Source organism: Legionella cincinnatiensis (genome assembly GCF_900452415.1).
GTDB lineage: Bacteria > Pseudomonadota > Gammaproteobacteria > Legionellales > Legionellaceae > Legionella > Legionella cincinnatiensis.
Map to the genome: position 1 here is coordinate 3,401,448 of NZ_UGNX01000001.1, position 230,686 is coordinate 3,632,133.

Consider the following 230,686-nt stretch of genomic DNA (forward strand, 5'->3'; position numbering starts at 1 on the left):
TGCTCTATTTTGGCGGTAATTTCATCCAATTCAACACGATATCCATTAATCTTGACTTGAAAATCATTACGGCCACAAAACTCCATATACCCATCTTCATGCCACCGCCCCAAATCACCGGTGCGATACACTTTTCCTAACTGCGGATGCGTAAAAAACTGACGTTGGGTAATTTCCTCATCACCCCAGTAATTTAACGCAACCCCCATTCCTCCGATGTGGATTTCACCCATAACCCCCACAGGACAATGTGCTCCATCTTGATTAAGCACATACATATGCTGATTGGGCATGGCCACTCCATAAGGAATGCTACTCCAATTAGGATTCACTTCCTCGATGGGATACCAAATCGACCAGATACTGCCTTCAGTCGCACCACCCAAACTCATCACCGTCGCCTCAGGGCAACTTTCTTTGAGCTTCTTCGGCAGCGACACCGGTATCCAATCGCCACTTAATAAAAACGCCCGCAAAGAGGGCAATGGCCCTTCTGCTTCATCAACCAACAATCCAGCAAGCTGCGGCACCGTATTCCATAAACTGATTTGATGCGCCTCAATCAAAGACAACCAATGCTTAGGTTCTTTGGTTTGCTCTTGCTCGGGAAATACAATACAACCGCCCGCAAGCAACAACCCATAAATATCATAAACCGACAAATCAAAACTTAATTCCGATAAAGCCAATACTTTATCTTTGCTGCTCACCCCAAAGCGTTCATTCACCGCTTCAATCGTATTTAATGCCCCGCGATGACTTATCGTCACCCCTTTAGGCTTGCCTGTCGAACCCGAGGTAAAAATGACATATGCCACATCATCGGCATGAACTTTGGGCTTTTCTAAACCCAAATCCACAGCATGCTCCAATGCGTCCTCGATAATCAAAACCTCATACTCATTAACTAGGGAAGCATAAGTCTCTTCGTGTGCTGCCATCTTGCGCGATACCAACACCAACTCGACTCCTCCCTGCTTTAATACCTCATGCACGCGTCCTAGCGGCCAATCTACATGCAACGGCAAATACGCATAGCCTGCCTTCATAATCGATAACGTCGCTACAACCTGGCTGTAACCCTTCTCACTCAGCACCGCAATTAAGCGGCCTTGACTGCCTGTGGCTAAAAGAGACGCCACCACCTGTTCGCTCGCTGACCATAATTCACCATGGCTATACTCTGCCTTTTTCCCTGCATCAATCACCGCGATTAACTCAGAACATCCCGCTACTTCTAAAGAGCGCTCATAAGCACTCACCAATGTCTCTTCACTGAACGCTCGGGGATACTGGTTGGCCTCATTAATAAGTTGTGTATGCAGTTTGGGTAAAACAGCAGCGGGAAATACGTCGTGCTCCCAATCGGTAAGCGCTAATGCTTCAATTAATTGACAATACGTTTCATGCATGGCTTGTATGGTTTGCGGGGCAAAAAGCTGCTCTACATAATCCCACTCCGCAATAAATCCTTCATGGGTTTCATACGCTTTATTATCCAACCAAACTTGTGAGGTTTGTGAAATCGCATAATGAATGCCTTGGTAAGAAGAATTCATAGGCAGATGAAATAAGCTGCTTTGATTTGCTCCCCCTAAGACACTGGTTAGGACTATCGGTGATAAAATAGTATCCGAAGGAATGGAATGATGTTGTCGAAGCATTCTTTGGAAATCAATACCGTCAAATAAATTATGTTCAAGATCTGTTAATAACTGTTGGTGCGTTTTTTCAAGTACAGAATTGACTGTTTCTAAAGTGTTATATTGATAGGCAAAAAGTTCCAAAGCAGTAAAATCACCAATCAGATCATTCACTTGAGGATGTAAGGGTAAGCGGTTAAATAAAGTTAAATTAACTGCTACTTGCTTTTGCCCACTCCAAAAACAAAGGGTGCGCGCATAAGCTTCTAAAACCAGTGCTGTAAGACTAACTCCAATATGGTGCGCTTTGGCGGTTAATTTATCCCAAATCAGCTTGGGAATTATTTTACTAATTCGTTGAAAATGTGGGTACTTCACCTGTGATGGACGCGCAATCAAAGGTAAATTCATTTCCAAATAATAGTCATCCAAACGCTTTTGCCAATAAACTTGAGCGTGCTCGAATAATAGGCTTGCTCTTAATCGCTCACTTTGCAGAATATAGTCGCGAAAGTTAAGCTGTAATGTTGGGAACCGATGTTCAGGATGCTCATAAAGCGTAATCCACTCCGTAAAGAGAATTTCAAAACTACTCATATCAATGATGATGGCATCAAAACTTACATGCAGTAGATAAATGCCATTGAATTTAGTGACAAACACATCAAATAATGGATAAGTATCTGGCGAATATACTTTATGGGAAAATTGCTGACGAATAGCCAATAACTCCGCCTCTGTACTTAATTCAAAATAAGCAATTGCATACGGCGTAACCTCTTCCAGAAAACATTGCTGATCCTCAATAAATACAGTTCTTAACGCCAAATGCCGCTGAATTAACTGATTGAAGGCATTTTGCAATCGTTCTACATCTAACCCTATATATTTAAATTCCGTATAAACATGGGTAGAAATATTACTTAACTCAAAATGATCAAATCGTCCCCAATAGTAAGTTTGCTGCACATTATTAAGCGGAAAAGGTTGATAAAGATTGCTCTTATCCATAGGCTGAACTTGATACTCTTTATAAATAAATCTACCTAGACTTTGTTCCACACGATGCGCTAAATTGGCAATGTTTTTTTCTATAAATACATCACGAATCGCAATATCTGAATGCAATTCATGATTGATTTTATTCACCAATTGAATGGCTAAAATACTGTTCCCACCTAAACGGAAAAAATCATCCAGTATATTCGCGCGCGTTACAGGCAACCCTAAAACTTTAGCCCAGATCGCACACAGCTTGATCTCCAATTCATTTCTAGGTGCCATAAAAGCAGAACTATTAAAATTAGGTATAGGCAAAGCTTTGCGATCCACTTTACCATTAGGATTTAATGGAATTCCTTCCAAGCGCATAAGCATGTTGGGCATCATATAATCAGGTATTTTCTTTGCCAAATGCACAAGTATTGCTTCTTCATCTATACAAGAAGGAGCAACATAATACCCCACCAAATAGTGATTGATTTGTGACGCTTGCTCTTCATCCTGCATCGTCTTTACCGCGACTACACTTTGTTGTACTCCAGCGAACTCATTTAAGGCACTTTCTATATCACCTAATTCAATGCGATGCCCACGAATTTTCACTTGAAAATCATTACGACCAAGAAACTCAAGTTCACCAGCAGAGGTCCAGCGTACCAAATCCCCTGTTTTATATAAACGAAAGGCCTGCGATGAATCAGTAAATGAATGATAAAGAAATTGTTGTGTGGTTAATTCTTCTCGACACCAATAACCACGAGCCAATCCAGCACCACCAATGTATAACTCACCAATTACTCCAACAGGTAATGGCAACAAATGCTCATCTAAAACATAACATTCCGTGTTCGCTATAGGTTTCCCTATAAAAGAAGGATTGTTTGTCTCCCGGCATAAATTAATAGTAGACCAAATCGTTGTTTCAGTAGGTCCATAAACATTCCATAAAAACGAAACTTTTTGCATTAATGCGGTGGCTAAAACTTCATTTAAGGCTTCACCCCCACACAAAGCACGAATTGCTAAAGTTTTATCCCCTAAAGCTTGAACCACCAGATGCCATAATGATGGTGTTGCCTGCATCACGGTTATTTGTTTTTCCTCAATAATTTGCAGTAAACGTGGTGCATCCATGACTTCTTGTTGACGAGCAAGAATGATTTCACCGCCACAAATCAAAGGCATATATAATTCAAGACCCGCAATATCAAAAGCAATAGTAGTCACAGCAAGCAATTTATCTGTTGCACTAAATTTGACTGTCTCGGCAAAATAAGAAATCGTATTCACCAAAGCCCTATGCTCAATCATAACCCCTTTAGGTTTTCCTGTTGTTCCTGAGGTATAAATAACGTAAGCTAAATGCGTCACATCGTTACAAGGTTCTAAGTTTTCCTGAGAAAAGGAACATAATTGCGCCCTGATGTCTGGTGCATCTAAAGCAAGTAAAGGAGTTGTTGGCGTGATTTGTTTTAATTTTTCGTAATAACAGCCGTGAGTCAAAATTAAAGCAGGCTGACAATCTTCAATAATAGTTGCCACACGTTCATTGGGGTATTTCAGATCCAAAGGAACGTAAGCATTACCTGATTTTAACACCGCCAAAACCGCAACAACCAAATCGACCTTACGTTCCATATAAAGAACGATTAATTGGTTTTCAGCAATCCCTTGGGTATGAATCCATGCCGCTAACTGATTGGCTTGTTCATTTAACTCATTATAAGTTAAATAGATTTCCCCACAACTTACCGCTACATTATGAGGCAATAACGCTGCTTGTTGTTCAAACAATTGATGAATCAATGTTTGCGGAAAAGTTTTTTGGGTATTTTGTGGCATTAACCAGGATGCAGAAGCCAATTGTTGAAAATGACCTAAGCGCATTCGCCCTTGCATAAAAGAATCAAGCCCTGCTAAAAATTGGTCCACAATCTGTGGCAATGAGGCAAAAAAATGAAGGTGTTGTGGGTAACTTACGGTAATTTGTGCTAATTGCGAATCATAATGGATAGATACGACTGCATCGTGTTCTTGACTTTTCTCATCAAAGGATACCAAAACAGAAGAATGAGTTGATGGTGTAACTGCATAAAACTTATTATGAATCACTTCATAACGTGGATCCTGATAATGGCTCTGTAAAGAACAATAATCGTCGTTGAAATAACATGGAACAAATTTGGTCAGTTTATTGCTAGCAATCAATAGATCATAAGTGTAGATACCATCTTTTCTAGAATTGAATAATTGTAATAAATAAAGTGTGAAGAGCTCTAAATAATCTTTTTGGGGCAAATGACAACATTGGCTACTTCTGGCTGCCTTTATCTTTTGGGGATGAGCGTCAATTAAAAAAACATCTTCATTGCCTTGAACCGATTGATAATATTGATTCAAGGCTACAAGTTCATATTCATAAGTCTGCAATGCTACGAATTGATTAGCTTTTGGAACTCTAGCCACAGGAGTTAATTCATTCTCTCCATATTTAGAAAGATGGATAATGGTGTCGATGAATACTTCTGTTAATTCTCTATTTATATAAGGTAAAAAATTAGGATCTTGCTGATGATAAGGATTAATTATTTGCTTATTGACTACTTGTTTTTGCGCATTATTTTTGCCAATAAACGAGAAAAGATTTATTTGATCAGTGGTCAGTTCAAAATCTAGAATAATGGACTCATTTTTTAATCCTTTTGAGGTACCCATTAAATGTAACTCATAATTAACATTCAGTTGCTCTAACTGATCTTCACTAACTACCCTAAAATTATGGGTATATTTATCAATCCATGTTGCCTGCATTTCAACCCAATGCGCATTCACAAAAACAAAATGTCCAGCATCAATCAGATAATCGATAAAGGATTGGACTAGTTTATTGATTTTTAAATTAATTAAGACCTTTAATATTTTCATCACTATTACCCTGATTGAAATTTGAAGAAAAAACATGAAAAAATCCATGTCTTTTCTCCAAAAAATTGACTCTTCGATTTAATTGGGGGGATATTATTTACAGGTATTTTCGAGCGCTCAATTAAATCAATACCCAGTCAAGAAAACTCTATACGTTCTGCATTAGCTTGATTTCTTAAACAAAGACATAAAATTTTCTTTCATGTCTTCGTTCAAACAAAGCTCCATTTTGGTCCATCCAAATTATTTTTTAGCAACAACTACAGGGGCCATCCCTTTCTCATTGTATTGAATGCTTTCTATTGTAAAACCAGCAGCCTGAAGTTGAATTTTCATGTTCTCTTCCGTGCAAAAATTCAAATAATTAATTTGGACAATATCACCGAAAATCGCTCGTTCTTTGAGAAAATTCTCAGGGGAGATCAGAGACTCAACATTCTGTGGTGGTGGAGGAATAAAACTAATCACTAACGTTCCCTCAGGTTTCAATGCTTTATAAAAGCTTTGATATAATGCAACTAATCTCTTTTCACAAGATTCATACATATTTAATCCATTACTTGTAAGCAGATCAAACTCCGACTCAATCGCTAAATCCCATGCATCTTTTTGCATCAAAGTAATTTGTTCATTGGAAAAACCTTGTTCATGCGCATTTTGACGCGCAAAATTTAAAGATTCGGAATCCGCATCAATACCCACAAGATGGATATTGTGATAAGAAGAATAATCAAGAAATAACAAATCATCCATTAAACCACTAGGAATAGAAGCTAAGGTCATATTAGATTTTAGTCTTTTTCTAATTTCTTCCTGAAATGTATAAAAACGCTCACGCGCCATCACATAAAGCGACTTGTTTAACAACCATGACTCTAACTCTATTGCTTGTTCCTGATCCGGGTTATTACGAAAAATGTAGGAAGTCCAATATCCATTGAGTCCGCGATTATGCAACAAAAATCGTCCTAAACTAAAAGACGCCAATTCATTTAACAATTCTAATGTTTCATGCAGCGGCAAAAATAAATGATCACTTTTTTCCAGACGACTCTTGGTAGAAGCTACTAGTTGCTTGGTAGTTTCATCATAAGGAACATGACTTACTGTTTGATGGGAAATAGCGACACTCATTTTTAATCCTTTATTAAATTAAAGCTAAATTGTTAAAACTCTTTTTTACTGAAACATGATCTAAAATACCCGTTTTTTGTAATACCTGAATGACATTTTTCACTATGGGCAATTCTGGAGTAATTTCAAACCCGTGATACAATTGATTCACAAGCTTTGCGGCTTTTTCTTCATTTCCAAAAAGAGAATTAAGTAACTCCAAATTGAATTGTTTATCTGAGTTGATATGCAAATAGAGTTTAACAAAGGAAGCCAAATGCTCCCCGATACACTCCTGATAATCCTGAGGAAGATTTGCCCAGGTATATGCCAACAAATCATAAAAATAACCATAATGTCGCGATTCATCATTCATATGGTCATTAACGTAAAATTTAATAGAAGGATGTACACTAGGACTATTAAAAAATTCGACCAATTCACGAACTAAAGTCGTTTCAAAAATACATACAGCTAATATTTCAAAAATAGCATGGTATTTGCAAGGCAAACTATTTTTAATTTGGAGTACTGCATTATAAGAATCAGAGATTGGATAATTCAATTTTCTTCGCGTTGGAAATTGTCTATCCAGTTGCATCATCATGTTTTTTGCGACATAGACATGATAATACTCATCAATCAAAACTGTATAAGCATTGAGTTTTGTGTCTTCACTATAAATTACTGGCAATGATTCATAAATGATAAGATGACACGCGTTATTGATCAGTTTGACTTCAAGATGAATAATGTCATTTAAATATTTGAAAAATGACTGAAGAAGTATTTCTTTTTTGATTGATTCACCTAATGCTTGAACTTCTTCATTGAGTAAAATGGGCTGCTTGTCACTGGGGAAAAAATAACCTTCAAGACTAAAATCTATATACTTCTCTGGGCGTGAACGAACCGAACTTCGCGAATCCCACTTTTGTTGATAAACAGTAAACTCAGTATCCTTTATTTCACTAATTACACTGGACATCGGCTTCATCATCCTTAACTTGGAATAGAAGAGACTCCAGCTCTTTATTGAGTAACTCCGTTTATTTTCTGATTCCTGATCTAAAGCGCAAAAACTACCATTTCAATAAATAATTGTCAAAGAATTTTTCTTAAAATATGAACAAATATTCAACCAAAACTACAACCTTCACTTAGTTTCTCCATTCCGACTTAAACTCCCTCATTAACTATTGCGTCTACCACAATGTATTTGGAATAATGCTCTTGGATATTAAACATTCTCTCGGCACAGGAAGAACTATGATGTATAAAAAATCAGAGAAATGCGCATGTGACACCCATTTATCGAGGACTGATCAAAACTGCGACTATTTAGCAGAAGCACTTGATCTTGCTTACAATTCAAGAAAAAAACCTCGAAGAAAATTCGCTAAGATATCGTCCCTCATCAATACTTTCTGCATCCTTTTTGCTGCAGGAAATTCTTCTGCCTGGGCTCATGGTGGAGGGGGTTTTCATGGACAAGGTGGTGGATTTGAATGGGGTAGCTACTCTCGTGAATCTGCAGGGATGTATCACCACAATAACAGTTATCCTGCCTGGGGATCTTCAGGAGGCTATCGGGAAGGTGGATACTATCATGGTTCACTAGGCTCCTCTTATGGGACCATGCATCCATTCCAAGAACATCACCCACAAACCATTCGTCCTTTTAATCAAGCATCAACCGGAATAGGTCATATTGATGGCTTTCATCATGGCGGGTACGCTAACAAAGAGTTTGCTGGCAATGCAAATTGGATAAACCACAACAATTGGCATGGCAATTATTGGCATGGCAACTATTGGCATGGTAGCTATTGGGCTGGAGAAGCCTATTGGGGACCAGGACCTTATTGGGGTTGGGGGAATAGCTTTTTCTATGGCGCATTATTTGGAGCAACATTTACAACAGCATTCTTTTTACCGCCTGTTTATGTAGACTATTATTATTCTGTTCCATTATATTATTACCCTGGACCTTATAATTATACTATCCTCGTTAGCAACTACTCAGCCGTACCTGCGCCTCCGTTACGACCTGCACCACAAAAAGTGGAAACTTGGGTTCCAGCCAAAAATGGCTATATTCCAGTGAATGCAGTGCTCAATAACATTGTCAATAAAAAAGCAACTTATTATTGTCGTGTTAAGTTCCATGGAAACATATCTTATGGAGTTCTGATTCCGAATGACGGTTGTTATGTGGAAGAACCTTCAGTAACCATGAGATTTTCAAAATATGATATTCTGGTTTCTTCGATCGTGGGTTAAGAAGAAAATTGTAAGTGCTTGTGTAAGTGTTTAAAATTTAGTCACCATCGCTTTCGCGGCGTTATTGCGGAGGGTGACGCGCCCCTAAACGTCACCTTCCGTGAAAACGGAAGGTCTAGAAAATAACAAATCGTACTGCTTACGCAGAGGGGGAGCGCTCTTAAAACGCCGTGATTGATACAGCCACTTGATCTTGATTAATTTCCAGCAAAAGAACACTTCGCGGTTTTTAACAATAATTGAGATAACTTGATGTATCCTTTTCTTTTTAAATGAGAAAAGCTATCTACGATATCTTCTTGATCAAGAATATCATCCATTTCCAAAAGCAATACATTGGGCTTTTCTTTCGCAATATTTCTCATAATCTTATTAAGCAATTCAGTGCGTTTAACAATTCTCTCGTTTTGTTCTTGGGTCATTAATGGCAATGGTATTTTTTCAGGAGGATTAATAAATAACAGTTTTACATGTTCTGGAAAAAGACCAATATACCAAAGTACGTTATTTTCAAATTGCTTTTCAGAAACATAGCCACGGTAATTTTTAAATACAAAATAAAAAATGAACTGATAGAGAATTTTTCGCCAACGGTCTCCGAACCAATCCAATGTAGCATTAACAATTTTTTCAATTCGTGGCCACGGAGAAAAACGATTATCAAGATTAAATCGTTTAATATCACGCATCCCATTAATCATCATTGTTTTAATATGTTCTCCCAGCACTTGATTGTCCTGCTTGATCGTTTTCAAACTTTTCCAGAAAATATAACTGGATGTGACAGGGATTTTTTTGCTTTGGATCTTATAGTTCCCACTGTAATAATCGCTTTCAAGAAAATTAACGATCATATGGTACTCATTACTTTCTATGGCTTTTCGTGTTTTATCAAAACGTGTATCTTGCTTGCCCTCTAAATTTTCTCGTAAAAAATGTAAATTTGCATATTCAAAGAATGAGAATATTTCCTCATCTACGTGATAGTGTTCACTGAGAAGAAACGAAACGGCATTGGCAAGACATGGACCTCTGACTAAAACTTTTTTACTATTGGGAGTCGATTTTTTTTCGTCACTTTCTTGTTGCAAATTAATTGCAATAAAGTCCAGATTTATATCCACATTTTTTAGTTTAGAAATATTAAATGAAGGTTTTAATTCGGGATACATTGCTTTTAACCATTGATACATCCTTGCTTCAACGCACATTCCTAGAATACGACATGAAAACACATAGTGAAATAAGGTATTATTTAAAATACAAACATACCCTACAACTCCATAATCTCCGTACTTATCTTCCACCCGGATTTTAAAATTGCTCCCATTTTTTAATTCAAATAAAGTAAATAAATACTCATACTTAATTCGTGATCGCGTATAATTCATCTGATTTGAACGGTTCACAAGCTCTATCACGCGTTCAATCTCATGATCATTGATGTCTAAAGGGATAAGCTGAATTTTGATATTGCATTCTTTCAAGAATGCGTGTTCATCATTATTTTTTTCAAGAAATGTTATTTTATTTTTCTCTTTCCTTTCTAGAATTTTATAATGTGCTAAGCGCTCGCGATTACTGTCATTTTTCCCCCAATTACTTACATCTTCCTGCATAAATTGGTCGGCTAATTTAACTGCAATATTGGGGTTGTGAAAAAGGACCTCTCTTAGAACAAATTCATTATCATCTACAAATAATACATTTTGTTCACGAAGTTGTGCTTGTTCTATAATTTTTTTTATTCGCAATCCTTTATCTTCAAAAGATATTTTAGGAAAAATAAAGAATTCATAGATGCCTAACTGTTTGAGCATCTTTTCGGCTTTTCTTACATCGTTTTTGGAGCAAATAGAATGAACAATACCTCTATTTAACAAATATTCAATTCTTGCAATCACATCTTGGTTTAAGATTACATCATCTTGATCTGCTAGTGTTCCTTTCCACAAGGTATCGTCTAAATCCCAGATGATTAATTTAATTTCATTCACAATAACTCATATTTAATAAAATGATGGATAAAAATTTTTATACTAGGGTCTGTTGACAATTCGTCTTCCAAGACCCGACGTCCTGCGGCTTATCTGCGGGATCCAGTAATCTTGATGAAGTTTATTGCTCAAATACAGATCTTTCTGGATCCCGCAGATAAGCCGCAGGACGTCGAGAACTGAATTGCCAACAAACCCTAGAATGGGTAACTCTTTCTTTAATACAAAACTAGAAACTTCAAGTCAATATATCCCTGATTTCTAGCGAGCCGCATTTTGTATCACATTTAAAAATGGAATGCAAAATTGCTTACATATTATTGGCTTATATTATTTGCATCAAAAGTATTTTAGTAGTAATTTTGTGATTGATATGCATGAGCTCTACCACAAGGCTAATTTTTCTATCATGAGAGAATGCGAAATGTTTCGTTTGTAACATATTCATAAAGTTGCAATTTTTTTAGCTAATATTATTAATAAGAATGAATTATAGCAGTAAGCAAGGTAATCTCTTAAGAGAGAAAAACCAGGAGGCTTAAATGAACATAGTCGATATGAAAACATTTCTTGCTGTTGTTGAATATCATTCAACATCCTTAGCATCAAAACACATGTATGCCTCTCAGCCTACTATAAGCAGGCGTATTAAAAAATTAGAGCAGGAGTTAGGGAGTCAGCTCTTTGTAAATACTACCTATGGAGTGGAGTTGACTCAGAAAGGAAAGGCTTTTCTTCCCTATATTCGCCAAATACTTGGTATTTATAATGAAATGATGAAAGCGGAGCATAATGATCGCAAAAGCCGGCCTAAATTAACGATTAATGTAGGACTTAATCCTTATGTTTCTCTCTCCGTATTTGCCGAATTTATCAATTATATGCTTGCACTGAAAACAAATTATTTTATTATTAATAAAATAATTCCGGGCAAAGATCTGAATACAAGTCTGTCAGGTGGAAATTATGACCTTTTCATTTTACCTTATACAGGAAATTGTCCTGCGAATATAACTTCTATACCTCTATGGAAAGAAAGGGTTTTACCTGTTGTATCTATTACTCATCCTCTAGCGAAACGTAACACTCCTATTTCGATAACTGAATTGGCAGAATACGATGCGGTCTTAACAACGAATGACAGTATATTGCGCCAAAAATTTAACGTGTTGGTCGCACAAAAAGGTATTTCACCTAAAATTATCGCTGAGGTAAATACGGTATATAATTGTATCCAGACAGTCGAACATGGGCAGAGTTGGTGTTTGATTTATGAAAGATTACTTGATGATAAATTAGCTGTAGTTGAACTCAGCGATTTTACTATAGATATTGAGTTTCATGCTTTTTATTTAAAAAAACGCAGCGAAGAACGCCTGATTTGGGAGTTTGTTGAATATCTTCGACAATGGCTCAGCCAATCATCGGATCTCAGTGACCTTCTTATCAAAACAAAAAGTTTATCTATTCAAGGTCAGGATCATAGTAATAAATAGCTTAATCATCAAAAAGGATCTTGAAAACGATTGAATTTAAAAAGGTGCAACAAACCTCTTACTCTGAGTGGGTTACGAACAGAATGGAATCATAACTCAACTCAGGAAGATAATATTCATAAATTTAAAAATAGCAGCAATGCTTTTTGCACATGCAGCCTGTTTTCACTTTGAGTAAAGATTATTGACGCAGGACTGTCTGGCAAAGTTTCAGAAACTTCTTTTCCTCGCTCCATGGGCATACAATGCATAAATACTGCTTCTGACTTCGCATAAGACATTAAAGATTCATTGACCTGGAATCCTTGAAATACTTGACTATTATCCAGTGCTTCAAAGCCCATACTGGCCCATACATCAGTATATACTGCATCAGCATTTTTAACGGCCATTTCAGGTTTTGAAAAACTATAAATCATGCCGTTTTTAATACTATGTGCTTGTTCTATAATTGCACTATTAGGTTGGCGAGATTCAGGGCAACAATAATTAATTGTTATCCCTAATTGAGGTGCAAGCAACATCAAACTATGAAGAATATTATTCCCATCCCCAACATAAGCAACAGTAAGACCATCAAGTGAACCAAAATGCTCCCAGAGACTTAATAAATCAGCGAGAATCTGACATGGATGATGTAAAGCTGAAAGACCATTGATTACAGGTACTTTTGCATGAACAGCCATTTCTTGCAAAATCTCATCAGCATGAGTTCTCATCATAATAAAATCAGTATAACCATTTAGAACTCTTGCCATATCTGCTGGAGTTTCTTGTTTTCTGGTATTACCTAAACTTTCAATAGCAATTCCTCCCATACTTTGAATCGCCATTGCAAAACTTAATCGGGTTCTAAAAGAGGGTTTTTCAAAAATCATGGCCAGGCTTTTACTGGCTAAAGCCTGGCAATAAAAGGAAGGAGTTTGTTTCAGTGCTTTGGCCTTCTCTAAAATACGTTTCAATTCTTCTGTGCTTAATTCTGTTCCAGTAAGGAAATGCTTGATTTTTTTCATAGATGATGCATCACCTACTCCAGTGGGATCGGTGGTAAATGTGTGTTGGGCCCCTACTTCAAGATCAAAAATCGCCTGTTGTAAATTAATCACGAAAGTATTGGTTGTTACTTCGCTAATAGTTTGCGAATGATTGTCTTCTACTATAGTGTGATTCACTGGAATAGTAAGGGACATTTTAACCTCCTCGATTAAATCAGTAAATAAACATTGTTTCTATGGTCTTAGGCTATAACGATTTTTTTAATTCATTCGTTATGAATCCTTTAACCAGATAGTTTCTAGTTTTTGGATTGAGCCATCTGCTTTAAGTTTTTGTAGCGCTTTATTAATCTTTGTTGTTAGTGGAGAACCTTTTTTGACCGCCAAAGCGTAGCCATAATCTGCTTTAGCAATTAAGGAATAAGATAATTCTGTATACTTTTTGCTAAAGATCTTACCCTGAACCCCATCCATTAAAACAACATCGACACGACCTGAAATTAATGATTCAATCGCCTGATTGTTATTATCCAATACTGTAGTTTCAACCTGAGGAAAAGTTTCTCGCAACCAGATCTCCATAATACTGCCCAGTTGGACCGCTACTTTTTTTCCTTTAAGTTGGTTTTGAGTTATGACTGGTTGATTTGAACGATACACAGAAGCTATACCATCAAAATAATAAGGTTCAGAAAAGTCAAAATTGTTTTTTCTAGCTTCGGTAATAGTGATTGTAGCTATAGCAATATCATCTTGACCAGAGCTTATTGCAGGTAGAACCGTACTAAATTGCATGTTATCAAAAACAGCCTCTTTCCCAAGTTCTTTAGCAATAAGTTTTGCCAAATCAATGTCGAAACCTTTAATTTCTCCATGTTCACTATATTCAAAAGGTGGATATACTGCTGATGTAACAAAATGCAGATATTTTTCTTTTTTATTTGAACTACATGAAGATAAAAAAAATATAAACAGGAGCAATGCTAAATTAACAAACTTACCCATATGAATACCAATCCAAAATTTATTCATTTTATGAATATAAATTATTTGATTTTTATTGTCAATAAAATGAATATAATTTCAATTTATTGATTGAGCTTTCAATAGCAAATCAGATAATCTCTTGCGCTTGATGTTCAATATTGACAATAAAAATATAAATTTTGTTAATTTTGAAATAAACATTTGCATTCCACTCAAATTTTAGATTAATCTAAAGGAGACTCATACGGAAAAGGAGATTGCTATGACCAAGAAAGCTGCAAATACTCGCCAAAAAAATGGAGCTCATACAACAAACCACCCTTACTCCAATAAGGACCATCAACTTTTTTTTAATCAACACTCCTCCCATTCATCAGGAATAAAGAAAACAAGAAAAACAAAAAAAGAACAACATCCCACCCAAGAAATAAAATTGGAAACACCTACTGAACTTTTATTAGCTGGTATTTTAGAAGAGTTAAAAACTCAGAATATGATTGAACTCGTAAAACTACAGGCTCAGCAACAACAAGAGCAAGAGGAATTAGAAGCTGCTGAAAAAATGAAAGAAGAAGATAATGCTCGCTTCGAAGAAATCCGAAATTCAATGTATATTTGATTGAACCAGGAAAAAACAGATGGGTTCATAGTAAACATAGTAGAACCCATCTGCTTAATATCCCTTTCTTCTAAACCAATTAATAGAGAATCTGTTAGTTGGTTTGCAGATGCTAAAGCAAGGCAATTTCAGGGTTCCCGCTGCAAAATGAGCTACTCACCAAACTCAGGATAAACGTTCAATCAAAGCAATATATCTGGGATCTTTTTGCATTTTTTCTACGGTACGTTGATAAACATGAATATCTTCTGTTGGCACAGGTATTTTTTCAGCATATTCAAATAAAAGCTCTGCCAACTGATTTGTAAAATTTTGGTAGTTAAACTTCATTACTTCATAATGCAATTGTATCTAATAATAACAATTTCCTGTAACAGAATTTCTTATTACTTGGCAATTGCAGCAAATGCTGACGCCTTATCTCATAACAATCATTAAATCAATTGAATATGAAGATACGGAAAATTATTTTTCTTGAACGATTTTTCTAGACAGGCGGATAGATTTTGTTTTTAATGTCAGACTCAATTCAGGATGAGAAAAATATGTATTTTACAAGGATCTTTTTTTTAATTGTATTTTTATTTATTGGTACAATACGAGAAACCCAAGCAGAAGAAACGGATCAATTTACCCTTCCCCCCAATGAATTACAGGATATTGGCCCAATTACAAGTAGCAGACTTTACGACGTTATTAAACAAGTTATCGCTCAAACTAACTCAGAAATTCAAATGCTTCTACCAAGAGCTCAGCGTAGTCGGCATGCAGCATCTCAATTGGCATTGCGCCAGAATGGAACCTATCTCGCAGATTTAGTCTACAAGCATACTGGTCCAGGTTTTCCACGTTGGTTACGCCGTATTCCTAAAGAATCAAAACCCATATTCTATAAAGAAGCCCTACCCTGGAAAACTGTTTATTGGCTCGTTTTTTCCCAGTCTCCTTTATTTGTAATTGGGCTTGCGCCGACGATTAATATGTATGGTTATTATTTCGGTACTGACAAGCTAGGTCATTTTTTCATGATGGGCCATACCTACTACAAAATTTATATGTATTACCTGGACCATGGAAAATCTGCCCAAAAAGCTCATGCAGCTGTTGTTTTATATGGCCAAATCCTTGAACAAACTTATCTTGGGACCTTGATCAACGGTGTTTATTCCAATGCAGACTTAGCAGGAAATTACGCGGGCTGGAAATTTTATATGAATCTAGCACAAAGCGTGAAAATTGGGGAGCGTACTCTTCCCCCCATTTTAGTTTTAAATGAAGGTCAATGGGAATTTTCCAAACATGTCAACAGAGAAACCCTGCTTAAGCCTTATCTCTCAGATAATTTAAATGAAGCCTTCAATCCTTGTCGTTACTCTTTTATGCGAGGCCAAATCCGTAGACAGGTAAAAAAACGATGTGACGATTGGATAAAACGTCAGGGGCTCACACAACAAATTGTTCAAGCAAAACTTGAAGAAACCAGCCGTTGGCATGGAGAAAACTATGGCCACTGGCTTCCTGTGGACAATGCCGTAACACTCGATGCTTGCTTTGGAGGTCAATAAAAATCAAAAAGTAACATAAAAAACATAAAACAGTCTGTTGACAATTGATTCCTTCAGAGATAGGAACGAATTGTCAGCAAAGCCTAGTTGAGTTCGTGACGAACAAGATAATGTATTGAAGATGACGGATTTTTAATTTGTCTTGTGAAGAACAGTAGTGATCACTACGATGAACAAAAAATTCGGCAACTTCAATTCCCTTGGTTTGCATAGCACTCCACTGTCTTTTCTAAATTAAGAAGACTCACAAAATTTTCGATGGAAAGCTTCTTAGTTCGTGAGATTAATTTTCAGGAGAAATACTGTATGCTAAAGAAAGATGCCCAGTTTATTAGGAATGAATTAGAACTTAATCGTTTGTACGCTTTAAAAGAACGATCCAATGCTGAAAATTATCAAATTATTTCCTTTTGTGTCATGAATATTAGAGCTTTGGAAGAGTATCCTTTAATAAATTGTGATGATGACATGCAACTTGAATTATTAACGCTACGTGGTGATTATTATTTATCACTATTTAAGGCATTAAGTGAAATTAAAAATCCTACTGAAAAAGATATATCTGATCGCTTAAGATATAGAGAAATTGCATATGAATATCATCCTGAAGACGTAAAAAAAATAGAGCAGGAATTTCAATTACAAGAAGCAAAATTAAATTTAGATGAAGATTTTTCACTTGCTCTATATTTAAATGAATTAGAGAAAAAAGGAGTGCTTAAAGAAGAATTAGAACAAAAAGAAACACCTCTCGAAGAGCAAGAACAAAATGAAAGTCTCATAGAGAAACCAGAACATAATGAGAAACATAGCCCCCAAGAACTAAAACAAAATGAGAGCCTATTAGAAAAACCAGAACAAAGTAAAAAGCATCTCCAAGAACTAGAGCAAAATGAGGATCTAGAAGAATTAGAACACAATGAAGAGTTTGTTCTCATAGAGAGCTCCCAAGAAAAAGCAGTGCCCTCAAAAAAAGTTTCTCCTTTGATACAAGAAGATGTAAAGAAGAAATATCATAATTCTTTATTTGATTGGGCAAAGAATACACCCCCAGAAGTTTTAGAGCGGTATATTAATAAGATAATTGATAAAAAATATACTCCTTTGGTGTCTACTCTTTCATTTCGCCAACGAACAGAACCCGTTAAAGAATATTTAAGAAGAAGTAAAAATGAAAGTGGTGATAATCGACTAGCATATATTTTAAGCTCAGGCTCTCAAGAGGATGGCGCCTTAAATCAACTACTCGTAAAAGACCTTACCCCTTTAATGTTGCGCAAGCATTTTATCCCTGATATTAACCTTGCGATTCAAGATAAAAGCTTTGCACAAAACATAGTAGATATTACTCGGGATGTAGTGTTATTTGCAAAGAAAGATAAACAATTTACTCATCCATTTAGTAATGTGGGTATCTCATTAGTCTATAGAGCTATTTATGATTGGGTGGATAGTTTAACGGAAAAATCATTTCAAAGTCTGGTTAAGTCTGCATTAAAACAATATGAAGGAAAAACATGGGGGAGCTATTGGGGCTCATCAAGACGTATAGTGATTGAGGATTATCTTAAAGAAAATTGTAATTCTAAAGCATTAGCTATGATTTTTATGAATAATATCGAAATGTCCACCTTAAGCGAGTGTTTATTTACTAAAATTGTTGAAACAATTAAAAAAGAAATTATAAGTGGTGAGTATCCTAAAATGAAACAAGATTTAAAATACAAATTAGTTGCAGATTTTAATTTAAAAGAGCATAAAGATTTTTATCTGGCAAATCTGCGTATGCATCATGAAACCATTGCGGCTGCAGCAAAGAATTCTCCTAGTGTCACGCTGAATAATGTAGGTTAAAGCAAGACAGGAAGAGTACGTACCAAGGACACCCAGAGTTTTAATTATAATACTTTTGTACATGACAAATTTTTTGTCATGTACGTAGCTATACTTCTATCCCCTCCTGAGGGTTGTGCTATAATCGAGTTCTTGAGCGTTATATCCTAGATTCAGGACAGTCTAAAATATGTTATTTTTGAGGATTTAATTATGTTTGACAAAATAGACGCAACAGGAAGCTATATAGAATTTCCAGGGGTAACGATTATTGCCCCAACCCTCAAAACGTCTCAAGAAAATGATTTCTTACATAGAATACATCAATCTCTGACAAGCTCAACATTACTAACTCAGTATTATACTCCATTACCCGATGAGAGTTATCACATGACTACCTGTAATCTCTATACCAAAAATGAGCATAATCTGGATTGGTTTAAATTTATCACGGATAAGCTTGAATTTTTCCAAAATATCTTTATGCAACTTAAGACCCATGAATTTACACCAGAAGCCTCAATTGAAGCTGTTCAATTCGGAAGAGCATTACAATTACGTTTATCATTACCAGAAAATCAAAAAAAAATGATCCAAGAATTTGCTCAAACATTTGGCATTGAAGATCGGACTCCCTCTTTTTTTCACATTACCTTAGCTTATGGTTATAAAGACATTAGTGATGAAAAAGTACATCAAGAGATTACCGCAGCGCTTGAAGAAATAATTGCCCCATATATAAATCAGAAAATAAAGCTCGATGTGCCAACGCTATGTTATTTTGAATCTATGAAAGCATTCATTCCGTGGGATGGAAGAACCTATCCATTTAACGAGAATCAGGGTATCAAAAAAGCAACAAGGTTCTTTGATACTGGTGAAACTCCATCGTCCACAATCACGTCTGAAAGCTCTTCTACTTGTAGTTCAAAATTATTAAGGTAGCTTTTTCATCACCGAAAGAAACAGCTCTGAATTTAAAAAGAACTGTAACCAAGCATAAAGATGTTTATATTCACTTTGTTCAAACCATTGTTGATCTACCATATAAAATTGCCTGATGAATGGAAATAAAGCGACATCAGTGCAACAAATATGATCTGCTAAAAGAAATTGGTGATTTATTAATAATAAATTTAATTTAGAAAAATACTCTTTAGCTTCATTTCTGTAATAGTGAGGATCATAATTATTGCAATGTTGTGAATATTTATAATTATCTAAAATAGGTTTGAACCTTACATCATTAAAATAAATTAATTCATCACTCTTATCTTTTAATTCAGTACATAACCATCCATCAGGATCATACTGGGTTAAGGCCCAACTCATAATATCAAGACTTTCATCAATGACACGACCATCTTCTAAAATTAATACAGGGACCGTTCCTTTTGGCGAGGCTAAAAGCATTTCCTGAGGTTTTTGCTTCAGTATAACCTCTCGTTGCACTACTTTAATTTGGGAGTATGCAAGCGCCATTCTTGCTCTAATGGCATACGGACAACGTCTAAAAGTATAAAGTATTGGATAATCCACTGGATTCAAATTAGGAATCATAGTAAATGATATTTTAACCATAAAATAAAGTTGAGTTCGATAAAAAACTCACTTTATTTTTTATATTGAACTGACGCCCAATAGAAAACAAATGTTTTGGAATTGAAAATCTATAATGAAAACTCTAAATACACACGTATCCCCTTTTAGTTAAGCTAAGTTTTTCTTAACAATTGTGTTGCATAATTATCCCTCATTTATTTTTTAGGACTAAATATGTTTGCAAAAAAAGATAGTAGTTTGAGAGCAAAGACAGAGAATCTTTGGGATAATATATGCGTCTATAGAAAAGACTCCGCCAAACAAATTAGTAAAAGTTATGGACATAATTTGACGGAAATTATTAATAATTTACAATCTTTTTCTGGAGTAAAATCTTATAGCGGTCATCAAAGTGGTAGAAAAGGAGATGGAGAAAATAAGTCAGCAATGAAAGTTCTGGATAATGCTATTCTTCATCTGAAAAATTGCCTCGCTAATACAGATGAAGCTGGATATTCAATGAGATAATAAACAGTCACGCAAATTCGATATAAAAAATAAGTTAATTTTTTATATCGAACTGTTTTATGTAGAACTTGATCCCGTCACCTCTTCACCTTCGCTAGAAACAAGCTTTATGAGATAAAGTTCGTTTAAGAAAATTACTTAGGTTTAGAAACAACCAAGCCAAAACGTTGATCATAAGCCTCCTGAGAATCTTCTGATAAATCACGAACCTTACTTAATACATCTTTAGGCAACTGTTTAAAAAAGCCTATATCTTTTCCAAAAGCCCCTTCATGACGAATTTTATCAACCATCATTTTATGATTTACCTGAGAAGCTAACCTATTTTCTTCAAACAAAGGAAGGGAATATGTTTTAGTAGGAATTTGAGCGACTCGTTGTATATCACGAGCTGGTGTGTCTTGCTTTAAAAGAACTGAATCAGCTAATTCAGTTTCAGTTAATGCGATTGCATAAGGTCCAACAAAGAATGAATCGCCATGAATTACATTACTACCAATTTTCATAGTATAACCAAATGGTATTTCAAAAGCGGCAAAATCAAATGCCCCATCCTCACGCTCAACTCCCAATATCAATGCACCACTACACTCAGGAGAGAGTGGTGTAAAAACATGAGGAAAGGGATGAGTTTCTACAAATAATCCACCGCCCCCTCTTTGATTCATCACATAGTCTTGAATATAATCTGCGTCCCATTGATATTCCACTAAATAAAGATTTTCTAAAGATTTGTCCGTTACAGCATCGAGAGTAAATGATTTTTCTAGGGGAATAAGCTCCGCACCGTATTTAGCTAAAAATGCTGCAGGCACAGCCAGTGCATTCATTTTAGGAATATTCATCACTTTAATGTCAGGTGGGATGGTCAATACTCCCAAACTGCCAAAAACACTGGCATTACGCCCGCTTAGGCCTTGCTCCTGGTTTTTATTTTTCCAAGTAGCCTTAATGGTTAACTCTTGTGGAGGAGTTATCTGAATCGAACCTGTAGAAGAAGGTAAATCAGTTTCACTTATTCCAGTCGCATCCAACATATTGATTTCTGTACCTGCTTTAAGAATAGCATGAGCTTTTGCAGCTTTCATTAGCGGTTTGCTTCCTGGAATATCTGGGTTTCGTCGATCGACCATAGTAGACTGCAAACCATGTAAATGCTCTCTTACTACTTCAGAGGATAATTTACTTTTCATACATAAGGCACAAGTACAGATATCCGCATTTTTTGAGGAGATAGAATTAGACGTGTATTTATTTTTACCTTTCTTTTCGAAGTGTTCTCTCATAATATTCATACTCACTTTAATGTAAAATATTTAATCTTTTTGATTAAAAAAAATCATGAAGATAAATTATATGCTAAAAAAATTAACTAATTATTAAGTAAAATTGAATAAGATAGAGTTCATTCATTCCAATATGTTTAAAAAATAGACTATTATCGAGCTACTCAGGCAAACTGTAATTGATTATTTTTAGATCTAAAGTAAAAATTATTTCTTAAGCTCTGACTGTCTAGGAAATCACTATAAAATTTGTTTCATAATTTTCTACTAACATAAAGTGATTGGCGGGTACATCAAACCATTCGGAATTAAATGCCGATAACCGCTCTGAAGCAACCAGAGCCATAGGGTAATTTTTAATTTTTTTTAACCCCGGACGTTGAGCATGACGTATTAATGAACTCTCAGTAAGATAATGAAGGCTATCTGGTTTGTGACGTTTTGAATTACAATAGCGAGAAACAAGCATGCTCTTACCATTAGTTAAACAAACATTAAAATAAGATGGTCCTGCATTACTACTATATTGTTTGCTTAAACCATTAATTATTTTTAGGGTTTCCATAAATACAGCCGCTACTTCCTTTATTTGAGAGAGATCCCTATTCTTAGCTAATTGCAAAAACAGAGCAAAAAGATGTTCAGAGTCCGTTTCTCCTTGTATCCAATGATAAATATCATCATCTAATAGATGGCGCAGATGTCGTTTGAGCAAAATAAAATCATGTATAGTCCCATTATGCATGAACATCCACTCCCCATGAACAAATGGGTGACAATTATAAGTTGTTACTCCACCTGCACTTGCAGACCTAACGTGCGCAAAAAAACATGGGGATTCAATTTTACGGCATAGGTTAAGGAGGTTTCTATCATTCCATGCTGGAGATATTGAGGTAAAAAGCCCCGGGGTTTTTCCCAAGTGAGGAACATACCACCCCAGCCCAAAACCATCACCATTAGTTCTAACATGAGACTCCTTGGCATGTAAACTTTGCATAATCAGTGAATTTGAGGGTTTCACTAAGACATCTTCCAGCAGCAATTTATGTCCCATGTATGCTACCAAACGACACATACTTTATCCTTGATAAATAGAAATATTCATATCTAAATTATAGAGGCTAATCCTTTAAAAAAATATGTACCACCTTAGCAACGGAAAAACATTGTTATTTAATATTGGCAGACAACACCTCCTGACAATATCAAATAACAATATTATAAGATTTAAAATTGACAAATAGACAGAACAAATTATCCTCATAGTGAGCAATGAATAATTCATATTATTTCCATTTGCACTCTAAATACCAAAAATGAAGTTTGGTATTCCAATAAAAAGGAATTTAAATATGCTAAAAAGCGTCCTCAACACTGCAAAAGCACAACAACCAATCGCAACTACAGGTATGTTCGCTCATACCTACTATTGGCTAACGTCCCCCTCAGGAGACCAAACATATCAGAATCCTTCCTATAAGAAGGATCAAAATCCAGATGGAGAAACCGCAGTTTACTTTATTCATGGTACAGCCGATCAATCCTCAGCATTTCAACTTGTTGCAGATCGTTTGATTCGCGCTGGACTTCCTAATGAAATTTCCACCTTAAATCTGCTTTCTTTTGATCAACGGTATCAGGGAAAAAGTATTGTATTTTTTGCAGAGCAACTCAGGGAGAAAATAAAGGCAAACCAGCATAAACGAGTCATTTTGATTGCTCATTCCCGAGGAGGATTGGTTGCTTCTTATTTTGCAGAATTTTTGGCGCAACAAGCCGGCATTGAAGTACCTCTCATCATGACAGTGGGTACGCCATTTAATGGCTCTTATCTTGCGATAAAACCATTGTCTTGGTTTTCCGATTCAATAAGGGAAATGGAAATTGACAGTAATTTTCTGATCCAATTAAAGAAAAAAATAATAGATAATTCATTAAGTAACTATCATTTTTTCATCGCGACGGAAGATGCTATTGTGCCTGGAGAATCCGGATTTATTCAGGAATATGTTAAAAAGCATCCAAATTCGTTAACCATTTTAGATAGACACGGTCATCTCTCTGTGATGTCTTCTCATCGATTGGTGGCTCATATTGCGGCGTTGATCCGCAAGCATTTTCATTCTCTGATCAATTCAGAAATAATCGTTTCCAAATTAGCAGAATACACTTTAATTGAAAATTACTCTCCCTAACAGTACCTGTTGACAATTTACTCTAAGTTGCCTATTTTATGCGCTGATTCTAAGTCACTAGATTAAAAAATTTTGAGGAAAATCTAAGGTAAGCATGAGCTGCATGAAAATGCCCTCGATACATGCCAAAAATGGTTATGGATATTAAAAACTTAAGTGATTTTTTAACAATTTATTATTACATTGGCGACTAAAATAAAACCTTAGTGTATAATCGTTGTTCTTTTGTCTTAATGAGATAACTTATTTCGAGTTATCCAAAAATGGAGAGAGATATGCCCGAGTTTTTCAAAAAGTCAAAAACACCTAATCCTAAAAAGAATTTTTTCCAAAATTATTCGGATCATCTTAATTATCTAGAACAGGAAATTAAAGAAGCCTGGGAAAAAATGCAAAAAACAAAGACGCTGGAAGAGCAATTAAATTTAATTAGTGATGAAGCTTTAAAACGCTTAAACATCTTTGAAAGACTACGCGATGGCCATGATTATATGGATGAAGTTGTTGGGGCAACTGCACTACCTGCAATGGGAATGATTCTTTCTATTGCCTCATTGGCCGCTGCAGCATGGGAAGGTGCTCACGCATTAGCAATTCATTTTAACTTAGCAAAAAAAGATGGTGAAGATCACAAAGAAAATGCAGCAAACTTATTATTACTTTCCGCTGCAAGCTTTGTTCTTTCTGTCGCAAGCTTCCTCAAATCTGCGCTAAGCTTGATCACCAGACCTGTTATTACCGCTGTTCAGGGCTTTGCAAAACAAGATATAGTTCGTTTCCATAACGATGAATCTGTTGAAGGTTTTGTGGCTAGAATGTAAATAGCAACAAAGATTGTTTTTAAGTTTTTTTAAAGACTTTCTGGCTATTAACGTAAGCAAATAGTATTACATAAAGCTTACTCGTTCACGGTGTATGTCAATGTCAGGATAAAAATCCGTTGTCATCGTGAACGAAGTGAAGCAATCCAGCTCAAATCCTCAATGTGAGAACGTTCTGACTCTGAGATATCCCCCCAAAATTTAAAATGAGGATCTAGTCATTATTTAAAGCTATTCAGCCTGCCTCGAAGGGTTGCGATGCTTCTCTTAAGGCTTAGCGACAGCGCTTTGCGCTTCCTCAGCCCGAACGATCTTAAGTGTAAAATGGATCTTTTTGGGGGGAGCTCTCAATTCTGGATGCTTAGGGATAGCTTGCAAAAAATGAGGAGCCAGTCATTATTTAGAGCCGTTCAGCCTAAGGAGGGACATAATGCCCCGTCTCGAAGGCTTGGGATGCTTCTCTTAAGGCTTCGAGACAGCGCTTTGCGCTTCCTCAGCCCGAACGACCCAAGGGGAGAACCGAGAAAAATAATCTTTTAGTTTTAATTTTGTGGGGATATCTCAGTTCGAGACGTGCTCTATCTCCACGAAATTTAAAAAGGAGGCCAATCACTATTTAAAGCCGTTCAGCCTGAGGAGGGGCATAATGCGCCGTCTCGAAGGCTTGATATGCTTCTGTTAAGACTTCGAGACAGCGCTTTGAGCTTCCTCACCCCGAAGGATCTTAAGTGTAAAATGGATCTTTTTGGGAGGATCTCTCAATTCTGGATGCTTAGGGATGGTTCGTAAAAATGAAGATCCAGTTATTATTTAGAGCCGTTCAGCCTAAGGAGGGACATAATGCCCCGTCTCGAAGGCTTGGGATGCTTCTCTTAAGGCTTCGAGACAGCGCTTTGCGCTTCCTCAGCCCGAACGACCCAAGGGGAGAACCGAGAAAAATAATCTTTTAGTTTTAATTTTTTGGGGATATCTCGGTTCGAGACGTGCTCTATCTCCACGAAATTTAAAAAGGAGGCCAATCACTATTTAAAGCCGTTCAGCCTGAGGAGGGGCATAATGCCCCGTCTCGAAGGCTTGGGATGCTTCTCTTAAGACTTCGAGACAGCGCTTTGCGCTTCCTCAGCCCGAACGAGCTTAAGTGTAAAATGGAACTTTTTGGGAAGATCTCTCAATTTTGGAGGCTTAGGCATGGCTTACAAAAATGAGTATGCTATTGCAGGCCAACTTTTAATAACGGTGCAAAAAAGAACAAAAAATATTTTGCGGATCATAATGCTTTTTTAAGCCAATCCAATCTTCGTATCGTTCTTCAAAATGATTTTTCCAAAATTGTTTTTTGGGGGATTCCCCTAAGTACCCCGAAAGATAACGTTTACCTCCATTAGGCAAAAAGATTGAGTCCAAATATTTAATGGTTTGCAAACAACTAGGAATGAATGCTGTGGGCAAGCCCGGATTTAAGATCATTAAAGCAAAAATATCATTACTTTTAGGAAGTTGTAAAAAACCTGCCGGAGAAACTGGAGCGACAGATGCAATATGGACTACAGGGGCATAGTGTATGGGTAAGGTCTCCAGCAACTCCTCCAAACTCTCTAATTGTGAACCAGGTATAAAGCATTCATACCACGGATGTTGTAAGTCCCATTGCCCAGTTGCTCTCATCGTACTAAAGCGTGAATCATGGCGATGTAAATAGGAGTGCATCGGTTCATCTTGAGTATGTAATAAACGCCAGGGACGTAATCCTAAATTACGGTAATCTGGAACAACGTCATCATATTCTATAGATACGTGTAGCGCATACAGCCATTGAGCAAAGGGTAGACGACCTTTTTCTGATAATTTTGCGCCCTGTATTGCGGGTGTGCAAAAGGATTCTACAAAATCTGCTTTCGTTCTACATAAATGTAAATCATTAAGCCAGCTTTCTTTATCGAGATAAACCAAAAAAAAAGTTCTGACGAATTTGCAACATGATCTTAACGCAATACATGCTTGAGTAATAAGGCCAAAACGTCCTTGTCCTCCTAAGCAGGCTTGCATTAGCGCAGATTGGCTATCAATCTGAATCAACTCTCCATTTGCTTGTATAATTTCCAATGCGTTGACATGTGCAGTCACACTTCCATATTTAAATGAAGAAGCGCCTATACCTCCGGCAGAAATCACCCCGCCAACAGACAAATTGCAATTATTAGGTACTACATAAGGAATTAATGATTGCTGCAATGTTTTTTCTAATAGAGTGCTCCAAGAAGTATTCGCTTCAACCCATATGGAATAGGGGTTTACTTCTGCTATGGAGTCAAAGTGTTTCATGTTAAGAATTAAACCTCCAGGTACTGCAAGAGATTGTCCAGATTGACTCATTCCATACCCACGCAGGGTCACAGGTAATTTATTTGCATGGGCATATTGGATTAATAATTGGGCGGCCTCTGTTGTTTCGGGTTCAAAGACGGCTATAGGATTAGAGTGAGTGAGCTTACCAAAATCTTCACAAAATGAAGCAAGCGTCTGCTCATCATTGAGCAGCGCTTGTCCTAATTTTTGATTACACAGCTTTATCTGAAATAAATTCCACTTGTTCTTTGTTTGCAGCATCTTGATAATTCCTTTGTTTGGCCAATTCGAGTCTTCGATTACAAGCAATAATCAATCCATCAAACATAGCGTTAAATGCATCGTAACAACGGTCAACCATTTTTAATGCTTCACGTCTTGTATGAATAGGTACTTGTCTTGAAAACAAGGAGCGTTCCATTTCTTCCTCAAATAAGGCATGTGCCATTTCTACTTCTAGATGTGAGGTAGAGAAATATTTCAAGTTCTTGTCATGTCCTGTTTTTTTCATTTGTTTTGATACTTTTTCAAAGAAAACATGACCAGATGATTCAATTGTTAAAAGGAGAACAATATTTAAAATTTCATCATTTGCTTTATAAACTTCAGCTAAAATAGCGTAAGCAGCATCGCGAGTTAATTGACTTTCTTTACTGTAAAGCCAACTGACATCATTAGTATCACATGATGGTTCTATAGTGACTGCTCCCATATATTTTTTGTCATGCAGAAACCATTTTTCATGGCCAGCATCTTCGAGCCTGTGGTGACGAGCTACTTTTTTCAAGTAAGGATCGCTCACACGCTCTTCATTTATTCTTAAAATATCTTGGAAAGTCATTGCCCAGAAAGTGAGTTCAGGGACAAAATAGCTTAACTCTTCTAAACTTTTCAATTGTTCCAGTATTGTAAAAAATGGATGATTCATAAATTCTTGTTGTTTGGAATCAATATAATCTTGTATGGTTTTCATAATACATCTCCATGCGAAATAATTTGTTGGACATTATTACTAATGCATCTTGCATACCAACTTTTTTATTCTTTATTTCTAATAAATCACTCATAAAGTGCCATTTATGCTTTATTTTTTACAAAATTAAACCTCTGAAACGGATAAAATGACAAAAAAAATCTCCCTATGTCAAAATTTTGACAAAGCAATCCCCTTGAATTTTCTATTTAATTTGAAAAATTAATTTATTTTAGTCAATTTTTTGTCATATTGTTTCAATTCATTCTCCACTTGGTTCCAGTTAATATCTTCGATCTTCTCCACCTTGTCACATATTGAATTTAAAAATTGCATTTGTAATTCTCCATGAGCTTGGGCTTCCGCATAAGGTGTATTAGTAAACATAACCAATACATGTTTTGAAACATAATGCTTAGGGTAGCGATGCATCAGCTCCTGTTCCAATTGTTTTTTTAAGTTAAATCGCTTATCTCTAATGTCTGTTTGAATTTCATGGAAATTGTCCATTGACATTTGCGCAACCGCATCAGTATTTACTTTTCTGGATTTATAAAATGCAGGCATTACTTTTTTCCAGTCATCTTTATATTGATCTAAAAGATCATTTAAAATACGACAATCTTCAAAGGCACTATTCATCCCTTGACCAAAAAAAGGAACAACACCATGTGCAGCATCACCTATAAGCAAACATTGATCTTGGTAATACCAAGGATCACATTTAATAGTACTCATATTTCCAGTAGGATGTCTTGTGAACTCCTCCAATAACTTAGGCATTTCGGGAAATGCATCAGGAAATGATTTTTTAAAAAAAGTATTAATTTTTAATTCACTGTCTAATTCAGCGAAACTATTTTTACCCTCACAAGGTAAAAATAAAGAACCGGTGATGGATTGATTAAGATTTGGATTACCTAATAATAAGAAAGCATCTCTAGGCCATAAGTGTAAATGTTCATGAATTAAATGAGTTTGTCTAGGCTCCCCAATAGAGAGCTCTTTATAACCATAGGGCAAAAACGTACGCGATGCTTTAATGACGCCTTTTGTTTTTAATTGTTCACGAACCCAGGAATTTGCTCCGTCTGCTCCAATTAAACAAGAATAATTTCGTTTTAAGATCGTATGATTTTTTAATTCAAAAACGGCAATTTTTCGTTCCAAATCTAATTCAGTTAGCTTCGTATTAAAATGAAAATGAACTGAAGGAAATTTTTCGGCTTCATTAAGTAATAACTTATTTAATTCGTTTCTTTGAATGGCATTAATGTATTCGTTTTGGTGTCTGCCAAAAGATTGAAGTTTAATTTCTCCATTAAGTTCATGAATTGCTCTTCCATGCATAGGAACCATGAGTTGTTCTACCTTGGGTAGAATACCAACTCCTGCTAGACCCGTAATGCCACGGCATGAAAGAGCGAGATTAATCGAGCGCCCATCATCCGTTTTCATTGAACGCAGATCGGGTCTTGAATCAAATATTTCAAGTTTGTATCCTCTTTTTGCCAAATAAAGTGCCAGTAAAGTTCCAGCCAAACCTGAACCAATAATAGTAACTTCTCTCATGCCAATCTCCTTGGGCTAAGCGTAAGCCTGGGTATAGTGCAACACGCCCCAAAATAATTTCCAGCACAAAATTACCGGGGGTGCTGCATTGCTCCTAGGATATGGTTTTATTACAGTGATTTATTTATTTCTCTATAGAAAATACTCATAAAAGTTGCGTCTTCATTTTTATAAGCAAAAATCATACCGACTTTGAAAAAGTAAGAAAATTGGGGAAAATCAAATATGTTGAATGATAAAGTTTTGTAATTCTTCTGCTTTTTGAGGGGTAGTGAAATAATATCCTTGTGCGTAATCACATCCATGTTGGGTGATGAATTCAAGCTGCAACTCTGTTTCCACTCCTTCTGCTAATACTTCCAAATTCAAACTATGGCCGAGATTGATAATTGCTCGAGTAATTGCGGCATCATTTTCACGATTTACTAATTCATTAATGAAAGATCGATCAATTTTCAATCTATCAACGGGAAATTGTTTCAGATAAGATAAACTGGAATAGCCCGTTCCAAAGTCATCGATGACAAGCTTTGCGCCCATGTCTTTTAATTCATACATCGTTTCAACAGCATGTTTGACGTTATCAACAAGCAAGCTTTCAGTAAGCTCCAACTCAAGATACTTGGCAGATAAACCCGTTTCGAGAAGCGTTTTTTCAATGATTTCCGATAAATGAGCCTGACGAAATTGGCGACCAGAAATATTTACTGCCATCGTTAAATGGCTATATCCTTGATGATGCCAACTGACTAATTGTTTGCACGCCTCTTTCAAGACCCATAAACCTATATCTAGAATTAAACCGTTTTCTTCAGCCATACTAATAAATTCACTGGGAGAAACATCCCCTAAAATATGGCTATGCCATCGCAATAATGCTTCAAAGCCAATAATTTTATTAGTTGCTAAGTTGATAAGAGGTTGATAAAGCAAATGAAACTCATTCCTTTTTAAGGAATCACGTAAAGCATTATCAAGCTGCATGCGATTAATGACGCGCATGTTCATTTCTTTATCATAACTACGATAGGTATTGCGACCACTGTCTTTTGCATGATACATAGATAGATCAGCATTTTTCATTAAAGATTCGTAATCATCTCCATCTTTAGGATAATAACTGATACCTATACTCCCTGTTATTTTTAAGTTATGTTGATCAATTCGAATAGGGTTTGCGATCGATCTTAAAATTTCTTCCGCTTTTTGTTGCGCTTGCTGCTCTGTAACAATATCTTGTAATAAAATAACAAATTCGTCCCCACCTAAGCGACATATTGTATCAAAATCATTAGTGGCAATAAGTAAACGATTGGAGACCGCTTGTAAGAGTCTATCACCAATACTATGACCTAAAGTATCATTAGTCATTTTAAAATGATCTAAATCCAAGAATAAAAAAGCTAGAATCGATCCTTTTTTTTTGGCTTGTAAAATTGCTTGATCCACACGGTCTATTAATAACACTCGATTGGGTAGTTCAGTGAGTGAGTCATGAGTTGCCTGTTGAATCAATTGTTGTTCCATTTCCCGACGTTGAGTAACATCGTTAAGAATACAGATATAATGTTTGACATTATCGAATGAATCTCTAACTGGGGCTACGCTTACTTCAGCCCAAAATACCTCTCCGTTTCGCTTAAAACATTCAATTTCTACTGTTTCCTCACGTAATTCTTTTATGGCAAAATTAAGTCGTTTATGACTTACATGTTCTACTTGACTACTATGAAGAAAAGAAAAATTTTGTCCTAATATTTGTCTTTCACTATATCCAGTAATCCGTTCAAAGGCCTTATTCACATAAATAATAGGCATGCTGCGTTTGGATATGTCAAAGATCGCTACACCAAGTGTACTTGCTTCAATAGCCCGCTCTCTAACACGCAGTTCATCTTCTTCCAGCAATTTCTGAGTGATATCTCTAAAGCTATACACTCGCCCTACAATTTCAGCACCAATTCGCTGTGGTTGCGTAAATCGTTCAAAAATTCGTCCATCTTTAAAGTGTAAAACAGGAAGTTCTCCTTGCCATTCTGGGTTTTCATACAGGTACTTTACATCAGCAATGACTGTTTCTGGATCACTTAATTGCTGTAAGATATATTCAAATCCAATACTTTCTGTTCCTGATTCCAGCATATGAGAAGGAATGCGCCACATTTCTACAAATTTTTGATTCCAATCTACGACTTGTCCTTGCCCATTGACCATCATGATGCCATCAGCAGTAGATTCAAGAGTAGCTCGTAATAGAGATAAAGACTTTTCTAATTCTAGATTTTTTTCAAGAATATCATGGGCCTTAATATTAATGTTCTCTGAAAGTGGCACATTAATAGAGCGTTGAAACTCAGGTTGAGTGTGATACCACTTTTCAAGTAGCGAAGAAAGGTTTGGTGTTGGCGCAATAATTCCTAACTCTTCGCATACATTAAGAAGTGAAGGATCTCGACCTTGCTTTTTAACTTTTTCTGCGGCTGTGGCAACTTTTTGATAGTCTATTTCCTGTCGTCTTGCCATATTCCCTCATTCCCTTACAGCATACAAATTAATTGGATGCAGCTTTGTATAAGCCCATTCTTTATTAAGTATATACCCGGAATTTAGTTTTTGCTGAAGGTAAGTTAGAAAATGTGAGGGACCAAGAATTCCCGCTTTTTGCGGGAATTAAGGAATAAGTATTACTTTATTTTTTTTGTAATTGTTGTACTTGGCTATTTACAGTTTGAATTTGTGTTTGTAATTGGCTTTGTGTCGTTTTTATTTGATTTTGTAATTGAGTATTCATTGTTTGTATTTGTTGTTGTAAATCAGCCTGCACTTTTTTAATTTGCGCTTGCAGCTGAGTATTGAGTTGTTGCACCTGCTGTTGTTGTTGAGTTTGCATTTGTTTCATCTGATTTTGGATTTGTGTATTAAATTGTGATAGGTCATCAGCAAAGGCAATATTGCTCAAAAAGACAGTACAAAGAAGTGATTTTATTAAAATTTTCATCGTCTTATTCCTTTAGGTGAAAAATTAACGGAGCATCCTACTTTAACCTAATCATCTATGATTGGCTAGATTGATTGCATAAACTTTTAATGAAATACACTATAAAATAAGTGTTATTTCAAATACAGTTATCGATGCATTGCTAAATATTGATCAATCATTTGTCGTGAGAGGCTTATAGGCTTTGGTAGTTGAGGTAATTTTTTTATAGAAAACCATTGAGCATCTTCAATTTCAATGGCATCTATTTGAATCTCCCCATGACTGTATTCAGCAATAAACCCCAGCATTAAATTACTTTGAAAAGGCCAAGGTTGAGAAGAAAAATAACGTAAGTTTTTAATTGTGAGCCCTACTTCTTCCTTTACTTCACGTACCACCGTATGCTCCAGCATTTCTCCTGGTTCCACATAACCAGCTAAGATACTGTAGACTCCAGGTAAAAAGTGGGGAGAGCGTGCAAGTAAGATTTCATCGTCTCGCCAAATTAATACCATCATAACCGGAGCAATTTGGGGAAAAATTAATGACTGACATGTGGGACATATTTTGGCTCGCTCTGTAGTACTCGCTTGGGTTTTATGACCACAATATCCACAAAATTGAGTACTTTTGTCCCAATGCAATAATTGTTTTGCGCGAGTAATCAATCGAAACAACTCATCATCCTCTAGAATTTCATGAGATTGACGCACATGTTGAAACTCCATACCAGGGGGTAAAACTGTGGGTTTTTGATCAATTTCTACAGAAAAACAAGGAATAGTCCCATAAACTCCTAAATAAATTTCACGTTCGCTTATAAGAGGAAGTTCATTGGTGCTAAAAAAACGAGGGATAGAGTTGTTTTTCAACAGAAGCTCTTCTCCATGGAAAATGAACCAAAAGGCAGCCTCAGTAAATGAAGTAGGAGGATGAAGTTGTGAGGTGAATAGTTTCGTCATAATTGGAGCTTATACTTTGTACTCTCTTGTTAAGTGTATCTATGACTGTAAAGGTGGTCAAATCTATCTTTGGCGTAAGACATCAATTAATGTAGTCCTTTATGCGGAAAAAGGAGATAAACCATGACATTTATGAATAATTAGCGATAGAATAACAGGTTAACTTGAAAACTCAGAGAAAAATATGAAAATATCAAAATCATGCGTCGTATTGAGCTGTTGCATCATTTTATTTTCTTTTTCGGCCTATAGTATTACTGAAACCGTGTCCCAATTGGAATCAGACGCCGCGCGAATTTCCATGTTGGAAAAAGCCTTAGCACCACAAAAAGTAGATGAAGTTGCCATTTTATTTGCAAAAGCCAATAAAGATCGCAATGGTGCTGTACAATTTATGCTGTTTTCTAATCGATTAAAAAATAAATATAAAGATCGTTGGCCTTATTGGGTTTCAGGGGTTTCTAGTCCATGGATTACCTCTTATACAATAAAAAAAGAAGCACAAAGCAAAAATTCATGGAAATTTAAAATAACGTATCAATGGGCAACAGCCGCTGGTCCCTTCAAGCCCTCGTTGGTACAGACCATTGTAGTGGCTCCCGTTCCTAACAATACCAGCTCGTCGCAAAAATTTTGGATTACTCAATTTAATGAACATTAAAAAAATGCTTGATTGAAAAATTTAAGTAGCACTCAGTTTATGTAGAGATACTATAATTATTTCAGGTACTCATTTAAGGAATAAATAATGTTTAGCGGAGAGAATATAATAAAAGAAGATTTTCAAAACATTTTATATCGGAACGGACTTTCTGCTAATGAGTTTAAAATCACCATACAGAATGGCTCAAGTTACGATCCAAATCAAATAGTCGGTACGCAAGTTTGGATAACTATCGAAAGAGATTCTATAAAAAAGCGATATGGTTTATACCGAACTAATTGGCCATATGATTTTGAAGCAGACTTAAAAAATGGTTACTTTAATATATAGGAAGTAGAACCACATAACTTATTGTATATTGAAGAATAAACCTTAAAATAATAAAAACCGTCAATAAATTAAATTATAATTGACCAATTAACTATCGTTGCTGTTGACCTATATTCTGTTTCGACTTACATAGGTTTTAAACCGGGATAAAATAGAGAGAATTCTATGGATATTATCAGGGGAACCTATACTACGTATATCCCGGAGAAACTACCTCTGTGGCGGATATTCCTGCCGCCTGTTTTTCTATCTTTGGTTTGTGTTTTAATTAGATACCAAACTAATGTACTTCTTTTTCATACTCTCGCTGAGTTAGTTGGTGTATTTATTGGACTAACCGCGATGATACTAGCGATCACAACCTCCCAATTCATAAAAAATCAATTTGTGATTTTAATTGCTCTGGCGGCAGGTTGGACTTCTGTCTTGGATATAGGTCATATTTTAGCTCACAAGGGGATGAATTTATTACCTCATGGAGGCAATAACCTAAGTACTCAGTTTTGGATATCTGCTCGTTTTCTTCAAGCGATTACTTTTCTTCTAGCAACCTATTTTTTTAGACACACCGTAAAAATTTGGATTATTAATCTTTGCTTCTTATTTATCATTTTATTATTTTTTATAGGCATATTTTCAGGCCATTTTCCTACAGTTTATATTGAATACTTTGGCCCCACATGGTTTCAAGCATATTGTGAATGGGGAGTTATCATTATTTTTATTACAGCATTGATGCTGCTTTGGCATGAAAAAAGAATGATGACTAAAGAAACATTACATTATATATCTTTATGCATCATCACTTTGATTGTGTCATTATTCCTGTTGTCCTATTATAAAAATTCTTATGATATCGCATATTTAATCGGTCATCTGCTCAGGATATTTTCGTTCTGGTTTATCTATATCGCTTTGGTAATAGAATCTTTACGTCGGCCGTTTGCAATGTTTATACGCACAGCTACTACCTATAACAATATCCCGGATCCTACTTTTTCTGTGCAATCCGAAGGGATTATCCTCCAAGCGAACAATGCCGCAGGGAAATCGGCTCATAAAAAAGCTGAAGAGTTAGTAGGATTATCATCCCACCTACTTTTTCATAATAAATCTATAGACCAAAAAGATTGTCCTGTCTGTTCCAAACTTTCTACTTCAAGAAATAAATATACCGTAGAATTTGAGACGGAAAAGGGAATCTGGTTGGAATGCAGTGTATCACCTATAAATTCTGATTTATTTCCTAATTCATGGGTCCAGGTAGTTAGAAATATTACTTTTCGGAAGGTACTTGAAAAAGAGCGAAAAAAATTAATGCATGACTTAGGTGAGCGTATTAAAGAACTTAGATGTCTATACACCATTTCCAATTTAATTGCTTTAGGAAAATCGAGTAAAGAAGAATTACTCAGAGGAGTGGTTCACGCACTACCTAAAGCGTTTCAATTTCCAGAGTATATGGTTGCAACAATAGAAAGTAAGTGGGGTAATTTTAGCTCAGAGCCTAATGCAAAAAAGTTACCCTATCAGCTGGAAAAAGAATTGATAATCGATAATGAGGTAGTTTTAAAAATAATGGTATTTTATTGTGTTCAACCCCCAATATTAAGAACTATCTTTTTACCTGAAGAGTCTGCTCTTTTAGATTCGGTGACAACACTTTTACAAAATACCCTGAAGCGATTTTGTTCGGAACAATAAACCAACGAATGCAAAAAAAATTGTTTTATGGAACGTTGCTTAATATAACCTTAATCTTTTTGTAGTATTATTATCGATCAGGTAGATAAAATTATACATAACTTAGAGATATATCAATATGATTATTGCACTCGCACTCTTGAAAGTACTTATTATGCCTGCGTTTCTTAAGCTAATGAAAAACTACCGTAATCAAAAGAAAGACAACTATATTCAAAAAGAAACAAGACCACAGCCTATAAATGTTTAAATAAAAATTTATAAAACGAGCTCTTCCTATTTTAATTAAAGGGGAGTCCGATATAAAAAGTGAGTAATTTTTTATATCGGATTCTTTAAAAAATTTCCTATCTTTACTTTATAAGCATTTAGTACCACTCATTATTGAGGCTCTTTTAGCTTAAATTCCATCAACGTAAACAAACTGTTCGTTACGTAACTGTTTTTAAAAGTAAAACCTGCTGGTTCAATCGATTTTTGCCATTCGGCTAAAGTGCGCTGACGACCGCCCAACAATACCATCATAACGATATCCATTGTCTTATTGGGATGAGGCTGATTGTCATCAGGCATGACTTGTTCAGCAATAAATAAGGCTGCGTGCTTTGGCATTTGTTGCGCGCAATTTCTTAATATTTGATGCATCATCTTATCATTGAAATCATGTAAAACACCTTTAAAAATATAAGCATCTGCACTTGGTATCGTCGCAAAAAAATCACCCTTTTGGAGACTGATATTAGGAGAAAAATCTGCAGAATTCAGCTGATCAATAACTGCTGGCGTATCAAATACAATAACCCCAACATGAGGATGTTTGTTACTGATTGCTTTCACTAAACCGCCTCGCCCGCCCCCCATATCAATTAGAGTCGAAAATACAGAGAAATTAAATACATCAGCGATCGATGCATCATCATAAGTAGAAAGTTTAGCCATTCCTCTATCAAAATTATGTTGTTTCTCAGCATCTTGACTCAGGTAATGGAAAAAATTATCGCCATGTTGGATTTCGAATGCGGGCTTTCCAGTTTTAAGACTTGCCTCTAATTGAGAAAAAGCTTGCCACCAACTGTCATCAACCATACACAATACATCGCGTATAGAATGCGGATCTTCATCGCAAAGTACCTTGGATAATTCGGTTAAAGAATAAAGGCCATCCTTGTAATGAAACAAGTCATAAGAACAGAGAAACTTTAATACCCTATCCAATAATTCAGGTTTACTTTCCGTAGCTTTTGCAAGTTCATCAATATATTTAGGTCCAGATAATAGATAATTCGCGACGCCTAACTGGGCCACTGCATGTAATGCCCGAGATACTACATACCATCGCGACATAATCGCTAATTGAAGATGAGGTTTTTCCATTTGATAGTGCATTTATCATTCCCTGTTAACAAACCTTCTCTATTATTTGTTAATGAACACAAAAAGTTAAGTATTTTCTCTATCAATTAAAATAAAAAATTCATTGGAGTAATTATTCTCTGGCACACCTTACACTCATCTAAAATTACCGCAGAAGCACTGTTGCATGACTCAAACTTGCAATTCTCACCCCAAATGCCACCAGCAGTCCCCCCATGATTTTTACAATGTAAAATTGCAAACGATTTAAATTGGTTTTGACATATTGATGGGTCAGCATATAAGAAAGACTGGAAAACCAAATCATATGAATTAAGGCAATTTCAATTCCATAGGCCAGCTCACTCAGAATGGAATGCCCTGGTTTTACTACTAAGGTAAAAAATGCCAATAAAAACATGATTGCTTTAGGGTTTAAAAGATTACAAAAAAGTCCTTGATTAAAGGCTTGCAAATTCGTAATCCCATGATCCACATGTCCCGAATCCAGTTTCATCATTTCTCGTTTGGCGAATAGACCCTTAATGCCAATATAAATCAAATAAGCAGCGCCTAAATATTTGATAATGCTAAAAGCAAGAAGGGATTGCGAAATAACAAGAGCTAAACCCAAAATACAGTAACTTGCATGAATTATGAGACTGGTAGAAATGCCAAGAGCAGTATAAATTCCTGCTTTTCTGGAGTAAAGCAAAGCATTCTTGGTCACAAGAGCAAAATCTGGGCCTGGAGAAATTGCCGCTAACATGATGAGCAGGCTTATTGATAAAAACTCTTGCACAATATTTCTCCATAACAAATAATCAATAATTGTAACATAGATCTTATAAAGTAAAATCTTGTAGAAATTGAACACAGAATTATAGTAATCTCGAAACACAAAAAAGTGTAACAGAATTCGAGACTTAAATGATAAGATTCATAATTAAAGCAATTTTGAAAATACAAGAAGCCACAGGCTATTCCCTATGTGGATTAAAAGCAGCCTTTCAAAATGAATTTGCTTTTCGTCTTGAATTATTGGCCGCCGCCATTGCGTTACCATGCGCTTTTTTTTTAGGAAACACTGCTGTTGAACGCGCTTTATTAATTGGTACACTATTCCTTATTTTAATTGCCGAACTCTTGAATTCCGCAATAGAAACAACCCTGAATCGAATTGATCTGGCGTGGAATCCTCTCACTAAAAGAGCAAAAGACATGGGCTCAGCTGCTATTCTGATTTCAATCATTAATGCAATTATCATTTGGGCGATTATTATCTTTTCTCACTGAGAGTTGAATTTTGATGAATCCTCTTATTCCACTTATAAACTTAGATAAAAATTTACCGCAAGGATGTTCGCAAGAAAATTGGGCACTCCAAAACGTCGAATATATTGATTCATATAACCTATCTCAGCTATTGCAAAGGAATTCACTTCATAGCCTAAACCAATAAAAAATCGATTTTGATCAAAACCGCGACTATTGGTACCTACAAAATTATTTTTATGAATGAAAATCTCATCGCTAGTGACAAAAGCTAATCGATCATTATTTTTAATGGGAGCAAAAATTTTGACAAGCTCTCGGATCCGATAAGCGGTTTTAGGATTATTTTGCAGAAAACGTTGCTCTGTACGAGTTCTGCTCGTAAGTTTAAAAGATGGGTAGGACTTAACCCATAAGAGTTGCTGCCAAATTCGATTCTCCTCAAATGGACTTGAAGTATTTGGCGGTCCTGAATAGATCCAGGCATATCCAAGCCATATGCTTGTATTCTCCGTTAAGGCATAACCGAGTCCTGGTCGCAATAAAATCTGAGAATAACGACTCGAGTCAGCACCTAAACGTTGTTGCCCTTCCAACCAATAGCGTAAGTGACTAAATACCTTATCATCACTATAAAACTTACCAATAGTGGTAAGATTGAGCCAAGTTTGAAAATCACGCTCAAGGGCACACGCCGCATTTTTTGACCAACCCCAAATAACCATTAATCCTAAAAATGCTAATAATGCACTCCTTCTCGTCCTCATCCATGCCCTTAACTTTTAAAAAGGAACAAAGTTTAATATGCATTGCCAAGATTTAAAAGTACTGAGAACCATGATAATGTATGCCGCAACATTAGAACACCATTTGATATTCTTCAGCATCCTCATCCTGTGTCATTGCTAAAAACTCACTCACTTTTTTACATGCGTATTCCACTTGCTCCGATTTAGCTTTTAAATGCTCCATATGAACATTATTTAATGATTTTCCGGACCACAAAGTACTTACTGAATTTCCCATATCGCATTTATTTGAAATGATAGGATCGAAATAAAGTGGACAAAAAATGCTCATACAAAATAATTTTAATATACTGCTAATAACTTCGATAATATTTAGAGAATGGTGATCTTTAAGGTTTTCCATATCCGTTTTTAAGAGAACTTCACTTAACTCTTTGATTTGGTTTAACTTAAATTGAATTGCCCCCTCAACAGTATGGCCTTCAAATTTTTTATTGCGAATAGCATATAATTTACTCAAAAAATTTTGGCGTAACTCAATATCATTCTTTTCTGTTGGCACATCATTTGATTTAAGCCAATTTGCCTGTCTAAAGATTTGCTCATCAAGCATGGCAAAATAATAAGCAAGAATCTCATTAAAAAGTGTTTTTTCATTGAGTATTCTTTTCCATTCCAGTTCTGTAACTTCTTGATAGGCATCAATATGATTGTGTTTCAGTATTGACCGCACTGCAGCGCTTAAAATCTCATCATCAAAATGATGAGGATATTTGGACAGAATTTTTTGTGCCTTGCTGGTTACTTCTTGTGCTCTTTTATCAAAATCTCTAGCCGCTTCTGCATAGACTTCCCATAATGGCATATCACTCTCTCCAATATTTAAATCGCATTTATGATACATTTGTTTCAAATTTAATACAATTAAATCTTTCAAAGATCAATATGACAATATAACCTCTTCAGCTATCAGTTAACCTGCTGTAGCTCAAGTAAATAGAACAGCCTATAATTATTGTAAAAATTATTCGCAAATATGAACCTTATGAGATTCATTTATTTTTTATTGATTTTTATTCGGTCATCAGCATGGTTTTTTGCTAAAACAGAGAAAAATACTTTATTTAAAAGCAGGATTCGTCCTATTCCCAAAAAAATTCAACGACAAATGTGCCAATTTACTTGGCGCAAAGGTTGTCCCGTAACCATGAAGAACTTAGCTTATGTCCAGCTTTCTTATTGGGGGTTTGATAATAAAACCCATATGGGGACTTTAATTATCAACAAAGAATTAGCACATGAGATAGTTGCTATTTTTAAAGTTCTATTTAAACATAAATTCCCTATTCAAAGCATGCAACTCATGGATGTATTTCAAGGAGATGATAATGCTTCGATGGTGGCAAATAATACTTCTGCATTTAATTGCCGGCCAGTCACGAATCGTCCGGGAGAATATTCTCAACACAGTTATGGTCGCGCAATTGATATTAATCCATTGATTAATCCTTACATAAAAGGCAAAACCATTCTCCCTCCCCAAGGCATACGTTATGCAGACCGCACCCAACCCGCTCCCGGAAAAATTACCAAAGATAGTTTAGTGTATCAGCAATTTATAAAACATGGATGGGATTGGGCTGGTGATTGGCATGACCTTCAAGATTATCAGCACTTTGAAAAAAGAGCTCATGGAGAGAAACGTAATCCATATGGATTTAAGTCATTTCCAATACAATGAAAAATATTAGGAGAATGAAAAAGATGAGATTATATTTAAAATCGAATTGATTTATAAAGAAAAATAAGGCTCAATTAGCTTATTTCGATTACCTTGAACTTTTTGGGTACGATAATGAATAGTAATATCGGAAAAAAGAACTTTGCAACCAAGAAAGTTCCTTATCTTGAGATGTCCTTGAGACAAAAATTACAACAACTCAAAAAGGATAATTTTGACTTTTTAACTAGTCTCCACACCGTATCCGGTGATATCGCTCAGCTTAAGATAGGTTTTCAGAGCATCTTCTTTATCAATCACCCAGAATATGCACGACATGTCCTTCATACCCATATCACAAACTATCCAAAAGACAATTTTTATCAATTAGCGGAACACATTATTGGACAAAATATTCTCACCACCAACAATATGGCGTATTGGGGAGAACGTCGAAAAATGATTGCTGGATTATTTCAACCTCAATCTGTATCAGAAATGGGGAGTGATATTATCGCAGTGATTCATGAAGAAATACGCTCCATTAAAATCGGTCAAAATTTATGCCTTAATTCGTTGACAACATCCCTTGCCCTAAAAGTCATTACCCGATTATTATTTAGTACCGCAATTAGTGAACAAAAAATCAATCAATTATCCGAATTATTAACTTATTTTGGCGATCTTTTGGTTAAAAAAAGGCAACCCTTGTCCTTATCATTACCTATTCGTCTTAACCGCAACTTTCATAAAGCTCATAGAGAGCTAAAGACCCTTATCAAAACCATTATCAATACAGAACGCAACACGATGAAACCCGATCTCATTATGCTGCTTTCAAAACATCGCTGTCCTCATACTCAAGCCAAACTCACTGAAGAGGAATTATTTTCAGAAGCAGCCTTAATGTTATTTGCCGGCCATGAAACGACGGCCAACGCACTAAACTGGCTGTTTATTACTTTATCTAAATACCCCGATCTGCGCAAAAATTTGCGCAAAGAAATACATTCCGTTCTTAAAAATAAAATGTTAGAGGTAAACGATTTAGAACAAATGCCATTAATAAAAGCTCTAGTTATGGAAGTATTAAGATTATTTCCGTCTTTTCCGGCTGTGCCAAGATATTGCCTCAACGACGATGTGATTGATGGATATTTAATCCCAGCTCATTCCATGATTATTGTTAATATTGCCATGATTCATCGACACCCAGAGTTTTGGTCTAACCCTGAAGGCTTTGATCCATATCGCTTTATTGATCATCAATTAAAACACAAATACGCTTTTTTACCCTTTATAAATGGCCCTAGAGTATGTATTGGTAACAATTTGGCATTATTGGAGTTACAGTTAATGACCGTACTTTTTTTGCAACAATTTGATTTTAATTTAATCGCGGGACAAGATGTAAGTTCCCATTACATCATTTCGTTACGCACTCAAAAAGACATTATCATGAATGTGATAAAAGCTGAGATGTAATTGGAGTTTTCATGATTTATTCTGCTCTTAACGCTTCAAAATTAGAATCTCAGGTATTTATTCGTCAATTGACCGCTAAGGACGAAGAAGAATTTATCAAACTATTATACAAAGTTTATGGAAATAGTTATTCATATACTTTTTTATATGAGCCTGGAGGTCTTTCAACATTAATTCATGGCAATAAAATCACCTCTTATGGTGAATTCGATTCCCAAGGCCGTTTATTAGCTCATACTGCCTTTTGGCATAAAGAAAAAAATAGTGACTATGTTGAATCTGGGTGCTCTTTTAGAATCTCTGGGGGAGTCAAAAAATTCAAGTCTACTGTTACACCAAAAGCCTGGCACAATGCCCTCCAGCAGCTTGCTGCTCAATATCATTTCGTTCATCAGCATAACTCAACTTTGCACCTTTTAGCCCAGCGATATGCAACTCGATTGATGAATGCAAAATACTGCGGATTGATTCTCGGGTATGCTGAAAATGAAGCAGTTAAAGGAGTAAAATGCCCCTCGAATAAAATGCATGCATTACTCATGACTACAGTATTACAACCTCAGCAAGTTGAAAAAAAGATCTTTATACCTGCATTGTTTAAACCTTGGCTAGAAAATATTTATCAAAATTTAGGCCTGCCAAGAATGATTCATCCATTCCATTTGCATTCACAAGAAAAGTCTCCGTTTCATCTAAAAAACATGGAAACAAACCCATACATTGGCTTACAAAGACGGCTTGTGCAAAAGAGTGCTCACTTTGAGTTTCATTGTTCTCCAAGTCCGTTACGTACCGATCTGATTCATTTACCCTTAGAAGATCCTGAATTGCTTCATGGTATTTTTCCTATATTAATTCAATCAGGATATATCCCTTGCGGTTTGCGGCCACATACACATCAATCTGATGAGTTAATTTTTCAAAATGTCACAAAGTACAAACATACCCTGGTACATTTGTGTGAAGAAATTAAAATCGCAAATGCCAATACACTAAAAGAGGTTGAGCAATGGCAAAAACTTGTTCTGCAAATTATGTAGATCGGCTACTCATGAAAATTAATGGCGCCATTTGCCCCATTTGGAATAGTTTATTTTATACTGTTGAAGAAGTTCCTTGTTCAGAATCTTTTTTTTCCTGTGTGAATGCATTAATTAATGAAACACCAAGATTGCAATCCATCTGGTCCAAATCAGGTAAAGGTTGGCAGATCATTGAACCTGACTCGCAAAAAAGAGCAGATTCTTATCGGTTCGATGAGATCCCCGTAGAGAAGCAAGAACGAATCCAAACATTAATCCAAACGCCTATTGATCTTGAACACTCTTTACCTTTTCGTATTACCATAGGCAAAATATTCAATAAGGAAGGATTTAACTGGATCATTGCGTTTCAGATTCATCATGCTGCAGGTGATGGTCAATCTTTAATCCATTTTGTAGCCCGTTTTTGGGATTTATTAAACTGTAAATTAAATCAGCATTCGCCAAGCCAAAAAAACCTGTCAGCCCCCCAAATGACGGATAAAAAATTTCTCCAATATTGCCTAAAAAATAAAAAAGTATTGCCCAATCTATTTAAAGCCAAATACCGACAATTATCGAGAAGAGCCAGCCCTTTGTCTCATCAAAGCACCCAAATTGGTATGCCTTATCTTCAAAGTATACAATTTAGCCTTTCTCATTTAAAAAATTATAATTCATCCGAATTATTTTATTCTGCCATTTTAGCGGCTATTCATCGCACCGAATCCACCAAAGAGAATCGATTAATTCGTTTTCGTATCCCGGTCGATCTCAGGTCGATATGGATGGTTCCTAAAAATTCAATTGAAAACGGCTGTGCAGCAATCATGATTGAGCTTCCTCTTCAAGTAATAAAACAAATACATCAAAATAGACCAGAACACCTAGGTTTACTCGTCAGAAAGACACTCACTCACTTACTATTAAAACGAATTTACCTTTGCAATGCTTTAGAGTGCATTTTAATAAGCCACCTCTGTTCTGAAAAAAAATTAAAGAATGCAGCACGAGAAGAATTATTAGCCGATAAACGCTCCAGTACTCTGGTGATTACTCATTTTGGTGACGTAACTTCTTATCTTAAGCCACCATCTCCCATTAAGGTACTTAATCTCGAAGCACATACGCCGGTTTGGGGTTCTAATAGTTTCGTTTATGAAGAGACGCTTTACATCAATAATACCTGTTTTGACAAGATTTGGAGTCACGAACAAATGCAACACTTTTGTTTTGAAGCCAGCTCATGGCTACAATTGCAATACGGTTCATCAGAGATATCATTATGAACCAGCTCTCAATAATTCATCATCCTTATATTTATTTAGCATTTATCAGTTTCCATTTATTCAGCGGACAAGGACTAACCGGTATGTGCTATTGGTTGCGCTTTGGTAAAAGCCCTCTTATCTGTTATCAGAAAAAAAGTCATAATCGACATCATTTAATTTCTCAATGGCTCATTTTGCCTGTACTTATATGGTTTAGTTGTATTAGTTTGTATGCTCTTTCGCAAGAATTTAGAAGCAGTTGCTTTAATTGGCCTTTATCGGTAATCAGCCCACTTTATGGCTGGGGTATTGCGATTATAGGGTTAGGTGGAATGCTCGTATGCCAATATCAAATGGGCGAAGCATTTCGTGTCGGCCAAGAATCAAAAAAAGAGCAATCGCAAAATATTTTGAAAACTAAAGGATGCTTTAAATATTCAAGAAACCCAATTTATTTTTTTTCGATACTGTACTTAATTGGCGTATCGCTTTGGAGCCTCATATGGCCAGTTTGGATTGCTTTAATGACGATCATCGTTCTGATTCATTTGTTGGTTTTGGAAGAAGAACATTTTTTAACACAACGTTTTGGCGATTCCTATTTAATTTATAAAAAATCGGCTCCACGTTATATTGGTTTAATCAAAACGTAAAGGAATACTGATGAATAATAAAAGATATCCCTGGGGGATACCTCAAGCGGTGCTCCAAAGAGCCCATCAAAAATCAAGCATATACGTCATCACAAAACTCAGCCTCTTATTTTTTATCTGGTGCTTTTTAGGCTTTTGCATTCTAAAAACGCATTCTATAGGTTTAAAAATTATTCTGTGGCTTTTTTTAGGATATTTCATTAATGGATTAGTGCAATTAGTACATGACAGTTGGCACCATACTCTATTCTCTAAACGATGGCAAAATCGCCTGATTGGACATGTGCTGTCGTTTTTATTTTTTGTTTTATACCATCCTCCTAGACATGGGCACTTACTGCACCACCGTTACAATAGAACCGAACGAGACCCTGATGCTTATAATACAGGAACAAAAAGCTGGGACTTAGTGCTTTTGTATTATGGAGTCTTTTTATTTGGTGTTCCCTTAGCGATTATTCATTTTAATGTGCTTTATCCACTCCAATTTTATAAACGGCATCAATTACGAAAACATTTTCTTCAACTGAGCCTCTTGATATTAGCGCAAATCTTAGTATGGCTTCTTTTGGTTCAAAAAAATCTGACCAACTTAGCCTATCAAACATGGCTGATTCCTGTATTCTTTACTTCAATATGGAATGGAATGAAGTCTGTTGCAGACCATTTTCAAAATGATTGGCAAGGAGGTCCGCTAAAAACTGCCACCACGGTAACCAGTAACCCTCTCACTACCTTTTTCTGGAACGGATTAAATTATCATTTGGAACACCATTTATTTCCAGGAGTACCAGGGTATAATTTGCCGCAATTACATCCTCATCTCAAAGAATTATTCCAACAGAACCACTCTTCACTTTTTTCAAGTTATTACAAAATATGGTGGCATGCTTTAATTAGAGGTCCTGAAGTAGTTCATCGCGAAGGAAAATTCAACCCATTCAAATTTCAAAATGAGAATTAGCAATGACGACACGCTGGTACCATTCCATTCGTTATGAATATCAACGTTGGCCGTTATGGCGACTTGATTTAGATTTAGCCTATATTCTTAAAAGTTTGGATCATAAGTATCATCCAAATACCCTAGAAGACAAAAACCATTTTTTAGCGATGCATCAATGGCTAAAACAACATCAATGGCCCACTGTATCGGACGAACAAGCCATAACACTTTGTGCAATGGGAGATATGATGTGGATCCGTAGTGGTTGGCTCAATGCGTTATCCGCTGGAGTAAAACAACATTTAGCTCATGCAGATCTTACGCTTACAAATCTTGAAACCCCAATCGATCCTGCACGTAAAGTACCTAAGTGGGTTTATGAAACTTTTCACTATAATGCACCTAAGGATTATTTAACGAGCTGGAATGTTTTACCTTCCCACATCCAACATGTATTCTCTATTTGTAATAACCATGCACTTGATCAAAAAGAAGAAGGTCTTCAAGCCACACGAAACTCAATACTGGAACAAGGAACTCATTTCCATTGTCTTGGGGGAGTGAATCAAAATGAAGACGCTATGCTTCTCACTATCAAAGGAATAAAAATTGGTTTTATGGCGTCCACTTTCGCAATTAATCATTTAAAAACAAATCAACCCCCACCTAAAGGGGTTCCAATTCATTTATTTGGCTGTCCTCATAGAGAACCGGATTGGGTTAAAATTGCTGAACACATTCAAAAGATGAAAGCTCAAGGGGCTGAGTTTATTATTTTTTCACCTCATTGGGGCTATGAATATGAATATTGGCCTGATGCATTGCAAAGAACACATGCGTTGAAACTCATTGAACTTGGTGTTGATTTAATTTTGGGCCATTCACCCCATGTAGTACAACCGGTAGAAATGGTTTCTATCAACAAAATGGATGTCCAATGCCCTCTACAAGTAGAACGTCCCGGCGCTAAGGGATTTGGGGTTATTGCTTGGTCTTTAGGGAATTTTTTAACAATTATGCCAACTTTACCTTGTAAAACTGGCGTTATTTTTAAACTTGAGTTGGTCAAAAAAGAGCAACAAATTTTGATTAAAAAAATTGAGTTAACCCCAGTCTATACTACAAAATCAGTAGAAGCATATTGGCTGGATAGACAAGTAGTATGTCTTCATGAATTATCTGGCCCTCAAAAAGCACTTAAAACCCGAATAATACGTCATTGCCAACACATTAGCCCCTTAATGAATTTAGGAGATCCTCAATGAATAAATCCCAAAGTCAAACCATAAATTTACTAGATACTTACTGTCAAAATATGGCAGACAGCGTTATTCTTCTATTAGATAAAATTGATCTTAATAAGTATCTGAATTTTCTTGAAATGATGTACCACTACACTCGAGACAGTGGAAAAAGACTCCAGCATGCAGCAGAGCAAGCCCAGGATGAAGAAATAAAAAAAGTATTTGCTGAATTGGCACGAGAAGAACAATATCATTATCGTCTCGCTGAAGGAGATTTACAAACTTTTGGTAAACAACCTGTGCCTGAAGCTCCATCTGTTGTTTTAGAGTTTGATCAGTTTTGGATGAATATTTCTTCAGAAGAAGAATATCAATATGTCGGCGCACTATATGTGCTGGAAAATGTAGCTCGCCTGTTAAAAACTAGTGTTATGCCTCATTTTGTGCGCTTAAATATCGGGCCAGAGCAAGGTAAATTTATACTGACCCATTTAGTTGCTGATGACGATCATGGCGATCAATTACGTCTTTTATGTCACAATAATGCTGACATAGCGAAACATCAAATTGAGATGGGCGCTCAAAAAGCCAGTACTTTTTGGATTAAAATCCATCACGAGTCTTTAAATTAACGTCTCGGTTCGAGAGGAAGACTGGATCTAAATAAACTCTTTATCCATAAATAACGTTAAATTAAAGTGAGTTATAAATAATAATGTCATTAAAATCCGTCTTTAACACGATCCGTTCAGGCTGAGGGGGCGTTGACGCCGTCTCGAAGCCTTAGCACAGGACTTGAAAGTTCGTACAAAGGCTTCGAGACAACGCTATGCGTTTCCTCAGCCCGAACGGATCACAGTAAATTCACGTCCGCTTATCCCAAGCTTGCGTTAATTAATATTTTCACCAGGTATAAAGCATAGGTGAGTTATAAATAATAATGTCATTAAATCCATCTTTAACACGATCCGTTCAGGCTGAGGGAGGCGTTGACGCCGTCTCGAAGCCTTAGCACAGGACTTGAAAGTTCGTACAAAGGCTTCGAGACAACGCTATGCGTTTCCTCAGCCCGAACGGATCACAGTAAACTCACGTCCGCTTATCCCAAGCTTGCGTTAATTAATATTTTCACCAGGTATAAAGCATAGGTGAGTTATAAATAATAATGTCATTAAAATCCGTCTTTAACACGATCCGTTCGGGCTGAGGAGGCGTTAACGCCGTCTCGAAGACTTAGAAAGTTCCTACAAAGGCTTGGAGACAACGCTATGCGTTTCCTCAGCCGGAACGGATCACAGTAAATTCACGTCCGCTTATCTCAAGCTTGCGTTAACTGAATGTTTTCACCAGGTATAAAGCATAGGTGAGTTATAAATAATAATGTCATTAAAAGCCGTCTTTAACACGATCCGTTCGGGCTGAGGGGGCGTTGACGCCGTCTCGAAGCCTTAGCACAGGACTTGAAAGTTCGTACAAAGGCTTCGAGACAACGCTATGCGTTTCCTCAGCCCGAACGGATCACAGTAAACTCACGTCCGCTTATCCCAAGCTTGCGTTAATTAATATTTTCACCAGGTATAAAGCATAGGTGAGTTATAAATAATAATGTCATTAAAATCCGTCTTTAACACGATCCGTTCGGGCTGAGGAGGCGTTAACGCCGTCTCGAAGACTTAGAAAGTTCCTACAAAGGCTTGGAGACAACGCTATGCGTTTCCTCAGCCGGAACGGATCACAGTAAATTCACGTCCGCTTATCTCAAGCTTGCGTTAACTGAATGTTTTCACCAGGTATAAAGCATAGGTGAGTTATAAATAATAATGTCATTAAAAGCCGTCTTTAACACGATCCGTTCGGGCTGAGGGGGCGTTGACGCCGTCTCGAAGCCTTAGCACAGGACTTGAAAGTTCGTACAAAGGCTTCGAGACAACGCTATGCGTTTCCTCAGCCCGAACGGATCACAGTAAACTCACGTCCGCTTATCCCAAGCTTGCGTTAATTAATATTTTCACCAGGTATAAAGCATAGGTGAGTTATAAATAATAATGTCATTAAAATCCGTCTTTAACACGATCCGTTCAGGCTGAGGGGGGCGTTGACGCCGTCTCGAAGCCTTAGCACAGGACTTGAAAGTTCGTACAAAGGCTTCGAGACAACGCTATGTGTTTCCTCAGCCCGAACGGATCACAGTAAACTCACGTCCGCTTATCCCAAGCTTGCGTTAATTAATATTTTCACCAGGTATAAAGCATAAATAATAATGTCATTAAAAGCCGTCTTTAACACGATCCGTTCAGGCTGAGGGGGGCGTTGACGCCGTCTCGAAGCCTTAGCACAGGATTTGGAAAGTTCCTACAAAGGCTTCGAGACAACGCTATGTGTTTCCTCAGCCCGAACGGATCACAGTAAACTCACGTCCGCTTATCCCAAGCTTGCGTTAATTAATATTTTCACCAGGTATAAAGCATAAATAATAATGTCATTAAAAGCCGTCTTTAACACGATCCGTTCGGGCTGAGGAGGCGTTGACGCCGTCTCGAAGCCTTAGCACAGGATTTGGAAAGTTCGTACAAAGGCTTCGAGACAACGCTATGCGTTTCCTCAGCCCGAACGGATCACAGTAAATTCACGTCCGCTTATCCCAAGCTTGCGTTAATTAATATTTTCACCAGGTATAAAGCATAGGTGAGTTATAAATAATAATGTCATTAAATCCATCTTTAACACGATCCGTTCGGGCTGAGGGGGCGTTGACGCCGTCTCGAAGACTTAGCACAGGACTTGAAAGTTCCTACAAAGGCTTCGAGACAACGCTATGTGTTTCCTCAGCCCGAACGGATCACAGTAAATTCACGTCCGCTTATCTCAAGCTTACGTTAACTGAATGTTTTCACTAGGTATAAAGCACTGGACGTATAGAAACAATGTATTGTCAACAAACATTAATAAGTAAAAGAATTGGTATTCTGAATAAACTGGGTAATTTCTTCGAGCTGAGTTTTTGCCAAATACTCTTCTTGTTCTTTTTCGGGATCAATTTTGGCAAGTTTTTGATAAAGTTTCTCTATATTTTCATGACGACCTTTACCAAAAATCTTAGAGTGGCTGAAAAAATAAAATAATCCCTTTTCTGTTTTTTCTTGTCCTAGTCGTTGCAGCTGTTGTAATTGTGCTAAAGGCGAGCTTGAACCGCTTAAAATTCGGGCAATTTTTATCATTCCCGTACTGTTTGTATTGATAAATTTTTTTGTTAATTTTTCGCCATCGTAAACTTCTTTGGCATAAGTATGAAAACTATTGAGTGCCTTTTTAAACTTCAAATTCTCCTGTTCTAACCAATAAATCACCTGTTCCAAATTAGGATAAGGGCGATCAATATCATGAATATCTACGCTACGATTTTCTTTCATTAAACGTGCAGATAGTTCATAATGAGACGCTGGTAAAGTAAATTTTGCGATCGCCTTATAAATGACCATCCTTTTTAAGAGCATTCTTCGATTAAACACATCACTTCGAACGCTTTTTTCATTAAACAGATTGTCTGTAAATCTGGTTAAATGATGTTTGGTGTTCAATAAATTCAGGTATTGATGGTACACTTCGAATTCCTCAAAGCGCTTCACCAAAACCGCCCAGTTATTATTAAAAATCTTATATGCATCTAACCTAGCCGGTAGGGTTATAAGAAATTTATTGACTTGATTAATTGTAGGACGCTCTCCTGCTTTTTTACTTTGTAAACGAAACAATAGATTTTTGATATCTTTCAAAAGAAAAGGATCTACCTCAGAAACATCATAACCAGTAAATAAACCATCAAAACAAAAAGGAGCATAAGCTAATTCTGCGCGAGTATTGACTGCTTCTTTATATTTCATGATATGTGTAGCACCAAATATTTCGCCCAGTATTGCTGCTAAAGCATACATATCGGATTGATAAGTGCTTCTGTCATACATAAGAACTTCTGGAGCCATATAGCAAGGCGTTCCCGAAGAGTTGAAATTGTTTTTCGAGTCTGCATCTTCAGCCAAACCAAAATCGATAAAAATTATAAGGAATTGCTCTTTGCCAAGATTTTTATAGCAAATATTTGCCGGTTTAAGATCGCGATGTACTACCCCATTTTGTTGCAATAATAGCATCTCACTTGCAATTCGAGCGGCAACTTGCAGTCGATAATAAAATGAATATTTATTGTTCGGAGTAAAGGGCAACAATTTATCCAGACTAATGCCACAATCCTCAACAACAGTAATGACTTTATCTCCAGCACCAATAACTGCTGCAACTTTTACGCCATGGTTTTTTTGTTTTAGTGCTTCTTTTGCAGCTCTTTGCAAAAGCTGTTTGTAAGGTAGCGCATCATTAGGTTTTTGTATTTTAACTACATCATTTACGGGAATAACTTGGGCTTGATAACGCTTTTTATTAGGATCACAAGTGACCATGATTTTATATTTTGATCCATTGACAGTACCGAAGCCGCCTTTGCCTCGAGTTGAATTATCAAGGATATGCCATTGATTTTTACCTGATAAAACTAAATTATGACTCAATGAAAATTTGGGTGAATTAAATGGACTAAATTTTGATAACTTTTTTGAAATTAAATAATCTTCTCGTGAATAAAGAAACTTTACCTCTTCTTTTTGCTTAAATAAAAATTTAGCAACTTCTTCACTTAGAAAAAATGTACCTTTTTGATCGCGCAACATTATATCAAAATCAACATGCTTCATACGATTTCCACAAAACTGAAATCAAAAATTGGCGCTATAGTAACAGTTTCGGTTATTAAAATTCATTAAGGGCGAAAAAAAACTTCAATCCACTTACGAGAATGCTTGATTCAGGTTAATATAGATTCTTTTCATAGTAGTTGTTCCTTAAACCGAACATGTCAAAATCAATAAATCATACAAAACGTATCTCCTGCGTCGTTCCAGTTTTTAATGAGGAAGCCGGAATTGCTGAGTTTATTACTGCCCTGACTGATACCCTAAAAAAATTAGGTTATGCTTATGAAATACTCCTTGTGGATGATGGCAGTAAAGACAACACACCAATAATTATTCAGCAGTTAAGAGCTCATTTCGCTCTGCGCTGTATTCGTTTTAGCCGTAATTTTGGTAAAGAAAACGCCATAAGCGCAGGTCTTGACCATGCACAAGGAGATGCTGTTATTTTGCTCGATGCCGATTTCCAACATCCTCTTGAACTCTTAAGTGAATTCATTGCTAAATGGGAAGAAGGTTATGATATGGTGTATGCTGTTCGCAAAAACCGTACGCATGAGTCTTGGTTAAAGAGAACTTGCGCCAAAGCATTTTACCAATTTACTTCACGAATCAACCGAATTAATATCCCCGCAAATGCGGGCGATTTTAGACTTCTCGATCGAAAAATAGTAAAGGCATTGCAAAAATTACCTGAACGTAATCGCTTTATGAAAGGTTTATACAGTTGGGTTGGGTTTAAACAAATCGCTATTTCTTTCGAAGTGCAGCCACGGAAAACAGGTAACTCGCAATGGAACTTCTATTCGCTATTGGATTTAGCGATTACTGGAATTACATCATTTACTGCATTCCCACTACGTATGATTGCTATAGGTGGAATTAGCGTTGCCACACTCGCAATACTCTATGGCATCTGGATTATACTCAGCACCTTAATTTTCGGTAAAGAAACACCAGGATGGGCTACTATTGTCACTACCATTAGCTTCTTTGGTGGGTTGCAGCTCTTTGCTTTAGGAGTGGTAGGTGAATATATAGGGCGTGTCTTTGATGAGGTCAAACACAGACCTCACTATATTATTGATGAGGAATCAAGTTTTGACGACAACATCTCTTAGTTTAAGGCACAGGCTGATTTATTTTTTTGGAATTGGTGGAACAGCTGCATTAGTCCATCTCTGCACTGTATTTATTTTGGTTAATTTCTTGTACACCCCAGCACTAATCGCCAATATATTTGCCTTTTTAATAGCCTTTAATGTCAGTTTTTTAGGACATAAATATTTCACTTTTTCCCATTTACATGACGAGAAAAGATTAAGTTTGCCCCATTTTTTCCTAGTCGCATCTTCTGCGGGAGTCATCAATGAACTACTTTTCTTTTTGCTTCTAGAGTACACTACACTCAATTATCTCTTGGCTTTAATCCTAGTATTGGGATTGGTTTCTGTTTATAGCTTTATTATTTCGCGCACCTGGGCTTGTCGTTAGAGCAGTGAATATCTCGCGTCGCCAGAGGGAGCTTCAGGCAAGAGCCGAGCTATTACCTTCTATTGTTAAAATGTGAACCACTAATCACTTCAACAACTTCACGAATAATAAGCCGACCACTGGCCATTTCCTTGAGTTTAGGTAATACCGATTCTGCTTTTTCAAGGGTATCAACGAAATGTACGATTAAAGGAAGCTTGCTTCCAATGTCAACCAATGATGTAGATACAATAGGAGCCTTAAAAGTAAATCCAGCAACCCCACGCAACACCGTTCCACCTGCAACCCCATTTTCATCAAGCATATTTAATAATTCAAGATGTAAGGGACGATGCTGCCATTTATCTCCTTCATTAATATAGACAGAAACTTTTACATGGTTCATATTAAATTACCCGTGCGAGCACTATGCCTGCAATTACTGCAAGTAAAGAAAAAAGATTATTGCAAATAAAATTTAGTGCAGCAAGTGCATAATCACTTTGTTCTATAAGTCGATACGTTTCATAACTGAAACTGGAAAACGTTGTATAAGCACCGCAAAATCCAACAGCAACAAATGATCTCCATCTTGGATCAACTTCTACACGCTCCAAAGTCCAAACAAGAAAAAAACCGAGAATAAAACTACCGGTAAGATTAACGAGAAAAGTTCCATAGGGGATATCTGCTGACAAATACTTAATAGAAAAACGATTCACTAAATAACGTAAGTTAGCACCAATAACTGCTCCACAAGAGATCCAAAAAATATCATTCAAGGACTTCTCCTTTCGTTAATCCAGATTACCTACCTAAATGATAATACATACAAAAAACGGAAGCTAATCTTCTTAATATTGATATGCAAGGCGAACGTGATATTCATCGCAATCGCTTAAAAAATCATCACTTAAAAAATAATTCAGCTCCTTAAAACGGGCAGGAGCAATAGTGTCTGTAGTATTTATTCCATCCCCTGGATGGCACATAATTAGCGTATTTTCCTTTGCGAAACATAACCATTTCCTAAATAAATCTCGATAATTCGCATGGGCCGCAAAATCATAAATGCCTGAAAAGTAACGATTATGAGGTATATTGAGTTTGATTAATTGTTGAGCTAAAGCTTTACCTCCAGTTAAATGAAGCACTTTTGCTTTTAACCGATATTGAGGCAAATTAATGGATGGCCATACGGAACGAATAGAGGTTCCATTGTCTTTTAATCGTTGCTCATAAAGATCCAAAATAACTTTTCTTATCACCGGAAATTGATGTATATGTTGATGACCGTCAATAAAATCAGGTAACCGTTGCATGATTCCTGTAAATTGCTCCAATTGCGCTAAAAACTCTTGGGCAATAAAAGATAACTTCACGGAATGCATATGCGATTTAATTAATAACTCGCTCAGACTAAAACATTTTTTTTGTGGATGAACGATTAAATCACCCTCGGTTAGATTAAAATGTAAACCAATCTTAACCTGATCTTTTAAGGCGAGTAACTGTTGCCCATAAGAAACAAAATCAGGCATATTGGTCATACAGCTTACCGCCGATAGGCGTTTTTTGCGCACTAATTTTAAAATTCCTTCTGAGACTCCAGAATTCAAACCAAAATCATCCGCACACAACACCACGGTTTTCGATTCAATCACGATGAATTACCAAATTATTGCAATGTATACGTATCATATATCATTTCTGCTTTAAAGGAGGGATAAATTGGCTTTTAAATCAGGCTATTTCAGATTGCTCTTTAGGGACAAAAAAACGAGCTCCAAGTGTACTAATACATAAACCACCTATCACCAATAATCCGGCAGCTAACTTCCAAAGTTGAAATGGCTCTCCCAACACCACAACAGAACTTAAAATTGCAACAATAGGAACCAACAAAGTAAATGGCGCAACCATACCTACTGGATAACGAGCAATTAACCAATTCCATACCCCATAACCTATCCAAGTTGAAGCAAAAACTATATAAAATAATGACACTGTTCCACGCCAACTTAGATTTTCATAGGTATAAGCAAAACTGGAGGATCCTTCAAATATCCAAGAAAGAAGGAACATAGGAATACAAGCAATAAAACTACCCCATGCAATAATAGCCATCATATGATTACTGTTTCCTTTAATTTTTTTAGTAATGAGATTACCAATCCCCCAAGTTGCTGCAGCTGCAAGAATACACAGAAATCCGACTACAGACATATCACTATCAAAATGCATAGCTACCAACCCAATACCTGTAAAAGCAACTAATGCGCCTATAATCTGGGCTGTATTTGGCTGCTCCCCTAAAAAAATTATTGCAAAAAACATACTGAAAAAAACCTGAGTTTGCATGAGTAAAGATGCCATTCCTGCGGGCATACCTACATTCATTCCAATAAATAGAAATGAAAATTGTAACGCAAACATAATAAAACCATATAAGGCAATCATTTTAAAGGAAGAATTAGGTAATTTGACAAAAAATATAGCAGGAACACTCGACAATAAAAAACGTAAGGCACAGAGCAACAAAGGTGAAATTTCTTCAAGTCCAAAGGAAACAAAGAGAAAATTTACCCCCCAAATTAAAACGACTAAGAGAGCTAATAACAGATGAGTAAGAGGCATCATCATGCTCCTCAATAAAATCAATATTTTAGTCTATAAGCTGCAATAAAGCCATTAATATAGGATGATTTTTGCTCATAATTATGTTCAAAAAAAGTAAATATAGCACATTATTGGAAAATCAATTCTGAGGTAATTACAGGTTGATCCCTAAGGTGTGTTAACACGCCCTAATATGATGGATCCAGAAAAATTTGTAGAAATTTAATTTCTATTTTCTTTTCGGCACGTTACAATTAACTTTTTAGTAAGGGCCGTTGACAATTCGTCTTCCAAGACCTTCCCTTCTTTTACAGCTATATCTTTATACTTTTACGGCCAAAAATAATGAAAAAAATTGTTCTTGCTACCAGCAACTCCGGTAAAATTAAAGAGTTAAATGCTTTATTAAATCCTATTGAATGTATTCCTCAAACCACTTTAGGAATTTCAGATGCTGTAGAAAACGGCTTAAGCTTCATAGAAAATGCCTTAATCAAAGCACGCCATGCCAGCTTGTATGCAAATGAACCTGCTTTAGCGGATGATTCAGGTTTAGTAGTACCTGCTTTAAATGGAGCTCCTGGCATTTATTCTGCTCGCTATGCCGGCAACCATGCAACCGATGTTGAAAACATTAATCTTTTATTAGAAAACATGCTTCAGCTAACTAATGAACAGCGAGAAGCATGGTTTTATTGTGCGATTGCTTTAGTCCAACAGGCAAAAGATCCCACACCAATCATCGCAACTGGAATTTGTAAGGGATTTATTCATGATATACCCACTGGTGATGGTGGTTTTGGCTATGATCCCATATTTTATCTTCCTGAATATCAATGCACGATGGCACAATTACCTGCTAAACTTAAAAATAATATCAGTCATCGTGCACAAGCTTTGAAACAATTGCGTAACTATATTCAAAATTTATAATAAACACGTATCTGTTCAGAAAGTATATTTGAATCTTGATGAAAGGTTGATTAAGCTCAGATTCGTGAAAATAATACTGATTAAAATCAGTATTAGAGATTCCGAAGATTGTTTTCACGCAAGATGTGCGTATTACCAACCTTTCGGCGAATGGGGCGTGAACATACATGAATACAGAAGCACTTTTTGCGCAAGCATACAAATTTCAATATGAAGGACAACTCCCTCAAGCCATTAGTCTTTATGAACAAATATTGGCTCACGAACCTGGCCATCTGAATAGCTTGCATTTTTTAGGGCTTATTTATGCTCAATTAGGTGACATGGATAATGCTATTCTCTACTTATTACAGGCCCTTTCAATCAGTCCCAATGATATCAGTTTGCTCAATAATCTAGCTAATGCCTATAAAAAAACACATCTATTGGATAAAGCTATTGAATATTATCAGCGTGCAATACAACTCGATCCAGAATATGCACAAGCTCACAACAATCTGGCAACAGTTTATGCAATGCAAAATAACTATTCAAAAGCATTATTTCACTATACCAAAGCAGTTCATGCTGAACCCGATTTTAGTGCCGCACACTTTAATTTAGGCTTATTATTACTTCAAAATAATCAATTAGAAGCAGCAAAAACTCAATTCAATAATGTCATCTCTTTAAATCCGTCACACACAGACGCTCTTTTCTATTTAGGAGTCCTGCACTTAGAAAAAAATGCTCTATCTGAAGCAGAAAATGCTTTTCAAAATGTACTGAAACAAGATGATAAACAAATAGAAGCACTTTCGAATTTGGGAGTAATCGCGTTAAAAAGAAAACAAAATCAATTAGCAGTTGATTTTTTCAGTAGAGCATTAGCTCTAGACAACGACAATACCGAAGCGCGTAATAATCTGGCAGCAACATTCATGCATCACGATCGTTTTGAAAATGCACTAATGCATTATGATGTTTTATTGCAAAAGGATCCTGATAATCTCGAATATTTATATAATTCAGGTGTGGCCCAAATGGCCTTAGGACATTTGAATGAAGCAATTCTTCATTTTGAACATATTATTCAGTTAGAAAACAAGCATGCGTCTACTTTAAATAACTTGGCCGCAATTTATATTAAAATGGATCAAAAAGAAAAAGCACAAGAATATTTAGAACGCGCTCTAGAGATTAATCCTAAAGATACAATTAGCGCCCATATGCTCCATGCCATCAAAGGAAATGAATATGCCCAAACTACCCCTGAGTATGCTCATAACTTATTCAATAATTACGCACTTTATTACGATCAACATATGAAAGGCACACTGCATTACTCCATACCTCAACATATTGCTCGTGTAATTCACCAGTTGGAATTACCAATCAATACTCATACCTTAGACCTTGGATGCGGAACTGGGTTAACTGGTATTGTGCTTCGCGAAATGAGCAAATATTTAGTTGGTGTCGATATTGCGGCAAAAATGCTGGCTCAGGCTAAAGAAAAAGAAATTTATGATAATTTATTCGAGTCAGAAATAAATCAATTTCTTCTGCAAAACAAAAACTCTTATGATTTAATTGTAGCTGCTGACGTCCTCCCTTATTTTGGTGAGCTTGATGCCTTATTTCATTCCATTCATTTACACCTAAAACGCCAAGGTTATTTTATTTTTACTGCAGAAATCAGCACATCCACTCCTTGGCATCTCGAAACAAGTGCTCGCTTTAGTCATCATCCGGATTATATTAGCCAATTAGCCGAACAACATGACTTTCAGTTGATAAGACAGGAAAAAATTCCGGCGCGAAAACAAAATAATCAGCTTCTTGAAGTCATGCTTTATATTTTAAAAAATGTGACATGGTTAAACTGAACCCTCTTCATTTTTCAATGTAATGATTGAATGTAGCACGTTTTTTAGAAACGTATTCTGCTTTTAATTGCAAAAACAGACTCACACCGTGATTAATACGGTATCAAAAATTGTGAATTATTTGCAAAATAATAAAAATGCTGTAACAAATTTAAAAACTGACCACATGAATGAATATCAAATTAAATGGTATGTTTTTATGGGAATTTTCTTGTTGTTTTTAGGACGCTGCTTAGACTTCGCCATCGTAAATTTGACCCTTATCACGCATAAATCTGATATCATCTTAGTGGTTATTCCAATATACGTTATCTTATTAGCTTTTTTTGTAGGAAAACCCATTGAGCGTTTAGGACTCTTACATATCACTTTATTTGGCGTGGTTTTAACCTGTTTTTCAGTGTTCTTGCAAATATTTTATTTCAATAATATGTCAATCACTCAGATAGTATTTTCATTTATCTGTCTTAGCTGTATGTGGAGCTTAGGAAGTACTTTGTCCGTGATCGTCAATAATTTTGAGCAATCACGAGTAAGTTGGCTCTAATCTCAGTAAATTTATGTACATAATTTGATCATTGCTTTATAATGAAAAACTACTCTTTATTGTCGAGGTAGTATGATCACTCGCAATCTTGCTCAATTTATGTGTACAGACAATGCTGTAACTACTAATGTAGATGATATTTTGGATACTACATTAGCAAACGTATATGTAAAAGATAAAAAAGGGCTCTATTTGGACTGCAATCTGAACATGTCCTCTGTTGTTAAGATGCAAATAGATGATGTAAAAGGAAAAACGGACACTGACTTGCTGTGGAGAGAACAAGCGCCCTTACTCATGAGAAATGATGCGCAGATCATCGAACAAAACAAAGTTAAAACATTCATTGAGCCAGTGCAACTCGATAGTGGCCCGCTCTACTATCTAAGCCGTAAAGCACCCTTACGCACGCGAGATGGAAAACTCATAGGTATCGTAGGAATCTCTTTTCAAATTGATGGTGATATTTCATTGCTTACCGCATTACAAGAGACTATTCCATTTATTACGCCTAACACGATTGAAAATGTGCCATTACCTATTCGAAACTTAAACAATCACCTCACCGCAAAACAAATAGATTGCCTCTATTATTTAGTTAAGGGTATGACCATCAAACAAATCGGTCAACAATTAAATTTATCCCCAAGAACAGTCGAAGATCATCTTAATGCCGCTAAAAATAAACTCCATTGTCATAGTCGAGCAGAATTAATTGCAGCTGCATTACAGATACCTCTTATTCGAAACCAGTTATAGCAAACAACAGCGCTAATGACAAAATCTATTAAGTCAATGGCTGTATTGCTGACGTCTTACCCTATTTTGAGCTTGATACCCTATTGGATGTGATCTATTTTTCTTGCGCAGCTGTAAAAAATATAAGCATCTATATAAAAACTGTGCCTATAATTCAAAAATGTGGAAAAATTATAAACTATCACTTAAAAGGAAACACTTGATAGATGAACCATAGTTTACCTTTAGTTACCACTCTGGCAACGGCTCTTAGTTTAGCTTTGGTAATGGGACTCATTGCCATAAAACTTAAACTTCCAGCATTAGTGGGATATTTATTGGCAGGTATAATTATTGGTCCATTCACTCCAGGCTTTGTAGCTAATCCACACATCGCCGCAGAACTTGCTGAAATAGGCATAATACTATTAATGTTTGGTGTTGGACTTCATTTTTCTTTAGATGACTTGCTTGAAACCCGAAAAATTGCTTTGCCAGGAGCCTTACTCCAGATTATTGTTGCAACCTTTCTAGGAGGAGGTGTTGCTCTTTGTTGGGGCTGGAGTCTAATGAGTTCAATCGTTTTTGGTCTTGCCTTATCTGTTGCCAGTACTGTGGTATTAATAAGAGCATTAGAAGCTCAAAAAATAGTACATTCTATTAATGGGCAAATTGCGGTGGGGTGGTTAATTGTTGAAGATATTGCCATGATTATTGCACTTTTATTTTTACCGCTCATGGCATATTGGTTAACACAGTTACAGGAAACGAAAACAAAAATTTATGGCTTATCTTAGGAAGTGCGTTATTTAAAATCTCATCTTTTATTGTTGTCATGCTGTTGATTGGCCGCTGGATACTCCCTAAATTGCTTTGGCAAATTGCACGAACAGGATCAAGAGAACTCTTTACTTTATGTGTCATAGCCGCTGCGGTTAGCATTGCTTTTGGAGCATCAAAATTTTTTGGCCTTTCATTATCTTTGGGAGCATTTTTTTCAGGAGTGATTATTCAAGAGTCTAAATTTAGTCGTCGTGCTGCAGAAGAATCTCTTCCATTGCGAGATGCTTTTGCCGTTTTATTTTTTGTCTCGGTGGGGATGTTATTTAATCCGTATATCTTTATTGAACAACCACTACGTGTACTTATTATAGTAAGCATTATTATTATTGGAAAATCTATATCCGCAGCTTTGTTGGTATTAGTTTTTCGTTATCCATTAAATACCGCCCTAACGGTTGCAGCAAGCTTAGCACAAATAGGAGAATTTTCATTTATTCTGTCTGCCTATGGGGTACAATTAAAATTATTATCCCTAGAGGGACAAGACTTAATTCTTGCCGGTGCTTTAATTTCTATTGCTCTAAATCCCTTCTTATTTAAAATAATCAAACCACTGCAAACCTGGATATGTGCAAAATCTCCGTGGGCTCGTAGTCTTGAACCCGCTGAAGATCCTTTAATGGAACTATCAATTACCGAAGATGAAAAATATCTGTCGGGTCATGTTATTCTCGCTGGATATAACCAAGTTGGAAAGCTTATTGGAACAATATTAACCAATCATAATATCCACTATGTAGTCATTGATCAAAATCGTGAGCTTATAGAACAATTGAGAATCCATAAAATAGCTGCAGTCTATGGAAATAGTGCGGATCCTTCAGTACTGAGTCAAGCCCATATCGCACAAGCAGGAATGATTATTGTAACGACCTTTGATGTTTTTGATATCAGGCAGACGTTAAAGGAAGCGCAACAATTAAATCCCAGAATTGAACTCGTCATTCAAGCACAAAATGAAGAAGAAAAAACTTTATTAAATCAAGAAATTAAAGGAACCTTTTTTTTCAGTGAAGTGGAATTAGCCCAAAGTATTAGTCAACATGTATTAGAGCGGTATGGAATACAGGAATTCAAAACTGATTGATACGCTTGCAAATCCAAAGACGTATTGAACTCAGAAATTTAGTACGTTCATGTTAAGGCTTTGAGAAGATGCTGACACATCGCCTCAGCCACTGACATTGTCTTAAGGCAGTCTATGATAGCTCGGTAGATAAGAAAATACCATCTCGCCACCATCCATATAAGATCTTTGTAAAAAATGTCTTTTAACAATGATTATTTTAAAAACAACAAGATAATTGTGATTATTTCATTTTCAACTAATCCAATATGTTGCAAATTTTTTAATCATGCACCAAAAAAGATAAAAATATATCTATAATTAAAAAAATGGTTTTCTAAATATCAAAAAGGTCAAATCATGCCCAAATCAAAATATGCAACTCCAGCGTACAATGCTCTGTTTCAAGAATATGCGTCTCCTTTAGTTAAATTTAATCGGGATATGGAAACTGTTCCAAGAGATGATACGGGTCAGTCCTGCCATGTGTTTGCACTAATAAGTTCGCCCTTTTGGGAGGCAAGAAATGAACTTAACACGGAATTTGCAAATGTGGGCACGAAGAAACTTCAGGAACGCATGCATGCATGGGATTTGCATGAGATTAATGAAGAGAAAAAAAAGCGATTGAATGAAAAATATGAGGTGCAGCCGTTTCCAAGCCTAACCGAAAAAGAGATACGTGAAGAACGCATGTTCAACATGGGGGAAATTCTTAAACTCAGAACAGCAGAGACTGTATTGCCTGTGGAGAATATGTTCCTTTGCGGAGGTTTTCGACATGATAATATGGTACCTGAACATATGTGGATCGAAGACCATACAAACAAGAGATCCTATGACACATTCATTGATCGTGACGGTATCGCCGTTGTAGATGACGTAGGGAAAGACGGCAGATCCTTTCGACCTGGATGCGAAGGAAGTCCATTTAAAGGGAATGAAATTGGTCGGGTTAAAGTAGACGGGTACACCTATGGTCAACTAATTGCCATCGCTGCTGGGGCTGAGGATAAAAAGAAACCTTTCCCCGATTCAATAGCCAACACGCCACAAGTATTAATGGCCATAGAGACCGTTAAACTGGTAAACGAAGCATTAGCAAAAGTACCAGGTCCAGGGTTATCTGAAGCTGAAAACAACATATTAAAAAAAGTAGAAGAGGAACAATTAAAAAAGAGTACAACTAATGAAATTCAAAAAGTGATTGATGATTTGAGAGGAGTGGATAAAATTAACTATGAAAGTGCACTGGCAAAATTAGAAGAAGAAGCAAGACAACAAAGAAAAGTGGCCCTCGCAATCGTAGGTACTGGTTTTCATCCCTTTGTGAAGTTAAATCAAGAATTAAATGATGCCATTAAGCTCGATCAAATCACAAAAGCTACCAACTTCCCAAAAATCATTCGGCTCAAAACCGACTCACTGGAAGAATTAAGAAAACTTGAGGAGAAAAAAGGTACCCTCCCTAATGAAGAATTCAAAGAAAAATTTCAACAAAAGATTGACGAGGCAAGAATAAAAATTGAATCTGCATTTGCAACAAAGGAAAAAGAAGCTTTTGAGTTTTTGACTAAAAAATGTAATGCCATCAAACCTGAACAAATAGCAAAATCTAAAACGATGACAGAGGCCAAAGAATGCAAGAGTGATCTACTCGAAGCATTAAAAACGCTTGAAAAGCAGAAAAATACCTTGGTGAAGGAAGAAGATAAAATTGCACTTCAACAAAAGATTGACGAGAAAAGACTAAAAATTGGGGAAATATTTACCGAAAAGGAAAAGATTGGTAAAACCATAGAGAAAGTAAAAACAGCTGCAGAAAAATACTTACAATGGTCTAGCGTAAACGCTACAGGCTGGCGACTCACTAATTGGTCTTATGGTTCGTATGGAAGGGATCAAGCGGACAAATTAATAAAAATGATTGAGGAGAACCAGCCTATGGCCGAAATATTAAAAACAACACATGAAATAGTTAACACTTCAGGCATTAATGCGAACTCATTTACTCGTTATTTACATGATGAGCTTCACACTGATACAGAGAAGCTAGTGGGTAAAGATACGCTTAGTGAGACATTTAAAGATTATAAGGAAAAACTTCAAGAGGAATTAGACGTAGTGGAAAAAACTGAAGAGAAATATAACAGGATTCGGATTAACTGACTTTTTCATAATCCTTCAGGCAATAATGTCAACTTAAATGAATTAGTCGCTTTGTCGTAATCGTTCACGCCCCTTGTAAAAGGACGTGAACAATTATCCCACTAAAATGGTAACTCCAATGTAGCATCCAACCGTTTCATTTGTACTTTAAATAACTGTTTTATTTGCTCCAAATAATTTTCATCATCGGCTTCAAAACGGGCTACAAGACAAGGAGTGGTATTCGATGCACGTAACAACCCCCATCCCTTTTCAAATTCAACACGTAAACCATCAATAGAAATAATGCGTGCTTTTGAAAAATCGGCTAACCCACTAAATTGCTCCATAAACTGAAACTTCGCTTCATCAGCAATAGCAATCTTTAATTCGGGAGTATTTACACTATTAGGAATTGATGCAAATTGTTCGCTTACGCTCATATCTGACGCACTAATAATTTCCAACAAACGGCAAGCACTATATAACGCGTCATCAAATCCATACCAGCGATCTTTAAAGAACAAATGCCCGCTCATTTCACCTGCTAGAACAGCTTGTTCTTTTTTCATCACATGCTTTACTATAGAATGACCTGTAGGGCACATTTTAGGTATACCACCCGCTTCTTTGATTACCGACTCTAAATGACTGGAGCATTTTACATCGAAAACTATCGTAGCCCCTGGAAGTCTGCTTAACAATTCACGTGAATAAAGCATCATTAGACGATCAGGCCAGATCATTTCCCCTTGATTGGTCACTAAACCCAATCGATCCGCGTCACCATCAAATGCCAACCCTATATCTGCCTGATGACTTGCCACTGCGGCTTTTAAATCTTTTAAGTTTGCCTCAATAGTGGGATCAGGATGATGATTAGGAAAACGACCATCAACATCGCAATATAAACCAATAACATCACATCCTAATTCACGAAGCACTTGCGGAATTATCGGACCAGCAACACCATTTCCACAATCAACCACAACTTTTAATGGGCGTTTAATTTTTATATCACTCACAACTCGTTGTTTGTATGTAGAGAGAATATCAAATGCACTCTCTTTACCATGACCAAAAACTCGCTCACCTTTGGTTACTAAACGATACAAAATATCGATGTCTTCCTGCATTAGAGTTTTTCCGGATAAAACCATTTTAATGCCATTATAATTGGCAGGATTATGGCTGCCCGTAACCATCAAACCACAATCAATTCCTTGGGTATACACAGCAAAATACATTACCGGCGTAGCAACTTCACCCAAATCAAATACATCAATGCCACTATCCAGTAACCCTTGTTTCAAAGCCGAAGCCATAGCTAAACTGGTAAGACGTCCATCACGTGCTAAGAAAATTTGTTGTTTTTTTAAATCATGTAAATAATAAGCTATTGCCAAACCAATACTATAAAAAGAATGTTCATCCAATTCTTGTCCGATGATGCCTCTAATATCATAAGCACGAAAAACAGAACGAGAAATTTGCTTTTGCTGATAGTTCATCTTAATGCCTCCCTGAGCTTCCAAATCCACCTTCACCTCTTACACTTTCAGTAAAATCATCCACAATTTCAAAAGCAGCTTGCACAACAGGAATAAAAACCAATTGCGCAATACGCTCCGCTGGATTTATTGTAAAATGTTCGACGCCTCTATTCCAACACGAAATCTTGAGCTCCCCTTGATAGTCTGAATCAATTAATCCCACCAAATTTCCTAAAACAATACCATTTTTATGACCTAAGCCTGAACGAGGTAAAATAACCGCTGCTAGTTTAGGATCGGCAATATAAATCGAGATGCCTGTAGGCAGTAATACTGTTTCTTGAGGAGCAATTTGCATAGGTTCGTTAATGCAAACACGCAAATCCAAACCAGCTGAACCATGAGTCGCATAAGTAGGTAAAGGAATAGTATCACCTATTCTTGAATCAAGAATCTTTAATTGAATAGCCTGGGTCATAATTTTTCCTATTAGTTTTAATGCGCCTCATTTTGCAGAGTTGCGGCAAGGATTGCAATAATTTGACCCGCTAACCGTGTTTTATGGGTTAACGGTAATTCGATTTGTTTGTTTTTTGTAATTACAGTGACTTGATTCACTTCACTATCAAATCCAATTCCTTTTCCGACTGAATTAGCTACTATCATATCCAGTTTTTTCCGTTGCAATTTTTCTGTAGCGTAAGGTATAACATTGGTAGTCTCGGCAGCAAATCCAACAACAAAAGACGCTTTAGCTGAATCAGCAACTTGATTTAGAATATCAGGGTTTTTCACCAGTTTAAGCGTTAACTCATCCTGATTTTTTTTCTTAATTTTTTCAAGTGCAGGCGACTCAACCCTATAATCTGCAACAGCAGCTGTTCCTATAAATATTCCCCCCTCCGGCATTTCCTTCATCACTGCATTCAGCATCTCTTGAGCAGATTCAACCTGAATCTGTTGAATGGTAGTCGAAACATTTAAGGTACTTGGTCCACTAATTAAAGTCACTTGCGCTCCAGCCATTGCTGCTGCTTCTGCCATAGCATAGCCCATTTTACCAGAACTATAATTACTGATATAACGTACTGGATCTATAGACTCACGAGTAGGTCCTGCAGTAACGATTACTTTTTTACCCGCTAGTAATTGATGCACCTCATGTAAACGTATGGCATTGATAATTTGTTCTGCCTCACTAACTCGCCCCATGCCATACTCCCCACAAGCTTGGGAACCTTCTTCTGGCCCAACAAAAATAACCCCTCTGTCTTGCAAGATCTTACAGTTTGCCTGTGTCGCTGGATGAGCCCACATGCTCCGATTCATAGCGGGACAAACGATAATAGGAGTTTCTGCAACAAGATATAAAGTAGAAAGTAAGTCATCTGCGATGCCGTGTGTTATTTTAGCAAGACAATTTGCAGAAGCAGGCGCTATAACCAAACAATCAGCCCAACGCGCTAGTTCAATATGTCCCATCGCACGTTCTGCTTGAGCATCAAATAAATCAGTGCGCACATCGTTACCGGATAGCGCTTGCATCAATAACGGACTCACAAACTCCTGTGCCGAGCGCGTCATTATAACTTTAACATCAGCCCCCACTCGAGTTAGCTCTCTAAGGAGAAAAGCAGACTTATAGGCACCAACCCCACCACAAACCCCAAGAAGAACTTTTCTACCAATAAAATCTTGCATAACGAACCTTTTTTGATAAGAATAGCACCGATCAAAGCATAAACTTCGCAATAAAGGAATAGAAAATGACAGGCGCCCAAACATGGCAGTTCGATCTGCGTGAAAAACTACTCACTTATGGCCCACAGAGCCTTTCAGATGCAGAATTACTTGCTCTTTTTATCAATTCAGACAATAACAAAAAATCCTGCATGCAATTGGCATGTGACCTTCTCATTCATCTGGGTGATTTACGTGCTGTTCTTAATGCAGATACGCAAAGCTTCACACAGGTACAAGGATTAGGGGAGGCTCAATATGTCCAACTACAAACTGTTAAAGAAATATGCCGACGTAGTGATTTTATTCAGATCCAAAAAGAAACCCAAATTACCAACAGCAAACAAACGTATGCCTATTTAAAAAAGCGTTTACGTGATTATAAAAATGAAACCTTCGTCGCTTTGTTTCTTGATAATCAACATCGCATCATTGCTTATCATGAACTTTTTTCCGGCACCATCAATACGGCAACGATTCACCCAAGGCCAATCATAGAACGTGTCCTTAGACTTAATGCAGCTGCCTTAATACTTGCTCATAATCATCCATCAGGGATATCTGATCCCAGTCCTCAAGATATAGCGGTAACAGAGCGTATGCGTGAGGCTTTAGAGTTAGTTGATGTGCGATTGTTGGATCATATTATCATCGGAGATAATGAAGTTTACTCCATCATGGCTGAAGCCAAGTGGATTTGTCATGAGCAATTAGCCCTTTATAACTGAAGGCGATAAATATCATAAAACAGAAGTTTTGAATAACTTAGCTATTGCTATTTTATGCTCAGAAATTTTATACTTCGGACAATTAATATAACTAATGAGTTGACCAAAATGCCTTTTTCCACAAAATTAATCGCAGATTACGTTGAAATGATTAACGGTGAATTGGATCATATTCCTGTAAGGCAACCAGCGCAATTTAAATTTATTGTCGAAGAATTACAAGATATGATTAGCTGGTCTTTCTCCAGAACATTAAAAAATTGTTTTTTTAAAGCCCCTCCAAAACCCGATCTTCCTTATGCCACCAAAGAACAACTTAATTATATAAGCTACTGTTTGAATAACCCGCAAGACTTTGTAAAATCAGCCGCGGATTATGCGGAATACAAAAAAATTCTTACACAGAGAATTACTGCTAAAATAAATGAATTTCAATCTATGGATACAAAGGCAAAATGGGAATATATTCAATTTCAAAAAGAAAACCATAGCGCGCCGCTACAAAACATCCCCATACCAGGAGGGTATGTCTAATCACACTAAGGAATGTGCACGAAATAACGTACACATTCCTATGCTCTTAAAAAATCAAAGGCAATGACGCTCGCTATTTCAGATTTTCTTAGGGCTAAAGCCAAGAGCCTATCCACTCCTAAAGCCACGCCACTGCACGAGGGTAACCCATGCTCCAGAGCGTTTAAAAGGTATTGATCCGCCTCGGCGGTACGAAGCCCTTTTTCATTTCTTAGATGTTGATCCAGAGCAAAACGCTTTTTCTGTGCAGCAGCATCCGTTAACTCATGAAATCCATTGGCTAATTCAACCCCTTGATAATAAACTTCAAAGCGCTCAGCAACTCCATCATTCATTTTAGCTAAAGCCGCTTGTGAGCTCGGAAAATCATATAAAGCAACAGGAACACTCTCCTTAGCTAAAAAAGGTTCCACTATATGGCTCATCAGTAAAAATAAATACTGGTCTTTGTCTTCTTCATTTGCTGGCAACACTTTGTCTAAATTAAAACCCACTAATACCTGCCGAAGCTCTTCCAACGTCGCACAAAAAGGATCAACATGACACGCCTCAAGAAAAGCTTGTTGATAGGTTTTCTTAAGCATGGGTTTAGATCGCAAAATCATTTGTAAGAATAGATCCATTTCCTCCATCAAAGTATGATGATCAATACCCAATTGATACCATTCTAAGAGAGTAAACTCCGGATTATGCCAACGACCTAATTCATCATCGCGAAATACGCGTGCAATTTGGAAAATAGAACCGCTACCTGCAGCAAGAAGACGTTTCATATGGTATTCAGGAGAGGTTTGTAGGTAATAGGTTTCACCTCGAAACAGTGCTTCAATATTACTTAAGTAAACATCTGTTGTACCGTAACGTGCCATTATTGGTGTTTCTACCTCCCAATAACCACGCTCCGTAAAAAAATAACGTATCTTTTTTAATAATTCAGCACGTTGACGTAAGAATTCAATAGGTGCAGAAGGTTCCCACATTAGTAAAAAATTCCCAGTTCAAGACGTGCTGCCTCAGTCATCCGCTCTTGAGACCAAGGTGGCTCCCAAACTAATTCAACCGTACAATCACTAACTCCTTCAACTTGATTGACTGCTTGTTCTACAGTTCCTGGAAAAGTTTGTGCAACCGGACATCCAGGAGTAGTTAAAGTCATTTGAATCAAGACATGGGCATTATCGTCTATAGATATATCATATATTAAGCCCAAATCATAAATATTAACAGGAATCTCCGGATCATAAATACCCCGAAGGGCATTGATAATGGCCTCTTTCAATAATTCAGGATCCTGTTTTTTCTTAAAACCAAACATAAACTTACCTATTTTTGTAGCCTGGATGAAGGCAAATTCGTGATCATTATCCCTACATTACGAACTACAGCTTTCACTATTTTCTATTCTGTTTTTACCACATTACTTTCTTTATTTAAGGCAGCTTCCAACGTATGCCAAGCCAAAGTAGCACATTTTACGCGTGCCGGATAAGCCTTAACTCCAGCAAGCACAGTCAATTTATCCATATACTGTAATTGACCTTCTTCATTTTGAGTCAGCATATGATGAAAGCAATGAAATAGTTCATGAGCTTCTGCCACTGTTTTTCCCTTTAAAGAATCAGTCATCAAAGAAGCGGAAGCTTGGGAAATTGCACAACCACATCCTAAAAAGCTCAATTCAGTAATCGAATCATTTTTAATCTTGACATAAACAGTTAATTTATCGCCGCACAAAGGATTAAAACCATTAGCCTGATGCGTTGCATCCTGCATTACATAATGATGGCGAGGATTACGATTATGATCAATAATAATTTCCTGATATAACTCTCGCAATTCAGCACTCATGCAAATACCTCTTTCACTCGATGTAATGCTTGTACACACGAATCAATTTCATGAATTGTATTATAAAATGATAAAGAAATACGTGAAGTAGCAGCAACATTATAAAAATCCATCAATGGCATAGCGCAATGATGGCCGCTGCGCAAAGCAATTCCTTCACTATCCAAAATAGTGCCAATATCATGAGCATGAATTGTTCCATGCACAAAAGAAACAATGGGGACTTTTTGCTTTGCTGTACCTATGATATTAAATCCACTTACTGATTCAACAGCAGCAGTTGCATAGTTCAGTAACTTTGCTTCATAAGCAGCAATTGCGTCTAAATCCAAAGATCCTAAATAATCAATAGCGGCACCTAAGCCTACAACTCCAGCAATATTAGGAGTTCCTGCTTCAAATTTCTGAGGGAGTGGTGCATATTCTGTTGCCTCAAAAGTCACATAATTGATCATTTCACCCCCTCCTTGATAGGGGGACATGGCATCCAAAATTTCTTCTCTACCCCACAAGACACCTATACCTGTTGGACCATACATTTTATGGCCTGAAAAAGCATAAAAGTCACAATCTAAATCCTGAACATCTACAGGTAAATGGGCCGTAGCTTGGGCTCCATCTAATAAAACCTTTGCACCATACGCATGTGCCATCTCAATCATTTTTTTCACTGGGTTAATCGTACCTAATGCATTGGAAACATAATTGATTGCCACCAGTTTAGTATTCTTATTTAATTTTTTCGCAAATTCATCCAATAAGATTTCACCATCAAGCGAAATAGGCGCTACTTGTAATTTTGCACCTGTTTTTTTGCATACCATCTGCCAAGGTACAATATTCGAATGGTGCTCCATATGTGTAATTAATATTTCTTCATCAGGCAAAATACGTGGTGCAACCAAACTTTGAGCAACGAGATTAATTGCCTCTGTTGTTCCTCGTACAAAAATACACTCTCGTGGCGAATAAGCATTAATAAAACGTTTCACTTTTGAACGAACAGCTTCATAAAGTTCAGTAGCTCTGACACTTAAAGTATGAACAGCACGATGTACGTTAGCATTATCATGTTCGTAATAACGAGAAATAGCCTCAATTACAGCTTTAGGTTTTTGTGTTGTTGCTGCATTATCAAAATAAATTAAATCAAAATCATTCACTTTTTGATTAAGTATAGGGAAATCTCTACGAATTGCCTCAATATCCAAAGCGTCCATTAGTCTTACCCCAACTGTTTCGTTAATAAATGACCCATGTAGGCTGCCAACTCACGATGCGGAACAAGCCGTAAATTATCACTAGCAAAAGCATGGATTAAATAATGCGATGCTTCAAGTCGATCAATTCCACGGGTTGCTAAATAAAATAATGCTTCTTCATCGAGTTGTCCAACTGTAGCCCCATGGGAACACAATACATCATCAGCAAAAATTTCCAACTGTGGTTTGGTATCTACTTCTGCATTTACTGAAAGTAATAGGTTTTTATTTTGTTGTTTAGCATCCGTATGTTGGGCACCTTTGGCAACGAACACTTTGCCATTAAATACGGCACGTGAGCGCCCCGTTAAAATACCCTTATAATCTTGTTCACTGCTGCAATTAGGCACTAAATGCTGAACCGTAGTGTGATGATCTACATGTTGTCCTTCTGTAGGGGCATAAATACCGTTCATCAAGGAGTATGCCTTTTCTTCATGTAAATCCAAACTAACATCTGAACGTACCCACTGCCCACCTAGACTCAATGAATGGTTGGCAAATTCACTACCTGCTAATTGTTTTACAGCTAAATGTCCCACGTGATAAGCAGATTTACTCTCTCGTTGTATTTTATAGTGGGTTATTTGCGCATTAGCGCCAACTAAAATTTCGGTAACTGTATTCGTCAAATAACTACAATCGGGTAAGCCTTGATAATCTTCGATTATCGTAGCGCGACTGTTTGCCTCAGCAATAATCATATGTCGTAAATAAACCGCTTGCTTCATGTGTGTTTGCACATGGTTTAAAGAGATGGGTTCCTCTAGAATAACTCCTTCTGGGATATAAATCATTACACCACAGTGAATCATAGCTGTATTCAAATAATGAAAGCCATGCTCTTGTTTTAAAATACTTCCCAGATAAGGCTTAAGTAATTCGGGATGCTGCATTATCGCAACTGATAAAGGAAGAACGATAACACCCTTAGGTAAAGCGCTTGTGAACTGTTCATCAGTGAAATATGCTCCATTTTGGAGCAACACCTGCTGCGTTACTGGCAAATCAAACTTTATTTCATGATGCCAAGACTTCTCCGCAGGCTCCAAATTACTTACAGACAGAAAAGATTGATTTAATAAAGCATCAACACTGGTGTATTTCCAATCCTCATCATGGCGTGTCGGAAAACCACGGCGATGTAAACTTCTCAATGCTTTCGTTTGCAATTGAGCAAGCCAAGGCAAAGTGGATAAACTTGTTTCTGCTTGTTGTTGGTAAAAATCCAAAATCTCGCTCATCACTGCACCGTTTCCTCAAGCCAGCTGTACCCTTTTTTCTCTAATTCAAGTGCGAGGGATTTATCGCCTGAAAGAATAATACGCCCGTTAACCAACACATGAATAAAGTCTGGCTCAATATAATCAAGTAACCGTTGGTAATGAGTCACTAAAATAATGGACCGCTCTGGTGAACGCATCGCATTAACCCCATGAGAAATAATGCGCAATGCATCAATATCTAAACCTGAATCTGTTTCATCAAGAATTGCAAGCTTAGGCTCTAAAGCAGCCATCTGCAAAATTTCATTACGCTTTTTCTCTCCGCCTGAAAAGCCTTCATTAATACTGCGGTATAAAAAGCTCTCATCCATCTCAAGTAACTGACATTTTTCACGAATGAACGTTAAAAACTCAATAGCATCCAACGTATTTTTCCCTTGGCCTTTACGTACTGCATTCACAGAGGCTTTAAGAAAATTAATGTTGGTCACCCCAGGTATTTCCACGGGATACTGAAAAGAGAGAAAAACCCCTGCTCGTGCTCTTTCTTCCGGAGATAAAGGAGTTAAATCTTGTTCTAAATAGGAGATCTCACCATCAGTGACTTGATAAGAAGGGTGGCCTGCTAAAACCTTGGATAGTGTGCTTTTTCCAGAACCATTCGGCCCCATAATTGCATGAATTTCACCAGCATTTACTTGAAGATCAATGCCTTTTAAAATAGCTTGGCCATTCACCGAAACATTTAAGTTTTTGATTTTTAACATACTAACCTACTGCCCCTTCTAAACTTAAGCCCAATAATTTAGTTGCTTCTACCGCAAACTCCATAGGCAATTCTTTTAACACCTGCTTACAAAAACCATTAACTATCATTGATACCGCATCTTCGGTATCAATTCCGCGTTGCTGGCAATAAAACAATTGTTCTTCACTAATCTTTGAAGTAGTTGCTTCATGCTCTACTTGTGCCGTCGGATTTTTAACCTCTATATAAGGGAAAGTGTGTGCAGAACATTCAGATCCCATAAGCATTGAATCACATTGCGTATAATTGCGCGCATTGGTTGCCGTGGGTGCAATACGTACGAGACCTCGATAAGCATTATGTGCTTTGCCCGCACTAATTCCTTTGGAGATAATCGTTGATCGCGTATTTTTACCGATATGAATCATTTTAGTACCGGTATCCGCTTGTTGGTAGTTATTGGTCAAAGCAACTGAATAAAACTCACCAACGGAATCATCGCCTTGCAAAATCACACTCGGATATTTCCAAGTAATTGCTGAGCCAGTTTCTATTTGCGTCCAAGAAATTTTAGAGCGTTTACCACGACACGCCCCTCGTTTAGTCACAAAATTATAAATACCACCTTTGCCTTCTTTATCACCAGGATACCAATTTTGCACGGTTGAATATTTAATTTGCGCGCCATCTAAAGCAACCAATTCAACAACTGCAGCATGCAATTGATTTTCGTCACGCATAGGCGCAGTACATCCTTCAAGATAAGACACATAGCTGTCAACGTCTGCAACAATTAATGTACGCTCAAACTGTCCTGTAGAGGCTGCATTAATCCGAAAATAGGTGGATAACTCCATAGGACAACGCACCCCTTTTGGAATATAAACAAAGGAGCCGTCGCTAAAAACAGCTGAATTCAGAGCAGCATAAAAATTATCACGATAAGAAACAACTGAACCTAAATATTGCATTAACAATTCGGGGTATTGATGCACTGCTTCAGAGATTGGACAGAAAATCACGCCTTTTTCAGCCAATTTTGCTTTAAAAGTGGTAGCCACAGACACACTATCAAAAACAGCATCGACAGCTACACCAGCAAGCATTTCTTGCTCTCTTAAAGGGATACCCAATTTTTCATAGGTTCTTAGTAATTCGGGATCAACCTCATCGAGACTTTTTGGCGCATCTTTTTTCATCTTGGGCGCTGAATAATAAGAAATAGTCTGAAAATCCACTGCTGGATAATGCACGCTAGACCATTGAGGAGGAGACATGGTTAACCAATGTCGATAAGCTTTTAAACGCCATTCGAGTAAAAACTCTGGCTCACCTTTAATTGCTGATAATCGTCGAATAACCTCTTCGTCCAGTCCAGGCGCAAAAGTATCTACTTCAATGTCGGTCGTAAACCCATGTTGGTATTCTCTATCGAGCAGAGAATTAATTTGCTCACTGCTTTTAGCCACGATTAACTCCACTTGCTAATTGTAGAACTCGCTCCACATCACGTGCAGGCAAAGTGGGTTTAGCTAATGTAGCTAAACTCACACTATCCAAAGCTGTTTCAATTGCCTGGCTGATTAATCGCCAATTACCCTGAATAGTACAAACCTCTTGTAATGAACAGCCATTAGGGTGCGTACTGCACTCTGTGAAACCACGATGTTCTTCCAATGCAAAAATTATTTGCGACACAGAAATTTCAGTAGCAGGACGTCGCAATTGGTACCCTCCAGTCACTCCGCGCACTGAGGTTAACAACCCTGCACTGGTCAAACGTTTTAAAATTTTACTTACCGTAGGTACAGTTAAATGAGTATGCAAAGCAATATCACGAGCATTACATAATTCGCGCGCGTGCCTCGCAAGATAAACCATCACTACTGTTCCATAATCGGCCAATTTGCTGATGCGCAGCATAACACCTCAAAATCGAATAATCTAGTACTAATCAAGTCTTAATTAACGTGAGCTTGACATAGAAAGCATAAAAGGCACCGCATTTATACGGGATCCAATTCTATATAAAATCAGTTCGATATAAAAATCACTTTATTTTTTAGACCGAGCTCACATTAACTAAAGATAAAATCCAGATTTATTCATTCATCCTATACTATAAATATAGTACTAAAACGGTTCTATATCTGGCGAACACGAATAGTACCTTATTGTTAAGGAGTGATGCAAATAAAATATTCGCAAGATTTTATTTTTGCATCCCTCAAATCCCATCATTTTTCACAAGTTATACCTATCTCGCCCCCCTTCATTCGCTAAAAAAAAGAATGGATAGATAGCAAATCATCCTTGGTGACAAAAAGAAGCAAAGTATCATTTTGGCCAGATATAAATCTTAGCCTACTTGAACTATAGGTGGTACATAACGTATTATCTTCCTTATTGGGTTAAGAATATTTGCACTTTGACTTCATGGAACAAAGATTCATTAGGAGCAAGACCATGACAGCTGAGCATTATCCGGTCTCGCTCGTCAACAATCACCTCAACTCGGGAACCTCACTTATCCCCCAGGGATATTATCGTTCTAAGTTATTTATTGCTCCTTTTTCTACTAATGCCCTAGTTGCTGCAGCAGGTCCTCTTTTATCGTTATTGGAAAGACTTTGTTTAAGTCCTTCACTACCGCCTATTGAAAATATTAGAGATAACATTGAGCACGAACTACTTGCGTTTCAAAGCAAAATGGATGCTTCCAAGTATCCTATGGACTTTATTATCATTGCTCATTATTTAATGACCGCAACCATAGATGAACTCATTGGTAAAAATTACATGCGTGTCTATCAAATAAATGCCGAATTCAAGGCGTTTACACCACTAACCAATGATAATACTCAACCTCAATATCGTTTTTTTGAAATTCTTAATTACATTAAAGAGCGCCCTAACCAATATCTCGATCTCATTGAATTGGTTTATTTTTTTCTAATTGTCGGTTTTGAGGGACATTATCATCTTAAACCCGATGGACGACAAGCTTTAGACAACTACATTGATGATCTCTACCAGATAATACAGCAAAATCGTTTTCACCAACCACGTCGCTTATTTAATGAAAACCCCTTGCCTAAAACTATTAAGAAAAGTTATAAGACAGTCATAATTACCCTAGTTACGGCTGTAACTTTAGTGGTCTTTGCTTTTTTTACAAGTCAGTATTTATTAGAGAATAAAGCAAAATCAGTTTTATTTGGTCACTCACAACTCGCTCTTCTGGAGAGCTAATGGATAACTCTTTACGCGCATTGTGTGATGCTATAAAAAAAATACTTTCCCAATTAAAGCCCCAAAGCCATCCACTCTCTTTTATAGTGATTACGGGAAAAAATGCACAAGGAAAGTCTGCCTTATTAAAACAAAGTAACATGGAGGAAATACCGGTATTTAGCGAACAACATGCAAAAGTCTATTTTAATCAGCAAGGAATCATGATTGAGTTAGGCGAAAATTGGTTAACCAACAGCAAAAACCTCTTACTCAATACATTAAAACAGTTAAATCGTTGTAACTCATATCTGAAAATTACCGGCATAGTGTTATGTATCGATGTAAACGACTTACTCATTGCTGATCCTGCACAATTTGCTGAACAAAAGAAAGCCCATCTGCAATTGTTAGAACGGTTTGGTATTAATTTGGGTTATCCTGTTGAGCTTGCTTTGATATTTACCAAAATGGACACTTTGGCCGGTTTTACTGAGTTTTATCAATCGGAACATGCGACCGATTTAGCGAAACCTCTTGGATTTTCTCTTGATTGTATGAATGAATCCAAGAAAAAGAAAGAAGCTTATGCGTTACAATTTAGTCAACTAATAGAGCAACTCAATCAACAAGTCATTCATAAAATGCATCCTGCTCGTTCCACAATGAGGCGCAGCTTAATTCGTGAATTTCCATTGCAGGTAGCTAGCCTCTGTACCCCAATTCATGCAGTAATACATGGAATTTCAACAAAGTTATTTAATTTGCATTCAATTTATTTTACGAGTGCTGAACAAGGCGGCATCAGTATTGATCGTCTCAATAAAAAAATTCAGCACGAATATGCATTGGTAGTTCAAGATACTTTTCCTCAAGCAACCAATTTCCGAGCCTATTTTGTTGAGGGTGCATTAAAGACAATCCAAGAACATTGCAGCCAAATTCCACAGTTAAGAAAGTTTTCACAAAAAACTATTATTTCAGTAACAGCAAGTATTGCGGGAATTATCCTGCTGATTTTAAGTTACAATTATTACAAAACAGCACACTTACTGGATGAAGCAAGTAAAGAGTTACTTGCCTATGATGTACTCAATAATCGCCAGGATAAACAAAAACAGGCTCTTTATCATTTATCGAATGCTGCGCAAACAATGAGTCATATTTCGAGTAACTCCTTATCACTGCCCACAGTGCATCAACTAAAAAATAATTTGCAAAACAGTACCGAAAATCGTCTGTATGGGGATTTTTTATCTTCGCTAACGAGTGAGCTCGAAGAAGTGATTAATAATCCGAGTAATACACCAATTATTCGCTATAATGCGTTGAAAATTTACTTAATGCTTAGCCAACCAGAATATTTTTCAACAATACAAGTACATGATTGGTTCGCTTTTCATTGGAAAGATCAACCCGAAAGCACCTTAAAAAATCATTTGACTCTGGTAAAACGACTCTTAAATAAACCACCCAAAAATATAATAATCAAACAGCAAATCATTACCGATGCTCGCAATTATCTTAATGCTTTGCCCACAAGTTATCTGTATTACTCTATCGCCAAAGAGTCTTTTTCTACCACGAAACAACAAATTTCGATTAATGGATTTGTTTTAGCTACAAATGAATTGCCTGTTTATTTCACGCGCACGGGTTTTGATGAGGTAATACAAAAAATCCCCGAAATTACCCATGCATTGCAAAAAGAAAATTGGGTGCTTGCACGCAATGATTTAGGTCAATTACAAGAAATGCTCATTCAGGCCTATTGCTTTGATTATGTCACCTGGTGGCAAACCTTTATGCGCAAATCGCAACCGTTCCATTATCAAGATTATCAAGCAGGACGCCAAGTCGTTAAGAATTTAGAGCAATCTCATGCATTAAGTAAAATAATAGGCTTAATTCAACAAGAAACTAAGGCAGATTTGACCAACAACTCCTCACCTTTCAATCAGTTTATTGCCAGCCAATTTACTGATTTGAACTTAATGAGCCATTCCAGTACTCAAGAACTTAGCTTAAAAATCGTTGATTTAGAACGTTTTATTTCTACTTTATCCATGATAAATGATGGCGGAAAAACCGCATTTAATATCACAAGGACACGCTTCGCTAGTGATAATGCCTCCGATCCAGTAAGCCAACTCCATAATCAAGCAAAACTTTTACCTACACCTTTAAGTAGTTGGTCAAAACAATTAGCAAGTGATGCCTGGAGTATTTTAATCAAAGACAGTCGCCAGTATATTAATCAACAGTGGCAACAAACCGTCTACCGAGACTTCCAAACCACCATTGCCCAACGTTACCCGTTTGATTCATCACAAAGTGAGGAAATAACGATTCATGATTTTAATCGTTTCTTCTCTACTCATGGAATATTAAACACATTTACGGAAAACTATGTAAAACCTTTCTTAGATATTTCCAGTGCAGAATGGAAACCAAAAGCGATTAACGATACTGTATTACCAATAACCCCGGGAACATTAGATGCACTGATACGGGCCAATATTATTACCAATATGTTTTTTCCTGACCGTGGTGAAGAAAGCAAAATTAACTTCAGCTTGCAAAAAATCAGTCTTGACCCTGTAGTTGCAAACTTGGAATTACAAATTGGCCAAACTAAATTATCAGATAATCAAAGTAGTGAATCAATGACTCACTTTGTCTGGCCCCAAGCCAATGCAAAACTTGCTCTTGACTCTATTGAAGGGAACCACTATGAACTTGCTGAACAAGGAATATGGGCCTTATTCAAGCTTCTAGAAAAAGTAAATGTTCTTATTGATGAACAAGATAGCTCCAATTTACAAATTCTTTTTGAAGTGAACAGCAATTCAGGACGCTATTTATTAAAAACAAATAATCAGGTGAACCCCTTTACACCAGGAATTTTAAATGGCTTTAACTTAGAAGAATATATTGTTTAGTGGTTGAGGTCATTATCTTTTTTCTCTTAAAAAGGAGCTCCTTCTTCCTAAAGAAAAGCACTCATACAGCGGTGTCCCCTGGCTGGGTTGGTTGCTCATAGACCTTCCGCTTTTACAGAAGGTGGCGTTTGGGAGAAGGCTACTAAATCCAACAAAACAATTCTTACTTAGACTCCCAAAGTTAAAAAACGAGTAATTTTCTAAAAAATAGTATATATTTAAAACACAAAGAGACAGATTCCCTCTGATTCATATATACTAAGAGTTCTTAAATAAAAAAGGTATTTCTATGCGTACGTTTATTTCATATTTACTTATTGCATTATTAAGTTTTGGGCTACTGGTGCACGAAGCATCTGCTAAACGCTTTGGTGGGGGTAGAAGCTTTGGTGTTCAACGCTCACAAAGCAGCCTATTTTCAACCAATAAAACACAAAAATCGAGCGTTATTGGGCAAAGCACTAAAAACTCGAGTAGATGGGGTGGTTTATTAAGTGGATTATTAATCGGTGGTTTATTAACCAGTTTATTTATGGGGCATGGTATTACCAGTGGAATTTTGTCTTGGTTAATTTTAGGCGCAGTTCTTTTCTTTGTCGTTGGATTCTTTCGCAAAAAAATGCAACCTGGTTTTCAAACAGGACAATCTAGCCCTTTTAATCAAAATCCCTTAAATAATTTTACTCAATCATTTAGTAATAGTTCTATGGGGAGTAACAGTAATACATCTGAGTATCCTATTGGTTTTGCTCCTGAAACTTTTTTGCGTGAAGCTAAAGTAACCTTTAATCGTTTACAAGCGGCCTATGATCAAAAAAACCTTCAAGACTTGAGTGAATTTACTGCACCAGAAGTATTTGCAGAAATTAAAATGCAATTAGATGAGCGAGGTGATGCGCCTAATAAAACAGAGGTGATTACTTTGAACGCAGAATTGCTGGATGTTTCAAAACAATCTAACTCATTGATTGCAAGTGTCCGCTTTACGGGTTCTATTAAAGAAAATGATGAACCTATAAATCAGCTCGATGAAATTTGGCATTTCCGCCAGTTTCCTAACAGTTCTCAATGGGTTGTTGGCGGTGTTCAACAGGAAGTATTTCAACCTTAAGAGTTTACGTGATCTAAAAATAAAAATCTGGGGATTTCTAGTGAATCCCCACTTTAGAATAAAGACACTTCGCCCCCGCTTTTAATTTATTATTTCGACAAGTTTCAACAGAATAGCTATTCTCACTAAGAAATCCAAATTAACGCCAATTATCGTTTTCTATCTGACACTCTCATTGAAATACATTGATAGAGCAATATTAAAATAAAAAATACAATTTCAATCCAATCAATTGCTTTTATTAAGACCTATGAAAATTACAAATAGTCTATTTTTAATAAATACACACGGTTTGTTAATTTTTTATTCAATTGATTTGGAAATATAACTTATTGACTTATTTAACATTTTAAAAATATTGTTATTTATTAATGGGATATTCAAACCTGGATGTTGACTTTATTGCAAAACAGTTTAAAAATTAAAACCTAGAGATATTTGCTTGGCTAATTGGTGAAGCAATAATCATATCCAGTGATGTATGGACCATTCTATCACCCTATTATTTAAAGCCACTTATTGAAATAAGGATGACTCTATAATGCATAAAAAAATCAACTGCCCCATATTATTTTTTTCTACAACCATAATCATATCGGCAAGCAATCAAGCATTTGGACACGAAAACCTCACTATGAATCTAGCATCAGAGGCATTGGCTACTTCATTGAAAAGCCCATTACGAAACACAGTAACTGTAGGATCCTACAAAAATATTTACGGTGGTACTGTTCCTTTAGCCTATTATAACCGAGGTAATGAATGGAAACTTAGTTCAGCATTACCTTTACCTTCCGATATCATTGAGTCATCTGATAAGCAAGTTAGTTTTCTTAATGGAGTGGCCTGCGATAGAAAAAGTCGCCATTGTACTGCTGTCGGAACTTATACTACCAATACAGAAGGCCCCAAAGCCCCTGGTTATGCACCATTAAGTTACTTTTCAAATGATGGTGGGGTTCATTGGAAGTTAAGTTTAATGCTTCCTCTGCCACTTGATGTCAACACACCAGCAGACAATCAAAGTACCGCTCTTTATAGTGTTAGATGTAATAAATTGAATCAACGTCATTGTGTTGCTGTTGGGTATTACATTAATGATAAGAATGCTTCCGCCCCTTTAAGCTATACGTCAACTAATAGAGGAAAACGATGGAAGCTGAGCACAACCCTTCCCCTACCTGCTGACATAATCACAACCTATAGCAAACAAAGAAGCAAGCTCTTTGGTCTTGCATGTGATACTAAAGTCAAATCGTGTAGCACAGTAGGATCTTACATCAATAATCTTAAGTCTACAGTTCCTTTAATCTATACATCAATAAATCGAGGACAATCATGGACTATCAGTCAAAATCCACTTCCTCTACCCGAAGATGCAGCATCTAACAAGCAGAATAGTGAACTCCTTGCTATTGCCTGTGATCACACAGGAACTCTTTGTAGCACAGTTGGGTATTATACAACAAGCTCTGGAGGAATCTCTCCATTAAGCTATTCGTCAAGTGATAGTGGCAACACATGGTATTTAAGCTCTGAACTACCTCTGCCCAGCGATGTAATAAAAAGACCAGTCGCTCAAAAAACCTACCTCAATGGTATTTTTTGTGACAACATAGGTGTGAACTGTAACGCAGTTGGATATTATACAAATACAACTGGAGGTGTTGCATCATTAAGCTATACGTCCAACGATGGAGGCAATAATTGGACTGTCAGCCCTTCAACGCTACCTTTACCCACCAATGCAGCATCAGGTCTTCTTAGCAACAGCGGGCTTTTTAGTATTATTTGTGATTCACAGAAAAATCTTTGTACTTCAGTTGGATACTACAGAAAAAATGATAATACAGGGATCGCTCCATTAAGTTATACATCAACCGATGGTGGTATTACATGGGATGTGAGTCCTGAAATAAATCTCCCGCCTGATACTGCTGAGAACAATCAAATGGCACGTCTCAATAGCATTAATTAATCGCAACAACAAAATCACAGAAAATTCTTATTCATGATTGATTTTAGACACATGCTCTAAAATCAATCCAATATGATGATCCTTATTTTTATCTCGACCTCACGGTAAGTTACATCTTATGCGCCATATCTAAAATCATATAGGCACCCGCTGTAGACAATGATTTATGTACTAATCGACAATTAAATCCTCTAAAAAAAGCACTGATACCATGATTCTGATAAATTTGAGAAGCAAGCAGTCCTAATGACTGTTGCGCTTTATTACGCGCCGCTTGCTGCTGACTTTTCAATACATCAAGGGGCGTAGTTGCAAAAGTAACTGGGGCTGAGGCAACAGTTGCCCATAAAATGGTTGATAAAAATGTTTGTTTTTCGCGTTTAGTTTTAATTGCATTGTAAGTCATAAATAAATAAAACCAGCTAGGTAAGGCTTTTCCTAACGTAGGAACACTTCCAGAGAAAAAACCAGAAAAACCTCTTTGGTTATAAATAGTTTTCATTGCTTGGAGGGGTGTTATAGGTTGAGTCTGACTTGCAATAGTTCTCATTTGCACCGTTTTGATATTCTCAATGGGACTAACCACTACAGTATCAAAAATACTTGCGATCGTTCCTTTTAGAACACTCCCAGAAAACATAGGAAGTTCTAGCTTATCAATTTCTTTTGGCATCTGACTAATCAATAATGGTCTATATGCCACTTTTCCAAGCTGACGAATAACGCACGATAAAAATCCTGTAGAAAAATGCGTTAAGCCCAATCCCGCAAATTGCGTTATAACTGAATAAGGACTTTGCAGAAGATTTGTTTGAATTGCAACTTTTAATCTTTCTGCCGGATGGCCTACGCATGTTGTAAGAATCGTGTACCCTATACCAAAAGCATAAGCATCCCAAAGAGTCTTTTGCTCTTTTTTCTCTTGACTCATAATATCCTCTTTTTAAACAAAAGGATAAATAATACCATGCTGACCATTTATAATGCATTATTTTATCTATTAAGTAAAAAGTAAGCGTGGATGTAATGACATCAACCTAATAAATTAGTTGTTAATTATCAATAAGTTAATTTGTTATTGAGAGATCAAGAACTAGGGTTTTTTAAAAAAACACTAAGATAAACTTCCTGATTTAGGAAATTCATGGGTGAGAGAAGCTTACTACTTTCATTTTATAGGGATAAAATTGATTGCAAACAGTTTCAATCCCAAGTCATCATTGGTGAAAAAAGCTTTAAAGAAAGCTCCACTTCTCTTTGGTATACTCGATGATATTCCAGTTAGTGAAAAAGAGCTTAGCTAACCTATATCACTTAATAAGAAGCCTCTATATGTCTGCATCTCAACCTCCATGCCTTAAAATAATGTGGCTATTTCTTGCATAATTGGTAGGGGACGCCATTATGGTTCAGGGAATATGCTTAACTCTTAGGGAAAGGCTGGATTTGAACGAGATTGCACGAAAATGATTCTGGGGAAAGGGAGCATACATCAGTATATGAGGCTTTCGAAGGATCATCTTCGCGCAAGATTTGCCAAATGCAACCTTTCAGTGCATCAGGCATGAACGCTTACTATTTCACATTGAGATTCACTTTATTAATTACTCATTGCATTATCATTTTAATCGTCTGATTTTTTTCGGAATATTCTCAAAATAAGGCCGATAATAATTAAGGCAAGAAACAAAATTAGCACGTATAAAACCACATGTGAAGTAACCTGAGTTACCTTTTTCATGGTTGCTTCAGATTCTGTTTGGCTTTGAATGTCTTCGGGTGACAAACTAGTAAAGCTTCCATTTTGAAATGATACTGCAAGATCCCCTGAAAGTGATTCTCGTTTAAACCCATTATCCAAAAGACGCACGGCAAAATTCAGATCCGCGGGGGAATAACCATAAAGGATCATCTGATGTATGTTTGAATCTGCTTCCTCTCCCCAAATCCTTGCAAAACCTATTCCCTGACTTTTTAAAAATGCATTTTCAAAAACAGATTTATCTATATCAGTAAGCACTGGATCTTTAGTATTTTTCAAAGAAACCAGGAAGTTCTTGAACAGTTTTTTCAGATGCTCAATAAATAATGAATGACTCTTTGCGGTTGTAAAAAACAGAGTATTGTAAGAAGCGATCTTTGATTTTTCAAATTTGGAGTGATTTAGCAGTGCAAGGGAAGTATTATTTTTCAAATTGGATGAAAAATTTATTAAGTTATTGACCAATTTTTCATTGTTATAGGCTTCTTCTTCAGAGGGCAGTGATACAAATACATTTCCCGTCATCAAAGAGGGCCAATCTTTGAGTTGCGGCTTATCTAATATATCTTCATCCTCACTGCTGAATTCTAAATTGCTGTTCTGATAAATAATTCCCCAAGCTTGATCCAGATAATCTTTAGAACACCATGAACTGGCTAAAGACAAAACAAAGTTAATTGTTAAGTTATTTTTTCCTACAACTAAATTATTGGCCGGAAGTGGAAGTTTCAGAGTTTTAATGTCTTCCGAATCTGGAACCAACTCTACTCCACCAATAGGTACTCCATTTAAGTTAACACTCAGACTAGACAATTTTATTTTTTCAAGAAATGGACTATGGCTATATACAAGATTTAATGAGTTATTTTTTCCAAAAAACTGGGCTGGAAGATTAAATTGGTAAGATAATGCATTTTGCCCTACTCCAAAAACCATATTATCCTTATAACCTAAATCTTGAAAAGTAATTGCAGATCGATTTTCAAAATTCTCAGGGAGATCTATTTTATTCTTAACCAAAAAAAATGATGGTTCATTTACCATCTTTTGCATCAAACCAGAACGGAGTGTACGGATGGTGTTATTTAAGCCCTCTGTAGAATTTGAAGAAATAACTAATAGTGGTTGTTGTTGATATTGAGTTAACCAGATAAAACCACTATTTTCTGGCAACACACTTCCATCTAAATTCACCCATTGTTGATTTTTTAATCGTAATAAACTAGGTTGTCCAATAGTCGTAAAATTCACATTATCGGCTGTAGCAGCAAGTACGGCAGGATGTGTAAGTGTTTTTTGCCCCAGCTCGTTTATATGTATTAAATCAAAGCTCACTCCACGCCAACTCGCTTTTTGGGCAAGGATATTTGCAAAATCAAAATAAGGAAAGAATGACGTATCAGTCAAGTGATTTGGCAATACCAGAGTAACTACATCTTGGTATGGAGCATCTAGGTGGATAAAAGGTTGGGGGAAATTGAGTAGCGCAGGCTGCCAATCTGATTTCATATAATGATAGACAATGTCTGAGTTTCCCGAAATTGCAACCCAGTTTCCTTTATTTTCAGTATCTTGACAGATTTTATCACCTATTTTAAACCATCCATTCAAATTAATTGTAGTTACTTTAGGCGAAATATATTCTTTAGGTATAGTTACATTCCAGTGAATCGGTTGCTGTTTATCTTTAGTGAGAAATATAGAATCAATGGGAACATCACCCACACTCATAGTTAAAGTTGAGGTATTTTCAAGTAAAGGAGAGTATTGTAGTATTAAATTTAAATCAAGGTTGTTCACTTGCCAGCTTTTAGGAATAGGTATATAAAAATTAAAAGATGGCCTGTTACCCTGCATCACTACTGTTTCAACTTTTATAAGCTTATTGAGTTTAAAGTTTCTTGTGTTACTTGTAGCTACAGGAGAAGTTGGATTTTCAGCTGATATAGCATTATGTAATGCTAATAGCCATGAAAGCAAAAAAAAGCTAATTGTATATAAAATCGTCTTAGAACCAATCAAGCTGAAAAAATGACGAGCATTACTATCCCTATTTCGTTTTCGCATATTTCTAATGTTCATTGTTATTTCCTATAATTTGATACTGTATCAGAAGATCTTCTGCTTTTGAATCTCATCAAAATTTGTAACTCTATAAATTTAAATTAATTATATTGTATCTGTGTTAATATAAGAGCAAAAGCCTAGCTCGCAGAGGGGCTACTCTATGACGGATCTCATTTCGAAATTGTTTATCTGGTATATCTTCCAGGCCAATAGAAACTATTCCTTCATCAATACTGATTAGCAAACAATGGTGGTCAAGTAACCAATAATAGTTTTCTGTAGGGATCGCTGCTAATTGGTTCTGATGCAGTACTGGCAAATTCTTCTTTCGCACAAGTTGCATGTTGTATTGCAAGGCAAGAACTGACAAAAGTGTTTCTTCATCAATATCTTTATTTTTAATAAGAATTTTCCCAATTTTTTCACCTGTTTCTTTCTGTTGCTTTAACGCATGAACTAAGCGTTCAGTTTTTATTTGATGTTTTTCTATCAATAAATCTCCCACATGAAGCTCATACTGAGCGAGTAAATCTGGTCCTGGGAAAAAATTATCTGTTTTATCCCATTTGGGTACGACTTTAGGTTTGTGCTTAATAAAAAACTGACTATAAGCTCTTATAAGAACATGCGCATAAAGAATATTGGAATAAATGGTACGAAATGGGCAAGTTAGCGCTGGTAGCAATCCATAAACTCGATAAACTCCAATTACGCGCTGCAAAATTCGGTCAATCATAAAAAAAGTATCTGCCACAATCAAATACCATACCCAAGGATTCAAATGCAACATCATTTCCAGAGTCAAATAACCGGGAACAAAAAGGGAGTAAATATAGAAAATAAACCAGAAAATAAATAATACATATCCACACATGTTAACAATATGCGAAATAGTCGCTTTTCTATCATGAAATAGAGTGTACTTTATCGCAAAACTTCCAGGCCATCCTGAATAATACCATTCCTGAAAAGCAATACCGATAGTCCAGCGTGTTCGCTGACGCACAGAAGCAGAATATTCCATGACGCGTAATGAGCGAGTGGCAACCAACATTTTTTTTGTGCGATAGACCGTTTTTCCCCAAAAAAGCAATGAAGGTTTCGAAACAATACGTTTGACCCAAAAAGTCATAAAGATAGTGTTTAACCGGTGTACTTTTAATTTAAGTGCACAACTATAATCTTCTGTTAAACTAAACAAGGAAAAGGGTTCACCATTATTATGAAGTGCAAGTGTTTCTAAAGCCTTACGTGAAAAACCGGTTCCTACACCTGCCGATGGAATAAATCCATGAAGTAACTCCCTAACCACAAGGTCTTTGGTATGGATTTCTGCAAACTCATCATTATATGTCCAGTGAGTTATGTATTTCATCGAAATAGGCAAAGGAACAACAGGTAGTTGGACCATATCTTTACGAGGTATAACATAGTTGTATAATTTGAAAGATAAAGGATCTATGACATCTTCTGTGTCATGCATTACAAAGATTTCATATTTTATATTTAATTCTTGTTCACGATTCTGGATATATTTATACATGGAATTTAAATTTTTTGCTTTGGTCGTAGGCCCTGGCAAAGGTGAAAAAACACAAAAAATGTTAGGAAATATATCCTGCACTTCTCTAATTACTGCGACTGTATCTGGATCGTTGGAATATACACCTATAAATATATCGTAGTTTTCATATTTGATTTCATCAAGGTTATATCTCAGCATATTGGCAATCGCAGGTTCGTGCCAACAAGCAATCATAAGCGCAATTCTTTGTTCAGGAACTTCAAACAACTGTTTTAAATTCAATGGCGTATATTTTTTCATTTTTAATCTGCGCCAGGGAAAATAAATCCAGTATACTAAATCAATAAAAAAATCATCTAATCCCGAGATGAAAAAGAAAACAGCCGCAAACATGAGAAAATACCACATCCAGAAAAAAAGAAGATCCATTTTCCCTCCGTCCTCGCGCTATTTAACTATTTAATAAAAGTTTGGATTGATTCCTTTAATATTACAAGGGAGGACCTCTATTTTTAACAAATCTAGTAGATCGTCAATCGTATGGGGCCCCTGAAATTTGTAATAGTGAGCGGAAAAACCGTTATATTTCTCCAAATTTCTCGGCACGAACAAATCCTATTCCCACATCAATGATTTTTTAAACGGCCATCTATAGAGCTACCCTATATCCCATCAGGATTTCTTATTACTCACCATTTTTCGCTTCAATATACCTGCCATAGCAAGTAATTAATTTATCTTCAAAGCTAAAATCGATAATACATTTCAAACATAGCTACATTGGAAGCATAGCTTGATCCATAGGGGTTTATTTCAGGACCATTTACTTTTATATATTGGCCAAATCTTCTTTCAAGACGAAATGCAACCGGCCAAGTATTATTAGGAACGATCGCGATCCCTGGTCCGTATTCAACCAGGTTATTGTAAAAATATTTATTCGTATCAACGATAAGAAATCCTCTAGCATACGCGATAAGACTCATATTGCGATATTGCATGACTCGATATCCTTTTCGAATACGCCCGTAGGTAATCCAATCATTTCGGTATCTGGAAAACCAGGAAGAATCACCATAAAAATCATCTGCTTGGGAAAAAGGAAACACTATGCGCTCAGCATAACTAGGTAGCGGCCCCCAGTAATACCATGATAAGACACCGCCCCGCCTATCATCTCGCCAACGATCCCTGTTCCTATATATAAGATCGTAGGCCATTCCTGCTTCAAAATAAAATATAAGGGGAATTTTTGTATTAGTGTAATATCGAATTCCAGCACCGTTCAAAATATAATTGTCATCATAAATACTAGGTAGCTGGCCATTACCCCCACTTCGTGAGCGACTATCTTTATTTGTGTAATTATTATAATAGACCTCAATTTGATTTCGTTTACCAAAGCTCCGTCCCACACGTAAGTGTTCAGGAATTACAAACAGAGAAAATCGGCTATATTCAAAAGGCGCAGACCAAATATCGGCAAACCAAGGCGGATTGAAAAACTGGAACCGTTGACTACCTAAATTAATCATAGCCTTATAGCTTTTATCTCTGATATCAGAGTCATGAGAGGGAAACGCTTTTTTGAACCATAAAAAAGCATCTCGCTTTTTTCCTAAGTCATCAAATAAATAACCAATTTGTAATGCTAGATCATAGCTTTCAGGTTGCAACTCCCAAGCCTTGATAAGATAACTTACGGCCTGTGCATTATTTTTTTCGCGAATCATTAAGAAACCCATTTCCCGGAGGGCACGATAATCATTAGGATAGTGTTTTAGAACCTGTTCCAGGATTTTTTGGGCTTGTTGTGGATGTTCTTTTTGTAGCGCATAATAATTATTCATTAAATGGTCATAAAGGGATAGTGGAGTTTTTTTATTTTCATTTCTTATTGTTAACATTCGTAAGCCAGTGCGTGCTTTATTGATAACGGCTGGATTGGAGGATTTTAATGCTAAACTAAAAAATTCTTGCGCTTTTTTATTTTCTTTCAATAAAGAATATACGTAAGCTCCTTGCAAGGTAATATCCCAATTATGACTATCGATCTCGTGGGCTTTGAGAATGTAAGGGAGTGCTTTTTCTGGTTGGTGCTCCTTAAGAAAAAAATAACCCATTTCCATCTGTAAGGTTGCATTTTCAGGCTGCCTCTTAATAATTTCTGATAGAATCTTTACTGCTTCTTTTGTTCTTCGTTCTCTTAAAATGTAATAGATGTCTTCGGGCGTTAACCTATCAGGTAATTGTGTGGAAACAATACCTTTTTCCAGCATATCCAATAAGTTTTTAGCCTGATTTTTAATCTTATCATCTGAGGACTTAGCGCCTTGCAAGAGCCAATATTCAGCTTGAGGGAGATTTCCGGAACGTAACCAAGCCTCTCCAAGAAGGCTCAAAAGCTCGTCATCATGCTTAATGGACCACGCTTTGGAAAAAAAAACAATGGCATCTTTATAATCATTTTCCCGCAATTTTTGGATCCCTTTTTCTCGAATCATTAATACATTGTTTGGATACAACGAAAGAATATGGTCAAGAAATATTTTTGCCTGTTTAGGATTAAACTTTAATAGCACATGGTAAGTGTGAGCTTGAGTCTGATCCGTGGTAACGGGAATATTGCTATTGATGCCCATATTTCTTACTACTGTTTTCGCGGCAGTAGAGATTGTTGCTAATTGATTTTCAGGAGACATTCCAGATTTTTTTTTGGCGTAGCGATCTAAAATATCCTGAGCTTTAATACCGTTTATTCCTTTATTGGTTGCAGCAACTTCACGAAAATATTTAAGTGCCTCTTCATATTGATGGAGTGAATTTAACGTATAGCCTATTTGCATTGTATAATCAGAATTTTCGGGATTAATCCGATGTGCAGCTTTTAAATAAACTAGAGCCTTTTGGTAATTTTCTTCCTGCAACAACAAATACCCAAGTTCAGATTGTATCAGCTCGTTGTCTGGAAATTTTTGCGCTGCTTGCAACAAAATCATCCTTGCCGATGAAGGATCTTTTAGCCTTAATGAATAATAATCGGTAAGAAGGGTATTAGCATTTGATTCATTAGTAGATGATGCATGCAAATATCCAACATGCAATATAAATACAAAAGGCCCCACAAGGAGCAGCAATATAATAGCATTTCGTAAAAAAACCAACCATGAAATGAAAAACTTCATCAATATTGAGAATCCATTTTAGCTTTAATATTTACTATAATTACATTCGATAGTTGTTTACAATAATTTTTTGTATTTTATGTTTACGTCAAGGTAATTATAATGAGAAAAAAAAATATTGTCTGTATTTGTGGAACACGGCCTGAAGTTATTAAATTTGTTTCTATTGTACGAGCGCTGGAAAAAACTGATTGGGCCAATGTTATTTTAGTCTCTACAGGCCAGCATCGTGAAATGCTCGATCAGAAATTAGGTTATTTTGGTTTAAAACCAAAACGCGACTTGAATCTGATGCAACCTAATCAGCAACTTGCCCAATTGACCGCGCGATTAATCGCTGCAATTGATGAAGCTCTAAAAGAAGAAGCTGTTGATTTAATTCTGGTACAGGGAGATACAAGCACGACTTTAGCCGCAGCTATGGTTGCTTTTTTCAACAAAATCCCATTAGGTTATATTGAATCGGGGTTACGTTCAGGGGACATTTTTCATCCATTTCCTGAAGAAATAAATCGTATTCTTATATGTCGTCTTGCCACACTTAATTTCGCTGCCACCGAGAAAGCGAAACAAAATCTTTTAGCAGAGGGCATTCGTGCTGATTCTATCTATGTTACAGGAAATACGAGTATTGACATCCTATTAGAAGAGGCCCAAAAGCCAATTACTGTAAAGATCCCAATAGATTCGGGCAAAAAATTGATTTTTGTTACGACCCATCGACGAGAAAACTTTGGAGAGCCCCTAGTACATATTTGCCAAGGAATACGTAAGTTTGTTGACCTAAATAATACAGTTCAGGTAGTTATCCCAGTTCACAAGAACCCGAATGTTTATGAAGTGATACACAGAATTTTAGGCAATCATCCACAGGTACTGCTCACAGATCCTCTTGACTATGATCAGCAGGTTGCTTTGATGAAAGCCAGTTACTTTATTATGACTGATTCAGGTGGTATTCAAGAAGAGGCTCCAACATTTGGTAAACCTCTTTTGATATTACGGGAAAATACTGATAGGCCGGAGGGTATTGAAGAAGGTGTCGCTCAAATCATTGGTACGTCAACAGATTCTGTTTTTAATGCGGCATGCACGTTGTTGCAAAACCGTGCATTATGGGAAAAAATGGCTCGGAAAACAATGCCTTATGGTGATGGCCATGCCGCTGAAAGAATTCTCGAAATTATTAGAAACTGGTTTACCATATCTCACTAATTCACCTATTTTATGAAGAAGGATGCACGAACACAGAATTTTTAGAACAGTTGATGTCACTTTCGTAATATATAGATTATTTCTCATCATGGCATTCATAATAACAAGTAATTTCCACGTACATAGTTAAACAGTCATTTTCACTTCTCTAGTAAAACATGACTTTGGGAGAGTCATGAGCTTTTATTTATATTTCACCTCAAATGTTCGAAAATCAATATAACTGATACTATTTGACACTTATTATTGTGATTAGACCAACCTTAATATATTAGAAATATGGACAAATATGTAAACCTATTACTTACAATATTCGATGTGCTATTCACTCTGTCTTTCGATATTCTTAAAGATATTGGTTGAGAATTGTAGTTTTTTAACTTGTGTCCTATTCTTAATATCATAGAACATCACTTAATTTAAAGACATGCAAATCACCTACTTAGGGCATGCTGGTTTTTGTTTGGAAACTAACTCTACAGTAATCATTATGGATCCCTGGCTATCGCCACATGGGGCTTTTGATGCTGCCTGGTTTCAATACCCTAAAAATCATCATATGGCAGAACATGTAAGAAAGATATTAAATACTAATAAGAAAGATAAGTATCTTTATATTAGCCATGAGCACAAAGATCATTTTGACATAGAGTTTTTGGAATCTATTGAAAACCGTGATTTTACGCTTATTCTAGCTGATTTTTATCATCCAGTAGTTAAAAATAATTTAATAAAACGCCATTACCAATGCAAAGAAATTATTAATCTAAAGGATAGCGAATCGTTTTATTTCAAAGATGGATTTTTAACATTATTCATATTAGATGTAGAACTTGATTGTGACTCAGCAATCCTTGTAAAAACAGATTCAGGAAGTTTCCTTAATCTAAATGATTGTAAAATTCATGAAAGATTGGCGATGATAGATAAAAATTACGGCCCAATAGATATTTTAGCAGGTCAATTTTCTGGAGCGGTTTGGCATCCAACTTGCTTTCAAATGGATCAAGAAAAATATTCAATTATTTGCAAGAACAAAACATTACGAAAATTTGAATATATTGCCAAATCTATTGAAACAATGAAGCCTTTAATGTACTTACCTTCGTCTGGACCTCCCTGCTTTTTAGACCCGCTCTTATTTTCAATTAATAATCAGGAAATAAATACATATCCGCGAGCAAGGCAATTAATTGAGTATCTAGATATGCATTTTCTTGATAAGCAAATCCAAACGCAGTGGCCCGAACTTATGCCAGGAGATGTTCTTGATACCCAAAATTTAAAATTCACTTATCTATCTCCTATCAGAATAGATGATAAAGACTTCAAAGAGTATGTTTATGCTTATGCGAAACAGTTTGAAAATTTTTTTAAACAACGCCAAATTGAAAACTCAAAAATTAATCCGCAACAAGTTTTTATTCAATTAGGAATTGAATTAAAAAAAAGATTGGAAAAAATGGAGCCAGTTAGAAAATATTTATCAACTTTTTTATATTTCTCTCTTGAGGAATATAAAAAAGAAATATATTGTGTCGATTTTCAAGAGGGCACAGTAAATATAACCAATGAAGTTGATCGAGCTAAAGATTTTTTTTGGATTACTACTCCTGCCTGGCAAATTAACAAAGTATTTAATAAGGAAATCAGTTGGCCTGATTTTGCTCTCACTTTTCGCCTCCTCATAGAAAGAGTACCTGATATTTACAATACTCTCGTGCATGGATTTACAACCCTAGAAACTGAAAGCTTGGAGCGCTTTTGCCAAGTGTTCTTAAATATTCTATCAAAGAATGAACGCATTAAAATCAATTACAAAGGTAAAACTTATTCTGTTTTAAGATATTGTCCTCATCAAGGCGGCGATTTGTCAAAAGGTTGGATTGAGGACTGTTTTTTAATATGTCCTAGGCATCAATGGAAATTTGATCTTGAAAATCATGGTAAATGTAGATACAATAACGCCAGTATCGATGCAGTTTGTCTAAATGATGTTAATAACAAGAAAAAAGAAAATTAACCTATGCATGTAAAGTCAAGTTATTGTTTGGGAATATAAAAATTGACTATTCCCACGCCCCATATTTAATTTCATTTCCGCAATGTAGAATCAAGAGCAATCTCGTCAATAGTTGAACAAACGTTTTTATGTAAAGGTTCATCAAATAATTATATAAAATTTAATAAATTCTGTGAAAATCACAATGGTCGGATTTGTTTTTCATTGACAGTTGGTCAGCCACAATTTATGTTAATAAATTATTGACCCATTTTATTATGATAAAACAATGACGACAAAAAAAATTATATGTGTCATTGGGACTCGCCCAGAAGCCATAAAAATGGCTCCCGTGATAATGGCTCTTAAAGAACAAAAATGGGCGAGCATCTATGTCCTAGCTACAGCACAGCATCGTGAAATGTTAGATCAAATGTTGGCACTTTTTAATATTAAACCAAATTTTGATTTAAATATTATGAGGCCAAATCAATCCTTATCCAATCTTACGTCAAAGTTAATGGATGACCTCGATAATATATTACGAGCAGGGGCTTATGATTTGGTACTTGCTCAAGGAGATACTACGAGTACATTTGCCTCTGCTTTAGCAGCATTTTATTTACATATTCCTTTTTACCATATTGAGGCGGGTCTGCGCTCTGGAAATATCAGACATCCATTCCCGGAGGAAATAAATAGATTGCTCGTAACACAACTCGCAGCTCTCCATTTCGCGCCAACATTAAGCAATAAAAATAATTTAATGGCGGCAGGTATATCAGAAAACTCCATATATGTCACAGGAAATACTGTGATTGATGCTCTGCGTTATATATCGAAACAACCAATTCAGAATAATCTACATTTTGATAAGGACAAACGCTTAATTCTTGTAACTAGCCATAGACGGGAAAATTTTGGGAAACCTTTTCAGGAGATTTGCACTGCTTTACGAAAATTGGCAGCTGAATTTGATGATATAGAGTTTTTATTTCCAGTCCATCCAAATCCCAATGTTACAAAAATTGCATATCAAGAACTGGGTGAGATACCACAAATCCACCTAACACGTCCCCTGGATTATAATATTTTTGTTCATGTTCTTAATCAATCCTATCTCGTTTTGACAGATTCTGGAGGAATACAAGAAGAGGCACCTGCTCTGGGTAAACCCGTATTAATCTTAAGAGAAACAACCGAACGCACGGAAATTATAGAGGCTGGTGTAGGGAAACTTGTGCCTCTAAATGCAGATGACATATTCAGCTATACCGCAGAATTGCTGAGATCTAAAGAGAAATATAATAATATGGTAAAAACTATATTGCCTTATGGAGATGGAACTGCCGCACAAAAAATTGTAAACGTAATCAAGGACGTCTACTTTTTATAAAACGCCAAATTACAAAAGCTAAAATAGTTAACCCGATCCCTGCTAAGCTGTAAATAATAACATTAAGTGTTAATCGATTCGCTTTTTCCATCGCAATTTCTGTGTTTACAGTGTCTTGTATTTCTTGGGGTGATAAATTGGTATAGCTGCCATTTTGGAAAGAGACAGCCAGAGTGCCTGACAAAGAATCCCGCTTATAATTATCATTTAATAAATTCAAAGCTAATTTTAATTCATCTTCTGTATATCCAAAGATATTAAGTAAAGCAAATTGATTATATGAGCCCAACGGACTTATGTTAACAAAGCCAATATCTTGTCTTTTATCGAAAGCATTCCCAAAAATATTTTTATCAATTCCTTTTAAAGTATTATTGGAAGTGATGCTAAGATTATGTATTAATTTATTAATATTTTGCCTAAATGAAATCATAAACTCTGAATCATTCTTCCCTATACTTAAATAAACTAAATTATGCTGCACTGAATCCTTTGGAAGAGATTGATTGTCCATTACCTTAAGAAATGAACTATTATTTAAGGTTGTCGCAAAATGGATTAACTCTTGCAGCAATTGCTTATTCTGGTAAGTTGTAGTGCTATTATTAGGTAAGCCAACAAAAACTAAACCATTCATTAAAGTTGGGTAGGATTTAATTTGATTACTTTCGGGGGCCTTGGATTGATGAAATTCAAGATAACTATCATTATACACAGTTGCCCAAGCCTCATTCAAATAATCTCGCGTGCAGTATTCTTCTGGCAAAATCATATTGAAGGTTATAATCAATGCATTATTGCCTAAATGTAATAATTTTGGTGGTAAATTAAGTTCGAGCGTAACTTTTTGTGCTGAATCCGTTTTAAGTAACGCCCCATCAACTGGATAACCATTAAGACTTATTGTTAACGTGGAAGCTTTATTCTGTTGTAAAAATGGGCTAAAGCTGTAATCTACAAATAATGTGACAGAGTTATTTGAAAATTGATCCGGTAAATTAAACTGATAATTTAACTGATTTTGTCCTGATCCAAAAACAGTATTGTCATTATAGCCCAAATCTTTAAAAGTTATGTGTAACTTTTTTGGGGACTCGCTTATTGGTTGATCTATATCTGTTGGCGTCGCAATAAAAAAGGAAGGATTAGTTGCATTAAAATTCATTACATTGGAGTTAATCGAATTAATTGCTGTTGCGATTCCTTGTTGAGTATTCGCCGAAATAACCAAGACGGGTTGTTGCTTGTTCGGATAAATCCATATAAAACCAGAGTCATCGCTCAAACGGGTTCCATTTTGCATCCATTGATTATGTTCCAAATGAATTCCGTTTGGAAATTTAAGTGAAGAAAAATCAATAAGATCTGGGGTGCTCACAATAATAACGGGATTAGAAGAAGAAATATGTCCAACATCATTTGTGAGAATTGTCTCGAAATCAATACCACGCCAACTGGCTCTTTTGCTAAGAATATTCGCCAAGTTAAAATATGGTGCAAAATCGTTAGCAGTCATCTTATCAGGCATAACAAAAGCGATTTTATCAACAAAAGGCGCATCATTATGAATAAAAGGATAGGGAAAATCGGATAGTTTCAAATTTTCGGATCGATTTTGATAATGGTAAGTAACACTTGAATTTCCAACCAGAGTTATCCAATTACCGGGATTTTCAACATCGCTACAGACATCATCACTAATTTTCATATATCCAATGAGACGAACAGTTGTTATTTTTTTTTGAATAAGTGCTTTGGGAATTGAAACGCGCCATAAAATAGGTTGAGAAACTGCTTTATCTAATTTTATCGAATCAATGGGAAGATCACCTACCATTAAAGTGAGCGAAGAAGAGTTGAGTAAAAGAGGGGAAAATTGAATAATCAGATTTAAATCAATATTAAGAACCTCCCATTGAGAGGGTATTGGTATATAAAAAGTATAGGATGGTTTTCGTCCCTCCAAAATACCCGTATTAATTTTTGATATTTGATTCAATGTATACGTTTGTTGAATCAGAGAGTCAGTAGATGATAATAATGTTGAAGCGTTCAGAGTTGTAAAAAATGCCCACATCAATAAAAACCAAGTGGCTCTATACAGTATTATCACTAGAATATCCTTATTTTTCTTGATACTTTAATACTAATATAAAAAAACAGAGCGATGCAAATGAATCGGAGGAGAATAATTTGGACTATCCTATTCATTTTAATTATTTTTTATCTACTCATTCATTCTGCAATGAAAAATATTCATTCAGTCAAAAGAGATATTCCAACGTTACTTAATTTCTATTATACCCATAAAAATACAGAACCCCTAAAAGCAAAAGAGGCGTTAGATCTCATTTTGCAACAAGATCCAAACAACCCAGTTGCAATTGGAGCTAAAACAAACTGGTTTCTTCAGAAAGGCGATACTCATTCTGCTTTGAATTTTCTACAGGAAAATCATTTACTCTATCCCAAAAACCAAACCATTACTTATGAATTAGCAAAAATTTACATCCTATTGAATCAATATAAAAATGCAAAACCCCTCTTGACCTCACTCATGTTGGCGACTGATAAAATAAAACAAAAAGAAGCGCAAGTGCTTTATCAATCTATATTCCCCGAAGAGCATATTAGCCCAGTACAAGAAAATCTTTCCTCCTTTATTGAGCCAGTTCATTTTCATCATAAATTGGATTTTACTGCATTGTATCAAAGAGTTGATGAAATTATGAATCTACAGCCTGAGTCTGCACGTAATTATTTGCAACATATCCTTTTAATTGATCCCAATAATTCAGAGGCGTACTCAAAACTTGGATACCTTGAATTAATGCAAAAAAATAATGAAAGCGCCCTGTTCTATTTAGTCAAAGCATTTTCAATTAAGCCAAATTCCACTCTTGCGGTCCAAATAGCTTATTTGTTTGCACAGAAAAAAGATAAGAAGCAAGCTGTATTTTTCTTTACCTATGGTCTCACTTATGGAAACGCACAGTTAAAAAAACAATCTCAACAAGCACTTAGTTATTTAGAAAAAGAACAACAAATAGCCCAAAACTCAACACCCCCCCAAAATTTAAGCCCAGAAGAAATACTTTGGAATCGTTTTTATCAAAATAGGAAAATTAATCCAAGTCTTGCTTCGAAAACCATCTTTATCTTATTGTCCATGCATCCAAAAGATATAAGAACTATTAAAGAAGCAGCATACTTTGAAATGGCACAAAAAAATACAACTCAAGCTATTGAACTGTGGAAAAGAGCGTACGCTCTAGATCATAATCCAGCGTCAGCATTAAGTATCGGATATCTGTACGATGAGCAAAATAATAAATATTTTGCATTCCGATATTTTAATTATGCGTCGAAAACGTCGAATATGGAGGTCAAAACCAAAGCAGAGCTTGCAAAAACTGGATTAGCAGGTAGCCAATTTAAAATCTTACCTAATCCTTATTTTGCAGAATTTTATACTTTTCCCTTTTATTATAGCCGCTTTGATTTGGGTGTCTTACCCATAATTTCGCGATTAGGTAAGACCATAAAACAAATAAATACTGATTTATATTTTTCATATCGTAGAACAAAAGACAATCGCTCTGGAACGTTACAAGGGCTACTTATCCAAAACTCGATCCCCCAGATTTTTGAAGACAATGCAGCTATTTATTCAGCAGGTATTCGTAAATTTCCTTGGCCGAAAATACCTGTATTAGCATTCCTTGAAATAGGTGGAGCCGAAGATTTAGTTTATAAATTTCGGCCAAGATGGCGCAAAGATGTTCGTGGCGGGCTTGTTTACTATAATGCTTGGGGAGTTAAACCGACTTATACTAATAAGCTTACATTGCCACTTAAGTGGATCATTACACTCTATTCCGATATGATTTATTACTCACGATACAATGACAACATCATCAGCACATCTTGGTTTAGGCCTGGTTTCAGAGTTGCTACTTACCATAGCTCTTCACTGGATCTTTATATGGCTAATTATTTAATTCTGGATAAAAATCATGAGTTTTATAATAATATCTATTCTCTAGGCCCCGGCATTGCTTTGCAGCCAAATAATCGTATCAATGTTGTTTTTCGTTTCGAAGCATTGCAAGGATACTATATTCCTGTAAATAGCCCTACCCCAAATCCTTATAAATCCCATTACTGGAATAATCTTGCTATGCTAGAAATATATTTTCGTTTTTAATGACAATTGATTAAGGACATATCTGGTGCCCAATGAACTAATTTTATTTTTTTATTACATTATGTGGTATTTTCTCATCGCCTTAACTTTTATGTTCATTATATCAGGCTTAGATGATTTCTTTATAGATCTTTACTTTTGGATAAGATACATCTTTCGTTTATGGAAAACACGCCATTATGAACCATTAACTTATCAAAAAATGGCAGAAAAAGAAGAGCAGCTCATAGCCATATTAGTACCTTGCTGGCATGAAGCAGGGGTAATTGGCACTATGCTAAGACACAACTGCTATTCTATTGATTATACAAACTATTATATTTTTGTCGGCGTGTATCCAAACGATCCTACAACAATTGAGGAGGTAGAAGAAGTTGCTCGAGAAATAATGCATGTTCAATGTGTTATTGGAGAAACTCCTGGTCCAACCAATAAAGCAGCTAATTTAAACAGTATTTACCTGTATACGAAAAAATTTGAACAAACAATCAACAAAAAATTTGATATTTTTGTGTTTCATGATTCAGAAGATATTATTCATCCTTTATCTTTTAAACTTTATAACTACTTGTGTCCTAAAAAAGATATGATCCAAATTCCAATCTTTCCTTTAAAAGTAAATTTATGGAATTTTACTCATTGGATGTACGCTGACGAATTTTCAGAAAATCATACTAAAGATATTATTGTTCGGGAATCTATTGGAGGACATGTTCCCTCTGCCGGCGTGGGAACTGCTTTTTCAAGAAAAACATTACAATTACTTGAAAACCCTAAAACAAGAGTTCCTTTTTCAACAGAGTCGCTCACGGAAGATTATCATACCTCTCTTGAAATTCGATTAAAAAAATTAAAATCCATCTTTGCTGCTCAGAAAGTAACTTATAAAAAATGGCAACCTCGGGGAATTTTTCGTTCAGGCTATATTCAAAAACCAATTCAAGAGTACATTGCAACTCGCGCTTTATTTCCTATGGAGTACACAAAAGCCGTACGACAAAAAACGCGTTGGATAATTGGCATTATTTTTCAAGAATGGAAGCATGAATGGCCTAATGCATGGCCTGTACGATTTACTCTTGCTCATGATAGAAAGGCATTCCTCACCCATTTTGTCAATGGTTTTGGCTATGTGGTCCTTATTTTTTGGATACTTTATTCTCTGTTTACCCTTGAAAATCCAGAGTATCCCTCTTTACAAGAACAATTTAATTTGCACCCATGGGTATGGGCTTTTATTATAGGAGCTACATTTTTAATGTTTGAGCGCGCGCTACAACGAATTATTGCCATTCGCAGGATCTATGGTTGGAGCGCTGCTTTTTTATCAATTCCACGATATTTTTATAATAACCTAATTAACTTCCATGCAATAATACGCGCATACATTATCTATAATTCAACACCTAAAACACAAAAAAGTGCAAAACAACCAACATGGGATAAAACAGATCATCATTTCCCTGGCAGCCACATCTTAACTCCTCATCATTTAAAATTGGGCAGTTTATTAATTTCAGCAGGTCTAATAAATCAACCTCAACTAGAACAAGCAATTATAGAACAGAAAAAAACTGGGGAGCTTCTTGGTGAAACTCTTTGTCGCATGAAAATAATTAATCGCCAACAATTGATGGCGATTCTAGCAGATCAATTCAAATTAAAACTATTCCCTCAAAGCAAACTTGAAAACGCTAAAAATTCATGTTACTCATTACTGCCCAAAAAGATAAACCAGTTTGCTACAAAAAATAATCTCAGTGTTATAGCAATAAATGAAGCAAAATCTGAATTAACAATTAGCCTAGATGATCCCACTAATGAATATTTAATCGAACAAATTATTAATCGAGTTAGCCCTTATACAGTTATTTTTGTTCTTACTGATCCTGATTCATAGAAATGCTGCAGCGCTCTAGTCAGGAATTGTAAGAGACATATCAAGTAAATTTGCGTATCCATTTTTTATAGGCATTTGATCTATTAATGATTTTTTCTTTTTAGTTTAAGCCAATAATTAACTCTACAAATTGTTATCGTCAATTAGATCCATTGTGCAGAAGTATCAATAGATAACAATTAGGTTCAATTTAAATGTTCAGTATAGACAACAACCTGATTTTTCCCATTTTGCTTTGCTTTATATAATGCTTGATCTGCATAATTGACAATATCATTAAAATCATAACTATGATTCAAACTCGAAATTCCAAGGCTAATTGTTACATAGACTTTTTGATCATTTATTGCAAAAGCATACTTAGAAAATTGAAGACGTAAGTTATTACAAATTTTTTGACTGTTTTCAAGATTAGCGCCTGGCAATATTAGCACAAACTCCTCTCCACCATACCGTCCAATAATATCTTGATTACGCAAACTCATCATCAACATAGAAGCAAGTTTTTTAATCACCACATCACCAAAAGGATGGCCATAAGTATCATTAATTAATTTAAAATTATCAATATCAATCATCACGAAAGAAAGCGATGACTGCTGCTGTTTTGCTCGGGTAATTTCAATATTTAAACGATTTAAAACACTGGAATGATTTAACAAACCAGTCAAACTATCTGTGGTCATATAATAATTTAAAATACTCGCCCGATTGGATCGCGATCTTACTGCAGAAACTAAATCTTGTGGTGAAACAGGTTTGGTCAAAAAGTCATCCCCACCTAAACTAATTGCTGCTAATTTCTTGTTTTTATCATCTTCTGTAGATAGAAAAATAATGGGAATTTTCGTGTATCGCCTATCTTTTCGAAGTAAGGTTGCCAGCTCCAAACCTGAGCACTCAGGCATATAAATGTCCATCAAAATTAAATCAGGCTGGAATGTTTCAAGCTCTTTTAATAAGTCCAAAGGCTTGGTAATAGCTCGAGTAATCATATCCGCTTGTTTTAAAATCAATGAATAAAATTCCGCTAATGATTGTGAGTCATCCAGAATTAAAATTCGGTATGCTTCATTAATAGGTGAAATACAATTTAAATTGATCTCTTGTATCATATAAGAAACATCAAGCGGTTTTTGAAAAAAAGCAACACAACCAGCACGTATTGCTGTGAGTCGAGGTAATAAATCCGCATTAGGAACAATACAAAATAATTGAACGAGCCCTTTCTGATGTTTTCCTACAGTAATTAGATACTCAAGAGCAGATTTATTTAAATAATCAGTATCAATAATAAGCGCAATCGGTTGCTGTTTCTGCATTAAATTCTGGAGTGATGTCATATCTTTTATATGCTGTGTATCATATCCAGCCTGTTGCAAACCAGCTTTTAATTCATTAACTAATGGTATATCTTGTTCCAGAATATAAACTAATTTATTGTCCGCAGATTTTTTTTCAGCAACAAAAACGAGTGATTTCGGTTCATCTTCATGAGCCAAGACGCCTTTTAATTGATTAAAATATGAAGTAATTTTTTCTTGATCTTCCTCTGCTAATTTCCCATTAGCAAGAATATTTTTTAATAATATTTCCATCTGCCGTGCGGTTTTACCCAACTCCAAATAACCATAGGTTCCCGCAGAGCCACATAAGCTATGTATATTACGATGAAACTCTTGAAAACCAGCTAAATCCCATTGCTTAAGCTGAGCGTGCCATTGCAACTCTAAGCTATAAATTCGCTCAGGAAGCTGCTTACGATAAAGCATAAAAAGATCATGTAATTTTTTCTGTATCTTCTCATCCATTATATTTTAACCATGCATCGTTGATTGACATCGCAAGCGTCAAGGGGTCAAAAGGCTTTTTAATAACATCAATTGCGCCTATAGACTTGTATTCTGCTATTTCATCACTTTGTATTTTAGCAGTCATAAATATAGCGGGTATTTCCATAAACTCAGGATTCTTCCGTAATTCAAATAAAGTAGTTGGCCCATCTTGTTCAGGCATCATTACATCTAATAACAGTAAATCAGGAATAAATTCCTTTGCTGCATCAATAACTTCTTTACCGTTAGAACAATACTTTACTGTAAAATCACCAATATCCTCCAAGGCAATTTGTGCAATAGCTCTTATGTCCTCTTCATCTTCCGCATATAAAATCTTTTTAAGTTCTTTAGGCATTTTCTATTCCTTTAATTAGTTAAAGAAGTTTTTTAATAGTATTAAGTAAAATTTCATTCGAAGAATTGGATTTAAGCAACGCTTGACTTACAAATTTGGAATAATCTTTATTTAAATTAGTATCAGAAAATACGAGAACAGGTGCATGATATTTCGATATCGTCGGCAAAATTTCTATTCCATTTCCATCTGGCAATAATAAGTCTAAAATGATCAAATTATATTTATCTTTTTTCAGCATTTCTTTTGCTTCTTTTAAATTATTTGCGGTAGTTACTTTCGCGTGTTTTTCAAGAAGCACTTCTACAATTTCTTGAGTGTCCTTATTATCTTCCACATGTAATATATGAGGCAGCTCTTGAGAATCATTTTTTTGTATTTTATTAATTGCCGTAAGTAACTTAGTAAAATCAATTGGCTTATCTAACCAATCTACTATTGAAACCGCATCTCCATTAGATAACTCTTTTCCTGCCTGAGCAATAACTGAAAGTACTATAACCGGCAAATACATTGTCTTTTGATTTGTACGCAACTCCCTAATGAATGAAATTCCATCTTGATCAGGTAATATTAAATCCAACAAAAGTGCATGATACTCATGATTTTCTAATAGCTTTCGTGCATCTGCAGCAGTAATAGCCACATCAACAATAAAATCAGCAGACTCTAAAAGTAATTTTAGATAATCAGCCTGAGCACTATCATCTTCACAAATCAGCAATCTTTTGCTCGTTTCCGAAGTTAGGGGTTTATTTTCTTCATGGGAAATAAGTGGTTGCTGTACTAGTGGTAAGTCAAAATAGAAAGTCGTTAGATCATTAGGCGTGCTCTCAAAATGTAACACTCCGCCTAACTTTTCAATAATTGTCTTACTAATATTCAACCCCAAACCGGTACCTCCTTTTCCGCGAGTGGTGGAGGAGTCTCCTTGAGAAAATTTTTGAAAAATACGTGATTGAAATTCAGGTGATATGCCCACGCCTCTATTGGAAATGGATACGCGAACTGATGAGTCCACTTGTTTCACTGCAACAGTAACCTTTTCATTTTCATAAGAAAACTTGCATGCATTAGAGATTAGATTTGCTAAAACTTGCATCAAACGACCAGAATCCACTGAGACCAAATATTCTTCATCATTTGATACTAAATCAATGTTGACGCCAAACTTTTCTGCATACATTTTATTAACGTCGACTGACTCTTTCACTATTTGATTTAATTCAAGCACTTTTAATTCAAAATCCATTTTCCCTGCTTCAATTTTTTCAATGTCTAGAATGTCATTAATCAATAAAAGTAAGCGCTCACAATTGTTATTAGCAATCTCAAGCAATTTTTTTACTTTTTCAGGAAATGCCCCCATGATCCCGCTCACTAATAATCCCAGAGAACCACGTATAGAAGTAAGAGGAGTACGCAACTCATGGCTTACTGTAGAAACGAACTCATCTTTTAATTTCTCCGTTTGTTTGAGCTCAGTAATATCATGGATGACAATAACAGCGCCTAAATTGCTCGCTTGTGAGTTAATAATTTTTTGCCCGTCAATTACTACATGGCGTACCCCGTTATCTTTAGTATGCATCATTAATTCAATGCCACGAACAAGCTCCCCATTTAAAGCGCGCTTGAGTGGAAATTCATCGGGACTAATTGGCGTATTATTCATTGTAAAAAGGTTCAAATAATCCAATATATTATGAATATTTTTATTGATTTTGTTTGAGTTAATATACTTTTGAATCGTATGGTTTAATACTGTAATTCGCCCTGCTGCATTACACGCGATAATTCCATCTTCTAAATTATCAAGCATTGCGTTAAGAAATTCTTTCTCATTCTCTATAGCAATAATCATTTTCTTATAATAACCAGATGCGGTGAGTGCAATTGTAAAAATCAAGATACTGAGTCCCGTAATAAAATAGGCTAAGTAACTTGGTTCTATTGCCGAATTTTCATGGGTCATGGCATGTGATAAATTGGGCGTAAAAACAGCAGCAGCCATTCCTGTATAATGCATCCCACAAATAGCTAATCCCATAAGCAAAGAACTTATGATTTTCAAATTAAATTGTCTTTTCCTAGGACCATAATTACTTTGCAACGCCAGCCAAATCGCAGTTTCTGCAGCAGCAATTCCGATGACAATAGAAAGAAAAAACAAACTGGGCCAATAGTGAATGTCCACATGAATCTTCATTCCTTCCATGCCCATATAATGCATAGTGGAGATAGCAAGACCAACAATTAATCCACCTAACGCAAAATGCAAAATAGAATAATCTTTTTTCTGTAAAATAAACAAAGCGAGCGCGGAAGCAAGAACAGCGATAATTAATGAAGCTGCGGTCCAACTTACATCATACTCCATAGGCATAGGCAGAATAAAAGCTAACATGCCAACAAAATGCATCGCCCAAATTCCTGATCCCATAGCAAAAGCACCACCAGCAAGCCAATAAAGCCAAATTTGACTGTTTCTTTCAGAACGAAGACGACCTACAAGATTTAAAGCAACATAAGATGCAAAAACCGCTATGACATAAGACAAAGCAACTAATTTTAAATCATAACGACCAATTATAGCATCAACTGGAATTGGGGTTGTTTGAAACCATTCAGAAAACGTGCTCATTATTACTTCCTGTAATCGCAACCGCTGGAGTTTAAGATACTTAAAGCGTCTGTTCAGATGCTTTATTTATTTAAATTATATAAGATAGAACCAATTTCGGATAGGTACTACCGTCTTGGATAAGATGGTTTCACTATTTCTTCAGTTAATTTCGTGAGTTCTTTAGCATTTTCAGATTCTGCTTTCACTTTTAAAAGCACTTCTTTTATTCGCTGTTGTTTATCGATACACTTTTCCTGGCATTTAGTGGCTTGCTCCACATTTTTAATGGCTTTATCCACACTTTTTACCGCTGCTCTATGCAGGAGTATGGCATCTTTTAAACCTTCATAGGCAAGGTTTGCGTTTGCAGTAGCTGTATTTAACTGACGCTCTTTTTCTTTTATACTGCACCCAGATTCATGATGCTTTTTCTGTAACATGGAGATGTTATTTTTCAACTGTGTAATCGCCTTGTCTTTAATTACCTCGCCTTTTATTACCTTGTCATTAACTATCCTGTCTTTAATTAAGTAATTAGGTGATTGTATTTTTTGTAGAAGTGCCTGCTGCTTTTGTATCTTGTTACCCTCTTGATTATGCGCTGCTACCTCATTTAAAAGGGCTGTACACTGCTTCGCTATTTCGCCCCTAGCCTTTATAAAACACCCTACTATCTCTTTTAATTGTTGCTGTGAGGATTTTAATTCTCCTCGAGCTTCTCTAAGTTTTGTAAGAGCTTCTGGCAAAGACACATTAATTTTGCCAATTTTTTTAAAACAATTTCCAACTGTTTGTATGAATGATTTGAGATCACTCACAAAAACATCCAATCTATTAGTTTTATCTGCTTTTAGATTTGCCGGAATACCACCCTCTTGTTTGGACGCAGTGGGTAAGTCTGTTACATTTCTATTATTTACAGTCCGAGTCTTTAATAACTTAGGTTGTTTAAATTCCTCATCCTGAATCTGAAATCGGCGGCTCCTCTCTTCCAGTTCTTTAATTAACTCATTTAACTTTTGCAATCTTTGTTCAAAGTCTTCCACTTCAGAAATAAGTTTTTTAGGAAAATTAGTCATTATTATCTCAACATTATCAATTACCAGCTCATAATCTATTATTTAGCCATATAGGGCAAATATAATCCAATTGATTCTGTTTATATGTCATATCAAAGCGTTATATATCTCTTTTATAATTTCAAAAGAAGCTCGAGCACTGCGGCTTCGTCGCCGAATTAAGAATCTCGCGTTCTCAATATTTTTAATCTTGTGACTAAGAGACAAACCACAAGCGTTCGGAATAAGCGGACGTAAATTTATTCCGATCCGTTCGGGCTGAGGAAACGCGCAGCGTTGTCTCGAAGCCTTTGTACGAACTTTCAAGTTCTGTGCTAAGGCTTCGAGACGGCGTAAACGCCTCCTCAGCCCGAACGGAGCATGCTAAGGCGCTATATATTTCAAAAGACTATGGCTTCGTCGCCAAATCAAAAATCCCCCGTTCTCAAGATTTTTAATCTTGTGACTAAGAGACAAACCACAAGCGCAAAAAGCAAATACATTCCTGAAATTATCGAGAAATTAACATGAGTTCGGAATAAGCGGACGTAAATTTATTCCGATCCGTTCGGGCTGAGGAAACACGCAGCGTTGGCTCGAAGCCTTTGTACGAACTTTCAAGTTCTGTGCTAAGGCTTCGAGACGGCGTAAACGCCTCCTCAGCCCGAACGGAGCATGCTAAGGCGCTATATATTTCAAAAGACTATGGCTTCGTCGCCAAATCAAAAATCCCCCGTTCTCAAGATTTTTAATCTTGTGACTAAGAGACAAACCACAAGCGCAAAAAGCAAATACATTCCTGAAATTATCGAGAAATTAACATGAGTCATGAGTTCGGAATAAGCAACCGTGAATTTATTCCGATCCGTTCGGGCTGAGGAAACGCGCAGCGTTGTCTCGAAGCCTTTGTACGAACTTTCAAGTTCTGTGCTAAGGCTTCGAGACGGCGTAAACGCCTCCTCAGCCCGAACGGAGCATGCTAAGGCGCTATATATTTCAAAAGACTGTGGCTTCGTCGCCAAATCAAAAATCCCGCGTTCTCAATATTTTTAATCTTGTGACTAAGAGACAAGCCACGAGCGCAAAAAGCAAATACATTCCTGAAATTATCGAGAAATTAACATGAGTCATGAGTTCGGAATAAACAACCGTGAATTTATTCCGATCCGTTCGGGCTGAGGAAACGCGCAGCGTTGGCTCGAAGCCTTTGTACGAACTTTCAAGTTCTGTGCTAAGGCTTCGAGACGGCGTAAACGCCTCCTCAGCCCGAACGGAGCATGCTAAGGCGCTATATATTTCAAAAGACTGTGGCTTCGTCGCCAAATCAAAAATCCCGCGTTCTCAATATTTTTAATCTTGTGACTAAGAGACAAGCCACGAGCGCAAAAAGCAAATACATTCCTGAAATTATCGAGAAATTAACATGAGTCATGAGTTCGGAATAAACAACCGTGAATTTATTCCAATCCGTTCGGGCTGAGGAAACGCGCAGCGTTGGCTCGAAGCCTTAGGACGAACTTTCAAGTCCTGTGCTAAGACGTCGAGATGGCATAAACGCCTCCTCAGCCCGAACGGATCATGCTAAGACAGATTTTAATTACATTCTTATCCTGAACTCACGTGAAATTACGCTTTTTTCCAGGCTTAAGAAAGGGACTAGAGCATCATCACAATGTGAAACAAACTTGTGTGCCACAGCGCGCTCAGCGAAGCAAAGAGCAGGCCTCGCTAGATAGGCATTTCTTATTTAGATATATTGAACATCAATAATTTCGTATTCGACCATCCCTCCAGGGGTGTTTACTGTTACAGAATCATCTAGCTCTTTACCAATTAATCCACGCCCAATAGGTGAACTGTACGAAATTTTATTCTGTTTGATATCTGCTTCGTCTTCACCCACAATTTGATAAGTTAATTTGGTATCGTTGGCTACATGACAAATAGTTACGGTACAGCCAAATACTACTTTACCGTTGTTAGGCAATTTGCTGATATCGATAATTTGAGCATGAGATAATTTTGCTTCTAACTCCTGGATACGTCCTTCGTTAAAACTCTGCTGTTCACGAGCAGCATGATATTCCGCATTTTCTTTTAAATCACCGTGTGCTCGAGCCGTGGCGATCGCATCCACAATGCGAGGTCTATCAACAAATTTTAATCGGTGTAACTCCTCTTTTAATGCTTCTGCACCATGTACTGTCATAGGATATTTGCTCATATCTACCTCAATATAATTCCTTTCTTAATGTAAATCCTGTAATCGTGTTACAGTTTCTCTATCTTCATATTTCATTGCAAGACAAGCAGCTTCAGCACCTGATAAGGTCGTAGTATAGCTCACCTTATGTTGCAATGCATTGCGTCTAATTGCAAAAGAATCAGCAATAGCTTGCTTACCTTCCGTTGTATTTACAATGAAATCAATTTCATTATTCTTTATAAAGTCTAAAACATGAGGTCTTCCTTCGTTGACCTTAAACACTCTTCGGCAATCAACTCCAGCTGCTTGCAAAGCCAGAGCAGTACCGCGTGTCGCTATAATTTCAAAGCCTAATTCAATTAAGCGCTTAGAAATTTCTCCTACTCGCGTTTTATCCGCATCTCGAACAGAGACAAAAGCGCGGCGACGTTTAGAAATATTACTGCCTGCTCCCAATTGTGCTTTAGCATAAGCCTGTCCAAAACGTCTGGCAATACCCATTACCTCGCCAGTAGATTTCATTTCTGGACCAAGAATAGAATCTACTCCAGCAAACTTAATAAACGGAAAAACCGGCAACTTAATTGAATAAAACGATGGCATATGATGATTCTGACTCAATCCTTGCTCTTTTAGACTAACACCTAATTTACAAAGAGCAGCAATTTTGGCTAAAGGAAGCCCTGTAGCTTTAGATACAAAGGGTACAGTCCTTGAGGCTCTTGGATTAACTTCTAAAACATAAATATCATCCGCCTGAATTGCAAATTGAGCATTAATTAAACCTACCACACCCAATTTTAATGCCATTTGACGCATTTGCTCCATTAGGTCCTGTTGTACAACAACGCTAAGACTAAAAGGAGGTAAAGTGCAAGCAGAGTCTCCTGAATGAATACCCGCCTGTTCTATATGCTCCATTACAGCTCCGATTAATACTTCCTGACCATCACAAACTGCATCAATATCTACTTCAATCGCATCATTTAAAAATTTATCTAACAATACCGGTGAATCATTAGATACGGCAACAGCATGGGACAAATAATGGCGTAAATCTTCTTCCTGATAAACAACTTCCATAGCACGTCCACCAAGCACATAAGAGGGCCTAACCACCAAGGGATAACCAATCTTATTTGCTAAGGCAATAGCCTCTTCTTCACTACGCACTGTACCATTATCAGGTTGATGTAATTTCAATTCAGTGACTAATTTTTGGAAACGATCTCTATCTTCTGCTCTATCAATTGCATCTGGAGAAGTTCCTATTATTTTCACGCCATTAGCTTCCAAAGCACGGGCTAATTTTAACGGGGTTTGGCCCCCATAATGAACAATCACTCCATCAGGCTTTTCTACTTCGACAATGGCTAAAACATCCTCCAAAGTCACTGGTTCAAAATACAAACGATCCGAAGTATCAAAATCAGTAGACACTGTCTCCGGATTACAATTTACCATAATGGTTTGACAGCCTGCATCCCTAAGTGCCATAGCTGCATGTACGCAGCAATAATCAAACTCAATTCCTTGACCAATTCGATTAGGACCTCCGCCAAGAATCATAACCTTTTTTTTGTCTAAATCGGGATTCGCCTCACAGCTACTTTCATAACAAGAATACATATATGCTGTGGCACTGGGGAACTCACCCGCACAAGAATCAATGCGCTTATAAACAGGAAAGACGCCTAATTCCTGACGTCTTTTGCGAACTTCTTCTTCAGTACACGACCAAAGGTTAGCTAAATAAGCATCTGCAAAGCCTCGCTTTTTCAATACACGCAACATTGTTGCATCAATGTTATGTAGTGTCTTATCAGCAACAGAACGCTCTAAGGCAATCAATTCTTCGATTTGTGCTAAAAACCAAGGGTCTACCCGACTTTCCTGGTGAATTTCATCAAGGGACATATTGTTCCGAAAAGCATCAGCAATATACCAGAGCCTATCTGGAGTAGGCGCACGCAAATTCCCTCTTAAACGTGCTAAATCACCTTTTAAAAACAATGGATGTAAGCCGCAACGGCCTATTTCTAACCCACGAATCGCTTTTTGTAAGGACTCCTGAAAATTAGAGCCTATGGCCATAACTTCACCAACAGACTTCATTTGTGTCGTTAGTGTATCTGAAGTTTGAGGAAATTTATCGAAGTTAAATCTAGGTATTTTAGTTACTACATAATCAATGCTGGGCTCAAATGAAGCAGGGGTCTTACCTCCAGTAATTTCATTTTTTAACTCATCAAGAGTATATCCTACAGCAAGTTTCGCTGCGATTTTTGCAATTGGAAAGCCTGTTGCCTTAGACGCTAATGCCGAACTTCGAGAAACCCTAGGGTTCATTTCCACCACGAGCATGCGCCCATTTTCAGGGTTAATAGCAAATTGCACATTAGAACCACCCGTATCGACCCCAACAGCTCTCAATACCTTAATTGCAGCATCACGCATACGTTGATATTCTTTATCAGTAAGCGTTTGTGCTGGTGCAACTGTAATGGAATCGCCTGTATGTACTCCCATAGGATCAAAGTTTTCAATAGTACAGACAATAATACAATTATCATTTTTGTCGCGTACTACTTCCATTTCAAACTCTTTCCAACCCAGTACTGATTCATCGATTAATAATTCATGAGTTGGAGACAACTCCAAACCGCGCATACAAATTTCTTCAAATTCTTCACGGTTATAGGCAATTCCACCACCACTGCCCCCCATAGTAAATGAAGGTCGGATAATCGCCGGATAACCCAAGCGCGCTTGCACCTGTATCGCCTCTTCCATACTGTGCGCAATGGCTGATCTGGGCATGTCCAAACCAATTTTAATCATCAGTTGTCGAAATTTTTCCCTATCTTCAGCGCGATCAATTGCTTCTCGTGTCGCGCCTATCATTTCAACATTATATTTTGCCAAAATACCTTCACGTACCAGATCTAATGCACAATTCAAAGCAGTCTGGCCCCCCATGGTAGGCAACAGAGCATCTGGGCGTTCAATGTCAATGATTCGGGCCACTTCCTTCCAAGAAACAGGCTCAATATAGGTCGCATCTGCAAGTTCTGGATCAGTCATTATAGTTGCGGGATTAGAGTTCACGAGGATGACTCTATATCCTTCTTCCTTTAGAGCACGTACTGCTTGGGTGCCAGAGTAGTCAAACTCACAAGCTTGCCCTATTACTATAGGACCAGCCCCAAGGATAAGAATGGATTTAATATCGGTTCGTTTTGGCATGGTAACAACAAAAAAAGATAAAGTGACATATTTTACCGAGTTTTGCTTAAAGTTTATACCCTTGACTTGCAATTATGTATATAGATTAGCTAAAACAATTTGAAGTCCTGCTTCAGTTAACGATAAATATTTATAATTTGGATCCGCAGTTGTTCGTTCTAACCATTCATTAGCGATGCAAATATCGGTTAATTTTTGCAACTGCTGCAATGAAACGGGCTCTTTTAATTTTTGAGAAAGCATTGCGGCAGATTCATCTTCCATATTTAAAAAGACTTGATCTCGAGTGGCTCCCTGAACTTTCATTACATCATAAAATAAACCTAAAATATCAACTTCATTCATGATGGCTGTCCTTAAAAATAAGCATAAAATGATTTAATAGCGTATGCTTCAGATAAACGAGTGAAATCAGGATGTTGATTCATTCGGAGTGAAAAGCATTTGCTATTTTACTTAAAAAAACTTGTTGCTATTATCCTCCCAAAAACAAAGCCCTATTTCCATATAGGCATGATAATAAAATAAAAATGGATTTTCGCCTATGCGGAAATGACAAAATCCTTATCCGAAACTGACGCTTATTTATAGTATAAGCCTAAATTATCCTATGTAAAAAGAAAGTTAACGCTTCAAATTAATACCCTCAAAGCCGTAGTTCATCCTTCTGCTCCAGTTGCAATGCCTGAGAATACGCATCATTTTTAGTTACTGGTCCAAAAAATGCTGGAGAAAAAGCATCTATGCTGAAATTCATTCTGTGTATTTCATTCAATTGAGGCAACAATGCATCCCTCAAAACACGGATTTCACCCACAGCATCACTCAATTCCCGGGAAGAACAGTAATTTTCGGTTAGTTCATACCAAAGATATCTTGTTTCCATTTGCTTGTAATACCTTGGTTTTTTAAAGAGATCTCTATTTAAAGGATGCTTGGAATTTTTTTTCAATAAATGCAAGAAGCTGTCTCTATCCGTAATATAACTTGCAGCAGGGACATGATACCAGCACTCCCCTTTTTTATATTGTTTGACTAATAATATAGGTATTCTTACTTTATTGTAGGCAATAAGCTCATCCATAATTTGACTTTTTTCGTTACTCATCAATGCCAAATGCACCTCTTCTAATTTGGAAAAAAGATCTGTATATTGAGTATATAAAATTTTTAAAAGGGTTAATTGCTCTTTTGTTTGTTGCGCTAAACACTCTTTGAAACGTGTTAAGTGAATGATGAGTTCTTCGATTTTTTTTAATTCGGTTTCATCCAATAAAATAGAAGGCTCTTGTGGTTCTTTATTTTGCAAATCTGGGATCTCAAAATCTTCGTGTACAATCTCAAAATTTTGCAACCCAGCAATAATTCGTTGCTCTTCAGCATTACTATTTAATTGATTGGTATTGGCAAGTCCTACAAAAACTTTAATTGAATTCCACAGATCCTGACTAAAGATTTGTTGCGTACGCAAAGTATTCCAAAAACCATCCATGCCATAAAGAAGACTATTTATAAAACCAAACCCTAATGCCTCAGCCATATGGACTACCGTACTACACAATAAAAATACCGCTAAAAGAGCAAGAGCTCCTGTTATTATTACTGCAGTAATTGGAAAAACAAAAAAAAGAGTCAAGAATAGATTAATCGCTTTAGAAATACCTTCATGATTTAAAGTCAAGGCAAATGATAAAGGTAATCCCACGCTAGCAAAAACACCAACAAGAAGCGCAATAATTGCATAAAAAGCATGATATGCAAATGCACGTAATGGCAATACTACGATGCCTAAGAAAATTGCTAAGAAGCGTTCTAAAACATACATAAAAAGATGTGGCGCATGAGTTCAATATAAAAAATATCTTAATTTCCACTATTAAACTAGGGCGTGTTGACAATTCATGTTCACCGCCTCCGTCGGGGAGATCAATTGTCAAGAGATCTTATTTTTATTTTGAATTGAATGTGACACATGATACTCTTACATTTGATTTTATTTAAAACAAGTTGCTCCTATTATGGAAGAAGTTGATGTTATTATCATTGGCGCGGGTGCCGCAGGTTTAATGTGCGCTATTGAAGCAAGCAAACGCGGTCGAAAAGTTTTAGTACTTGATCATGCCAATAAAGTGGGTAAAAAAATTTTGATGTCGGGTGGAGGGCGTTGTAATTTCACCAATTATTACGTAGAGCCCGAAAAATACAAATCCAATAATCCTCATTTTTTTAAATCGGCTTTAACTCGCTATACTCAATGGGATTTTATTGAGCTGGTAAAAAAGCATAAGATTCCTTTCCACGAGAAAACTCTAGGGCAACTCTTTTGTGATAACAAATCAATAGATATTGTTACCATGCTGCTTAAAGAATGTGACGTTGCAGGGGTTACAATACAGTTAAACACAAGCATTGAAAAAATTCATAAAACACAAAGTTTCAAAATACAAACTACTAAAGGGACTTTTCATTGCCAATCCGCAGTTATTGCCAGTGGTGGATTATCCATACCTACCATGGGAGCGAGTCCTTTTGCTTATAAGATTGCTGAACAATTTGGGATTAAAATATGGCCCACACGAGCAGGACTGGTTCCTTTAACCCTAGATGTAATTGAAAAAGAGAAAATCGCATTACTTTCAGGAATTGGAGTGGATAGTTTGGTTAAAAATGCCTGTATTGAATTTCGCGAGCATACCTTATTTACTCATCGAGGTTTGAGTGGCCCTGCAATCTTACAGTTATCTTCCTATTGGCACGTTGGTCAAACTATTTGCATCAATTTATTGCCTGAAATTAATCTTTTTGCATATTTAAAGACTGCTCGAGTCAATAAACCACAAAAGCAATTAAATTCAATATTGTCCACACTCTTACCCAAACGCGTCATTGAGGTCTTTATCAAACCAGAACTTGCAGAAAAAAAATTGGCTGAACTACCCAATCGAGACCTAGAAACTGTAGCAAAACAACTTAATTCCTGGATCTTAAAACCCAATGGTACTGAAGGATATCGAACCGCAGAAGTAACGATTGGTGGAATAGACTGTAATTCCATTTCATCAAAAACCATGGAATCTCATGAAGTACCCGGTCTTTATTTTATCGGTGAAGCTCTGGATGTAACCGGTTGGTTGGGAGGATATAATTTTCAATGGGCATGGTCATCAGGTTGGGCTGCAGGCCAAGTAGTATAACACCAAAGCTAAATCTCCTACTTTATGGAAAAGAGATTTATCTAAAAATACTGTGCATAAAATATCAATAAGATAGCAGCTATTTCGTCGATGAAAATGACTTTTAATTAACTTAACATTAGCTTAATGAAGTTGAGTTATAATAACACACAATGAATACATTTATAGCGCTGCATCAGTTAATTGCTCGTACTCTTTGAGGAGAACCAAAATGCCTAAATACGTAAAAGGGATGGAATTAACCCAAAATGGTATGCATGCTATTTTTGAACGTATGGGACAAGATATTACCAGTGGTATTATTTACAATGGAAATCCTGACATCCGAGTAGATGTACTAAATCAACAAGGGTTTATGCCCATATTAACAGGAGTGAGTCCAACACAAGAATCGGGCCACTGGATCATGTTAATTAAAGGTCAAGGCAATCACTACTATCTTTTTGACCCACTGGGTGAAGGTTCGGGAAAAGGGTATAAAAACATCCTCGCCAAAAAACTCCCCCAAGGTGCTACACTTTCTGTGATTCCCAATGACCCGGGATTAAACATGGGCTTATGCGGCTATTGGGTGGCTTCTGCAGGAGTAAGAGCACATACGGCACTCACAGGAGATAATCCTCCTACTTTAGAAAATTTAGGCCAAACCATCACTCAAGAAATGCAAAATGAACTCGCTGGGAATGGCTATGGTGAAATTACTGGTTGGTTACGGGCTGTTGCCGACAACTTCCCCGTAGATGGCGGTGTACAAACCGAGGCAACCGCGTTAAGACGGGCTACAGAAAAAGAGTTACACATAGAAATCCCGACTCTTATTTTAACTGGGAAAACCACAACACCTAAAGAAATCCCTACACAACCTACTGCACCACAAACGGCTTCTACGTCGATTCTCAACAGCGCTTTATTGGAAAATGACCTCGATGTTCGCAATGTGGTAGATTATGTCCATAAAGAATATTTAAGGCATGATTATCCTGGGCCATTGGTCGATCCCAAAAATCCTAATGGAGACCGAATTAAACCCACAGAAGTAAGTCGAATCACTCATGGCCTCGCCCATACGGTTCGCACTATGGCTTGTGCTGAAGTGATGGTCGAAGAAGCACGGAAAGCAAAATTTAGAGGAGAAATACTAGGGGCGGCAAAAAATGGTAAATCCTTAGCCGATGTCACTCCAGAGGAACTGAAAAAAATTCTCATCGCCCAATCCTTCTTTGTGGTAGGCAGAGATGATGAGCGCTCAGGATATGAAGCGAAGTATAAACGAAACTTCTATGAAGAATATCACGAGAAAAGTGAACAAGCATTCAGAAAATACGTGGCAGAGAATAAGCTCATCGGCAAAATATTCAAGGATCAAAAAGAAGTAGATTTTTATGCGGCGATTATTCTAGACAAACCCCATAATTGGGATGGAACTCCAGCACATGTCTTAATCCATCAAGGCCATATGGTGGACTTAATGAGAGTTAAAGCACCTCAAGAACCCGTATTGGAATATGCTTTTACCACTCTTAAAAACTCAGTAGGTTCACTAGGAGCTGAAATTGTTCTCAAAACACATCGAGACTTTTTATTGGCTACGGGAGCCGTAGTTCCTCAGTTTAATCCAGAAGCGATAGATGATCCCAGCAGAGGCGGAGCTTATGAGAATCCATATGGTGGCGAAAAATACGTTATAGAAGAAGGGATAGTTCCCAACGCTAAAAATATGCGACGCGAAAAGTTTGATTATAAATTGAAAGAGAAAGAACGGTTCGTAACTATAAAAGAATATTATGCCATTCCTGAAATACAACAAGCATTTCCAGGTTGTAAAACATATTTAAAATCAACTCCCTATATGGAGCCTACTCCTGTTGCACAAAAATGTGAACAACCCCTAGTCTGTCTAGGAGTTATCCAAGAAGTTCGTAGTAAAGTAAAAATGGATGCAATTCAAGAGGCTGTGCAACCCTCCTCAGAAAAGACCAGAAGACCACCCAATGGAGATGAAATTGCCGCTGCACGGCTTATCCACCAAATCATAGCTAATCCTGATGTGATTCAAGACGATCATGTCCTTTTAAATGGCCAAAAATTGGAAGAACAATTTTTCCGTGGCTTGTTAGCTAAATGCGATATGGCCATTGTAGGATCCCTATTAAACAATACCGATATCAATAATATTGATCGTTTAATGCAACATGAAAAAGATACGGAATTTCATTCAACTGATCCCAAAGCAGTTCCAGTTAAAATTGGAGAGACCTGGGATGAAAAAATTAGAAAAAAAGGTGGCGAATATAGAGATAAGATTAAGCATGATTTAATTTTCCTCATGCAAAATGATGCATGGTACTACAGCCGTGTCAACGCAATTGCCCAAAATAGAGACACGGGTTCCACATTTAAAGAAGTGATGTTTACTGCCTTACTTACCCCTCTGACCAGTAAGGCATTGGTAGATACACATGGTAGTACTCCTTCACCAAAATTACTCTATCGAGGATTAAATTTTTCAGAAGATTTTCAAAAGAAGCTGGTTAATCAAGCCAATACTATCATTGCGAATTCGGCAAAACATCTCTTTACCGATCTGTCTGCACAAGATTTTATGCAAATCAAGTTAAATGACTTAAGTAAGATATCTGCCAGAACAAACGCAAGTAACTCTACAAATATTGAAGTCCCAAGAACAACCTTTAGTTCGAATACCATCTTTGAAATCAATGATCCTGATCGCTTACTGCAAGCCAAACAAGTGGGAACTCATGGCAATGATACCGAAGATGAATTTTCATTTTATTTATCGGATGATGTCGCTTTAATTCCAACTAAAGTGACTCTTGATGGAAAAACCCCTACTGGAGCAGATAGATATATTATCACTTTTACGACCATTAAAAGTCCTGATTTTATTCAAAGACATGAAAGTGGTTTTGCCGTTAATTCCTTGATTAAGATGCAAAACGCAAAAGTGACAGAGACAATAAATGTTATTCAACCAGAAGATGAAGAAACTCATAAAAACTTAAATGAAACGCTAAAATTACTGCGGCTTAAAATGGTATATCAATCTAAATTACCCATTAGAGGTGGATTTTTAGATAAAATACAACACTACTTTTCAGGAAAAGACGATCAAAAAATATCACTGGAACGAAGAAATTTTCTGAATAAAAAAGTGATTCCTGCATTACAACAATGTCATATTGCGCTTCGATTAAATAATATGGAAATGATGCAACATGCGTTAGCAAATTTTCCCTCCGATAAAGAATGGTCTGACTTTAAATCAGATGCAGCAAAAGCAGCTAAAATGGAAATGGATAACCTAAGACCTCTTATTGAAAAGAAAATAGCGCTTCAACGTCAACTTTCACCGTTAATGAAATGCCAAGAGGCGCTGGAAAAACAACAAATCACTGATGCTTTAAAAGCACTTGAAAGTATTCCTTCAGAGAATGACATGAACAATATGCCATTGATAAGCAGCAATACAAAAGAGCAGATTCAACGTACCAAACAAGAGATGACTGAAAACTTGGAGCCACTACAAGATGCCGTCATTACTCCTGTGCTCATTAATACTGAGCAAGTAAAGAAGCGTTATGAAACCCTTATAACGAGCATGACCCAACGAATTGCAGCTATAGACACCGCAAAACTCGATAAGGTGACCGGCATTAAGAAAGAGTTATTTAATCTTAATTCCCTGCAAGAAGAAGTAAAAGTGCTACGCAATGAAAAAGCTCGGCTCTATTCTGAAGCCGAAACAGTTGATTTTACTGATGTCGAAAAATTAGAAGAGCAACTAGGAGCCATCCATAACAAATTATATGATGCTTATATAGCTAAGATTACAGAAGAGCTCGAGCTACTTGAAGAAAAAAAACCTAAGAATCTTACTGCTATAAAAGAAATGATTTCTAGTTTTAATGAGCGAATGACTGAAGTGGAACAATTACGTCAAGAAAAAATAAGAAAACACGGGGCATCGAAAGACCCGCTTGATCTGTCCGATGTTGATGCATTAAAGGATCGATTACAAAAGGTTAATCAATTTTTAACTAAGGCATTGATAAGCAATATAAGAGTCTCTCTCAATCAAATGGAAGTAAAAAAGTTTGAGATGCAGATGAAAGAGGCTCAACACAATTTACAGCTCCTCGATACGCTTGAAAAAACATTAGATGACTCGGATACAGCGAAAAAGCACAAAGCAGAGATCGTGAAATTAAATGAGTTTTTTGTGGAGAAACAAAAAGCCTATCCTGCAATGGTGCAATTGCAATTTAAGAGCGAGGCTTTAATTATACAATTGCGTGAATTATGTGAGGTTCACCAGGTTAATTTGGCACAATCAAGAAAAATAAGAACAGAAGAACTCACTAAAAATCGTTGGATGTTTCAAGGATTTACTGATCGGGTAGGACTGACTACAGATGAGCGCCCTATCCTAGCTAAGAAAGGGACATTATTAAATCAATTTTTAAATAAATTTAAGAAAGAGTTAAATAATGATAAGTATGACATACAAGAACTTATTAATATCTTAGCAAAGAGAAGTCCTGATGAATTGGAAGAAGCAATTGGCCTCTCTACAGAAGGTGCTGAGAAACTCCATGCACTCTTAAAGAGTTTAAGCCATAGTACAACCTTTATCGCTAAAATAGAAGAACGTATGAAATTAAGCGATGACGTATTAGGGGAGTTTAATAAGATAGCTAGGCAGAGTGTTGTTAAGGAAGAGCTCCCCAAAACTCTTGAGTTGTGATTTATCTTTCTGACACATAAAAAACCTCTCTATTGTTATCCGGAATAATGAATGATTGAGGCAATATTCGGCTATTAATATCTGATGTACTGTACAGATAAGTAATTAAGGGTTGAATGTCGCAAAATATAACGCGATACTTCTTCCTTAATTAGGTCATTGTGTATGTCTTTTATTGAGTTACATTCCCATAAAAGAACATCACAATGCACATCTACCTTATGAGTGACATGCTGAATATTTATTAGACGTGGGCCTATCAACAATTGAATTCTGATGCCTTTTGTCTTAACATCAGAACGCCTATATGTAGGCCCTAGTACAGTTAAATAACAAAGCCTATATAAGGGCGCAAACCTTCGGATTTATAAACTAGAGATTACTTTTTTGATTCAGAATAAAATTTCAGCGCATAGATTTCTTACAGTGGCACATGTTTTTTTAATAACTATCAGTAACATATTAGTACAATACCCTTTTGAGCTCTTTGGTTTTCACACTACTTGGGGCGCTTTTACTTATCCCTTTATTTTTATTTTGACCGATCTGACTACCAGACTTTCCAACGCCAGGACAGCTCGACGCATCATTTTTCTTAGTATGATTCCTGGACTACTCATCTCTTATTTTATAGCAAGCTCTATTGAAATTCTTGGCTCCTTAAGCTGGAATAGTTTTTTTGCACTCCACTATATGCCTTTACGGGTTGCATTAGGATGCTTCGTTGCCTATGTCATTGGCCAGTTTATGGATATCTTTATTTTTCAGCGTCTTCGAAAGAGCTCATCTTGGTGGGTAGCTCCAGCTCTTTCAACTACAATAGGAAATATAATCGATACCCTTTTGTTTTTTACTATTGCGTTTTACCACAGCACTCATCCTTTTTTGAACCAACATTGGCCGGAAATAGCCATCGTTGATGTCTGTTTTAAAATTACAATTAGCTTGATAGCTTTTGTGCCTATCTATGGCTGCGTGCTACATTTTTTTAGTATCAAATATAGAAATAAAGTTATGGCACTTTAATCTGCATTTGCTATAAAAATAAGTTAATTTTTATAGCAAACTGATTTTATTTAGAATTATGTCCCACATAGATACCACGCTCCTATCCTATCCGGTGCCAATTCCTTCTTTCACCCCAATGAGTATTTTTAATTCAAACCGCCTTCAAATGAACAAAATTTCTACATATTTTTTATGAGTTAACTTTGCCTTAACCATTTAGGATTTATAATAAAAAAACAATATGTTCTGTATTGAATCAAAATATAAATTAGTTACACGTATTATTCGAGGAGAAGAAAATGCCTGAATATGTACAAGGGGTAGAATTAACTCAAGATGGCATGCGCGCCATTTTTGAACGTATGGGACAAGATATTACCAGCGGGATCATTTACAATGGAAATCCGGATATAAGATTAGATAAACTGAATCAACAAGGATTCATGCCTATATTAACAGGGGTAAGTCCAACACAAGAATCTGGCCATTGGATCATGTTAATTAAAGGCCAAGGCAATCAATACTACCTCTTTGACCCACTAGGAGAGAGTTCTGGAAGAAGTTATCAAAACATTCTCGCCAGAAAACTCCCTCAAGGTACCACACTTTCTGTGATTCCTAATGGAGCTGGACTAAACAGAGGCTTATGTGGTTATTGGGTTGCTTCTGCAGGAGTAAGGGCACATACTGCATTAACAGGAGATAATCCCCCGACGCTAGAAAATCTAGGGCAAACCATTACTCAGGAAATGCAAAATGAACTCGCTGGGAATGGTTATAGGGAAATTACCAGTTGGTTACGGGCTGTGACTCATGAGTTTCCAGAAGGAGACATACAAAATGATGCAACTGCTTTAAGACATGCTACTGAAAAAGACTTAGTCACCCAAATCCCTGCTCCTATTTTAGGCGGCACTACAGCCCCTAAAGAAATTCTTACCAATCCTACTGCATCACTAACAGAACCTAAATCAGCTCTAAACAGTGCTTTATTGGAGAGCGATGACGATGTTCGCGGTGTTGTAGATTATGTCCATAAAGAATATTTAAGACATCCTTATCCTGGGCCATTAAAAAATCCTAAAGATCCGACGGAAGGACGGCTTCCTCCAAATGAAGGTCCTGATCGAGGAACTCATGGCCTTGCACATACAGTACGTACTATGGCTTGTGCTGAAGTGATGATCGAAGAGGCACGTAAAGCACAATTCAGAGGAGAAAAATTAGCAACAGCAGAAAATGGTCAGACTTTAGCCGATGTCACTCCAGAAGAACTGAAAAAAATTCTCATCGCACAAGCATTTTTTGTAGTAGGGAGAGATGATGAGCGATCAGGACCTAATGAAGAGCGCACGAGAAATTTTTATAATGAGTATCATGAAAAGAGTGAAGCAGCATTCAGGAGATATGTTGAAGACAATAAACTCATTGGCAAAATCTTCAAAGATCCAAAAGAAGTAGATTTCTATGCTGAGATTATTCGCGACAATCCCCATAATTGGGATGGCACCCCAGCACATATCTTGATCCATCAAGGTCATATGGTAGATTTAATGAGAGTCAAAGCACCTCAAGAAGTAATAGTGGAAGGGGCATACGATACACTTAAAAAAGTTGTTGGTTCGCGAGGAGCTGAAGCCGTTCTCAAAACACATCGAGAATTTTTCCTAGCCACTGGAGCTGTAGTTCCTCAATTTAACCCCGAAGCAATAAATGATCCCAGCAGAGGAGGAGCTTATGAACATCCCAATAGTGGCGCAAAATACGTTATAAAAGAAGGTGTGGTTCCCAATTTTAAGAAAGATATGCGGGGTGTAAATCGTGAATATCAATTGAAAGATAACGAAAGATTCGTAACCATCAAGGAATATTACGCCCTTCCTGAAGTACAACAAGCTTTTCCTGGTTTTAAAACTTTTTTAGAACCATCCCCATATATGATACCCACGGATGTTGCAAGAAGATGTGAACAGCAACCTGCTTCCACTCTAGGCTTCATCCAAGAAGCTCGTGCAAAAGTAAAAATGCAGGTGATAAAAGAGCCTTTTCAATCTTCTTCAGGTAAAACAAGAAGGCAAGCGAATGTAGATGATGTTGCCGCTGCTCGTATTATTCAACAAATCATGGCTAATCCTGATGTAATTCAAGACGATCATGTTCTTTTAAATGGCCAACGTCTCGAAGAAGGATTCTTTCGTGACTTGTTAGCCAAATGTGATATGGCTATTGTAGGATCCCTATTAAATGATACCGATATGAATAATATCGATCGTTTAATGCAGCATGAAAAAAATACTGAATTTCACTCAACTGATCCCAAAGCACCTCTAGTTAAACTTGGAGATACTTGGGAAAACACGATTAGACACCAAAGTAGTGATCCGAATCAGATCAAGTATGATTTAGTTTATCTCATGCAAAATGATGCCTGGTACTACAGCCGTGTCAATGCGATTGCTCAAAATAGGGATAAAGGATCAACATTTAAAGAAATACTGATTACTTCGTTAATGACTCCACTAACCAGTAAAGCACTGGTAGATACACATGGTAAGGCCTCTTCACCAAAAACATTGTATCGAGGATTAGGCTTTCCAGAAGACTTTAAAAATAAACTTATTAGTCAAGCCAATACCATAATTGCAAATACGACAACTGATCTTTTTACAAATCGTTCTTCAGAAGTCTTTATGCAAATCAAATTAAATGACTACAGTAAGATTTCCTCCAAAACAAACGCAAGTAATTCAACAAATATTGAAGTCCCAAGAATGTTTGGCGCGAATACTATTTTTGAAATACATGATCCAGATGGACTACTGCAAGCAAAACAAGTGGGAAGACACCAAGCAGGCTCTGAAGATGAATTTTCATTTTATCTACCCGAAGATGTAGCATTAATTCCCATGAAAATAACCGCCGATGGCCAAGCGAGTGTGATGGTAGATGATCAGGTGGTTAATCAAGATCGACATATCATTACTTTTGTGGCTATAAAGAGTCCCGATTTTTTTCCACGCAATGAAAGTGGCTTTGCTGTTGAACCCCTGCTTAGGATGCATACTGCACAGTTAACGGCAGTCAAAAATGAAGTCGAGCATGTTAGTAGTGAACCTGATATACCAAGTATTTTTAATTTCCAAGAGCAAGTAGAAATCGTACAACATTCACACTTATCTGGCACATATAAAGATTTTATGCGCCAAAATATTGCTCCTGCATTGGAACAATGCCTCCATGCGCTCTTAGAAGGGAAAGGTGAGGACCTGAACAATGCTTTAAAAGCCATTCCCGAAGAGCAACAATGGGCTAGATTTAATTTTGAAGAAGCAAGACAAGCAAAAATCCAGATGGATGCCATCAAAAAATCAGTGCTTGAAAAACAAACGCTTCTCTCTTTAACACAATGTGAAAATGCTTTAGCAGAAAAAAATATCGCAGCTACACTCCTAGCACTTCACAGTATTCCTTCAGATAAAGAAATGAATGGCGTCACGTCAATAAGCAATAGTTTGCGTAGACAAATCCAAAACATGAAGCAAACATTAACTGAAAATCTGGAATTGCTGCAACGTGCAGTTGCCACTCCAATAATCACTAATCCTGAACAAGTGAGAGAACGTTATGAAGCCCTGACAAACCGTGTAACTCAAAAAATTACCACGCTTGAAAATGCAAAATATCCTGATGCAATCAGCATTAAAGATGCAATCGCTAACCTTAATAATTTACAAGAAGAAATAAAATTATTGCGCAATGAAAAAAACCGGATGCATCAGGAAACAGACAAAATTGATTTTGCAGACATTGAAAAATTAGAAGGCCAAGTAGGTATATTAAATAACACATTACATAATGCCTATGCCGCCGAAATCAATAAACAAATTGGAGCACTTGAAACAGAACGCTCTAAAAAGATACCTGATATTTCAAAAATGATTTCAGGTTTGAATGATCAACTCGTTGAAGTGGAACAGTTGCATCAGGCAAGAATCAAAAAACAGGGTACCTCAAAAGATCCTCTAGATATATCAGATCTTGAAGGATTCAAAGATCGATTACAGACTTTAAATCAATATTTAGTAGGCGTCATGTTAAATAAAACTCGCGTTTCAATCGAGCAAATGGAAGTACAAAACTTTCATAAGCAGGAAAATGAAGTCCAACAAAACTTGAAGCAAATAGATGATCTTGCAAAAACATTGGATAATTCTTCAGCAGCACAAAAACAAAAGGATCAGATTCTGCAAGTCAAACAAACACTAATTGCGAAACAAGAAGCCTATCCTTCAATGGTACAATTACAATTTAGCAGTGAAGCATTAATTATACAGTTACGTGAACTGTGTGGAATTCATTTTGATAAGCTTGCCAAAGAAAGAAGCACTAAAACCCAGGAACTTACTGCAAACCGTTGGATGCTCCAAGGATTAACGGATTATTTTGGCTACACTAAGGATGAACGCATTACTATTGCTAAAAAAGGAACCGAATTAGATCAATTTAAAAATGAATTAAATAATAATGGGTATGATGCACAACAACTTATCAGTCAATTAGTTAAGAGAAATCCTTCTGAGTTAGCAGATTTAACCGGTCTACCTAAAGAAGATGCAGAGAAATTGCATGCAGTGTTAACCGATTTATCTAAGAATAACACCTCTATGAAACAAATCGAGCTCTGTTTACAAAAGACTGATGAAGCTTTAATTGATCTCAGAAAGAAGGCCTTAGAGTCAGATTCTGCTAAATTTGTTCAGGAAGAGCAAAACAATGTCTTCAGAATTTGAGATAGTTTTCAATCTTACACCACCAGTTGCGATATTCCTGTGGTTAATTCACAGGAATAAAGCGATTGATTGTGTTATGACTTAAGAGCCGCTGACACTGACTGCCTATGTCCCGCGCGCTTCAGCGTGAAACTTAAGAGTGAGAATAAATTATCAACGCACTAATTGTGCCGTAGTATCATCAGAAGGAGATCTATGTTCTTCTGAAACTAGCTTTTTATGTGCTAGATAATTTTGCCAAAAACTTTGGATGGTCTTTACCGCGAAATGTTTTTCGACTTTTTCAAAACGTGTATCAATATCTGTTTGTGATGAAGAAGGATATTTAAGCTTAATTTCCTCATAATATGAAAGTGCAAGTCTCTTTTGAAAATGACATCCAGGTCTAGCCATATCCAGTAATTTTGCTGCAGCCTGGTAACAATCTTCCGCACTACAACTACTCTCAATTAATTTCTCAGTTTGCGTTATCTGCTTGAAAAACTCTTTATCAAGCTGCATCGTTCCTTCAACAAGAGTCACAGTAGCATATAAGAGTTTTTCTAATTCTCTTAAAGGAAGCTCTTGATTGTATCCACCTAAATCTTGATTAATCCCATCAACTGATAAACCAATCCCAGGAACTACTTCACTATTTACTTCATAACCTGCTTCACCAGGATAAAGTACATACTGTTGCATTCTCATCTCTGTTTCATCCAGATCTGCATAATCAGGAGTCATCCAAAATTGAGTTTGTTGCAAATGATTGTCTATTTTTGCCCGCTGATTCAATAGTGCAAGTGCCCTAGAATGAGGTATCCCTGTCATTAAAGTAACTGCCTCAGCACAACTATCAAACATCAATTCTGCTAATTGCTGCCACATATGTTGTTTTATAGACGGATTATCTATTTTTCGAGTCACCTTATCGCCATAAGTGCCTACTACTAATTGTATCACTAATAAATACTCAGCAATGGTGTTAAGGTATAAGTAATTACCAAATAGCTTTCGCTTGTTCGTATAAAGGGAGCTTGCTGTACCACTTGACGAATCAAAAAAGGTTTGATGATATCCGCCCGTCAACAATTCTGAAAAGTATTTCCTAGTAAATTCCGAAGCGGTAAGTAAACTCGTTATGGGAATACTATCACCAAGATCAGCGATTCCACTAGCACGTAGATTGACAAACTCCACTGCTTTTTGCCATTTATCAAGTCGCCCTAATTGCGATTGAAAAATACTTAGGAGTTGCACTAATGCTTGATATCTTCCTTTATCTACTCGCTCTTCCTCATCAGAATGAGTATGAAATATATCTGCTAATTGGGAAAATACAATTCCCTCTCTAAGCAGTACAAAAAGATCATGAACATTTCTTTTAACTGATGCCGTAAAGTCTCTAAAGGACTGATGCTCATCATGTAAGTAAGTAAAATACGAAACTGGTGCTTTATAAACATAAACTTCAAGATCTTTCGTATCACCGATAAGATCCAAAAACTGTTTATAATGAGGTGAACTAATACATTTCTCGAGAATCTCTGTTCTTTTAACAGAATATTGTCCAAGTGGTCTTGGTAGCTGGCTTTGTAAATCTAAGCGGTTCTGGTGTTTTTGCAAATAATCCGCCATTTGAAATTCTTCGGTGAGATTTGATTTAGGCTCACCTTTTTTTTGTACTTTTACAGCAATTAGCTCTTCCGATTCATCAGTAAAAAGTAAGGTTCTCCCTTGTATCCGCAAAAAATTACTTGGATCCATCGTATAGCGAAAATCAGTATCAACAATCCCCTTGCCCTTTTCATAGTAATGTTTTGGTGCAAACGTTACTTGCTTAGGTTGAGTTCGCAGCAATAAATTATCAGCAATAGTTGCATGATAATAGTGCGTTTTTTTGCTGATATTATACATGGGATTTATACTTGAATCTTTTTCATAACTATGTGTAAGCCATGACATATAAATCGGATTAGGTAAGAAAAAAGCAGGCGAATCTTTGAATTGCTGGATAAAGGCATTTTGATTGCGCGTTAATGTTCCCTTATTACTTTCAATAATAAATGAAACCATAAAATTAGAATTTGATGATTGATTTTTTAACCATTGTACAATGGGAAATTCACTGTCCCGAGTATAATCATTAACAATAGACCATATGCTCGACTCTTTACCCTTAAGATAGTTAACAAAAGGCTTTTCTAAAGCAAGTAATTGGTTTTTTTCTGGTAAATTTTGTGCTGCGGCAGCTAAAGATTTAATTAAAAGATAGTGTCCAGCAAGAGCCTGAGGAGCAAGTTCTTTTAATTTATTTGCCTTAATGCATTTATCTAGAGACAGGAGATAAATTTGAACCAATTCACTCCTTGTTGTTTCAAATGGAATTTCTTTTAATGGAATTGATCGCCCACTGACAAACTTGGAGGCTGGCAGTAAAGAATTATCATGAGTATCGGTTTCTCCCATACTCGCAAAACGAAATTTTCCTCCCGTTTTATCCGGTGTTTTTAAGAGGTTCATTGGAGGCTTAGGTACTACGGATCCCTCCGACTCCTCCCTTCTTAGATGCTCTTGTTTTAGAGTTTTTTTAGTTCCATTTATTACTTGCTTTTGTCTTTCAGAAACAGTAGGTCCACTAAGTTCCTGCATTGCAAAACCATCTGTAGAGTCAACTTTTTCATTCGTCGAGACTCTTGTCTCTTCAATCTCAAGAACAGTACCTTGAAAATAATCACTGATTAATTTTTTAAAAAATTCAATCATAACACATCCTTAATGATCTAGAAGATAAAGAAGTCCTCCGGTTAAACTTAGTTAAATGATATTTGAATAATCAGAAACAACTTGTTTCTCAAGATCTGTTTTGGGGGTTGGATTAGTCCAAAACAATTGCTTCAATACTCGTGTCAAACAATCATTATTCTCTTTAGATGATTTTTCTTTTGTTGTTGTAATTTCTTGCGCTTTCTCAACTAGATGTTCCGGGTGTGGCGGAAAATTAATAACAACTTCTTCTTTCTTCTCTTTTACATCAAAACTCTCTTGAACTTTATCATCCTTTATCGCTTTCTGATGATACCAAGTCGGAGTACTCACACTCCTTAACGCTTCATAACACCCTTCTACTGAAAATCCAGCTTGTGCCGTTTTCTTAGCATCGGCCTCCTGACCATCTACTTGAAGAAAACCAATAAGCTTTTGTGCTCTTTCAACTCGGACTTTCTCAATACCCAAATGAGGCCATTCTGTAGAATCAATGTAAGGAACACCTTCACCTGTAGCAGCAAACAGTCCTCTGGCAAAGTGAAGAATATCCAAACCATCATCATGCCCAAACAAACTCATCAATGTAGGCACAATTCCCATACTACCTGGCGAGTGACCTATAAATACCTCAACGGGGCTTTTACAGCGCATTAAATCAATCATATGAGAAAGATGAATGAGGTAACCCTCAGCCGTAGAATCAAAATAATCTCCCTCACGATCTTCAATGCAACGAGCATATAATTCAATTTCTTGCTCAGAAAATAAATGAGTCAAATGGTGACGAGCGTATGATTCGAAATGCTTCGCGCCATAACGATGATAACGATGATAAGCATCTCCATATGAAGCTTCACTTGCACGACCTGCCACAAAAAACAATTGCGCAATATTCAGCTTTTTGAGATCTAAAGGAGTTAGATCCGCAATAGTACGTCCATCACGACATATATGCGGCGCTAGCTGTCTTTGCGTAGATTCATACATTAATTGACTGTACATCAGTGTACGCATTGTATGAGCAAGTCCGTGAATGGGACGATTGAGGGTCTTACCTTCTACTTGAATGGAACGCTGTAAATTATGTCCATCACCAAGTGCATTAGTTGCTGTAGGGTTCTTATAATTGAACTCCCATTCTGGGCCTACTTCAGTATAGGGTTGTGACAACAAATTTTCATAAACATATTCAGCTACTTTCAGTACTTCGGGATCGAGGGTTATGGGCATTTGGGCATCCTTATATCTCAGCAGAATCTTCAATATCTTACAATAAGAGCAATTATTATTCAATATGAAAATACATTTATTATATTTTGAAAAATAAAGTCATATAAATAACATTTATTGTTGCCAAAGACTATCTAATTTTTTGATCAAAAAAACCTTTTTTAAATCATTAAGTGCTTCTTAATATCAACTTAATATATGAAAGCTATACTATTAGGGAGAAAACAGTTGATTGAGAGCACTAACATGCCTAAACATTTAAAATTTAAAGAACCAGATGCTTGTAACTATGTATATGTTGACAGCCAAAACAAAGTGCATTTAATGATGCCCATTGTGGGGGGAGATGGAGTTGGAACTGATAATACATGCGAAACCGGACTTGAATTAAGATGTTTTTTTCATGGTTTTTTTGAAGAAGGCATACAAAGAAAATCAGCTATAGAAGAACTTTTGTTTTATAAAAAACAACTCGAAGAAGACATTGTAGCTATAGAGACACAAAAAGAGCTATCGCCATTAGCCTATAAAGATCTTCAGAATGAGAAAAAACATCGACTGGCTCAAATCGAAGAGTACATCCAATTAATTGAAACAATAAAACAAAAATATGACACTGATGGAAAAATAGCTGGACTAAATAGAAAATTTGCTCCCGAACTTCCTTCTGGAGTATGTAAAGTCATTGAAAACTCTAAAAATGCTTTTGCGGTTCGCTTATCTCCAGATGAGCCTGATTCGTTTACACGTTTTGATACGCCCTTATTTAGTTTAAAAAGAAACCAATCTAAATATGAAAGACATTTAGGGGGTTTTAAACGAATTACTGAAGGCTTTGGACATCAATTTCGCATCCAGGGTTTAGAAAAAATTAAAGCAAATAATCAATTAGTTAAGACAAAAACTCCCCGCGAACAACTCGTAGAAAAAGTTTTAGCCCAAGTGGAAGATGCTGATAACTTTAAGGTATTAGGCAATGAAGTAAATTTCAATAAATTAAAAAAGCTTGTAGAAAAGGAGCTTGTTGAACTTAAAATAGATATCACTGTAAATGCCAAAAGAGGTATTGGTGGCGAGGCAGCAAATATCAATTTAGAATTTGTGGGTGGAGTTTTATTAGCTGACGAAGATACAGAATTAAAAGAATGGGTTGAGTCACTTGTTGATAACATCACTGAGCCTGAGCAATGGGATAATCTGGAAACCAAAGCCAACACTTTCTTTGAAAAACCAGATCCAGACTATGCTCAAATTAAAAGAGATGGCAAAGAAAATGGCGAAGCAAGAGCCGACCAAGAAAAAGAGCGATTCATTAGCTACATGAGTATAAAAACTCAATTTTTGTTAAGCCAAATTAATATTTATTGTAAATCACACGGATTATCCGATCAGAATTTTGGTACGTTCTTTGACTCCGAGCCTCATGCTTCAAAAGTTTCTGAACTAATCCTAGATGCTCTTGGTAAAGGTGATGCGATAGAACCTATTTTATTTAAATACATCAACGAAAATAAGGAAGCACTTGGTTTAAGTACCCCTTTAACAGAAGAGCATCAAAAAGCAATCATTGAAAAATTTGTTTTAGATTATAACGAAATTAAATCTTCACCACATTTTGATGAATTTTTCCTCTTGGATCAAAGCAAATCAGACAATATATATTCACATTTAAGAAGAATAAGTTGCCATTTTTTAGATTTCTTTGTACAACAGACGAATAAAGAATGTCCATTGCCTAAAGAGTTTGAAAATTATTCAAAAGCTCTCCAGCTAGAATCTCCATCTGCCAAATTAGCTCATAAAAATAAAATTGTTGTTGATGGACATGATAATATCGAACGATTTAAATTAATGGTGTTGCAATTACTGGATAAAAAACCTGAAAAATTAGCAGACTTCTTAATGGCGAAATCTTCTTCTGGTGTTCCTAATTATTCAATGCTTTCATTAGACACACAAAACTCTATCGGGTTCAGTAGGCATTGGCCCATGATTGAAAAGCAGATCCAAACTTCGGAAAACATTCCTCAGCCTGAAAAAAATTATCTTACCCGATTACTCGATCCAAAGAATGTCACCAAAGAAAATCAGATTATGATTACTTGGGAAAAACATTCAAAAAAATCACTTGTCGATATAGAGTTAGATAAAATTGCAAAAGGATTGGAGGATACAGTAACAAATTACACTAAAAGACAAGGTGAAGGTCGCGGCCATAGATTTCTTAAATGGTTCAAACAAAATACGTCACGGAAACAGCAATGTGAAGACTTACTCAAAATTTCTTCTGCAATAAATAAACTTCTTTCTGATAAAGAGTTATCTAAAGAAGAAGTACTGGATAAAATCCTCAAATCCATAAAAACATTAGATCGCATTGATAAGGAGATCTCAGGGGAAAGAAATTGGATGAAAAGTGGTCTTCAAATGAAGGTTCGTTCATTTCGTACTGAATTACAAGTATTATGTGATTCTAATCTTAATTTTGAATCAGATAAAATACAGAATGAAATTTCCAACGTAATGAATAAACAACTTGCCCAAATTGATAATGAAGCAATTAGAGAGATAGTTAAAGATTTGCCTGTCTATTGTCACACAGATTCAGCGATTAATTTTTTCAAGACCTTGTCGCTACAAGAAGCTGTTAAAGTAGCAAGTTATATCAACCTTCATTATCTTGATTTTAATAGTTCTTTAAATAAAGATAATCTTTTAACTAAAGATATTCCAAATCTCTTCAAAGAAGAAAATAAAAAGTTATTGGATCAATTAAAAGAAAAAGAGATTATCCCTGAGGAAGCATATCAAAATATAAGTGCCTTAGTTGATAAAATTCGTCCAGAAATCTTTACCGTAAACAACATAAAGGCGTGGTCAACTGATATTGAAGTACTTGAGAATTCAAAGCATAGCGAATTACTTATTAAAGTAGCTAATGCTATGGCTCTAATTGCTGCAGGCAAACTATCTGTTAAAGGAAAATTAACTGAGCTTGAAGTTCTTTCCTCTGAATTAGAAAAAGTTACAGATAGAGAGAGCTTGCCCATAACAGTACAAGAAAAACTGGCACGATTTGAAAATGAAACTTTAAAAGAAGCGATTAGCAAGGCTAAAGCATCTTCAACTTTAAGAAGTTCAATGATGGAACAGAATGCCACTATTAATGGTAATGGCGGCATAGCAGACTCAGTTACGAGTTTTGAAGACCCCTCGCTGTTAGACTTAACAAACCAAAGACAACAGCGAAACTAAATTGGTTCGGGTAAGGAAGTAACTCTTTACCCAGCATGTCGGGCTCTGTTTTATCCGTCTTCGCGGAAATAAAACAGAACCTCGGCGGCGCCGTAAACTTATTTTATTTCGCTTTCAATCTCATCATAATCTCTCTGATTAGAAAGAAACTGTTTTACTATTTGCTTTGACGCGTTTATCCTGAAATTGAATACTTACATAACCAAAGAGTAAGCCACATCTGTTTCACAACATTAATTAATGTGAGTTCGATATAAAAAATGACTTTATTTTTTATATCGAGCTGTTTTTATTTAGAGCTAGCGACGTATTTTACAGGATTTCGTTGAGCGACCTAAAGGCATAGACAATGTCCTTAGGTCGAACTCACGTTAATTAGCGAAATAAGCATGTTTCTTGTGATTCATGACAAGTCCAATTACCCGGATAACTTTCTTTTTCCCAATTGTCACCTGAGCGAATGTATTGTGTTGATTTGATTTGTATGAGACCTATTTGATTGAACATGCTACTAAATAATTTGTAATTACATCCGACAATTCCCATTCGTGCCGATGAAAAAGCATAATTCCAGCGGACATCATTGGCTTGCTCATTGCTAGTACAATGATGTCCATTAACACTTTCCCCCATTAATCCCCAGTATGGAGCGTTAGGAGTAATCGTTATTTGCCATGAACCATTACGGCAAAAGGCCTCTATATTTAAATCTGGGCAATGAGTATTTGCATGAGTCACTGTACTGGCGAAAACAAGTCCACCTAAAGCAACCCAAAAATTTCTTTTAATGGTAGAGTAATGTTTTATCGGTAATTCTAGTGATACTTCCATCTATTTCTCCAGTATGTTCCATAAAAAATGAATAAAAAAATTAATTCCTTAATTCAAATAAATTTATTTTAGCGTTGATGCTGAAAAAATAAATGCTTATCACCATAATTTGACGCAAATAACTGGCTTTCAAGCATTAGTGTTCCCACATGATATTCTGTACCTTGGTATTCTCCATATACTTCATAGATGGGTCCCATAGGCACTTGTAAAAAAGAAATTCTGAAATCTTCGCGTGAATTTTCAGGGATCAAATCTTTTACTAAGCTAGTAGGCCTGAAATAAATGCGTTCAGGGAATACTGGAATACCATTTATTCTCCCCTCACTTGTCCAAGCAGCCAAATGCCATAAAGGAAGATTATTGGCAGGATCACGAGTCCATTCAAATATTTTCTCAATAGCCGATAAGGTCCAACTTGTTGGATGCGGGATCTGATTCGAAAAATCTTTAGCAAAATAATTCCAATTCTCCTGTTGTCCCTCAAGCAAATTCATCACGTGTAAATTGAGCGAAGGATGATTTGAGATTAAGATTTTAATCGCCATACCAGGAATGTAGTTGTCATCAGAAGGAGGTGTCGCTAGAGAAAGACGTGCTACACCAACTCCCCCCGTTTGATAAATTCCAGTGAATGGGTGACCCGCTGCGGGAACAAAAGCTATTTTTCCTACTGAACCATTGGCATGAATGATCTTTACTCGTCCTTCAGGCAACTCATCGTTTGCGTGGTCAAAAGTAGGCTTTAAATTGAACAGACCTTTAAGTTTTGCCAGTACCTCATTGAAACTATTCCCTGAGAGTTGCGGTAATGGATCCTCTTCATGACTCTTGACAATTTCATCCCATAATAAGTCTCTTTTCTCTTCAGAGGATAAGTTCTGATAATTGCAGGGTAACTGCGCATACAAACCAAAACTCATGAAACAGAGAAATCCGCTAAGAATTAAAGCCCAACAGCGTTGCATTAAAACACTCCTTGTTGTTAAAGAAATTTTTGGCACAGGGTATACGAAATGAATACGCATTTCTAGGGTTTGCTGACAATTCATTCTGCTCTCCTGCATCATGAAATCCCATCAGTATGAATCTCTTTGAATTCCTGCAAAGCTGGATATCGCGCATAAAGCGCAACACGTAGACTAGAGGAGCAATTGTCAACAGGAGTTTGTATTCAAATTCTATAAAGCCAAATATTAGGAAGATTCGATAGATAGCCACTTTCGATCAAACTTATTGACATGAAATTATGCATTCTACGACCTCATAAAGTGCTCATAAATGGCGCGGCTCGCTAATGCTATTGCCCGACTTCGTGGATAATCACTGGCTGATTGAGATTTAACATAAACCGCAAGCGCGATATGTCCTTTATTATTAGGTAATGTAATAATCCCAACATCACTCACAAAGCGATAAAGATTCTTAGAGCCTGGATACCTTAAATAATCTTGTTCATAGATAGACCAAGTCCCTGTTTTATGTGCTACTTTTACATGAGCAGGCAGTAATCCTTTAATCCTACTTCTTCCTGTTCGACATTTTTCCATAATATCGATAAGTAAGTTAGTATTTGATTCTGAAAGAGCTTGTTTTTTGTACAATTTTACAAGCAATTTGGCCATATCATCAGACGTGGTCGTATCACGCGTATCGTTTTGGAAACGCTGCCAAGCTAATTTTTTTTCTTCCAAAGGAACATGATTAAATATTTTTTGCCACGCAAATACAGGTTGTGGTTTTTTCAAATAGGAATGATTCACATGATTGGTATCCAAAAACATTTCCAAGATAGAACGGTTTACAAAAATATTTTTAAATCCCAATGCACTCATGCGACTTGCCACATATTTGGGTCCATTAGTAACTTTTAATATGGTGTCACTGGCACTGTTATCACTGTTTCTCATCATGTGAATGAGCACTTGCTTCAACGACATGTTCAGTTTTTTCTTTTCAAACAAATGATGCAAGGTCCCCGAGCCTGGTACAGAATTTTTGGTGTCCATTTTAATAACGCGATCTAAAGAGTCTTTATTTTCATCAACACGGTGCAAAAAAGCTAATGCAATGGGTAACTTAACCGTGCTCGCCATAAAAAAACGTTGATTGCTGTTGTGAGAAATTATTTTATTTTTCTCGATATGAATAGCGGTAATCCCCATTACCGTATGTGAATTTTTTTCAATAGCCTTAATCTTTTTGGAAAGCTCAATATCACTATTATGAGCTGCAAAACAATTTAGTGAATAGACTAAACCTAAGAAAATCCACTGTAAGCTGCTTTTTATCTTAGAAGCACCTACAAATTGCCTTAATAATTTTATCTTCATAAAGTATTAATCCATTATTCATTATTATTTTAAATAACTATTTTCCATATAATTCAATAATTCATCCTTATCTACAGGCTCTTGGGTTAACCCCACATATTTATCTGGGCGGATCAATACGACAATGCTTTGATTGATTGAAAAATGTTGGTGCATTTTTTGATTTTCATCAATAAACACTGATATATTATCAGAAGAAAATAGTGGTTCAGATTGTGACAAAACAATATGTGCTTTGAGCAACCCATTAAATCGTTGTTCGATTACTTTGGCTATTTCAATCAGAAGAGTAAGTTGATTTCCAGTAGTTCCAGTAAACAACAATAGGTGATGCATTGTTCCCTGAGTAATTTGATGCAATTTTTTCTTTTCTTCAGTTTTAGCGTCAATTAAAGGAAAATCGTTAAGAAACTCACCTATTTTGAAATTTGTTTTTCTGCCTAAAATTTTTACTATGGGACTGGTGGAGTAACTTACTGATAATTCAGCAAGATCATAAAGTACTGCATTTTTAATAAAATCAAAAGAAATAGCCATATGCATGATAAAATTACGTAAATAAATAAGTACCGGATTTTTTATCATGATCATATAAGTCATTAATCCTGTCTTTTTTAATACAGTAGCAGCAATAGGATGGCGTTCACTATGATAACTCTCCAGCAAATAATCTTTAGCCAATCCTTTGTGTACTAGAGCCAATTTCCAAGATAGGTTGTAAATATCTTGCAACCCTGTATTTAGTCCTTGTCCCCCCATAGGACTATGAACATGCGCAGCATCACCCGCAAAAAATATTCGCCCATAACGATATTTTTGGATTTGTTTGTGATCAATTCCAAAGGGGCTAATCCAAAGTGGATCCGATAAGGTTGCTTTATCAGAGCATCGTAATTTAAAGGCTCGCTCTATATCCTCCATTGAGGGCTCTTTATGCATTATCCTCTCTGGCGCAGTCATGACCACGCGATAGCGTTTTTCTCCCATGGGGAAACACGCAAGGGGGCCTTTATCACTTACATAAAGAATCAATTTATTTTCGGGTAATTCCCAATCAATCATTAAATCAGCAAGCCACCAGGTTTGTTTAATAGAAGCACCAATGAATTCAGCATGAACAAGCTTTCTTAACGTACTGTGTGACCCATCACAAGCAATGACCCAACTTGATTGAATGGTTTCGCTTTGTCCGTTTGCACGTTTTAGAGTGGATACTACATAGTTTGATGCTTCCTCTATTGCAGTAAGTTCAGTCTGCCACTCAACATTAAGTCCTTTATCAATTAATCCTTTATAAAAAACACGCTCTGTTTTATCTTGGGGAAGATCGATAAGAAAATGGCGATCGGCTTCAAGACTAGCAAAAGTTGCATGAATTAATTCTTTCCCTTTAGATTTAAACAAAACGCCCTCAACCTTGAGCCCTTTATCGAGAATGTCATTAAGAAAACCACAATCACTAAGAAGATCCAGCGTTCGAATATGAAGAGCCAATGCCTTGGATTTATCACTAAGCTGTGCCTTTTTATCAATTATTCGACAACTTAATCCTTGGCGAGTTAACTCATTAGCACAAAATAAACCAACTGGCCCCGCACCCACTATAAGTACATCCAATAACTGATCAGACATATTATTCACTCCATGTTCATTAAGATTTTCGGATCTATCACTAGTCCCAATTTAATTACCGTTGTTATTTCCTTTTTTATTGTCATCGATCAATTTCATTACTTTTTGCACAAAAAACGGACCAGGATCTTCTTTATCAGTTTGGTAATTTGGATCTCGCTCAAGCCACAAAGAAGTATTTTTAAAGTTTAAATAATCATTATGCCCAATAACATATTTAATCTGCGGATATTTTCTTTTTAAATAACACACTAAAAATGCATTTGCTCTGGCCTGAGCTTCAGTTAAATCATCCTTGCCATTTATTCCACCAACGTTTTCAATGCCAATTGCATAATGGTTTAAGCCTATAACATGCCTTGCCATCCATTTTTCGGGCATAAGTTGATAAATACTTCCATCCCGATCAACTAAAAAATGACTCGACACATTTAGATTCCCTGGCAATTCTTTAATGCGAGGTGAATTTTTGGGAAAAGTGGGTGAATTAAAAACACGAAAAGTTGCCTTAAAAGTAGAGATACACGTCCAATGCAAGACAATCATTTTCGGTTCAATTTCGATTGACTTTGAGTCAATCCCATAATGGATTAATTGATATTGGCGAGTTAAGGCAATCCGTTCCTCATTAAATTGAATCGGTGCTTGATGAATTTTCTGGGGCGTATAGCACGAAAATGCATGCACCTGAGCGCTTATAAAGAATAAACAGAATAAAAGTAATTTCATTTTATTTTTTTAATACCATAAAATAGGCAGTCACATAATTAGGTAAATGACGTGTTGCACGATAAAAAGCATCTTTGCCCGTATAAGTTCCTGCCAAAAAATCCACTTGATAAAGATTATTTGCAAATGCACCTCCAGTATCGGCGAAAATGCCTGCGCGTGTCACTATTTTTCCCTGCTGATTAGGGTATTGCACCATAAGCAGCTTACCCAAACCAAATTGTTCCAGATCAGCCGCAAAAGTAACTTCTGGGGTTACCGTAATTTTATGATCCGCATCCTTTCCATAACCTTTAATGCCGTTCACAGATTTGAAATACCAATAGCGTTCTTGTTGATATGGGTTTTGTGCTTTGTTATAGGGAATATTATTGCAACGATGGACATTAAAGATTTTTACCTGATGCGAAGTATCGCCAAAGTCTGCAACCACAGTGCCTTGCATTAAAGCTGCTTCTAGGTCATCTCGACTCAAATAAGCTAAAGCCGTGGCTTTTTTAGGAGTGAGGGCTCCTTTTAATATTGCTTGTTTTCCATATTGAAAGCGAATCAAGCCGGGTTTTGCATCTGCTTCTTCCAGGGTCAAAGACTCTTCATCGTGTGGTAAGGCATAAAGTGCGAATGGATGAGCTGGCGTTGGTTTGCTGGAGACTTGTGCTCGATGAACGTAATATTTAGTCATTAAAATCTCATCTTTGGGTAAATGAGCAACCAACGATTTACTCGACTTAAGTAACTTAGCCTGCTCCATATCCGGATACCAACGTACAAAATCAAAATGTTTTTTAATGAAAGCAGGATCATTCAGTTCATTTTGATGTTGGCAAATAAATATTAAAGTTGCCTTAACTTGTGCCAGTGGTATTTGCAACACTTTTCCTGCATGAATGACATGAGGATCATAATTGCTGCCTTTATTTAAATAAGCCAGAGTTTCTTTGGCTGTCGCACACAATGCAGAACCATTAATGTCATAATGAGAAGCAGGTAATGGTTCAGCAGGAACAAAATTAGGAGCAGCAATCACCCGCATACTCACAAATAAGAAGCATAAGAAACTTTTTATTTTCATATATGGATAGAAGCGTTTGTTGAAAAGAAAATAATACCATATTTGTCCCATTAAATTATAAGAATTAATCATACGCATTAAATAGGCTCTGCAAATAAATCATATCCCATTGCAACCCGCCTACAATCGATTTATTGTGATCCCATATTATTTAAGATTTTTTATGTGCTATGACTTTTACAAAATCCGATAAAAATACCCTCTCTTATAATCCAATGATTGTATTTAACTCTCCTCATAGAAACTCTTATCGTCGCATTACTGTGATTAATAATTATCCCTGGTATCGATCTACCGGCAAAAATTCGGGTTATGAAGGAACCTGGTTCTTTTTTGGAGGTATTCTAGAAACAAAAACCAACCATCATTCACGGGGTTGGTTTATTAAACCCAAATCATTAGCTGAAGAACGTTATAATAAAACTCGTTTTTTTGGTCCCAGTGTTTCTCATTATGTACGTAAACATTCAATACATAAGTTGATTAGTTTTTCACGTTTTGGAGATATTGAGAAAGCATGTATTTCCGCCTCCATCGGTGGAGGATTTTGGCGATCCTGCAAAGGAAAACGCCTGAGATGTTATCTAAAGAAAAACTATTCTCATTATTTCCTCCCCCCAGAAATAATAAAGAACATACGTCAATCAGCCATACGTACTGACTTAACCATTTATTCAAATCCCGAAGAGGTAAATCTTTGGCTAAGAGAACAAGGGGTAACTACCTTAGGAGTGTTACATAATGAATCACTACTCATACGCCCTAATTGATAAATTATTTCAGCTCTTATAATTCATAAGTTGTACATCAAGAAGCTTTTTCATCTGTAGAATTTTGATTTTGCCATTTATTAAAAATATGTAAAAAGTTAGTGATTGCTCGCTCCTCCATTCTTTTTTTAAGGTAAAAGACATTAAAATTAAGGATTATATCTGTAGTATCAACATTTAGAACGTTTAATTGATCAGAAATCAATTTACTCGGTAAGACACTCCAACCTAAATTAAATTCTACGAGACTTTTAATCGCATCAAGCGTACTAATCTCCAAACTCACATTTAAGTTTAATTGACTTTCATCAAAAGCTCTTTCTACCTTATCTCGGATTACACCACTTTTTTGAGTAAAAATAGCAGGATAGTTTACAAAATCTGAAAGCGATAATACCCTATTGATTTGAGATAATTCATGGCTTTTATTGGCCACATAATAATATTTTTCTTGCCATAATTGAGTTGCAATAATTTTTGAAGGAAGATCACGTTCTGGGCTAATGACAAGATCTACTGTTCCTCGGTTCAAATAATCTTCGATATCGTGTTCGGCCATTGTTCTTATGTGAATTATGAGTGAAGATTCTTCCGTTTTCAGATAACTGAGGAAACTTGGTAAGATATAATGAGAAACAAATACAGTAGCCCCAACAACTATATGATGTTGCAACATTTGAGCATCGTCTTTAAACGATTTTAATGCGCTGTTATATGCCGCTAACATTTGTCTTGCATAGGGAACAAAATGGCTTGCAGCTTCAGTCAATGTGATTTTTGAACCCTCGACAATAAATAAACGCACCCCCAATTCATTTTCCATTTTTTGAATACGTTTGCTCATTGCTGATTGAGTAATATGGACTCTCTTAGCAGCAAGCGTAAAAGACCGAAATTCAATGACTGCAAGAAATGATTTTATTTCAACTATATCCATATTCTTATTACCGTTTATTGTGAATTATAGATTCAATTATTAAGTTTTTCCTAAAGGAGTTTATCACCTCTACCCCTTTTTAATAAATATGTAACTTAAAGGATTATGATTTAAACGAATACCCTATGCAAAATTGGAATTAAAATATTCTAACAATTTTATAATTAGGTGCTATGATTTAATTATGAACAAGTACAAGAGCGAATCATATGTCTGTAAAAAACGCTAATGAACCGAATCATTCTAGTGACTTAAGTAACAAAGAATCTTATAGAACAAAAATCCAAATATGAGGTATTCAAGAAATCCATACAATTGAACAGTCAATTTCTTAACAGTTTTGGGAGGGGATGTTGGTCATGGTTCGAGTTACATCGAGACACTCATTAATGACACAACATATCAATGGATTGAAGAATATGGTGGTAAATTAAATTGAGGAGACAACAGTGAAAAATAAAGTCATTAGTAAATCAAGTTATAAACATTGGTTATCTAGTATTGTTTGTTTGGGGGTATTGGCTTTAGTCAGTCAAAATGCAGCTGCAGGTGATATGAGTGTAGGTGCCATGGCATCACAAATTACCTCATCATTTACCAACCTGACTAAACTAATAACTGCAGGGTCTTATTTAGCCGGTTTAGCGTTTTCTATTGGTGCGATTATGAAATTTAAACAGCACAAAGATAACCCAACCCAAATTCCCATTGGAACACCAATTGCCTTAGTTTTTATCTCTGCGGCTTTATTGTTCCTACCTTCTATTTTAGGAATCACCGGAACAACCATGTTCGGCTCAAGCGGCGGTGAAACTGCTGGTCCTACTGGTACCGTTTATACTAGTGGCTAGAAATGGCTTTTATATTATACTGAAATTAATTTCAAAAATTCTCTCTCATCTGAGAGAGAATTTTTTTTAAAGAACAAATAGAAGATTGGCATAACAACTCGTGTAGCTTTTTATAAATACGGCGATTAATTGTCAATAAAATATGCTCACTCTTTGTAGATAAATCAACTAAATCGGCTAGCACTAAAGGGTAGTGGATCTACTATTAACTGCTCTCCAGTCATCATCTCAGCAAGCAAACGTCCAGTAACAGGTCCCAAAGTTAAACCGTGATGTCCATGTCCGAATGCAAACCAAAGACCCCGATGGCGTGGCGCTTGGCCAATAATTGGAAGCATGTCTGGCGTACAAGGCCTACATCCCATCCAAGGAAATTTATCAAGTCGTTCGGTGATGGGAAAAAGTGTGCGTGCAATAGGCTCTACTTGATTGAGTTGTACTGGAGTTTTTTGCGAATCTCGTCTTGCGAATTCAATTCCCGTAGTTAAGCGCACTCCACGCACCATAGGAGCGATTAAATAACCTCTCTCAAAATCAAGTATTGGATGAATAAGTTTGGCATTCTCTTTCACGCCATAATGCATGTGATAGCCTCGCTTAACCGCTAGTGGAAAATGATAGCCAAAGCGAGAGCATAGAACATCTGACCAGGGACCTAAAGCAATTACCACAGAATCGCTATTAATTTGCCCCTGCTCTGTCTTAATTGTCCATGGCTCCGATAAGGTGAGTGCATCTCCGAAGAAAAAACGACCACCGAGGTGCTCAAAATAACGTGTATACGCAGCAACCAATGCACCTGGATCACTAATGGCTTCGGATTCCGTATAATGAAGGGCCCCCAACAAAGATGGATCAAGATCAGGTTCAGTATGGTGTAACAAAGCAGTATCCAAAACTTTAAAGCGGATACCATGCTCAGCCTGGCATTTTTCAGCAAACTGTATTTCTGCCTCTTGCCTTTTTGTTGTCCTAAACACCTTAAGCCATCCTCCTGCACGCAATAAGTGCCTGACTCCAGCTGCTTCAGCAAGTAAATGATGTTCTGTAACGCTGTGTTGGATCAACGTTGCATAGGAACGAGCTATTTCTGCATGGCGCGATGAATGCGAATGAAACCAATATTTCCACAAAAAAGGGGTAAGTTTTAATATCGATGCGAGGTGATACCTCACTTCAGGTGAGCAATTCAAAGCGTATTTCATGAGAGAAGTGATGTCTCTTGGAAATGCATAGGGGTATACTCCTTCACGTTGAATTAACCCCGCATTACCAAATGACGTTTCACTTCCTGGTGAAGTTACATCCACCAAGGCTACCTCTCGCCCTCGCATTTGCAAATGAATTGCAACCGATACGCCAATAATTCCGCCACCAAGTACAACAGTATCAAATTTCATAAAACATGATCTCCCCTGTCAATATAGGAAGTAGAATAAGTATTTTTTACTGTGTTTGTCTTTGTTAATCAAGCTCATCCAGTATAAGTGCTAAATTTATATAATTAGACTTGAGCGAAACATCTCCTAGAGTCACGCATAAAACCTGAAAGCTCCCACAAAATTTAAAAAAGTGAGTCTGGTCGCTATTTAGAACCGTTCAACCTAAGGAGGGGCAAATAGTAACAGCTCCTTCTCTTTTGTAGGAAAGATTTCAATGAAATACTATACTGTCAAGAAGGTATATTCAAATGAGACTTTATCCTACTTAATATTTTTTCAGGAGCAACTTTATGGCGCATCGCACCTCCCCTGAAGAGTCAGATCAAGAATTTGAAGAGTTCAGACAACAAATATCTCGAGTCCTCGATATCATGCACTTTTCCCAACCTTATTCTTGCTCTAACCTATGGTACCCACCAACAGATGTCTATGAAACGGATGAGGCTGTAATTGTAAAAACCGAAATCGCTGGGGTAAAACTTGATGATTTTAATATTTCATTTGTGGATCAGAACATCTACTTTTATTTCATTTAAAATAAAAAATAAATAATAAAACGAGATTCACTAAAATTTGACTAATATTTATCCTAAAATCCAATAATAGAAGGGAATAAATAAGGAGTCTCTATGGAGATTCAAACAAACAAGGAAAAAACAGAACGGCAAGTGAAAGAACTTAGCATCCCCTCCGAATTACCTATTTTAACATTACGTGGAGCAGTTATCTATCCTATGACTGTTATGCCACTGAATGTAGGCCAGTCACGCTCCATTAAACTAGCCCATGACGTAACAATTAGTTCCTCTCGTTTCATAGGAATAATGGCTATTAAAAATAATACCGTTGAAGAACCAAATCCTACCGATATTTATACGATTGGCACTGCTTCAGTAATACATCGACTTATTCACTTATCAGACAACTCCGTACAATTAATCGTACGAGGAATAGAGAAAATTTATATTCAAGAATTTACTTCCGTTGAACCTTATTTCAAAGCTCGTATTGAACTTGCACCTGAACAATATACTAAAAACAACCAAATTGAAGCCTTAATGCGAAATACCATTGAATTATTACGTCATTTAATTTCATTAACACCGCATTTATCGGAAGATTTGTTAACCCTCGCGCTGAATACAAATGATCCGCGCCAACTTGTGTATCTTATTGCAGCGAATTTTAGATTGGAATTAAAAGATGCACAGGAGCTATTGGAGTTGAATCAAGTCGAGGACAAGCTTGTAAGACTCAATATGTTTTTAACCAGAGAAGTGGAAATTATTGAATTAGGAAAAAAAATCCAATCTCAAGCACAAAATGAACTCGATAAAACAGAACGCTATTTCATACTTCGGGAGCAACTAAAACAAATTAAAAAAGAACTTGGTGAAGAGGACGAACAGGTTCTTGAACTCAGGGAATATGAAAATAAAATTGTCCAAACAAAGATGTCGGAAGAGGCTGAAAAAGAAGCAATACATGAACTCAATCGCATGAAAAAAATGCCTACTTCTGCTGCCGAATATCAAGTAATTAAAACCTATTTAGATTGGTTAGTTGAATTACCTTGGAATAAAACAACGGAAGATAATCTTGATATCAATAGTGCCAGAAAAATCCTTGATGAAGATCATTATGATTTAAAAGAAGTGAAAGAGAGAATACTTGAGTATCTGGCAGTACACAAACTTCGCCTTGAGCGTAACGATAAGGAACAATCATATACAGGCTCTATTCTTTGCTTTGTGGGGCCACCTGGAGTAGGTAAAACTTCTCTTGGACAATCTATTGCACGAGCACTTGGCCGAAAATTTATCAGAATTTCATTAGGTGGAATACATGACGAAGGAGAAATTCGCGGACATCGACGTACTTATATTGGCGCCTTACCTGGGAGAATTATTCAGTCCATTAAGCGTGTGGAATCACGTAATCCTGTAATGATGCTGGATGAGGTAGATAAAGTAGGAGCCGATTTTCGCGGCGACCCTTCATCCGCTTTACTTGAGGCCCTTGATCCTGCACAAAATAAAACTTTTTCTGATCATTATCTGGATGTGAATTTTGATCTGTCACAAGTCATTTTCATCGGTACAGCGAATCAACTTGATCCCATTCAACCGGCGTTACGTGATCGTATGGAAATTATTACTCTTCCTGGTTATACAGATGATGAAAAATTACATATCGCAACAAACTATCTCATCCCTCGCCAGATTAAGGAAAATGGCTTAATGCCGGAAGAAATTCAATTTGAGCATGATGCGATCCTGTTAATGACTCATGATTATACACGGGAAGCCGGTGTCCGCAATTTAGAACGAGAGATTGGCGCAATTTGTCGTAAAGTGGCAACACTTATTGCAGAGAAGAAAGCTAAGTCAGTCCCAATCACAAAGGATAAGGTTGTAGAATTACTTGGCAAACCCAAATATTATTCTGAAATTGCGGAACGAACCACCATTCCTGGAGTTGCAATCGGCCTTGCGGTAACGGTAGGTGGCGGCGATATTTTATTTATTGAAGCAACAAAAATGCCAGGGTCCAAAGGTTTTACAGTGACAGGGCAATTAGGCACAGTAATGAAAGAATCTGCTCAAGCAGCACTTTCTTATGTCCGCGCCAAAGCACATCAACTGGGAATAAAAGATAAAATTTTTGAAAAAAGCGATATTCATCTTCATATTCCAGAAGGAGCAATTCCTAAAGATGGCCCCAGTGCAGGTGTTACGATAGCAACAGCACTTGCTTCGTTGATGACCAATCGTTTAATCAAAAGCGACGTTGGCATGACAGGAGAAATCACGTTAAGAGGTCGAGTGCTCCCCGTGGGTGGCATTAAAGAAAAAGTTCTTGCGGCTCATCGGGCTGGTTTAAAAACAGTAATTCTCCCTAAGCGTAATGATAAAGACTTAGAGGATTTACCTGACAAAGTCCGTAAAGAAATGAAATTTATCTTTGCAAAAGATGTCAGTGAAGTATTTGATGCGGCATTATGTCCAGCAAACACGAATGATGAATGTGCGAAACAGTAATGTTTTATCGAATTAACCCCATCATTTCCCATTTTGCGGTTAAACCCTTTCATGGTAAAATAATAACTATACATTAGGGGTGCCTGTTTCACTATTTTGGCTGAGAGGATCCACCAACCCTTTGAACCTGATCTCGTTAGTCTGAGCGGAGGAAAATGTGTCTATTGTTATGCTTTCAGGTGTTGTTGCTTTTATTACTTCTTTTATTGGTTTATTACCGCAAATCGTTAAATCTTTAAAAACTCGATCCACTCAAGATCTTTCTATGATGATGTTGATTAATTACCTAGTCTGTTCTTTAGCATGGATTATTTATGGAAGCAGTACGAATTCTTTTTTTGTAATCAGTTCTAATGTAGTTGGCTTAATTATTAGTTTGCTGCTTATTCTACTAAAACGACATTATGATGCTCGATGTAATTAATTTAAAAGGGTATCGATCAATTTTATGCCTCAATGGTGATTTACCTAATCCTGATTTTTTTATCACGATGAATTTACCCATCATTGCAGCTGACGGAGCAGCAAACCGTTTGTTTGAATTAGGTGTTCATCCTCAATTAATTATTGGAGATTTAGATTCTATCTCCACCCCTATTTTAGAAAGCTATCCTTTCCTGCATTTGCCCGATCAAGCAAGTAGTGATTATCAAAAAGCCATGCATTACTTAAGCGATAATAACTTACTACCCGCAATCATTGTAGGAGTAAACGGTGGTTTTTTGGATCATATACTCAATAATATTAATATCTTTATAACCACAGATTGCCTTTTATATTCACCACCAGTCAGAGGCTTTGTGCTCAGAGAAAAATCCCAACAAAATTTTTTATTACCCGTTCAAACAAAAATTTCGTTACTAGGAATGCCAACAGCAATCCTTTCTTCACAGGGTTTGCAATGGGAGCTTCACGGCTCTCACCTTTCATTTCCAGGTAAAACCTCATGTTTTAATCGCACTCGATTACCAGAAGTTATATTAGAGACCCATCAAGGCACAGCATTAGTTCTAATTTATGAACAAACAATCACTGATGCGGGCGTTTTGGGAGCATCGCAGTAATTAACCAACTCAAAATAGATACTCAATTTGCTAATAAGCCTACGCCCTTCACGCTTTTTCTCAATTTTTACTTTTCAATCATTGTCTGATGCTCATTGAGCAAAGCAATGTGTCGTAAATCTAATCTGGCAATAATTTTCATCATCGTCGTATTATTAATTTTTCTTTGTTTTCTTAGCGTGCGTAATTCTTGATGTGCACCTTCTAAAGCTGCAAACCGTAATTGCCGCTCAAAGGTTAAAGCAGAAATACTTTCCAACTTTTCACTTTCTGTCCCATGATTCGATATGATAAATTGGTTAAAAGTATCCATGAGCTTATGTGCTACCTGGTGGCAAAGTTCCTTCTCTTTTTCATTTACTTCATCGCATAAAACTTTCATTTTGGTTTTAATCGCTTCCATGGCAGCAAGTGTTAAGGCAATAACTGCTTCCTTTTCTTCATCTTGACTTGGTTTATGGATGAATTTTTTCAAACTGGGAGTAATTAAAGGCAAAATAATACTACTTATTAATAAGGAACAAAGAACCACGCCTATAACAAGAATAATGAGTAAGTGTCGTGCTGGAAAAGGACTCCCATCATGTAGGTAATGAGGTAATGATAAAATTGCAGCCAAAGCAATAGCGCCTCGCACCCCACCCAAAGAAATTGTACTGATTATTTTTAAGCTCGGAAAATGCCAAGAGGTTTGATTACGCTTGGAAATTAAAGCTTCAAAAGGCAAGGTTAAATAAATCCACAATGTACGCAACAATATCAAGGTCACGGTTATAATCGCTGCAATGGTAATGCACTCTGATAGACTATAGCCTGTGTCCGCAAGTAATGTGATTGATTTAGGTAAATACAATCCTAAAAGGATAAAAATAATCCCATTTAAAGTGATGTCTAAAACACCCCAGACAAAATGACCTTCGATACGCATTGTGGCTAAAGTTCTGTCCAAAAAGCCAGCTCTATCAATAGTAAATCCCGCAGAAACAGCAGCTAATATTCCTGAAAATCCTAGCTTTTCAGCAGCAAGATAGACAGTAAAAGGAAGAAGCAATAATAATAAATTTTCAGTAGTGGTTTCATGGGTGCTATTATGAGTCAATTTTCCGAGGATCGAAATAAAGGCATAGGTAAGAATTGCCCCAACAGCCATGCCACCGAAACCAACCAATATAAGGCTAAATAGGGCACTTTTGAATGAAAAAATACCGGTTAACATCGCAGCAACAGCTAATTTAAATGAGACCAAACCAGAAGCATCATTTAATAGGGCTTCGCCTTGGAGAATATGCATAATTCGCTCGGGAATACGCACACCTTTAGTCATTGATCTAAGTGCTACCGCATCTGTTGGCGAAAGTGCTGCTGCCAATGCAAAAGCAGCGGGCAATGGTATAACAGGAACTAACCAATGCACTAAATAGCCAACCCCCGCTACCGTAAAAAAAACCAATCCAATGGATAAAGTCACTATGGGTCTAGTATAAAGTAAAAACTCGCGTTTCGGAAAATGCCAACTGTCGTTAAATAACAAAGGAGGAATAAACAACAGCATAAAAAGTTCGGGATTCAATTTTACATGAATATTGGGTAACAAAAAGGCAATAACACACCCCAAAACTATTTGCAGCAATGGTAGTGGTAATCTAGGCACAATACGTGTAATAACCCCAGATAATACGGTTAAAAAAAGTAGAATTAAGCAGAATAAAGCACCTTCCATACTTCTTGTCGCTCCTAAAGATCATTGAGCTTATAAAACTTAGGAATTAATACCGCTATAATTACTTGATTACGATACATATAATATATAGCAGACCATTCTTCTTGGTTGAGTTAGGCTCATATTTTACATTATCTTATCAAAGACTTCCATTAAAGCAGGCTAGCACTAGATTTTCAAGCCATTGATTAAGGGCTGTTGCAGCTGTGGTGAGTGACGATACACTTGAATTTATCTCTTTGATGTATAACCATATAGCTATAATCAAAAAATACAATCGAACTGGATTTATGACAATAAATTTACAACATTATCTTTTAAAAATAAAAACTGTTTACCATCCTCTAGAACACTTAACAACAGAAGAAAAAATTGATTATCTAAAAGAGATTTATTTTTCTCACGTCAAAACATTCCCTTATTCAAATTTTAAGTTGCGTGAAATAGCGAAACAACATCCGCTTAATAGAAGCTCTTTATCTTTTTTTAGCTATCAAACATTATTATCTTCTAAACATGATGGCTACTGTTTTCAATCCTCCGAATTACTTTATGATGCATTATCTCAATTAGGTTATGAAGTTTCGTTATGTGCAGCGCGAGTTCTTTTAGGTGCAGCAATTAATGCACCAGAAATACTCGCTTTACCGCCCACACATTTTATAGTAACAGTCACAATAGATAACAAAAAATTCTTACTTGATCCGGGTTTGGGTTCATCAGCTCCTCGGTTTCCAATATTGATCACGGGCATCAATGAGCCTATTGTACAAAATGAAGATGTATTCAAATTTTATCCCGCAGGGAATGTTTCTGTTCTTGAGAAAAAAACAAGCCAAGGCTGGCTTCGTTTGATGCAAACAGATTTTACTCCATTAAATGAAAAAAATGCGCAAATGAATTTACTAAAACTGGGATTTCACCCAACACCTCTTGCGATTCGCGATACTAAAACTGTGGTCGGAATAATTACTGAACATGGCCGCAAGTCCTTAATTTGGGATGCTCAATCGAAACAATTGAAATTTTCAAAACAAGAAGGAAAAGAACAGATACAAAAAATACTCAGCAATTTTGAAGAAGGAAGTCACTTATTAGCTGAGGAATTTGGCATTCATCATATTTCAGCTGCTAAATTAAAAATTCACTGTACTGAAACAGTGCTACCTAAACCTATAAAACCTTGGACTGTAAATTTTCCTCTTGATGAACGTGAATTATCAGAAATGCAAACAAATCTCAAATTGAGCTAAGCCTAATTTTTTGCAACGTCCATCATAGTGCCTCTATTGATTTCCTCAAATTGCAGCGAATAAAATTCATATTGAAATTATTTTAATCATATTTAAGGTTTTCTTAATAATATGGCTTTATATTAGCCAATAATTTAATCATGGAGAAGCCTAAATGAAATTTAAAGACTCAGTATTTGAAGATCACTACAATGAATATTGGAATAAAAAGGTTGTTGTATTAGATGACACCATTCGCACTATTTCATTAGGTTTTGGTCTATTTCACAATAATGATCACGTTCCCAGTTTAATTGAAAAATATTACCAACACGTACAGAATATTTTATCAAAGCTGAATGAGCAAACTTACCTGTTTGAAGATATCGAGTATGTCCAAAAGTATAAAAAAGATACTGTTGCTCAAGCAATTGAAGATCTTCGTTTTTATGCATGTGTATTTCCTGAATGTGCCAACATTTCTGAAAAATTCATAGAAACCCTAAACTCCTCGTTAAACGCTCAAGAAAAAATAAATCATACAACAGCCAGTTTTATCTGATTCAGAACGCTATTTTTCCTATAAATCCCGTATTAGTCTCAACTAATCCGGGTTTATTTACTTTTGATTTTAATGTTATAGTTAATATAATAAGTGAACTATTAAAAGAAAATATGCAAAAAGTTACCATTTATCATAATCCTCGTTGCTCTAAATCAAGACAAACATTGGAATTACTTCAAAATAAAGGAATTACCCCCATCATTATTGAATATCTTAAAACGCCATTAGACATGCATCAATTGAAAGTATTACGCACTCACTTCGCTCTTAAAGACTTTGTTCGCGTCAATGAACCCATTTTTAAAGAATTGGGACTCTCCTTGGATAATGAAGATCACGTGCTACAAGCAATGTTGAAGGAACCTATTTTAATGCAACGACCCATTATCACCTTTAAGGACAAGGCAGTAATAGGCCGTCCTCCTGAAAAAGTTTTAGAGTTACTTGATTAACGCCCATTAACTATTTCTGTATAACCATTTTTTATTGGGTGCCGCTATAGCCCCATTAATGGGGCAACCGTATCATTGAACATTTTTGTTATTTCATAATTTAAAAAGATCTGTTAAAATTTGGCTGTTATGGTAATTATATAATCAAGAAACTTGGGTAAGAAAAAGCCGTTCGTGAACATTTGTATACTCAAATGGGTCAATGAACCCGTGAAAATGATTTCCAAAAACAGTATTTGAGAATGAAAGTCCGTGAAAAAGGTTTATCAGTTGGTAAAATACATTTTTATTTAAGCATACGACGCCAATGTATTTGCTTGTGATAAATTGGCCAAATTTATAGTATCATACAGCCTTATTGAGAGGTTATCATTATGCCGCGTTACAAAACCAAAACTAGAAAACGTTCAGAAGATTTTGAGGATGACTCCGGGTACGACTCTGGATACGAATCTGATGGAGGAACAGAGTATTCACCTGTAAAACCTCTTGGAGCAGGTGAATATGCACAGGCTAGACTGTTTAAATCTATTTCTAATAAAGCGGTTACCGTATTAAATCCGGTCAAGACACCTGGAGATTTCGGAGAAGCTAAGATTAAACAAAGATTTTTCCAAACGCTTTATCCTAATAAGAAGTCTCATTTATTTAGCATAGGAACAGATTACAGGCTTGTTGTACCCTATATTCAATATACTCCATATAACAAGCTTATAATTGATACTCGAGAATTTCACAAGATCCTTTTTCACTCGGCTATCAAAGCATTAAAAGATTGTCATGATAAAGGGATGATCGTGCTTGATCTGAAAACAGATAATATTTATTACGATTCCAGTACGCAAAAAAGCTATTTAATTGATGGTGGTCTTTCTGTTCCTACAGGAACCACTATTGATCCTTTTGCGTTTCAGAAGTCAAGTCAAGAGATCGTAGAGGAATACAAGAAGGAATATTGGCACATCCCACCGGAATGTTGGTCAGTAAAGCCTACCGCCGTAGTAGCTACTGCAAAAATGGATATATACTGTCTTGGGATACTGATGTATGATTTATTAGAAAATCCCTCTTCCGAGATACAATTATTGATAGATAGTTGCTTAGAGAAAGATCCAGAGAAACGGCCAACATTAGCGGAATTAATAACTTCTTTAGAATCCATCAAAGATAACGAAAAAGAGATTGCTCTGAGGTGAGCACAACTCTTTCAAATTTCTTTTATAGTCACTCCTCACGTCATCTGCTATGTGTTAATCCAATAGCAGTGACTCTATTTATTTGCTGAATAGCTGCCAGGCCTAGTTTTCAGTGCAATAATAAGCCCATCCTAATATTCTCTCCAGGAGAATTGATTTGCCAAAAATGTTTCTAAATTTCATGATACTATTGGATAATTAAAAAAAATTTGCATCAAAGGAGAGTTTCATATAGTTTCTCCATTAGCACAAAAAAACTGCCATTTATCATTGGAATTAATTTAGGATATGGAATGAAACAGATAATTAAATTTGGATTTATTTTGAGCTTTCTAAGTACTAGTGCTTTTAGTGTAGAACCCGTGCAAGGGTTTTACTTTGGTTTATTAGGTCAAATTAGCCATGCACCTAACACAGACCTTACTTTTACTATTAACAACGTGCCTTATAGTGGGGAAGTAACCTTAGGACCAGTTGGTGGAGGTGTTGGTACCTCTATTGGTTATAAAATACAAAACTTCAGACTTGAAGCAGAGTTTCTCTATAATATAAACAATTATGGGGAGTTTCAAGTAGGTAGTTGTACGCTCATTAGCCCTAATGTCGTTGGCCGCTATGAAGGATGCCCTACATACGTTCAAGAGACTGGACTAGGCTTCAATGGCAACACTATGGGTTTTTATGGGCTATTCAATGCATTTTATGATTTTATGTCCTCTAATCCTGATATTAATTTTGTTCCTTATTTAGGATTAGGCGTGGGAGCCGCACTCATCAGAAATCAAGGCAATATCGAATCCACTGAGTATTCTGGAATTGATCCTGCAATCCAATTCACCTCCAATAACTCACAAGGTGGTTTCGCCCTACAAGGAATAGTAGGCTTTAATTATTACCTTGATGACTTTACAACCATGGGCCTAGATTTTCGCTACGTTTCGGCAATCATGAGCAATAATAATAACAATAACAGCAGCAACTCACAGTTTGGGATAAGTACCATAAATCTCGTGTTTAATTTTGCTCTTGAGAAAGGTGATAGTTGAGTTGCAAAATGCAGCTCAACATTTCCATCTGCACCAATCTAGCAACACCCTGTTTGTCGCAAATTTTTCGCATTTTTCAACAAAACTACACCGAAGGTTACTCTCCACACCCTCCTGAAGGAATCGCTTCCAATTAGCCTTAAGTTTTGGTTGATATTGATGATGATTTGAGTTATTAACTCCATGATTTATAGGTTTTTTAGATTAATCATTTCATTTAGTATTAAATTATTTTTATCAACGAAAACTTAAGGCTAATGGGAAGTTAGCTCCTCAGGATAATGTGAAGAATTGTCAATGAAGAAAAAAAGCAACAGTTGTAAACTATTTATTCATATGTTAGGATTTCTTAAGGTTCATATTTTTTTGAATTGTAATAGAGTTCTCAATGACCGATACAAACAGTACCACAAAGTTGTCTTGTACCAGTAATAACTGGTGTACTGTTATGCCCCTTATTTTCTCCTCTTTTTTTAAAAACATTATTCATAATATTAACATTATTCGCCTGTCTTAACGGTGAGCGAATAATACCATAAGCCCGTTAAGACAGGATCTCTCCAAGACCACGCTTTGCTCAGTGAGTCTTCCATTCAGCAAACACTCTAACCTATATAAAGAGAGATAATTATGTTAATGTCTTTAGAAAAGAACAATACAAAGCCTGTTTTAGTCTACCCCATTGTTGTTATCAGCTTAGCTGCATGCTTTCTTTTTTATAAATATGTGTTGCAAATTTTTCCCAGCATCATCACTGCACCTTTAATGAGGCAATTTCATTTGACAGGCGCAGGACTAGGAAACTTAGCTGCCACTTTTTATTATTCTTATACGGTGACTCAATTATTTGTTGGTTTCCTGCTCGATAAATATAGTGTTCGCCGCTTTACCTCAAGCGCAATTTTTTGCTGCGCCTTAGGGGTGCTTTTATTTTCAAGCGCAGAAACCTTATCTATAGCGGTTATAGCTCGTGCATTAATGGGAGTTGGGGTTGCCTTTGCGACGGTCTCTTATATGAAACTCGCAGCAGACTGGTTTTCTCCCCAAAAATATGCCTTCGTGAGCGGACTTTTAGCCACAGCGGCCATGGCTGGTGCGGTTTTTGGTCAAGCTCCTTTGGCATGGTTTATTGATCACTTTGGGTGGCGTCAATGCTTATTCAGTGTAGGAGTTTCTGGAGTTATCCTCTCTTGTTTGTTTTTTGTAGTGGTACGCGATCGCCCAGACTCTTTAAAAATGACAACCACCAAAACACCAATTTCAGTTCAAGATCTACTTCGGGTACTTAAGAGCAAACAAAATTGGCTGCTAACTTTATACAGTGGGCTTGCTTTCTCACCTGTTGCGGTATTTGGTGGGCTTTGGGGAAACCCATTCTTAGAAGAAGCGTATCACTTAAGTAAAACTCAATCAGCCTCTCTGTTGTCACTCGTTTTTGTAGGCTTAGGTCTAGGAAGCCCTATCCTGGGAATGTTATCCGATCGTTTAGGTAATCGACGTTATGTCATGTTGTTTAGTACCTTAGCCTCAACTGCAGCCCTAATATCAGTTCTATATTGCCAGACATTATCCACTGCAACTTTAAGTGTACTCTTATTTATATTTGGTTTTGGGCTTGGCGCGTTTATGTTGGTTTTTGCCATGGGAAAAGAAATAAACTCTGCAGCATTGACAGCGACTGTTATTGCTATGATAAATACCAGTGATGCTCTTTTTGATGCCCTGACAGAGCCTCTTATCGGAAAATTATTGGATATGGGATGGAATGGCCATATCGTTAATGGTGTCCACCAATTTTCTCTCTCTAGCTATCACATGGCTCTATCACTATTGCCCGTTTATTTAATAGTAGGTTCTCTTTTGTTGCTTTGGGTTAAAGAGCCTGCTCAAGAAAGTCTTAGGAGATAATTGATGCATTTGTGAATGGTTTTTAAATCTGGATTTATGTGAGTTCGATATAATCATTTTTATATCGAACTACTTTATTAGAACTTGATCTCGTATTGTCAGCGAATAAGTTTATTGATACTGGTTAATGTGTTGTTTTTTCTTGAACCTCTCCCATTAACCAACCCATACTTACTTCAAGTTCATTAGCAATTTTTTGCATAGACTCAGAATCTAAAACGACAACTCCATTTAACAGCGCTTCAATTTTAAATTTTGGAACTTGGAATAGTGCAGAACATACTTGCACTCGCTCTGTCATTAAGACAGGGACACCAAGCTCATCTAGCTCATTGTTCAAACGTTCAGTTAGTTTTTTGTTTGACATAGTAGTCTCCTCTTGGCTTTTTTTCAGTTTAAGGCAATAAAGCTTAAGGATTAATTAACAAATAAAGTCTTTACAGAAAAATTACGAATTTAAAAAATAACCAAAAAATTCCTTTGAATTCAAAAGAGAAAACCGAAATTTATGTTTTTATAAAGAAGACATATAAAGAAGTTTTTCGTGTTAGAGCTTGTAAACAAGCGCTAACCTAAAATACATTTAAACTGATTTTTTAGCGAGCCGATTGAAAATATATTTGGGCAATAATAACCAATATTGACCTTCATTCTTCATGTGCTCACCTAGAAACGTGGCAAGCTTTCCTGAACCCCAATAAATGTCACCTCGCATGAAACCACGAATTGCGCCACCTGTATCTTGAGCAATCATGAGGCGTTGCAATTGCTTTTCATCTTCTTGATTTTTATCGGGTCGAGTTGTATCTAACCAAAGTGGTGCACCAAGCGGAATCCATTTTTTATCCACAGCTAAAGAATAACCTGGGGTAAGGGCCATCCCTTGAGCACCAAGAGCCATAGGTTTTTTTACATCCTCAAAAAAAACAAAGGACTTATTTTTATGGAGAATATCTTTGGCTTTTTTAGGATGCTCTTCCAAATAGCGTATAATCGCTGCTTTAGATGCTGTATCTCGGCTCATAATTCCTTGTTTTATCATAATCTTAGCAATTGAAGTATATGGTGCACCATTCTCACCTGCATACCCCAAATAGATATTCTCACCATTAGGCAGTTGAATCACACCTGCACCTTCGATTTCTAAAAAAAGCCGCTCAGCAGGACTATGAATCCAAGCAATCACTGGTGCTTTCTTCTTAAGAGCACCATTATCTATTTGTGCACGAGTATATGAAGTCGTATATCCATCTTTAGGCATTCCATAAATTGGTGTATTGTACTTAGGACTTTTCTTTAAGTTGCCCTTTATTCGCGGCATATAATAGCCTGTAAATAAGCTTTGAGAAGGATTTCGTTGTTTTAACTCAATAGGATGAAACCATTTTTCGAAAAATATTTTGGCTGAATCTTCCGATGTAGAATCAAATGCCAAAGCAGCCTTACACACTGGATACCAATCTCGAGCTTTCAAGTTGATATGTCGAGTACCGATTGGATGAGAAGGTTCCTGCTTTAAAAAAACTTTGCATGAAGTCTGAAATGCTAATAAAGATTTTTTAACATCTGCTTGATCCCAGCCCGGTAATTCTTCAAAAGATACTTTTGTTAAGGCTATATTTTTTCTTTTTATAACTACCTTTTTCGAAGCAACTTTTTTTGAGCGGGTCTTTTCTGCACTAACTTTTTTTGAATGAGTCTTTTCTACACTAACCTTTTTTAAGGCGTGTGCAGATGGAGTGCTTTCAACAATTTGTTTAGCACTCTTAAGTGCATTATCTTCCACCACAGCCGTCTTTACAGGCTCGGTTTTAATAATCACTTTTTTAGTATTCTGCGGTTTCTCTTGAACTTGAAGCCTATTATGCTTATAAAGCGACAGTCCAACGAAACTTATCGTAAGACAACTAATACCGCATATTGTGTAAATTAATTTCCTACTCATAGGGTCACAAGGGTTACATAAGATGGGATCTAAATCAACAAATTTTCCTCATTTTTTCGCAAAACAAACTCATTATTTGCTCTTTTTTATAAAAAAACATCCTGAATAATCAAAAATTATACAAAAAATGATGAATTTATACCTTTAGCGAGCATAGAGCACGATCAAAATAATTTTCAATTTGAACAAATAAAGATCTGAATGAGTGAATTATTCGGCTTTTTTTAAAGAATTAATCCTCCAGGAAGAGGAACAAAAAATAAAGATCCTATTTATTTTTTGTTTCGTCGTGGACAGTATCTGATCGACCCTAAATTGGTTATGAAGCATCAGGTATTGTTGAAGCCGTAGGACCAGGTGTTGATAAGAACATACTCGGCATGAAATTGAGTTCTGTACCCGGCTTTGATTTAGGGAAATATGGAGTCTACGGTGAAGTAGCTATTTTGCCTGTTTATGCCCTTGCAGCCTATCCTGAAAAACTTTCTTTCGTCGAAGCAACTTCTATTTGGATGCAATACATGACCGCTTATGGCGCTCTTATTCATTATGGTAAGGTTTCGAAAGCAGACTATGTTTTAATTACAGCAGCCAGCAGTAGTGTTGGCATAGCTGCAATTGAGATTACACGTGCTCAAGGAGCAAGCAGATACAGCAGATTATCTTCGCGATCCTCAAAAATGGCATTACTGAGGTCGACATCTGTCTATCTTACAACTTTCTAAATAGCATGCCTGGCAAAAGCGCTTCTACAATCAAGGAGCAGATATAATCAACCTCTGCAATGGAAAAGGAAGCCTTAATGCAATAAAGCACAAGATTCATCAAATAACTGGCTTTATCTATCTCCAAGAATTCATCTTATTACAACAAAGTCTCATGCTTTTTCTCAGTTTAGTGTAACTGATGAGCACTCTCTTCTTCCTGTTCATCCAATGCAGCTTCTTCTTGATTCATAAGCATAATAAACATTTGTAAAAATACCTGGGTTGGTTCACCTTCATTACCTACTGACTGCGGTATCATATGGAATACTGCCAGAGCAGGAATGAGTTGACCAGAATTTTGCTCTTCCTGAGGAGCAGGATTTACACCAACCTCTCGCATCAATATAGGGCGGTAGAAAAAAGTATGGGGAATTGCCCCTTCTTGTCTTAGTAAATCTCGCATTGTCTGTTCAGCCCATTCATTTTTTAATTCTTCTTTAATGGCACTATTAAATGAATTAGGCTTTACCTGATTAGGATCAAAATCAAAAAATTTTATAACGTGTTCTAGTGACAAAGGTTTTGTAGTTAGCTTATCTCCTTCAAAGAGAACTGGGTCCTCTAAAAGCCCCATTAATGTTTTTATTGGAACAGGCCAATACTCAGTCGCTTGGGTGGTTGGATCACTAGGTAGTTTCTCTAATCCTGATGAAACTCCTTTAATACTGAATGTATTATCACTAAGCTTCACCAAATAAACACAGGTATTTTCATCCAGTAACGTATCTTCTTGCATAATCGGATCAAAATAAGTTGGCATAATATTATTCCTTTAGTTATTATTTAACTTAAAATGTAATTTATACGATCAAATTGATAGATGCAATACTTTTACATCAGAATAAAATCAAAAAGTATTTATTATGAATCATGTTGCAATTAATGAACTTAATATATAGATCCAAAATGATTATCAAATGAACTGTGATTTTTAGAAATTGCAACATATAGGTCTAGGGTTCGCATTGTGCGGAACCCTAAAAAATCGATTGGTAGTTAACGCTCTGAAATTAAATAGCCAAATAAGTGGTATTATTTTACACAATAATGTCCACTTGCTTTGGCGGTCGGCCATTGTATGATGCTACCCGCGCACCCCATTCCAAAAGATTTTTATTACAATCATCTTTATCCAAAATAACTTCAATAAAACACAAAGTATCAGATTTTTTTGCTTCTTCTATTGCATCAAGGAGGCCTTGATGCGTGGAGGCTTTAAATGTTCGAGCCTTTTCTTGATCGCCATTAAAAACCTTCACTAAATCAGCATAATGCCAATTATTAATGACGTTATAGGGACCGTCATGAATTTGAACTTCAATAGTATAAGAAGCATTATTCATTAAAAAGATGATGGGCTTAAAACCATAACGAATTATCGTAGAAAGCTCTTGGGCGCTCATTTGAAAGGAACCATCCCCAATCAAAGCAATAACACGTTTTTTATGATGAAGAGCAGCTTGCATTCCTAGAAGCGCTCCTACAGACCAACCAATGGAACCATATTGCATTTGAATTTCAAACGGGCAGTTTTCAGGTAAATTAAGACGCATACCGTTAAACCAAGAATCACCCGTTTCAGCCAGGATAGCATAATCACTGCTTAAATATTTTTGAATTTGGCCAAATAAAAATCGGGTCGTAAGCGGTGAGTTTAAATCACTAGGCTCATGATATAAAGGCGCTGAACCTTCGATTCGTTTATATGCTTTGAGTGATGCATCATTGAATTTCAACTTATCTTGCAAACCTCGTAAAAATTCATTCATATATACATCGGTATATACTTTTCCTGCGACAGAAACACTTCCATCTGCAATGACAATGAGTTTTTTAGGCTGAATATTACATACATGACCAACGGTTGTGTAATCATTAAAATTAGGCCCTACAAAAAAATACAGATCGCTCGACTCTACAATTTCACCACAACCTGGCGAGCTGACGGGGCCCCAATAAATGCCAATATAATTAGGATGCTGTTCCGAAATAAACCCCTTAGCATCTGGCATCGCAGCAAGAGCATAGCCGCAAGACTGGCTTAATGTTTCGATCATCGCAGTAGCTTCGCAAGGACGTGATTTACTACCAGCAATTAATACTGGCTTCACCGCTGCATTAAGTTTTTCAGCAGCATCCTCAATCGCAGCAGCAAGGGATGAGGTATCACTTAAACGTTTAACATTAAAGGCACGCTGAGTTGGAGGAGAAACACTTAAATCTGCAATATTACAAGCAATTTCAATATAGACTGGTTTCTTCTTTTCAAGTGCGATCGCTATAGCAGTATCTATTTGCGTAGGTGCATCACTAGGTCTATGAATAAATACCGTATGCGCCGTGACTTTTGCAAATATCTCGCGAACATAGTTATAATTTTCAGTTGCAAGCGAATGATGTAAAATCTCCGCATCCTGAACAGAATTGGTGTTAGGACCGCCTGAAATAACAATGATTGGCAAATTCTCCGCGTAAGCCCCTGCAACAGCATTTACGGCACTTAACCCTCCGACACTAAAGGTAACGACTAAAGCAGAGACTCCTTTTATACGCGCATAACCATCTGCTGCATAACCTGCATTGAGCTCATTACAACAATTGATCATTTTAAGCGAACTATTCTTTAATAGTTCATCCAATAGACCCAAGTTATAATCACCAGGAATAGCAAAATAATCATCTACCCCCAATTCTTGAAGGCGTTGAGCAAGATAAGTACCAACAGTAGTCATGAGAAATCCTTTTTAAAAAATTGAAAATTTATAATCCTAAATTCGGCAGTTGAATTTAGGATTATGGCAGTGGGTCACTCTTTCTTCAAGAAGTTCCTCTGTCTACAAATCCTTACGCCAAAGAAATAAAGTTCCAATGACCGTCAATAATGTTGATTATTGAAAAGAACTCCAGGAGATATATCAAAATGGAATGATAAGGACATTAACACATTGATCTATCAGCTTTCAATCACAGCATAAATGGCCCAAGTCGACATTGGTATAACCTATACCAAATTTGCACTATCGTGGAGAAAATCCTGGGCATGCTTCTTTAGAAACGAGACTGCCTTTTAGCGAAGAAAATAAAGCGCTTATAGAACAATACTGCTCGAAAAAACCTAAAATTCCTGTAGAAGAAAAGCACTATACGACAGAGGATGGTACAAAAAAAATGGAATATGTAGTTAGATTTAGTTTTATACCCGGTACAACTGAGAATACTAAGGCTAAATTCCATCTTAATCCTTCTTATAAAGAAGATACTATTTATGAAAGGTCAGGGCACCATACTACAAAGAGACATTATCTAGAGATTGCGGAACTTCAAGAAAGGAGAAGCAATAGAAGAGTTATTAATATATTTCCTGCTAGCTCATTAACAGAAAAGGGACGATTATTGGATTTTTCTACTCCTCAAGGTAAGTACATTCTTAAAATAAAAGAAATGGAAAATTGTGAAGATTTACTAAAAACAGCACAATTATTAGAAAAAAAATGCACTGCATTGAAAGAAAATAAAAAATACATTAATTTTTATCATCCAAGGAATAAAACGATTTTAATTGCCGCGAAGCAATTAAATATAGAACTTCCTAAAGGTAAAATTCCTAGAGATCAGTTGGATAGCATCCTTAATATGGCCGAAGCTATACAAAATATAAAAAATAAATCAACCCAATTGGAACAAGATTCAATCACGCTAATGGATCAAATTGACCGAAAAGAGCAGAGGGAAAAAAATAAAGAACTGATTACGGAACTCAATAAACTATTAAAAAATATTAACTCTAATGATGAGCATTTGTTTGAACAAATTGAAGCGCTCAATATTTCAGTAGAGAAAAAAACTGAACTCACCAAATTAGCTCAATTAAAGGAAAAAGAGCAATTAAAGAGCCAACTTGAGAACTTACGCGACCACTACAAAAACGAAAGTGCACAATTTATCCGAGAAAGCCAGTCTTTTTTTAAGAGTGAAGACGATTACTTATGTCGTGGGAGGCCTGCTGATGCAGAAATACAGCTTCCTCTAGGAACTGGAAAAAATGGACTTAATGCTGCTGCTATGCTCAAGCAAATGCGAAAAATAGTCGACTCAGGATATGATTATGACTTATATACTCATAATTGTTCGAGTACCGCATTAAGTATCCTCAAAGCAGGTAGAAAGGGGAAAACATCGGAAGTATCTCCTGCAAAAGGATTTACCACGACTAATCCTAAAACGGTATATAATGAAGCATGCTTGTTAAGAGAAAAAATTTGCCCTGTATCTCCAATGCAAGCTCTCTTAAATCTAGATAATTTTTATGCTTCCAAAGCTGTTGATGCTCAAGTGATTACAGAAAGTTCTGACTTAAGAGAAACAATACTTAATTTTGCAGTAAAGAACTTATTTCCTGAAAATGAAAAGATGACATTCTATGTATTTTCCGCAGACGATAGAGAGCGATTATTAAAAAATAAGGATGAATTAATACCCACTGAATTATTACGAGATCTTTGGAATATCATGCCTGAAAGAACATTACCTCTTTCTAAAGATGGTGTAAATAATGTAGTAATTGATCGTAATATGACTATCGGTCAACTCACCCAAGGGCTATCCATTTTAGTGCAAAATAAGGCTGAAGATCGCCTTAAAATACAAAATGCTTTAATTGAGACTAAAGAAAAAGATTCATATGAGATTTTGAAAGATAAAATTAAATCAGAAATTTTAAGACTTGAGGTAAAACCACGGTCACACTCCCAACAAACATTAAAATTTGACCTTTTAGTTTATTTTTTGATATATTGCGCTTTTTTAAGAGAGTAGGATCTTTCTATGTTTCAATTTTTTTCTGGAGCCATTAAAGCAGGCCTTAATACAGCACAATCCCTCCTTTTAGGCCCATCCAAAACACGAGATGAGATGTATGCTGCTCAAAAAAGTCGTTATGATGCAGTCGCTGACTTCATTACAAATCTTCACTATAAACCCCATCAAAATTTAGCAAGAAAACAGTATTGGTGTAGTCAAACCTACTTTTTGGGGCAATTAATCAAAAACAATTCCGAAAAAATTCAAGAAATAACTCAACTTCCTGTTTCCGTTGCATCTGAGTCTGCCTTACTTGAAACAATCAATCAATTGATCTCGGCCCTAGATGACCCCAGCAATATGAACAAATTTGTGCAGCTTCTAGAATATGATCTTAAAACCGTCGAAATAACTCCACTCCAACCAAGCACATCCGATTTGTCTTTGCAATCTGGAATACAATTAGTTCATGGAGATGTCATTCAGTTAATCAAACAATTGAATAATCAAGGGGTCATTGTGATCACCGATAATGCCCCAAACTCACACCGAGATGGGGCTGCAAAATATTCGAGTGGTTCTGTAGAAGAATTATTTTCTCGATATACTGATTCTGCTTTAAAGATGGTGTTGCACTTTTGCAATGTCCATCAGCGTAATATCGAAAACAATCAATATGCTTTTTCGGATGCTCCCCACCCCATTGATGTTGTGGAGTACCAAAAGCGATATTTAAAAATGGTACTCACTATTTGTGCCAAATTGGTTGAAAAAAAAGAAACCTATCTGGAATCAGAAGAATTCTTCAAGGATTTATTTAAATCATATCCCAATCCACAAAATGGACTACCCATCTACTTTGATATGCAAAATAATGTCTATGAAGTACCCGTTACAGGGGATTCTATTTCTTCCCATTGGTTCACCGATACAACCGACCTAACCACTGTAGAAAAAACGGTAGAACAGCTGCAAAAAAATGAACGAACGCCAATAACTATTGTGAGCTATGCCGCTCCTGATTTGCGGAAAGTGGAAACATCTCCTTTAGATGCCCGCGCAACATCCAATAAAGTCTTACAACATCCTGAAGCAGAAGGAACCCTAGGCATCTTATTGACCACGGGCATCGCTGCTCAATGCCAAGCAGCAATTAACCGAGCAAAATATTTTAAGGAACAAGGAATCAACCAAGCTGTTGCTGCCGTTTTTATCATGCCAGGTTGTGGTGCATTTAATAATCCAGAAAAGCAAAGCACAGCTCAATTTATCAGTGCCATCAAATATTATTATCCGGAGTTAGAAAAACTGGGAATTCACTGCTATGTTGCTGAATACAATAAAAAACTTTATAAAGTACTGACTGAGGCAAACGATTCTTTGAATGCTGAATTAGGTCAACTTAATGAAACCATTATCCGAATGACTCATCCTGAGCTTCGTGCCAAAGCCATTAAAGTTAAAGAAAAAATTCTTGATCTTTATGCCAAAGGGGAAAAATCAGAATTATTGATCAAACACATCACCCAAACAACTCAATTATTAACGATGTCTCCAGGTCCTAAGCGCCATGCGCTTGCTCTTGAATACCAAAAGAATGCCAATGTACTTTCCAAAAATAATAATCCAGTGTTGCAATCTTTAGGTTTTGCAATGATGGTTTTGGGTTTAGCAGTTATGGTAGTAGGAATTTCTTTTGCATTAACGGGTATAGGTCTTTTAGCATCTGGAGCTACGACAGCAGGAGGTTTGGGATTATTGGCAACCGGAGCAGGAATATTTGCTAACGAAAAAAAGAAAAATATTGCTACTCTATCTGATGATTTAAAACTTTCTTGTATATAGTACATAATACGATCCATATTTGCATTTTACGAGTTAGGCATGAAAAGAAAACGTATTATCATTGGCATCACGGGTGCCTCTGGAATCATTTATGGGATAAGGCTACTTGAGTTGTTGGCCAATACGGAATATGAAACCCACCTTATTGTTTCAAAGGCTGCCCAACAAACTCGTGCTTGTGAATCTGAACTTTCTGCAGCCGATCTTGCTAAACTTGCTGATAAGCATTATCCAATTCATGATATTTCTGCGTGTATTTCCAGCGGATCTTACCTCACTACCGGAATGATTATCGCGCCTTGCTCCATGCGGACACTAGCAGAAATTGCTTGTGGTACAACCTCAAATTTATTGACTCGTGCTGCAGATGTTATTTTGAAAGAACGCAGACGGCTCGTATTGATGGTTCGAGAAACACCATTACATCTCGGTCATATTGAAAATATGAAACGAGCAACAGAAATAGGTGCCATTATCGCGCCCCCTACTCCAGCATTTTACAATAATCCACAAACAATCGACGATATTGTAACCCATAGTATAGGACGTGTTCTCGATTTATTTGATATTGATATCGAGAGCATTAAGCGCTGGCAGGGAAATAAAAAAAAATAATTACCCGACCTCCAACAGAATTGATATAAACTCATTAAGCGAAACTAACACGTGGTTAACTTTTACTTAAAGGATTTCTAATTATAGAAAATAAGTCTTGGCATTTATTTTCATGAAATCGTGTAGTCAATAAACATTTTTGTTGCCAAGGTTGCGTCAACAATTGCTGTCGATGCCAATCATGAATGCGCGGTTCAGATTCACGTCTAAGTTCATCTAAAAGTTGATCTAGAACTTGTCTTACTTTCTGCCAAAGGAAAGGCTTTGCAAGATGATGATCTACCGCTAAGCAATGAATCCCATAAGCTAAATTACTGAGTAAATTGCTATCAATAAATTTATTGGTTAGTTCAGCAAGCGCAGGACGAATAATTGTTGAATCAGGATGAAGTGTGGGCTTACTCACCTTATCATAAAGTGAATGACTGCAAATTTTAATGCCTCTTAAATCACGGATCACAAGACCTGAAGGACGATTTGCCTGAAAAATTACCAAAGTGTTTTGTTGGTGCGCTTCAAAGGCAATTCCATAACATAATGATAAATGCAATTGGCTTGCCAAAACACAACGACAATAGTCCACAAAATAATCCACGGGATTGCCATGACTAAGTGCTATAAGTTCACTCAATAACGATTTTTTACTTAATGGTGAACGTTTAAAAAGAGCCGCAAGAGGTATAAGTTTCTGGTTTAATCTAATCCATTGTAAAGGATTTTCTCGTACAATAAGGGCCAAATGTTTCTTTTCATCATCTGGAATTGATGGATCTGAGGTATTAATCCCCGCGAAATCACGTGCTAAAAATAATTGTCCTTTATAGTATTGATTTTGCGCAAGTAATTCATTAATCCATTGTGAGAGTATGGAAGAATTGCTCACAGAGGCAGGGGAGACGGTACACAAAGATGAGGTAGTATGCACACCAACAGCTAATTTAAGATGGGGACCATGTTTTGTTAGTGGCATCATAGTACGAAACGACATAGAGGGTTTTGTGGGTTGATATACAGAATTAACCACAAACTGATGTGTATCAAGCAAAGGTTTAGCAAGCATTTTTAATTTATTTTTCCATTGCCAAGGGTGTATCGGGAATGGATAATAATCTTCCGGATTTAATTGCTTTGCTCGAAGTGCATCACTCCATAAGCCATACTCCTTGGGAAAATGATTGCTAAATATCCAATGAAAAGCAGTTTTAGTCGTGGAAGTAAATGCACGTGAATGATGAACTGCTGCCCAGCAAATATTCACTTCGGAATTAAATTCGGGAGAATATTGCATGACCTCTTTACGATTAAAGCCTATTTTAGCACGGAAATTAGGATGAGATGGATGTCCTATACACCCCCATTGCTCTAAAAAATGAAGGATCTGCTGCTGATCAAAATGTTCGATTAACCAAGCCCACAAATTTGCATGTCTTTTTGCATGCTGCTTAATCACTTTATCCCATTGATGTTGGTAAGCAAGAGCAAGAGCTTGATTTGCAATACTCTCATTTAATTCTTCATATAATAAGCGCCAATGTTTGCCATAGTTTGTTTGATTTTTAGCATGAAGCTGTAAAAAATCTAAATAAGAAGTAATAGATTGACTTGTTATTTCTTTATCAATTAACCCTTCTAAAAGAGCTACTCTTTGTAAACGATTAAAACATTGCTGATAAGAAACAAGAAGGAAACGGCCCATTTGCTTGGGCGATAAAGGAAGGCCTATCTCTAATAATAATGAATGTAATTGGTAGCGTAATTCATTAAAGTGGGAATTAGATAAAAACATAGATACACCATCCTTCCATTTGTTTTCTGTTAAAGTTGTTATTCATCGTAATGAATGACTCATTTCATTACTCCAATGGAGTTAAATGAGAATAATTATCATTCAAATATAAACGACAATGATTCTCATTTGCAACAAAAGAAGCTATTTTTATTTAAAGACTGATAAAAAACGGGCATCAAAATAAACGTGCAACTTGAAAAGAATTCTCTTTATCAATGGTTAAGAGGCTAAATTAAAATTAATAGGTATTATCGAATATGTGGCATAAAACACGATGCTTTATGCCGAATTAGAGAGGAAGGTATTAAGCTTCATTGGTTGATTAAGCGTTCTTTTCAAAACGTTTCATCTTCGACCAATCTGGATAAGTAAGCTCCCAAACACGATAGAGCTTATTCTCTTTATATTCAGCAATTAAAATAACTTCGATTTCTCGTTCCGATTCACTGGGCTTTTTAGTCGTAATAAACAAGCGCCCAGCAACTTTATTCCCGTGTTCTACAAACGCTTTCTCATCATATCGAATTTTGTATTGAATAGGTGTTTTATAGATTGCCTGATGAAGTTGCAAAAACTCTTGGTACTCCATAATATTTCCATTGGAGTATAATTTAAAATCTTTATCGTAATATAAAGGAATAGCCTTATCACTCTTTGCTACAGTGACTTTGGCAAACATTTCTTTTAATAAAGAAATGTAATGGACGGATTGCCCTGCAAAAGTAATCTCAGGTAACAATTGCAATATAAAAAAACAAATACCACCAAAAAAACAACTAAGAATGTTTTTTTTCATTTTCAAACTCTTATTAATCATTCTAACGTTCGATTATAACCTATCGCATTGATAAGACAACTTCGATTATAGATGTCTCTATCCAGTCAATAAACAACTTGATTTACCATAAACTCATCATGGCATGAGCTAAAATAAAGTGTTTCCTTAACAATAGGCTAACAATAAATTAACAGTTTCTTAACGATTGCTTAACAATTCCTTAACATTTGTCTGTCATAATGCCCTCATTTTAAACGTCACACTTAAAAGGAGGTCTATCACTGATACAACAAATACCTCGTATTATCAGGTGAACACATCCTGAGCAGTCGATTCAAAAATTAGTATTTAATTCGTTAATAATATTATTACTGAGGAGTCACGAGTCATGGCGTTATCAGAAGTCGTTATCAATGATATAGTTCAATCTCAAACAAAAGCAGTCATTAGCGAATCCAATTACCACCTTCTTCGGCAATACCTTCTAGAAAGAAAACCCCTATTAAGAGTACTTAATCCAATTAGTTCCTTACTTTTCGAGCACTGTAACTCCGATAAACAAGCGATGATAAATTACTTAACTCAGCTCGCCTGTGAATCGCAAATAAATCATGATTCTCAAGAAGCGATAAACGATGAACAAGAACAGGAAAATGAAAGCACGCTAAAAATCAATTACGATAGAGAGTTATATGGTTTAGAAAACACCCTTCAGCAGCTTGAAACAAAATGCGCGCAACAAGAGCATTACTATAACCAAATAAATAGACAATATAGTGAATTTAAAATAAGCATTTCCCGAATCAATAGCAAGCTTGATAGAATCCGCAATGAACGGAAAATACGATACCCAGAAGGTAACATTCATACTCACACGACAATGATAACACCATTACAGGATCAACAAACATGGGATAGACTTTTACAAGAGGAAAATAGACTGGTTGAAGAGCGCCAAAGACTGACTTATCTCCTTAATTCAAAAGAAATCGAACGAACCAAAGAAGAACAAAATTTAACTCAGTATCTTCAAGAAAAAAAAGAGTCAGAAAGACGCTATGAGGAAATAAAACATCAAATGGAGATTGTTTTCCCTGAAAATGAACAACAACGTCACCTAAGAAACGAAGAGCGTCTTACCAGAAACAGAGCACGAAATACCTATGATCCCCACCTTCAGCAATTATCTCCTAAAAGCCTTGAAGCATTGAAACAACAAATCGAAATCCAAGCCCGTGAATTAGATAACCAACGTACCCAATTAATGAGTGAAGCAGCAGAAATGAGTTACAAGACTTATTTAACTCAACTGGAATTAGCACTGCAACACTCTGAAAACAGCACTCAAATGATGTTCAATGAACAAACAGCATTAAAGATGATTGTAGGCATGATGAAAAATCTAACAGAAATGGCAGAAAAAGAAAAAGTATTGATCCATTCATTAGATGAAGAGCAAAACAATCTACGCTCATTGCAAAAAAGTTTGCTGGAGTGCACACGACGACTACAAAACCATCTTACCGCTAAACCTCATCTGATAAAACAGAATAAAGAACTTATGGAAGACAATGTGCGTTTACAACTAAAAAGTGAATCAGCAGCAAGTTACAAAAAAAGTGCACTTTATGTCTCCTTTTTTAGTGGTGCCAGTAGTCTATTAAGTACTGGCATAGTGGGTACATTAATTATTAGCCCTGTATTTTTTACTATTCCAGGAGCTCTAGCTATGCTTTCGCTTGTTGCTCTAGTAGTTGCGCTAGGATTTCAGTATCAAAAATACGTCAGTGAGATTCAAATGAAACAAAACGGGCAAGTGATGGAAAAAAATGATGTCATGCTCATGAAAGATTGGAAAAAGGCTAATGAATTAAGTTTAACTACAATGACTGAGCTGAACACTAAGATAGAAAAATCAGAAAAATATTTGGTTGAACTCGATCAAAAAGTGAAAGGGCAGCAACATGTAATGAGTCTTGTATTAAATAAGGCACAGGGTGTATCAACATCTTACAGCGGAAACAGTAACTTCTTTGGTCACACAAATACAGTAGCCTATTTACCCTCTGCGCCCCCTCAAGGTGAATTATTATACCCACCTATTGAGGGAGAAACAGTGCGTTATGGTTACTAATCTATAAGTACTGGAGTCTATTCTTAGAGCGTTGGGCTGAGAAACACAGCCATTGACTTAAAGAATTTAGTCAATGGCTGCGTTTCTCATTATAAAAATAAATCACGACTTATTTTACATATAAACCGATCCAATCTTTAATTCTTTGCAAACGATCCATTTCGAAATCATACCTGTCTAATGAATGACATTGTTGAGGATAAATAATGAGTTCGGTAGGTATATTTTGGGACCTTAAGGCTTGATATAACTGCTCAGAGCCGATACAAGGTACATTAAAATCCATTCTGGCACACATAAATAATGTCGGTGTTTTAATACGATTCGCCTTCATTAAAGGATAACTAAGCTTCATATAAATTTGAGGATTTGACCAAGGTTTTCCTAACTCTAATTCATATTGAAGTGTATATTGATCCACCCCGTAGTTTCCCCAAATATTACCTGTACCTGCGCCACTAATCGCTGCCTTAAAACGGTTTGTGCTTGCAATAACATAATCAGTAAGCATAGCCCCGTAACTCCAGCCCGCTACAACCAGTTTATTAGGATCAACAATGCCTTGTTTTATAGCATAATCTACTGCCGCCAAAACGTCTTTCACATCCAGATTACCCCAATCAGCATAAATGGCTTTAGCAAAATTGAATCCTCTTCCAGAGCTTCCCCGTGGATTAGGAGCTATAACGACGTATCCCTGAGCTGCTAACCATTGCCATTCAAAATTAAATTCATGAGTAAATTGATCAACAGGCCCACCATGTAAATTTAAAATACCAAGATATCGATTTGCAGGTTTATAATGTGCAGGTTTCACCAATAAGCCTTCTATGCGAGTACCGTCAAAACTATCAAACTCAATGTCCTCAACGGGTACAAAATGTACCTCTTCCAAAAGTTTTTGATTATGATGGGTTAATTGTCTTAGACCATTTTTTTCAAGTGCAAACAATTCACTAGGATGTTGATCATCAGAAGACACAAGCACTATTCGTTGATGTGCTACCGAAAAATACTCATCAACCCGAGATCCTTGGGTTAACCTTTGTACCGTGCCAGTATGTACATCAACTGCGCTAAGATGAATATTCCTGCTTGTTTCCATTAATACATAAATTACTTTACCATCCTCAGACCATTGTGGTTCCGAAAACCAATGATCTATAGGTCCTACAATCCGCTCCTGACCACTAGAAACATCAACAACAGCTAATTGAGTAGGTGCGTAGTCATAATACATTGCTTGAGAATTAGCACTGCGTATATAGGCTATTTGGGAATTATCCGAACTCCATGAAGGAACAGACTCCCATTCTTGATCCAGATCTGTTCCGGGAAAATGAGTGAGTTGTACGGCTTTGCTTCCCAAAGATGGCGTTATTAAATAGATATCTGAATTGAAATTTCTATCTGGATCTTTTTCTCTTTTAGTGACGAAAGCAAGATACTTACCGTCAGGAGACCAAGTTGGAGCCCATTCATCATAAGGCCCAGAAGTTAACGGTTCTGCTTGCTTCTTTTGGATAGATATACGATAAAGGTGACTTCTATCTGAACCTAAATAACCCTCTTCATCTTTTTTAAATACATATCGGGTAATAACCAATGGTTCATTTTCTGATTGGTTTTCATCCTTTGCTTTACTCGCAATAAATACAATATTTTTAGAATCAGGGGCCCAAGCAAAATCACTAATGTCATAGTGCGTATTGGTTAAGCGAATCACTTTTCCACTTCGTGGGGAGAATAATTTCAAGATTGACGTTTTATCATCACCACTTTCAGATAAAAAAGCAATCCATTGACCATCAGGGCTCCATTTAGGAGAGTAATTGCTGTTCCTCTTACTGTGTGTGAGTTGTTTCGTTATGCTACCATCATAGGACACCAGCCAAATATTTTTAATTCCCTCTGTCTTAACCTTACCCTCTTCCACACTATAAACCACCCAATCTCCGTTTTTTGAGAGATCTGGCTCACTAATCGTTTTAATTCGCAAAAAATCACTCAAAATAGGAGCTCTTTGAGCAAAAATAATCTCTTCACAAAAAGATAAAGAAATAAATAATAGAATAACCTGCGTATAGAAATTATATTTCTTCATATTGATTAGGTTATTTTAATTTTGAGGTAGTTAATAGTTAGTGTAGCTACCCTCTTGAAAAATACAAATTGGGTTGTTTCTGGTTCATGTGAATACAAATCTTTACTTTGAGAAATATCTTACACGAATTTAAGAAAATATAGGGATGACAATTGAGGACAGTTTGTTATGATTACAACAACGAGGAATGACAATGGATGTCTTAATAAGGAATTGATAGCATTATGGATGATGCTACGCCACATGGATGTGGTTACTCTCCTCGTATAGTCCTCTGAATATTTATATAATTTTGCATTGATATGTAAAAATTTGTCTCTTCACAACTCTCCTCATGAATAATTAATTTATTGATATTTAAGTAAAAATTAAATAAACTTTTATGCCTTGTTCTTTTATAAACGTCACATAACCATGGTCTCTTTAAGAAAAATAATTTTCTTCCTTTTATGCTTCTTTTTAAACACTTTTTCCTACAGTCAATCCATAGAAAATGAGAAACAAGTCTTGGTGAGTTATATTCCTATGGGGAAACTTTCCAAAGATATAGCTCAGATGGCATTAAACCAAATGCCCCCTCTTGATGCACTTGAAGCAAATTACGAGGTGTCTCTTTATAAAATTAGCTATAAAACTCCGGCACCAGATGGCCACATCACTATTGCCTCTGGCTTGGTTGCGGTGCCTTCAACGATGACTAAGGCAGGAGTGGTCAGCTATCAACATGGGACTCGTTTTAATCGCGAGGAAGCTCCTTCTAGAATGAAAGAAGGGGATTACATTTATCCAGCCCTGTTTGCCAGTCATGGTGGTTATCTGACGGTTATGCCTGATTACCTTGGTCTGGGAGATAATGAATTAGCATTACATCCTTATGTGCAATATGAGACACTAGCCAGTAGTAGTGTGGATATGCTTTTAGCTGCTAAAGAGTTGGCAAAAGAAATAAATTTTGAAACCAATGATCAGCTTTATATTGCTGGCTATTCGGAAGGAGGCTTTTCTTCTTTAGTCATGTTTGAGTTACTCGTAACACAATACTCAAAACATCCAATTACTGCTGTTGCATTAGGTTCAGCACCCTACGACTGGGAAGAAACCATGAAATTTATTATGCTCAATCCCGGACCAAGAGCAACTGCATATTTAGCTTATTTTTTCTATTCGCTACAAACCTACAAAAACTATTGGGCTGACTTAAGTCAAATATTTATAAGCCCTTATAATGCCATCATTCCTGAATTATTTGATGGACTTCATTCCAATAATGAGATACTTAGTGCCTTACCTCAAAATCCAGCATTAATTTTTCAATCAGAATTTTTTAATGCCATCTTAAACCATACCGAAAACAATTCAGAGAAACTGAAGCAGTATTTCAATCATTATGATTTTACTCCAACAGCACCTTTATTACTTGTTGGCACTAAAGGAGATAAAGATGTGCCTTATTATGGAGCCGAAATAGCTTATAACCAATTTATACAACATAGTAATAACGTCTTTATTAAATCTGTTAGTGACCAACTCGATCATAAAGAAGCCCTGCCTTATGTCTTATCTGAAATGATCAAGTTTTTTAAACAATACCCAGATCAGGGAGCACTATAAAATTGTTGCTCATATAGAATACAAAAAAGAATTCTTTAAATTAATTGAACGTCATATTATTATTTCTGCAGTAAAGCTGCTCTACAATCATAGGATCACAATTAATATGAGCAGCTCATTTCACCTGATTCTAGGATTTTATTATGAAAAAAATACTCTTTTCTTCTGTTCTGCTTATTACCTTAAGTTTGTTAACAGGGTGCTGGACCGTACAAAAAGGACAAAAATCAGGAATTATTGTTAAGGTTGCAAAAGAAGGTAAATTTTGGGGAACCTATGAAGGAGAAATGATCTTGGGTGGTCTAGAAAATGCCACTGGCGCAAGCGGCCGTGCTTTTCATTTTACGCTGGGCCAATTTAACACCGATCTAGTAAAACAAGCTGATTTCGCCATGGAAAATAACAAACATGTCATTATTAGCTATCATTGTGATGCCTATACTCTTCCATGGAGTGGCGAAACAAAATGTTTTGTCAGTAAAATTGATGTATTATCGGAAAAATAGATACCTAGGCATTAAAAGTATCATTTTGTTTTACAAGTAATTTTTGATCTGCTCATAAATCGAAGTGTGTATCCCAATCTGGACAAACCCCTTAAATATATGCATTGGGATATCCATAACTTGAGAAAAAGTATGATAAATTGAATTACTGTTAATTGTAGATGACCACGGAATTCTAAATCCACCGGGAGGATAATCAAGATCCAAATTATTGATTATTTCTACTGCTGTTTTTATTCGCAACCAGTGCTGTATGCAATCTTCATTGGTGTATACAGTGTGATAGGCATGAATAGGTAGAGCAAAAGAGCCTATTTGTAATCCATGTAGGTTCGCAAAATTGGCATCATAAGTAATACAATGAACTTTTAGACTATGCTCTCGACTGTAGCCAATAGGTACTATGTTACCGGTCTTCCTCGAAGTAGCAAGTCCATGTAATTGAGCCACTACCTTCTTACTTTCAATCTCTCTTAAAATCCAAAAGTCGTGTACAAAACGATTAACCAGAAAAAAAGGGAGCTGAAACATAGCTGCTTGAATACAATATTCTGGCATATAAGATTCCTAACTAACGTGAGTTCGCCATAAAAAAGCATAGAAATGCTTTTTATAGCGTTAAACGAACGTTATCCCGTAAAATGCGCAGCATTGATACGAGATCCAGTTCCAAATAAAAACTGTTTGATATAACTTTATTTTTTATATCGAACTAACTTTCACTCATCTCTTTTAAGCTTTATCACTTTAGCATAGCCCACTATAAAAAAAGGAGACAAAATGCCATTTATCTACGCATGAGAGCGCTGTACTTTCAAAAAGAAAAACGCCAATGATCTTCTTAGGTACCACTGCTCAATGCGAAATTGTTGTATAATTTTAGTACATGGAAGTAAAAAAGGAGTTTAAAATGGGATATCGGGATGGATTAAAATTCCAATTTACTAAAATGGATGCCTTGCAAGCATTAAGTCAACCTGTTTCAACCTTACTAGGAGTATCGAATCAAACAGAACAAACCTTGAATAAGTTAGGTATTAAAACAATTTATGATTTAGCAACCTGCCCTCTATTCTTGGTTGCTCAAGATATTGCTTCTGCAGCAAACGGAGAAGGGCATTCGATTATTGCTCGCTCAGGTCGAATTTCATCAAGTATTATTGATTCAGATTCACCTCAAACTCCCGATGCTTTAGTAGGAGCCGACATTGTTGTCTTTAGAGATATAAGTACCGCGATTGCTAATGAAATCAAAAATAACCTACAAATTGATACAATTGGCGATTTGGGGCGGTGGCCACCTTTTTGCGCCTCACAAGTGATATTAGATGTAGGAATTCCAGAGTTAAACCAAGATAGCGAAGAAAAAGGAAGTGAATTGGTTCCCAGACTAGGTGAATATCCGACGGAGCGACATTATTATCGTTCGGTAGTTATTGATCAGGTTAGTCCCCAGGAAACAACTGATTTAAATACCGCAGGCCCCATCGACATTGCCCCCACTGTTTCTTCTGACTTTGGTTTTAAAGCACCTGCAGTTGGAGCAATGCTAACCTTTGCTCAATCTTGGTTTGCGCAAGGAGTAACTTTGGGTAATTTATTGCATAGTGTTGCGCTAGCTCCAGGCGAAAGTACTCGTATTGCAGTGATGGATTGGTCTCGACAGGTTCAAGCTTCAGAACAAGAAACAATCACTGAAGCAGAAAATTTAACGAATACGACCACCCATAATCGTGCAATTAGTGAAGTTCAAAATGCTGTTGCCTCAGAAGTTCAAACGGGATTTTCTAAAACCAGCGGCAGTTCCACTACTTCTGCTGGAGGTGGAGGTTTAGGGTTAAGTTTGGGACCTTTAACCCTAGGTGGAAGCGGATCTTCCGCAACATCAAGCTCTAATGCTGAAAGCTTTTCAACTTCATCAGGAACTCGTAACCTTGCTGCCACTATGAATCAGCGTGTTGCTGATGCGACACAGCAAGCAGCATCTTCAGTACGGGATCGTCGCGCATCAGTAGTGAAAGAAGTTTCAGAGGAGGAGCACCAATCTGTATCTACTCGAATTATCGCCAACTACAATCATATGCATGCTTTAACAATCCAATATTATGAAGTGATTGAAATTTATCGAGTAAATGTGCAATTACAACAAGTAGAGCGCTGTCTTTTTGTACCCATGAAATTGCTCCAATTTAACCATGCAACAATTAAACGTTATCAAGGAGTACTTGCTAATGCAGCGATTAGTCAACGTGCAAAAGAATTATTAAGTAGAGAATTCGGCTCTGTAATGATTCAACCTACTCTGCCTCTTCGACCAATACGTTCCATATTTGATAATGTAGCCACAATCGACAGAATGAGCAGTATTTCTATGCGTATGTCTACCACAACAAACAGCCCAGAAGACAGTGCAAATATACCATCTCCTGAAGTCGAACCGACAACGTCATCTGCAACACCTCCAGCGAGCGGACCTTATTGGATCAATGATGAATTAATCAGAGCCTCTCGTATCACTTTAGCAAGCATCACAAAACCAAGTACGAATAATGTATCATTACCAGGCGAAACCGAATTTTATGGAGTTTCGCTGGATTTGACCGCACAAAATCGTTCATCCATTTCTATTACTGCAGTGAACATAGACTTACAATCTGGCAATATAGTTAAATTAACCAGCATTAGTCCAATCAATTGGATTACTAGTGAAGCAATTCCCATTCAAGAGCTTGCTGCAATTAGGATTACTGCAGCGAATACAAGTTACTTAATGGGACGATTAACGCTGCAACTCAGTTACAACAGCGCTAAATTCCCTATTAGCTTACCCGTTGAAATCAGTCCTAATGCAGTAGAAGTGCAACTCTGCCGTTTCTTAGTCAACCAAAGTGACGAAACTGAATTAGAAATGCACCTGGAACAAAATCGCCTGTATTATAGCCAAGCAATTTGGCGGGCCCTGGATCCATCGCAAATTGCTCTTCTTTTATCCTCATATACCTTCGAAGGCAAACCCATAGGAGATTTAATTGATCCCAATCCGGTTATGGTCGCAAGCAATTATTTAGTATTTCGCATGCCAAGCTTTATTGAAGCAGTGGGAGTTGCAACCAATAGTTCAGATACAGATGATGAAGCGCATAAAAACTGGCGTGGATGGTTAAAAGATCGCGGTTTAATCTTAGGCACAGACACAGCAAGAGAACAACTGATCCCCATTCCAACTGGCGGGGTTTTTGCTGAAGCGGTACTGGGCCGATCTAACTGTGCAGAACTACTTGATGCCACTCGTTTTTGGAATTGGCAAGATTCTCCTATACCACTACAACCACCTGAAATTGCAGCAATTCAGATGGAATCTCGGGCTCAACCCGTCGATGTTACCCCAGGCCAATTAGGGTCTCCCGTGTTGAATATTATGAATCCTACAACCCTACCTGATCCAACGGGCGTAGGAGCTATATTAAATGCTGTTCAAAACGGTAGCATGTTTCGTGACATGGCAGGTCTTGCATCTACTGCAGCTTTAGCGCAAGCATTAGGCTCTAATTCAACCACAGCCGGTATTGAAGCCGGTAAACAAGCTGCAGCTAATTTAGCTGTTGCAGCTCAAAAAGATATTGAAGAAAAGAAAATCGCAGCACAGCTAGCCTTGGCGGCAATGGGTTTGCCTACAGCAAATGCAGGTTCTACGAAAAACATCTCCGAAGGTGGCGCTTTATTGAATACCGCCAAGGAAATGGATAAGCAATCACCAAGAACAGCCCCCTCCACATCTTCTAGTCTAGGAAATGATGGATCCACTATAAATGGATCTGGGAATAGTAGCTCCGGAATGAGTGATCCAACTATGCCTGGAGTACCCGATGATGTGCGTAATCTCTTTGGTGGAACTAGTCGAGCAGATGAAGTATTGTCCAAAATGAACTGGGGAAGTTTAGGAGAATCAGGAGCGTCGATTATTCCTGCCAGTTATGAAGATAAAGGGGGCGGAAGTGGTGGTAGTTCAACTACAAGTGGAGCAGTCATTAATTATGAACTCGCCTGCTATGCCAATTTTCCAAAACCATGGGCCACTGAAGCAGATGAGGTGCAAGGTTTAGTGAATAATAAATGGCTCCCATCAGCTGAGGATTTTGACAGTATCAGTCCGGCTGCGACTAGTGCCAATAATCAAGCAACTAAACCTTTTGGCCAGGTCATTATATCTCTGGAAGATTTAATTAATACAGTGAATTATTTTGCCCCAAAGGTAGCTGGATTTGGAACATCTTATGCATCAAGAGTGCTCAGACTTAATCTGTTTTTATACGCACAAAGTGGGAACGTAGGATTTCAAGGAACGTTAACCACTAATGGAAAGTGGGATGCTGTACTCGGCAATGATGTAAAATCAGCTGGGTTGGATTCAGCACTTATCACAGCCATCAGCAAAAAATCTGCCACTAAAACATTACTCGCCAAGCTCAAAAAAGCCTGGGTTCCAGCTACTGAAATCTGGTTATATACCTGTTCTGATGTCGTCAGCGATGCGTTTGGAAAAAAATTGGCAAAATTACTCGGAGCCAAAATTCGAGCCTTTGATGAGCCATTTTGGGTATTACCTGCTTATGATACCACACAACAAAAAATCTTATCACGGGATGAGTTTGGCATTGGCTCTGATTTTGCTGCTGCCGCCGCTACCCGAACGAAAGATCTACACAGTTTGGATGCCTTATCAAATCGGACGTTTAAACCATAATCATCCCCACGCAATTTAAAAAAAGAGGCCGCAGTCACTATTTAGGGCGTTCAGCCTGAGGAGGGGCAAAATGCCCCCTCTCGAAGGCCTGGTATAAGGCTTCAAGACAGCGCTTTGCACCTCCTCAGCCCGAATATGCCTGGGGAATGCCCCGAACTCACGTTAACTTAACGTTATGGATAAAAGATCGCGGATTTACCTCGACCGTTCGGGCTGAGGAAGCGCGTAGCGCTGTCTCGAAGCCTTAGCACGAATTTTCAAGATCTGTGTTAAGGCCTCGAGACGGCATACATGCCTCCTCAGCCCAAACGGGCCGAAACAGAGACTGGATCTAAATAGATTCTTTATCCGAAAATCACGTTAACTTAAGGGCAGTGCTCCTAATAAATTGAACTTACAGTAAAATTATTTTAATCCCCCAAGAAACTGAACCGTTATCTAATTGCAATTGATTGTCACTAAAATCAGTCATAAATTGCCCAAGATAAGTTTGGCCTTATCCTATATTGCTTTTATAAAGAATAACTAAATCTGAAGAAATTCACCATTAATTAAATCCTATCAAGAGCATAGAGAGAAAGTTTTAGTTATACTATTGGAATAAAGACTATTTATGGAATACATAAGGAATAACGAGATGATCAAAGGATCTGAACTCCTAATCGCGGCCCTTGAAAACGAGGGTGTGGAATATATTTTTGGGATCCCTGGTGAGGAAAATCTTGACGTTGTTGAAGCACTTCGCCACTCCCCCATCAAACTGGTATTAACTCGACACGAACAAGCAGCAGCATTTATGGCGGCAACCTATGGGAGGTTAACGGGAAAACCTGGGGTTTGTATCACAACACTTGGTCCTGGTGCACTCAATCTTACTACTGGGGCTGCTTATGCCTTGCTTGGTGGCATGCCAATGATCATGATTACCGGACAAAAGGGAGTTTTATCATCGCATCAGGCACGTTTTCAGATGGTGAATACTGTAGCGACAATGCAACCACTCACTAAAATGTCACGTCAAATTATTGCGCCCTCTATGATTCCTACCCTAGTACGAGAAGCATTTCACCTCGCGCAAGAAGAAAGCCCAGGCCCAGTTCATTTAGAACTTCCTGAAGACATTGCCGCGGAGAAAAGTAAAAAAATTCCCCTCATTCCACCTCATCCTATTGAATATCCTATTGCGAGCGAGCAAGCTCTAAATCGTGCCGCAGAAATGATTATGCGGGCTAAGCGTCCTTTAGTCATGCTCGGTGCGGTAGCGTCACGGCCAAGAGCAACTAATGCTCTTGCCGAATTTATTGTGCGTACCAAACTTCCGTATTTTACGACGCAAATGGGTAAAGGAACTGTGTCTGGAGCAACAGAATTTTATATGGGCACCGCAGCACTCTCAGCACGAGATTATGTACATGAGGCAATAGAAAAAGCGGATCTCATTATTACGATTGGCCATAGTACTGTAGAGAAACCTCCGTTTATCATGGAGCAATCAAACCTTAAAGTAATCCATGTTGGATATCAAACGGCTACCGTGGAACAAATTTATTTTCCGCAAGCAGAAGTTATTGGTGATATGGGACCTTCATTAAGGTTGCTCGCAAATAAAATAGAGGGAAAAATCCCTCACGCAAATGCACTTCTTCCTTTACGGGAAGGTATTTTGAGTAAAATTGCTGCTCGTGCTACTGAAAATCGATTCACCCCCCAACGGCTGGTGCATGATGTTCGACAAGTAATGCCTCATGATGGGATTCTGGCACTGGATAATGGCATGTATAAAATCTGGTTTGCACGAAATTATCGGACACAAATGGCCAATACACTTCTGCTTGATAATGCGCTTGCTACGATGGGGGCAGGCCTTCCTTCAGCAATTATGGCATCCCTATTATATCCTAATCGTCGTGTGATGGCAGTATGTGGTGATGGGGGTTTTATGATGAATAGCCAAGAATTAGAGACCGCAGTGCGACTTAAATTAAACCTAGTGGTACTCATTATAGAAGATAATGCGTTTGGCATGATACGCTGGAAACAAGCTGTTGATCATTTCCCGGATTTTGGTATGACGTTTAGTAATCCTGACTTCATTAAATATGCTGAAGCTTATGGAGCTCGCGGCACAAGAGTTGAGACTATTGAGAGTTTTCAACCCATTCTAGAAAATGCGTTCACAACTGGAGGAGTTCATCTTATTGTTTTTCCAATTGATTACTCAGAAAATAAACGTGTTCTTGTAGATGAGCTACAACAACGATTACCACCAGCTAAATAGGGATATGGATAGTCGTCCACTTAGCAACTAAGTCAATGCAATACCTGAGGCAAATACGTGAACCTTGTCCTCAGGTATACTCTTAATCGCATTTTCCAGTTTATTGATTAGTTCCAGTACCATTATCACTACCAGTTCCAGTACCATTATCACTACCAGTTCCAGTACTGTTATCACTACCAGTTCCAGTACTGTTATCAACACCAGTTCCAGTACTGTTATCAACACCAGTTCCAGTACTGTTATCAACACCAGTTCCAGTACTGTTATCAACACCAGTTCCAGTACTGTTATCAACACCAGTTCCAGTACTGTTATCAACACCAGTCCCAGTTCCGTTATTCACACCAGTTCCAGTTCCGTTATTCACACCAGTTCCAGTTCCGTTATTCACACCAGTTCCAGTACTGTTATCAACACCAGTTCCAGTTCCGTTATTCACACCAGTTCCAGTACTGTTATTCACACCAGTTCCAGTTCCGTTATTCACACCAGTTCCAGCTCCAGAACCATTATTCATGCCAGTTCCAGCACCATTTCCAGAACTACCCCCCACTCCACTTCCACCACCAGCGGCACCTGCACCACCCGCACCTCCGGCACCACCTACTGCATTTGATGTTGAAAAAATAAATAATGTTAATAAAGCCAATAATATCCTTCTCATAATAATCTCCTTATAACAAATTAGAATTATCAAAGCTTATTTAAGATAGAACAAAAGAAATAGCTTATGGAAAATAAGAATATGAGATCTTTTTTTACTAGTCTCATTCTTTATTTTAGATCTATTTGTGTAAAATTTGATTAATTATTTTATCTCTTATTCAACTTAACAATTATGAAGAATATCAAATGCATAATAATCAAATAGATAAGATAATTGCATAAGCGCTAACGGATATAAAAATTTATTATCTCAGGATCAAAACTCTTTAAGAGATAATGATTAAAATAAGTTATTCCCTCAAAATTGTGCTGTTGAGATAGAAGATTGTAATATTAATTATTTGTCACTAGCTTATAAAATTTACACTAACCAGCTCGTTTTTTTAACTAGAGGCTTTCAATATTAAAGTCATAAAAGTAACAAAATAATTACAATAATAAGAAGTAAACCCACTCCGCCACTTGGATAATATCCCCATTCTCTGCTATAGGGCCATCTAGGAAGCGAGCCTATTAAAAGTAAAATTAATATTATAAGTAAAATTAAGTGCATCATTAAATTCCTTTTTATGAAGACTTAAGCTTAAAATAAATATTCTATTTATTTTAGCTTTTTTATTTCTATTGAAGGATAGACACAGAACTCCTGTAAAAATATTAAAGTATATAAAACATAATTTGTAAAGATTAAGTGATTTTACAAGAACATAATGTGTGATCTAAACGGAAAAAAAATTTGAAAATAAAGGAAATTTTACCTAATATTTTCTTAATAATTGATCAGTATACTGGCGCTAAAATAAAAGCCTTGGAGAATATTTATGTCCGCAACTAAATCATTAACTCACTTTTATGGGTCTTTTTTTTGGAAATGTGGAGAAGTAGCCATATATCCTTATTTATTGACCATGGGCGCTTTCATTGATTCTAAGCCTAAAGAAGAAGATCTTATTTTAGGAATTGGTGTGTGTCTCTTTCTATCAACCGTTGTTCCAATTTTACCAGCAATTACCTCAATCACATTTGCAATTGCTTCATTTGGCATAAGCCTTGCGCTCGCCTCAATGTTTGTCACTTATCCTATCGCATTATTATCCGATGCATTAGACTCCACTCATTCAGATCATCAAGATTATCGGATGGCAATGTAAGAGTACTCATACACTAATTATTGTATCTACTCATTCAAAAATTCTAAACCGCCTAAAGAGCACCACCCTCTGCCAAACAGAGGGTCTAAACACCATTAAGACCGCTTGATATTCAGGTATTTTAAGGATACCTGCGAAATTTCTGCTTATAGGTATGAAAATCTTTTATTTAAGTGTTTTTAAATGCTAAGCAATATAGAAAAGATTTGGATCGCTATAGCAATCATGAAGAACTCATGAAAACTTATTATTAAGGCAAGGCAAAATGCCAATTCAACGCTCTAGATAAACCTTCCAACATGATTTCACCTCGGATACTATTTCCTTTAGCATTTACTTTTGGACTTAACACCACAATGCCTGCTTTTCCAGGAACAACAGCAATCGTATAACCAGACACCCCGCTTTTCGCCGGCATCCCGGTTTTAACCATATGCGTACCGGTTTCATCATATAAACCACAAGTTGCCATAATTGCTAAAGCAATCTTACACGTTTCAGCTGAAATAATTTGCTCACCACTCTCAAAATCTACTCCTCCATTTGCGAGCAAGGTGGGCAGAAAAAGCATTTGCTCTAATTTCGCTTCATAGGAACATAGCGTAAAATACAAATCTAATGTTTCCTGAATCTCAGCGCTAAGATTATTTCGGCTCTTCAATATATACGCAAGCGCACGATTACGATCACCAGTTCGTTTTTCTGAAGCAAAAACCAAGGGATTAATACTGAGGCGTTGATTAAATAATTTTCGCACCCAATTTTCTAACCAGCGAAATTGTTGCTCTCCTGTGCCGGGAATGTGAGAACATAAAGTGATGGCCCCAGCATTTAGCATAGGATTTGACGGTTTTGGACCAAATTGTTCTAAGCGAGTAATGGAAGCAAAATCATCGCCAGAAGGTTCAACCTTCACCCATTCAAACAATTGTTCCTCACCATGCTCTTCAAGAAGCCCTATCAATGGGATCATTTTAGCGGTACTTTGCAACGTTACTGGGTAAAGAGTACTATTACTGTAAGAAACAGACTCCTTACCAATAGGTTGTACAGCAATTGCGGTCAATTCTTGATTCACATTAGCAAGCTCTGGAATATAATCCGCAGTTTTACCTTCCTGGTTTAATTCAGCAACGCGAACTAGATCTTCTAATAAACTGATTGTAAGTAATTTTGGGGCCATAAGACTCTTAAAATGAAAAATAATTCATTATGCTAGCATATGAAGCAAATAAATTTGCAGAATGCATAATTTTATTTTGATAAAATACGCTTATCAAGAGTCTATAAAAAAGTCATCCTCATTTTCAAAAATCATCGCTCTAAAAAGAAAATATTAGTTTAAATAAAATTTTTTATATAAAGTATTTTTTTCGATAAACTAGAACCAATTACACTAGTATGGACCCTGCCACTTTAAAGAGGCTCCTAAGTTGAACCAGAATAAAGTTGTAAAGCCATTCAACAAAAGTGGAGGAGCCATAGTAGTATGTTAACCTAGGGTGAAAAATGAAATTACTAATAAAAGTTTTTGCCGTATTCTTAGTAACCTTTTCTGCATATGCTAAGAAAGTGAATGTCTATTTACTTTTTGATGCCCCAGAGCTGCATCAATCTATTCAAGAATTTAATCTTTATTTAAAAAAAAATAAGCTCCTAACTCGTTATCAGATTGAGCCTTTTTTAACTCATCATCCATTACATATTACCTTATTTTTAGCAGATTACCCTGAGGAACATATCAAAGAACTCCAAAAACGAGTTTCCAAAATAGCAAAGCACTGGCATCCAATCCAAATTAAAACAAGCCAGATAGTTACCGCTGGAGGATATGTGATGTTGGATATTGATAATACAAATCGAACCAATGGTCAAAATCCTGAATTACAGCGATTAAGTGACGAAATAACTATGGAGTTAACTGAGTTGCGTGATTTCAATGCTCCAATTCCTAATTGGGCAACGTCAATAATTGAAAAAAGAAAAGCTTTTTTACGTTATGGCAGCCCTAATGTATTTTTTGAATACAGTCCTCACTTTACCTTAATGGCGAAACATTTCATTGATCCAACTCAAGCAAAACAATTTCAACAGGAAATGTCTCAACTTATTCAATCCTATAACTTTTCGAAAATTCTCACCCAATCATCTGTGATTGGCATTGGCTATGTTAATTCTTTTGGTCAAATTACCCAAGAAATCCAAAGGATTAAATTAAATAATCAAAAAGCGCCATCAATACCAGTGGCGCGATAAAAACACGACATAGAGTCAGAACCAACCAAAACAAACCTGAAGTGATTGCCCTAAATGAAATAGTTAATCGCAAAAACCCCAGATAAGAATTTAGAGGAATTGGGCCCTGTTACAGAAAACCATACTCCCCCAATAACACCTAAGTTTGAGGTAAAATTATATTCAATGGCAGGAGCTAATGAAACTTGCTCATTAGCGCCCCCTCCTACACCAGCAGCTGTAGTACCTCCTGGAGTAAATCCAGGGTTGCCATCAAATTGACTTTCTGGGCTATGCGCATACAACACTTCAAAAACAGGTACCCAATTTTGCGTTAATGTATATTCAATAGCAAAATCAGCAGAATAAGCATTTTTAAGTTTTACTCTACCTTGAGTCTTAGTTCCTCCTCCGAAAACATTCGGTCCATGAACAATAATATCGCTGAACTTTACGCCAACCAAACTCAAGCGCGTACGTAAATAATGTTCATTTTTTAACTGCATCAATTTTTGGAAATTAAACCCAAAAAGCGTTTGAAAAGCACCTAAGCCAGTCTGATCCGTACCCAACTTCTTAGGATCTAAATTTTCATAACGTCCTGTGGGAAAAACTTCTTGTACCACAAAACGCAAATCGGGAAGCCACGAATTTTCTTGCTGTCGCAAAACCTGCATCCCTAAAGCCAAACCAAAATCACCAATACCGTTCCCATGTTCTTCATTAACCCAACTATAATCATAAGGGATAGCAGCTTGTAAATCTAAAAAACTAGCAATTCCAACACTAATAATTGGAACCCCTTCAATATTTCTATATCCTTTGGGATAGCCAGTAAAAAACCCATAGGGCTCAATATTAACATGCCCTGCGGGTATTGTTTTACCTGCTGGCGCGAGCAAAGGTCCAGTAAACCATGGGCCTGCAAACGCGATATTCACCACGGATAATAAAAATATGAGTCTTATAAAGTACATAGTGGATTGATCTCAATAAAAGTTAGAATTTATAGGGTTTGTTGACACCTCAACAATCTTGGCCAAATTATCAACATCCTCCCTTTTTTACTCGTTAAAGGAGTGTATTTTCAACATATTTTCCTAAATATTCAGCTAAAGTTTTACTAGACGTAAATCATTTTTACAATGCTGTCAACAGCTTTTAAAAATCAATTTATTGGCGCTCATCAAATAAATGCTATTTTTTACAATTAAGCGATATTTCATGTTGATAAACGTTATTTTTGACTTCATGTAAATAAGCTACCACACTCTCAAATTCCTCTTGATTAAAAGAAAAACCAAAATAATTTGAAACTTTGATGGCCAAATCATAAAACAGTTCACACATTTTGAATAATGAAGTCCACATATTTTTAAAATCCGCATCAACGTAGGTTTGTAAAAATGCTTGCCATAGGTTGGGCTCAAGATGATTTTCGATATATTTTCCATAAATTCCTACAGTTTTATTAAAACCAGTTTGAGTCCCTATATACCAAATTAACATCTGAATGAGCTCTTTTTTTACTCCCTGTTCTGAAACATATTTTGTGTAGGGGATCTGTTTTCTCCAAAGTCCCTTAGCCACATAAGTGCTTACCCATAAAAACTCATTACAACAATCAAAAAAATCCTTTGCCGTAGGCTGTTTTGGTAAATAATCGTTATCTGAAGGTTGATCAAAAGGCTCAATTAACTGATCTTTATCAAGTAATAAAATACTTTGACTATCCCGTGACATGGTTTTGAGGTGATTGATATGCAATAAAGTGAGATCTATTCTATTCCAATCTTTAAATTGCATTAAATAGGCATATTTATCTTGAGATTTAGGCCAATTCCCATCCATTTCATCAGGCCTTTGCATGATAAGTAGCTCACCAAATTGAGTCACCCAGTTTTTATCTTCAACAAATGGCACCACATCTGTGACTAAATATACGATATCATAATCTTGAAAAATATCTTTTTTTGCAGATGGGCTTGCTCTTGAGCCGCTCATAATCACAGCTCTAATTCTTTGATCATTTTTCGCGACTTGAACAATGAGATTAAGCATTGTTTTTTCATTACGTCTATTTTTCATAGTTATTGAACCATATCTTACTTGTTGAGAGGAAGTGTCTTAAAAAAGTCATTTCTATGGCGCTGTTATTCTAACTTATTCTAAAAAACTAATCTGCTCATGCTCAAAAATATTTATATGCTCTCAGTAAAAAATTCGGAGCCTGACTATTCCATGTGTGACAATTATCCCTATTCTTATTTCGAATAATGGGCTCAAACTTATGCAATTGAAGCTTATCTGGCTATGTTGTATTCTGAATCCCAAAACATGATTGTTTTTTATAAATATTTACTCTCTTAGAGTTAAGTAATTGTCAATGACTAATGTGTAAACAGGGAACACCAATGACCACAATTAAATTATTTAAAAGAATTACTCTAATTATATGTTTTTTAGGAACCACATTACTTCTTAGCTCCTGTGCAAAGACAACAAATCCTAACGCCCAAAATGGGGGTGTTGGTGAAGAGTATGGTACAAGTGACTATGGATGGCGCTAATTTCTAAATCCATGATATTTTTTATATTGAAAAATGATTGAGACCTAATTTGAGAAATAAATATTTTAGCAAGACGAATGAGAAATATCTTAAAGCAACTTGTCGTGCTATAGAAAAAATTGCCCAACCACTCTTTGAGTCTTTTGACCTCACTTTTTTTTCATATCGCTTATCTGTAGGTGATAAATTCATCCTGCTTACCAACAATTACTCATGGCTGAAAAATTGCATGGATAAAAATTATGTCAATTATCTTCCCGTAATGCAGCCTGAACATGATTTTATCCTTTGGGATGGTCTTCCCAAAGACAGTCCTTTAATGACAATTTTGAAAGATGCTCGAGAAAATTTTAATATTGCTCACGGTGTAACCCTTATTAAAAGCTATGATTCAAAAGAAGAGCACTTTAACTTTGCTACTATGAGTTACAATGATGAAATTAATAACTTCTACATCCAGCATCCAGAGATTTTAGAACGCTTTATTCTTTACTTTAAAGACAAGGCTAAAAAAATTATTGAGGCAGCGTTGGATCATGCCATTTCTTTAAGCGATTTAGGCATGATAAAAAATGCCCTAAAACAACAAGAATTTTATCGTGAAATTGATTATTTCATAGAAAATACACAAATTAAGTCTATTTCAATTAATGTAGAAGGAAAACATCTTGATTTGAATTACACTTTAGCACATACAGGATATTATTTACTTCAAGGTTTAAGTTATAAACAAATCGCAAAAGCATGTTATGTGTCAATTAAAGCCGTTGAAAAGCGATTGGAAAAATTAAAAGACATCACCCATACCCGCAATAAAAAAGAGCTGATTGAATTTTTAAAAAGATCTGATATTAAAAAGACCCTTGATCTTGCGTTACTCAAAAGGTCTCGTCACAAACAAAAGCTCGGTTGGATAAGACTTTTTAAACAATAATCAATCTAAAGTTTAGAAATAAATTTTTATCGTTTTTGTTCTTGGTATTTAATATTAGCCTATCCCCAATAATAGTTTTTCAAATTAAAATCTTTTTCTAGGCTTACAAAGAATGATTCGAGGTGATATCTTATTCTTTAACTTTAGGGCACCCATTTAAATTTCAATTATAAAACAATAGTATTAAAGATTTAAAATTATTCACATGAATTAAGGAAAAATATGGCATGGTTTTATTTAATTCTGGCAGGACTTTTGGAAGTGGTGTGGGCAGTAAAATTAAAAGATACTGAGGGCTTTTCCAAGCTTTATCCTTCACTCATAACCGTTTTTGCCATGGTGTTAAGTTTTGCATTCCTTGCTCAATCATTAAAAACATTACCTATTGGCACTGCTTATGCAATTTGGACAGGGATAGGAGCAGTTGGCGCAGTTATTTATGGCATTTATTTTCTTGGAGAACCTACTTCATTCATACGAATTGGCTGCATTGCCTTAATCATCATTGCTATAATTGGGCTAAAGTTATCTCATCATCCATAAGTACTAGGTATTTTTTTAATAAAATATTCTGACTCTTGACAATAACCCGTTTGATTGAGAATAATTGGTAAATAATCAATAGGATATAATTTTTAAGCATCTTATTAAGATAATAGGGACGGTTCAGAAGGGAATTCATTTAATATATGAAAATTTTAATTACTGGTGGTGCAGGGTTTATTGGTTCAGCAATGGTTCGCTATCTTATTGAGAATACAACAGATACCGTAATCAATGTAGATAAGCTCACCTATGCTGGAAATTTAGAATCACTTAATAATGTTATCAACAATCCACGTCATATTTTTCAACAAGTCGACATTCGCTCTCATGATCAAATAAATCATATTTTTTCTACATTTCAGCCTGATGCAATCATGCATTTAGCAGCAGAAAGCCATGTAGATCGATCGATTGATGGGCCAGCCGAATTTATTCAAACCAATATTGTCGGAACTTATAATTTACTTGAAGCGACACGAGTTTATTGGCAATCATTGCCGATAAGTCAACGTGAATCATTTCGTTTTCATCACATCTCTACAGATGAAGTTTTTGGTGATCTAGAAACAACCGATGAATTCTTCACAGAAACCACTCCTTATGCGCCAAGTTCTCCTTATTCAGCAAGCAAAGCAAGCTCCGATCATTTAGTAAGGGCATGGCATAGAACTTATGGATTACCCACAATAATCACAAATTGTTCCAATAACTATGGCCCATATCAATATCCTGAAAAGCTAATTCCAGTCATCATTCTCAATGCCCTTGCTGGAAAAAATTTACCCGTGTATGGCAATGGAACTCAAATTCGCGATTGGTTGTATGTCAATGATCATGTTCATGCTCTTTACTTGGTTTTAAAAAACGGGATGATTGGTTCCACCTATAATATTGGCGGACATAATGAGAAACAAAATATTGAAGTAGTCCATACCGTTTGTGAGTTATTAGAAGAATTAGTGCCGCAAAAACCACCCCATATTGCCTCGTATAAAAGCTTAATTGCACATATCAAAGACCGACCCGGTCATGATTGTCGTTATGCAATTGATGCAACAAAAATTCAACGGGAATTGGGATGGAAGCCCCAAGAAACCTTTGAATCAGGAATGAGGAAAACGGTGGAGTGGTATCTCAATCATCAAAATTGGTGCCAAACTATTTTAAACAAACTACAACAAAAACAATCAAAAGTTATTGAAAAGGAATTATCAGCATGAAAGGAATTGTGCTCGCAGGAGGCTCCGGAACACGTCTTTATCCTATCACCCAAGGCATCTCAAAACAATTACTCCCTATTTATGATAAGCCTATGGTTTATTACCCTTTATCTGTCTTAATGTTAGCGGGTATTCGTGAAATCCTGGTGATTACTACTCCAGAAGATTATCCAGCATATCAACGACTCTTAGGAAATGGGGAGCAGTTTGGCATAAAATTACAGTATGCATTACAGCCCAGTCCTGATGGTTTAGCCCAGGCATTTATTATTGGTGAAGAGTTTATAGGTCAAGATAATGTATGTTTGGTACTAGGGGATAATATATTTTATGGCCATGGATTTACCAAACAATTACGAGAAGCGGCTGCCCGTCAAACAGGAGCGACTGTTTTTGGGTATCCAGTCAAAGATCCTGAGCGTTTTGGAGTCGTAGAGTTTGATGCGCAAATGAAAGCCATCTCTATTGAGGAAAAACCGAAAAATCCCAAATCACATTATGCGGTGACTGGACTTTATTTTTATGACAATCAAGTCATAGATATTGCCAAACAAGTAAGACCGTCCTATCGAGGTGAATTAGAAATATCGTGTATTAATCAATTCTATCTTGAATGCGGTATTCTCCATGTTGAATTGCTTGGACGTGGATTTGCTTGGCTTGATACAGGAACCCATGAAAGTCTTTTAGAAGCAGCCTCTTTTGTACAAACTATTGAACATCGCCAAGGATTAAAAATTGCTTGTTTAGAAGAAATTGCTTATAAAAACAATTGGATCAGTAAAGAAATGCTTGCAGAAACTGGTAGAAAGCTCTGTAAAAACAGTTATGGAACTTATTTGCTTCAGCTAATAGAGCAAAGTGATAAAAGACAAGTGAAATTTGATGTGGAACAATTAGTAGTGTGAAAAAAAGCATCCATACATTAAACCTCCATAAAATCCTCACCTATAAGAATCCGTCACCTTCCGCAAAAGCGGGAGGTCTAATATCTGAGAACCTCGTCACCTTCCGCGAAAGCGGGAGGTCTAATATCTGAAAACCTCGTCACCTTCCGCAAAAGCGGGAGGTCTAATATCTGAAAACCTCGTCACCTTCCGCAAAAGTGGGAGGTCTAATATCTGAAAACCTCGTCACCTTCCGCAAAAGCGGGGGGTCTAATATCTGAAAACCTCGTCACCTTTCGCAAAAGCAGGAGGTCTAATATCTGAAAACCTCGTCACCTTCCGCAAAAGCGGGAGGTCTAATATCTGAAAACCTCGTCACCTTTCGCAAAAGCGGGAGGTCTAATATCTGAAAACCTCGTCACCTTCCGCAAAAGCGGGAGATCTAATATCTGAGAACCTCGTCACCTTCCGCGAAAGCGGGAGGTCTAATATCTGAGAACCTCGTCACCTTCCGCGAAAGCGGGAGGTCTAATATCTGAGAACCTCGTCACCTTCCGCGAAAGCGGGAGGTCTAATATCTGAGAACCTCGTCACCTTCCGCGAAAGCGGGAGGTCTAATATCTGAGAACCTCGTCACCTTCCGCGAAAGCGGGAGGTCTAATATCAATAAATAACTTGGTATAAAACCCCACCGAATTAACCGATTTTCGTGAGGTGAATAGAGCTGCCCCCAGTTTAATTGTAAACTAGGGGAGCAAGCGATTACCTCTAATTAAAAAATAGGATGAAGTTTCATTGAAATTATAAAAGCCTATGCTAAGCGTTTGCCATCAGATGGGCGCTCTGCTCAATGAAACTATCCACGACTTCCGGCAAATAATCTTCCCAACTCTGGCACCGAATACCTAATATTTGTTCGATTTTTGTTGTATCCAAAACGGAGTTCTTGGGCCTCGCCGCCTTAGTGACATACTCTTCTGTTTTGATGGGGTTTAACTGCGTGAGGGGCAAAACCATTCCCTTTTTCTGAGCAAGAGCAATAAAAACGCGTGAGAACTCATACCAATTAGTTACACCTGCTCCAGCATAATGATAGATCCCCCAATCATTAAAAGGTGAGGAGTCTATTTTGTTGACAATCGCGAGTAACACTCTAGCAATATCTCGAGCTGCCGTTGGTCTACCCCATTGATCCGCAACAACTCTCAGTTCACTCCTAGAGGAAGCCAATTTTAAAATAGTTTTTACAAAATTATTTCCATAAACTCCGAACACCCAGCTCACACGTAAAATAATGTGTTCTTTAAGTTGTGAGGTAATTGCGTGCTCACCTGCTAATTTAGACTGCGCATATGCACCTTGAGGGCAAGTGATGTCTGTCTCATTATAGACCCCCTCTTTGGTACCATCAAAAACATAATCCGTAGACAAGTGAATTAAAGGTACTTTCTTCTGTGCACAATAGAGTGCTACCTGCTCCACAAACTCTGCATTAACAATATGAGCAAGCCTGACTTCATCTTCAGCCTTATCTACAGCCGTATAGGCAGCTGCATTAATAATCAGTTCGGGTTGTATCGATGAGAGAATTGAGACCACTTCACTAATATGAGCACAGTCTAGTTCTTTTCTTGTCAACGCAATGACTTTATGTTCTGAAGATTTAAACTGCAGAATAACTTCTGACCCAACTTGACCATTAGCCCCTATAACTAAAATTTTCATTGATACCTCGGTAAAAATTGGGGGTCAATCAAGTTCAAAGGTCTAGCTTGAATATCCTTTGCGGAGAGCTGAACATCATCATTTAAAGGCCAATCAATAGCTAGCTCGGGATCTCGATAGTTGATTGATAATTCACTTTCTGGATGATAATAATCCGTACACTTATAAAAAAAGTCCGCAGTGGCACTTAACACGTAAAATCCATGAGCAAAACCTTTAGGAACCCAAAATTGGCGTCTATTTTCTCCTGAAAGAATCACACCAACCCAAGAACCATAAGTAGGCGAGCCAACTCTAATGTCAACGGCCACATCAAAAACTTCACCGGCTAAAACAGATACTAATTTTCCCTGGGTTTGCTGGCTTTGATAATGCAATCCTCGTAAAACACCTTTTCGTGAACGCGATAAATTATCCTGGACAAACGTATCTTCTATACCAAGCAACTCCTCATACCGCTTAATCTGGAATGTTTCATAAAAAAAACCACGTTCATCACCAAAAACACGGGGCTCTATAATTTTAACTTCCGGTATTTTTGTGTCTAAAATATTCATAAAACTGCCTTGTATGTAGAATATAATTGTTTAGAAAATATCATGAATTGACATAAAAAACCAATCCAATATCACTATGAATAAAAATGCGAAATATAGCTCAATCTTTTAATCTAGTTTCGTGGATATAAAATTTATTAATATGCCTCCCGGAACGACCACCGTTTATGGCCTAGGTAACTTGTAAATACGGGAACAGCCAACCCCACTGCATGAGCGATTTCCTCCACAAATAGATCCACTCCCAAAAAAGGCAAAAGATAATTAGCTAAACTTATGCTAATTATCCAAGTTTGTAATACAGCAATAAGATTAACTAAAGTAAACCACATAATAGAACGATGCGTACTCTGCGTTCCTTTTTTAAATACAACGACCTTAGCAAGAATAAATGCGCTAATCATCCCTGTAATATAAGCAAGAAATATAGACAAAGAAAAATTAAACCATAAACCATAAGCTATACGTGAACTAAAATTAATGACTGCAGCTATACCTCCCGTGAATAAAAAGAGGACGAATTGTCTCGAGAAAAATTGTTTCTTCATGCTATTGCTTCTTGTGCCATTTTTCTTCCGAAATCAATACTTTCAGAAATTCCTCTATCTTCAGGATAGTAATAGGAAGTATCCGCTACCCATAATCCCTTAACGGGTAATCCTACAGGAGGTAATTGGTTTAAAAACCCAGGAGAGCAGATAGGCTGTGCATAACGATATCGATTTACACGAATATCTATAATATGCTTATCATCTAACTCTGAGTTAATTTTTTTTAAATAAGTGCGTACTTTATCAATAAATACTTGATCAGTCTCTGCAAATTTAGGATGTTCACCTGGCATATAAAAAGGCACATATAAAATATGTTGTCCAAGATTTCTTAAGTTTGAGTACTCAACCAAACCAGGAATATCCATATCCGGATCATTAATATTAAGCCAGAAATTTTCAGTTAAAGGTTTTTGAAGTTTTACAATAACACATGCAACAGCGATATTCTTAATAGACTGAAAACTCTTCATAATAGGTTCAGGAAGATCTGGCATTATTTTAGGGACAAACGGCAATGGTATAGTACTAATCACCTTATCAAAGTATTCAATCTTTCCTGCTACCTCTATCCCTTGTACTTTTCCATCTGTAATTATCACTTTGTTGACTGGACACTTAAGCCTCACTTCTCCACCATTGACTTCTATCTCTGACTTCATTGCTTGCAATAAAGTTTCAGAACCTCCCTCTAAATATCCTAATTTCTCTCGAAATAAATTATATCTCGACTTGCCAATTCTTCTTATTCTACTCCATATCCATGCAGCCGATAAGTTATTGGCATAATCATAAAACTTATATTCAAAAAGCTTATGCCATAAAACATCATATGCTCTTTTACCAATCCATCGTTTAATCCATTTAGTGGCTTCCACATTATCAAGTGATTGCCAAGAACCCCGTTTTGTAGACAGAAAAGCATGAAACCCATAACGAAACTTAGATATAGGGTTTAAGCCACGAAATTTAAGAAGCGCAACTGGATTACCCCAAGGTTGCAATCTATTTTGATACCAGTACCCCATTTTTGTTTCAACCCAACGCATTTTATCAGTCAATCCTAATTCATCTAATGTTTTTAAAAATGCGTGATCTGAAGTACAATGAAAATGATAATAGCGCTCTATGGATAAACCTGAAAAATCAAAAGAGGCACTCATTCCTCCTACTCTATCATCTGCTTCAAAAATAATAGGCTGATGCCCTTCACGTGCCAGATGATAAGCTACTGCCAAACCCATTGGGCCAGCTCCCAGTACAGCAATCCTTTGACTCATTTTTTAAAACTCCAAAATTATTTTCTTATAAGTAGGCTCATTAAAAGTTTCATCAATTGCTTTACTAAAGCGGGTATAAGGCACATCAAAAATATGAGGCCAGTCAATAACTTCAAATTCATCTTTAGCACTTAATGCAGAAAGTTGTTGAGTAGTAAACGGAGGGTTTTTATCCACGAGCCCCCATACCCATAGAAGAAGATAAAATAAGTGATATGGAATTTTTGTAATTATAGTTTTCGCATCAGTAGTACGTTTTATTTCACGTATAATATCAATATAATCAATACACTCATGACCCGAAATATTATAAACACCACCAACAAACTGTTTTTCAATACAACTAACAATAATATTGCAAAAATCACCTACATAAAGGGGTTGGCGCATATATCGTCCATGCCCAGGAATCGGAAAAACAGGCACTTTTTTCATAAATCGAGAGAGCCAGCCTAAATGTTTACGGTCAAACCAACCAAACATTAAGGTGGGGCGTAAGATAACACAGGGAATACCACTGGCAAGCACAAGATCTTCTTGTTCTTTTTTAGTATTCGTATAAAAATCATTGGCTACTGATTCTACAACTGAAGAGCTTATGTGAACTAAGTAAGGAATTTTACTGTCTTTGATTGTTTCAAGAATGAGTTTTGTTGAACTCACATTGTTATGAACAAATTCTTGGTAATCATTTCCACCAATTTGAGCTTGTAACATTACAACTACATCTGCCCCAACAAAATGCTTCTGCCATTCACCGGGGACAGATACATCTGCATATTCAGCCGTAATATCAGGATGCAATTTTTTTAAAATAGCTAAATTAGTCTGATGCTTGTCTAAAACAACGATCTCTTTATAGCCCTTAGCCTTAAGGCGAATCACTAAGTTTTGACCAACTAGTCCCGCCCCCCCTGGAATGATGATTTTTTTTATTATTTGGCTCATAAAAAATCCATTTTATTTTCTAAACATTAACTAAAACAATTAGTTATTTATAAAAATAGTAACATTATTAATAATATAATCCCAATATATTCTTTTCGGAATGTTTCTCTAAGCAGCATTTTTTTTAAAAAAACTTATAGTTTTAAATTGAGAACAAATTTTAATATTATTCCCTTCTTCATAAGCTAAACGAAGAGTATAATTTTTCTCAAAATTAGAAACATCAGCAGTAGCCACATAGCCTGAAGCATCTAATATTGGATTTTTAAAATGTGCTCCGACATCAGGCCTCAATGTCCGCCTCGTTTTAATAAAAATGCTTTTCCCATTATTATCAGTTAAAACTAAAAGAACAGCTTCAGGAAGTTCTGCTTTAGAATCAACAAATTTAGTTAACCAACCCTGTACCTTTAACAATCTATTTGATAAAAAAGATGGGGAATAAGGGGCGTCATTAATAGTATCAATATACCCCTCACAGTTTTTTGTTATAACAATTCGTTGATGATTTGACTTCCTTATATATCCATTCAAAATATTTAATTGGCACGAAGCGCCATCTCCTTGCAATACAAGATCTTTTGATATTTGAGAGGTCACCAAATAACCTTCATATAAAGTTCTTAGACCATCTTTTTTTGTAATTGCATATCCCACTATTTTATTTTTAGAATTCAAGAAACGAATCATTTGGGGTTGAGATTTTGAATTAAGCCAACCGCTAACATGAACAAAACGCTTATCCGGTTCTACTTCATCAATACTAGTTAAACTGCCTTCTCGACATATTGGTAAGGTATAAGCATTTATAGTTTTTCCAATGTATCGGGTTTCATTGAAAGGATATAAGCCAAAAATTGATAAATTTTTCTCTGAAGCCTTTTGAGCTATAGAAAGAGCCGCTTGAGTATCTGGATAAACTTTTTTGATTTGTATTGAGTCATTGACTCCAAGTCCTAATGCAAGTGCGGCAACTTTTCTTTCAAATAAAATATTATCTTTGGATTGCAAAGCTTCAAATTGTGAATTCACTATAGATACAGTTAAAAATATACCTAAAACCGCATACATTAAACGTTCACTTATTTTTCTACTAGATCGAGTCTCTCGAGTCTTATTCAGAATAGATGGTAAAATCACAATTAACAAAGAAGCCCACGCCATGATAGTTGGTGTTGTATAACGACCACCTAAAGATTGCACCGCCCCCAAATGTAATCTTCCCAGACCGGTACAAACAGCTGTACCCTCAACATAAAAAATAAAAAACAGCAAAGTTAATTTCAGAGTGGCTCTAGGCAACCTCGGTATCAATTGAATAGCCATCGTAGCCGAGCTAACCACAAGAATTAATCCAGCAAGCCAAGCAACTACTTTCTGTTTGAATATAAAATAAAAAGGATTGCCTAGATACATCAAAATATAATTTAATAACTCTAAAGGTTTGCTTTTTAGTGACTGTTGTATGGGTTCATGGTAACTTGCCGAATTATACGTATAAAAATAGAAGCCGAAGCCAATTATAGTAAAAATCATTAAGCTGAAAATACGCACTTTACTTTGTTGAGTAAGAACAGTATAAACAAGCATCAATGGCAAAGCCAAAATACCATTCGCCATCGTTCCAAGTGACATTAGGCCCAATATACATGCAATACCAAAATGTAATTTTTTAGTGTTGTTTGCTGCTTTATTTAGCTCATAGAACGCACATAATGGCAAAATTTGAGCCAAGAAAAACTGGCTTTGAAAAGGCCATACTAAATTTTCTTGTTGAGACCATAAAAATAACCAAGCTGTTATTATGAGACTCCAAAAAAATTCATTAACTCTATTTTTATCCTCTATTATCGCATGTATTATTCGCCAAAAAAGTAAGGCACTTAATAAAACTAGAAAATAATTAATAACAATTAAAAATAAACCGCTACCATCAAACCATTTTAAATCGATCCAAAACAATAATCGAGAAAGTAAAATGCAATGTTCATTGTGCTGGCTCCACCACAATGAAGTATTGCCTTCACTAATTTTTATAAAAAACTCGATTTCGCCTCTCCACATATCCCAAAATGGAACAGGTGAATAAGACTGGTATGCACCAAAAATTGCTAATCCCATCATCAAAATAACCAAGGATACCGGTAAAATTAGAATTAAGACTCTATTTTTAATAATTGGTTTCATCAAATATATCTCTTCATTTAAAGGGAAAGCATTACTGTTAAATTTTATAAATATATAAAAAATATAATGAACTGTTTTAGTCAGATAATCTCTTATCAGATCTCTTACTAAATATACTTTTCTTCTTAACCTCTTCTAAGCCTGATTTTTAAACACCCCAGCAATTTTAAATTGTGGGCAAATTTTAATACTTTTCCCTTCTCTATATGCTAATTGAAGTGTATAACCTCCATCAAGGTTGGATACATCGGCTTTGGCTCTATAACCTGCACTCTCTAATATAGGATTTTTAAAGTGTACCCCTACATCAGGACGTTTTGCTGGTTTTGTTTCAATAAAATTCTTTCTACCTTTACTGTCCGTTAAGACTAAAAGAACAGCCTCAGGCAGCTCAGCTTTCGGTTCTACAGACTTCGCTAACCACCCACGTACGCTAAGTGATTGAGTAGCAATGAATGAGGTGGAAACAGGCATCTCATTAATCATATCAATAAATCCTATACATTGTTTTGCAACCGAAACGTTTTCGTAACTTATTTTATCAATAGACTTATTAGAACTATTAGAATTAAAAGTGCCAGAAATCTTAAATTGTGGGCAAATTTTAATACTATTATCTTCGATATAGGCCAAACCAAGCTTGTAGTCACCCCTAACTCCTGATACATCTGCAGTAGCTGTATAACCCGAGGAATCGAATATGGGATTTTTAAAATACGCACCAACATCAGGTCGCTGAGTTGGCTTGGTTCTAATAAAAGTATTTTTTCCTTTATTGTCAGTTAAAACCAAAAGAACCGATTCAGGCAATTGTGCTTGAGGTTGAGTTGCTTTAACTAACCAACCTCGTACACTAAGTAATTTATCGGCAATAAATGATGCAGTAGCAGGGCCTTCATTGATAGCATCAATATAACCTTCACAATGATTAGCAAATGAAACTTTGTGTGAAGTAAACTTCTCTATAGTGTCAAATTTCTGTAATTTTGATATATCTATTTTAGTGAAATCTGGCATCCGCTTAAAAGTAACGTTAAATTTATTATCCCATTGTTGTTTTCCCCCCATAGAGATAATGGAGAATGACTCTACTTTTTTATTCGACAAATAATCAGTTCCTCCATACAACAAACTAAACTCAACAGTATTTTCAACTAAGGGAGATATCAGAAACTCCGATTTAGCCATTTCAGAAATTATTCGATAAGTCTTTATTGCGCCATTATTTAAATATAATGTAATTTGCAACGGTTTTGGTTTATATAAAATATTCATCAACTTTCCAAATAACTTTTGCTTAATATGTATTTCAGCAAAAATTGGCGAAGTCTCTTTTGGAATATATATACGTTCACCTAAAGAGTATTCGTCCTTTTTTATATTTTCCATTCTTGGGGTTTCAGAAAGTAACGATTTTCGATGCAAATATAAAAAATCATTTTTTAATATACTTGGCTGGTAATTACTTAGAAAAACAGGCCAGCTAGGTGCATCCTCAAAAGAGGGCATGCGATCATCAATAGTCTCTAGTTTAAAAATAATATTATCTGGTGATTTTTTATTGAGTAAATGCATTTTATTTATTTGCATTAATAAAGGTGTGTAGGCAGAGTAGCTTTGAAGAATAGGACGGGGATTCCAATTATTTCTAGACGCAAGTAAATAAGATTGATTATATGAATAAATATCGGTTGTTCCTTCAAAATTAGGGAATTTTACCTTATCTCGCATACGGTCAAGGGTCTTATTATACTCATTTTCAAGCTGTGCATCATTCAAAAAATTATTCTTTAATCCATTCCAAGCTAAAAAATAAACCGATTTCATATTATTAATAATATATTGAGGTTTATTATAATCCGAACTAATATACAAACACGCTAAAAATGAAACAAGGGAGGCAAGGGCCGCCTGACGTGAAGAAACAATTAAAGAAAAAAGTTGAGTAGCAATCAAAATAGTCGAAGCACTTATTAGAGCATGACCATCATGGCGAACAAATCCTCCCTTAAAAGCTACAAACAAATAGAAGAAAAAAGATAAAAAAATTAGAAATTTTAACTTACTCGAAAAAATACCCTTTTCATAAAAAATAGCTCCTAATAAAATAAAAGCAGCAAAAAGATAGTAAAAAATATTCCATATATTGCCCGAAATAGACATTGCTTCTGTATAACCAGAAATGATAGCTATTCCTGATTTAAAATAAAAATATAAATCTAAACTTGATTGTTTTGAAACGAGCCAGAAAAAAATAATGGAAAAAATTACGGTAACTGTTATGGTAACAGCTTGTAACCATTTTTTATCTGTGGCAAACAAAATAAAAATAAATGCTACTATAGGTAACCATAAAATTAAAAAAGAGCTTTTTATTAAAAATAATAACCCAAAGGGAAAAAACAACAATGCTAAAATAAAAGGTGATATTTTATAATCAATCCCTATGCGTTCTGCTGAATTTACAGAGTTAAAACAATATACAGCAACAAGCAATGGATATGAATAAAACAAAGTATCTTTTGATAATGTAGTTGACAACAAGAATGTAATTAGAAAAATAATTATTAAATACCAAGGTTTATTTCTTGTCAGAGAAAAAAGTATCCCCCCATACATTATGCTCAAATATATAGAGCACAGTATCATAAAGTGAACAGTTAAAGGGTGATATAGGTTTGTATAAAGAAACGAAAATGGACCATATGTAAAAATCATATTACGTCCAAAAGCTAACCCTTGAGCCACAGCTTGGTTTAACCCCATCATCCAGGAAGGATCAAGTCCCTCTCCAGGCATTTTCGGAGAAAAGGGCACGAAAACACAAATTACCGTAATGAATAGTAATCCTTGTAAGCCCCAATTAAATAAAATGTTGATTAACTTTTTTTGTCTTATCCATAAGATCAGATTTTTTTTTAACATCTTCTATCCTCATTCATGCAGCAAATCACCTACAAAAGTATTTTTTTAATTAATTTAATGAGTTAAATACATTTTATATATTTAAGTTGTTGAAAATAACGCGAGGCAAGTGCCTAATAATCATCATAATGAGAATCCATTTTTTAGGCGCATAAATTATAGGCTGCCCCTTTTTTACACCTTCAACAATAATCTTTGCAACATCTTCAGGATTTGCCATTTTCCCTGCACTTTGTTTTAAGTGAGCGGTCATAGGCGTATTTGTGGGCCCGGGTTTAATCAAAATAACGTTAACATTAGTTTTAGCAAGTCGATGTTGAAGACCTTCTGCATAGCGGGTTATCAATCCCTTGGCTGCACCATATACATAATTAGATTTACGACCCCTATCACCCGCCACAGAACCAATAATTGCTAAAGTTCCTTGATTTGCTTTTTGCATATATCCCGCAAAAGCCTCCGCAAACAGTACGGGAGAAAGAGCATTAATAGTAAGAGCATCATGACATACCGTTAGATCTTGCTCACAAACAGATTGATCAGGCAAAGATCCATGAGCAATTAATACTAAATGCAGTGGTCCTTTCGCAACTATTGAATCGACAAGCTGTTTGATCGCAAACGGGTCAAGAAAATCCGCTTCAATGATTTGAATATCTGTTTGTGGATTACGTACCCTTAAATCTGCTGCTATTTGCTCTGTTTTTTCCTTATCGCGACTTACCAGGGTCAAAATAACAGGTTCTTTTTCAACCCATAAGCGCGCACAATGCATAGCAATGGTTGAAGTAGCGCCAATAATTACAATTCTTTTTTTATTATCTACCACCAACTAATCTCCTATCAATCGACGTGACATCGCTGAACTTATTCCAGGATCACGATACGGCAACAACTCATGGAAATGAGGATATCCATTTTCAAATAAATCTTTGGGCATGCGCGCATCCTTTGCAAGATAATTTCGTCCTCTTGCTGTGCGAACAATTGCATCTAAGCGATCAAAAAGCTTATGTGTATGTAAACCCTTATTAGGAAAATCCAAAGCTAATGTCACTCCCTGCATAGGAAAACTTAACATCCCTAGTGACTTTATAGAACCAAAGGTTTTTAAAACCGTGAGAAAAGATCCCTGTTTCGATTGAGAAATCTCATCCAACATTGCTTGTATTGCATCAATAGAGCTTTCGGGAGGAGTTACTGTTTGATATTGAAAAAAACCTTTAGGGCCATACATTTTATTCCAATGATTTACATGATCTAAGGGATAAAAAAAGGGTTCATAATGAACATATTGGGCATCTTTTTGATTTTTCTTTGCATTAAAATACATCCAATTAAATGCTCGTAACGACAAAGAATTCACTAAAGATACTGGAGGAACAAGAGGCATTGCCCATCTTCGTTCATGATAAGCTCTATTTTTATCTTGTTCACAAGGTCTTGCACGCATAAAAAGACCTCGGACTCTGCCCTTTGCCAAACAATCTATCCAAGAAACAGTATAAGGCCAATTAGGCTCTGATTCAGTAGCAAATTGAAAAAACTCATCAAGCCCCTCATAGGGTAATGTTTCAGTGATTAACCACGGCCCAACAACAGGAGTCAGCTGGATGACTGCTTCAAGAATTACTCCAGTTAAACCTATTCCCCCTACGGTCGCTGCAAACCATTCTGGAAGCATATTGGGTCCACATTCAATAATGCTCCCATCAGTGCGAGCTAATTTAATTTTTTGAATATGGTTGCCAAAAGATCCAGCTATATGATGATTCTTCCCATGGACATCATTTGCAATGGCCCCTCCAACTGTAACCATCTGGGTTCCAGGTGTCACGGGTAAAATCCAGCCTCGGGGAATAAATAAACGCTGAATGTCACGTAATAATACCCCGGATTCGCACTTAAGAAGGCCTGTTGTCTCATCAAATGAGATAAAACGATCAAGTCCTGATGTTTTCCATAAAAGACCTTTTGGATTTAAACAAACATCTCCATAGCTACGCCCCATGCCATAGGCAATTCCTTGAGAATCACTTTTTAATTGGGCTAGCACTTGATGTTTCTCATTAAGAACGCGAACATCATGCTCCCAACAACCTAACCGCCCCCACGAAGTAACTGCTACCATAATCCTACAGCACCTAAAACTAATACAATAGAAAATACGATACCAGCCAACAAACTAACCCTGTCTTTTACGGCAAAAACTAATGGATCATCATGCATTTTTCCTCGATGAGCTTGCAGCCACATCCAGTTAATCCAAAATAATAAAATAGGTACTTCAGCCCAAAGCAGCTCGGGAATTTTATAGAGTTTTATAATGGCCTCACTATGAATATATAGAGTTAAAACCAAAACCGCTGCAAAACCAGAGGTAATTCCTTGCATCTGAATTAATTCCCCATCCGAAGTATAATAACCTCGCCCATGAGCACTTTTTGAACCCTGTTGTAGTTGAACTTTTAATTCAGAATAACGTTTTACTAAAGCAAGTGATAAAAATAGAAAAATAGAAAAAGTAAGCAACCAAAATGACAAGGGGATGTCGATTGCAGAATTCCCCGCGATAATTCGTAAGGTATAAAGAATAGATAATACAAGACAATCTACTAAAACAATACGTTTAAGTTTCCAAGAGTACAAACAGGTTAATATAAAATAAAAACTTAGCCAAAATATAAACGAGCCTTCTACACATCTTGCCAATAAAAAACTGCAAAACAGTAATAATGGTGCAAGAATAACACCCATCCAAGCTGGAATTTGACCTGACGCAAAAGGTCGTTTGCATTTTCGTGGATGTAATCGATCACTTTCCAAATCCATTAAATCATTAATAATATAAACCGAAGAAGCGCATAAGCTGAATGCACAAAATGCGATAATTAACATAATCCAATGCTCAATGGCTGCAATTTGATGCGCTGCCAAAAGAGGAATAAATAAAAGGACATTCTTTAACCATTGATGGATTCGAAATACACGACACCAAGTTTTAAAATTTGATTTTAATGAAGGAAATACCTGCTCCACTTCAAAACTTTTTTCTGCCTTTTCAGCTAACTTTATAGAAGCATTTACCACAACTGCTTTTCGAGCACATTGCCACACGGGAATGTCTACTTTGGAATTTCCTACATAATCAAAACCTGCATGGCCATAGCGCGCAACAAGAGCCTTTGCTTTTTCCTTTCCTGCCAAATTGATGGCACCATCACTTGCGATTACTTCATCAAAAATCCCCAAATGTTCTGATACCGCATTTGCAATAGAGCGGTCGGAAGCAGTGCATAAAATAAGTTTACGCCCCTCTGTTTTTTGTTGCTTTAACCATTGCAGTAAATCGTTGTTATAAGGTAAAGAACCAAGATGTAACCGTGTATGTTTCGCTAAATATTCTTTGAGGGCTGCTTTTCCTCTTGCTAACCAATAAGGAATACGCAATAGAGCAAAAGGATTAGTACGCAAAAGCCCTAAAGCTGACTCGTGAAGAATATCCGTATGAATAAGTGTCCCATCAAGATCAACAATTAATGGAAGTAAGTTCAAAATGAAATTCCTTTTTCTATAATTATTTGATTAGCAATAATTCTTTTTATTTCCAACAGTGCCGTGGAGGAAATGCTAAAGAATAATGACTGCATATTAAACTTAAATTAGGATTATAAAAGGGATCTTTTTGAAGTAAATTACCCCAATGCTTTAGCATGTAATTTATTTCCTTCCCCGCTTGCGTTTTTTCCTCTTGCGTCTGAGCTACCCCTCTTGTTAAAGACTCATAATGATATAATTCTGCGAAGGGAGTCCAGAATACTCGATAACCTTTTTTATAAGCCCGCAAACAAAGATCTACATCATTAAAAGCGACAACTAAAGTATTTTCCTCGAAACCATTTAATTCTTCAAATACTGAGCGGCGCATCGCCATACATGCAGCCGTAACTGCTAAAAAGTTTTGGGACAACGAATCTTTCCCCATATATCCATGTTTTTTTCTAGGCCATCTGGAAAAGATATGGCCCGCAACAGAACCATAACCACCTATAACTCCTGCATGTTGAATAGTGTCATCCGGGTAATAAAGTTTAGCACCTACTATCCCAATTTCAGATCTTACCACCTGGCTAACCATTTCTGTTAACCAAGAAGGGGTTATCACTTCTGTATCATTATTAAGAAAAAGAAGTATATCTCCCTGCGTCTTACTAACAGCAAAATTGTTAATTTTTGAATAATTAAAAGGTTCATTATAAGAAATAATTTTAACTTTTTGATTATGTGTTAATTGTTCGAAATAATTATGAGTTTCTTGTTGCTGACTTTGATTATCAACAATTGTCACTTCAAAATTTTGATACTCTGTTTTTTTCAGAATACTCTCTATACAACATCTAAGAACATCAACCTTATCTTTTGTTGGTATAATAATATTTACTAAAGGCGGCTCCTTTGGTAAAGAATAAGTCACTCTATGAAAATTAGGTAAAAAAGGATTTTGTATCACTTGCGCCCCTACCACCTGCTGCCGTTCTAAATGAGATTGAATTGCTTTTCGTGCTGCATCTTCACAGGTATATGCTTTTGAATTTGACATAGACGCAGGAACAGTACGCCAGTGATATAAAATGTGTGGAATATGGCGAATTTGATCTGATGTAATGACCTCAATAACACGAAGCGCCAAATCATAATCTTGGCTTCCTTCATAACCTTTACGAAATCCACCAATTTCGTTAACTACTGAGCGCCTGTAAACCCCCAAATGACTAATAAAGTTATGACTATAAAATAAATCTGGATTCCAATCTGATTTAAAGTAAGGTTCGCAGCGTTTTCCGTGCTCATCAATTTTATCTTCATCACTATAAATTAAGGTGGTGTTAGGATAAGAATTTAATTCTTCAACGATCTTATACAATGCATGTTCTGTTAACTCATCATCATGATCTAATAAAGCAATAAACTCACCACTCGCCAGTTGTAGTGCGCTGTTACTAGATTCTGCAATATGGCCATTAGTTTGCCGGTAAACTACCTTAATACGCGGATCTTTTTTTGTATAATAACTTAAAAGGTTTTTAACATGGCTGGCGGTAGAAGCATCATCAGCAATACAAAGTTCCCAATAAGGATAGAGTTGTTTTAAAACAGAATCAATCGCTAGTTTTAGCCATTTTTCAGGGGTATTATAAACTGGCATAATTACAGAAATCGTAGGCTTATATTTCAGAGCAGCTATTTTCCTTTTAATATTTTTTTTATCTAAATCAGTTAAAGTATCGTATAAGCTAACCCATGTTTGATAGTTTTTTTTAGTAGTTGGGACTTTATTTCGTGATTTTTCAAAATGCACTAAGGGATTGATACCCTTTTCTTGGGCTATAGGATTCTCAATTAAATAATCTACCGTTGAAAAATTAGGTCCCGGATCACGCTTTTCTACAGCACCATATTTTACGTAATGGAGCACAGGATCTAAGCCAGCGGCTTTTACATCAGGATAATTATCTAAATACCAATTAGCATCAAAATAGGCACTCTTTTTACAAATCTTAATTGCTTTTTTATTTATACTTAATGCCTTATTTTTTCGCCATATCTCCATGAATCGAAACATTTTTTTCCCTAGTTCACATAAATCCAATTAATACTCTCAGAATATTTGATCTATCTGAGCAACTAATACTTTAGTGTATTAAGTTGATTAATACAACACTGGTTTTATTAATATTCTTTCACTTAAACAATATCAGAATAAGTTATTTCCTCAAGAAAAGTGGACTTCAAAATGCACTAGAGGATTAACTCCCATTTTTTCCACCTCTGGATTTTCCTCTAAATAAAATATGGTTGAAAAATTAGGACCAGGATCGCGTTTCTCTGCTGCACCATATTTTACATAATGCATTACTGGATCCAACCCCGAAGCTTTTACATCAGGATAATAATCTAAGTACCAATTCGCATCAAAAAAAACACTGCTACTACAAATTTTAATTGGGTTAATTAATATTTTTTTTCTAATTCTCTGAGTAAATTGATATATTTTTTTCTTTCTGAGGGATGCTATAGTTTGTTCTAAAAATAATATTTTTTTATTTTTAGATAAAAAAATATTTTCTAAATTTCGAATATGCCTGTCTTTGTCTGCAACTGCATGTCCTAGAGTTTCAGTGAGGTTCTCTTTTTCCTCAAGCATATACTCTATATTTCCAATATGCCGGTCTTTATCTACAACTGCATACTCTAGAGCTTCAGTGTGGTTCTCTTTTTCCTCAAGCATATGCTCTATATTTTCAATATGCCGGTCTTTATCTACAACTGCATACTCTAGAGCTTCAATGTGGTTCTCTTTTTCCTCAAGCATATGCTTTATATTTTCAATATGCCGGTCTTTATCTACAACTGCATACTCTAGAGCTTCAATGTGGTTCTCTTTTTCCTCAAGCATATACTCTATATTTTCAATATGCCGGTCTTTATCTACAACTGCATACTCTAGAGCTTCAATGTGGTTCTCTTTTTCCTCAAGCATATACTCTATATTTTCAATATGCCGGTCTTTATCTACAACTGCATGCTCTAGAGCTTCGATGTGGTTCTCTTTTTCCTCAAGCATATACTCTATATTTCCAATATGCCGGTCTTTATCTACAACTGCATGCTCTAGAGTTTCAATGTGGCTCTCTTTTTCCTCAAGCATATGCTCTATATTTTCAATATGCCGGTCTTTATCTACAACTGCATACTCTAGAGCTTCAATGTGGTTCTCTTTTTCCTCAAGCATATACTCTATATTTTCAATATGCCGGTCTTTATCTACAACTGCATACTCTAGAGCTTCAATGTGGTTCTCTTTTTCCTCAAGCATATACTCTATATTTTCAATATGCCGGTCTTTATCTACAACTGCATGCTCTAGAGCTTCGATGTGGTTCTCTTTTTCCTCAAGCATATACTCTATATTTCCAATATGCCGGTCTTTGTCTCCAACTGCATGCTCTAGAGTTTCAATGTGGCTCTCTTTTTCCTCAAGCATATGCTCTATATTTTCAATATGCCGGTCTTTGTCTCCAACTGCATGCTCTAGAGTTTCAATGTGGCTCTCTTTTTCCTCAAGCATATACTCTATATTTTCAATATGCCGGTCTTTGTCTCCAATCGCATGCTCCAAAGTTCCAATGAGCTTCTCTTTTTCTTCAAGCATATGCTCTATATTTTCAATATGCTGGTCTTTATCTTCAATCACATGCTCAAGAGTTTCAATATAGTTATTTTTCACTTCAAGCAGATGCTCTAAGTTTCTAATATGATTATCTTTATCTGTAAGTGCTGTTTCTAGATTTCGGATATGTCTTTTATAATCAGTTATTACATAATTTAGATTAGACATTCGTAAAGAAGAAGATAAAGGAGGTATTGCAACACAATCTTGAACAACTTTACGTTGAAATAAAGACTCTAGTTCATAATAAGCTCGAATCTTTTCCTCATTTATTTTATATCCCATCGAATTGTATAGCGCTAAGAATAATCCTAATAAAGTAGTAGAAAAAGAGCTTTCCGGTTTACCATAACAAGAGATAGTACTATTTAACCATAATATGCTACGAAAAATAAGAAACCCTGCTGTTATTGGGCTTTCCCATGCCCATTCTTGATCTATCGTACAAGGTAATCCATTTTGATTAATTATGATGTTCTGTGGGACCAAATCAATACTATTTCCTGGAAAAGATGTATCAATATCAATTTCTTTAATTGGATCATTCTTTAAAATGAGAGATGATACTATTAATAAATATTTCTTACAAAATAATCCCATTTCCTCAATAGACCAACCATCGCGTGTTACTATATCAATAAAATCACAAGATAATAGTTTACCTTTAATATAAACAGCCCTTTCTTCGAGATGATGGGTAAGCTCTTGGTCTTTTAAATCTGAAAACTCCGAAGATTCAAGTAACTTGCATTGTACTTCGATATTTCCTTTTTTAGTATTTAAGAATAAGGTTTCCTTGCAAAATGCTTTAGCTCTGTGTGTAGAGTAGTGATACGCCAAAACTTCTGAGGAAGGTAATTTAGTCTTTGATGTTCGTGCTACAATTAAAAAAGAATTCGCAAGATCGAGCCCTAGTTCATTTTTTAAAACCACAGGCCATACTAATTCCGGTGAAAAAAATAAATGAGGCGGTAATTGGGGATCTGCTCTCACACCATGGGTTACTAACATTTCAGCATCAAATTCTTGGCTAGTAAAACCTTGTTGGGCAATAATGGACAACGGTAACTTGTAATCTGGAAATGGGGCAAAAAACTGATTTTCTATAAACCCTGCTTGATAGAGATAATTATTTAAAGTATGTCGCCCATAAGTTGTTGGTTGCTTGCCTTTATAACGTCCCTCTATGCCATACAAAGGTTGACCATGATGATCTTCAGGAGCCCCAGCAAAATATTTAAGTCCTAGTTGATTTTCAATTGCGATAATGAGTCGACCTTCGGGTTTTAACATGGATTTAACTTGTTGCAGCATATTATGTACTGGACTTTCACCAGGCATAAATAAATTGGCGTATTCCAAGACACCAATTAAAGTAATGACATCAAATTTCTGACCACCACCAAATTTATGAAATTGCTCACATACGACCTCTACATTATCCAAATCACGAGTACGAGCACGAGTAATTACTGCACGTCTTAATGTTCCTTCAAGTGCTAAAACATTAGCCCCGCATTCCCCTAAATAACGAGTTATTGCACCACAGCCTGAGCCGATTTCAAGCACATCCGAACCAGGAAAGATATTTTGAAAAGGGCGTAAAATATTAGCCCTACTCGCATTGAGGTGGTATAAGGAAGGCCAATCAATAAAATGTTTTTTTAATTCAGGTGAAAATAATGACACATCTTGGGCTTTAGAAATTACCGCGGCAATACGATTTTCAACCTCATCGCCATCATTATAAGCAATATTTTCACAATCAGCTTTTAACCATACTCGAGTATTACGATCTTGAGAGTAACCCAGGTTTGAAAGTAAAGAGTTCATGTGCATACTTCCTGCGCAGAGAGTTTAAGGCCTAAATCAACAAGACCAAAAAAGCTTGTTTCAGCCAAAACATGTAAATGAACTGAATCATAACGCCTATCATGAGGAACGATGTCCTCCCCTTGTCGAGAAGCCACTCCAAAAGAGACAAAATAATCACCCGAAGCAAGCTTACACTGAAACGATACTTTAGATTGAATTATGTTTCCATTAGTACCAAATGTTTTAAATTCATCGACGTTAAGCGTTTCTGAGTTAGCTCCGTAAACAGCAACACCTTCTTTTGTTTTAATAGTAATACCAAAAATTGGCCGAATCACATCTCTTAAAAATCTTACTGAAATCTGAAAAGTAATCCATTGGCCCGTAATGATGGATAAAGGATAAGGTTTATTATCTCCTTCCATATAAAAATCAAGAATTTGAGCTGCTCCATCTCCCCATCGATATTCATAGGGATTATAGCACGGACGAGTAGCGAATAAATCGGCAGAAGTACTTAATTCATGTTTAGGTTTGGATATTTCAATGACTGATTGCTGCTCCTCCGACGGCACTGGGGTGTTTGCTTTACCAAACAACAAATCTAAATACCGATTGACGACATGCCTGGGTTCACCTAACTCCATGACAAGCCCATTATTTAATAAAATAGCTTGGGAGCAATGAGTTACAATTTGTTCGCTTGAGTGAGTGACCAATAAAATGCTCGTTCCATTTTCTCTCAGTTGCTTCAGCCTATCAAAACATTTTGCTTGGAATTTTGCATCTCCTACAGCTAAAGCCTCATCCACTATGAGGATGTCGGGTTCCACTTGTGATTGGACTGCAAAAGCTAATCTGATTGTCATTCCAGTAGAATAGGTTTTAGTCGGTTGCTCGATAAAATCTCCTATATCAGCAAAAGCTACGATATCATCAAAACGCTCATCGATTTCTTTTTTGCTCAAACCAAGCATCGTTGCATTCATGTAGATATTTTCACGCCCAGTAAATTCTGGATTAAAACCTGAGCCTAGTTCTAATAGAGCAGCAATCCGACCTTGTGTTTGTACTTCACCTTCTGTAGCAGTAAGTGTTCCACAAATAATTTGTAATAAAGTTGATTTACCGCTGCCATTTTTTCCGATAATACCAACAGTTTCTCCTTTGTTTACTTGAAAAGATACATCTTTAAGAGCCCAAAATTCGCGGTAATATTGTTTACGATTACGACTTAATATTTGCAGCAAGCGATCTTGGGGCTTGTTATAAATGTGATAACATTTGCTCAGATTGCTTACCTTGATGGCAATTTCAGAAGACATTCTCTCACCAATCCTTTTTTAGAAAGCCAAATTTTCAGAAGACCTATAGCCTCGTTTGTATCTCTATTAAGTTTAATCACTGAAAACAGAAGTTATTGTATGATTTAACAGATAAAAATGCTTAGGATCAAGCAAAAAGATTATAAAACATCTGCAAAGCCATCTTTTGTTTTCTGAAAACCCAAAAATCCCATATAAGCAATAAAAATACTAACGATAAAAAAAAGACCAAGAATTTCCCATTGTGGTAAATCTCCAAAGATAACAAGACTTCGAGCTTGCTCAATGATAAAGGTTAATGGATTAAGAAATAAAATCTTTTGAAAAATCTCTGGCAACATACTTATTGAATAGAAAACCGGAGAAAGATACATAATGACTTGCAGAATAAAAACCATCATATGAGTAATATCTCTTACATACACTCCTGCCGAACAAAGAAACCAACTCACTCCTAAAGAAAACAAAATTAAGGGTATAAATAAAACAGGCAGTAATAAAATCGTGGCATTTACTTTTCCCAAGATAAAAAAACAAAATATCATTAACATAAATGTACTAATTATTGCGTGAAAAAGAGCGGTGCCTACGATCACCCATGGATAAACCTCTATAGGAAACACCACTTTTTTTACAAAGTTAGCATTACTTACAATCATAGAAGGTGAACGATTCAGACACTCAGCAAAAAAATTCAAAATGATTAAACCTACATAAATCAGTAATGAATACATAAGATTATTCGTAACACCTGGCCATTGAATATGCATAAAAACACTAAACACAAGTGTATAAAGACCTAACATTAATAAAGGTGCAAGAAGTAACCACAAGACTCCCGCAAAAGAACCACGATATCTCATTAAGATGTCTCGTTTAACCAGTTGCAAGATGAGATCATAATGACGCCATAACATTAAAAACATCTGTGCAGGGTGATTTTTTGATAAAGAACGACCCATATTATTTCCTATAAATACATACATTCCGGTTGTAACTATACAACAACATTCATTTTAAATACATATAGACACCAATAACTCTCTTTTTATAATTAAATCAAATTAACTTATTGTATAATATAGTAATTTATTAAAAAAATAACGAAAAAGCTCATATTGGCTTGAGATATCTAAAACCTACGTTTAAACTACGGAACTATGATTACACACTCGGGATGAGTGTATATTATAAGGATTGCCATAGAGCACTAAAAAATGATTGGTAAAATAGCTCGCTCATTAATTGATGCAAAACACATCAATTTGTTTTCAGTTGCTTTTAAAATGCTCGTAAACAGTAAACGAAAGTTTATTGGTATGGTCATTGGCGCTACCTTTTCTGCCTTTATCATCATGCAACAGCCGGGAATTTACCAAGGAGTAACCGATCGTATTGTTGCGCCCATCCGAGCGATTACCGATGTTGATTTATGGGTGATGGGGGATACTTCATTTTCATTTGCAGATCCCCTGTATTTTAGACCTATAGATATCTATCGCATTCGTAGTATTCCCGGTGTCCTTTGGGCAAAACAATTATACCGAACTTGGTATACCATGATACATTCTGGAACCGGGAAAATAACCTCTTGGGAGCTTATAGGAGTCGATCCAGAGTCATTAGTAGGTTTACCTAAGACAATGATCGCCGGCACTCGCTCCTCAATCCACAAAACAAATTCAATTATCATTGATGGTTATGCTTTAAAGCAGTTTGAAGCACCCGATGGAAGAACCATTCAATTGGGCGAGAAAATGCTTGAAGGACGAAATAAATTGATTGTAACAGGCATAACTAAACCATTACGCACTTATATGTACGAACCTAAAGCCTATATGACCAGCAATCATATTCCTGATGTTTCTCATCGCAACTCGTTTATTTTAGTGAAAGTAAAACCTACCTATAATGTGCAACAAATTGCTTACGAGATTCGAAAAACCACTGGCTTTCTCCCCTTGACTCCAGATCAATTTGTCGAGCGTTCCAATCAATTTTTCCGTGAAAAAACCCCTATTGTTATTGCTTTTATCGCAGTAGCAATTGTTGGATTTATTATTGGCCTAGTTATGATGTGGCAAATTTTTACTAATTTTGTTTTAACTCATCTTCATCAATTTGGTATGTTGAAAATGCTAGGAGTTTCTAGTGCCTCCTTAATCAAAATGGTATTATTCCAAGCTGCTATTACTGGAGGTTTAGGTTATATTCTTGGCCTAGCATTGACAATGCTCTTCGGAGTGCTCTTCCATGATACAACGGTAGCATTTCACCTCACGCAACAAATTATTTTATTGGGAGCTTTAGGCTCAACAATAGTCATTGTTTTTTCTTCTTATTTTGCTATCTTAAAAGTCTTACGTTTGGATACAATAGAATTATGTCGGGATACCAATTAATGGATAACAAAAAAACCCCTACTTTAAATTGTATGAATATTGCCAAAAATTACCAAACAGGCACTACCACTCTTTCAGTATTAGATAATTTCTCATTAGCACTTCATCCAGGTGAAATAGGGATGTTAATGGGAGCATCTGGATGTGGAAAAACGACGTTACTCATGATAGTAGGCGGTATTCTCACACCCGATCAAGGGATTTGTGCGGTATGTGGGCATGACCTCTATAAAATGTCTCCCAAAGATAAAGTGGCTTTTCGTGCCACTCATATCAGTTTTCTTTTTCAACATCTTCATTTATTTCCAGCACTCTCTGCCCTGGAAAATTTAGCATTGCCCTTGTTAATTGATGGTGTATCACCTGAGAGTGCTTATCAACAAGCAAAGCAACTCATGATTCGTTTAGGGCTAGAAATCCATATTTACTCAAAATTAGATACTCTATCCGGCGGCCAAAAACAACGAATTGCAATGGGACGTGCATTAATTCGCGCACCACGCTTAATACTTTGCGATGAACCCACCAGTAATTTAGATAGAGATAGCAGCGATTTAGTTTTTTCGCTGATACAAGAATATGCCAAAAAACATGGATGTACTTTTTTAATTTCTACTCATGATTATCGTATTATGGCACATGCAGACAAGGTACTTGAGTTCAAAGGATTAAATGATTACCAAGTGACTTATCGAAAGGAAACCGTATGAAAAGAAAAATTATTGGTTATTGCTTGCTGTTGCTTTTAATTGGAGGCTCATACTTTTCTTTCATCTTAAGTCGCAAAATGTCACTACCTCAAATTCAGCCTGCACCTGTTGCCGTAAATGAAGAAATGATTGTTCCTGCTATAATTGATGCGACAAATGACATAACTCATATTCCAACCCTACAAAGCGGTATTATTAAAAAGATAAATGTCACCGTAGGGCAAATGGTAAAACAAGGAGAGATTTTATTTTCACTTGATGACACAGTAGGACAACATAATGTAGCAGTAAATAAGAGCGCACTAAAACAAGCAGAAAACAATCTCATTATTCAGACAAAAAATTTAAAGCATATTAAAGCACAGTTAAAACGATTAAAAAGTATTGATAAACGAGCAATTAACCAAGCTGATGTACGAGAAAAAACGCATGAAGTGAAAATGGGAACCATCCAAATCGAGCAATTACAGCACAGCTTAGACACTGCGAAAGCAAATCTAAGAAATGCTGAATTGGCGCTCAGTCAATTGCATGTCGTAGCACCAAAAGATGGAATCATTTTACAAATTAATGCGCATGTTGATGAGTTTGTTGGGGGAGGCAGCCAAATCATTCTCTTAGGAGACGCTCAAAAAGTAATCGTACGTGTTTCTATAGAAGAACGGGATACTAAGAAATTTTCTCCTGAAGCTTCCGCATATTTAACTGGAGAAGACCTAAATATCCCTTTAACTTTTATTCAACTTGATCGCTACATTATTCAGAACGATCGCCTCAATGCACGAGTACAAGAAGCCTTATATTTTTATAAGAGAGATGATCATCCTAACCTTGTAGCCGGCCGACAATTTGATGCTCATATTGCAATTAAAAATAAATGATTCTCCTATGAACTATTATACTTCGTACTTTGTATTACTTATTTTTCTTCTAACCGGATGCTCTATAGGCCCAAAATATGTTGCGCCTACAGCTTCTGTACCATCCAGCTGGAGCAAGGGCATAAAACATACGCCCTTAGTAAAAAAGGACGAGGCTTGGTGGCGTAATTTTCATGATCCCATATTAAATGATTTGATTGAACAACAAGCCGTCTATAACTTAAATTTAAAAACAGCACAAACCAGAGTAACTGTAGCACGAGCACAATACGCCGTAGCTGTAGCCCAATTACTTCCAACTGCAGCTCTTGGAGCATCCCCTCCCACTGGAACAGGATTTGATATCAATCAACTCATTGCCTTAACGGGTAATTTAGATCCTGATATTTTTGGCAGAAACCGCCAACTAAAACAAATGGCTAAGGCAAATTTACAAGCCGAACAAGAAGAGCTTGATTCTGCATTAATTAACTTATATGCGGAAATTGCTTCCTCTTATTTGGAATTACGCGAGGCTCAAGCAAGAAGGACAGTATTAGAAAATAATATTTCAGGCAATAAACACACACTGCAATTTATCAAATCCCGTTATAAAGAAGGATATGCTAATTACTTGAATTTTGCGCAACAAGATGGATTAATTGAAACTCAACTGGCAGAGTTGGAACAAAATAAAGCATTAGCAACAGCTCTATTGCACAAAATAGAACTGCTCACTGGAAATAATCCTGGAGTATTGGCAAAAAAATTATTGCCGCCTAAACCAATTCCTCAATCCACTCAAAATATCAATTTAGGGCTACCTGCTGAACTTTTACAGCGACGCCCAGATATTAAAGCCGCTGAACGCAGAGTAGCCGCTGCTCATGCTAATATTCGCGCGACCATGGCAAACTTACTGCCCCAAATTACTATAGGATGGCTACTAGGATGGCAAACTCAAACCATTGCAGGCAGCATTCTAACTGCGCGTAATCTGCTTACAGTACAAAATCCAGAATCCACTTTCTATGGAACTTTTACAGCACCCATCTTCAACGTCGCTTTATTCAACTCCATCGAGTTACGTAAACGTGAAAAAACAATGATAGTCATACAATATCAACTCGCCGTGATGCGTGCATTACATGAGGTTGAAACTCAATATACTTATTTTCAGCATTATAAAAAAAGTGCCACTCATCTTAAACGCGCGGTGGAACAAAAAAGACTTGCTTTAAAATTAGCTAAAGATGTTTATCATAAGTCATATTCTGATTTTAATACGGTACTTCGCGCGGAAGAAGAATTGAATCATATAGAATTTGCCTATTTACAAAATATTGTTCGACTTCAAATAGCTCAAATAAATCTTTACAAGGCTTTAGGAGGAAATGTTAATTCATAAGGTTTATTGACAACATACAATAAGGGACGTGTTTTATGAGTCGTAAGGGATTAAATGTTGTATTTTTTACATTAATCTTAACTGCATACTTTGCATTAGTATTAAATTTTCCCTTCATTATTAAAGCCATTACTCATATAAAAGAAGAACATATTTCGACTGATAGTACAATTTTTTTAAGTATTACTATCCCTTTCTTTTTATTTTGTGTTTTTTTCTCTTTATTTTCTCCTTTCACTATCAAATATTTGGAAAAACCTATTTTTATAACACTAACCTTAATTTCATCTATATTGAGTTATTGCCATATTTATTATGGATTTGTTTTTGATTCTCATTCCCCAATGATTGCTACACTTGAAAAGACTAATGCCAAAGAAGTTCTTCCATTTATTACCCCTTCATTTTTAATATATTTTTTTTTATTGGGTGTTATTCCTTCTTATTTAATCTATAAAGTGAAGATAGTTCATTTTTCTATTAAAAAGGAATTGCTCATAAAACTACTTAGTGTTTTAGTATATCCCCTGTTTTATTTTATAATTATATTCCCCTTTTCTATTCGCTATTACTCAATAATTCCATTAACTGGACTCGCCGGAAAACCTCCTTTTGAAATGATTCCAAATAATTTTCTCAATGCCGCGTTTAACTATTATCACGATAAAATAATCGCTCAACAGCATCCTTATCAACAAATTGGACTAGATGCTAAAAATAATAGTATGCATCATAATGGAAAAAATAATCTTTTGATTTTGGTCGTTGGTGAAACGGCTCGAGGAATGAATTTTGAATTAAATGGTTATTATCGCGCAACAAATTCATATACAAAAAAACAAGGTGTCATCTCTTTTCCAAACATGACATCATGTGGAACCTCTACAAGTGAATCGGTACCCTGTATTTTTTCGCATCTACCACGAACTCAGTTTAGTAATTTCATTGCAAATAACCAAGATAATCTACTTGATATTTTAAAACGAACAGGAATAAATGTATTTTGGCTGGACAATAATGGTGCCGGTGATTGCCAAGGTGTTTGTAAACACATTACCTCAACAATTACTGATTATAATTTTGATGGAGAACTAATTAACGAATTAAAAAATAAAATTGATCATTTTCAAAAAGTAGATACCGTTATAGTGCTGCATTTAAAAGGCAGCCATGGTCAAAATTATTATACTCGCTATCCTAATCACTTTAATCAATTTACCCCTGCTTGCCAAAAACAAGAGTTTCGACTTTGTGACCGACAAACCTTATTAAATGCGTACGATAATAGTATCTTATATACCGATTTTGTCCTTCATGAGCTTATTAATTTTCTAAAAGAACAAAATGTATTTTGGAATACTGCACTTCTTTATACTTCGGACCATGGCGAATCTATTGGTGAAAAAGGAATATATGAGCACGGCACACCGTATCTAATTGCTCCCCAAGAGCAAACGATTGTACCTCTTATTTTCTGGGCATCTGATTCGTTCAAAGAGGAGAAAAAATTATCATGGGGTTGTTTAAAAAAAGAAGCTATCAGTAAAAAACTCTCTCATGATAACCTTTTTCATTCAATTTTAGGCTTAATGGATATCAGTACCCAGCTTTATGAAAAAGAGCTGGACCTGTTTATAAGTTGCTCTCCCCATCATCAGTTAATAGATACTGCATCCGTCTCCTAGAATTTTAATACTCACTATTAAAAATTTTCATGAATAATTTATAAGAATACGCTAACGATTTACCCTAATTTTAATTGGAGTAGTCCTATAAAGACGAACCAATCCATCGTTTTTGGGAATGATAGGAGCAAAGCGAGCCCATTAATTTCAACTAAACGATTTTACTGGTGTTGGTACGGTATCTTGCTGTTCGTTTGGTTGAGAATGATCAAAAAATCCTAGTACTTTTGATGTCTGTTTCGTAGGCGTCTCCATACGGGAGTTATCCAAATTAGAACTTACTTGAAGGTTTCCACTTAGGCGTGCATCAATTTCTTTTAAAATCTCACCAATATTTTTTTTCTCAACTTCATCTTTGCTTGCTGTTAGTGCCAATTCGAATTTTGATCGCGCAACACTTAGTGCCTCAGCGAACCCCAATCTGACTTTGTTCGCTGCGATAATAAGATTGGTTTTGTGATCTTCAATATAGGGATTAACTCTCTCATCATAAGCAGCAGAATTAAAACAAATTTCATTATCAGAAATGTCTATTTGATGAAGCAAAACATCTATTCGCTCTATTCCATTTTTCATGCCATTTCCTAAAGAATAATCAAAATCAATTTGACTATCTCCCACAGTTATCACTTCAGGTAAATTTTTTCCTTTATAGGAAAACTTTTGCAGAGCTTGGGCTGTCAATGAAAACGTACCAAATCGTGGTTTAGTCGAAGCGGGCAAATGTGTATAGCTTACTGGAGCAGGGCGCTCAACAATGAGCTGCCCCCAAGCCGAACGCATTTGGAGAGGTGAAGTATAGCAATCAAAAACAGTTTGCACCCACTTATCATAATTTTCCTTGGTCAAATTTTCTGGTGCATGCAAATACAAACAAACTTTGTCTTTGCCAAATGTAAATCCATATAGGCGGGGAAACTGAAATTCTTTCCAGCCCAAATCTCTTAATTTGATAATAGATTGCGCATACGCTAGTGGCTCGACTTTACTCGCCTGTGGGTAATTTCTTTCAATAGCAATTTGAATTCTACTAAAATCACTTGCCTCCATTTTGACATAGGCTAAAAAATGATTACGTACGGGAAGCTCGGTCACTGTAGTCAGCTGCAAAGGTGAATCTGGATCAACTTTGTTTACGGCGTCAACTACTTTACGTTGTTTTCCGGTACCTTCAAAAACATACTCTGCCTCAACAATTTCCTCTTTTCCACTGGCATCAGCAACCACTACACCCGGGTTTTTGCTATCCTCATGTAAACGCACAAAACGTTTATTCTCAATTTTTATACCAAGACGTATCGCTTCACGATAAAGAATTCTTTCCATATCTTTAATATGGGTTGGTTTGTCTTCAAGTCCAAAATCTAAATTAAGGCTACGCTCTGCACTTTCAAATACGGTTTTATTTAAATGGCCTGGACGAGTATAGTGATTAGCACGGGGATCATAGACGACAATATCTCTAACGCCTTTCTGATATAATTTGATGGCGGCATACAATCCTGATGGACCGGCGCCAATAACGACTACTTTTTGCATAAAGCCACCATGATTTACAAAGACAAAATGGACATTATTTTTGTCAATTATATCTAGGGAGACTTAAGAAATTATTAAAATTAACCTTTAATAAATCAAATTGCATAAAAAATACGCAATCCACTATCATTTATTTTGACATGGTGATTTTAACAGAAATTTAGTTGGTACATGAGTGCATGATCAATTATACATATCATGAAGCTAATGTTCCTAACTCCTTGTTAGAATATCCCCTTCGCCAATGATCCAGTGCATTTCGCCAATTTAGCAGACTCATTGAATTGCCAGGAGAGCAACAACTCATATTGCCTTACTTTATTAAGTTGTTCTTTTTGTGATGGGTTTAAATCTAGACCGTCCCCAACTAATATTTTTGATTTATCTACCCAAGGATAAAAACGCTGTTGATTTTCTTCTGAAATTATAACTCCTTCTGAGAAAAGAAAAGCGGAAACATTATATCCAAACTCAAAGATTGGTTTATTAGGAGATAATAAATTATTTCCTAATTTAAGATAAGGGACCTCTGATAATGCGAGTTCATATAAAGTTGGAAAAATATCTTTATGAGAACCAATACGCTCTGGATCATACTTAATGTTATTTTGATATACGGGCGGAACATGTAAAAAAAATGGAACCTCAAATCTTAGACCTGAAGAAGCATGATCCTTATAATGAAACATTAACTCTCTTTGATTATGATCTCCCGATGCCCCAATAATAGTTTTCCAACCCCAATGACTATGATCTACTTTATCTATAAAATGCCCTAAAGAATCATTGACATATTGATAGGTCTGCGCTGCTTGAGCAAGCTCTCCTAAAGGCGTACTTACCATTTGAAAAAGTGTATCGGGTAAAGCTATAGGGTAAGATTGATAATGCGTTGGGACGCTATATGGAGGATGATTAGTTACTGTATTTATATAAATAAAAACGGGTTGATGACTTTCATTCATCTCATTTAATAAATGATAAGCATAAGCAAAAGTATATTCATCATAGACCCCCCAAGGCGATCTTTCTGCTTGAGGATATTGTTTCAAAATCGTCTCCAGACCAATTATTTGATCAAAGCCTTGAGTAGATAAAAAATAATCCGTATTCGCCCAATGAGCTGATCCTGAAGTTAGAAAAATAGTTTTATATCCTGCCATCTTAAAAGGTTTTGCTACAGATGAAGAGAGCATATTAGAGCATTGTGTACTTAGTAGCTCTGGACGAGGAGTATTAAATGTTAAATAACCTAAAGATTCATAAGTAGCATTTCCACTAGAGAGAAAATTACTAAATAAAAAATCTTGGTTAAAATACAACCCTAATTTACCCACCATGTCATTTTGAGGATTTGAATAGAGTAATAAATGTCTCCCAAAACTTTCCATCTGCACAAATACAACATTAGGTTTTGGATGGTCTTTAGAAAACTGCTTTGTTGAGGTTTGCGAATATAAGTGTTGTATTCCAAACTCTTCTAGCTGTATGTTTTTATCAAAATAACCGTTATATGCATTCAGTGCTTCTTGTCTATTAACAGGCGACCAGATTGATTGAGCAGTAATTATTTCCTTATAAGCATCATATAGAGCAGCCGCACCGTTTTCTACCAATTGATTAATTAATGATGAAGATGCCACCACTGGAAAACCATTATGGTATAAACTGTACCCCCCAAAAGAACAACGCATTGCAAAAATATATAAAAAAATAGAACTTATAATGCAAGAAAATTTTACAAACCTTCGGGGATTCCAATTTATTTTTTGAATATTTTTTTCTACATTTCGCAATAAACTAGTCATTAAAACTAGAAATAGAACTATACCTAAAATGAGTAACCCAATAGGATAACTCTCAAAAATATAAGCAAAGGTTGCATCTGCCTGACCTAACAGTATATGAAAAAAATTCATCCCTATCTGTGTGCTAAAGTATTGATAATAGAAGAAGTTAATGACACAAATGAAGGCAGCAAACAAAAGAGAAAGTGCACCGAGTAAATTATATAAATTTAAGAGTTGAGTTCGAGCAAAAAAAATTAAAAACAAGCTTAATACAGCCAATGGAGATAATATAAATGCTATAGCTTGTAAATCATAGGCGAGCCCAAGCAAATATAAAATAACAATATCTTTTATTATCAAAGGAGTCGTTTGCGCGTCAAAAAAATAAACAAGCATAAAAGTACGGGACACCATAAAAATGGCAATACCCATAAAAATATAAGACCAAATGCGGGCTTGATATCTAATAAAACGTACAAACAATTGTTTTTTATTTTTATCAGTAGTATTCATCGAGCTGTCCCTGGGATGACTTAATGTCCTCATCAGTCAGTAAATATAAAGCAGTACATACACAATAGTCTATTAACAATGAGTTCCCTCTCTCGATGTATCGCACTTTATGTACACATTCAGCTTTGCAAGGACCCCAATATTAAAATCAACTCTTTATTATCGCTATCTTAAGTTTACTAGTTTCCATCATTGAATTACACTAAAACAAGTCGATGTAAAGGTGTAAATACTAGATAACATCCTTATTTACACCCGATCCTTGTTTTATTTTTATAATGAAAAAGTTATAAATAATTCACCATATATTGATAAAAATAAATTGAGTTATTCCCATGCAGCCACAATCATTAAAGATTGCCCTAATTACTGATAACTATTTCCCGCAGATAGGAGGAGTTGAGTATTGTGTTGATGCCTTAGGAAGAAACTTAGCGGCACTTGGACATCAAGTATGCATTATCACGCGCAAAAGAAAAAATTACCCCTTAGAAGAGAGAAAAGGTTCGCTAGTAATTAGACGAATTTCATACACTCAGATGTGGATGACGCTTTTAGGTTTTTCTCGCCAATATAACCAGTTTTTTGCTCAATTTGATATCATAAATGCCCATAGTTTGGGTTCCATATTAGCAGTACAAGCTCTATTGTTAGCCAAAAAAATAAAAAAACCCCATGTTTTGACAAGTCATTCTTTATATAGAAATCAAGACAAACGTTTAATTAGAGGCTTCGCCCTATTAGTGAAACATGTGATTTGTGTCAGCCATGCGGTTATCGATAACATGAAGTCTTTAAAAAAAAACGCGATCACTTACTATATTCCCAATGGGTTTGATATGTTTTCTCCTAATGGGGCAGAAAAGATTGTCCCTTTAGTAAAAAAACCGGATGAACTCATAATAACCACCGTATCCCGGTTATCGAGCAAAAAAAAAGTTACTGATTTTATACTTGTTGCTCATGAATTACTCAAAAAACATAAAAACCTAAAATTTTTTATCGTTGGGGATGGACCACAAAGCACAAAACTCCAACGAATGGCCAATCAATTAGGTATTGTAGACTCTCTATTTTTTACTGGAAATATATCACGAGCGGCCGTATTTCATTTAATACAGCAAACGGATATTTTTGTTTTAACCTCCCCTCACGAAGCATTTGGAATGGTTATATTAGAAGCAATTTATCACAAGGTCCCTACCGTTGCTTATGCCAATAATGGAATTTCTGACATAATTTCTTCAGAAAGAACAGGTTTTTTAGTTTCCTCAATGCCTGAAATGATCGAAAAAATAACCCAACTTATTCATGATGAAGCATTACGTTTTGAATTAGGAGATAATGCACATCCATTACTCAATAAATTTAAATGGGAGCATATTGCGAAACAAACTTTATCTGTTTACTATAGATTATTGATTTCTTCTCATCCTTAAGGGATATCACTTACGGAAGGAAAAAAATTATAAGGAAGCTCCATTGATATCACGACTTATCAATTATTTTCATTTTTTAAGATGCCATTTAAAAATCACCCCACGGCTCAGTACTACAAACATTCAAAAAAATGTCATTGTTACGCTCACTACAACCCCAAAACGAATTAATAAAATATGGCCAACTTTAAACTCTATTGCGTTACAATCACAACAACCCGAAAAAATTATGTTGTGGATCCCCAAACGATTTAAACGCTTTGCCAATCAATCTATTTCCCAGCTTCCTAGTTTTATTAAAAAATACCCTAATGTTTTTATCCAATACATTGAATATGATTACGGCCCTGCTTCAAAATTATTGCCTTGTTTAGAGTTCTTTTCAGGGCAAAATAAAAAATTAATTATCATTGATGACGATAGAATCTATCCACCTCATTTTATTCGTGATCTCTTGCAATACGAACAATTGGATCCTGATGCTGCAATAGGAATAGCAGGAACCGTGATGCATGGTTCGATGCGTTATGAATATAAAGCAACAAAAAAATTGACTTTGGTTGATGTGCTCCTGGGATATAATGGGGTGCTGGTGAAGCCAACTTTTTTTTCAGAAGACATTTTTCATTATCCACCTAATTTACCTGAAGCATTTTTTGAAGACGATGTCTGGATTAGTGGGCATTTACAGAAAAAAGATATTCGACGAATTCTGATACCTTCATTACCAGGATGGCAAAGTATCATTCTTGGCAATAAACGCTCTATGGGATTATGTATGCATGAAAATAAGAATAAAAATAACTTTAATCGCGTCTTTCATCACTTGTTTGAACGGTAACTCATAATGAAGAAAAGAATTCCTATTTTCTATTATCATTCCATTGGCGGCACAGGACCTGAAACATTAGATTTACATCGCTTTACCGCGCACTTAGATGCCTTGAAAGACCAATCTTATACCACAATTACTCTTGCTGATTTGTTTAAAGAAAAATATGATACAACAAAGAAAAATGCAGTGTTAACCTTTGACGATGGCTTACTGGATAATTATGAAAATGCATTCCCTTTATTAAATCAGTATGGTTTTGTCGCTACCTTTTTTGTGGTTCCTGGATTTGATGAAATAACCCGGTGGGTGCACCCAGGAAAAAGAAAATGGAGTAATGTTCAAAAAACAGGGTATACAATTCCCTATAAAAATATGCAAAAGAATCATCGCAAAGCGCTACTAAATGCAGGAATGGAAATTGGTTCACATAGTTTTTCTCATCCTAAGCTTCATCAAATTGAGCAGAACAAACTTGGATATGAAATTTCTGATTCTAAAAAATGCTTAGAAGATGAATTGGGAATAGCTATTGAAACATTTTGTTATCCTTACGGTGGTTATAATACAGCAGTTGTTGAAAAGGTGAAACAAGCTGGATACCTTGGAGCAACAACAACATGGCCGGGCTACTATAACTCTGAGAAATCTTTATACAAAACCAATCGTTTCTTGATCGAAAGCCCCGTCTTTTTTTCAGAAGTACTTAAGGGAAATGGATTATCTGCTTATGCTTATTTGAAATCAAAATTTTTAGCTGATTGGATGAATAAATATTAGACTTTGTTTGATCTTCCCAAACCCATCATTTCTCAGAACCAGTAATGAGAAATTTTTGATTTAGGCGCAAGCTTTTTTCATAAACCCTGTATGTCTTATAATGAGTTGCGTTAACAAACTCGAGTCCTGTTTGCATGGCTTTATTGTCTTCTAATATCCATGAAAACTCTCCCTGCTGATAATTGAACTGGTCTATTTTTCGAAAATATTCATAATAGAGTAGTCCTCCTACAGGAAGATGTTGGTATTTTTGCAATACCCCCAATAATGGAATACGAATGCGATTAATTGTTTTTTTAACTTTGAGTTGCCAAAGTAATTTTAAGAAGTTAAAAGGAAGTAATTTACCGTTACGAATTTTTATAAGCACTTGATTGAGATCAGGAATAGCTATTGAAAATCCACATGGTTCTCCTGCTACTTCCGCGAAATACACAAGATTAGGATCGATAAACGTTTTTAAATCAGATACTAAATAAACAAATTCGTCTAAATCTAAAGGTAAATATCCCCAATTTTGGCTCCATGCATCATTATAAATAGCTACAATAAGCTTTAATTCTTCAGTAAAATTTTTTACATCTGCGGGTCTAACGATAATCTCGTATCTTTTTTGCAATGCCCTCATAAGGTTAATTTTTTGAGGTTCAATCTTCACCTGCTTAATATCCACACTCCATGCCTGAAGATCTTTAATTTTTTTATATCCTTGCTGTTCCACTAATTGTACATAGTACTCCGGATTTTGAGGCATCATTATATAAGGTTTGCTATCAAAAGCAGAAATTTGTAATCCACATTCATAATTTATTGAAGGATTCATAGGTCCACGTAAAGTATCCATCCCTTGTTGAAGAGCCCATTGCTCTACTTGGGCAAAAAGAGCCTCCGAAACTTCATTTGAGTTTTCAGCCTCAAAAAACCCCCAAAAAGCGACCTTTTCATTATAGAGAGTATTATGTAATTGATTAATAATGCAAGAAACTCTTCCTACAGGTTGATTTTTACGATATGCAATCCAATGATTTATTTGTGCACTTTTATAAAATGGATTTTTTTTATCTAAAATGTGTTTTACAGTATAGTGCAAGGGGGGAACCCAGTTTTCATTCTGTTGGTATAATTGAAAAGGAACCCGCAAAAAGTTATTGAAATCTTTTGCTTTTTTGCATAAAACGACATCAATGGACATGAAATCTCCAGACTTTAATTTCCTTCAATTTTTTAGAGAATGAAAATTTCAGTATGCGTTTATTCTTAATTTTATGCAAGTTGTTACTTGTGTAAAAAAACAAAAGCTGTAAGATCATTTCCATGGCTTAATTAGAATTATTTATCTGACATTTGAGAGACGATATTTTTAGGGCATTCCATTATTGTGATGATTTTAGATAGATAATTAAACTATTAAGACTGTATTAAATAAGGATTTTTATGAATCAGCAAATACAAGAACGTGTTATCCAGTTAATAGCAAAAAATCAAAAAATACCACCTGAAAGCATTCAATTAAACCAATCTGTAGAAGAGTTATGCGAAACCTCGCTTGATCTAGTAAGTTTATTATTTGCACTTGAAGATGAGTTTGATATTAATCTATTAGATGATGCCGAAGTATCCAAAACTGTTCGTGATATTATCCTAGGTATTGAAGAACTTCTTAATGTTCAACAATCAACAGAGACAAGTGCAGCATGAAACCCATTCGAGTCGTGATTACTGGTTTAGGGGTTGTTTCAGCAATAGGAAATAATCAT

At 36.2% G+C, this 230,686-nt stretch carries 174 protein-coding genes and 1 riboswitch (2 of these 175 only partly in view); of the genes, 84 read left to right on the forward strand and 90 right to left on the reverse strand.

Annotated features, from left to right (window positions below; all coding sequences use genetic code 11):
* The 3 genes from DYH34_RS15045 to DYH34_RS15055 all read right to left on the reverse strand — a co-directional run.
* Positions 1 to 5,570, reverse strand: the 5' portion of a protein-coding gene (locus DYH34_RS15045) for a non-ribosomal peptide synthetase (protein WP_172465422.1). Its footprint begins 1,537 nt before the window's first position; only the first 5,570 of its 7,107 coding nucleotides appear in the window; the start codon lies at positions 5,568 to 5,570; its stop codon lies off the left edge, out of view.
* Between the two features lie 243 nt (positions 5,571 to 5,813).
* Positions 5,814 to 6,704 (reverse strand): SAM-dependent methyltransferase, encoded by an 891-nt coding sequence (locus DYH34_RS15050; protein ID WP_058464953.1) that lies wholly within the window; start codon positions 6,702 to 6,704, stop codon positions 5,814 to 5,816.
* Positions 6,705 to 6,717: 13 nt separating this feature from the next.
* Positions 6,718 to 7,671, reverse strand: a complete 954-nt coding sequence (locus tag DYH34_RS15055; protein ID WP_058464952.1) for a diiron oxygenase — start codon at positions 7,669 to 7,671, stop codon at positions 6,718 to 6,720.
* Positions 7,672 to 7,952: 281 nt separating this feature from the next.
* On the opposite strand from DYH34_RS15055, the gene DYH34_RS15060 reads away from it, so the two are divergent.
* Positions 7,953 to 8,966 (forward strand): hypothetical protein, encoded by a 1,014-nt coding sequence (locus tag DYH34_RS15060; RefSeq protein ID WP_238589493.1) that lies wholly within the window; start codon positions 7,953 to 7,955, stop codon positions 8,964 to 8,966.
* Between the two features lie 197 nt (positions 8,967 to 9,163).
* Here DYH34_RS15060 and DYH34_RS15065 read toward each other — a convergent pair whose 3' ends face one another.
* Complete coding sequence (locus DYH34_RS15065; RefSeq protein ID WP_058464950.1) at positions 9,164 to 10,963, reverse strand: hypothetical protein; 1,800 nt, start codon at positions 10,961 to 10,963, stop codon at positions 9,164 to 9,166.
* Positions 10,964 to 11,505: 542 nt separating this feature from the next.
* Here DYH34_RS15065 and DYH34_RS15070 point away from each other — a divergent pair.
* The gene (locus DYH34_RS15070) at positions 11,506 to 12,459 is read left to right on the forward strand and encodes a LysR family transcriptional regulator (RefSeq protein WP_058464949.1); all 954 of its coding nucleotides are present in this window, start codon (positions 11,506 to 11,508) and stop codon (positions 12,457 to 12,459) included.
* Positions 12,460 to 12,575: 116 nt separating this feature from the next.
* Here the strand turns inward: DYH34_RS15070 and argF are convergent, their stop codons facing one another.
* A complete protein-coding gene (gene argF, locus DYH34_RS15075) occupies positions 12,576 to 13,649 on the reverse strand; it encodes an ornithine carbamoyltransferase (protein ID WP_058464948.1) in 1,074 nt (357 codons plus the stop codon).
* Positions 13,650 to 13,727: 78 nt separating this feature from the next.
* A complete protein-coding gene (locus DYH34_RS15080; protein WP_058464947.1) occupies positions 13,728 to 14,459 on the reverse strand; it encodes a substrate-binding periplasmic protein in 732 nt (243 codons plus the stop codon).
* A gap of 244 nt (positions 14,460 to 14,703) precedes the next feature.
* On the opposite strand from DYH34_RS15080, the gene DYH34_RS15085 reads away from it, so the two are divergent.
* Positions 14,704 to 15,060, forward strand: a complete 357-nt coding sequence (locus tag DYH34_RS15085) for a hypothetical protein (RefSeq protein WP_058464946.1) — start codon at positions 14,704 to 14,706, stop codon at positions 15,058 to 15,060.
* Positions 15,061 to 15,225: 165 nt separating this feature from the next.
* Here DYH34_RS15085 and DYH34_RS18110 read toward each other — a convergent pair whose 3' ends face one another.
* Positions 15,226 to 15,390: a hypothetical protein gene (locus tag DYH34_RS18110; protein WP_157061453.1), complete on the reverse strand. Its 165-nt coding sequence runs from the start codon at positions 15,388 to 15,390 to the stop codon at positions 15,226 to 15,228.
* Between the two features lie 215 nt (positions 15,391 to 15,605).
* Here DYH34_RS18110 and DYH34_RS15090 point away from each other — a divergent pair, with 215 nt between their 5' ends.
* The 3 genes from DYH34_RS15090 (at position 15,606) to DYH34_RS15100 (ending at position 19,403) form a co-directional block, all read left to right on the forward strand.
* A complete protein-coding gene (locus DYH34_RS15090) occupies positions 15,606 to 16,625 on the forward strand; it encodes a hypothetical protein (RefSeq protein ID WP_058464945.1) in 1,020 nt (339 codons plus the stop codon).
* A gap of 306 nt (positions 16,626 to 16,931) precedes the next feature.
* The gene (locus tag DYH34_RS15095; protein WP_058464944.1) at positions 16,932 to 18,479 is read left to right on the forward strand and encodes a hypothetical protein; all 1,548 of its coding nucleotides are present in this window, start codon (positions 16,932 to 16,934) and stop codon (positions 18,477 to 18,479) included.
* A 192-nt stretch (positions 18,480 to 18,671) separates the two neighbouring features.
* Entirely contained in the window at positions 18,672 to 19,403 is a 732-nt protein-coding gene (locus DYH34_RS15100; RefSeq protein ID WP_058464943.1) for a DUF1868 domain-containing protein, read from the forward strand.
* On the opposite strand, the gene DYH34_RS15105 is transcribed toward DYH34_RS15100, so the two are convergent.
* Positions 19,395 to 20,039 carry a glutathione S-transferase gene (locus DYH34_RS15105; protein ID WP_202972243.1) on the reverse strand — a complete coding sequence of 215 codons (645 nt, stop codon included), beginning with the start codon at positions 20,037 to 20,039 and terminating at the stop codon, positions 19,395 to 19,397. The genes DYH34_RS15100 and DYH34_RS15105 overlap by 9 nt on opposite strands.
* Positions 20,040 to 20,234: 195 nt before the next feature.
* Between DYH34_RS15105 and DYH34_RS15110 the strand changes: the two genes are divergently transcribed.
* Positions 20,235 to 20,528 (forward strand): hypothetical protein, encoded by a 294-nt coding sequence (locus DYH34_RS15110; protein WP_058464942.1) that lies wholly within the window; start codon positions 20,235 to 20,237, stop codon positions 20,526 to 20,528.
* Between the two features lie 134 nt (positions 20,529 to 20,662).
* Here the strand turns inward: DYH34_RS15110 and DYH34_RS15115 are convergent, their stop codons facing one another.
* Positions 20,663 to 21,814, reverse strand: coding sequence for a hypothetical protein (locus DYH34_RS15115; protein ID WP_058464941.1), 1,152 nt, complete (start codon positions 21,812 to 21,814; stop codon positions 20,663 to 20,665).
* A 229-nt stretch (positions 21,815 to 22,043) separates the two neighbouring features.
* A complete protein-coding gene (locus DYH34_RS15120) occupies positions 22,044 to 22,892 on the reverse strand; it encodes a class II glutamine amidotransferase (protein WP_058464940.1) in 849 nt (282 codons plus the stop codon).
* Positions 22,893 to 23,169: 277 nt separating this feature from the next.
* On the opposite strand from DYH34_RS15120, the gene DYH34_RS15125 reads away from it, so the two are divergent.
* A complete protein-coding gene (locus tag DYH34_RS15125; protein ID WP_058464939.1) occupies positions 23,170 to 24,012 on the forward strand; it encodes an alpha/beta hydrolase in 843 nt (280 codons plus the stop codon).
* 275 nt (positions 24,013 to 24,287) lie between these two features.
* A complete protein-coding gene (locus DYH34_RS15130) occupies positions 24,288 to 24,833 on the forward strand; it encodes a hypothetical protein (protein WP_058464938.1) in 546 nt (181 codons plus the stop codon).
* Between the two features lie 1,227 nt (positions 24,834 to 26,060).
* Here the strand turns inward: DYH34_RS15130 and DYH34_RS15140 are convergent.
* The 6 genes from DYH34_RS15140 to nudC form a co-directional block, all read right to left on the reverse strand.
* On the reverse strand, positions 26,061 to 27,440 hold the full coding sequence (locus tag DYH34_RS15140) for an FAD-binding oxidoreductase (RefSeq protein ID WP_058464936.1): 1,380 nt from the start codon (positions 27,438 to 27,440) through the stop codon (positions 26,061 to 26,063).
* Positions 27,391 to 28,152, reverse strand: a complete 762-nt coding sequence (locus DYH34_RS15145) for a hypothetical protein (RefSeq protein WP_058464935.1) — start codon at positions 28,150 to 28,152, stop codon at positions 27,391 to 27,393. Before DYH34_RS15145 ends, DYH34_RS15140 begins: the two co-directional genes overlap by 50 nt.
* Positions 28,153 to 28,374: 222 nt before the next feature.
* Positions 28,375 to 29,724, reverse strand: coding sequence for an FAD-dependent oxidoreductase (locus DYH34_RS15150; protein ID WP_058464934.1), 1,350 nt, complete (start codon positions 29,722 to 29,724; stop codon positions 28,375 to 28,377).
* 219 nt (positions 29,725 to 29,943) lie between these two features.
* Positions 29,944 to 32,247 (reverse strand): bifunctional diguanylate cyclase/phosphodiesterase, encoded by a 2,304-nt coding sequence (locus tag DYH34_RS15155; RefSeq protein ID WP_058464933.1) that lies wholly within the window; start codon positions 32,245 to 32,247, stop codon positions 29,944 to 29,946.
* Between the two features lie 166 nt (positions 32,248 to 32,413).
* Positions 32,414 to 32,722: a hypothetical protein gene (locus tag DYH34_RS15160; protein WP_058464932.1), complete on the reverse strand. Its 309-nt coding sequence runs from the start codon at positions 32,720 to 32,722 to the stop codon at positions 32,414 to 32,416.
* A gap of 128 nt (positions 32,723 to 32,850) precedes the next feature.
* On the reverse strand, positions 32,851 to 33,666 hold the full coding sequence (nudC, locus tag DYH34_RS15165) for an NAD(+) diphosphatase (protein ID WP_058464931.1): 816 nt from the start codon (positions 33,664 to 33,666) through the stop codon (positions 32,851 to 32,853).
* A 184-nt stretch (positions 33,667 to 33,850) separates the two neighbouring features.
* Here nudC and DYH34_RS15170 point away from each other — a divergent pair, with 184 nt between their 5' ends.
* From DYH34_RS15170 to DYH34_RS15180, 3 genes are all read left to right on the forward strand, one after another.
* On the forward strand, positions 33,851 to 34,327 hold the full coding sequence (locus tag DYH34_RS15170) for a hypothetical protein (RefSeq protein WP_058464930.1): 477 nt from the start codon (positions 33,851 to 33,853) through the stop codon (positions 34,325 to 34,327).
* Positions 34,328 to 34,414: 87 nt separating this feature from the next.
* The gene (locus DYH34_RS15175; protein ID WP_058464929.1) at positions 34,415 to 34,660 is read left to right on the forward strand and encodes a hypothetical protein; all 246 of its coding nucleotides are present in this window, start codon (positions 34,415 to 34,417) and stop codon (positions 34,658 to 34,660) included.
* Positions 34,661 to 34,825: 165 nt separating this feature from the next.
* Positions 34,826 to 36,364, forward strand: coding sequence for an MASE3 domain-containing protein (locus DYH34_RS15180; RefSeq protein ID WP_058464928.1), 1,539 nt, complete (start codon positions 34,826 to 34,828; stop codon positions 36,362 to 36,364).
* Positions 36,365 to 36,745: 381 nt separating this feature from the next.
* On the opposite strand, the gene DYH34_RS15185 is transcribed toward DYH34_RS15180, so the two are convergent.
* Positions 36,746 to 37,750: a methyltransferase gene (locus DYH34_RS15185; RefSeq protein WP_058464927.1), complete on the reverse strand. Its 1,005-nt coding sequence runs from the start codon at positions 37,748 to 37,750 to the stop codon at positions 36,746 to 36,748.
* A gap of 133 nt (positions 37,751 to 37,883) precedes the next feature.
* Positions 37,884 to 38,519, reverse strand: a complete 636-nt coding sequence (locus DYH34_RS15190) for a LysE family transporter (RefSeq protein ID WP_058464926.1) — start codon at positions 38,517 to 38,519, stop codon at positions 37,884 to 37,886.
* Positions 38,520 to 38,647: 128 nt separating this feature from the next.
* Here DYH34_RS15190 and DYH34_RS15195 point away from each other — a divergent pair, with 128 nt between their 5' ends.
* The gene (locus tag DYH34_RS15195; RefSeq protein WP_058464925.1) at positions 38,648 to 39,013 is read left to right on the forward strand and encodes a diacylglycerol kinase; all 366 of its coding nucleotides are present in this window, start codon (positions 38,648 to 38,650) and stop codon (positions 39,011 to 39,013) included.
* Between the two features lie 32 nt (positions 39,014 to 39,045).
* On the opposite strand, the gene DYH34_RS15200 is transcribed toward DYH34_RS15195, so the two are convergent.
* Positions 39,046 to 39,759, reverse strand: a complete 714-nt coding sequence (locus tag DYH34_RS15200) for a DUF2490 domain-containing protein (protein ID WP_058464924.1) — start codon at positions 39,757 to 39,759, stop codon at positions 39,046 to 39,048.
* Between the two features lie 91 nt (positions 39,760 to 39,850).
* Positions 39,851 to 40,606 (reverse strand): hypothetical protein, encoded by a 756-nt coding sequence (locus DYH34_RS15205; RefSeq protein ID WP_115342634.1) that lies wholly within the window; start codon positions 40,604 to 40,606, stop codon positions 39,851 to 39,853.
* Positions 40,607 to 40,786: 180 nt separating this feature from the next.
* Here DYH34_RS15205 and DYH34_RS15210 point away from each other — a divergent pair, with 180 nt between their 5' ends.
* The 8 genes from DYH34_RS15210 (at position 40,787) to DYH34_RS15245 (ending at position 48,714) form a co-directional block, all read left to right on the forward strand.
* Positions 40,787 to 41,482: a M15 family metallopeptidase gene (locus DYH34_RS15210; RefSeq protein ID WP_058464922.1), complete on the forward strand. Its 696-nt coding sequence runs from the start codon at positions 40,787 to 40,789 to the stop codon at positions 41,480 to 41,482.
* 114 nt (positions 41,483 to 41,596) lie between these two features.
* Positions 41,597 to 42,946, forward strand: coding sequence for a cytochrome P450 (locus tag DYH34_RS15215; RefSeq protein WP_058464921.1), 1,350 nt, complete (start codon positions 41,597 to 41,599; stop codon positions 42,944 to 42,946).
* Between the two features lie 11 nt (positions 42,947 to 42,957).
* The gene (locus DYH34_RS15220; protein ID WP_058464920.1) at positions 42,958 to 43,986 is read left to right on the forward strand and encodes a hypothetical protein; all 1,029 of its coding nucleotides are present in this window, start codon (positions 42,958 to 42,960) and stop codon (positions 43,984 to 43,986) included.
* Positions 43,956 to 45,257: a hypothetical protein gene (locus tag DYH34_RS15225; RefSeq protein ID WP_058464919.1), complete on the forward strand. Its 1,302-nt coding sequence runs from the start codon at positions 43,956 to 43,958 to the stop codon at positions 45,255 to 45,257. The genes DYH34_RS15220 and DYH34_RS15225 overlap by 31 nt, the downstream gene beginning before the upstream one ends.
* Complete coding sequence (locus tag DYH34_RS15230) at positions 45,254 to 45,892, forward strand: methyltransferase family protein (RefSeq protein ID WP_058464918.1); 639 nt, start codon at positions 45,254 to 45,256, stop codon at positions 45,890 to 45,892. Before DYH34_RS15225 ends, DYH34_RS15230 begins: the two co-directional genes overlap by 4 nt.
* A 10-nt stretch (positions 45,893 to 45,902) precedes the next feature.
* Entirely contained in the window at positions 45,903 to 46,856 is a 954-nt protein-coding gene (locus DYH34_RS15235; RefSeq protein ID WP_058464917.1) for a fatty acid desaturase family protein, read from the forward strand.
* 2 nt (positions 46,857 to 46,858) lie between these two features.
* The gene (locus tag DYH34_RS15240) at positions 46,859 to 48,103 is read left to right on the forward strand and encodes a CapA family protein (RefSeq protein ID WP_058464916.1); all 1,245 of its coding nucleotides are present in this window, start codon (positions 46,859 to 46,861) and stop codon (positions 48,101 to 48,103) included.
* Complete coding sequence (locus DYH34_RS15245; RefSeq protein WP_058464915.1) at positions 48,100 to 48,714, forward strand: iron-containing redox enzyme family protein; 615 nt, start codon at positions 48,100 to 48,102, stop codon at positions 48,712 to 48,714. The genes DYH34_RS15240 and DYH34_RS15245 overlap by 4 nt, the downstream gene beginning before the upstream one ends.
* Positions 48,715 to 51,024: 2,310 nt before the next feature.
* Here DYH34_RS15245 and DYH34_RS15250 read toward each other — a convergent pair.
* Complete coding sequence (locus tag DYH34_RS15250) at positions 51,025 to 52,827, reverse strand: protein kinase domain-containing protein (protein ID WP_058466485.1); 1,803 nt, start codon at positions 52,825 to 52,827, stop codon at positions 51,025 to 51,027.
* Positions 52,828 to 52,985: 158 nt separating this feature from the next.
* Between DYH34_RS15250 and DYH34_RS15255 the strand changes: the two genes are divergently transcribed.
* Positions 52,986 to 53,945, forward strand: coding sequence for a glycosyltransferase family 2 protein (locus DYH34_RS15255; protein WP_058466486.1), 960 nt, complete (start codon positions 52,986 to 52,988; stop codon positions 53,943 to 53,945).
* Positions 53,911 to 54,318 carry a GtrA family protein gene (locus DYH34_RS15260; protein ID WP_083502825.1) on the forward strand — a complete coding sequence of 136 codons (408 nt, stop codon included), beginning with the start codon at positions 53,911 to 53,913 and terminating at the stop codon, positions 54,316 to 54,318. The genes DYH34_RS15255 and DYH34_RS15260 overlap by 35 nt, the downstream gene beginning before the upstream one ends.
* 52 nt (positions 54,319 to 54,370) lie before the next feature.
* On the opposite strand, the gene DYH34_RS15265 is transcribed toward DYH34_RS15260, so the two are convergent.
* The 4 genes from DYH34_RS15265 to DYH34_RS15280 all read right to left on the reverse strand — a co-directional run bounded on the left by DYH34_RS15265 (position 54,371) and on the right by DYH34_RS15280 (position 56,934).
* A complete protein-coding gene (locus DYH34_RS15265; protein WP_058466488.1) occupies positions 54,371 to 54,703 on the reverse strand; it encodes a DUF190 domain-containing protein in 333 nt (110 codons plus the stop codon).
* Between the two features lies 1 nt (position 54,704).
* Positions 54,705 to 55,079 carry a fluoride efflux transporter CrcB gene (gene crcB, locus DYH34_RS15270; protein WP_058466489.1) on the reverse strand — a complete coding sequence of 125 codons (375 nt, stop codon included), beginning with the start codon at positions 55,077 to 55,079 and terminating at the stop codon, positions 54,705 to 54,707.
* A gap of 72 nt (positions 55,080 to 55,151) precedes the next feature.
* A complete protein-coding gene (locus tag DYH34_RS15275; RefSeq protein ID WP_058466490.1) occupies positions 55,152 to 55,961 on the reverse strand; it encodes a ChbG/HpnK family deacetylase in 810 nt (269 codons plus the stop codon).
* Positions 55,962 to 56,040: 79 nt separating this feature from the next.
* Positions 56,041 to 56,934 carry an EamA family transporter gene (locus tag DYH34_RS15280; RefSeq protein WP_058466491.1) on the reverse strand — a complete coding sequence of 298 codons (894 nt, stop codon included), beginning with the start codon at positions 56,932 to 56,934 and terminating at the stop codon, positions 56,041 to 56,043.
* Positions 56,935 to 57,261: 327 nt separating this feature from the next.
* On the opposite strand from DYH34_RS15280, the gene rdgB reads away from it, so the two are divergent.
* The 7 genes from rdgB to DYH34_RS15310 all read left to right on the forward strand — a co-directional run bounded on the left by rdgB (position 57,262) and on the right by DYH34_RS15310 (position 65,080).
* Positions 57,262 to 57,849: an RdgB/HAM1 family non-canonical purine NTP pyrophosphatase gene (gene rdgB, locus DYH34_RS15285; protein WP_058466492.1), complete on the forward strand. Its 588-nt coding sequence runs from the start codon at positions 57,262 to 57,264 to the stop codon at positions 57,847 to 57,849.
* Between the two features lie 167 nt (positions 57,850 to 58,016).
* A complete protein-coding gene (locus DYH34_RS15290; RefSeq protein ID WP_058466493.1) occupies positions 58,017 to 59,717 on the forward strand; it encodes a tetratricopeptide repeat protein in 1,701 nt (566 codons plus the stop codon).
* Positions 59,718 to 59,805: 88 nt separating this feature from the next.
* Positions 59,806 to 60,264, forward strand: coding sequence for a hypothetical protein (locus tag DYH34_RS15295; protein ID WP_238589586.1), 459 nt, complete (start codon positions 59,806 to 59,808; stop codon positions 60,262 to 60,264).
* 72 nt (positions 60,265 to 60,336) lie between these two features.
* Positions 60,337 to 61,023, forward strand: a complete 687-nt coding sequence (locus tag DYH34_RS15300) for a helix-turn-helix transcriptional regulator (RefSeq protein ID WP_058466494.1) — start codon at positions 60,337 to 60,339, stop codon at positions 61,021 to 61,023.
* Between the two features lie 206 nt (positions 61,024 to 61,229).
* Positions 61,230 to 61,799: a cation:proton antiporter domain-containing protein gene (locus DYH34_RS18765; RefSeq protein WP_274519460.1), complete on the forward strand. Its 570-nt coding sequence runs from the start codon at positions 61,230 to 61,232 to the stop codon at positions 61,797 to 61,799.
* Positions 61,800 to 61,837: 38 nt separating this feature from the next.
* Positions 61,838 to 62,932 carry a cation:proton antiporter domain-containing protein gene (locus tag DYH34_RS18770; protein WP_274519461.1) on the forward strand — a complete coding sequence of 365 codons (1,095 nt, stop codon included), beginning with the start codon at positions 61,838 to 61,840 and terminating at the stop codon, positions 62,930 to 62,932.
* Positions 62,933 to 63,271: 339 nt separating this feature from the next.
* Positions 63,272 to 65,080, forward strand: a complete 1,809-nt coding sequence (locus DYH34_RS15310) for a hypothetical protein (protein ID WP_058466495.1) — start codon at positions 63,272 to 63,274, stop codon at positions 65,078 to 65,080.
* A 101-nt stretch (positions 65,081 to 65,181) separates the two neighbouring features.
* On the opposite strand, the gene DYH34_RS15315 is transcribed toward DYH34_RS15310, so the two are convergent.
* Genes DYH34_RS15315 through coaBC form a run of 3 tightly spaced genes read right to left on the reverse strand, consistent with a single transcriptional unit; the run spans position 65,182 to position 68,253 of the window.
* Entirely contained in the window at positions 65,182 to 66,570 is a 1,389-nt protein-coding gene (locus DYH34_RS15315) for a phosphomannomutase/phosphoglucomutase (RefSeq protein WP_058466496.1), read from the reverse strand.
* 1 nt (position 66,571) lies between these two features.
* Positions 66,572 to 67,030 carry a dUTP diphosphatase gene (gene dut, locus DYH34_RS15320; RefSeq protein ID WP_058466497.1) on the reverse strand — a complete coding sequence of 153 codons (459 nt, stop codon included), beginning with the start codon at positions 67,028 to 67,030 and terminating at the stop codon, positions 66,572 to 66,574.
* A 17-nt stretch (positions 67,031 to 67,047) separates the two neighbouring features.
* Positions 67,048 to 68,253: a bifunctional phosphopantothenoylcysteine decarboxylase/phosphopantothenate--cysteine ligase CoaBC gene (coaBC, locus tag DYH34_RS15325; protein WP_058466498.1), complete on the reverse strand. Its 1,206-nt coding sequence runs from the start codon at positions 68,251 to 68,253 to the stop codon at positions 67,048 to 67,050.
* A gap of 65 nt (positions 68,254 to 68,318) precedes the next feature.
* Between coaBC and radC the strand changes: the two genes are divergently transcribed.
* Together radC and DYH34_RS15335 are read left to right on the forward strand one after the other, a co-directional pair.
* Positions 68,319 to 69,020 (forward strand): RadC family protein, encoded by a 702-nt coding sequence (gene radC, locus DYH34_RS15330; protein ID WP_058466499.1) that lies wholly within the window; start codon positions 68,319 to 68,321, stop codon positions 69,018 to 69,020.
* A 108-nt stretch (positions 69,021 to 69,128) separates the two neighbouring features.
* Positions 69,129 to 69,554, forward strand: a complete 426-nt coding sequence (locus DYH34_RS15335; RefSeq protein WP_058466500.1) for a hypothetical protein — start codon at positions 69,129 to 69,131, stop codon at positions 69,552 to 69,554.
* Between the two features lie 38 nt (positions 69,555 to 69,592).
* Here DYH34_RS15335 and epmA read toward each other — a convergent pair whose 3' ends face one another.
* The 8 genes from epmA to DYH34_RS15375 form a co-directional block, all read right to left on the reverse strand.
* The gene (epmA, locus tag DYH34_RS15340) at positions 69,593 to 70,534 is read right to left on the reverse strand and encodes an elongation factor P--(R)-beta-lysine ligase (RefSeq protein ID WP_058466501.1); all 942 of its coding nucleotides are present in this window, start codon (positions 70,532 to 70,534) and stop codon (positions 69,593 to 69,595) included.
* Complete coding sequence (locus tag DYH34_RS15345; RefSeq protein WP_058466502.1) at positions 70,534 to 70,869, reverse strand: SUF system Fe-S cluster assembly protein; 336 nt, start codon at positions 70,867 to 70,869, stop codon at positions 70,534 to 70,536. The genes epmA and DYH34_RS15345 overlap by 1 nt, the downstream gene beginning before the upstream one ends.
* Positions 70,870 to 70,952: 83 nt before the next feature.
* Positions 70,953 to 71,402, reverse strand: a complete 450-nt coding sequence (gene sufU / locus DYH34_RS15350) for a Fe-S cluster assembly sulfur transfer protein SufU (protein WP_058466503.1) — start codon at positions 71,400 to 71,402, stop codon at positions 70,953 to 70,955.
* Positions 71,399 to 72,622: a cysteine desulfurase gene (locus DYH34_RS15355; RefSeq protein WP_058466504.1), complete on the reverse strand. Its 1,224-nt coding sequence runs from the start codon at positions 72,620 to 72,622 to the stop codon at positions 71,399 to 71,401. The genes sufU and DYH34_RS15355 overlap by 4 nt, the downstream gene beginning before the upstream one ends.
* A gap of 5 nt (positions 72,623 to 72,627) precedes the next feature.
* A complete protein-coding gene (gene sufD, locus DYH34_RS15360; protein ID WP_058466505.1) occupies positions 72,628 to 73,908 on the reverse strand; it encodes a Fe-S cluster assembly protein SufD in 1,281 nt (426 codons plus the stop codon).
* On the reverse strand, positions 73,908 to 74,657 hold the full coding sequence (sufC, locus tag DYH34_RS15365) for a Fe-S cluster assembly ATPase SufC (protein WP_058466506.1): 750 nt from the start codon (positions 74,655 to 74,657) through the stop codon (positions 73,908 to 73,910). Before sufC ends, sufD begins: the two co-directional genes overlap by 1 nt.
* Before the next feature lies 1 nt (position 74,658).
* Positions 74,659 to 76,107: a Fe-S cluster assembly protein SufB gene (gene sufB / locus DYH34_RS15370; RefSeq protein WP_058466507.1), complete on the reverse strand. Its 1,449-nt coding sequence runs from the start codon at positions 76,105 to 76,107 to the stop codon at positions 74,659 to 74,661.
* A complete protein-coding gene (locus DYH34_RS15375) occupies positions 76,100 to 76,561 on the reverse strand; it encodes an SUF system Fe-S cluster assembly regulator (protein ID WP_058466508.1) in 462 nt (153 codons plus the stop codon). The genes sufB and DYH34_RS15375 overlap by 8 nt, the downstream gene beginning before the upstream one ends.
* A gap of 543 nt (positions 76,562 to 77,104) precedes the next feature.
* On the opposite strand from DYH34_RS15375, the gene icmH reads away from it, so the two are divergent.
* The 4 genes from icmH (at position 77,105) to DYH34_RS15395 (ending at position 83,900) form a co-directional block, all read left to right on the forward strand.
* Entirely contained in the window at positions 77,105 to 77,890 is a 786-nt protein-coding gene (icmH, locus tag DYH34_RS15380; protein ID WP_058466509.1) for a type IVB secretion system protein IcmH/DotU, read from the forward strand.
* A complete protein-coding gene (icmF, locus tag DYH34_RS15385) occupies positions 77,890 to 80,811 on the forward strand; it encodes a type IVB secretion system protein IcmF (protein WP_058466510.1) in 2,922 nt (973 codons plus the stop codon). Before icmH ends, icmF begins: the two co-directional genes overlap by 1 nt.
* A 289-nt stretch (positions 80,812 to 81,100) precedes the next feature.
* Complete coding sequence (locus DYH34_RS15390; RefSeq protein WP_058466511.1) at positions 81,101 to 81,922, forward strand: Tim44 domain-containing protein; 822 nt, start codon at positions 81,101 to 81,103, stop codon at positions 81,920 to 81,922.
* A 541-nt stretch (positions 81,923 to 82,463) separates the two neighbouring features.
* Positions 82,464 to 83,900, forward strand: a complete 1,437-nt coding sequence (locus tag DYH34_RS15395; RefSeq protein WP_058466512.1) for a beta propeller repeat protein — start codon at positions 82,464 to 82,466, stop codon at positions 83,898 to 83,900.
* A 109-nt stretch (positions 83,901 to 84,009) separates the two neighbouring features.
* Here the strand turns inward: DYH34_RS15395 and DYH34_RS15400 are convergent, their stop codons facing one another.
* The 4 genes from DYH34_RS15400 to DYH34_RS15415 form a co-directional block, all read right to left on the reverse strand.
* Entirely contained in the window at positions 84,010 to 84,831 is an 822-nt protein-coding gene (locus DYH34_RS15400; protein ID WP_058466513.1) for an MC/SLC25 family protein, read from the reverse strand.
* Positions 84,832 to 85,524: 693 nt separating this feature from the next.
* On the reverse strand, positions 85,525 to 87,744 hold the full coding sequence (locus tag DYH34_RS15405; RefSeq protein ID WP_058466514.1) for a cellulose biosynthesis cyclic di-GMP-binding regulatory protein BcsB: 2,220 nt from the start codon (positions 87,742 to 87,744) through the stop codon (positions 85,525 to 85,527).
* Positions 87,745 to 87,847: 103 nt separating this feature from the next.
* Positions 87,848 to 89,683 (reverse strand): glycosyltransferase, encoded by a 1,836-nt coding sequence (locus DYH34_RS15410; RefSeq protein WP_058466515.1) that lies wholly within the window; start codon positions 89,681 to 89,683, stop codon positions 87,848 to 87,850.
* A gap of 317 nt (positions 89,684 to 90,000) precedes the next feature.
* Complete coding sequence (locus tag DYH34_RS15415) at positions 90,001 to 92,439, reverse strand: tetratricopeptide repeat protein (protein WP_058466516.1); 2,439 nt, start codon at positions 92,437 to 92,439, stop codon at positions 90,001 to 90,003.
* 102 nt (positions 92,440 to 92,541) lie between these two features.
* On the opposite strand from DYH34_RS15415, the gene wecB (DYH34_RS15420) reads away from it, so the two are divergent.
* The 3 genes from wecB (DYH34_RS15420) (at position 92,542) to wecB (DYH34_RS15430) (ending at position 97,052) form a co-directional block, all read left to right on the forward strand.
* Positions 92,542 to 93,654 (forward strand): non-hydrolyzing UDP-N-acetylglucosamine 2-epimerase, encoded by a 1,113-nt coding sequence (gene wecB, locus DYH34_RS15420; RefSeq protein ID WP_058466517.1) that lies wholly within the window; start codon positions 92,542 to 92,544, stop codon positions 93,652 to 93,654.
* A 427-nt stretch (positions 93,655 to 94,081) separates the two neighbouring features.
* Entirely contained in the window at positions 94,082 to 95,677 is a 1,596-nt protein-coding gene (locus DYH34_RS15425) for a Rieske 2Fe-2S domain-containing protein (RefSeq protein WP_058466518.1), read from the forward strand.
* Positions 95,678 to 95,945: 268 nt separating this feature from the next.
* Positions 95,946 to 97,052 (forward strand): non-hydrolyzing UDP-N-acetylglucosamine 2-epimerase, encoded by a 1,107-nt coding sequence (gene wecB / locus DYH34_RS15430; protein WP_058466519.1) that lies wholly within the window; start codon positions 95,946 to 95,948, stop codon positions 97,050 to 97,052.
* Here wecB (DYH34_RS15430) and DYH34_RS15435 read toward each other — a convergent pair.
* A complete protein-coding gene (locus DYH34_RS15435) occupies positions 97,030 to 99,165 on the reverse strand; it encodes a cellulose biosynthesis cyclic di-GMP-binding regulatory protein BcsB (protein ID WP_131775195.1) in 2,136 nt (711 codons plus the stop codon). The genes wecB (DYH34_RS15430) and DYH34_RS15435 overlap by 23 nt on opposite strands.
* Before the next feature lie 60 nt (positions 99,166 to 99,225).
* On the opposite strand from DYH34_RS15435, the gene DYH34_RS15440 reads away from it, so the two are divergent.
* On the forward strand, positions 99,226 to 101,259 hold the full coding sequence (locus DYH34_RS15440; protein ID WP_058466521.1) for a tetratricopeptide repeat protein: 2,034 nt from the start codon (positions 99,226 to 99,228) through the stop codon (positions 101,257 to 101,259).
* A gap of 25 nt (positions 101,260 to 101,284) precedes the next feature.
* A complete protein-coding gene (locus DYH34_RS15445; protein ID WP_058466522.1) occupies positions 101,285 to 103,159 on the forward strand; it encodes a glycosyltransferase in 1,875 nt (624 codons plus the stop codon).
* Positions 103,160 to 103,344: 185 nt separating this feature from the next.
* Here the strand turns inward: DYH34_RS15445 and DYH34_RS15450 are convergent, their stop codons facing one another.
* The 8 genes from DYH34_RS15450 to DYH34_RS15485 form a co-directional block, all read right to left on the reverse strand.
* Positions 103,345 to 104,970, reverse strand: coding sequence for a diguanylate cyclase (locus DYH34_RS15450; RefSeq protein ID WP_058466523.1), 1,626 nt, complete (start codon positions 104,968 to 104,970; stop codon positions 103,345 to 103,347).
* A complete protein-coding gene (locus DYH34_RS15455; RefSeq protein ID WP_058466524.1) occupies positions 104,963 to 105,352 on the reverse strand; it encodes a response regulator in 390 nt (129 codons plus the stop codon). Before DYH34_RS15455 ends, DYH34_RS15450 begins: the two co-directional genes overlap by 8 nt.
* Positions 105,353 to 105,371: 19 nt before the next feature.
* Complete coding sequence (locus DYH34_RS15460; protein ID WP_058466525.1) at positions 105,372 to 107,996, reverse strand: MHYT domain-containing protein; 2,625 nt, start codon at positions 107,994 to 107,996, stop codon at positions 105,372 to 105,374.
* A gap of 107 nt (positions 107,997 to 108,103) precedes the next feature.
* A complete protein-coding gene (locus DYH34_RS15465; protein ID WP_058466526.1) occupies positions 108,104 to 109,057 on the reverse strand; it encodes a hypothetical protein in 954 nt (317 codons plus the stop codon).
* A gap of 1,726 nt (positions 109,058 to 110,783) precedes the next feature.
* Positions 110,784 to 111,260, reverse strand: a complete 477-nt coding sequence (gene greA, locus DYH34_RS15470) for a transcription elongation factor GreA (RefSeq protein WP_058466527.1) — start codon at positions 111,258 to 111,260, stop codon at positions 110,784 to 110,786.
* A 24-nt stretch (positions 111,261 to 111,284) separates the two neighbouring features.
* The gene (carB, locus tag DYH34_RS15475; protein ID WP_058466532.1) at positions 111,285 to 114,488 is read right to left on the reverse strand and encodes a carbamoyl-phosphate synthase large subunit; all 3,204 of its coding nucleotides are present in this window, start codon (positions 114,486 to 114,488) and stop codon (positions 111,285 to 111,287) included.
* Positions 114,489 to 114,560: 72 nt separating this feature from the next.
* Positions 114,561 to 114,833, reverse strand: a complete 273-nt coding sequence (locus tag DYH34_RS15480) for a hypothetical protein (RefSeq protein WP_058466528.1) — start codon at positions 114,831 to 114,833, stop codon at positions 114,561 to 114,563.
* A gap of 301 nt (positions 114,834 to 115,134) precedes the next feature.
* Positions 115,135 to 116,313, reverse strand: a complete 1,179-nt coding sequence (locus DYH34_RS15485; RefSeq protein WP_058466529.1) for a hypothetical protein — start codon at positions 116,311 to 116,313, stop codon at positions 115,135 to 115,137.
* A gap of 193 nt (positions 116,314 to 116,506) precedes the next feature.
* Between DYH34_RS15485 and DYH34_RS15490 the strand changes: the two genes are divergently transcribed.
* From DYH34_RS15490 to DYH34_RS15505, 4 genes are all read left to right on the forward strand, one after another.
* A complete protein-coding gene (locus tag DYH34_RS15490; RefSeq protein WP_058466530.1) occupies positions 116,507 to 117,682 on the forward strand; it encodes a BaiN/RdsA family NAD(P)/FAD-dependent oxidoreductase in 1,176 nt (391 codons plus the stop codon).
* Positions 117,683 to 117,893: 211 nt separating this feature from the next.
* Positions 117,894 to 122,447 (forward strand): SidE phosphodiesterase domain-containing protein, encoded by a 4,554-nt coding sequence (locus DYH34_RS15495; protein WP_115342635.1) that lies wholly within the window; start codon positions 117,894 to 117,896, stop codon positions 122,445 to 122,447.
* A 387-nt stretch (positions 122,448 to 122,834) separates the two neighbouring features.
* A complete protein-coding gene (locus DYH34_RS15500) occupies positions 122,835 to 123,473 on the forward strand; it encodes a 7-cyano-7-deazaguanine/7-aminomethyl-7-deazaguanine transporter (RefSeq protein ID WP_058464859.1) in 639 nt (212 codons plus the stop codon).
* 281 nt (positions 123,474 to 123,754) lie between these two features.
* The gene (locus DYH34_RS15505) at positions 123,755 to 128,245 is read left to right on the forward strand and encodes a SidE phosphodiesterase domain-containing protein (protein WP_058464858.1); all 4,491 of its coding nucleotides are present in this window, start codon (positions 123,755 to 123,757) and stop codon (positions 128,243 to 128,245) included.
* Positions 128,246 to 128,398: 153 nt separating this feature from the next.
* Here DYH34_RS15505 and DYH34_RS15510 read toward each other — a convergent pair whose 3' ends face one another.
* A complete protein-coding gene (locus tag DYH34_RS15510) occupies positions 128,399 to 130,990 on the reverse strand; it encodes a SidJ family T4SS effector polyglutamylation protein (protein WP_058464857.1) in 2,592 nt (863 codons plus the stop codon).
* Between the two features lie 51 nt (positions 130,991 to 131,041).
* Entirely contained in the window at positions 131,042 to 132,223 is a 1,182-nt protein-coding gene (locus tag DYH34_RS15515; protein WP_058464856.1) for a SidE phosphodiesterase domain-containing protein, read from the reverse strand.
* Positions 132,224 to 132,469: 246 nt separating this feature from the next.
* Between DYH34_RS15515 and DYH34_RS15520 the strand changes: the two genes are divergently transcribed.
* Entirely contained in the window at positions 132,470 to 135,478 is a 3,009-nt protein-coding gene (locus DYH34_RS15520; RefSeq protein WP_058464855.1) for a hypothetical protein, read from the forward strand.
* 375 nt (positions 135,479 to 135,853) lie between these two features.
* Here DYH34_RS15520 and DYH34_RS15525 read toward each other — a convergent pair whose 3' ends face one another.
* The 6 genes from DYH34_RS15525 to DYH34_RS15550 all read right to left on the reverse strand — a co-directional run bounded on the left by DYH34_RS15525 (position 135,854) and on the right by DYH34_RS15550 (position 142,075).
* Complete coding sequence (locus tag DYH34_RS15525; protein ID WP_058464854.1) at positions 135,854 to 136,309, reverse strand: hypothetical protein; 456 nt, start codon at positions 136,307 to 136,309, stop codon at positions 135,854 to 135,856.
* Positions 136,310 to 136,377: 68 nt separating this feature from the next.
* A complete protein-coding gene (locus DYH34_RS15530; RefSeq protein ID WP_238589490.1) occupies positions 136,378 to 137,361 on the reverse strand; it encodes a hypothetical protein in 984 nt (327 codons plus the stop codon).
* 204 nt (positions 137,362 to 137,565) lie between these two features.
* Positions 137,566 to 138,642, reverse strand: a complete 1,077-nt coding sequence (bla, locus tag DYH34_RS15535) for a class A beta-lactamase (RefSeq protein WP_058464853.1) — start codon at positions 138,640 to 138,642, stop codon at positions 137,566 to 137,568.
* A gap of 24 nt (positions 138,643 to 138,666) precedes the next feature.
* Positions 138,667 to 140,274 (reverse strand): FAD-dependent monooxygenase, encoded by a 1,608-nt coding sequence (locus DYH34_RS15540; protein WP_058464852.1) that lies wholly within the window; start codon positions 140,272 to 140,274, stop codon positions 138,667 to 138,669.
* Positions 140,275 to 140,325: 51 nt separating this feature from the next.
* On the reverse strand, positions 140,326 to 141,003 hold the full coding sequence (locus DYH34_RS15545; protein ID WP_058464851.1) for an N-acetylmuramoyl-L-alanine amidase: 678 nt from the start codon (positions 141,001 to 141,003) through the stop codon (positions 140,326 to 140,328).
* A gap of 1 nt (position 141,004) precedes the next feature.
* Positions 141,005 to 142,075, reverse strand: a complete 1,071-nt coding sequence (locus DYH34_RS15550; RefSeq protein ID WP_058464910.1) for a hypothetical protein — start codon at positions 142,073 to 142,075, stop codon at positions 141,005 to 141,007.
* A 170-nt stretch (positions 142,076 to 142,245) separates the two neighbouring features.
* Here DYH34_RS15550 and DYH34_RS15555 point away from each other — a divergent pair, with 170 nt between their 5' ends.
* Positions 142,246 to 142,845: a hypothetical protein gene (locus tag DYH34_RS15555; RefSeq protein ID WP_058464850.1), complete on the forward strand. Its 600-nt coding sequence runs from the start codon at positions 142,246 to 142,248 to the stop codon at positions 142,843 to 142,845.
* Between the two features lie 37 nt (positions 142,846 to 142,882).
* On the opposite strand, the gene DYH34_RS15560 is transcribed toward DYH34_RS15555, so the two are convergent.
* Positions 142,883 to 143,782: a LysR family transcriptional regulator gene (locus tag DYH34_RS15560; RefSeq protein ID WP_058464849.1), complete on the reverse strand. Its 900-nt coding sequence runs from the start codon at positions 143,780 to 143,782 to the stop codon at positions 142,883 to 142,885.
* A gap of 449 nt (positions 143,783 to 144,231) precedes the next feature.
* Here DYH34_RS15560 and DYH34_RS15565 point away from each other — a divergent pair, with 449 nt between their 5' ends.
* Positions 144,232 to 144,633 (forward strand): hypothetical protein, encoded by a 402-nt coding sequence (locus DYH34_RS15565; RefSeq protein WP_058464848.1) that lies wholly within the window; start codon positions 144,232 to 144,234, stop codon positions 144,631 to 144,633.
* A 164-nt stretch (positions 144,634 to 144,797) separates the two neighbouring features.
* Here the strand turns inward: DYH34_RS15565 and DYH34_RS15570 are convergent, their stop codons facing one another.
* Positions 144,798 to 146,033 carry an NAD(P)/FAD-dependent oxidoreductase gene (locus DYH34_RS15570; protein WP_058464847.1) on the reverse strand — a complete coding sequence of 412 codons (1,236 nt, stop codon included), beginning with the start codon at positions 146,031 to 146,033 and terminating at the stop codon, positions 144,798 to 144,800.
* Positions 146,034 to 146,365: 332 nt separating this feature from the next.
* On the opposite strand from DYH34_RS15570, the gene DYH34_RS15575 reads away from it, so the two are divergent.
* The 4 genes from DYH34_RS15575 (at position 146,366) to DYH34_RS15590 (ending at position 150,180) form a co-directional block, all read left to right on the forward strand.
* A complete protein-coding gene (locus DYH34_RS15575) occupies positions 146,366 to 146,611 on the forward strand; it encodes an Hsp20/alpha crystallin family protein (RefSeq protein ID WP_058464846.1) in 246 nt (81 codons plus the stop codon).
* A gap of 93 nt (positions 146,612 to 146,704) precedes the next feature.
* On the forward strand, positions 146,705 to 149,116 hold the full coding sequence (gene lon, locus DYH34_RS15580; protein ID WP_058464845.1) for an endopeptidase La: 2,412 nt from the start codon (positions 146,705 to 146,707) through the stop codon (positions 149,114 to 149,116).
* Between the two features lie 65 nt (positions 149,117 to 149,181).
* Positions 149,182 to 149,287: riboswitch (TPP riboswitch) on the forward strand.
* Positions 149,274 to 149,540 (forward strand): SemiSWEET family sugar transporter, encoded by a 267-nt coding sequence (locus DYH34_RS15585; RefSeq protein WP_058464844.1) that lies wholly within the window; start codon positions 149,274 to 149,276, stop codon positions 149,538 to 149,540. Its footprint overlaps the riboswitch before it by 14 nt.
* On the forward strand, positions 149,524 to 150,180 hold the full coding sequence (locus DYH34_RS15590; protein WP_058464843.1) for a thiamine diphosphokinase: 657 nt from the start codon (positions 149,524 to 149,526) through the stop codon (positions 150,178 to 150,180). The genes DYH34_RS15585 and DYH34_RS15590 overlap by 17 nt, the downstream gene beginning before the upstream one ends.
* Before the next feature lie 67 nt (positions 150,181 to 150,247).
* Here the strand turns inward: DYH34_RS15590 and DYH34_RS15595 are convergent, their stop codons facing one another.
* A complete protein-coding gene (locus DYH34_RS15595) occupies positions 150,248 to 151,900 on the reverse strand; it encodes a Na+/H+ antiporter (RefSeq protein WP_058464842.1) in 1,653 nt (550 codons plus the stop codon).
* Between the two features lie 290 nt (positions 151,901 to 152,190).
* Here DYH34_RS15595 and DYH34_RS15600 point away from each other — a divergent pair, with 290 nt between their 5' ends.
* From DYH34_RS15600 to DYH34_RS15625, 6 genes are all read left to right on the forward strand, one after another.
* Positions 152,191 to 153,153, forward strand: coding sequence for an arylamine N-acetyltransferase (locus DYH34_RS15600; RefSeq protein WP_058464909.1), 963 nt, complete (start codon positions 152,191 to 152,193; stop codon positions 153,151 to 153,153).
* Positions 153,154 to 153,307: 154 nt separating this feature from the next.
* Complete coding sequence (locus tag DYH34_RS15605; RefSeq protein WP_058464841.1) at positions 153,308 to 153,694, forward strand: hypothetical protein; 387 nt, start codon at positions 153,308 to 153,310, stop codon at positions 153,692 to 153,694.
* A 113-nt stretch (positions 153,695 to 153,807) separates the two neighbouring features.
* Positions 153,808 to 154,149 (forward strand): arsenate reductase (glutaredoxin), encoded by a 342-nt coding sequence (arsC, locus tag DYH34_RS15610; RefSeq protein WP_058464840.1) that lies wholly within the window; start codon positions 153,808 to 153,810, stop codon positions 154,147 to 154,149.
* Between the two features lie 374 nt (positions 154,150 to 154,523).
* Positions 154,524 to 155,345, forward strand: coding sequence for a protein kinase domain-containing protein (locus DYH34_RS15615; protein ID WP_058464839.1), 822 nt, complete (start codon positions 154,524 to 154,526; stop codon positions 155,343 to 155,345).
* 293 nt (positions 155,346 to 155,638) lie between these two features.
* The gene (locus DYH34_RS15620) at positions 155,639 to 156,391 is read left to right on the forward strand and encodes a P44/Msp2 family outer membrane protein (RefSeq protein ID WP_058464838.1); all 753 of its coding nucleotides are present in this window, start codon (positions 155,639 to 155,641) and stop codon (positions 156,389 to 156,391) included.
* 630 nt (positions 156,392 to 157,021) lie between these two features.
* Positions 157,022 to 158,299, forward strand: a complete 1,278-nt coding sequence (locus DYH34_RS15625) for an MFS transporter (protein WP_058464837.1) — start codon at positions 157,022 to 157,024, stop codon at positions 158,297 to 158,299.
* Positions 158,300 to 158,423: 124 nt separating this feature from the next.
* On the opposite strand, the gene DYH34_RS15630 is transcribed toward DYH34_RS15625, so the two are convergent.
* Positions 158,424 to 158,666, reverse strand: coding sequence for a hypothetical protein (locus tag DYH34_RS15630; protein WP_058464836.1), 243 nt, complete (start codon positions 158,664 to 158,666; stop codon positions 158,424 to 158,426).
* Positions 158,667 to 158,882: 216 nt separating this feature from the next.
* Positions 158,883 to 160,181, reverse strand: a complete 1,299-nt coding sequence (mltA, locus tag DYH34_RS15635) for a murein transglycosylase A (RefSeq protein ID WP_058464908.1) — start codon at positions 160,179 to 160,181, stop codon at positions 158,883 to 158,885.
* Positions 160,182 to 160,624: 443 nt separating this feature from the next.
* Between mltA and DYH34_RS15640 the strand changes: the two genes are divergently transcribed.
* The gene (locus tag DYH34_RS15640; protein WP_238589488.1) at positions 160,625 to 160,969 is read left to right on the forward strand and encodes an MDR/zinc-dependent alcohol dehydrogenase-like family protein; all 345 of its coding nucleotides are present in this window, start codon (positions 160,625 to 160,627) and stop codon (positions 160,967 to 160,969) included.
* Between the two features lie 169 nt (positions 160,970 to 161,138).
* Here DYH34_RS15640 and DYH34_RS15645 read toward each other — a convergent pair whose 3' ends face one another.
* Positions 161,139 to 161,771 carry a hypothetical protein gene (locus DYH34_RS15645; protein ID WP_058464835.1) on the reverse strand — a complete coding sequence of 211 codons (633 nt, stop codon included), beginning with the start codon at positions 161,769 to 161,771 and terminating at the stop codon, positions 161,139 to 161,141.
* Between the two features lie 277 nt (positions 161,772 to 162,048).
* Positions 162,049 to 163,743: a thiamine pyrophosphate-binding protein gene (locus tag DYH34_RS15650; RefSeq protein WP_058464834.1), complete on the reverse strand. Its 1,695-nt coding sequence runs from the start codon at positions 163,741 to 163,743 to the stop codon at positions 162,049 to 162,051.
* 280 nt (positions 163,744 to 164,023) lie between these two features.
* Here DYH34_RS15650 and DYH34_RS15655 point away from each other — a divergent pair, with 280 nt between their 5' ends.
* From DYH34_RS15655 to DYH34_RS15665, 3 genes are read left to right on the forward strand one after another with little or no spacing between them, the layout of a single operon-like run.
* The gene (locus tag DYH34_RS15655) at positions 164,024 to 165,826 is read left to right on the forward strand and encodes a hypothetical protein (RefSeq protein WP_058464833.1); all 1,803 of its coding nucleotides are present in this window, start codon (positions 164,024 to 164,026) and stop codon (positions 165,824 to 165,826) included.
* A 9-nt stretch (positions 165,827 to 165,835) separates the two neighbouring features.
* Positions 165,836 to 167,656, forward strand: a complete 1,821-nt coding sequence (locus tag DYH34_RS15660; protein WP_058464832.1) for a hypothetical protein — start codon at positions 165,836 to 165,838, stop codon at positions 167,654 to 167,656.
* Between the two features lie 39 nt (positions 167,657 to 167,695).
* Complete coding sequence (locus DYH34_RS15665) at positions 167,696 to 168,271, forward strand: UbiX family flavin prenyltransferase (protein ID WP_058464831.1); 576 nt, start codon at positions 167,696 to 167,698, stop codon at positions 168,269 to 168,271.
* 55 nt (positions 168,272 to 168,326) lie between these two features.
* Here the strand turns inward: DYH34_RS15665 and DYH34_RS15670 are convergent, their stop codons facing one another.
* Positions 168,327 to 170,057, reverse strand: a complete 1,731-nt coding sequence (locus tag DYH34_RS15670) for an IucA/IucC family protein (protein ID WP_058464830.1) — start codon at positions 170,055 to 170,057, stop codon at positions 168,327 to 168,329.
* A 325-nt stretch (positions 170,058 to 170,382) separates the two neighbouring features.
* Complete coding sequence (locus DYH34_RS15675) at positions 170,383 to 170,856, reverse strand: hypothetical protein (RefSeq protein WP_058464829.1); 474 nt, start codon at positions 170,854 to 170,856, stop codon at positions 170,383 to 170,385.
* A 370-nt stretch (positions 170,857 to 171,226) separates the two neighbouring features.
* Between DYH34_RS15675 and DYH34_RS15680 the strand changes: the two genes are divergently transcribed.
* Positions 171,227 to 172,972: a hypothetical protein gene (locus tag DYH34_RS15680; RefSeq protein ID WP_058464828.1), complete on the forward strand. Its 1,746-nt coding sequence runs from the start codon at positions 171,227 to 171,229 to the stop codon at positions 172,970 to 172,972.
* 109 nt (positions 172,973 to 173,081) lie between these two features.
* Here DYH34_RS15680 and DYH34_RS15685 read toward each other — a convergent pair whose 3' ends face one another.
* Positions 173,082 to 174,983 (reverse strand): S9 family peptidase, encoded by a 1,902-nt coding sequence (locus DYH34_RS15685; RefSeq protein ID WP_238589487.1) that lies wholly within the window; start codon positions 174,981 to 174,983, stop codon positions 173,082 to 173,084.
* 507 nt (positions 174,984 to 175,490) lie between these two features.
* On the opposite strand from DYH34_RS15685, the gene DYH34_RS15690 reads away from it, so the two are divergent.
* Both DYH34_RS15690 and DYH34_RS15695 read left to right on the forward strand, forming a co-directional pair.
* Entirely contained in the window at positions 175,491 to 176,687 is a 1,197-nt protein-coding gene (locus DYH34_RS15690; RefSeq protein ID WP_058464826.1) for an alpha/beta hydrolase family protein, read from the forward strand.
* Between the two features lie 143 nt (positions 176,688 to 176,830).
* The gene (locus DYH34_RS15695; RefSeq protein ID WP_058464825.1) at positions 176,831 to 177,193 is read left to right on the forward strand and encodes a hypothetical protein; all 363 of its coding nucleotides are present in this window, start codon (positions 176,831 to 176,833) and stop codon (positions 177,191 to 177,193) included.
* A 30-nt stretch (positions 177,194 to 177,223) separates the two neighbouring features.
* Here the strand turns inward: DYH34_RS15695 and DYH34_RS15700 are convergent, their stop codons facing one another.
* Complete coding sequence (locus DYH34_RS15700) at positions 177,224 to 177,751, reverse strand: hypothetical protein (protein ID WP_058464824.1); 528 nt, start codon at positions 177,749 to 177,751, stop codon at positions 177,224 to 177,226.
* 352 nt (positions 177,752 to 178,103) lie between these two features.
* On the opposite strand from DYH34_RS15700, the gene DYH34_RS15705 reads away from it, so the two are divergent.
* Both DYH34_RS15705 and DYH34_RS15710 read left to right on the forward strand, forming a co-directional pair.
* Positions 178,104 to 181,937 carry a hypothetical protein gene (locus tag DYH34_RS15705; protein WP_058464823.1) on the forward strand — a complete coding sequence of 1,278 codons (3,834 nt, stop codon included), beginning with the start codon at positions 178,104 to 178,106 and terminating at the stop codon, positions 181,935 to 181,937.
* Positions 181,938 to 182,574: 637 nt separating this feature from the next.
* Complete coding sequence (locus DYH34_RS15710; RefSeq protein WP_058464822.1) at positions 182,575 to 184,215, forward strand: acetolactate synthase large subunit; 1,641 nt, start codon at positions 182,575 to 182,577, stop codon at positions 184,213 to 184,215.
* Between the two features lie 100 nt (positions 184,216 to 184,315).
* Here the strand turns inward: DYH34_RS15710 and DYH34_RS15715 are convergent, their stop codons facing one another.
* On the reverse strand, positions 184,316 to 184,882 hold the full coding sequence (locus DYH34_RS15715; RefSeq protein WP_115342636.1) for a hypothetical protein: 567 nt from the start codon (positions 184,880 to 184,882) through the stop codon (positions 184,316 to 184,318).
* Between the two features lie 411 nt (positions 184,883 to 185,293).
* Positions 185,294 to 185,440, reverse strand: coding sequence for a DUF3309 family protein (locus DYH34_RS15720; RefSeq protein ID WP_083502751.1), 147 nt, complete (start codon positions 185,438 to 185,440; stop codon positions 185,294 to 185,296).
* 265 nt (positions 185,441 to 185,705) lie between these two features.
* Between DYH34_RS15720 and DYH34_RS15725 the strand changes: the two genes are divergently transcribed.
* Positions 185,706 to 186,035, forward strand: coding sequence for a hypothetical protein (locus DYH34_RS15725; protein ID WP_058464820.1), 330 nt, complete (start codon positions 185,706 to 185,708; stop codon positions 186,033 to 186,035).
* Between the two features lie 250 nt (positions 186,036 to 186,285).
* Here the strand turns inward: DYH34_RS15725 and glsA are convergent, their stop codons facing one another.
* Positions 186,286 to 187,218 carry a glutaminase A gene (glsA, locus tag DYH34_RS15730; protein WP_058464819.1) on the reverse strand — a complete coding sequence of 311 codons (933 nt, stop codon included), beginning with the start codon at positions 187,216 to 187,218 and terminating at the stop codon, positions 186,286 to 186,288.
* A gap of 326 nt (positions 187,219 to 187,544) precedes the next feature.
* Between glsA and DYH34_RS15735 the strand changes: the two genes are divergently transcribed.
* Positions 187,545 to 188,291 carry a 2'-5' RNA ligase family protein gene (locus DYH34_RS15735; RefSeq protein WP_058464818.1) on the forward strand — a complete coding sequence of 249 codons (747 nt, stop codon included), beginning with the start codon at positions 187,545 to 187,547 and terminating at the stop codon, positions 188,289 to 188,291.
* A 50-nt stretch (positions 188,292 to 188,341) separates the two neighbouring features.
* On the opposite strand, the gene DYH34_RS15740 is transcribed toward DYH34_RS15735, so the two are convergent.
* Positions 188,342 to 189,247 (reverse strand): hypothetical protein, encoded by a 906-nt coding sequence (locus DYH34_RS15740; protein ID WP_058464817.1) that lies wholly within the window; start codon positions 189,245 to 189,247, stop codon positions 188,342 to 188,344.
* Between the two features lie 220 nt (positions 189,248 to 189,467).
* On the reverse strand, positions 189,468 to 190,358 hold the full coding sequence (locus DYH34_RS15745; RefSeq protein WP_058464816.1) for an aminoglycoside 6-adenylyltransferase: 891 nt from the start codon (positions 190,356 to 190,358) through the stop codon (positions 189,468 to 189,470).
* A 326-nt stretch (positions 190,359 to 190,684) separates the two neighbouring features.
* On the opposite strand from DYH34_RS15745, the gene DYH34_RS18115 reads away from it, so the two are divergent.
* The 5 genes from DYH34_RS18115 (at position 190,685) to rfbA (ending at position 194,448) form a co-directional block, all read left to right on the forward strand.
* The gene (locus DYH34_RS18115) at positions 190,685 to 190,840 is read left to right on the forward strand and encodes a hypothetical protein (protein WP_157061452.1); all 156 of its coding nucleotides are present in this window, start codon (positions 190,685 to 190,687) and stop codon (positions 190,838 to 190,840) included.
* 229 nt (positions 190,841 to 191,069) lie between these two features.
* Complete coding sequence (locus DYH34_RS15750; protein WP_131775230.1) at positions 191,070 to 191,774, forward strand: helix-turn-helix transcriptional regulator; 705 nt, start codon at positions 191,070 to 191,072, stop codon at positions 191,772 to 191,774.
* A 222-nt stretch (positions 191,775 to 191,996) separates the two neighbouring features.
* The gene (gene sugE, locus DYH34_RS15755) at positions 191,997 to 192,317 is read left to right on the forward strand and encodes a quaternary ammonium compound efflux SMR transporter SugE (protein ID WP_058464814.1); all 321 of its coding nucleotides are present in this window, start codon (positions 191,997 to 191,999) and stop codon (positions 192,315 to 192,317) included.
* Positions 192,318 to 192,463: 146 nt separating this feature from the next.
* Complete coding sequence (rfbB, locus tag DYH34_RS15760) at positions 192,464 to 193,540, forward strand: dTDP-glucose 4,6-dehydratase (RefSeq protein WP_058464813.1); 1,077 nt, start codon at positions 192,464 to 192,466, stop codon at positions 193,538 to 193,540.
* Entirely contained in the window at positions 193,537 to 194,448 is a 912-nt protein-coding gene (gene rfbA, locus DYH34_RS15765; protein WP_058464812.1) for a glucose-1-phosphate thymidylyltransferase RfbA, read from the forward strand. Before rfbB ends, rfbA begins: the two co-directional genes overlap by 4 nt.
* Before the next feature lie 795 nt (positions 194,449 to 195,243).
* Here rfbA and rfbD read toward each other — a convergent pair.
* From rfbD to DYH34_RS15835, 14 genes are all read right to left on the reverse strand, one after another.
* Positions 195,244 to 196,152, reverse strand: a complete 909-nt coding sequence (rfbD, locus tag DYH34_RS15770) for a dTDP-4-dehydrorhamnose reductase (protein WP_058463759.1) — start codon at positions 196,150 to 196,152, stop codon at positions 195,244 to 195,246.
* Entirely contained in the window at positions 196,149 to 196,709 is a 561-nt protein-coding gene (gene rfbC / locus DYH34_RS15775; protein ID WP_058463758.1) for a dTDP-4-dehydrorhamnose 3,5-epimerase, read from the reverse strand. The genes rfbD and rfbC overlap by 4 nt, the downstream gene beginning before the upstream one ends.
* A gap of 137 nt (positions 196,710 to 196,846) precedes the next feature.
* On the reverse strand, positions 196,847 to 197,257 hold the full coding sequence (locus tag DYH34_RS15780) for a GtrA family protein (protein WP_058463757.1): 411 nt from the start codon (positions 197,255 to 197,257) through the stop codon (positions 196,847 to 196,849).
* A complete protein-coding gene (locus DYH34_RS15785; protein ID WP_058463756.1) occupies positions 197,254 to 198,540 on the reverse strand; it encodes an NAD(P)/FAD-dependent oxidoreductase in 1,287 nt (428 codons plus the stop codon). The genes DYH34_RS15780 and DYH34_RS15785 overlap by 4 nt, the downstream gene beginning before the upstream one ends.
* A 3-nt stretch (positions 198,541 to 198,543) precedes the next feature.
* Entirely contained in the window at positions 198,544 to 199,488 is a 945-nt protein-coding gene (locus DYH34_RS15790; RefSeq protein ID WP_058463755.1) for an NAD-dependent epimerase/dehydratase family protein, read from the reverse strand.
* Between the two features lie 108 nt (positions 199,489 to 199,596).
* A complete protein-coding gene (locus DYH34_RS15795; RefSeq protein ID WP_058463754.1) occupies positions 199,597 to 201,675 on the reverse strand; it encodes a hypothetical protein in 2,079 nt (692 codons plus the stop codon).
* 135 nt (positions 201,676 to 201,810) lie between these two features.
* The gene (locus tag DYH34_RS15800) at positions 201,811 to 204,600 is read right to left on the reverse strand and encodes a hypothetical protein (RefSeq protein WP_058463753.1); all 2,790 of its coding nucleotides are present in this window, start codon (positions 204,598 to 204,600) and stop codon (positions 201,811 to 201,813) included.
* A gap of 73 nt (positions 204,601 to 204,673) precedes the next feature.
* Positions 204,674 to 205,429 (reverse strand): SDR family NAD(P)-dependent oxidoreductase, encoded by a 756-nt coding sequence (locus tag DYH34_RS15805; protein WP_058463776.1) that lies wholly within the window; start codon positions 205,427 to 205,429, stop codon positions 204,674 to 204,676.
* Positions 205,430 to 205,432: 3 nt separating this feature from the next.
* Complete coding sequence (locus DYH34_RS15810) at positions 205,433 to 206,731, reverse strand: FAD-binding oxidoreductase (protein WP_058463752.1); 1,299 nt, start codon at positions 206,729 to 206,731, stop codon at positions 205,433 to 205,435.
* Complete coding sequence (locus tag DYH34_RS15815) at positions 206,725 to 208,155, reverse strand: UbiA family prenyltransferase (RefSeq protein ID WP_058463751.1); 1,431 nt, start codon at positions 208,153 to 208,155, stop codon at positions 206,725 to 206,727. Before DYH34_RS15815 ends, DYH34_RS15810 begins: the two co-directional genes overlap by 7 nt.
* A 46-nt stretch (positions 208,156 to 208,201) precedes the next feature.
* Complete coding sequence (locus DYH34_RS15820; protein ID WP_058463750.1) at positions 208,202 to 210,223, reverse strand: glycosyltransferase family 2 protein; 2,022 nt, start codon at positions 210,221 to 210,223, stop codon at positions 208,202 to 208,204.
* A 150-nt stretch (positions 210,224 to 210,373) separates the two neighbouring features.
* On the reverse strand, positions 210,374 to 213,664 hold the full coding sequence (locus DYH34_RS15825) for a methyltransferase (protein ID WP_172465423.1): 3,291 nt from the start codon (positions 213,662 to 213,664) through the stop codon (positions 210,374 to 210,376).
* Entirely contained in the window at positions 213,661 to 214,971 is a 1,311-nt protein-coding gene (locus DYH34_RS15830) for an ABC transporter ATP-binding protein (RefSeq protein WP_058463748.1), read from the reverse strand. The genes DYH34_RS15825 and DYH34_RS15830 overlap by 4 nt, the downstream gene beginning before the upstream one ends.
* A 140-nt stretch (positions 214,972 to 215,111) precedes the next feature.
* Complete coding sequence (locus tag DYH34_RS15835) at positions 215,112 to 215,933, reverse strand: ABC transporter permease (protein ID WP_065240087.1); 822 nt, start codon at positions 215,931 to 215,933, stop codon at positions 215,112 to 215,114.
* Between the two features lie 255 nt (positions 215,934 to 216,188).
* Between DYH34_RS15835 and DYH34_RS15840 the strand changes: the two genes are divergently transcribed.
* From DYH34_RS15840 to DYH34_RS15860, 5 genes are read left to right on the forward strand one after another with little or no spacing between them, the layout of a single operon-like run.
* Positions 216,189 to 217,373, forward strand: a complete 1,185-nt coding sequence (locus DYH34_RS15840; RefSeq protein ID WP_058463747.1) for an ABC transporter permease — start codon at positions 216,189 to 216,191, stop codon at positions 217,371 to 217,373.
* On the forward strand, positions 217,373 to 218,083 hold the full coding sequence (locus DYH34_RS15845) for an ABC transporter ATP-binding protein (RefSeq protein WP_058463746.1): 711 nt from the start codon (positions 217,373 to 217,375) through the stop codon (positions 218,081 to 218,083). Before DYH34_RS15840 ends, DYH34_RS15845 begins: the two co-directional genes overlap by 1 nt.
* Positions 218,080 to 218,964: an efflux RND transporter periplasmic adaptor subunit gene (locus tag DYH34_RS15850; RefSeq protein WP_058463745.1), complete on the forward strand. Its 885-nt coding sequence runs from the start codon at positions 218,080 to 218,082 to the stop codon at positions 218,962 to 218,964. The genes DYH34_RS15845 and DYH34_RS15850 overlap by 4 nt, the downstream gene beginning before the upstream one ends.
* Positions 218,965 to 218,971: 7 nt before the next feature.
* Positions 218,972 to 220,351, forward strand: a complete 1,380-nt coding sequence (locus DYH34_RS15855) for an efflux transporter outer membrane subunit (RefSeq protein WP_162263046.1) — start codon at positions 218,972 to 218,974, stop codon at positions 220,349 to 220,351.
* Between the two features lie 35 nt (positions 220,352 to 220,386).
* Positions 220,387 to 222,036, forward strand: a complete 1,650-nt coding sequence (locus DYH34_RS15860; RefSeq protein WP_058463743.1) for a phosphoethanolamine transferase — start codon at positions 220,387 to 220,389, stop codon at positions 222,034 to 222,036.
* 147 nt (positions 222,037 to 222,183) lie between these two features.
* On the opposite strand, the gene DYH34_RS15865 is transcribed toward DYH34_RS15860, so the two are convergent.
* Complete coding sequence (locus tag DYH34_RS15865; protein ID WP_058463742.1) at positions 222,184 to 223,575, reverse strand: FAD-dependent oxidoreductase; 1,392 nt, start codon at positions 223,573 to 223,575, stop codon at positions 222,184 to 222,186.
* 224 nt (positions 223,576 to 223,799) lie between these two features.
* Positions 223,800 to 225,878 (reverse strand): LTA synthase family protein, encoded by a 2,079-nt coding sequence (locus DYH34_RS15870; protein ID WP_058463741.1) that lies wholly within the window; start codon positions 225,876 to 225,878, stop codon positions 223,800 to 223,802.
* 335 nt (positions 225,879 to 226,213) lie between these two features.
* Between DYH34_RS15870 and DYH34_RS15875 the strand changes: the two genes are divergently transcribed.
* The 3 genes from DYH34_RS15875 to DYH34_RS15885 are packed head-to-tail and all read left to right on the forward strand — an operon-like array spanning position 226,214 to position 228,929.
* Positions 226,214 to 227,317 carry a glycosyltransferase family 4 protein gene (locus tag DYH34_RS15875; RefSeq protein WP_058463740.1) on the forward strand — a complete coding sequence of 368 codons (1,104 nt, stop codon included), beginning with the start codon at positions 226,214 to 226,216 and terminating at the stop codon, positions 227,315 to 227,317.
* Between the two features lie 43 nt (positions 227,318 to 227,360).
* On the forward strand, positions 227,361 to 228,158 hold the full coding sequence (locus DYH34_RS15880; protein ID WP_058463739.1) for a glycosyltransferase family 2 protein: 798 nt from the start codon (positions 227,361 to 227,363) through the stop codon (positions 228,156 to 228,158).
* A 6-nt stretch (positions 228,159 to 228,164) separates the two neighbouring features.
* Positions 228,165 to 228,929, forward strand: coding sequence for a polysaccharide deacetylase family protein (locus DYH34_RS15885; protein ID WP_058463738.1), 765 nt, complete (start codon positions 228,165 to 228,167; stop codon positions 228,927 to 228,929).
* A 25-nt stretch (positions 228,930 to 228,954) separates the two neighbouring features.
* Here the strand turns inward: DYH34_RS15885 and DYH34_RS15890 are convergent, their stop codons facing one another.
* Complete coding sequence (locus tag DYH34_RS15890) at positions 228,955 to 230,121, reverse strand: hypothetical protein (protein WP_058463737.1); 1,167 nt, start codon at positions 230,119 to 230,121, stop codon at positions 228,955 to 228,957.
* Positions 230,122 to 230,363: 242 nt separating this feature from the next.
* Here DYH34_RS15890 and DYH34_RS15895 point away from each other — a divergent pair, with 242 nt between their 5' ends.
* Both DYH34_RS15895 and DYH34_RS15900 read left to right on the forward strand, forming a co-directional pair.
* A complete protein-coding gene (locus tag DYH34_RS15895) occupies positions 230,364 to 230,627 on the forward strand; it encodes a phosphopantetheine-binding protein (RefSeq protein ID WP_058463736.1) in 264 nt (87 codons plus the stop codon).
* A protein-coding gene (locus DYH34_RS15900) for a beta-ketoacyl-[acyl-carrier-protein] synthase family protein (protein WP_058463735.1) crosses the window boundary here: on the forward strand, positions 230,624 to 230,686 show its beginning. It continues 1,158 nt past the right edge of the window; the window shows 63 of its 1,221 coding nt (coding positions 1–63); the start codon lies at positions 230,624 to 230,626; the stop codon falls past the right edge of the window. Before DYH34_RS15895 ends, DYH34_RS15900 begins: the two co-directional genes overlap by 4 nt.

Coding starts and splice junctions, on each gene's coding strand:
- DYH34_RS15455 (WP_058466524.1), bottom strand. CDS start 105,352: ATGCCTAAAGAACTTAAAAAGATTTTATATGCGGAAGATGAAGAGGAC.
- DYH34_RS15125 (WP_058464939.1), top strand. CDS start 23,170: ATGCTAAAAAGCGTCCTCAACACTGCAAAAGCACAACAACCAATCGCA.
- DYH34_RS15235 (WP_058464917.1), top strand. CDS start 45,903: ATGAATAATAAAAGATATCCCTGGGGGATACCTCAAGCGGTGCTCCAA.
- DYH34_RS18115 (WP_157061452.1), top strand. CDS start 190,685: ATGACCACAATTAAATTATTTAAAAGAATTACTCTAATTATATGTTTT.
- DYH34_RS18770 (WP_274519461.1), top strand. CDS start 61,838: ATGCTGTTGATTGGCCGCTGGATACTCCCTAAATTGCTTTGGCAAATT.
- icmF (WP_058466510.1), top strand. CDS start 77,890: ATGGATAACTCTTTACGCGCATTGTGTGATGCTATAAAAAAAATACTT.
- DYH34_RS15465 (WP_058466526.1), bottom strand. CDS start 109,057: ATGACTAATTTTCCTAAAAAACTTATTTCTGAAGTGGAAGACTTTGAA.
- DYH34_RS15555 (WP_058464850.1), top strand. CDS start 142,246: ATGACTTTTACAAAATCCGATAAAAATACCCTCTCTTATAATCCAATG.
- DYH34_RS18110 (WP_157061453.1), bottom strand. CDS start 15,390: ATGAAGTTTAACTACCAAAATTTTACAAATCAGTTGGCAGAGCTTTTA.
- DYH34_RS15240 (WP_058464916.1), top strand. CDS start 46,859: ATGACGACACGCTGGTACCATTCCATTCGTTATGAATATCAACGTTGG.
- DYH34_RS15640 (WP_238589488.1), top strand. CDS start 160,625: ATGAAATTGAGTTCTGTACCCGGCTTTGATTTAGGGAAATATGGAGTC.
- sufC (WP_058466506.1), bottom strand. CDS start 74,657: ATGTTAAAAATCAAAAACTTAAATGTTTCGGTGAATGGCCAAGCTATT.
- DYH34_RS15335 (WP_058466500.1), top strand. CDS start 69,129: ATGCCTTTTTCCACAAAATTAATCGCAGATTACGTTGAAATGATTAAC.
- DYH34_RS15175 (WP_058464929.1), top strand. CDS start 34,415: ATGTTTAGCGGAGAGAATATAATAAAAGAAGATTTTCAAAACATTTTA.
- DYH34_RS15460 (WP_058466525.1), bottom strand. CDS start 107,996: ATGAGCACGTTTTCTGAATGGTTTCAAACAACCCCAATTCCAGTTGAT.
- DYH34_RS15490 (WP_058466530.1), top strand. CDS start 116,507: ATGGAAGAAGTTGATGTTATTATCATTGGCGCGGGTGCCGCAGGTTTA.
- coaBC (WP_058466498.1), bottom strand. CDS start 68,253: ATGCAAGATTTTATTGGTAGAAAAGTTCTTCTTGGGGTTTGTGGTGGG.
- rfbD (WP_058463759.1), bottom strand. CDS start 196,152: ATGAAAATTTTAGTTATAGGGGCTAATGGTCAAGTTGGGTCAGAAGTT.
- DYH34_RS15675 (WP_058464829.1), bottom strand. CDS start 170,856: ATGAAAAAAAACATTCTTAGTTGTTTTTTTGGTGGTATTTGTTTTTTT.
- DYH34_RS15820 (WP_058463750.1), bottom strand. CDS start 210,223: ATGTTTCGATTCATGGAGATATGGCGAAAAAATAAGGCATTAAGTATA.
- DYH34_RS15780 (WP_058463757.1), bottom strand. CDS start 197,257: ATGAAGAAACAATTTTTCTCGAGACAATTCGTCCTCTTTTTATTCACG.
- DYH34_RS15410 (WP_058466515.1), bottom strand. CDS start 89,683: ATGGATCTTCTTTTTTTCTGGATGTGGTATTTTCTCATGTTTGCGGCT.
- DYH34_RS15115 (WP_058464941.1), bottom strand. CDS start 21,814: ATGAGAGAACACTTCGAAAAGAAAGGTAAAAATAAATACACGTCTAAT.
- DYH34_RS15840 (WP_058463747.1), top strand. CDS start 216,189: ATGATTGGTAAAATAGCTCGCTCATTAATTGATGCAAAACACATCAAT.
- nudC (WP_058464931.1), bottom strand. CDS start 33,666: ATGACGAAACTATTCACCTCACAACTTCATCCTCCTACTTCATTTACT.
- DYH34_RS15510 (WP_058464857.1), bottom strand. CDS start 130,990: ATGATTGAATTTTTTAAAAAATTAATCAGTGATTATTTTCAAGGTACT.
- DYH34_RS15750 (WP_131775230.1), top strand. CDS start 191,070: ATGGATAAAAATTATGTCAATTATCTTCCCGTAATGCAGCCTGAACAT.
- DYH34_RS15400 (WP_058466513.1), bottom strand. CDS start 84,831: ATGAGTCAAGAGAAAAAAGAGCAAAAGACTCTTTGGGATGCTTATGCT.
- DYH34_RS15375 (WP_058466508.1), bottom strand. CDS start 76,561: ATGCTGCGCATCAGCAAATTGGCCGATTATGGAACAGTAGTGATGGTT.
- DYH34_RS15205 (WP_115342634.1), bottom strand. CDS start 40,606: ATGCCATTATGGGAAGTCTATGCAGAAGCGGCTAGAGATTTTGATAAA.
- DYH34_RS15230 (WP_058464918.1), top strand. CDS start 45,254: ATGAACCAGCTCTCAATAATTCATCATCCTTATATTTATTTAGCATTT.
- lon (WP_058464845.1), top strand. CDS start 146,705: ATGGAGATTCAAACAAACAAGGAAAAAACAGAACGGCAAGTGAAAGAA.
- DYH34_RS15180 (WP_058464928.1), top strand. CDS start 34,826: ATGGATATTATCAGGGGAACCTATACTACGTATATCCCGGAGAAACTA.
- DYH34_RS15645 (WP_058464835.1), bottom strand. CDS start 161,771: ATGCCAACTTATTTTGATCCGATTATGCAAGAAGATACGTTACTGGAT.
- DYH34_RS15050 (WP_058464953.1), bottom strand. CDS start 6,704: ATGAGTGTCGCTATTTCCCATCAAACAGTAAGTCATGTTCCTTATGAT.
- wecB (WP_058466517.1), top strand. CDS start 92,542: ATGAGAAAAAAAAATATTGTCTGTATTTGTGGAACACGGCCTGAAGTT.
- DYH34_RS15825 (WP_172465423.1), bottom strand. CDS start 213,664: ATGAACTCTTTACTTTCAAACCTGGGTTACTCTCAAGATCGTAATACT.
- DYH34_RS15665 (WP_058464831.1), top strand. CDS start 167,696: ATGAAAAGAAAACGTATTATCATTGGCATCACGGGTGCCTCTGGAATC.
- DYH34_RS15095 (WP_058464944.1), top strand. CDS start 16,932: ATGCTAAAGAAAGATGCCCAGTTTATTAGGAATGAATTAGAACTTAAT.
- DYH34_RS15740 (WP_058464817.1), bottom strand. CDS start 189,247: ATGTACTTTATAAGACTCATATTTTTATTATCCGTGGTGAATATCGCG.
- DYH34_RS15885 (WP_058463738.1), top strand. CDS start 228,165: ATGAAGAAAAGAATTCCTATTTTCTATTATCATTCCATTGGCGGCACA.
- DYH34_RS15835 (WP_065240087.1), bottom strand. CDS start 215,933: ATGGGTCGTTCTTTATCAAAAAATCACCCTGCACAGATGTTTTTAATG.
- DYH34_RS15300 (WP_058466494.1), top strand. CDS start 60,337: ATGATCACTCGCAATCTTGCTCAATTTATGTGTACAGACAATGCTGTA.
- DYH34_RS15485 (WP_058466529.1), bottom strand. CDS start 116,313: ATGTATGTTTTAGAACGCTTCTTAGCAATTTTCTTAGGCATCGTAGTA.
- DYH34_RS15310 (WP_058466495.1), top strand. CDS start 63,272: ATGCCCAAATCAAAATATGCAACTCCAGCGTACAATGCTCTGTTTCAA.
- DYH34_RS15155 (WP_058464933.1), bottom strand. CDS start 32,247: ATGGCAAGACGACAGGAAATAGACTATCAAAAAGTTGCCACAGCCGCA.
- DYH34_RS15875 (WP_058463740.1), top strand. CDS start 226,214: ATGCAGCCACAATCATTAAAGATTGCCCTAATTACTGATAACTATTTC.
- DYH34_RS15595 (WP_058464842.1), bottom strand. CDS start 151,900: ATGGAAGGTGCTTTATTCTGCTTAATTCTACTTTTTTTAACCGTATTA.
- DYH34_RS15560 (WP_058464849.1), bottom strand. CDS start 143,782: ATGGATATAGTTGAAATAAAATCATTTCTTGCAGTCATTGAATTTCGG.
- DYH34_RS15195 (WP_058464925.1), top strand. CDS start 38,648: ATGATAAGATTCATAATTAAAGCAATTTTGAAAATACAAGAAGCCACA.
- DYH34_RS15255 (WP_058466486.1), top strand. CDS start 52,986: ATGTCAAAATCAATAAATCATACAAAACGTATCTCCTGCGTCGTTCCA.
- DYH34_RS15260 (WP_083502825.1), top strand. CDS start 53,911: ATGAGGAATCAAGTTTTGACGACAACATCTCTTAGTTTAAGGCACAGG.
- rdgB (WP_058466492.1), top strand. CDS start 57,262: ATGAAAAAAATTGTTCTTGCTACCAGCAACTCCGGTAAAATTAAAGAG.
- DYH34_RS15540 (WP_058464852.1), bottom strand. CDS start 140,274: ATGTCTGATCAGTTATTGGATGTACTTATAGTGGGTGCGGGGCCAGTT.
- DYH34_RS15145 (WP_058464935.1), bottom strand. CDS start 28,152: ATGAAAACCATACAAGATTATATTGATTCCAAACAACAAGAATTTATG.
- DYH34_RS15160 (WP_058464932.1), bottom strand. CDS start 32,722: ATGAAAATTTTAATAAAATCACTTCTTTGTACTGTCTTTTTGAGCAAT.
- DYH34_RS15150 (WP_058464934.1), bottom strand. CDS start 29,724: ATGAGAGAAGTTACTATTATTGGTTCAGGTTTGGCTGGAACTTTACTG.
- DYH34_RS15600 (WP_058464909.1), top strand. CDS start 152,191: ATGACAATAAATTTACAACATTATCTTTTAAAAATAAAAACTGTTTAC.
- DYH34_RS15705 (WP_058464823.1), top strand. CDS start 178,104: ATGGGATATCGGGATGGATTAAAATTCCAATTTACTAAAATGGATGCC.
- DYH34_RS15615 (WP_058464839.1), top strand. CDS start 154,524: ATGCCGCGTTACAAAACCAAAACTAGAAAACGTTCAGAAGATTTTGAG.
- DYH34_RS15200 (WP_058464924.1), bottom strand. CDS start 39,759: ATGAGGACGAGAAGGAGTGCATTATTAGCATTTTTAGGATTAATGGTT.
- sugE (WP_058464814.1), top strand. CDS start 191,997: ATGGCATGGTTTTATTTAATTCTGGCAGGACTTTTGGAAGTGGTGTGG.
- DYH34_RS15265 (WP_058466488.1), bottom strand. CDS start 54,703: ATGAACCATGTAAAAGTTTCTGTCTATATTAATGAAGGAGATAAATGG.
- DYH34_RS15855 (WP_162263046.1), top strand. CDS start 218,972: ATGAACTATTATACTTCGTACTTTGTATTACTTATTTTTCTTCTAACC.
- rfbA (WP_058464812.1), top strand. CDS start 193,537: ATGAAAGGAATTGTGCTCGCAGGAGGCTCCGGAACACGTCTTTATCCT.
- DYH34_RS15245 (WP_058464915.1), top strand. CDS start 48,100: ATGAATAAATCCCAAAGTCAAACCATAAATTTACTAGATACTTACTGT.
- glsA (WP_058464819.1), bottom strand. CDS start 187,218: ATGGCCCCAAAATTACTTACAATCAGTTTATTAGAAGATCTAGTTCGC.
- DYH34_RS15695 (WP_058464825.1), top strand. CDS start 176,831: ATGAAAAAAATACTCTTTTCTTCTGTTCTGCTTATTACCTTAAGTTTG.
- DYH34_RS15415 (WP_058466516.1), bottom strand. CDS start 92,439: ATGAAGTTTTTCATTTCATGGTTGGTTTTTTTACGAAATGCTATTATA.
- DYH34_RS15895 (WP_058463736.1), top strand. CDS start 230,364: ATGAATCAGCAAATACAAGAACGTGTTATCCAGTTAATAGCAAAAAAT.
- DYH34_RS15575 (WP_058464846.1), top strand. CDS start 146,366: ATGGCGCATCGCACCTCCCCTGAAGAGTCAGATCAAGAATTTGAAGAG.
- DYH34_RS15790 (WP_058463755.1), bottom strand. CDS start 199,488: ATGAGCCAAATAATAAAAAAAATCATCATTCCAGGGGGGGCGGGACTA.
- DYH34_RS15450 (WP_058466523.1), bottom strand. CDS start 104,970: ATGGATGAGAAGATACAGAAAAAATTACATGATCTTTTTATGCTTTAT.
- DYH34_RS15495 (WP_115342635.1), top strand. CDS start 117,894: ATGCCTAAATACGTAAAAGGGATGGAATTAACCCAAAATGGTATGCAT.
- DYH34_RS15850 (WP_058463745.1), top strand. CDS start 218,080: ATGAAAAGAAAAATTATTGGTTATTGCTTGCTGTTGCTTTTAATTGGA.
- DYH34_RS15570 (WP_058464847.1), bottom strand. CDS start 146,033: ATGAAATTTGATACTGTTGTACTTGGTGGCGGAATTATTGGCGTATCG.
- DYH34_RS15745 (WP_058464816.1), bottom strand. CDS start 190,358: ATGAAAAATAGACGTAATGAAAAAACAATGCTTAATCTCATTGTTCAA.
- sufD (WP_058466505.1), bottom strand. CDS start 73,908: ATGAGCGAGATTTTGGATTTTTACCAACAACAAGCAGAAACAAGTTTA.
- bla (WP_058464853.1), bottom strand. CDS start 138,642: ATGAAGATAAAATTATTAAGGCAATTTGTAGGTGCTTCTAAGATAAAA.
- DYH34_RS15390 (WP_058466511.1), top strand. CDS start 81,101: ATGCGTACGTTTATTTCATATTTACTTATTGCATTATTAAGTTTTGGG.
- DYH34_RS15690 (WP_058464826.1), top strand. CDS start 175,491: ATGGTCTCTTTAAGAAAAATAATTTTCTTCCTTTTATGCTTCTTTTTA.
- DYH34_RS15650 (WP_058464834.1), bottom strand. CDS start 163,743: ATGACTACTGTTGGTACTTATCTTGCTCAACGCCTTCAAGAATTGGGG.
- DYH34_RS15795 (WP_058463754.1), bottom strand. CDS start 201,675: ATGAAACCAATTATTAAAAATAGAGTCTTAATTCTAATTTTACCGGTA.
- DYH34_RS15290 (WP_058466493.1), top strand. CDS start 58,017: ATGAATACAGAAGCACTTTTTGCGCAAGCATACAAATTTCAATATGAA.
- DYH34_RS15120 (WP_058464940.1), bottom strand. CDS start 22,892: ATGTGTCGTTTGGTAGCATACATGGGACATAAATTGCTGCTGGAAGAT.
- DYH34_RS15250 (WP_058466485.1), bottom strand. CDS start 52,827: ATGAAGCATGTTGATTTTGATATAATGTTGCGCGATCAAAAAGGTACA.
- DYH34_RS15090 (WP_058464945.1), top strand. CDS start 15,606: ATGTATTTTACAAGGATCTTTTTTTTAATTGTATTTTTATTTATTGGT.
- DYH34_RS15590 (WP_058464843.1), top strand. CDS start 149,524: ATGCTCGATGTAATTAATTTAAAAGGGTATCGATCAATTTTATGCCTC.
- dut (WP_058466497.1), bottom strand. CDS start 67,030: ATGACCCAGGCTATTCAATTAAAGATTCTTGATTCAAGAATAGGTGAT.
- DYH34_RS15845 (WP_058463746.1), top strand. CDS start 217,373: ATGGATAACAAAAAAACCCCTACTTTAAATTGTATGAATATTGCCAAA.
- rfbC (WP_058463758.1), bottom strand. CDS start 196,709: ATGAATATTTTAGACACAAAAATACCGGAAGTTAAAATTATAGAGCCC.
- DYH34_RS15890 (WP_058463737.1), bottom strand. CDS start 230,121: ATGTCCATTGATGTCGTTTTATGCAAAAAAGCAAAAGATTTCAATAAC.
- arsC (WP_058464840.1), top strand. CDS start 153,808: ATGCAAAAAGTTACCATTTATCATAATCCTCGTTGCTCTAAATCAAGA.
- DYH34_RS15280 (WP_058466491.1), bottom strand. CDS start 56,934: ATGCCTCTTACTCATCTGTTATTAGCTCTCTTAGTCGTTTTAATTTGG.
- DYH34_RS15060 (WP_238589493.1), top strand. CDS start 7,953: ATGATGTATAAAAAATCAGAGAAATGCGCATGTGACACCCATTTATCG.
- DYH34_RS15130 (WP_058464938.1), top strand. CDS start 24,288: ATGCCCGAGTTTTTCAAAAAGTCAAAAACACCTAATCCTAAAAAGAAT.
- DYH34_RS15395 (WP_058466512.1), top strand. CDS start 82,464: ATGCATAAAAAAATCAACTGCCCCATATTATTTTTTTCTACAACCATA.
- DYH34_RS15440 (WP_058466521.1), top strand. CDS start 99,226: ATGAATCGGAGGAGAATAATTTGGACTATCCTATTCATTTTAATTATT.
- DYH34_RS15525 (WP_058464854.1), bottom strand. CDS start 136,309: ATGGAAGTATCACTAGAATTACCGATAAAACATTACTCTACCATTAAA.
- DYH34_RS15315 (WP_058466496.1), bottom strand. CDS start 66,570: ATGAACTATCAGCAAAAGCAAATTTCTCGTTCTGTTTTTCGTGCTTAT.
- DYH34_RS15520 (WP_058464855.1), top strand. CDS start 132,470: ATGCCTAAACATTTAAAATTTAAAGAACCAGATGCTTGTAACTATGTA.
- DYH34_RS15550 (WP_058464910.1), bottom strand. CDS start 142,075: ATGAAAATAAAAAGTTTCTTATGCTTCTTATTTGTGAGTATGCGGGTG.
- DYH34_RS15530 (WP_238589490.1), bottom strand. CDS start 137,361: ATGAATTGTCAGCAAACCCTAGAAATGCGTATTCATTTCGTATACCCT.
- DYH34_RS15800 (WP_058463753.1), bottom strand. CDS start 204,600: ATGTTAAAAAAAAATCTGATCTTATGGATAAGACAAAAAAAGTTAATC.
- DYH34_RS15110 (WP_058464942.1), top strand. CDS start 20,235: ATGTTTGCAAAAAAAGATAGTAGTTTGAGAGCAAAGACAGAGAATCTT.
- wecB (WP_058466519.1), top strand. CDS start 95,946: ATGACGACAAAAAAAATTATATGTGTCATTGGGACTCGCCCAGAAGCC.
- DYH34_RS15515 (WP_058464856.1), bottom strand. CDS start 132,223: ATGCCCATAACCCTCGATCCCGAAGTACTGAAAGTAGCTGAATATGTT.
- DYH34_RS18765 (WP_274519460.1), top strand. CDS start 61,230: ATGAACCATAGTTTACCTTTAGTTACCACTCTGGCAACGGCTCTTAGT.
- DYH34_RS15710 (WP_058464822.1), top strand. CDS start 182,575: ATGATCAAAGGATCTGAACTCCTAATCGCGGCCCTTGAAAACGAGGGT.
- DYH34_RS15830 (WP_058463748.1), bottom strand. CDS start 214,971: ATGTCTTCTGAAATTGCCATCAAGGTAAGCAATCTGAGCAAATGTTAT.
- DYH34_RS15870 (WP_058463741.1), bottom strand. CDS start 225,878: ATGAATACTACTGATAAAAATAAAAAACAATTGTTTGTACGTTTTATT.
- DYH34_RS15810 (WP_058463752.1), bottom strand. CDS start 206,731: ATGGTAGCAGTTACTTCGTGGGGGCGGTTAGGTTGTTGGGAGCATGAT.
- epmA (WP_058466501.1), bottom strand. CDS start 70,534: ATGTGGGAACCTTCTGCACCTATTGAATTCTTACGTCAACGTGCTGAA.
- DYH34_RS15605 (WP_058464841.1), top strand. CDS start 153,308: ATGAAATTTAAAGACTCAGTATTTGAAGATCACTACAATGAATATTGG.
- carB (WP_058466532.1), bottom strand. CDS start 114,488: ATGCCAAAACGAACCGATATTAAATCCATTCTTATCCTTGGGGCTGGT.
- icmH (WP_058466509.1), top strand. CDS start 77,105: ATGACAGCTGAGCATTATCCGGTCTCGCTCGTCAACAATCACCTCAAC.
- DYH34_RS15100 (WP_058464943.1), top strand. CDS start 18,672: ATGTTTGACAAAATAGACGCAACAGGAAGCTATATAGAATTTCCAGGG.
- DYH34_RS15185 (WP_058464927.1), bottom strand. CDS start 37,750: ATGCACTATCAAATGGAAAAACCTCATCTTCAATTAGCGATTATGTCG.
- DYH34_RS15405 (WP_058466514.1), bottom strand. CDS start 87,744: ATGAACATTAGAAATATGCGAAAACGAAATAGGGATAGTAATGCTCGT.
- DYH34_RS15085 (WP_058464946.1), top strand. CDS start 14,704: ATGACCAAGAAAGCTGCAAATACTCGCCAAAAAAATGGAGCTCATACA.
- DYH34_RS15225 (WP_058464919.1), top strand. CDS start 43,956: ATGGCAAAAACTTGTTCTGCAAATTATGTAGATCGGCTACTCATGAAA.
- DYH34_RS15630 (WP_058464836.1), bottom strand. CDS start 158,666: ATGTCAAACAAAAAACTAACTGAACGTTTGAACAATGAGCTAGATGAG.
- DYH34_RS15345 (WP_058466502.1), bottom strand. CDS start 70,869: ATGTTTGGTTTTAAGAAAAAACAGGATCCTGAATTATTGAAAGAGGCC.
- DYH34_RS15735 (WP_058464818.1), top strand. CDS start 187,545: ATGAAATTACTAATAAAAGTTTTTGCCGTATTCTTAGTAACCTTTTCT.
- DYH34_RS15700 (WP_058464824.1), bottom strand. CDS start 177,751: ATGCCAGAATATTGTATTCAAGCAGCTATGTTTCAGCTCCCTTTTTTT.
- sufU (WP_058466503.1), bottom strand. CDS start 71,402: ATGAGTGCTGAATTGCGAGAGTTATATCAGGAAATTATTATTGATCAT.
- DYH34_RS15785 (WP_058463756.1), bottom strand. CDS start 198,540: ATGAGTCAAAGGATTGCTGTACTGGGAGCTGGCCCAATGGGTTTGGCA.
- DYH34_RS15055 (WP_058464952.1), bottom strand. CDS start 7,671: ATGTCCAGTGTAATTAGTGAAATAAAGGATACTGAGTTTACTGTTTAT.
- DYH34_RS15140 (WP_058464936.1), bottom strand. CDS start 27,440: ATGCTGCAAACAAAGAACAAGTGGAATTTATTTCAGATAAAGCTGTGT.
- DYH34_RS15220 (WP_058464920.1), top strand. CDS start 42,958: ATGATTTATTCTGCTCTTAACGCTTCAAAATTAGAATCTCAGGTATTT.
- DYH34_RS15505 (WP_058464858.1), top strand. CDS start 123,755: ATGCCTGAATATGTACAAGGGGTAGAATTAACTCAAGATGGCATGCGC.
- DYH34_RS15215 (WP_058464921.1), top strand. CDS start 41,597: ATGAATAGTAATATCGGAAAAAAGAACTTTGCAACCAAGAAAGTTCCT.
- DYH34_RS15170 (WP_058464930.1), top strand. CDS start 33,851: ATGAAAATATCAAAATCATGCGTCGTATTGAGCTGTTGCATCATTTTA.
- DYH34_RS15720 (WP_083502751.1), bottom strand. CDS start 185,440: ATGATGCACTTAATTTTACTTATAATATTAATTTTACTTTTAATAGGC.
- DYH34_RS15725 (WP_058464820.1), top strand. CDS start 185,706: ATGTCCGCAACTAAATCATTAACTCACTTTTATGGGTCTTTTTTTTGG.
- DYH34_RS15680 (WP_058464828.1), top strand. CDS start 171,227: ATGGCGTTATCAGAAGTCGTTATCAATGATATAGTTCAATCTCAAACA.
- DYH34_RS15620 (WP_058464838.1), top strand. CDS start 155,639: ATGAAACAGATAATTAAATTTGGATTTATTTTGAGCTTTCTAAGTACT.
- DYH34_RS15210 (WP_058464922.1), top strand. CDS start 40,787: ATGAGATTCATTTATTTTTTATTGATTTTTATTCGGTCATCAGCATGG.
- argF (WP_058464948.1), bottom strand. CDS start 13,649: ATGTCCCTTACTATTCCAGTGAATCACACTATAGTAGAAGACAATCAT.
- DYH34_RS15080 (WP_058464947.1), bottom strand. CDS start 14,459: ATGGGTAAGTTTGTTAATTTAGCATTGCTCCTGTTTATATTTTTTTTA.
- DYH34_RS15070 (WP_058464949.1), top strand. CDS start 11,506: ATGAACATAGTCGATATGAAAACATTTCTTGCTGTTGTTGAATATCAT.
- DYH34_RS15670 (WP_058464830.1), bottom strand. CDS start 170,057: ATGTTTTTATCTAATTCCCACTTTAATGAATTACGCTACCAATTACAT.
- DYH34_RS15860 (WP_058463743.1), top strand. CDS start 220,387: ATGAGTCGTAAGGGATTAAATGTTGTATTTTTTACATTAATCTTAACT.
- greA (WP_058466527.1), bottom strand. CDS start 111,260: ATGAGCAAATATCCTATGACAGTACATGGTGCAGAAGCATTAAAAGAG.
- DYH34_RS15865 (WP_058463742.1), bottom strand. CDS start 223,575: ATGCAAAAAGTAGTCGTTATTGGCGCCGGTCCATCAGGATTGTATGCC.
- DYH34_RS15625 (WP_058464837.1), top strand. CDS start 157,022: ATGTTAATGTCTTTAGAAAAGAACAATACAAAGCCTGTTTTAGTCTAC.
- DYH34_RS15355 (WP_058466504.1), bottom strand. CDS start 72,622: ATGGACGCTTTGGATATTGAGGCAATTCGTAGAGATTTCCCTATACTT.
- DYH34_RS15105 (WP_202972243.1), bottom strand. CDS start 20,039: ATGGTTAAAATATCATTTACTATGATTCCTAATTTGAATCCAGTGGAT.
- DYH34_RS15660 (WP_058464832.1), top strand. CDS start 165,836: ATGTTTCAATTTTTTTCTGGAGCCATTAAAGCAGGCCTTAATACAGCA.
- DYH34_RS15425 (WP_058466518.1), top strand. CDS start 94,082: ATGCAAATCACCTACTTAGGGCATGCTGGTTTTTGTTTGGAAACTAAC.
- DYH34_RS15715 (WP_115342636.1), bottom strand. CDS start 184,882: ATGAGAAGGATATTATTGGCTTTATTAACATTATTTATTTTTTCAACA.
- rfbB (WP_058464813.1), top strand. CDS start 192,464: ATGAAAATTTTAATTACTGGTGGTGCAGGGTTTATTGGTTCAGCAATG.
- DYH34_RS15545 (WP_058464851.1), bottom strand. CDS start 141,003: ATGAAATTACTTTTATTCTGTTTATTCTTTATAAGCGCTCAGGTGCAT.
- radC (WP_058466499.1), top strand. CDS start 68,319: ATGACAGGCGCCCAAACATGGCAGTTCGATCTGCGTGAAAAACTACTC.
- DYH34_RS15480 (WP_058466528.1), bottom strand. CDS start 114,833: ATGAATGAAGTTGATATTTTAGGTTTATTTTATGATGTAATGAAAGTT.